The following is a 230,686-nucleotide window of genomic DNA, read 5'->3' as shown; positions in this document are numbered from 1 at the left end:
CAAATACAACCCCCGGACGCACCCGCAGAAGGAGCCGACGATGGCACATTCGATCGAAATTCTCCTCGATTCGGACACCGAGGCCGTCGTCCGCGCGCAGTGGGACGCCCTCGAGGCGGCCGGTCTGCCGAGCGCGGGCCGGGTCCGGGCTCGGACGAATCGGCCGCACTGCACCCTGCTCGCCGGCACCGCGGTGTCCCCCGCCGTCGATGCGGCCCTGGTGACGACCTCGCAGCGACTGCCGTTCGAGTTCCGTGTCGGCGGCGCGGTCGTCTTCGCCGCCGGCCGCAAGTACACCCTAGCCCGCGCGGTGGTGCCGTCGTCGGAGCTGCTGGCGGTTCATGCGACGGTGGCCCGGCTGACCGGTGAGGACGTGACCGACCTCCCGGCACACTGCCTTCCCGGGCAGTGGACACCGCACGTCACGCTCGGCCTGCGGCTGACCGGCGACGAGCTCGCGGTCGCACTGCAGCTGCTGTCGTGGCCCACCGTCGTCGGGCAGGCGTCGGCCCTGCGCCGGTGGGACGGTGACGCGAAGACCGACGTTGTGTTCCCCGGCCGGGCCTGCTGAGGCCTGCTCCGAGTCCAGTGACCGATATGCGGTCACTACGCTCGGAGGTAACGCCACGCCACGAGAGGATCCATCTCCATGACTTCCCGACCGCCGCGCGTCCTCGGCGAGATCGATTCCGACGTCAGCGAGCGGGCCAACCGGACCTGGTGGGACGACGAGGCCGACGAGTATCACGTCGAGCACGGTCGGTTCATCGGCGGCGACACCCCCGGAGGCGAGTTCGTCTGGGGCCCAGAGCGCTACCGGGAGTCGGACGCACGACTTCTCGGCGACGTCGCCGGACGTGACGTGCTGGAGGTCGGGTGCGGCTCCGCGCCGTGCGCTCGATGGCTGAAGGCCCAGCGCGCCAACGTGATCGGACTCGATCTGTCGATCGGCATGCTGCACCACGGCATCGCTGCGATGCGCCACGACGACGATCCGGTCCCCCTGGTCCAAGCCGGTGCCGAGCACCTCCCCTTCGCCGACGCGTCGTTCGACGTCGCCTGTTCGTCGTTCGGCGCCGTGCCGTTCGTCGCCGACTCCGCTCGCGTGATGCAGGAGGTCGCACGTGTCCTCCGCCCCGGCGGACGATGGGTCTTCGCCACCAACCACCCGATGCGGTGGATGTTCCTCGACGATCCCGGACCCGAAGGTCTCGTCGTCCGCATGTCGTACTTCTCGCGGACTCCCTACTCCGAGACCGACGACGACGGGACCGTCACCTACGTCGAGCATCATCGGACGATCGGCGACCGCGTCCGCGAGATCGTCGCCGCCGGTCTGGTGCTGGAAGACATCGTCGAACCGGAATGGCCCGACGACCTGGAGGACGAATGGGGTCAGTGGTCCCCGCTGCGCGGTTCCTACTTCCCCGGCACCGCGATCTTCGTGTGCCGGAAGCCGGAGTGAAGACCGAACGGTTCGCTCGGTTGAGCGAATCCACCGCGGCCGCGCTCGCCTCGACGTCGCCGACGTACGACGACATCGGTGCCAGCCTGGTCGGTTCGGTTCCCACCGGATTTCATCGCGTACGCCGATCCGCACTGCTCGACATCCCCTTCGACGATGCTCGCGGCTGTCTGTTCGCCTGGCAGGTGCAACTGAGATCCGGTGTACGCGTTCGTGCCACGGCACCGACCGCGATGCTCGGATCGATCGCCGAGGTGTCCGTCGGGGTCGGACCGTTTCGTCTCGGTGGTCCGGTTCGAGTAATAGCCGTCGTCGACGAGCCCGACGTCGCGTGTTTCGCGTACGGCACGCTGCCCGGTCACCCGGAATCCGGCGAGGAGTGTTTCCGGGTCACGGCGACTGACGGCCGGGTGCAGTTCACAATCGACGGATTCTCCCGACCGCGCAGTTCTCTGGCGCGCCTCGGAGCCCCGGCCGCGACGATCGTCCAACGTCTGATCACCGATCGTTACGTTCGATCTCTGAAGTCCCCGGCGTAGCCTGGGTTCATGTGCCGCAACATCACAGAACTGCGCGGCCTCGAGCCGGCCGCCACTGACGAAGAGATCGAAGCCGCCGCGCTGCAGTACGTGCGCAAGGTGTCCGGGATCCGCAAGGTCACGGACGCCAATCGAGAGGCGATCGAGAAAGCCGTCGCCGCCGTCACCGCAGCGACGACCGAACTGCTCGACGCACTCCCCGCGCGCAGGCAGCCGCCGCAGACCGTCCCGCCGCTGCGTCGTCCCGCGGTTCAGGCGCGGATCGCGGCACGCGCGGCCGCACAGTAGCCGCCAGTTCTCGCACTACCAACGCGTATGGCGAGACTTCTCGGCCGACACGCCGCATTTCGGCGGATCTACGCGTTGGTAGTGCGAGAACGCGATTACAGCAGCTTCGACAGGAACTCCTGGGTGCGCGACTGCTGCGGGTTCGACAGCACCTCGCGGGGATCTCCGCGTTCGACGACGACGCCGCCGTCCATGAACACGAGCTGATCGGCGACTTCGCGGGCGAAACCCATCTCGTGGGTCACGACCAGCATCGTCATCCCCTCCGATGCGAGGGTGCGCATGACCGCGAGGACGTCACCGACCAGCTCCGGGTCGAGGGCGGACGTCGGCTCGTCGAAGAGCATCAGCTTCGGGTCCATCGCCAGGGCACGGGCGATCGCGACCCGCTGCTGCTGACCTCCAGACAGCTGGGCGGGATACGCGTCGGCCTTCGCCCGCAATCCGACCTGGCTGAGCAGATCGAGGGCGCGTTCAGTGGCCTCGCTCTTGGACTTGCCGCCGACGAGGACGGGGGCCTCGATGATGTTCTCGAGTGCGGTGCGATGCGGGAACAGATTGAAGTGCTGGAACACCATGCCGATGTCCCGACGCTGCTTGGCGGCGTCGCGCGGGCTCATCTCGTAGAGCTTGCCGCCGCGTTCGCGATAGCCGATGAGATCGCCATCGACCACCAGTCGACCGGCGTTGACCTTCTCCAAGTGGTTGACGCAGCGGAGGAAGGTCGACTTTCCGGAGCCCGAGGGGCCGATCAGACAGGCCACCTCACCGCGCTGGACTTCGAGCGACACCCCCTTGAGGACCTGTAGCGCGCCGAAGTTCTTACACACGCGGTCGGCGAGGACCATCGGCTGATCACCGGTTCCCGAACCCTGAGTCTCGGTCATTTGCCCTCCTCCACGACCGTCTTGTTCGCCGCCGCGAGCGCCTGCAACTGTCCCTCGGACAGTTCGCGCGACGCGCCCTTCTCGTAGTGCTTCTCGACGAAGTGCTGGCCGACCATCAGGATCGACGTGACGACGAGGTACCAGGTGGACGCGACCAGCAGCATCGGGATCGGCTGGAAGTTGACGCCGGAGATGTCGCGGGACCGGCCGTACAGCTCGAGGCTGAACGGCACTGCCGCCACGAGGCTCGTGGTCTTCAGCATGCTGATGACCTCGTTGCCCGTCGGCGGGATGATCACGCGCATCGCCTGCGGCAGCACCGTTCGTCGCATGGTCTGCCACCACGACATGCCCAGGGCGACGGACGCCTCCATCTGCCCTTCGCCGACCGACGAGATTCCGGCGCGCACGATCTCGGCCATGTACGCGGCCTCGTTGAGCGCCAGGCCGATCACCGCCAGCACGAAGACGTATTCGAGGCTGAGCTGCTGGATGTCGATCTCGAAGGCGGTCGGGCCGAACGGAATCCCGACGCTCACCGTCTTGTAGATCGACCCGACCAGCCCCCATAGGACGAGCTGGACGTACACCGGAGTCCCGCGGAAGACCCAGAGATACACCCATGCGGTGGCGCTGAGCACCCTGTTCGGCGACATCCGCATCACCGCGAGAATCACGCCGAGCACGACGCCGATGATCATCGCCAACACGGTGAGCGCCAGCGTGTAGCCGACGCCCGACAGGATGCGCTCCTCGAACAGGTACTTGCCGTACGTGGACCAGTGGTAGGCGGGGTTGGTCGCCGCGCCGTAGACGAAGAGCGCGACCAGCACCAGGATCACCGCCGCGGCGACCCACTGACCGGGGTGCCGCAGCGGTATCGCCTTGATCGGTGCCGGGCTCTCGATGCCGTCCCTCCGAGTGTCACGTGCCGTCATCGGTTCAGCCCTTCGCCCCGTTGATCACCGATCGCTGAATCATCCCTGCTTCCACTCCCCAATGATTGGCGATCTCTGCGTACTGCCCGTTGTCGATGAGGTACTGCAATGCGGCCTGAAGCGCCGGCCCGAGCGAGGAGCCCTTGATGATCGGCCAGCCGTACGGCGCGGCGTCGAAGAGCGGGCCGACCTCCTCGAGTTGCCCGTCGGTCTTCTTCACCGCGTACGCCGTCACCGGCGAGTCCGCGGAGAACGCATCGACCTGGCCGAGCAGCACGGCGTTCACCACCTGGTCCTGCGTCTCGAACTTCACCTTGACGATCGGATCCTTGCCCGCCTTCACGCAGGCCTCACTCTTGGCGGGGATCTCGTCCGTGTCTTCGACGGTGGTGCTCTGCACGCCGACCCGGAGCCCGCAGGCATCGTTCGGGTCGATGCCGCGTCCCACCTTCTGCGCCCACTTGATGCCCGCGCTGAAGTAGTCGACGAAGTCCACTTCCTTCTGGCGCTCCACGGAGTCGGTGAACGACGACATCCCGAGGTCGTACGTACCGCCCTGCATCGCGGGGATGATCTTGTCGAAGTCCGACTCGCTGTAGATCGCTTTCAGACCGAGGACTCCGGCGACGGCGTTCATCAGGTCGACGTCGAACCCGATGATGTTGCCGTCACGATCCTTGAACTCGTTCGGCTGGTACGGCGGGTTGGTGCCGACGCGCAGGACTCCCGACTCCCGGATGTTGGCGGGCAGCTTCGCGGCGATCTCCGGCTGCTTGTCGACCTTGACGGTGATCGGCTTGGTGTCCAGCGCCGACTCGTCGACGACGCAGCCGGTCAACAGCGGCAACGCGACCAACGCGGCTGTGACGGCAGGCAGGACCTTCGCACACACCGATCGCACTCGCATGACACCTCTCCGTACAGCTCGGAACCGACTCGGTCCCCGAATCAACGATTATGACTGGTCGATCGCGACTCGCGGCCGGCCGGGGCGGAATCAGCCGATCTGCTCGACGACGGCCGCACCGAACTCCGACGTCGACGCGGACCCGCCGAGATCAGCGGTGGCGACACCTTCGGCCAGGACGTGCGCCACCGCGCCGTCGATCGCGTCGGCCGCCGCATCCACCCGGCCGTCGCCCGACCGCCGCGCATGCCACCGCAACAGCATGGCCATCGACCCGATCATCGCGACCGGGTTCGCCACGCCGGTGCCCGCGATGTCGGGTGCGGCACCGTGCACCGCCTGCGCCATCGCCTGGGTGGCCGAGGTGTTGATCGACGACGCGAGCCCGAGAGACCCGGACAGCTCGGCCGCCAGGTCGGACAGGATGTCGCCGAACAGGTTCTCGGTGACGAGGACGTCGAAATCGGCGGGCCGTCGGACCAGCAGCGCAGCCATCGCATCGACGTGCTGATCGTCCACCCGGACGTCGGGGTACCGAGTCGCGACGTCGAGGCAGACGTCGCGGAACAGCCCGGTGGTCAGCCGCAGCACATTCGCCTTGTGCACGACCGTCACGTGACCGCGCCGCCGTCGCGCCGCTTCGAACGCCTCGACCGCGATGCGCTCGGACGCGGTGCGCGTCACCAGGCCGACGGCCATCGCCACGTCGGGCGTCGGCATGAACTCACCGCTGCCCACCGTCATGTTCCGGTCCGCATACAGGCCCTCGCTGTTCTCCCGCACCACCAGGACGTCGATGTCGGGCGCGGTCGCGTCGACGCCGCGTACCGCGCGCGCCGGCCGCAGGTTGGCGTAGAGCCCGAACTGCTTGCGCAGCACGGCTCCCGGCGCCGGATAGCGGACCTCGGCCGGGTACGACGCGCTGTCGTGCGGGCCGACCGCCCACAGGTCGAAGTCCTCGAGCGCCTCCAAGGTCGACGCGGGCACCGGGACGCCGTCCGCGGCGATCGCCGACGCACCGTACGGCAGCGTCGTCTGATCCAGGCTCACCCCCTGGTCCGCGAGCGCGCGGGTGGCGATGTCGACGGCGACCGGCACCACCTCCGGGCCGATTCCGTCGCCGGGGAGGACGGCGATTCGCAGGGTGTCGGTCATGCGCGGATACCTCTTCGTGGGTGGCGGCGGTCGGCGGATCGTGCGGGGCCCTGATCGTGGACAAGACTAGTTCGGACGGCCGCGTCGCAGACCCGTGTCTGCCCAGTCAGGCCGACCGACGGTGGAGTCTGCCCTGATCTCGATGCGCTCCGTCGCTACGCTCCTTACGCTTACTCGTCAGCCTGCGGGGCGGGTCCGGGCTCAGTGCGCGGCATCGTCCCAGCTGCGGCCGTATCCGACCGAGACCTCCAGCGGCACGGACAGGTCGATCGCGCCGCCCATCTCCTCGCGCACCAGCGCCTCGACCGCGGCCTGTTCACCGGTGGCGACCTCGATCACCAGTTCGTCGTGCACCTGCAGCAGCATGCGCGACGACAGTTGCTCGGTGCGGAGACGCTTCTGGACGTTGATCATCGCGACCTTGATGATGTCGGCCGCGGTGCCCTGGATCGGGGCGTTGAGCGCCATCCGCTCGGCGGACTGGCGGCGCTGGAAGTTGTCGGAGTTCAGATCCGGCAGGTACCGGCGCCGACCGAAGAGGGTCGCCGTGTACTCGTTCCGGCGCGCCTCTTCGACCACGCGATGCAGGTAGTCGCGCACCCCGCCGAACCGGTCGAAGTACGCTTCCATCTGCTGCTTGGCCTCTTCGCGGCTGATCCCCAGCTGAGCGGCGAGACCGTATGCCGACAGTCCGTAGGCCAACCCGTACGACATCGCCTTCACGCGCGAGCGCATCTGCGGATCCACCTGGTCCACGGGGACGCCGAAGGCCCGCGATCCGACGAAGTTGTGCAGGTCCTCGCCGGTGTTGAACGCCTCGATCAGCCCCTCGTCCTCCGACAGATGCGCCATGATCCGCATTTCGATCTGCGAGTAGTCGGCGGTCATCAGACTCTCGAATTCGATGTTTCCGGAGCCGACGGCGACGGGGCCGGGCGCCACCACGAAGGCGTGCCGGATCTGCCGTCCGGCCTCGGTCCGCACCGGGATGTTCTGCAGGTTCGGATCGGTCGACGACAGCCTGCCCGTCGCCGCGACGGTCTGGTTGAACGTGGTGTGGATCCGCTGATCATCGGCGACCGTCTTCTGCAGCCCCTCCACCGTCACCCGCAGCCGGGTGGCGTCGCGGTGCTCGAGCAGGTGCTTCAGGAACGGGTGTTCGGTCTTCTCGTACAGCGACGTCAGGGCGTCGGCGTCGGTGGTGTAGCCGGTCTTGGTCTTCTTGGTCTTCGGCATGTCGAGCTTGTCGAAGAGGATGGCCTGCAACTGCTTGGGCGAGCCGAGGTTCACCTGCTCCCCGATCACCTCGTACGCCGACTCCGCGGCATCGCGCACCCGCTGCGCGAACTGGCCTTCGAGCGAGTCGAGATGGTCGACGTCGACCGCGATGCCCGCCGCTTCGAGATCGGCCAGGACGAAGGAGAGCGGCAACTCCATCTCCTGCAACAGGGCGGAACTGTCGATGCGCTCGAGCTCGGTGTCGAGGGTGTCGGCGAGTTCGGCGACCGCCTGCGCGGACAGCATGAGCTGGTCGGCGGCGCGCTGTGCGTCGGCGTCGTCGTCGAGTAGGGACAGCTGGCCGTCGTCGCCCGCGCCGTCCTCCGCCTTGAGTTCGCGGCGGAGGTACCTGAGCGCCAGGTCGTCGAGGTTGAACGTGCGCTGGCCGGGCCGGACCAGGTACGCCGCCAGTGCGGTGTCCGAGGTGACGCCGGTCAGCGTCCACCCGCGTCCACGGAGCGCGTGCAGCGCCCACTTGACCTCGTGCACCGCCTTCGGCCGCGACTCATCCGCCAGCCAATCCGCCAGTGCCGCATCGTCTTCGACGCTGAGCGCGGTCGGATCGACGAACGCCGCCTCGCCGTCGGCCGCGGCGATCGCCAGCGACTCGACGTCGCTGCCCACCACCACGCGCGGACCGGTCACGGCGAGGCCGCTGCGGCCGGACGCCGTGTGCGCCGACAGCCACCCGGCCACCTCGCCGGCGCCCAGCCTGGTCCCGCTGAGGTCGAAGCCGGACTCGGCCTCCGGTTCCACCGACGTCAGCGTCGAGAAGAGCCGGTCGCGCAGCACCTTGAACTCGAGATCGTCGAACAGCTGATGAATACGATCGCGGTCCCACCCGTGCAGTTCGAGCTCATCGGGCCCCGCAGGCAGCTGCATGTCTCGAACCAGCTCGGTGAGCCTGCGGTTCATGATCACGCCCGCGAGATTGGCGCGCAACGAGTCCCCTACCTTCCCACGAACCTCGTCGGCCCGGTTGACCAGTTCCTCGAAGGAGCCGTACTCCCGGATCCACTTGGCCGCGGTCTTCTCGCCGACGCCGGGGATGCCCGGGAGGTTGTCGCTCGGGTCGCCGCGCAGCGCGGCGAAGTCCGGGTACTGCGCCGGCGTGAGCCCGTACTTCTTCTCGACCTCGTCGGGAGTGAATCGTGTCATCTCCGACACGCCGCGCTTCGGGTACAGCACGGTGATGTTCTCGTTGACCAACTGCAGCGAGTCGCGGTCGCCGGTCACCACGAAGACCCGGTAGCCCTGCTGATCGGCCGCGGTGGCCAGCGTCGCGATGATGTCGTCGGCTTCGTAGCCGTCGATCGCCATCACCGGGATGCCCATCGCGTCGAGCACCTCCTTGGTGAGGTCGACCTGGCCGCGGAACTCGTCCGGCGACTTGCTGCGCTGCGCCTTGTACTCGGGGAACATGTCCGACCGGAACGTCTGCCTCGAGACGTCGAAGGCCGCGGCGATGTGCGTCGGCTCCTCGTCGCGGAGCAGATTGATCAGCATCGAGGTGAATCCGTACACCGCGTTGGTGCTCTGACCGGTGTTGGTCTTGAAGTTCTCGGCGGGCAGCGCGAAGAACGCGCGGTACGCGAGCGAGTGGCCGTCGAGAAGCATCAGGGTGGGCTTGCCCGACTTCCCCCCGGCCTTGGTTCCGGCACCTGACTTGTTGGTTGTCTGCGCTGCACTCACGCTGACGAGTCTAGGGTGTGGGTCCGACAGCCTCGGCTACTCGGGCTTGTCCTCCAGCGTGTCGACGACGATCTCGGCGACGGCCTTCATGGTGGCGCGCTTGTCCATCGCGTTGCGCTGGATCCAGCGGAACGCCTCCGGCTCGGTCATGCCCTGCTTCTCCATCAGGAGACCCTTGGCGCGCTCGATCAGTTTGCGGGCCTCGAACCTGCCCGACATGTCGGCGATCTCCGCCTCGAGCACCTTCAGTTCGCGGTACCGGCTCAGCGCCACTTCGATGGCGGGAACCAGGTCGGCCTGCGTGAACGGCTTCACGAGATACGCCATAGCACCGGCGTCGCGGGCCCGCTCGACGAACTCGCGCTGACTGAAGGCGGTCAGCATCACGACCGGTGCGATCCGCTTGCGGGCGATCTCACTGGCGGCGTCGATTCCGTCGCGCACGGGCATCTTGACGTCCATGATCACCAGATCGGGGTGCAACTGTTCTGCCAGATCGACGGCCACCTGCCCGTTCGGCGCTTCGCCGACGACGTCGTAGCCCTCATCGCGCAGCATCTCGATCAGGTCCATCCGGATCAGCGAATCGTCTTCCGCGACAACGACTCTGCTCGCCGGTGAGGCCGGCTTGCCTGGGTCGTTCATCGATTCGGCTCCCATCGCTGGCGGCGGCTCCGCTTGGAAGTCCCGCAGGCAGAACTCCCGGTGTGCCCCGGGCCGGACTCGAACCGGCACCTCGTTAGAGACCGCATTTTGAGTGCGGCGCGTCTGCCAATTTCGCCACCGGGGCCGGTGGTGGTGCGAGTTGACAGTGTACTCAACGGATCCGGCACCGCGCGCAGCCACCCCTCACCGGCGCCGTCGTCACACCCGAGTCTTCCCTTTCGCGGACCTCAGCCTTATTGTTACCTGAGAGTCAGGTCACAGGAGTGTGACGGCGTAATCGACGCGACTCTGCAGATTCTGCTGTCGGGGAGGAATCCAACATCGTGAAATCGTCATTCCGTCGCGCGCTGCCCGCGCTGATCGCCGTACTCGTCGCGGTGCCGCTGATCGCCGTGCCGATCAACCCGGCGCGCGCTGACGCCGCTGTGTTCGGCACGCTCGGCGTTCAGTGGACCCGGACCCAGGACGGCAGACAGAAATACTCGGGCTATCAGGTGACGCCGGACGTTCCGATCCGGATGTCTGACGGAACGATGTTGCGCGGCAATCTGATCCGGCCGACCGATCGGTCCGGCAAGCCGGTGAGCGAGAAGCTCCCGACGATCATCAACATGACGCCGTACACGAAGATGGTGTCGGCGCTGGCGTCCGAGGTGATGAACTACCCCGTCCTCGCGCCGCAGTTGATCGACCTGCTGAACGGCATCAACCTGCAGGGCACCGTGCTCTCCGGCTACAACGAATTGGTCGGGGCACTGCGCGGCGGCCTGATCCAGACGTTCGCGTACGACCCGAAGCTCATCAAGAGCGGCTACAACATGCTGGTCGTCGACGTGCGCGGCACCGGGTTCTCGCAGGGCACCTGGCAGGTGTTCGGTGATCGTGAGCGTAAGGACACCGTCGAAGTCGTCGACTGGGCGTCCAAGCAGCGGTGGTCGAACGGCAAGACCGGTATGGCCGGCGTCTCGTACTCGGGCATCAATCAGGTGCAGGCCGCGGCCGACGACCCGGGCAAGCTCGGGGCGATCTTCCCCGTCGTGCCCGGCGCCGATCTGGTCCGCGACATCATCGCGCCGGGCGGCGGACTGGGTGTCGGATTCCTCAGCTTCTGGCTCGCAATCGTCAACGGGACCAAGATGATTCCGAATCTTGCATCGATTCTGAACGGCACCTTCGACTGGAAGTGGCTCGCCGACCGGGTCAAGGACCCGCTCACCTACTTCGACCTCCTCGTCGACGCACTGGTCACCAAGGACACCAAGGATCTGAGTCCGCGGACTCGTGATCTGGTGACCGCGGGCACCTCCCGCCGGGACTCGCTGTACACGGACGTCGGCCGGATCCAGACCCCGACGTTCACCATCGGCGGATGGAACGATCTCTTCACCAACTCCGAATCGCGGATGCTCACCGGGCTCAAACAGCTGCCGAACGCGCAGAAGAAGTTGATCATGGACGACGGCTATCACGTGACGTCGAGTTCCGATTTCGGCCGACCGGGCCACCCGCCGCGCATCGACGTGCTCGCACGCGCCTGGTACGACAAGTGGCTCAAGGGAATCGACAACGGCATCGATCGTTACTCGCAAGCCACCCTCGCCAGCGAGCCCACCGGCAACTTCCTGCAGGGGCCGTCGTTCCCGCTCCCCGGCTACTCGTATCAGCGTCAGTATCTGAGCGGCGCCGCCTCACATTCGGTGAACACCCCGGTGGCCGGCGACGGCTCGCTGAGCTCGACCGAGCCCGCCCAGCGGGCCACACGAGAGGTGAAGCCCGGACTGTCGACCCTGTGCGACCGTGACTCCGCGCAGGCTGCGGCCGGTGTCACCGCACTGTTCGACTTCTGCGGCAACGACACCCGCCTGTCGGAGACCGCGGCGCAGACCTTCACCGGCAAACCCGCCACGACACTCACCCGGATCAGCGGCACACCCGTGGTTCATCTACGCCAGCGGCTGAACGCGACCGACGGATACTGGCACGCCACGGTCAACGTCGTCTCCCCCGACGGGCGGTCGCGCATCGTGTCGATGGGACAGCTGATGGTCTCCCTGCGAGCGGTCGACAAGAGCAAGAGCGGCTACGCGCCGAACGGCGACCTGACCGATCCCGTGCTCTACCTGTCGCTGGATCACTACAGCAAGGTACGTCCGGGGCAGATCCTCGACGTCGACATCCCGATGTCCGCGACGCAGGCGGCGCTCCGTCCGGGCGACCGGCTCCGGGTCGACATCTACTCGCTGAACTTCCCGAAGTCACTGCCGCTCGGACCGGGTCTGTGGTCGTCGGAGCTGCGACCGCAGTACGTCGAGATCGATCCGTCCGCACCGAGCTGGGTCAACGTCCCGCTGTCCCGGCCGCTCCGATGACCGCAGTGGCGGCCGCACTGGAGATCGCCGTGCAAGACCCGGCGGGCGCGGTCGTGGCTCGCCACGGCGGCGCGGACCGCGTCGAACTCTGCGCCGCGCTCGGGGCGACCGGCGGACTCACGCCGTCCGCCGGCCTGCTCGCCGCCGTCTGCGCGGTCGGGATCGACGTGCACGCGCTGATCCGGACACGTCCGGGTGGATTCGTCTACTCGGAAGCCGAAGTGGACGTGCTGGTCGCCGATGTCGAGGCGGCCGTCCGAGCGGGCGCCGCCGGTGTGGTCGTCGGCGCGCTGACAGCCGACGGTTCGGTCGACTCCGAAGCCACGACTCGGCTGGTGGAGGCTGCGCGTTCCGCGGGCCGGGCGGTCGACCGACGCATCGAGGTGACGTTTCATCGAGCGATCGATGCCGCCTCCGATCCGGTCGCGGCGATCACGCTCCTGGGCGGCCTCGGCGTCGACCGCGTGCTGACATCGGGCGGCGCCGCCAAGGCGGGCGACGGAATCGCGGTCCTCGGCGCGCTCGTGGCCGCGAACACCGGAGTGCAGGTGATGGCCGGCGGCGGCGTCGACGTCGCCTCGATCCCCCGATTGATGGCCGCCGGCGTCGACGCGGTGCATCTCTCGGCGAAGCGGTCAGTGCCCGATCCGGGTTCTGCCGGTCCCGGCGGCGGCAGCGCGTCGGAGCTGGAGACGACGGACCCCGACCTCGTCGCCGCTGCCGCCTCGGCCTTGCGGCCGCGCTGATCACGCAGTCGCGACCTGCAAACGACGTCAGCAGTGTTCGGTGTGACCATCTGGTGGTCACACCGAACACTGCTGACTCGAACAGACCGGTTCAGCAGGCCCCTGCACTCCTACGACAGCAGTGCGTCTCCGGCGAGCGCGTCCTCTGAGGCAAGCGTCCGGTAGCTGCCGATCGTCACCGCGTAGAGCTTGCCGACGGGAACGTCGTCGATCTCGAAGCCCGCCAGGCAGATGCCGCTCGGGAGCGCCCGGAACTTGTTCATGGTCGACCGGCCGTAGACCTCACCCGACTGGGCGTCCATGATCGTGACGGGCGCGCCGAAGCCGACGTCGGGAGCGAACGGCTTGGACCGGCTCGCGCAGTCGACCTCGATCGCGGCGCCTGCGGTGAAGCGGGACGTCGCGACGACACCCTGGAAGACCGCGACAGCGGCCACCGCGACGAGCGCGACCCCGGCCAGCGCACTGCCGACCCGGATGGCGATCTTCCACTTCCGTTGCCACCGCTTGGGCGGCAGGGCCGGACCTTGGGGAAGAAAGAACCGCAGTTCCGGAGCCGGAGCCGCCCCTGTCTCGGCCGTCGGTGCGTCGAAGCTCTCGGTCATCGCGTCCGTCTCAGCCCCGCGGCGGGAAGTACTTGATCAGGGCTTCCTGCACGACCGACGTCGCCAGTGTCCCGTCCCGCTTGAAGAAGCGGCCCGAACCGATCCCCCGCGAACCCGCGGCGACCGGCGACTCGGTCGAGTACAGCATCCAGTCGTCGAACCGGAACTCGCGATGGAACCACATCGAGTGGTTGACGGTGGCCGCGAACAATCGGTCGAAGCCCCACGACAGTCCGTGCGTCGTGATGATCGAGTCCAGGACGGTGGTGTCCGACGAGTACGCCATCGCCGCCACGTGCATCAACGGATCGTCGGGCAGGACTCCATCGGCTTTCATCCACGCCCGGTTGTGATTCAGCTTCTCCCCGGTCTCCTTCATCACCCACGTCGGGTCGTTCGCGAACCGGATGTCGACGGGGTGCAGGGCGTTGACGAAGGCCTCGATCTTGTCCTCATAGCCCTTGAAGTGCTCGTCCAGGGGCGGCAGTTCCTCGGGATACGGCACCTCGGGGATCTCCACCGCATGCTCGAGGCCCGCCGAATTGTCCTGGAACGCGACGAGCATCGTGAACACGACCTCGCCGTCCTGCTTGACGGTCACCTGACGGTTGGCGAACGCACGGCCGTCGCGGTAACGGTCGACGTGATACTCGAGCGGCTTGCCGACGTCGCCACCCCGGATGAAGTGCGCGTGCAGCGCGTGGACCGGAGGCTGCCCCTTCGTGATGGTCCGGCCGGCCGCAATCACTCCCTGGCCGAGGAGCTGGCCGCCGAACGTGCGGGCCATCACCTGATCCGGGTGGTGCCCGATGAACAGGTCGTCGTCGACTTGCTCCAGGTCCAGCAGCTCGATGAGCTTGGCCAGATCGGCGGATGTGGTCGCCACGTCGTCGGAGTTGCCGTCAGTCATGCCCCAACCCTATGTCAGCGGTGCGGGCGGTCGTCCGACCGCACCGCTGCACTCGAGTCCGGTGAGTCGGCCGGATCAGTGGTCCTGTTCACCGATGCGGTGGACGTGCACGAAGTTCGTCGACCCGATCACCGACGCCGGAGCGCCCGCACAGATGACGACAGTGTCGCCCTTCTTGAGACGGCCGTTCGCGGTCAGCACGTCGTCCACCTGATCGATCATGTCGTCGGTGTTCTTCATCCGCGGGACGAGGTGCGACTCGACGCCCCAGCTCACCGCCATCTGATTGTGCGTCGCCTCGGTGGCGGTGAACGCGATCAGCGGCATGCGCGAGTGCAGGCGCGCGACCCGCCGCACGGTGTCGCCGGACTCGGTGAAGGCGATGATCGCCGCGGCGTTGAGGCGCTCGGCGATGTCGCGGGCGGCGTAGGTGACGACGCCGCGGCGCGTGCGCGGCACATGTGTCAGCGGCGGCACGTCGCGGGTGCCGTGCTCCACCGCGGAGACGATGCGGCTCATGGTGCGGACGGTCTCATGCGGGTACTTGCCGACCGAGGTCTCACCGGACAGCATCACCGCGTCGGCACCGTCGAGCACCGCGTTGGCGACGTCGGAGGCCTCGGCGCGGGTCGGTCGCGAGTTCTCGATCATCGAGTCGAGCATCTGCGTCGCGACGATCACCGGCTTGGCGTTCTCGCGCGCCATCTGGATGGCGCGCTTCTGGACCAGCGGAACCTCTTCGAGAGGCATCTCCACGCCGAGGTCGCCGCGGGCCACCATGATCGCGTCGAACGCCAGGACGACGGCCTCGAGGTTCTCGATGGCTTCGGGCTTCTCGAGCTTGGCGACCACCGGAACACGGCGACCGACGCGGTCCATCACCTCGTGGACGAGTTCGATGTCCGCGGGGCTGCGGACGAAGGAGAGGGCGACGAGGTCGACCCCCAGCTCCAGCGCGAACTCGAGATCGGCGATGTCCTTCTCCGAGAGGGCGGGCACCGAGATCTTCATGCCGGGCATCGAGAGGCCCTTGTTGTTGCTGACGGTGCCGCCCTCGGTGACGGTACAGATCACGTCGTTGCCGTCGACGCCGTCGACCACCAGGCCGACCTTGCCGTCGTCGATCAGGAGTCGGTCGCCGGCTTCGGCATCCTGTGCGAGGTGCTCGTACGTGGTCGACACGCGGTCGTGATCACCGACGACGTCGTCGACGGTGATCCGCACCTGCTCGCCGTCGTTCCAGTCGACGGCGCCGTTCGGACGACCGTTGTCCTCGAACTTGCCGAGCCGGATCTTCGGGCCCTGGAGGTCGGCCAGGATGCCGACCGGCTTGCCCGTGGCGAGGCTGGCGGCGCGGACGGCGTCGTAGACACCGCGGTGGTCGGCGTGGGCGCCGTGGCTGAAGTTCAGCCGCGCCACATCCATGCCGCACTCGACGAGGTCGGTGATGCCTTCGAGGGTGTTGGTTGCAGGACCGAGGGTGCAGACAATTTTCGTTCGACGAGTCACCCCATAAGGCTAGCGGTCGCGTTCGAGCGTGTCCCCTCGGTCTCAGTCCTCGGTCGGCGATGGCCGGTCGGCGGGGTCGGTGACCTCGTCCGACTCGGCGTCTGGCTCGACATCCGGCTCGACGTCAGCAGACTCCTCCGCGGCCGTCGACGCAGCCTCGTCGGCGCGGCGGATCTCGATCGTCCCCGCCGAACCACCGGGATTCTGCTCGATGATCGTGATGCCCGACAGTTCCTCGTCGTCCGCGGGCACGATCGTGTACCCCTGGGCCGACACCGATTCGGAGATCGACGGTTCGCGGCCGGGAATCACCCGCCCCTCGGGCTCGGGCTCGCTGTCCGCTTCCGGTTCCGGCTCCGAGTCGGTGCCCGGCGCTTGCTTATCGGTCTGCGCCCACTCGGATACCGACTCCGCGGTCGCTGACTGATCGTCGGCGTCGGCGTCCGTCTCGATCCCGGCCTCACCGTCGGTCTCGGGCTCGGGTTCGGGCTCGACCGCGACGTCCGGCTCGGGCTCGGGCTCGGCGCCGGCGTCGGCGGAGTCGTCGGCCTCCCGAGGTTCCGCGGCGTCGTCGTCCGTCTCGCGAGACGCCTCATCGTCTGCGTCATCGAGGTCGGTCTCGAGATCATCGGCGTCGAGATCATCGGCGTCGCCATCGGCGAACAGCGCGGCAGTCGTCGCCGCGACCTCGAACTCGGGCTCGCCGCCGTCCTGCTCGTCTTCGACGGTCGGCTGGTCCGCGGTGTCGTCGAACGGGATGCCTGGGTCGGCGTCATCCTCGTACTCCGATTCCTCGTACTCCGACTCCTCGTACTCCGGTTCCTCGTACTCGGCGTCCTCGTAGCCCGGCTCGTCACCGCCCGGACCATCTTCGTCGTACTGCTCGGCGTCGTCGACGTCCTCATCCCCGCTGAGCGACTGCGGGACATATCCGACGGCCCCTTCGGCCGCCAGTTCCTCGGCACGGTCGGGCCAGTACATCGAGAGGCCCTGCTCGCGCCCCTTCGGAGCCATCACGAAGTAGAGCGCGGCGCACAGGAAGACGATCGCCGCCGTGAAGACATTGATGCGGACACCGAAGATGTGGGTGGCGTAGTCGTCGCGCATCAGCTCGACGACGAATCGGCCGACGCAGTAGCCGGCGACGTACAGGGCGAACAGCCGCCCGTGACCGATCCGGAAACGCCGGTCCACGAGCACCAGCACGATGACGAAGAAGACGTTCCACAGCAGTTCGTACAGGAATGTCGGATGGACCACCGAGTACACGGTCCCGGTCGAGACGCCGTCGATCAGCTTGTACGAGATCACGCCGTCCGCATTGGTCCGGTCGTAGATCTCCAGGCCCCAGGGAACCGTCGTCGGCCGGCCGAAGAGCTCCTGATTGAAGTAGTTGCCGAGCCGGCCGATGCCCTGTGCCAGCAGGATCGCGGGCGCGATCGCATCGCCGAACGGCGGAAGCTTGATGCCCATGTTGCGGGCACCGATCCACGCGCCCACCGCGCCGAAGGCCACCGCACCCCAGATGCCGAGACCGCCGTCCCAGATCTTGAAGACCGCACCGAGTCCCCGACCGCCCGGACCGAAGTACGTGTTCCAGTCGGTCAGCACGTGGTAGATCCGACCGCCGATCAGGCCGAACGGCACCGCCCACAGCGCCACGTCGATGACCTCGCCCGGCTGGCCGCCGCGTGCCATCCAGCGACGGCTGCCCCACCAGACGGCGACGATGATGCCGATGATGATGAACAGGGCGTACGCCCGGATCGGTACGGGGCCGAGGTGCCACACACCCTGCGGCGGGCTCGGTAGGTAAGCGAGGACGGTTCCGTCAGTCACAGGTGCCACAGTAACGTGGCCCTGTTCGTCGATCGATCAGGCGTACCGCTCCGGGGCTGCCGCGCAGCGCGCGGTCGATCAGCGGCGAGCGCGGCGAACGCCGTCGGCGAGGTCGGAGACGACCGCGGCGACCGCGTCCTGCCCCTTGTCCACGGCCGAGACGATCGCGGACCCCACGATGACCCCGTCGGCGTACGCGCCGATCTCCGCGGCCTGATCGCCGTCGCGGACGCCGAGGCCCACGCCGATCGGGATCTCCGAGTACTCGCGCACTCGCGCGCACAGCTCCGGAGCCGCATTCGACACCGTCGCGCGCGCACCGGTCACGCCCATCGTCGACGCGGCGTAGACGAAGCCCCGGCAGCTGTCGAGGGTCATCGCCAGGCGCTCGGGCGTGGACGACGGCGCCACCAGGTAGATGCGGTCGAGGCCGTGCGCGTCGGACGCGGCATGCCATTCGGCGCCCTCGTCGGGAATCAGGTTCGGGGTGATCAGCCCGACGCCGCCCGCGGCCGCGAGGTCGCGGGAGAAGGCGTGGACGCCGTACTTGAGGACCAGATTCCAGTACGTCATCACGACCGGCTGTGCGCCCGCGGCGGCGACCGTCTCAGCGGCCGCGAACACGTCGCGCACGCGGCTGCCGTTGTCGATGGCGGTCTGCGCCGCCTTGGCGACGGTCGGGCCGTCCATCACCGGATCGGAGTACGGGATGCCGATCTCGACGATGTCGCAGCCGGCGTCGACCATCGTCTTCAGGGTGACGAGAGAGTCGGCGACCGTCGGATAACCGACCGGCGTGTAGCCGATCAGCGCGGCACGGTTCTCCGCCTTGCACGCCGCGAACGTCGCGCCCAGCCGGGACTCGGGGGCGGGCTTCGGGCTCATCGAGCGTTCTCCTTCTTCTGCGCGGCGAGCGCGGCTGCGTACTCGGTCTCCGACGGCGGCTTCTCGAACAGGTTGAACCAGCGCGCGGCCGTGTCGACGTCCTTGTCGCCTCGACCCGACACGTTCACGATGACGACCGCGCCGTCGCCGAGTTCACGACCGAGCTTGAGCGCCCCGGCGACGGCGTGAGCCGACTCGATGGCCGGGATGATGCCTTCCTTGCGGGACAGCAGGGCGAGCGCCTCCATCGCCTCGTCGTCGTTGATCGGCCGGTATTCGGCCCGACCTGTCTCGAGCAGATGAGCATGCTCGGGACCGACGCCCGGGTAGTCCAGACCCGCCGAGATGGAGTGCGACTCGATGGTCTGCCCGTCCTCGTCCTGCAGCAGGTAGGAGTACGCGCCCTGGAAGGCCCCCGGGGTACCGCCGGCGAAGGTCGCCGCATGCCGTCCGGTCTCCACGCCGTCGCCACCGGCCTCGAAACCGACCAGGCGGACGCCCGCGTCGTCGATGAACGGATGGAAGATGCCGATGGCGTTCGACCCGCCGCCGACACACGCGGTGACGGCGTCGGGCAGCCTGCCGATCTTCTCCAGGATCTGTGTGCGCGCCTCCATGCCGATGATGCGCTGGAGGTCGCGAACGATCATCGGGAACGGATGCGGCCCGGCGGCCGTGCCGAAGCAGTAATACGTGGTGTCCGCATTGGTCACCCAGTCGCGCAGGGCCTCGTTGATCGCGTCCTTCAGCGTCGCCGAGCCGGTCTCGACCGCAACGACGGTCGCGCCGAGCAGACGCATGCGGGCGACGTTCAGCGACTGACGCTCGGTGTCGACCCGCCCCATGTAGATCAGGCACTCCATGCCGAGCAACGCGCACGCGGTGGCCGTCGCGACACCGTGCTGGCCGGCTCCGGTCTCGGCGATGACGCGCGTCTTGCCCATCTTCTTCGCGAGCAGCGCCTGACCGAGCACGTTGTTGATCTTGTGCGAGCCGGTGTGGTTCAGATCCTCACGCTTGAGGAACAGCCGGGCGCCGCCCGCGTCCTCCCGAAGGCGCTCGGCCTCGTACAGCGGCGACGGGCGGCCCGTGTAATCGCGCTGCAGCCGATCGAGCTCGTTCAGGAAGTCCGAATCGGTGCGGAGCTTCTCGTAGGTGGCGGTGACCTCCTCGATGACCTCCATCAGCGCCTCGGGAACGTGCCTGCCGCCGAAGTCGCCCCAGTGGCCGCGCTCGTCGGGTCCGATCGGATGGACGTCGGAGACGCCGTCGCTGGCCTTGGGGAACGCCGCGTCGGCTGATGCCTGTTCGGCGGCTTCGGAGTTCTCGGTCACGTGCTCAGTATCCTCATCGTTCGATTCCGGCGGCAACTGAAATAACCGCCTGCCCCGATCACCGGGCGGACCGGGTGATCGAGGCGTTCAGGTCAGGTGCTTCTGGGTCAGCGCGAGGGCTTCGGGCACGACGGGTGTGAACCCGCGGTCACCAGATCGGCGACCGCGAGTCGCGGATCGCCACTGGTCACGACGCCCTCCCCGACCAGGATCGCGTCGGCACCCGCGCCCGCGTAGGCCAGCAGATCCGCGGGTCCGCGAACACCGGACTCGGCGACCTTGATGGTGCTCGACGGCAGCCCCGGGGCGATCCGTGCGAAGCAGTCGCGATCGACTTCGAGGGTCTTCAGGTTGCGCGCGTTGACGCCGACCACCTTGGCTCCGGCCTCCAGCGCTCGATCGGCCTCTTCCTCTGTGTGCACCTCGACGAGGGCTGTCATGCCGAGCGACTCGGCACGATCGAGGAGCGATGCCAGCGCCTTCTGCTCGAGAGCCGCGACGATCAGCAGGATGACATCGGCGCCGTGCGCGCGCGCCTCATGGATCTGGTACGGCCCGACGATGAAGTCCTTGCGCAGGATCGGGATGTCGATCGCCGCGCGGACCTCGTCGAGGTCGGCGAGAGATCCGCCGAAACGTCGCTGCTCGGTGAGGACGCTGACGATCCGCGCGCCGCCGGCCTCGTACGCCTTCGCCAGGTCCGCAGGATCCGGAATGTTGGCGAGCTGACCCTTGGACGGACTCGCCCGCTTCACCTCGGCGATGACGGCGATGTCGTTCTGGCTCAGGGCAGCCATCGCGTCCCGCGGGCCCGGAGCCGCTGCCGCGGCCTTCTTGACTGCGGCGAGGTCGAGGACCGCTTCGCGCGCGGCGACGTCAGCCTTGACTCCCTCGATGATCGAATCGAGCACTGACTGATTGCTCACGGCTATCGGCCCCTTTCACTGCTTGTCATCAAGAGTAAGCACGTGGCCGAAGAGGCGGGAGTCCGGGGTCGTGATCGTCGTCGTGACCGGTGAGAGACACGTTCACGTGTCACAATCGAGCCGACATCGACGAGCGTTACGACCTGGGCTCTTCGTCCTCTGTGGGATCGATGCCCTCGTCGAGCGAATCCCACAGCAGTCGCTCGTTCGCGGCGGGTGCGGTCGGCTCGCCCGACGCCGCAGCGCGCTCGCGCTCGTCGAAGATCTGCCGTTCGAGATCGTCGCGACGTGCCGCGGGCGAGGAGTACTTGGACGACATTCCGCCCTGCCGCGCGGTGCGGGCCATCGCGACGGCCCCGAGAATCGCGCACACCGCCGATGCGATCACCAGGTATCCCGGGGTGGACTCCGTCGGAATGCCGTCGATGACGGCACGAGCCGGCACGTCGACCATCTTGACGATGTACAGGTTGTTCTCGCCCTCGGTGAGCAGCGAGATGGCCGGTATCACGGCAAGGACTCCGCCGAGTGCGACGAGGATCGCGACGATGCGCAGCGCCCAGCCCCGCAGCGCGAACTGCGCGACCACCGCGGCCGCCATCGCGATGCCGACCGGCGTCAGCCAGGGGCTCCAGTCGGAACCGTTCACCGTGAACACCCGAGCCGGCCCCAGGTCGGGGGCGACGAGGATGGTCGCCCACTTCATCCGCGATGCTCCCCACAGGCCGAGGGCCGCCAGCAGGATCAGCACCGACGCGATCATCTGCCATCGGCGGTCGACCGGCGGCGCGGTCGTCTGCGGCTTCTGGCTCGCCTCGCTGCTCATCACTGTTCCTCCCCTGCCACCGGCTTCATGGTTCCGGCGGCGGCGACCGCGGCCAGCACCGCCGACGCCTTGTTGCGTGCCTCGTTGAACTCGTACTCGGCGTCGCTGTCGGCGACGACGCCGCCGCCGGCCTGGACGTAGGCGACGTCGCCGGACATCAGCGCGGTCCGGATGGCGATCGCCGTGTCGGCGTTGCCCGCGAAGTCGAGGTAGCCGACCACACCGCCGTACAGCCCGCGCCGGGTGATCTCGTTGGCCTCGATCAACTCCATCGCGCGCACCTTCGGCGCGCCGGTCAAGGTACCCGCCGGGAAGCACGCGGTCACCGCGTCGAGTGCCTGCTCACCGTCGCGAAGCTGCCCGGACACGGTCGACACCAGGTGCATGACGTGGCTGTACCGCTCGACCCGTCGGTAGTCGGTGACCCGGACCGTGCCGGGCTCGCAGACGCGCCCGAGATCATTGCGACCCAGGTCGACGAGCATCAGGTGTTCGGAGTTCTCCTTCTCGTCCTCCAGGAGCCCCTTGGCCAGCAGGAGGTCCTCCTCGTCGGTCGCGCCGCGCCAGCGGGTTCCCGCGATCGGGTGGGTGGTGGCGACACCGTCGGCGACCGTCACGAGCGCCTCGGGCGACGAGCCGACGATTGAGAACGGCTCCCGGTCGATGCCCGGCATCCGGAGCAGGTACATGTACGGGCTCGGGTTGGAGGCGCGCAGGACGCGGTAGACGTCGACGGGGTCGGCATCGGTGTCGAGTTCGAAGCGCATCGAGGGCACCACCTGGAACGCCTCGCCGGCTTCGATCTCGCCGACCAGTCCGGCGACGATCTCGCGGTAGTCGTCGAGCGAGCGCTGCGACCGATAGTCCGGTGCGGGCCTGCTGAACGTGGAGACGGTCGACGGGTCCGGCGCGGCGAGCGCACGCGTCATCGCATCGAGCCGGGCGACCGCGTCGTGATACGCGTCGTCGACGCGCTCGTCGCTGCCGTCCCAGTTGACGGCGTTGGCGATCAACGTGATCGTGCCCTCGTGATGGTCGAAGGCCGCCAGATCCGCGACCAGCAGCCAGAACATGTCCGGCAAGTGCAGATCGTCGACCGTCGTCTCAGGCAGTCGTTCGAGTCGGCGGACGAAGTCGTAGGCCATGAACCCGACGAAACCGCCGGTGAGCGGCGGCATCCCGTCGAGCGGGTCGGTCCGCAGCAGCCGAAGGGATTCGGCGAGCGCCTCCACCGGGTCGCCGCCGACCGGCGCACCCGCGGGCACGTCACCCCACCAGTGCGCCTGCCCGTCGGCGACGGTGAGTGCCGACCGGGTGCCCGCGCCGATGAACGACCACCGCGACCACGACGCGCCGTTCGGCGCCGACTCCAGCAGGAAGGTGCCCTCCTTGGCGGCGAACCGCCCGTCGCTTCGCGTCGCGTTCGGATCCCGCGCCAGCTTGCGGTACACCGACAGCGGGGTCTCCGAGTCCGCCAGGACCTTGCGGGTCACCGGCACGACGCGATGATCGACGGCCAGGTCGCGGAACGTCTCGAGCGAGGTCGTCTCCATCGAGTTCGTCGCGGTCGTTCCGCTCATCCCAGCGGCTCCCCACCGACGCCCCAGTGCTGGCGCGGCACTTCGGTGATCGTCACCCAGACCGAATCCGGGTTCTTGCCCGTGGCCTTCGCGTACGCCTCGGTGACGGCGGCGATCGTCTCCCGCTTCACTCGGTCCGACAGCCCCGGTGTCTGGGAGATCTGAATCAGCGGCATCGCTAGTCCTTCAGTGGGTTGCATGGTGTGGTTCTGGTTGCTCACGCGACGGGGACGCCGAACTCCAACGGTTCGGTGTCGAAGCAGCTGTGGTTGCCGGTGTGGCACGCCGCACCCACCTGGTCGACCGTCAACAGCAGGGTGTCGCCGTCGCAGTCGACGCGGATGTCGTGCACGTACTGGGTGTGTCCGCTGGTCTCGCCCTTCACCCAGTACTCCTGCCGCGAGCGCGAGTAGTACGTGGCCTTGCGGGTGGCCAGCGTCCGCTCGAGCGACTCGTCGTCCATCCACGCCATCATCAGCACGATGCCGGTCGACCGCTCCTGCGCGATGGCGGCGAACAGTCCGTCGTCGTTGCGCTTGAGCGAGGCAGCGAGTTCTGCGGGCAACGCCATGGTTCTCCTCTTTCTGTGGCGGATGAAGACTGCTGACGGACGTCAGCGGACCACGATGTGCTCGGCGCGCATCGCGTCCTTGACCTCGCCGATCGTCATGTCGCCGAAGTGGAAGACGGAGGCGGCCAGCACGGCGTCGGCTCCGGCGTGGACCGCGGGCGCGAAATCCGCGACCCTGCCAGCACCGCCGCTGGCGATGACCGGAATCGAGACGGCCGCGCGCACGGCTTCGATCATCGCGATGTCGAAACCCGCCTTGGTGCCGTCGGCGTCCATCGAATTGAGGAGGATCTCCCCCACTCCGAGCTCCTGCCCGCGCTGCGCCCATTCGACGGCGTCGATGCCGGTGCTGCGACGACCACCGTGCGTGGTCACCTCCCAGCCCGACGGCGTCGGCTCGTTGCCCTCGGGCACGGTCCGCGCGTCCACCGACAGCACGATGCACTGCGAACCGAAACGCCTGCTCATCTCACTGAGCACCTCCGGCCGGGCGATCGCCGCGGTGTTGACGCTGACCTTGTCCGCACCCGCGCGCAGCATCACGTCGACGTCGTCGACGGCGCGGATGCCGCCGCCGACCGTGAGCGGGATGAAGATCGCGTCCGCGGTGCGGCGGACCACGTCGAGCATGGTGCCGCGCCCCGAACTCGACGCCGTCACGTCGAGGAAGGTGAGCTCGTCCGCGCCCTCGGCGTCGTATCGCGCCGCGAGCTCGACCGGATCGCCCGCGTCGCGCAGATTCTCGAAGTTGACGCCCTTGACCACCCGGCCGTCATCGACGTCCAGGCAGGGAATGACGCGAACTGCCACGCTCACGGGCGGGTCTCCTCGTTGTCGTTGGGGATGTCGGGATTGTGATCGGCGAACTGCTCGGGCATCGCCTCGGCGATCACGTCGAGCAATTCTCCATGAAGTCGGCGATTGCCCGCCACCAGCGAGGTGGAGCCCACGGTCCAGGGCGCGCCGGAGAGATCGGTGACCGTGCCGCCTGCGGCGCGGACCAGTGCCGCGCCCGCGGCGTTGTCCCAAGCCTTGGCGCTGAACGAGACGGCGCCGCCGAAGACGCCCGCCGCCGCGTAGGCGATGTCCGTGCCCGTCGACCCGGTCATCCGGAGACGACCCGCCCGATAGCTGAGCCGGCGCTGCAGTTCGGCTCGCGCCGCGCCCGGCACCTCGCCGCGTGCCCGAGCGTTGAACGACCCGAAGCCGATCACCGCGGTCTGCAACGGGCTGTCGGGCACCGGCTCGGTCGGTACCCCGTCGACCAGCAGTGGGCCACCGATATGCCCGGCGAACCGCTGTCCCACCAGCGGCAGGCGGGTCAGTCCGAGCACGGGCTCACCGTCGACCGCCAGCGCCAGCAGCATGGCGGCGATCGGCATGCCGACCGAGTAGTTGAAGGTGCCGTCGATCGGATCCAGGATCCACATCACGCCGTCGTGCGGGGCGGGACCGCCGAACTCCTCGCCGTGGACCTCGATACCGGTGCGCTGCTCCAGCTTCTCGGCGATCGTGCGCTCCAATGCCAGATCGACGTCGGTCGCGAAATCACCGCGGCCCTTCGCATGCGTACCCGGTGAGCCCAGACCGTCGACGAACACCTCGGTGACCTCATCGAGCACCGACTCCGCCGCGGCCAGCAGCCGCGGGTAGTCGAGGTCGGCGAGATCGGTCACGTCGGAGTCACCGACTCCCGGCGCCTGCGACGGCAGCGAGAGCCTCGGGAAGCGTGAACCGGCCGGCGTAGAGCGCCTTGCCGACGATCGCGCCCTCCACGCCCAGCGGAGTCAGTTCGGCGATGGCGAGCAGATCGTCGATCTGCGAGATGCCGCCCGAGGCCACCACCGGGGCGTCGGTGGCGCGAGCCACCTGCTCCAGCAGTTCCAGATTCGGCCCCGACAGCGTCCCGTCCTTGCTCACGTCGGTGACCACGTAGCGCGCGCAGCCGTCCTCGTTGAGGCGATCCAGGGTGTCCCAGAGGTCGCCGCCCTCGGTGACCCAGCCACGCCCGCGGACGGTGTAGGAGTCACCGTCGCGGGTCACGTCGAGGCCGACCGCGATCTTGTCGCCGTGCTCGGCGATGGCGCGCGCGCACCACTCGGGGTTCTCGATCGCCGCGGTGCCCAGGTTGACCCGGGTGCAGCCGGTCGCCAGTGCGGCCGCGAGCGACGCATCGTCGCGAATGCCTCCGGAGAGCTCCACTTTCACATTCACCTCGGCGGCGACCTGCGCGAGCAGTTCGCGGTTGTCTCCGCGACCGAACGCCGCGTCGAGGTCGACCAGATGCAGCCACTGGGCGCCGTCTCGCTGCCACGCCAGTGCGGCGTCGCGCGGCGAGCCGTACGAGGTCTCCGACCCGGCCTCACCCTTCACCAGGCGAACCGCCTGACCGTCGACCACGTCGACGGCCGGGAGGAGTTCGAGGATGCCCATCAGTTCTGTTCTCTTCTCTCGATGATCGGTACGGGCGTCACCACCCGTACGTCCACTTTCCGCGCGGCCCGGCACCCGCCGGGACGCGATCAGTTCTCTTCCGCTGCGCGCCTGCGTTCCAGTTCCGCACGACGCAAGTCGATCTCCCGCTGAATCCCCGACATCATCCGCCGCGAGACCAGCGCGATCACGACGACCATCGCCAGGATGGACCCGATCGCGACGCACAGCGCCGCAGTGGGATAGGGCCGGGCCAGCAGCAGCACGACCGGCAGCAGCACGGCGAGCGTCAGCACCCCCGCCCCCAGGGAGTAGAACACCAGCTTCGCGAACGAGAACTGCTGTGCTGCTTCGCTCTTCGCATTCACCTAGGCGAGCCCCCCGATCCAGTTCCGCAACAGCTGGGCGCCGACGTCGCCGGACTTCTCCGGGTGGAACTGCGTGGCCGACAGCGGACCGTTCTCCACCGCGGCCAGGAACCGTCCCCCGTGATCGGACCACGTCAGCTTCGGCGCGACGAGCGGCGAGCCCATCGAGTCCATCTCCCACTCCTGCACTCCGTACGAGTGCACGAAGTAGAAGCGGGCGTCGTCGTCGATCCCGGCGAACAAGGTGGAGTCCGCGGGTGCGTCGACCGTGTTCCAGCCCATGTGCGGAAGCACCGGGGCCTGCAGGCGCGTGACGGACCCCGGCCATTCGCCGCAGCCCTCGGTGTCCACCCCGAACTCGACGCCGTGGCTGAACAGGATCTGCATACCGACGCAGATGCCGAGGACCGGCCGCCCGCCGGCCAGACGACGGCCGATGATGCGATCGCCGCGGACGGCCTTGAGTCCGGCCATGCACGCGGCGAACGCACCGACGCCCGGGACCAGCAGACCGTCCGCGTTGATGGCGGTCTCGAAGTCCGACGTGATCTCCACATCCGCGCCCGCACGCTCGAGCGCACGCTGCGCGGACCGGAGGTTGCCCGAACCGTAGTCGAGCAGCGCCACCTGCTTCGAGCTCACAGAGCGCCCTTCGTCGACGGGATTCCGCTGGTCCGCGGGTCCGGCTCGACCGCCGCCCGCAGCGCCCGGGCGACGGCCTTGAACTCGGCCTCGGTGATGTGGTGCTGATCTCGGCCGTAGAGCACGCGGACGTGCAGTGCGATCCGGGCGTTGAGCGCGATCGACTCGAAGGCGTGCCGGTTCAGCACCGTCGCGTACGAGACGACGGGCTTCGCGCCGCCGGAGTAGCCGCCGATCACGGCGGTCAGCATGTGATCGGGTTCGCCGGTGTGCACGCAGTACGGGCGGCCGGAGACGTCGACGATCGCCTGGGCGAGGGTCTCGTCCATCGGGATCCACGCGTCGCCGAAGCGGCGGATGCCCTTCTTGTCGCCGAGCGCCTCGCCGATCGCCTGACCCAACACGATGCAGGTGTCTTCGACGGTGTGGTGCGCCTCGATCTCGATGTCGCCCTTCGCGTGGACGGTGAGATCGAAGCTGCCGTGCGCGCCGAAGGCGGTGAGCATGTGGTCGAAGAACGGCACCGAGGTGTCGATGTCGGTCTTCCCCGTGCCGTCGAGATCGATCTCGACGACGATCGACGACTCTCGAGTGGTGCGCTCGATGCGAGCTGTGCGGTGCTGGGCTGTGGTCACTGCGGTTGCTGCTGCTTTCGGTCGGTGTCGGCCAGCTCGGCGCTGACCGTCAGGAACACGTCGTTCTCGGCCGGTAGTCCAATAGTCGCACGCAATCGGCCCGGAATGCCGACATCCCTGATCAGGACGCCGCGGTCGAGGTATCGCTGCCAGGTGGCCGGCGCGTCTGCGAAGTCTCCGAACAGGATGAAGTTGGCGTCCGACGGCGTGACGTCGTAGCCCATCCCCGCGAGCGCGGCGACGACGCGGTCGCGCTCGGCGGCGATCGCCGCGACGCCGCCGAGAGTCTCCGGCGCGTGCTGCAGCGCCGCGCGCGCCGCGGCCTGCGTCAACACCGACAGGTGGTACGGAAGTCGGACCAGCAGCAGCGCCTCGATCACCGCGGGCGCCGCCGCCAGGTAGCCGAGGCGGCCACCGGCGAACGCGAACGCCTTGCTCATGGTCCGCGAGACGATCAGCTTGCTGCCGAACTCGTCGATCAGCGCGGTGGCGCTCGGCTGCGAGGAGAACTCGCCGTACGCCTCGTCGACGATCACGATCCCGGGTGCGGCGCCGATGATGGCGCGCAGGTCGTCGAGGGGCACGCTGCCGCCGGTCGGATTGTTGGGCGAGGTCACGAAGACGACATCGGGACGGTGCTCGGCGATGGCCGCGACCGCCTGCTCGGCGTCGAGAGAGAAGTCGTCGGCGCGGTACGCCGGCACCCACTCGGTCTGCGTGCCGTCGGAGATGATCGGGTGCATCGAGTACGACGGCACGAAGCCCATCGCGCTGCGGCCCGGTCCACCGAAGGCCTGCAGGATCTGCTGCAGGATCTCGTTGGAGCCGTTCGCCGCCCAGACGTTGTCGACCGAGAGCTCCACGCCGGTCGCGGAGCTGAGATACGCGGCGAGGTCGGACCGGAGGCCGACGGCGTCGCGATCCGGGTATCGGTGCAGTTCCTCGGAGGCGGCCGCGACGGCCTTGGCGACGTCGTCGATCAGGGCCTGGCTCGGCGGATGCGGGTTCTCGTTCGTGTTGAGGACGACCGGGACCTGGAGCTGGGGCGCACCGTAGGGCGACTTGCCGCGCAGCGCGTCGCGCAGTGGAAGGTCGTCGAGGGTCACCGACCGGCCGGGAATGCCTCCGCTCATTCGGCGTCGCCGCCGAACCGGGCCTGGACCGCCTCGCCGTGCGCGGGCAGGTCCTCGGCGTTGGCCAGGGTGACGACGCGGTCCGCGATCTCGGCGAGGGCGTCGCGGTCGTAGTCGATGACGTGAACACCGCGCAGGAAAGTCTGGACCGACAGCCCGGACGCGTACTTGGCCGAGCCGGACGTCGGGAGCACGTGGTTCGACCCCGCGCTGTAGTCGCCGAGGCTGACCGGTGAGTAGGTGCCGACGAAGATCGCGCCGGCGCTGGTGACGCGGTCGGCGACGGCCTGTGCGTCGCGCGTCTGGATCTCGAGGTGCTCGGCGGCGTAGGCGTCGACCACGGCGAGTCCGGCGTCGACGTCGTCGACCAGGACGATGCCCGACTGCGGACCGGCGAGCGCGGTCTTGACGCGCTCGGAGTGCTTAGTGGCCGATGCGGCCCGCTCCACTGCCTCGTCGACGGCGTCGGCGAGGGCCACGCTGTCGGTGACGAGGACCGACGCCGCGAGGACGTCGTGCTCGGCCTGGCTGATGAGATCGGAGGCGACGACCGCCGCATCGGCCGAGTCGTCTGCCAGGATCGTGATCTCGGTGGGGCCGGCCTCGGAGTCGATGCCGACCACGCCGCGGACCAGGCGCTTGGCCGCGGTGACGTAGATGTTGCCGGGACCGGTGATGAGGTCGACCGGGTCGAGGACGCCGCCGTCGGTGTCCTCGCCGCCGTAGGCGAGCAGCGCCACGCCCTGTGCGCCGCCGACCGCCCACACCTCGTCGACGCCGAGCAGCGAACACGCCGCCAGGATCGTCGGGTGCGGCCAGCCGCCGAAGTCGGCCTGCGCGGGCGACGCGACGACGAGCGAGCCGACCCCTGCCTCCTGCGCGGGAACCACGTTCATGATGACGCTCGACGGGTAGACGGCGTTGCCGCCGGGAACGTACAGGCCCACGCGACGGACCGGAATCCACTTCTCGGCGACCGTTCCACCGGGCACCACCTCGGTGACCGAGGTCTGGCGACGCTGGTCGGCATGCACCAGGCGGGCGCGCCGGATCGACTCCTCCAGCGCATCGGTGACCGCGGGATCGAGGTCGGCGCGCGCCTTCGCGATCACGTCGGCGGGGACTCGGACGGAACCGGGGCGGACCTTGTCGAACTTCTCGGTGTAGTCCAGTGCGGCAGAGGCACCGTGCTCGGCGATCGCTTCGACGACGGGGGTGACCGTGGGCAGCACGGCGTTGACGTCGGTTCCGCCGCGCGGCAGGGCGCGACGCAGTTGGCTCAGCGTCGGGGTACTGCCTCGCAGGTCGGTTCGGGTGAGCATGATCGTCGAGTCTCCGAATTCGCGTTCTGGTGAAGGTGTGGACTCCGTCCAGGATATGCGTTCACGGCAAGTCGTTTCTGCACCGCTCCCGACGAGTGAGTTCCGACACCCCTTTGACAATTGGTAACTTAATGGATACGAATCGAGATGTGGACGTGTTCGCGGCATTGGCAGACCCCGTCCGTCGCAGCCTCCTCCTCCGCCTGCGACGCGGGTCGGCGCGAGTGGTCGACTTGGCAGCAGACCATTCGATCAGCAGGCCGGCGGTCAGCAAACATCTCCGGATACTCACCGACGCCGGACTGGTGGACGCGGTTCCGTCCGGTCGCGAACGCCACTATCACCTCGTCAGCAGCGGCGTCGATCCCGTCCAGAGCTACCTCGATCAACTTCGCCGGGCGGCGCCGCCGATCCCCGAACACGCCCTCGACGGGCTCGACATCGAGGTGCGTCGCACCAGCCGGGAATGTCGTTCGACCCCGCCGGATACCAAGGAGAACACCGCATGAGCACACCCGCCCCGACCGGCCGCCGCCTCGCGACAGCGGACGGCACGTCCTGCGAATGGCAGCGCACGTTCCGAGCCCCATCGACGATGTCTGGGCGGCGGTCACCGAACCCGAGCGGCTGGCACACCTCAACCGCCTCGTCGCAGCCGAGAACGGGGCGGATCCCGCGACCGTCGACTTCGCGGACTATCACCCGAACGAGGCCTTCGCCGCGCACTACCGCGCCGAGTTCAGCTAGACGCTCAGCGGGGATCGACTTCACCCGCCTCGCCACCAGTTGAAAGGCCACAACCACGGCTGCACTCCAACTGTCGCGCGAGCACGCGATTCGCCGCACACCCTTGACACATTGAGGCGCCCATCACATACTTTCTCAAAGTGTATGCAAAAGTGTGTACATCAAATCAGGCGGTGTTGCTCATGACCACATTCCCCCGAGAACCCCTTGCCGACGCGACCGCGCGCGGACCGGTTCCCTGGTCCCTCGACCTCTCCACCACAGACGACCCCCAGGTCGTCGCGGACCAATTGCACGACGACTACTCCAATCACGTGGTACCCCCGTCGATGCGGCTCGGCCGATGGCAGCTCACCATGTCGTTCTGGTCGCTGCTGTCAGCGATGGTCTGGCTCTTCTACGGTGCCCTCGCGGCCAGCCTCTTCGGGACCGTGAACGCGATCATCGCGATTGTCGCTACGGTGATCGTCTACAGCCTCCTCAATGAGATCTTCGCGCGGTGGGCGATCCGCACCGGACTCAACGCCACGCTCATCTCGCGCCAGACCTTCGGCGTCCTCGGCGCGACGTTCGTCGCGCTCCTGCTGGCGGCGAACACCACTTACTACGCGGTCTTCGAATCGAGCACGCTGGCCGTCGCCTTAGCTCACTACACACCCGACTGGCCGATCGCGGTGTGGTACGCGATCGTCTGCCTCTGCATGCTCCCACTCATGCTCGGCGGCGTCCAGACGTTCATGGCCAAGCTCAACGGCGCACTACTTCCCGTCTACTATGTCGGCCTCGTGGCGGCGGTCATCGTGACCGCGATCCGGTTTCCCGTCGGCTCGGCGTGGCTCGACTTCGACGGTGTGGTGCCCGCGTCCGAACGTGCGTACCCCGGCTGGTTGCTCGCGTCCATGCTGTTCATGGGAATCTTCATGAACATGGCGATGACCATGGACTTCGGCCGCTTCGGTCGCGTTCCGGATACCGGATTCCATACGAAGGTGACCTTCGGCTGGGTTTTCAACACGCTGCTGTTCCTGGTCAACGGAGTCGCAGGCATCTTCCTGGTGCGATCGGTGATCCCCGACGAGCCTGCCGCGGAGACCGGCGTCGTCACCGCTCTGATCACCAGCATGGGCGTGTTCGGCCTGCTGTTCATCGTTATCTCGCAGACCCGGATCAACTCCCTCAACTACTACGAGTCGTCCACCAACTTCTCCCGCGTCATCACCTCGCTCACCGGCCGCCGGGTCCCCCGACTCGTGCTGGTGGTAGGGCTGACGATCCTGGTCTTCGTCCTCATGCTCACCGATGTCTTCAGCTACCTGGATCGAATGCTCGGCTGGCAGGCCGGCCTCTTCGTCGGATGGATGGCCATCCTCGCCACCCACTTCGTGCTCACCAGGGGCTGGCGCGCCACCGAGTTCCGCGCGCAGCGGATGCCTCGACTCTCGTGGGGATTCGCCGCCTGGATGGTCTCGGCCGGCGTCGCCATCTGGCTCGAGGAGTCCGCGCACGTCCCCGACCGCCTCGCCGCCATCGCCCCACTCGTGGCACTGGTGATCGCCGTCGTGCTGTACACCGCGGTCTTCTACCGGGCGCCCCGCCGGACGCCGCTTGCCGTCTCCGATGTGCGCGACGAGGTCGCCGACCCCTGGGCCGAGTACGTCCGCTGCACCGTGTGCGAGAAGAGTTACATCGCTTACGAGATGGACCGGAACCTCCATGCGGATGACCAGGGCGCGATCTGCGACGCGTGCGCCATCGGAAACCGAGCCCGCCACTTCGACTGACGCCGATCAACCCGACCCGAACCAGCAGCCCCGGAAGAAGGTTCTCCCATGATCACCGACCTGCCCCGCCACGCAGGCACCCCAGCACCGCATCCCGCATCCGAACCGACCGCTTCGGAGTCCGGTGCGCCCACGTTCCCTGCACTCGGCCGACCCGGTGCCATCGGGGACCTCCAGATCCGCAACCGTGTGGTGAAGTCGCCCCAGGCGACTGCCACCGCGAACCAGGACGGCTCCGTCACTGCGCGCACCGTCGATCACTACCGCAGGCTCGGTGAGGGTGGGATCGGACTGGTGATGGTGGAGTACAGCTACGTCGATGACGACGCATCGAAGGCGATACACAATCAGATCGGCATCTCCCGGCGCGAGCACGTCGCCGGCCTCGGATGGCTGGCCGATGTCGTCCGCTCCACTGGGGCCAAAGTCGGGATCCAGATCGCCCATGGCGGCCGACAGAAGTTTCTCGGCACTCCGCCCATGAAATCGGCGTCGGGGTCGTCGTGGAGCGAGGCCGAGGCCGTCGAAGGCCACCGGCCGGTGCCGATGACCACCGAGGAGATCCACCAGTTGGTCCAGGACTTCGGCGCCGCCGCCGCCCGCGCGCACGACGCCCGTTTCGACCTCGTCGAAGTCCACGCCGGACACGGCTACCTGATCACCAACTTCCTGTCCCCGCACACCAATGACCGCACCGATGAGTACGGCGGATCATTCGAGAACCGGGCACGCATCCTCCTAGAGATCGTCGATGAGATCCGGCAACGGGTGCCCTGGGACTTCCCGTTGTCGGTCCGACTCTCGGTGGTCGACTACGAACCCGACGGAATCACCATCGACGAGACGGTCCGGCTCGCCCGCCTGCTTCAGGAACACGGGGTGGACGTGATTCATGCGTCCGGCGGGCACCACGCGCTGATGGAGTGGGAGGTGAGCCCGTGGTTCATGCCCCGGGCCCTGCACAAGTGGGGATGGGAACAGATCCGCGACGCGGTCGACATCCCGGTGATCGCCTCCGGTTCCCTGGTGTCGCCAGAGGTCGCCGAGGAGATCCTCGCCGCGGACTCCGCCGACTTCGTCTCCCTCGGCCGGGCAATGCTGGCCGATCCCGACTGGACTGCCAAGGCGCTCGGTGGCCGTCGTGCGGAGATCACCCCGTGCATCCGCTGCAACGACGGCTGCCTGCATCGGGGCCTCAACGCGGGCCGGAGTTCGGGCTGCAGCGTCAATCCGAATCTCAACGAGGAACGCAGCTTTCCGCTCGAGCTCACCGACCGCCCGGCCGAGATCGCGGTGGTCGGTGGTGGAATTGCAGGCATGCGCAGCGCCGCGCTCCTGTACGACCGCGGGCACCGCGTCACACTCTTCGAGCCGGACCGACTCGGCGGCGCGCTCCGATTCACCAGGCAATGGACGAGCAAGACCGATCTGCGCGCCCTGGTCGACCACTTGGAATCCGAGGTGACCCGTCGCGGGATCCTCGTGCTGCCGGTACGGGCCGGCCTCGACGATCTCGCAGGCTTCGACGAGATCGTCCTGGCGACAGGCGCGCCGGACCGCGTCGCCAAGGTCGAGATCGCAGGCGACGCCTCCCCGACCAGCCCGACGCTGGTGAGCCCGACAGACATCACCGGTGACACCGTGGTGATCGGCGGCGGATTCTCCGGGTGCGACTGCGCGCTGCGCATCGCCCGAGAGTGCCCGAACGCCAAGGTGACCCTCGTCGAGCAGCACGAGGATCTGCTGAGCGGCGACGAGGTGTTCACCGATGCGATCGCACTGCCCGGGCTCCTCAGCCAGGCCGACGTGCGGGTGCGGACCGCCACCCGCGCGCTGTCAGTCGCGGCCGACCACGTGATCGTCGAGACACCGAACGGATCCGAACGCCTCCCGGCCCAGACCGTCGTGATCGCAGCCGGACGTGCACCCGCAGGCGACGACTTCGCCGACGCACTCCGCACCCGCGGCCAGGCGGTGACCGTCATCGGGTCCGCCGACCGCCCCGGCCGAGTGTTCGACGCCATCCATTCCGCCTACTTCGCCGGCCGCCGCCTGTGACCGGCGAGGTCTATCCTCAGCATCCTTGCTGCCCCACCCGTCCCGGCCCGTCGCGCCGAACGGCCACTCACCACTCATCACCAGGAGACAATCCTATGCAGTACCATCAGAACGGCTTCAGCGTCGGCGACCCGGACCTGATGCCCGCCGCCCCGGGCCGCGAGCAGGCCGGACCGCTGCGGGACGGCAGCACGATGGACGTTCTCGTGGTCGGCACCGGACCCGCTGGACTAATCCTCGCCGCGCAACTGAGCCAGTTCCCGGAAATCACGACCCGCGTCGTCGAGAAGCGCGACGGTCCGCTGCAGTTCGGTCAGGCCGACGGACTGTCGTGCCGCAGCATGGAGATGCTCGAGGCCTTCGGCCTGAGCGAGATCCTGCTCCGCGAGTCGTACTGGACCAGCGAGACCTCGTTCTGGCGGCCGGATCCGGCCGACGCCGACCGCATCGTTCGCACCGATCGGGTCCCGGACACCGAACCCGGCCTGTCGGAGTACCACGAGGTGATCGTCAATCAAGCTCGGCTACTGGACCTCTTGATGCAGGTCATGGTGAAGTCACCGACGCGGCTCACACCGGACTACGGCACTGAGTTCGTCGGTCTCGAGGTGGACGACCCGCACGCGGCCGACGCCGACGAATCGTACCCGGTCCGGGCAGTGCTGCGCCGGGCCGACGGCGCGATCACGGTGCGGACCAAATACGTCGTCGGCTCCGACGGCGCACACAGTGCGGTGCGGAGCGCGATCTGCGCGCCGATGCACGGCGACCGCACCAACACCCCGTGGGGTGTGATGGATGTCCTGGCCATCACCGATTTCCCCGACATCCGGCTGAAGTCGTTCATCTCCTCCCCGCACGGCAACATCCTGGTGATCCCACGCGAGGGCGGTCACCTGGTGCGGATCTACATCGAGTTGGACCAGGTGGACATCACCGGGCTGGCCTCGCCGCGCGACATCACCCGCGAGCAGATGGTGGAGACGGTGAACAAGGTCCTGGCCCCATACCGCATCGACGTCAAGGAGTTCGCGTGGACCTCGATCTATGAGGTTGGCCAGCGGCTGACTGAGCGCTTCGACGATCTGACGCCAGAATCGCCCGCCGAGGCCGTCCCCCACGTGTTCATCACCGGCGACGCCTGCCACACCCACTCCGCGAAGGCCGGACAGGGCATGAACGTGTCCATGCAGGACGGCTTCAACCTGGCGTGGAAGCTCGGTGCCGTCCTGCGCGGCCAGTGCGACGAGTCATTGCTGCGGACCTACTCCACCGAACGCCAGCAGATCGCCCAGGACTTGATCGACTTCGACCGCGAATGGAATCGAGTGCTCGATTCCGACCCGGTGCGATTCCAGACCCTGTTCGCCGAACAGGGCCGGTTCACCGCCGGAGTGGCGACCCATTACAGGCCGTCGCGTCTAACCGGCGGCGCAGACCATCAGCATCTCGCTGCGGGTTTCGTCGTCGGGGAGCGGTTCCATTCCGCACCGGTGATCCGGGTTGCAGATGCCAGGCCGATGCACCTGGGGCATGTCGCACGAGCCGACGGCGCCTGGCGTCTGTACCTGTTCGCCGACGCCGCGGATCCGTCCGCGGCAGACTCCCGCGCCGCAGCGCTGTGCGACCATCTGACCGAGTCGCCGGCCTCCCCGTGGCGGCGGTACGCCGAGTCGGGCGGCGATCCCGCGGAGGTGTTCGACGTGCGCGCCGTCTACCAACAGGACCATCGCGACATCGATTTCGGGCAGACCCCCGCCCTCCTGCGGCCGACGTGCGGTGCACTGGGACTCACCGACTACGAGAAGATCTTCGCTCCCGACCTGCGCAGCCCCGGCACCGATGTCTTCGACATGCGCAGCGTGAATCGGCAGTCCGGAGCACTAGTGGTGGTGCGGCCGGACCAGTACGTCGGTGCGGTTCTGCCGCTGGACGCATTCGGCGAACTGGACGCCTACTTCGCGGACATCCTGCGTCCGACAACGGTCCCGAGCCGCACCGGCGCCAACCGTGCCACCCACTCCGACCACCGCACACCGCGCGCACCCCTGGCATCGGCGCGCAATTACTGAGCCCCCGGCGACTCGGCCGGTATCCCCGGAAGGCCACCAATGCCAGATCACGAACTCGAGACGACCGTTCTGATCGTCGGTGCCGGACCCGCAGGACTGACGATGGCACTGACCCTGGCTCAGTACGGGGTGTCGCACCACCTCGTCGAGCGGTATGCGGGCACTGCGCACATGCCGCGGGCACATATCGTCAACCAACGCACCACCGAGATCATGCGGCACCTCGGCATCGAGGACGACCTGATGCGGGCCGCCGTCCCCAACGAACTCATGGCCAACAACCTGTATGTGACGACTCTCAATCGTCCCGAGGTGGCCCGCCGGGAGGTGTACGGCCGCGGTGCCGACCGACGGCCGCACTACTCGCAGGCCAGCCCCTGCGAGGTAGTCAACTGCCCCCAGACCGTGTTCGAGCCGCTACTGGTGAACGCGCTGCGCAGGACCGGCTCCGACGTCCACTTCCAGCAGGAATGGCTGGACGTGCGCAATGACGGCGACGGGTACATCAGTACTGTCTGCGACCTACGCACCGGCACCACCCACACCGTGCGTTCGCGATTCATTGTCGGTGCCGACGGCGGCCGCTCCCGAGTACTCGAGGCGGCCGGGCTCCACCTGAACGGACAGACCGCGCTGTTCCACGCCGCGAGCATCTGGTTCACGGCGGACCTGAGCTCTTACCTCGCCCATCGACCCGGCGTCCTCGTGTTCAATGTCCACCCGGGGCCGCTTCCGCCGCAACGGCTCGGAACGCTGGTGTGCCATCATCCGTTCGACGAGTACGTCCTCATTCGCTACTACGATCCGGCGCGCGAAGATCTCACCGCGATGACTCCCGATGACGCCCGCGCCCACATCGAGGCCTTTGTCGGCGAACCACTGGACCGTGTCGAGGTCAAGGGTATCTCCGGCTGGACAGTCGACAGACAGTCGGCAGTGAGGTACTCGAACTCGGGGATCTTCTGCGTCGGCGACGCGGTACACCGGCATCCGCCGAGCAGCGGCCTCGGTCTGAACATGTCGATCGCGGACTCCTTCAACCTGGCCTGGAAGATTGCGCTGGTGGACCAGAACGTCGCCGGCCCCGGGCTGCTGGAGTCGTACGACACCGAGCGCCGACCCATCGACGAGGCCGGCGTCGCCCGAGCCGTCAACAGCCTGATCGAGTCGATGGAGCTCACCGACGCTCTGGGACTCGCCGATGATCAGACCGAGGAGGAGGGATGGGCCGCGCTCGCCGAACTGGACGAGGCGTCACCGGCCGGTGACGCCAGGCGGCGAGCTCTGACCGAGGCGCTGGACGTGTCGGACCTCCAGTTCAACGCCATCGGACTCGAGCTCGGCTACGCCTACGAGGCAGGCGCCGTGATCCAGGACGAGGCACCCGACCGCCGCCCGGCCCGGCAGCAGGTCCTCGAGTACCTGCCCACGACTCGCCCCGGCAATCGGGTCCCGCACGCCCGACTGGAACGCGACGATCTCCCCCTCTCGAGCATCGATCTGGTCGACGGCCTGCAGTTCGCACTGCTGGTCGGCCGCGGAGGTGGGGTCTGGCGGGAAGCCGCAGAGCGCGTATCCGGGGATCTAGGCGTCGAGATCGCAGTCCACACGATTGGACCGGGGACCGCGATCCGGGACCCCTACCGCGAATGGGACGACCGCTGCGAGGTCAGTCACTCCGGCGCAGTGCTGGTGCGCCCGGACAGGCACGTCGCCTGGCGAGCCCGCCAGGCGGGGCCCGACCCGACCGCAAGTCTCCTCGATGCAATCAGGACCATTCTCGACCGATGACTCGCCCGTTCGCTTCCGTTCGCGGGCCCGTCACCACACCATCGGTAGCTCGTCGCCCCATTCAACCGGGTGCTCAACCCCACAAACAAGGAGAGGTCAATGGATGATTCAATCGAATCCGCCACCATTGGTCGAAATCAGGCCCCGTCGACGGCCCGCTCGATCGCGATCATCGTGTCACTGGTCCTGATCAGCGAAGTGGTCTCATTCGAGTTCAATATGATCAGTCCTGCACTACCCGCGATCGGGAAGCACTATCAGGGCAGCCAGATCGGCTGGGTATTCACCGCGATGCTGATCGTCGGCGGTGCATCGTTGCCGATAATCGGAAAGATGGGTGATAGGTTCGGCAAGCGACTGATACTGCTGTCTGGCACTGGATCGCTGGCTTTCGGGGCGATCCTCTGTGCCTTGTCGTGGTCGTTCCCGGTGATGATCGTCGGTCGAGCGTTCCAAGGTGTGGGCATGGTCGCGCTCGTGCTGACATACGGGCTGGTTCGGGACCTGGTACCTCCGCGGTTGGTCCCCATTGGTATCGGAGCACTGGGTACCGGTGTCGGCGTCTCTGCGATCATCGGCCCGTTCATCGGAGGCTGGTTGACCGAGACTGTCGGCTTTCGCGCACCGTTCGTGGTTCTCGCTGTCTACGCGATGGCGACGATTCTTCTGGTCTTCGCCGTGGTCCCCGAAACACCAGTCCGCAATCCCCAGTACATCAATTACCTGAGCGGACTGTCGCTCGGCGTTACACTCGGATTCTTGATCGCCGCGGTCACCTTTGCCGGCTATCGAGTGCCACTCTTCATCGTCGGAGTCCTCGCCCTAGCCGTCTTCGTCATCTCCGAATTCCGATCCCGGAGCCCGTTGGTACCACTACGCTTCGTGCGTGACAGTGGGATCCTTCCGATCCTGATCGTCGCGATCCTGATCGGCGCGATCTTCAACAGCAATGTCACGTTCATCCCGCAGATTCTGCAGAGCAAGGCGACCGACGGTCAGGGCAATGGCCTCGGCCTGTCACCGGCGACTTATAGCCTCTACTACGCAGTCGTCATGGGAATCTTCGGAGCCCTGACCGGCGTCCTAATCGGCTTCCTCTGCCGCAAATTCAGCCCTCGGCTCTCCTTCATGGTCTCGGCAATCGCATGGTGCGTCGGCGCCGCGTTGGTCGCCACCGGTTCAATCAACTCGATTCCTATGGCGATCGTGCTCGGCGCGCTATTCGGCATCGGCACCGGAAGCTACCACTCCTCGGTCTCGAACCTTGTCGTTGAATCAGTACACGACACGGACCAGGGACTGGGTGCCTCGCTCAAGACGACCGCCGAACAGTTCGCCGGCGCCGTCGCCACAGGATTCCTTGGGGTCCTTGTAGTTAACAGCACAGTTGGAACCGATTCAGCCACGGGGACCCGCGTTGTCGACATGTCTGGATTCGACACGATCTACGTCATCTACGTCGTTCTTGCTGCGCTCGCATTGCTCGTCGCAGTTTTCATGAAGAACGGCCGGCAACCGGCCTCCGGAGGGACCCGCACGCAGAGCGTCGAATCCAGCCCGCTCAAGCCAAGCCCACTCGAACCCAGCAAGTAGGTGCAGATATGTCCGTGGATAGTTCTTTCAAACTCGTTCTTCTCGGTACTCGCGCGGGGCCTCCCGCCGACCAGCACCGCACCGGTATCGCGACCGCAGTCGTGGTGGATGGCAACGTGTACATGGTCGACTGCGGCCGTTCAGCGGTCACCCAGTATGTGAAGTCCGGGCTCCGATTCGACACCCTGCGCGGAATCTTCCTCACCCACCTGCATGCAGATCACATCGCCGACTATTACAATTTCATTCTTCTGGCGGGTAACTCCCAGAACCGCAACATCGACCCAGTCACAGGACTCAATGACACCCTCTCGGAGAAGATCGGCGTCTGGGGGCCCGGCGCTGCCGGCGGCCTGCCTGAGAAGTTCGGCGGCGGCAGCGCACCGACTGTTGGCGAGGACGAAAACCCCACGCCTGGCACGCGCGAAATGACGATGCTGTGTCATCGCGCATATGCATACAGCAGTAACCTCTTTCTCCGCGACATGGGGATCAGGGATCCACGAAGCCTGGCCGAAGTGAACGACATCGCCATCCCGGACATCGGGGCCGACTTCCAGAACCGAGCTCCCGACATGGAACCTTTCGTCGTCATGGACGATGGAGTCGTAAGAGTCAGCGCAATCCTGGTTCCGCACGGGCCCGTATACCCTGCATTCGCTTTCCGCTTCGACTGCGCGTATGGCTCGGTGACCTTTTCCGGTGACACCGCCTACAGTTCCAACTTGATTCGACTCGCCGACTCATCCGACGTACTCGTGCACGAAGCACTCAATCTGGAGGGCTGGGACTCATCTAGCCCAGCGTTCTTCGATCATCTCCTGCAGAGCCACGTCGAGGTGCAGAAGGTCGGAGACATCGCGGCGAAAGCGCGCTGCGGCAAGCTAGTTCTGTCTCATATCGCCGATATGGCTGAGAACCCGATTCCGGTCGACAAATGGCAGCGCTGGGCGCAGTCCGGGTACGACGGTGAAGTCGTCGTTGGCGAGGACCTGCTCGAGGTTCCGATCGCTTAGGCCGTCGATGCCGAGACTAATTCCCGCTGAAGGCACTCGCCCGCGACGAAGCTCTATCGGCGGCCACGCGCGCATCCGCCACGAAGAATTGCCGATCGGCACCGCGAAATGGATACACTTCGAGTGAATCGTTCTCGCAACGCGCCGTCGTTGAATGAACCGTCCTACGCACCAGGGGGAAACGTGGCCAACCCGGAACCACTGCTCAGGACCGGTACCACGGTCGACGACCTGCATGCCGCATTGCGGGAACGGGTGATCTCCGGCGATTATCCACCCGGCGCGCGAATGTCGCAGGCGCAGTTGGCGGCCGAGTTCAACGTCAGCCGTACTCCGCTGCGCGAGGCCCTGCAGCGACTCGAGGCAGACGGCCTGCTGATCGCCTCCGCCAACCGCGGTATGCACGTGGCGCCGGTCGTCAACTCCGAGACCGAGGAGAGCTACGCGCTCCGGCTGCTGATCGAGCCACCGACCGTGTCGGGGCTGATCGACGAGTTCACGACCACCGACTTCGATGAGATGCGCACCGCTCTCGACGAGATGCGCGAGACCCGTGGACACGGCAGGCGATTCCAGGATGCGCACGACCGGTTCCACGACGTCGCACTGAATCGGTACCCGGCATCGTTCCGCGATCTCATCAAATCACTGCACATTCGCATCTACCGGCACCAACGTGTCTACCTGGCGCACAACCGCACCCCCGACGACTTCATCGGTGTCGATAATCTGTATCTGGACGCCCTTATTAGCGGTGAGAGCGGACTGGCGCATCACGTCCTGCAGTTCCACCTGACCGATGCGGCACTCGGCTTGGTCTTGGATGCGGACTCCGATCACCGGTTCGCATCGCTCCTGGTGGCCCTGCGCGGTCGCGGCATCGACGTCGAGCACACGGCTGACGGAACCGTGGTAAGACCGGCCGCCATCACCTGGTCCACCCCTACTTCGCCGATGCCGTCACTGCGGACGTCGAATCTCGTCTTCATCTCCGAAGCCGAGCTCGTCGACGACGTCGGATGACCGCGAACAGCTCAGCAGAGCGCCGCCGGTTCCGAGACTTTCTCGGAACCGGCGGCGCTGTTCTGCTAGTCGTCGACCTCTACGGGGCCAGCAGCGCACCGGCGCGCGGGACTACCTGATCGAGACCCAGATCTCCAAGGAGACGCCACGTGGTGGCCGCGGCCGCCGACAGCACGGGGATGTCGAACCGCTGTTGCAGGGCGTCGAGCACCGGCAGCGACGGCATCTGCACGCACGCACTGATCACCAGCGCGTCAGCGCCCGAGGTGCTGACCCGCTCCGCGTGTCCGAGCAGGTTACGCGGATCCAGCCGTCCCACGGCCAGGTTGTCGGCGACCTCCAGGCTCAACGAGTCGACCACTGTGAACCCCTCGTACTCGATATAGTCGCAGACCGTGGCGGTCAGCGGCTTCATGTACGGCGTCACCACGGCCAGCTTGCGGACTCCGAGATGCGCCAGCGCCTCGGTCAGCGCACCGGCCGAGGAGACCACGGGGATCTCGTTGCCGCTCTCCTCCGCCGCAGCGGCGGCCAGCTTCTGCTCCGACTCCCGGTGGTAGCCCCTCCCCTGCGACATGATCGCCACCAGGCACGCGTAGGCCATGACGTCCACGCGGGCATCCGCCAGCTCCACCGCGCAACGCACCGAGTCCGCGTCCATCGCGGTAAGTTCCTCTGGGGTCACGTGCTTCATCCGCATCCGGGACGAGTGGAAGGTGAACCGCTCGTCCGGCCGGATCTCTCGGCGGGCGTTCAGCATCGCCGGGATCTCGGTCTCCATCGTGGTGTTGGAGCTGGGGACCACCAGGCCGACGCGGTGGTTCGTCGCGGCCCAGTCATCCTGTTGGAGTCCGGCATGCAGGTCAGTCATCGGTTCCTTCTCTCGGTTCGGTGGCACCGACAGTGATCACGGTCGGCTCGGTGGCGTACACGGCATGCTCCCGACGACCGGCCAGAACGGGCAGTTTGCTGCGGGCGGCGCCGACACGGTCCAGATCGAGGTCCACGGTCTGCACGGCCTCGGTCTCGGTCCCCAAGTCGGCGAGCACCTCGCCCCACGGCGAGACCGCGAGCGCGTGGCCGTACGTCGGGAAGGCGTCGACCACATCCGGCGTCGACGATCCGACCGTCGCGGGCGCGATCACGTAGGCCAGATTCTCGATGGCGCGCGCCCGCAGCAGCGTGTGCCAGTGCGCCTCGCCCGTCGATTGCACGAACGCCGACGGCACCAGCAGCACCTCGGCTCCCGCAGCGGCCAATTCGCGGGACAGTTCCGGGAATCGGACGTCATAACAGATGAGCATTCCGATCCGGACGCCGTCGACGTCAAGCAGCGTCGGGGCGGCGCCCGCGCGCTCCACCGACGACGCCTCGAACGACTGCCCGCCGATGTTCGCGTCGAATAGATGGATCTTGTCGTATCGGCCGACGATCTGGCCCGACCGATCGATCACGAGGGCGGAGTTGAACACCCCGTCCGGCGTCGAGTTCTTCAGCCCGCCGACCACCAAGACCACTCCGAGGCGAGCCGCCGCGTCTCGCAATGCGGCAATTGTCGGCGAGTCCGCGTCGAACGCCGCCTCCCGCATCGCAACGTTGCTGCCGAGCATCAGACCGTTCTCCGGGAGCACGACGATCCGCGCGCCGTCGGCGGCCGCACGCTCGATCACCCGCAACGCTACAGCGGTGTTCGCCGCGACATCGGTGGTGGCGTGCCACTGGGTCAGACCGATCTTCAGGGACCTGCCGGGCGCGGTCATCGGCTCACACTGTCGACCGGGACCTGCGCGGCAGCGCGTTCGGCTACGGCACGCTCCAGGTCCATGCGGACCACCGTCCAGCCACCGCCGGATGCCTCCATCGGCTCGTACGCGTACACTTCACCGTGCACGGCCGGGCCGGTCAGCCCGAGCATGATCAGCCAGTTCGGGAACTCGTACTGACCGTGCTCCAGGAGGGCGAACGGTTCCAGAGCGGCCAGGTCCAGACCGCGACCGGCCTCGAGCAGTTGCAGGATGTAGGAGTCGAACTCGACGTCGACACCGCCGAAATGGCCCGGATCCAGCCAGTGGGAGAGACCGCCGGTCGCCAGGAAGGCAACGCGCAGCCCCGACTCGGCGACCACCGAACGCATCGCCTCGCCGAACCGCCGAGCGTTGAACGGCGAGAACGACCGCGCGGGCTGGGTGATCACCGGAATCACCGGCAGATCGGGGCGCGGCAGAACCAATCGAAGCGGAACCACCAGACCGTGGTCGAGGTCGACGACCGGCGCCTCCTCCACCTCCAGTCCGGCCTCACGCACCGCCGCGGCGAGCTTCCGCGAGAACTCCGGCGCGCCGGTCAGCTTCAGGTCCAGGTCAGGCCGGGAGAAGAACTCCATCGACCCCTCGTGGTTCATCGACTCACCGAGGACGACGTGACCGGTCTCGAAGCTCTGGAAGTGGCAGTCGGCGGACACCAGGATCACATCGGGCGCTGCGGCCACCAGGTCATCCTTCAGCCGCGCGTAGCCCTCGAGAAGGCGGTTCACCGCTTCTTCTGGATCGATCTCGGGCCGGGCCAGCAGGTCCGGAACATGCGAGCAGCCACCGGCGAAGACCAGGTTCTCCGGAACGTCCGGAACCGGCAGCGGAATGCTGTGGTCGACGGTGAATCCGCCGGTGCTCGTCGAATCGGACAGATCCCCGGAGAACCACCGGCTGACGAGGATGGTCATTCCATCGTTGAGGCCGACCGAGCGCAGCCGATCACGGTCCCCTGCGAGGATCACCTCGGCCCATTCCACGTCCAGGCCGAGCAGCTCCGGAGCGCGAGTCGGCTCGTCCCGAACGGCCGCCAGCAGCTCGCTGTCGCGCGCCAGCGCCAGAATCGCGTGTTCGATGGTCGCTTTGTTCATCGGTTGCTGGGCGCTCACGGGATCACTCCTCCACCAGTTCGCCGTCACGCACCACGACGTGGTCGTCGATCGAGACGGTGCACCCGCCCATCGGGACGTCCAGATGTGCGGGCGTCTCGCGGCCGGCGAACCGGTTCGACCCGGTCGACCACATGAAGTTGCCTGCCGTGGAACGCAGTTCCTGCCCGTACAGCGACCGCGGCTCGTAGACGTCGAAGGCTGACCACCGTGCCTGCGGCAGCAGCCCCCAGCCCATGTGGCTCAGGGCCCACACCTCGCTGTCGTTCCAGGCCTCGAAGTAGTCGTTGAGGATGCGTGCGTCGGCGCCGTCACCGCTGACCTTCGCGATGAATCCCTTCTCCACCTCGATCGTCACGGGGCTCTGCACGTACCGCTGCCAGGGGATCAGCGCATCGCCTGGCTGCAGCACGATGCGCCCCTCGGCGGTACGGTCGTTCGGGAAGCATGCGACGAAACCCGACGGCCAGTGATCCCACCGGCCCGGCTCGTCGACATAGCCCCACTGGTGGGTGATAGGCAGATCTTCACCCGCGATGTCCGCGGTGAGATCGGTGCCCGCGGCGCTCGTGACGTGCAGGGTGGAACCGGCCCGCAGGCGGTCACCGCCGGCTTCGACCGACGCCCGCAGATCCGTCGAGCCCATCAGTCGTTCCAGAACGTCGTTCGGCTCGGCGACGAACAGCATCCGCTTGCCGTTGCCGGTGATCCGCGTGCGCACGTCCGAGTGGATCAATCCGCCGACGGTCACGTCGACGACGAAGTCACACTCGCCCGCCGCAGCCAGCAGCGGCGCGACCTCGCGGCCGTCCGGCGTGTACGGCGGCAGCATCGGACTCGAGAGGCTCGATGCGTGCAGCACCAGTGCCCCGGCGCCGAGCTGGCGGGCCGCGGCCACCGCGGCGTCCACATATTCCTGTTTCTGGCCGAGTTCGGCGATCACACCGACGGTCTCGGTCGGTTTCACATCGCACAGGCGGAACTGGTCGACGAAGTTCTCGGTGAGCGTCTTCGGCATGGTGAATCTCCTTGTTTCGGGTTTGTTGGGCGCCGTGTCCGACGCTGTTGTCTGAGCCGGTGATACGTCAGTGGGCGGCGCGGACCGCACCGCCGTCGACGGGTACTGCGGTGCCGGTGATGAACGAGGCCCGCGCGGACGCGAGGAAGGCGACCACGTCGGCGATCTCCGCCGCCTCGGCCCACCGCCCGAGCGGGATGTCCCGCACCACTGCGGCGTTCTCCTCCTCGACGGTGGTGCCGTTCGCCTCGGCCTTGATCTCGGCGATGCGCTGGGTCCGGTCGGTGCCGGTGGCACCGGTGAGGACCTGATTGACGCGGACCCCACTACCGGCGACCTCCGTCGCCAGCGACTTGATGAACGCCGAGGCCGCCGACCGATAGCTCGTCGAGAGCACGCCGCCGGGCGCAGGCTGACGCACCCACGTGGACGACAGCAGAACGATAGAGCCGACCTCCGCATCGGCCATGTGCCGTGCCGCCGCGGTACCGATCTGCACCACGGGCCGCAGCAGCAGGTCGTGGGCCGCGGTCCAGTCCTCCCACGTGGTCGACAGCACCGGGGTGATCTTGGGACCGGCCGTGTTGAGGACTGCGGCGTCGAGCCTGCCGAACCGCTCGACGACATCGTTCACGAGAGCGGCGGTCGCTTGCTCGTCGGCAAGGTCGTGCGGCAGATTGACGATCCGACCGCCGTCGAGGAGTTCTTCGGCGTCACCGCCCGACCGCGAGGCAGCCACCACCGTCATCCCTTCGCGCGCCAGCCGTTCGGCGGTCGCGCGGCCGATGCCGCGGGATGCCGCGGTGACCAGCGCGACTCCGCTGTGAAGTCCCAGATCCATGAACAGTTCCTTCCGTCAGAGATGGTCAGTGTGCAGCAGTCGGCGCAACCGGCCGTGCCTGCAGCAGAGTGAGTGCTTCGCCGAGGCCGATCACATCGGCGTACTTGGCGTCCAAGTCCAGAAGAGCGGCGTCGTGCGGAGCCTGCTCGCGGTCGCCGACTGCCTCTCGGACGACGAAGACCGGCAGGTCGGCGGTACAACCGTCGACGGCCGTCGCTCGAACACATCCAGAGGTCGTCGCGCCGACCACCAGGATGCTGTCGACCGACGAGGCGGAGAGGAGTTCTGCCAGACCTGTCCCGGCGAACGCCGACGCCGCCTGTTTCACCAGCACGGCGTCGCCGTCGGCTGGCGCGACCCGGGCATCGATCTCCACACTGCGGTCTCCGAGACGCAGACCTTCGAGCGCGGGCATCTTCTGCAGCCAGGTGCCACCCGTTCCGTCGTCGTCCGGAAACGCGATCGTCGTGTACAGGACGGGGACGTCATTCGCGCGGGCCGCCGCCAGCAGGTCCGCGGTGGCGTTCACCACGTGGTCGAGGTCGAAACCCGGCGCGTAACGCGGCTCGGTGAAGCCGTACTGAAGGTCGACGACGACGAGAGCGGGCGCCGTACCCGGAGTGAGCCTGCCGAGAAGTCCGCCTTTTGCGTAGCGTTCCCGGACGCCGTCCGCGTCAGTCATGGCGATCAAGCCTCCCGCTATAGTGTATGCATTTTTGCATACACTTGATTATGCAGGTTGGAGGTGCAGTGCACAAGAGGTATCTCACAGCGGATTCACCGTGCCGCAGCCGCGGCGACCGCAGCGGCGACGGCAGGCACCACGCGCGGATCCAGCGGGCTCGGCACGATCCGATCCACCGCGAGCTCGTCCGCGACCACGTCGGCGATCGCTCGCGCCGCAGCCAGCTTCATCGCCTCGGTGATCTCCCGGGCGCCCGCGTCCAGCGCGCCCTTGAAAACACCGGGGAACGCGAGCACGTTGTTGATCTGATTCGGGTAGTCACTGCGGCCGGTCGCGACGATCGCCGCGTGCTTCCGCGCCAGATCAGGATGGATCTCCGGGTTGGGATTCGACATTGCGAACACGATCGCGTCAGGCGCCATCCCGGCGACGGCCGCATCGGGGACCGTGCCCGACGACACGCCGATGAACACATCGGCGCCGTCGAGCGCGTCCCCAACCACACCACGACGGTTCGCGGGATTCGTCCGTTCAGCGAGTTCCCGCTTCATCTCCGTGAGATCCGTGCGGTCGCGGCTCACGATGCCCTTGGAATCTAGCATCACCACATCGCGTACGCCGCCGGCGAGCAGGATGTTCGCGATCGCGACTCCGGCGGCACCGGCCCCGGAGATCACCACACGCAGGCCTGCGAGCTCACGCCGCTGCACGGCGCACGCACCGTAGAGCGCCGCCAGCGCGACGATCGCAGTGCCGTGCTGATCGTCGTGCATCACCGGACAGTCGAGTGCGGCCTTGACTTTCCGCTCCACCTCGAAGCAGCGCGGCGCCGCGATGTCCTCCAGGTTCACCGCCCCGAAGCTGTGCCGCATACGCACCAGCGTCTCCACGATCTCGTCAGGATCGTTGGTGTCGAGCACGATTGGGATGGAGTCCAAGTCGGCGAACTGCTTGAACAGCGCGGCCTTCCCCTCCATCACCGGAAGGGACGCCGCCGCACCGATATCACCGAGCCCGAGCACCGACGATCCGTCCGTGACGACGGCGACCAGCCGATCAGTCCAGGTGTATTCACGGCGCAACTCCGGCCGCTCCGAAATCGCCGTGCACACTTGGGCGACGCCGGGGGTGTACGCGATCGAAAGGTCGCGCTGCGATTCCAGCGGCACCGACAACCGGACCCCCAGCTTGCCCCTCCGGTGTGCGTCGAATATCGCATCGCGCGTGATGACCTCGGCCGGCGGTGTTGCGACGTCCGATTCGGACCGAGTGACGGCGGATTGGGACACGACCATGGTGAGAACTCCTTGAGATCGGGACGATCCGGTAAGTGTATACACTTTTAGATCTCGGCGTGGCTCCAATCACGAGTCGCCCCCGATCCAGCGGGGAATCAACGACGGCGCATCCACCGCCGGGCGATCACACCCAGAACGAATGCGACGAGAACCCACCCACCGGCGATCCCCAGCCGCCAGAAACGCTGCTGCACGCAGATGTCACGCTCCTCGCCCGACAGGCGGCGCAATTCGTCGCCGAATGCCTCTCCGGTCGGCGACTGGACGACGGCCGCGCAGATGATGCTGTCGGCGGAACCGCTGTTGACTGTAGAACCCGCGAACAGGCAGTCCGCGGCGAAGTAGAGGGCCACGGCCGCCAGGAAGGCGACGACCGCGCCTGCGCCGAACGTCTTGGGTCTGTCGGTCTCGTCCGGCTCTCGCTGGTAGTGGTCAGGTGACATCGGTCCGCCTCGCCACGATCATCCGCCTCACACGATCATCCGTCCACCGAGGAAGATGTGTCCGCCCGCCGACTCCAGTCCGGAGGCATCGTCACCGAGCGGCAGACTCCAGAGCAGACGGTCGGTGCCGGGTGCGTAGGCAGCGAGGCCGGTCTTCGTCTTCACCGCGAGGTTGACGCTGTCCGTACCCAGTGACGCGTGGACGTCGCGCTCGGTGGCCGTGCCGCCGTCGCCGCCCACCAGGTCGTACCAGGCGAACCGGGTCGGATGCTCGTACGAGCCCGCGTCGCTGATGAACACCGACTGACCGATCGCCTCGACCCCGGAGCTCAGGTCGCCCGCCGTCCGGCGCGACCACAGCACGTTTCCGGTCGCCGGATTGACCGCGCCGATCTCGTCCTTCCCCTTCATGACGACCGGCAGCGACGGTGCCACCGAAGCCGAACCGCTCACACGCGACACGTCGAGCACGTGCCAACTGGCCGGCATGACGGACAGTCGTCTGCCGTCGGTGTCGTAGATCCGATCGGCGAGGACGAATCCGGTCGCGAACGGCACGAAGTCTGCATCGAGGCCCATCGTCTCCGTCCTGGCGGCGCGAGCGACCTCCTTGCCGTCGCTCGCTCGGACCACGACGATCTCGTCCGTGAGCGGTTTGCCGGGAACCGGCGGCGGTTTGATCGCGACGTCGAATCCGCCGAGCCCGACGTAGTTCAGCGACGTCCGCCGCCAGATCGACCGTCCCGTGCGACCGAACGCCTCGACTGCGGTCTCCGTGCCGATCCGGGTGGTCGTGAGCACGACGTCGCCGGCCAGCGAGAACGAGTCGACGACGCCGAGTTCGGCGGTCACCACGCCTCGGAGGAGGTCGATCACCACGACGGGGCCGTTGCTGTGGTGGAGTTGACAGACGGCCCACGCGCCCGCCGCATTCGATTCGCATCGGGTCGGCGCGTACTCGCTGTCGATTCTGACGGTCCGGACGAGGCGGGCACCGTCCGCGGCGACGATGTCGAGGGCACCGTCACGGCCGAAGAGGAATCGGTCCCCGACCGGACCCGCCGAGCCGACGACATCGATCCCGTATTCCGACGTGCCGGGCGGACCGCTGTACAGCCAGCCGTGGTCGCCCGGCTTGTCGGTCAACGATGAGAGCACCGGCGTGGCCTGCGGCACTCGCAGACCGACGATCTCATCGGTCGGTTTCTGCACGTAGTCGCCGACGGCGACGGCGTCGTCGCCGGAGCCGCTCACCGCCCACACGATCCCGGCCACGACGGCGATCACCAGCGCGATCGCGCCGGCGATCAGCCACGACCGTCCGGTCGTCGCGGGTAGGGGCGACGACGCTGCGGGTGTCGGTTGAGCGGCGACCGTCGGCCGATACGCCGGATCGTCGGCGGCGTTCGGCGGCGCGGCGGCGGCAGGAACCACGGCGAGTGCATCGGCGAGAGCCGCGGCGAACGACGTCGAGTCCGGAAATCGCTGTGCCGGGTCCTTCGCCGTCGCCCGGGCGAGCACCTCGTCGACCCCGCGGGTGACGTCCGGACGACGATCGAGCACCGACGGCAGCGGATCGTTGAGCTGGCTGCTGATGACTCGGGCGGCGCTGCTCGCCGCGAACGGCGCGCGACCGGTCAGCAGTGCGAACGCGGTGCACGCCAGCGAGTACTGATCGCTCCGGCCGTCGACCGGCATTCCCTGCAGTTGCTCGGGCGAGGCGAAGTCGACGGTCCCGACAGCGAATCCGGTGGCGGTCAGTTCGCTGCCCGGCGCACTCGACCGGGCGATGCCGAAGTCGGTCAGCAGCACGTCGCCGTCGCTGCTCAGCAGGATGTTCGCGGGCTTCACATCACGGTGGACGAGACCGCGCGCGGACGCGCGGTCGAGCGCGTCGGCGACCACCGATACGACGAACGGCGACCTGATTCGCCCCGAGCGGACCGGATTCGCGGATGCGTTGCGCGAGATCCCGGCCGTCGATGTAGGCCATCGCGATCCAGAGGCGGCCGTCGGCCTCGCCGCGGTCGTGCACGGCCACGATCGCCGGATGCCGGAGCCCGGCCGCCAGCTCGGCCTCTCGCTCGAAACGGGCGCGATACTGCGGGTCCGCGGTGAACTGCGGCGCGAGCACTTTGAGCGCTTCGGAGCGGGGCAACCGCGGATGCGCGGCGAGGTACACCTCGCCCATTCCGCCCGCGCCCAGGCGGCGCTCGATGCGGTACCCGGCGAACTCCGTGCCGGGATCCATGCTGCTCATGCGGACCGGCCGGGCGCCGCGAGTCTCTTCACGCACGACAACCTACCCCGGTCGCTCAGGCGCATCATTCGGGTGTCGGACCACGTCGGCGCGACGGAGTCCGCGGCCGCTCGCCGCCGATCACACGACACGATAGGCATTCCAGTACACGTGTCCGCCCGCCTGCACGGTGACCCCGATCGTCATGTCGATGGGCAGACGCCACAGTGGAGTCCGACCGCCCGCGTCGTACACCACGAAGGCGTCGGAAGTCGAGATCAGCACCCGAGTCCCGTCGGTGCCCAGCACCTCGCGCAGTTGACTCTTCGACATCGACGTGCCCTCCCCCGTCGCCAGGGTGTACCAGGCGAATCGCGGTAGTTCCTCCTGCGCCTTCATATTCGTCACCAGCACCGACGATCCGGCCGCGGTCTGGTGCGCGCTGTACGCGCCGCCGAGTTTGCGCGACCACAGGAGGTCGCCGGTCGCCGGATCGATCACGCCGATCTCGTCGTCGAGATCTGCCATCAGCAACAGTGCCGGGGCGGGCGCGGTCAACGGGTTGCCGCGCGTGACGGTCAGCGGTTGCCACGTCCCGGTCAGCCGCGCCAGCTGCTTGCCGTCGGTGTCGTAGAAATGATCGCCGAGAAGGAAGCCTCCGGCGTATGGGAAGAACTGCGGCTCGGTCTCGTAGTCGCGCGCCGGCTTGTCGGTCTTCGCGAGTTCCCTGCCGTCGCTGACCCGGATCGCGACCATCTGATCGGTGGCGAACGCCCCGCTCGGACGTGGCATCACGCCGACCACCGGTCCACCGATGGTCACGTCGGCGGTGGAGTCGCGCTCCCACAGCGTGTGAGCCCGCCGATCGACGACCTCCACGTGGTACGAGTCGCCCGAGCCGGACGACAGCACGACGGCGTCGCCGACGATGGCGAAGCTGTCGGGCGAGTCGGTCGTCGTGCCGGTGACCGTCCCCCGACCGAGGTCGATCGTCGTGAGCGGCCCGCTGGTGCCGAGTTGGCAGGCGGCCCATTCGCCGGAAGCGTGCACACCGCACTCCCATGCTGCTTCATCGCCTCGGATCTGGACCGTCCGCCGGGTCTGGCCGGTGGTCGCGTCCACGATGTCGACGTCGGCGTCCCGACCGACCAGCACGACGTCGCCGCCCGCGCCGAGGACCTTGGCGCCGGCACCGCCCTCGTCCTGCCCCGCCGGCGGTCGATACTGCCATTTCGACGCCGTCGGCTTCGTCTCGAGCGATGGCAACAGCGGATTCACGTTCGGCAGCGTCATCTCGCGCGCGGCCGCAGTCAGCTCCTGGAGGTAGTCGCCCTCGCCGGTCTTCCAGCGATCCGGGAGGACCGCCCAGATCGCTCCGCCGATCGCCAGCACGACCACCAGCGCGGCAGCACCGAGCATCAGGACCCGGCGGCCGGTCAGCCACGAGGTGGGCGACGACGGTGCCTGCGCGGGAAGGCCCGGTGCCCGGTTCGGGCCGACCACGGTCGGCCCGAGCTGCGCTGACGCGGCCACCGCCGCCGGATGCTCGGCGAGCGCCCGGTTCAGCGCCCCGGCGAACTCGGCGGTCGACGCGAACCGAAGGTCCGGGTCCTTGGCGGTCGCCCGGCTCAGGACTGCGTCGACCGCCGCCGTCACATCCGGTCGTCGCGCCAGCACCGATGGGAGCGGATCGCTCAGCTGCCTGGTGATCACACGCGCCGCACTGCTGTCGGCGAACAGCGCGACGCCGGTGAGCAGCGCGAAGGCGGTGCAGGCGAGCGAGTACTGGTCGCTACGCCCGTCTACGGTCAGACCCTGTAACTGCTCCGGCGACGCGAAGTCGAGTGTGCCGACGGCGGTTCCGGTCGCTGTCAACGCCGTATCCGGGAGGGCCGGCCGCGCGATGCCGAAGTCGGTCAGCAGCACGTCGCCGTCGTGGCTCAGCAGGATGTTCGCGGGCTTCACGTCGCGGTGGACCAGCCCGCTCGAGTGGGCGCGGTCGAGTGCGTCGGCGACCACCGCGACGACGAACCCCACCTGGTTCGCCGCGAGCGGTCCGGTGGCTCTGAGTCGCTGGGCGAGGTCCTCGCCGTCGACGTACGCCATCGAGAGCCAGAGGCGTCCTTCGGACTCGCCGCGGTCGTGCACCGGCACGATGGCCGGATGCCGGAGTCCCGCCGCGAGCTCTGCCTCCCGCTCGAACCGCGCGCGGTAGTGCGGTTCGGACGTGAACTGCGGCGCGAGCACTTTGAGCGCGTCGTGCCGCGGCAGACGGGGGTGTCGGGCCAGGTAGACCTCGCCCATTCCGCCGGATCCGAGCCAGCGTTCGATCACGTATCCGGCGAACTGCGCACCGGGTTCCATCGCGCTCACGCAGGCAGCTGCAGGTCGGGCCGGTAGTGCCGCAGCCAGGCGCCGACGACGCCGCGGGTCCAGTCGGTCTCGAACTCACCGGGGAAGATCAGTCCCTGCTCCGCCACGAACGGCTGCCCACCGCTCAGGTTCGACCGCCCGCCTGCGGTCTGATCATGCACCTTGAGCTGTGTGCGGTTGGCGCCGGGCAACGGCGTCAGGGTCGATCGTCCGACGATGCCTGCGGCGATCTTGGTGTGCGCTGCCCCGATCGCGACGTTGGCGCCCGCGCCCGCGACTCCCGACCGCAGGACGTTCGCCCGCCGGCCGGGCAGAGCCGAGTTCCGCACCTCGATGCGCGTCATCGTCGCCCACGGCATGTCGTTGACGACGGTCCCGTCGGTGCGCTGCAGACCGCGCGGGGTCAGCAGCAGCCGCTGCAACTGCCCGTAGGTGCGAGTCAGTCGCGACTTCATGCGGGCGTACATCGCCCCACTGGCCGCCGCACCCGCGACGAGACCGCAGACGATGCCCACCGCGGGCGCATCCGGTGCAGCGACGCCGATCACGACCGCGACCACGAGAGCCGCGAAGAGGAATGTGAAGATCAGCAGCGGAACCGCCCGCCGGATCTCGGTGTCGGGCTGCAGGACGCACCGCAGTTCGACCGGCGTCGTGAAGTCGCCCGCGGGAGCATTCGGCGCAGGTGCGTTGTGCTGCGCCGGGCGCGGTGCCCGCTGAGCCGCCGGGGTCCGCGTGCGATGGTCTGCCGGAGGGACGGGGCGATCGGGTTCGGGGAAGCGACCGAAGCCCGATCCCGGTGTCGGCGATGAGTTCACGCCGTCAGGCTACAAGCACGCCCACCCGGCCGGAACGTGTCGTCGTTCAAGCGGCCGACCTGCGCCATCGCTCAGTCTTTCTCGCCCCGAGCCACTACCCCGCACCGAACTCGGAGCGCCGGAATACGCTGCGACTCGCCAGTCCCGCGCCGACCGTCACGAGGACAGCGAATCCGGCCAGGGCCAGACGACGCGTCCGCTGCTGGCCGCAGACCGCGGCCGTGTAGTCGCCGCCGTCTTCGAGGTCTGCCGTCCGCACCGGATCCGTCATCACGGCCGCACATCGGACTTCGTAGTCGCCTCTGCCAGTCGGGACCGACGAGCTGCTCCAGAGCAGCCAGCCGGCGGCGACGATTCCGGCGATCGTGCAGGCGATCAATCCGAGGATCACCGTCGCACGCGCCGCGCCGTCGTGCGAGGAGGTCCGTCGCTCGACCGGATACTTGTCGTAGTAGCTGCTCATCGCGGCGACAGTACCCATCGATGGGCTCGCCGTCAGCGTTCCGAACGACCCTCGTTCCGGCGCAACGGAGTGTGCGGAATGCCGTCTTCGACGAACTCCGCCCCGGCGGGCAGATAACCCCACTTCGCGTACATCCCCACCAGGTGCGACTGCGCATCCATGACACTCGAATCGCGCCCGATGTAGGCGACGGCCCGATCAATCAGCTCGCTCGCCGCTCCGGTGCCACGATGATCCGCGCGGACGCAGACTCGCCCGATTCGCAGTTCGTAGGTTCCGTCGGCCGCGACGTCACGCAGCACCCGCAACGTGGCGACGGGTGTTCCCTCCTCGTCCTCGCACCAGAAGTGGAGGGTCGTCGACTCTGTGTCCCGCCCGTCGATCTCCGGATACGCGCACTCCTGCTCGACGACGAACACATCGACGCGCAGCTTGAGGAGTTCGTGGAGGGTGCCCGCGTCGAGGTCGGACAGGACGGAGGCTCGAACGAGGTACGTCATCAGGCCCCATCATGCACGACGGCGATACAGCGGCCCATCCGTCCCCGTGACCGACCTCGATGGACAGATGGTCCGCCGGCAGCCGCCACGGGGACGCTCGGGTCAGGAACCTGATCTCGAGGCGCTCCGTCGCTCAGACGGCCTCACATGTCCAGACCGAAGTCCAGAACCGTCACCGAGTGGGTCAGCGCGCCGACGGCCAGGTAGTCGACGCCGGTCCGCGCGTAGTCCATCGCGAAGTCCAAGGACAGTCCGCCCGACGACTCCAGCTTCGTCTCCGGCGACCGCGCGTCGCGTCGCTGGACGGCCATCTGCGTCGCCCACGGTTCGAAGTTGTCGAGCAGAACCAACTGCGGGGTCAGCGCGAGCACCTCGTCGAGCTGATCCAGCGAATCGACCTCGACCTCCACCGGCACGTCCGGCGCAGCCGCCCGGACCGCCTCAAGGGCTCGAGCGACGCCGCCCGCGGCGACCACGTGGTTGTCCTTGATGAGCGCCGCGTCGCCGAGACCCATCCGATGGTTCACGCCGCCGCCCGCCCGTACCGCGTACTTCTGCAGCGACCGCATCCCGGGGAGCGTCTTCCGCGAGTCGCGGATCTGTGCCTGCGTCCCATCGACCGCGTCGACCCAGGCCGCGGTGGCCGTAGCGATGCCGGACAGGTGACAGAGCAGATTCAGCGCCGTCCGCTCCGCGGTCAACAGTGATGCGGCAGGTGCCCGGAGCGCGAGTGCGACCGTCCCCGGCTCCACCCGGGCCCCGTCCCCGAGTTGTTCGGTGACGATGTAGTTGTCCGGTCCGATCACCTCGTCGAAGACCGCGCGGACCACCGGCAGACCCGCCATCACACCGTGCTGACGCGAGACGATCTTCGCATCGGCGACGGTGTCGGCGGGCACGGTGGCGAGCGTGGTGACGTCGGGCCCGTACCGCAGGTCCTCCAGGAGTGCGGTGCGGATGAGGGCGATCACCTCCTCGTCCACGATGAGGTCGAGGTCGCCGGTTGCCTGCTGCTGGCCGATGAAGGAGTTCACTCGCCCTATTCTCCGCTACCCGGGTTTCCGATCGCGATCATCCGCTCCACCGAGAGTCGTGCGCGAGCCGCGACATCGGGTGCGACGTCGACCTCGTCCTTGCCCTCGGTGAGGCAGCGGAGCAATGCCGCCGGGGTGATCATCTTCATGTACGGGCACGCGGCGCGGTCGTTGACCGGCTGGAAGTCGATCTCCGGCGCCGCGCGGCGCAGCTGATGCAACATGCCGACCTCGGTCGCGACGAGCACCTGCTTGGCGCTGGTGGCCCGGGCGGCGTCGATCATCCCGCCGGTGGAGAGGATCTTCACCCGATCCTGCGGCACGATCCCCTCGCCCGACAGGTAGAGCGCCGACGTCGCACACCCGCACTCCGGGTGGATGAACAGGTCCGCGCCCGGGTGGCTCTCGGTCTGCTCCGTCAGCTCGTCGCCGTTGATGCCCGCGTGGACGTGGCACTCGCCCGCCCAGATGTGGATGTTGTCGCGGCCGGTCTCGCGCTTCACGTGCGCGCCGAGGAACTGGTCCGGGAGGAACAGCACGTCCTTGTCGGGGTCGATGGACGCCACGACGTCGACGGCGTTGGACGACGTGCAGCAGATGTCCGTCAGCCCCTTCACCTCGGCGGTGGTGTTGACGTACGAGACGACCACGGCGTCCGGGAACTCGGCCTTCCACGCGCGGAGGTCGTCTGCGGTGATCGAGTCGGCGAGCGAGCAGCCGGCACGCTCGTCGGGAATGAGCACGCGCTTGGTCGGACTCAGGATCTTCGCGGTCTCGGCCATGAAATGCACGCCGCAGAAGATGATCTCGTCGGCGTCGGTCTCGGCCGCGATCCGCGACAGCGCCAACGAGTCGCCGACGTGGTCGGCGATGTCCTGGATCTCGGGCAGCTGGTAGTTGTGCGCGAGGATCGCGGCGTTGCGCGCCTTCGCGAGACGCTTGATCTCCGCAGCCCACTCCGCGGTCGGCTCCACCCCGCCGTAGGCCGGCGGAATGCCGTGCCTCGGGTCGGGCATGCCGAGGTCGGTCTCGGTCCGGGTGATCACGGTTCCAGTAGTCATGGCGACTGCACTCCCATCGCATGGTCTCCGCGCGGGCTGCGCCCGGAGGGTTTTCGATCACTGGTCGAAAACATGTCGTCATCGTAACACCTGTGATCGGCGACGCATTCCCGTGGCTGTGCTCGCGCGTGTGGCCGACGAATCAAGCACCACCTCCACTCACCGGAGGTGAGGCCATGCACGACCGTCTCCTAATCTGGATCGCATGGCCGAAACCACCGTGCGCGTCGAGGTGCTCACCGCCGTCTTCCAGGTCCGGGAGTCCGAGCCGGAGGTCCCGGCGCTGCACGTCCTGCTCCGCCGATGCGAGAAGGCGGGCTGGTCCCTGCCGGGTGGGCCGATCGTCGAACGCGAGACGCTCGGCGCCGCGGCGGTTCGATGGCTGGGTACGCGGGCTGGGCTCACCCGAGTGGCGCACCTCGAACAGTTGTCCGTGTTCTCCGACCCCGACCGAGTACCCGAGCAGCGGACCGTCGCGTCGACCTTCCTCGCCCTGGTGCCGAGCGACATCCCCGCCGAGAGCGTGGCGGACGCCGAGTGGTTCGCCGTGGACGACCTGCCTGCGCTCGCCTACGACCACCGCGACGTGATCGATCTGGCCAGGCACCGCCTCGCGGGCAAACTGTCGTACACGAACATCGCGTTCGCCCTGGCCCCGAGTCAGTTCCCGATGTCGGAGCTGTCGGAGATCTACGGCGCCGCACTCGGATACCCGGTCGATTCGACCAACCTGTTGCGCGTCCTCTCGCGACGCGGTGTGGTGGTCGCGACGGGAACGGTGGGCCGGACCGGCCGCACCGGCGGACGCCCGCCCGCGCTGTATCAATTCGCCGACACGCGCCTGCGCGTCACGGACGAGTTCGCGGCCCTTCGTCCTCCGATGTGACCTCGGGACCGACGGCGTCGATCGGCGCGAGGCCCGCGTCGACGGCCACCGGCGCCTGGGCCGGTTCCAGGTCGCCGACTCCGAGGTCGGCGTGTGCGCTGGCGATGACGCAGATCAGGTAGACGAGGACGCCCGCGGTGGGCGCGCAGACGAGCAGCACCCACGCCGGGCCGACGTCGCCTTCGAGCCAGAGATTCACGGTGCCCTGATAGGTGCCGGGAACGCTGCGGTCGAGCGCACCGTGCGCCATCCGGCCGAAGCGCCCGGCCAGGTCGATCGCCAATGCCGATGTCGCGATCGACATCAGCGTGACGAACGCGAGTCCGCCCAGCCCGCGCGACGAGCGGAGCCCGAACCAGGTGGCGAGCGCGATCAGCGCGCCGAGGCCGAGGGACAGGAAGGCGAAGATCGCGACGCCGTCGAAGAGTTTGGCCGGGTCCGCCTCGGTGGCGAATCGCATCTGACCGCCGTGTTCGACGACGAGGTCGGGGACGGGGGCGAGCAGCGCCCACAGTCCTCCGACGACGACCGCCGCCACGATCAGCGCGACCACCACCACGACCACCCGGCGCAGGTTCATCGCTCTCCCAGCTCCGTCGAGTCGACCGTTCCGTGGCGCGAACATCTGGCGTCCCAGCCGTGGGGTCGGACCTGCACGACCATCCGCCGACCGCACTGGCCGCAGAACCGCGGCGGTTCCAGTCCCAGCTTGGCTGCCTCGGGAATCGCGTCGACCGCTTGGAGCTCGAGTTCGACGCCCGTGTAGACGCCGAACCGCAGCGGCTGCTGCAGCGGACCGGGGATCACGCTCGTCATGCTCGACGCCTCCTGGAATCTGATGGCCGCGGCGGACGGGCCACGACTTTCGAGGCTACCGGCGTGGTTCACAGCGTGTCATTGAGGGCCTTGATCGGCATCGACAGATCGTCGAGCAGATCGAGGTCGTCTTCGGCGGGCCGACCGAGGGTGGTCAGGTAATTGCCGACGATGACCGCGTTGATGCCGCCGAGGATGCCCTGCTTGGCACCGAGGTCGCCGAGAGTGATCTCGCGGCCGCCGGCGAAGCGCAGGATGGTGCGCGGCAGGGCGAGCCGGAAGGCGGCGACGGATTTGAGAGCCTCCGAGGCGGGCAGGACGTCGAGATCGCCGAACGGGGTGCCGGGGCGCGGATTGAGGAAGTTGAGCGGAACCTCGTCAGGCTCCAGCGACGCGAGGTCGGCGGCGAACTCGGCGCGCTGCTCCAGGCTCTCTCCCATGCCGAGGATGCCGCCGCAGCACACCTCCATACCGGCTTCGCGGACCATCTTGAGCGTGCCCCACCGCTCCTCCCAGGTGTGGGTGGTCACGACGTTCGGGAAGTGACTCCGCGCTGTCTCGAGGTTGTGGTTGTACCGGTGGACGCCCATCGCCGCGAGCTCGTCGACCTGCTCCTGAGTGAGCATGCCGAGACTGCAGGCGATCTGGATGTCGACCTCGTTGCGGATCGCCTCGATGCCCGCGGCGACCTGGGTCATCAGTCGCTTGTCCGGGCCGCGCACGGCGGCGACGATGCAGAACTCGGTCGCGCCGGTCTTGGCGGTCTGCTTGGCGGCCTCCACCAGCGAGGGGATGTCGATCCAGGCGCTGCGCACCGGTGACGCGAACAGTCCGGACTGGCTGCAGAAGTGGCAGTCCTCGGGGCAGCCGCCGGTCTTGAGCGAGATGATCCCCTCGACCTCGACCTCCGGGCCGCACCAGCGCATCCGCACATCGTGTGCGAGTTGGAGCAGTTCGGTGAGGCGGTCGTCGCCGAGCTGCAGCACCGACAGCACCTGGTCGCGGCTCAGCCCTTCGCCCTTCTCAAGGACCTGCTCGCGCGCGACGGCGAGGATGTCGTCGACGGCGTCGATGCCTGCCGGGGCGGTCGTGTCGGCAGTCGTGGTCATTCGGGGTCTCCTTCGTGGATGGGGTTGATGTTCAGAAAATGCTCGTTGAGCGCGAGCCGAGGGCATATTGCCCTCGGCGGCCCTTAAGGAGGCACTTCGTCGGTGTCGGGGCGTGCAAGGCGCAGATGGCAGCCTTCACACGAGGGCGGTCGGGGCGGGGAACAGCGCGGCGTCGACCCAGCCGGGGGCCCGTGCGCGGAACTCGTCGGCAGGCAGTCGTCCCGAGCCCGCGGGCACTGTCGCGACGATCGGCACGCCGGTGAGCCGCGGCAGGTCGGCGAGGTTGCAGGTCATGGCGAGATCCGGCGCGTCCGGCCAGGAGCCGATCACGAGGCCCCGCGTCCTGACCCCGGCCGCATCGATCGCCCGCGTGGTGAGTTCGGTGTGGTTGAGGGTGCCGAGTCCCGGGTCGGTGACGACGAGCAGTTCGGCGTTCAGCCGCTTGGCGACGTCGAGGATCGTCAACCCGGGACCGAGCCGAACCAGCGCACCGCCTGCGCCCTCCACCAGCACCAGGTCGGCGTCCGCCGCGAGACCGGAGACGGCCGAGGCGATCGCGTCGAGCGTCACCGGCGGCAACCCCGATCTGGCGGCCGCGGTCTCCGGCGCCAGTGGCTCCGGATAGCGGGCGGGCTCGGCGCCCGGCAACGGCCCGGCCAGACGCCGGATCTCCGCGAGGTCGCCCGGCTCCCCCGGCGCGACACCGGTCTGGGCGGCCTTGCACACCGCGACGCGACGTCCGGCGGCCTGTGCGGCGGCGGCCAGGGCCGCCACCGCTACCGTCTTGCCGACATCGGTGGATGTCCCGGTGACGGCGATGATCTGCGCGCTCATGCCGCTCCGACCTCGCGCAGGGCCGCGGTCACAACCGCGGCGACGGTGTCGAGGGTGTCGTCGTCGAGATCCGCGCGGACGGTGAGCCGCAGGCGGGACGTCCCCTCGGGCACCGACGGCGGTCGGAAGCAGCCGACGAACACTCCGCCCTCACGGCAGATCGCGGCGGCGCGGACGGCCGCGACCGGGTCGCCCACGATCAGCGAGACGACAGCCGCGTCCGGAACGTCGCCGCCGCAGGCCGACGCGAGGCGGCGGACTCCCGCACGCAGCCGGTCGGGCATCTGCGGATCGCCACGCAGCACCCGCAGCGCGGCGTGTGCGGCACCGACGGCGGCCGGGTTGAGCCCGGTGTCGAAGATGAACGTGCGCGCGTGATCGATCAGATGGTCGCGCAGCAGGCCGGTGCCGAGCACGATCCCTCCCTGTGCGCCGAGCGACTTGGAGGCGACCGTGGTGATCACCAGCCCGGGTGCGCCGGAGAGTCCCTGTTCCGCGGCGACGCCCCGACCTCCGGGTCCGCGGACCCCGAGGGCATGGGCCTCGTCGGCGAGCATGATCGCCCCGTGCTCGGCGGCCGCGTCGTAGTAGTCGCGCAGCGGCGCGATCATGCCGTCGATGCTGTAGATCGAGTCGGTGACCACGAGCGCGCGATCCTCGGTCCGTCGGGCCAGGGCACGGCGCACGGCCTCGGTGTCTCCCCGCGGGACCACCTCGACGCGAGCCCGCGACAGCCGGCATCCGTCGATCAGCGAGGCGTGGGCACCGGTGTCGCTGACGATCAGGTCGCCGCGTCCGACGAGCGCGGTGATCGCACCGATGTTCGCGAGGTAGCCCGACGAGAACGTCAGGGCCGCCTCGAAGCCGAGGAAGTCGGCGATGTCGTTCTCGAAGTCGATGTGCGCGGCGGTCGTGCCCGCGACGAGGCGGGACGCCGTCGAACCGGCGCCCCATTCGTCGAGGGCGGCGTGGGCTCCGGCGATCACCGCGGGATGGCTCGACAGGCCGAGGTAGTCGTTCGAGGCCAGATTGATCTCTGCGGCGCCGGCTCGGCGCACCACCGGTTCGCGATGCAGCCCGGCTTCCAGGGTCCGCTCGGCGACGTCCGCGAGCCACGGCGCGCTCATGACGCCAGCTCCGGCTCGGCGACGACCGGCGACGACCGCCGCGGCGGCCACCGACGCGGTCGCGGCGGCGGTGATCCCGGTGACCAGGGTGTCGAGGTCGGCGTCGTCGATGATGAACGGGGGCATCGCGTAGATCAGGTTCCGGAAGGGGCGGACCCAGACCCCGGCTCGGACGGCCGCATCGGTCGCCGCGGCCATGTCGACCTCGACGTCGAGTTCGACCACCGCGATGGCGCCCAGAGTGCGGACGTCGGCGACGCCCGGCAGGTCGACGAGCGGCGCGAGGCCGTCGGCGAGTCGCCGTCCGATCTGCGGCACCCGCGCCTGCCAGTCCGAGTCCTCCAGCACCGCCAGCGAGGCGCAGGCGACGGCGCAGGCCAGTGGGTTGGCCATGAACGTCGGCCCGTGAGCCAGTCCGCCGGCCTCGCCGCGGCTGATCACATCGGCGATCGGGTCCGTGGTGAGAGTCGTCGCGAGTGTGAGATAGCCACCGGTCAGTGCCTTGCCCACACACATGATGTCGGGCGCGACCCGGGCGGCGTCGACCGCGAAGAGAGTTCCGGTGCGCCCGAATCCGGTCGCGATCTCGTCGCAGATCAACAGGACGTCGTGCACATCGCACAGCCGACGCAATCCGGCGATCAGTTCGGGCGAGTGGAATCGCATGCCGCCCGCGCCCTGGACCACCGGCTCGACGATCACGGCGGCGAGTTCGTCGCGCCGGAGGTCCAGCTGGGCGTCGAGCATCGTCAGGTACGCCTCGTCCGCCGCGGCCCCGGAGCGGGCATCAGGCGGCGCCGGGACGAACACCTGGTCCGCGATGACGCCGCGCCACATGGCGTGCATCCCGCCGTCGGGATCGCACACGCTCATCGGCGCGAACGTGTCGCCGTGGTAGCCGCCGCGCCAGGTGAGGAGACGTCGTTTGCCCTCCTGACCGCGGCTGCGCCAGTACTGGATCGCCATCTTGACCGCGACCTCCACGGCGACCGATCCGGAGTCGGCGAAGAAGACCTTCTGCAGCGGCTCGGGTGTCATCTCGACCAGCGCCGCCGCCAGTCGTGCGGCCGGCTCGTGGGTGAGTCCGCCGAACATCACGTGCGACATCCGGCCGGCCTGTTCGGCGAGCGCCGTGTCCAGGCGCGGGTGCCGGTACCCGTGAACGGCGGCCCACCAGGAGCTCATCCCGTCGATCAACTCGGTGCCGTCTGCCAGCCGGATGCGGACGCCTTCGCAGTCACGCACCACCAGCGGTCGTGTGCTCGCGGGAAACGCCCCGTACGGATGCCAGACGTGTCGTGCGTCGACCTCGGCAATGGTGACCTGGTCCACTTCGACCTCCTGTTCGTCGCTCATCCCACCCGGGCAACTCGGCAATTCCTGGACACCGTACAGGACGTCCTGAACGATGTACAGGAAGCGCCTGGACGGCGTACAGGACAGGTCGGATAGGGTGGGGCCGTGAGCAACACGAGGGCGGACATCCTGATCGCGGCGCGGAACATCCTCGCCGAGCACAGCCTCGCCGACCTCACCATGCGCAGGCTCGCGTCCGACCTCGGCGTCCGGCCGAACGCGCTGTACTGGCACTTCCCGAACAAGCAGACGATGCTCGCGGCGCTCGCCGAGGACATCCTGTCCACCGTGCCCGGACCGGTCGACGACATCGACTGGCTCGCCGAACTCCAGCGCCTCGCGACCGACATGCGACAGGCTCTGCTCGCGGTCCCCGACAGCGCGGAAGTGGTCTCGTCGGCCTGGGCCTCGGGATTGGCCGATCGCGGGATCGAAATGGTGATCGCGGGCGTCGCCGCACGCGGTGGCGTCGACCCGCAGGCGAGCCGAGGCCTGGCGACCGCGATCTGCCAGCTCACGATCGGCCTGACGATCGAAGAGCAGACGCGGACACAGATGGAACGGCTCGGCGTCACCGGACCGTCGGGACGGGTGTTCGCCGCCGAATTCGACGACGCGCTCGAAGTGATTCTCGACGGGGCGCGAGCGCGCGGCGAGGTCGCCCGCTCACCCTCCTGAGATTCGCGTCGACGCGAGGCCTGCACGTAGATTACTGAGGCGGCCACCCGCCCCGGGAGGCCTTGCGCCCCGACAGAATCGACGAAAGTGCCCGCCTCCACCGATCGCCGCGAACCGGCACCGGCCGCCACGCTGCCCGCATACCGCACCGACCTCGACGGTCTCCGCGGCATCGCCATCGCCCTGGTCGCCTGCTTTCACGTCTGGTTCGGCCGGGTCTCCGGCGGCGTCGACGTCTTCCTCACCCTGTCCGGATACTTCTTCATCGGTTCCCTCGTCCGCCATACGATTCACAGCCAGTCGGCGCGGATCGGATTCGGTGAGACCGTCAACCCCTGGCCTCGGCTCAAACGCCTGATCAGACGGCTGATCCCGGCGCTCTACACGGTGCTCGTCGGCGTCGTGGTCCTGACGGTGTTGATCGTCCCGCAGACCCGGTGGCTGAACATCGGTCGTGAGACCTTCGCGAGCGCGCTGTACTACCAGAACTTCTACCTGGCGAAGAACTCTCAGGACTATCTCGCGGCCAGTTCCGCGAACAGCCCCCTGCAACATCTCTGGTCGATGTCCATGCAGGGTCAGTTCTTCGTCGGTGCCCTCGTGGTGCTGCTCGCCGTCGCCGGTCTGATCAAACTGTGCGGAGCGAGGTTCGCGCCGCTGACCAGGCCCGGCGTGATCCGCGCCGTGTTCGCCTGTCTGGTCGGCGCGATCGCGATCGCCTCGTTCGCGTGGGCGCAGTACCGACTGCACATCGACCAGCCGTTCAACTACTACGACACCCGCTCTCGACTGTGGGAGCCGCTGGTCGGCGGACTGTTCGCGATCTGGATGCCGCGACTGCGGGTCGCCTCGTGGCTGCGGGGCGCGGCGACGGTCGCCGCGCTGCTGCTCATCGCAACGTGCGGTTGGTGGATCGACGGGGTCGCGGAGTACCCCGGCGCCCTCGCCTGGGTGCCGGTGGGTGCGACTCTGCTGGTGATCTGGGCCGGCCAGACGGCGGCGGACGCGCCCGCTCCCGCGGCCAACCGACTCCTCGCCAGTCGGCCCGCGGTCCGTCTGGGCGGACTGTCGTACTCGCTGTACCTGATCCACTGGCCGCTGCTGATCTTCTTCCTGACCTGGCGCGGAACCGACCACGCGACATTCCTCGAAGGCACGGGCATCCTGGCCGTCTCTCTCGGACTCGCCTGGTTCATGAAGCGGTACGTGGAGGATCCGATGCGCGGCGGCGGGCGGTCGTCGATGGCGCACATCCGCTGGCCATCGCACCCGCGCATCACGTACACCGCCATCCTGACCGTCGCACTCGTCGCCCTGTCGGCCGGTTCGGCCGGCGCGATCCGCGCGTGGGATCGCCACATGTCGACGGTCACCGTCGACACCGCGAACCTCGATCCGGCGCTGTACCCGGGTGCGCGTGCGCTTCTGGAGAATGCCCCGGTGCCCGCGCTCGACCCGCAGCCGACACCACTCGCGGTGGCCGACGACCTGCCGATGACCGGACCGGACGGATTCATGAGCGACTTCACCGTCACCGAGCCCGTCGTCGGCGTCTACGGCGATCCGCAGGGACACAAGACCCTCGCGCTCGCCGGCGGTTCACACGCGGAGATGTGGATCGGGGCGCTCGATGCCATCGGCAAGGCCAACGGATTCAAGATCGTCACCTATCTGAAGATGGGCTGTCCGCTCACTTCCGAGGAGAATCCCACGAAGCTCGAAGGCACCCCGTATCCGGAGTGCCGCACCTGGAACCGCAATGTGATGGAAGACCTCAAGCGGACCCGTCCCGACGCGGTGTTCACCAACTCCACGCGGCCCAACCCCGCCGGCCCCGCCGATCACGTGCCCGACGGCTATGTCGGCGTGTTCGACGAACTCACCGCGGCAGGCATTCCCGTCGTCGGAATCCGCGACGATCCGTGGCCGCACAACGACCGCGGCCCCATCGACACGCCCGAATGCCTGGCGTCCGGCGGTAACGCGCGCTCGTGCGGCACCGTCCGCACCAGCGCCTTGCACGCGGTCGATCCGGCTACCGCCTACGCGGACCGGAACCCGCTCTTCCACCGCCTGGATCTCTCCGACGGGCTGTGCACCGCCGACTTCTGCCCGGCGGTGGTCGGTAACATCATCGTCTACAAGGACTATCACCACCTGAGTGCGACGTACGTCCGCAGCCTGACGCGGGAACTGTCCCGCCAATTGTCCGCGGCCCTGCCGTGGACCGGACCGCAACTCGGCTGACAGCACCGACCGCACACGCGGGTGATCGAAGGAGCGGAATGTCCGGGACACCGATCGACCCGGTGGCCACCTACCGCGTCCAGCTGACCCCGGAGTTCACCTTCGCCGAGGTCGCGGGCATCCTCGATCACCTCCGTGACCTCGGCATCAGCCACCTGTACCTGTCCCCGATCCTCACGGCGATGCCCGGTTCGACGCACGGGTACGACTGGTGTCCGCCCGCGCGGATCTCCGACGTCCTCGGCGGCGCGGACGGCTACCGGCTGCTTCGCGAGCACGCCCGGGCACGGGGCATCGGCATCATCGTCGACATCGTCCCCAATCACGTCGGAGTGGCTGACCCGGACCACAATCCGTGGTGGGCCGACGTGCTCGTCCACGGCCTCCACTCCCCGTACGCCGGCTACTTCGACCTCGACACCGCACCGGTCGGCGGCGTGATCAATCTGCCGTACCTCGGTCGCGAAGAGGACCTCGCAGGACTCCGGCTCGACGACCGCCTCCGCTTGGTGCTCGGCGACCTCGCGCTGCCCACCGCGCCCGGCACGGCCACGCCGGGCGACGACCCGCTCGCCGTCCATCTGCGCCAGCACTATCGGCTGGTCCTCCACGACAGCCGCCGGGTCGGCTACCGGCGGTTCATGGCGGTGAACGGACTCGCGGCGCTGCGCCAGGAGATCCCCGAGGTCTACGACGCCACCCATGCGTGGCTACAGGAGCTGATCGCCGACGACCTCGTCGACGGGGTGCGGGTGGATCACGTGGACGGGCTGCGGGACCCGACGGCGTACCTGCGACGACTACGCGCCGATCTCGGCGACGACCGCCTCCTGTACGTCGAGAAGGGCCTGGCTCACGACGAACGCCTCGACCCGGATCTGCCCGTCGACGGAACCACCGGCTACGACCAACTCCGACTGATCGAGGCCCGCTTCACCGCGCCGACCGGAGCGATCGAACTGGACGAGACGTTCCGCACGGTTCTGGGAATCGCCGGCGACGGCGACGTGCTCGGCGCCCGCGCCCTCGCACTGCGCCGAACGGTCCTCGTCGACATGTTCCCGGATCGACTGCAGCGCGTGACCGATCAGCTGAGCAGCAGCGCTCGCGACGTGCCCGCCCACATCATTCAGCAGGCCGCGGCCCTCGAGATCTGCTCGGCGGCCGTGGCGCGCCCGGACTATCCGTCGCTGTCGGCCCGGGTGATCGCCAACATCGACCGGCTCGCCGACGAGAACCCCATCCTCGCCTCCGGATTCGACGTTCTCCGCGAGGCCTTCGTCGACCGGGATTTCGCTCCCGAGGCGATTGCACGCATCGGCGAGGCCGCGGTCGCGGTCTACGGCAAGGCCATCGAGGACATCGGCTTCCACCGCACCGCCCGGCTCGTGTCGAGCCAGGAGTTGGGCTGCAACCCGCTGGTGCCCGCCATCGACCGAACCGACTTCTACGCCCGTACGACCGAGCGTGCCGCCCACTGGCCGCGAGCCATGACCGCGCTGTCGACCCACGACACCAAGCGCAGCGAAGACGTCCGTGCCCGCATCGCGACGATCGCTCAGACCCCGCAGCGCTGGCGCATCCTGGTGAACGAGGTCTGGCGGATAGCGCCGCCGCCGGAACCCGTGATCTGCTACTTCCTGCTGCAGAACGTCGTCGGCGTGTGGCCCGTCGGGAGCCGACCGGACGCCGACCTGGCCCGGCGTCTCGCCGACTTCGCCCGGAAGGCGATGCGCGAGAACGGCGAAGTGTCCTCCTGGACCGACGTCGACGAGAAAGCCGAAGACGCCGTCCAACACTGGCTGGCCGGCCTGCAGCACGGACTGGTCGCCGAATTGGTGGCGTCGTTCGTCGCGCTGATCGCCGATGCCGGCCACGCCGAATCGATCTCTCGCAAAGCACTGTCGCTGCTGTTGCCCGGGGTCGGCGACGTGTACCAGGGCACGCAGTGGTGGGACGACTCGCTCACCGATCCCGACAACCGCCGCCCCGTCGATTACGACCGGAGCACTGACCATCCCAAGCTGCGCGCCGTGCGGACCTGCCTCGAGGTCCGCCGCCGCCATCTCGAGGCGTTCGACGAGGGCAGCGACTTCCTCGACGTACCCGTTCGGGGCGCCTCCGCCGCCCACGTCGTCAGTTTCGCTCGCGGCCGTGCCGGCGTCGCCGAGGTAGTCGTCGTCGCGGTCCGGCTGGCGCTGATGTTCACCGGCGCGGAGATCCGGGAGCAGTGCGTCATCGACCTCCCTGGCGGGACATGGTGCGACGCCTTGTCCGGCAACGCCTTCACCGAGAGTGTCACCGCCGACTTCCTCCTCGGTGACCGGCCGCTGGCCGTGCTGGAACGATACGACGACGCCTGACGCGAGCGTCGAAGCGCCCGATGCGATGGTGCGAAGGTCCGCCGCGACCTTTCTCCAGGCCGGCGAACCCTGGCCTCGACGACCGCCCGCTATCCGCCGGGTGCGGGCGCCGGCGCCGGGTTCTCGGCAGGAGCCGGTGCCTGCGGCGTCTGCGCCCCCTGCTGGGCCCCGACAGTCACGCCGGGTCCGGCTTCGATCGCGCTGACGAGCCAGTCGCCGTCGACCTTCTCCATGCTCAACTGAAGCAGAATCGCGTTCTTGCCACCGGTGCTGCTGACCGCGCTGGTTCCGCTGACGTCGACGCCGAGCACCACCGTCGAACTGTCCGCGTCGAACGATTCGACCATGGAGGAGGTGACGGTCGTCTTGATGTTCTCGACCTTGTTCTCCTTCATGAACTGCGTGCTCACCACCGCGTCGGACCCGAGGCGCTTCTTGAACTCGCCGGTGCTCAGCGGTCCGACCGCGTTGCGCAGCGAGGCGGCATCGGCGTTCGGACCGCTCATCGCCTGAAAATAGGTCACCACGAAGTTCGACGCCGCAGCCTTGCTGTCGTCGAACGCGGCGAGCTCCTGATTCTTCTGGTAGAGCTGCCAGCCGCCGACAGCGATGACGGCGATCACCGCGGCCACGACGAGTCCAACGAGAACCTGCTTGATCCGGCGGACCGGAATGCTCAATGAGACATTGCCGGAATCGGCTTTCCGCGCCTGGCGGGCGGCCCGCTTCTCGGCGTTCACCGACAGTTCCGGATTCGACCCACTCACCGGCGCATCGGCCTCGTCGACCGCATCCGCTGCTTCGGACACATCCACCGAGTCCTCGTGCGTCGGCTCCTCGACCGCGTCCGCCGCCGAGGAGTCGTCGGGGCGAGTATCCGAATTGTCTTTCGAGTCAGCTGAACTCATAAATCCTTCATCACTTGTCGAGCGGGACCGTACGGGCGTTGGGATCGTAGCCCGGCGGAGGTCCCGCCGTGTCGTCGCCGTTCGGTCGCGGTGCATTGGCCGACCCGCGCACCTGCTGGGTCGGATCCTCGGTGACACAGTACAGATACTTGGGGACGGTCAGCTCGAGGATCTTCGTCGGTCGCACCGGCGCGAGCTGGTAGTTGCACGAGGGTCGCGGATAGATCGACGCCAGCGCCCACCACGCACCGTCGTGGAACATCTTCTGCGCCTCGATGGACCAGTCGCGTATCGCCGGGAACAGCGTCGCGAGGGCGGGCGCTCGCAACGCGCCCTGTCGGGCCACGTCCAGGAACTGGGTCAACACGTCGCTGAGCGGATCGGTGATCGTCGCCAGCGATCCGGTGAGGCTGGTGAACTGTCCCGGTCCGCGGCCGAGCAGAGTGCGCAGTTCCTTGTCCGCGGACACCGCCGCGGTGAACAACGAGTCCATTCCGCCCGCGAGTGTCCCGAGATCCGGCTGGATCTCGGCCGTCGTCTTCAGGATGGTGCCGCTGTTCTGAATCAACTTGGTGGTCTGCGGCAGCACCTTGGCCAGGTCGGCGAAGATCACGCCGCCCGAGTGGAAGATCGACTTCAATTGGTTCGGACCGCGATCGTTGAGGGCGATCTCGAGTTCCTTCAGCGTCGAGGTCAGCTTGGGCGCATCGATCTGGCTGATGACGTCGAGCGTCGACTGGAGCATCCCGGGGAAGTCCGCAGTCACATGGGTCTGCTGCATCGCGATCTCGTCGCCGTCCTGCAGATAAGGCCCGTCGTCGGAGGTCGGGGTGATGTTCACGTACTGCTCGCCGGCCGCCGACAGACCGAGCGCCGAGAACTTCGCGCCCTTGTTGATCTGATAGTCGTCGCGCAGTTCCACGGTGACATCGACGCTGCCCGGCGTCACCTGGATGTTCTTGACGTCACCGATCTCCGCGCCGCGCAGCATCACCTTGCTGGTGTCCTGCAGGCCGCCGGAAGCGGGGAAATGGACGGTGACCTGGTAGGTGCTCTGCCATGGCCGCCAACTGAGGCTGTTGAACGCCAGGAACGCCAGGCCCGCCAGCATCACCAGCACGAGGGCCAGGTTGCCGAGCATGATCTTGCGCTTGCGCAGCCATTTCATCACGAGCAGCATCCCTTCGTTCCCGTGAGACGAGCGATGATTCGCGCGAGCGTCTGCTCCATGCTGTGCATGCCGTTGGTGATGTCGCCGCCCTCCGGCAACCTCGACGCCGCGTCGAAGCCGACGCCGGGCGACAGCCAGTAGACCTTCGCCGATACCGCTGCGGCGCTGCCGGACGTCGACTTGACCCATTTCGGATTCAACTCGGCCAATCGGTCCGCCAGCGGACCGAAGATCGGCGCCGACTTGTCGAGCGCCACGAGAGTCGTGTTCAGGTGGCCCAGCATCTCGGCGAACGCGTCCTGCTCCGAGTTCAGGAAGTCGTTGGTCGCGCTCGTGACCTTGTTCGACTTGTCGAGGGTGGTGAGGATCATGCCGAGCTGATCGTTGATGGTGTTGATCGCCGCAGGCAGCTTGTTGATCGCCGCGGCGATCTGCGTCCGGCCGTTCGCGAGTTCCTTCGACCAGACCGCCGTGGTCGCCATCGCCTCGTCGACCGCCGCCGAGTTCTTGTTGAACTTGTCGATGGCGGTGGTGAAGCCCTCGATGGCACCGTGCAGTTCCGGTGCGTTGCCGCCGACCGCGGTGCTGAGCTCGGTGAAGATCCGCTGCAGCGAGCTGATCGAGCCGGAGTCGACGAGCCCGGTCATGCTCACCAGCAGATCCTCGACTGTCGCCGCGGCAGAGATGGGCCCGGTCAGCGTGCCGCCGTCCTGGACGTACCCCTTCGACGCGTCGGCCGGCGGTTGCAGGGCGACGAAGACGTCGCCGAGCGGTGTCGCCTGGCGCAGCTCGGCTCCGGTCCCGACCGGTAGCTGAGTGTCCTTGGCGACGTTCATCGTGACCTCGGCGCGATAGTTCTTCGCGACGATCGACTCGACTTCGCCGACGTCCATGCCGCCGAGTCGCACCTTCGCCTTGTTCGGCAGGTTCAGGGCGTTCTCGAACGAGGTGTGGACGGTGATCGAGTCACCGATCCCACCCGGCGCCGGGAGCGGAATCTGCTCCACGGTGATGCCCGGGACCACCCCGCAGGCGGCGAGACTGACCGTGGTCAGCAAGGCGACTGCGGCGACGCCCGCCTTCTTGATACGCGTCATTTCCTACTCAGCTCCAACAGTCCGGAGTAGATGCCGAGGTCCGGCCCGAAGTCCTTCAACTGCCCGGTGTCGCAACCCTTCTGGTTCATGTTGATCGCGTTGCAGAACTTGTTCAGCAACTGCGTGTCCAGCAGCGACTTGTCGAGGAACACCGACGTCCGCCACGCGCCCTGCTCGGCCGAGATGGAGTTCGACAGGTTCTGGAACAGCAGCGGCGCGACGTCGATCGTCTCAACCACCTCGCGGGAGAAATCCGACAGATTCGCCGCGAGCGATGCCATCCGTCCGGTGGCTCCGCTGATGGCGCCCGAGTTGTCGGCCAGGAACTCCGAGGTGTTCTGCAGCGTCTTGTTCAGATCGTGGAGTGAGGCGACGAGGCCGACAGACTGGTCACCGAGCATGTCCGACACCTTCGTCATCGACGAGGAGAACTGCAGCATCTTCGGATAGTTGTCGGTCAGAGCGGTCGTCAGGGTGCTCAGCGACTTGATGATCGAGGTGAGCGCGTCGCCGTTGTCGGCACCGAGCTTGCCCGCCTTCGACAGCGCGTCGAGCGCCTGCCGCAGCTTCTCACCGTTACCCGAGGCGATGCCCGAGGTGACGTCGACGAAGTCGGCGATCGGCCCCTCTCCGGGGCGGTCTCCAGACATCGACTTGACGATCTTGTCGATCGAGTCGAAGAGGGTGCCGATCTCGACCGGTGCCTCGGTGTTCTTGATGACGTCGCCGTCGGCGAGCTTCGGTCCCTGCGTGTACGTGGGCGACAGCTCGATGTGCCGCGTCGTCACGATCGACGTGTTCACGATCGCCGCGGTCACGTCCGCGGGGACGTCGACGCTGTTGTCGACCGTCATCGTCACCTTCACCCGGGTGCCCTGCGGCTCCACCGAGGTGATGCGGCCGACCGGCATGCCGAGCACCGCGACGTCGTTGCCCTCGAAGATTCCCGAGACGTCGTCGAAGTACGCGGTGACGGTCTTGGCCTGGCCGAGCGCAGCGGTCCAGGTGGCCGGCATCAGTGAGCAGCCGGTCACGGTCAGCGCGGTCACCGCCACGACCGCGACCGCCGCGAACGCCCTACGGGTTCTGGTCATCGTCAGCATCCGTCCACCACCCGTGCCGCGCAGAGCCAGTTGTCGGGGAACAGACCCCACGGCAGATAACCGTTCGCGTAGGGACCGTCGCCGGTGAGGTTCGTCGTCAGGCGTGCGGTCACCGGGAGCACCTCGAGCAGCTTGCGCAGGTTGTCGCGGTTCTTCTCCAGGCCGTTGGAGATGGTGTTGAGGTTCGCCATCACCGGCGCGAACTTGTCTCCGTTCTCGGCGGCGACGGCGGTCGCCTGATCGGTCAGCGCCGCGACGCCGTCGAGCATCCGCGTCACGAGCTGCTCACGGGCGACGATCTTGTTCGCGAGCTGGGCGCCCTGTCCGACGATGATCGAGAGCGCGAACTGGCTGTCGACCACCTGCTTGGTCACCGCGTCGGTGTCCTTGAGCAGTTGGTTGATCTGGTCGTGCCGATTGTTGAGGACGTCCGACATGCGGGTCAGTGCATCGAGCGTCGGACCCATGATCGCCGGGGCGCCGGAGAGCTGGCTGCTCAGCGTCCGGATGCTGTTCGTCAGCTCGTCCGGTTTGATGCCTGCGAGCACAGGTGTGCCCTTCTCCAGGGTCTTCTGCAGGTCGTACGGAACGTACGTCTGCTGGATCCGGTCGTCGGGGGCCGCCTTGTCACTGCTGCCCAGCACGACGTCGACGTACCGCTGTCCGAGCAGCGTGGACATCTTGATCTCGGCGGAGCCGTCCTCCTTGACCTCGACGTCCTTGTCGACCTTCATGTCGACGGTGACGTGGTCTCCGGCGAGCTCGGTCTTGGACACCTCGCCGACGTCGATGCCCGCAACGCGAACCTTGTCGCCCGGCCGGATGCCGCCGGCCTGTTCGAAGTCGGCGGTGTACGTCCGCTTGCCGAGCCCTGCGGTGCTCAGTCCGACGACGCCGACCAGGACGACGGCGATCACGACGGCCCCGAGAATCCCGTACCAGAGTCGGCGGTTGCCGTGGAACGACCGCGCGAAACGCTTCTTCATCGGCACACCACCGAATGGTTGGTGCCACCGATCTTGTTGATCAGCCCCGGCGGGAACAGGACGTCGCCGATGGCGATGTCGAGGTCGCAGGCATAGATGTTCAAGTAGTCACCCTGCATCATCACGTTCGGGAAGTGTCCGAGGAAGATCGGCAGCTGGAAGGCCAGATCGTCGAGCTTGGCTCCGCTGGCGATGAGTTTCGTCGTGGCGTCGTCGGCCGCCGTGCCCGCCGACTTGAGCGTCGCCCGATTCTGCGCGAACACCTGGGCGAACCCGGTCGAGGTCCGACCGATCTGATCGATCGCCTTGCCGAACTGCTGCGAGCTGCCGTTGAGGCCCTCGACGAGTTTGCCCGCGCTGTCCAGGATCGTCTTGACCTGATCTCCCTGTGACGCCAGCTCGCGCATCACCACCCCCATGTTGGTGATGATCGCGCCGAGCACCTGATCGCGATCGGCCATGTCGTTCGCGACCTGACCGATCTCGGCGATGGTGCGAGTCAACGACACCTCGTCGCCCTGGAACGCCTGGATCAGACTCTCCGACAGGGAGTTGACCTGTTCGGGCGTCAGCGTGTCGAAGACCGGCTGGAATCCGGCGAGCAGCTTGGTGACGTCGAACGAGTCCTCACCCGGCAGGTGCAGGGCCGATCCCCCGCTCAGCGGAGCTCCCGGGGTCGGTCCGTCCAGCGACAGCGCCAGATACCGCTGTCCGATCAGGTTCTGATAGCGGATCGCGGCTCGGGTGTTCGCGTACACCTGCTGGTCGTCCTGCACCTCGAAGGAGACGACGGCCTTGCCGTCCTCCAGGTCGATGCTCTGCACCCGTCCGACGCGCACGCCCGCCATGCGGACGTCGTCGCCGTCTGCCAGGCCCGACGCATCGTTGAAGGTGGTCGTGAAGCCGGTGGTCGGCCCGCTGACCGATCGTTCGAGGGTCGACCAGATCAAGTAGGTCATGAACAGCGCGACGATCGCGAACAGCGTGAACCCGATCAGCGGTTTCCTGATGGTCGACTTCGCGTGGCTCACTGGCCTCCCTCCTTCGGCGCCACCGCGGACACCAACGGCCCGAGCATCAGACTGTCGGCCGCCGAAGGCTGACGTCCCAGTGCGCCCTTCAGCGTCTTGCCGTCCTTGCCGGTGGTCACCGCGCTCACCGGTTTCTGGGCGGCGGCGCGCTTCATTCCCGGCGGGTAGATCGTGAGCGGACCCGACATCGTCGGGCCGGTTCCCGTTCCGGGACCGACACAGCCCGGTCCACGCGCAGTTCCGTACGGTCCGCCGTCATACACCGGGCAGTTCTGCCGGGTGTACTGCTGGAAGGCCCCGAAGCTGACGCCGAGATTCAATTGGACGTGTCCGTTGACGCCGGTGAAAACCCCGAGCACGCGACCGGCGAGCACGTACAGTTCCTGCAGGCCCTGGGGCAGCGAGTCCGGCTCGAAGGTGATCGCGCCGAGCATCGTGTTCAGGTCGCGGACGATCCGCTTGCCCCCGTCGCCGTTCTTCGCGAACAGGGTCTGAACTTGATCGAGCATGCCCTGCCCGGCCGACAGCAGCGCGGTCAGCTGATCGGAGTTCTGCGCGATCGTCACGGCGGGCACCACCGACTTCCCGAGCGCGTCGAGAAGCTGCGGCGTGGATTTCGCCAGACCACGGACCGCGGCGTTGAAGTTGTCGAAGCCCGACGGAGCTCCCGGCGGAAACTGCGCGTTGATCGTCTTCCAGTACGTGTCGAGGACGCCGACGAAGGTCGAGAACGTCGCACCGCCGCCCTGGAGCGCATCGGCGATGGTGCCGAGGACCATGCCGAGATCCTCCGGCGGCACACTGCGGAGCAGGGTCCGCAGCTCGTTCTGTGCATCCTGCAGCCGGATGGTGGGCTCGGAGGTGTCGGCCTTGACGACGTCGCCGCCGCTGAGCGATTCGGACGACGGATTCGCCGGGGCGATCAACTCGACGGAGTTCACGCCGAACAGGTTCGACGGCACCGTGCGCGCCGTCGTATTGGCCGGGATGCCCGACGCCTGCTGCGGGTCCAGGATCAGTGCGACGTCCTTCGTCGGGTCGTCGCCGCTGCCGATCATGGTGATGGTGTCGACCGATCCGACGATGAAGCCGTTGTAGCGGACGTCCGCGCCCGAGACGAGCCCGTCGCCGACATCGGTCATCTGTGCGGTGACCTCGGTGCGGTCCTCGAACTTGCCCTCGTACCGGGCGAGCAGCAGGCCGAGGACCAGCACGCCGACGGCGAGAAAGATCGCGCCGCGGATGAAGTACGTCTTGAGTGACGGATCGCGTCCACCAGTATCGATTTTCATTCAGCTATCCCGATATCTTGATGCCGGCGGAGGTACCCCAGAAGACCAGGGTGAGGATCAGGTTCGCAAAGACGATCGTGATGATCGACAGCCGGATCGCGTGACCGGCGGCCACACCGACACCCTCCGGGCCACCCGAGGCGAAGTAGCCGTAGTAGCACTGGATGAACGTCGTGAGCAGCACGAACACGATCACCTTGAGGAACGAGAAGACCACGTCGCGCGACAGGATGAACTGGTCGAAGTAGTGCAGGTACGTTCCGGCGCCCTGGCCCGACTGCACCTGGAACATGAACTGACAGGCGACGTAGTTCGCGGCCAGCGAGATCGCGTACAGCGGGATGATCGACAGGACCGCGGCGGCCATCCGGGTGGTGACCAGGTACGGCAGCGGGCGGATGGCGATCGATTCGAGGGCGTCGATCTCCTCGCTGATGCGCATCGATCCGAGCTGGGCGGTGAAGCGGCAGCCGGACTGCGCGGTGAACGCGGTCGCCGCGAGCAGCGGCGCGATCTCCCGGGTCGTGGCGAAGGCCGACAGACCGCCGGTGATCGGCGACATGCCGAGCAGGTTCAGGGCCGTGTAGCCCTCGATGCCGACGGTCGCGCCGCCCATCACACCGAGGATGACCATGACGCCGACGGTTCCGCCGCCGACGACGATGGCTCCGTTGCCCCAGGCTACGTCGGAGAGCAGTCGCCAGACCTCTTTCCGGTAGTGGGTGAAGGTGATCGGCGCGAGCCCGATGGACTTCACCAGGAAGGTGATGAGGTGGCCCATCGCGACGATGCCGTCGCGCGGCGCCTGCCAGAGCTTCTTGAGCCACTCGAGCGGCTTGAGCAGCGGCGGCACATACCGTGATGCCGTCATCTCACACCACCTTCGCCGGGACGACTAGCGCGAACACCTGGGTCAGCACCACGTTGACGGTGAACAGCAGGATCACCGAGTTGACGACGGCGGCGTTGACCGAATTGGCCACGCCCGCGGGACCACCGCTGGTCGACAAGCCGCGGTCGCAGGCCACGATCGCCACGATCGCCCCGAATATGACGGCCTTCACCAGCGCGAATAACAGGTCTGGGACGCCGGCGAACGACGCGAACGTCCCGGTGTAGCTGCCGGGAGTACCGCCCTGGAAGTAGACGTTGAACAGGTAGCCGGTGATGAAGCCGACGAAGCACACGAACCCGCACAGCAGGAACGACACGACCATGGTGGCGAGCAGGCGAGGCGAGATGAGCCGCTGGATCGGATTGACGCCCATGACGCGCATCGCGTCGATCTCCTCGCGGATCGTCCGGGAGCCCAGGTCGGCCGCGATGGCCGATCCCACCGCTCCGGCCAACAGCAGCGACGTGACCAGCGGTGCGCCCTGACGGATCACGCCGAGGCCGGTCGCGGCACCAGAGAACGACGTCGCACCGATCTGTCCGGCGATGTTCGACACCTGAATCGACACGATGACGCCGATCGGGATGGCCACCAGGAGTGTCGGGAAGACCGACGTCGAAGCCATGAACGCGCACTGCCGGATGAACTCACCGAACGGGAAGCGCTTCTTCAGGATGTCCTCGATCAGGACTTTGAAGACCTCGACGAACATCGCGAGCTGGCGGCCGAATGTCTCGAACGACTTCTTGATGTGCTCGTCGAACCATCTGCGGGCGCCGCTGTCCGACCAGCGACGTCGCGCAACCTGTGGCTGCGCTTCCACCGTGTCTGTGCTCAATCCCCTGCCTTCGCGTCTTCGCTTTCGCGAACACAATGAAAGGATTCGGCCGTCACTCCGCTCCCCCATTGCCCAACCCAACGGGTTGTTCGGTCGTAATATACACAGCGAATTCTTGGGTTTGTGCGACGCACCACACATAACTTCACCTATGTAGGAAATCTGCTGGTGGGTGTGTGCGCTGGGCGAATCGCGGCCGATGAGGCGTCATCGGCGTTGCCGCGCGCCGTCGTCCGGGCGGAAACAGCGCAAAGCCCCAGACCGCGACACCGGCCTGGGGCTTGACGAGCGAGACGGACTGGTCCGTGTTGCGGACTACGTCAGGTAGCGGTACGCCGGAGTATCCGGTTCGAGCAGTTCGACGTCGAGTCGCGAACGCTTCATCCGGTCTTGCAGCCCCGTCAGACCCGCGCGGTCGCCGAGTTCGATGCCGACCAGCGCGGCGCCGGTCTCCCGGTTGTTCCGCTTCACGTACTCGAACAGGGTGATGTCGTCGTCGGGACCGAGCACGTCGTCGAGGAACCGGCGCAGCGCACCCGGCTCCTGAGGGAAGTTCACCAGGAAGTAATGCTTCAGCCCGCGGTGGACGAGCGACCGCTCGATGATCTCGCCGTATCGCGAGACGTCGTTGTTGCCACCCGACACGAGGGCTACGACGTTCGCATCCTTCGGGAGAGCCAGTTCCTGCACAGCGGTCGCCGCCAGTGCGCCGGCCGGCTCGGCGATGATGCCCTCGTTCTGATAGAGCTCGAGCATCGTCGAGCAGATCGCGCCTTCGCTCACGTAGGTGATGGTCACGCTGCCGGGTGCGAAGTCGATCTCCGATGCGTCGATCACCGGGACGCGAGGCTCGTCGGTGACGTCGGCGAGCGCCGGATGGCTCACCACGCGAGCGCCGGCGGCGGCCATCACGTCATGGCCCAGGCCGCCGATCCGCTTGACCGCCGCTCCGTCGACGAAAGCGTCCACGGTGGGCAGTGTGTAGGGCTCGCCGTAGACGAGCGCCGCGGAGAGCGAGACCGCGCCCCGCGGCTCCACGCCGATGATCGCCACGTTCGGACATGCGGCACGCAAGTAGGTGACGATGCCCGCCATGCATCCGGCCCCGCCGACCGGCAGCACGACGATGTCGGGATCGGCACCGAGCTGCTCGAGGATCTCCTTGCCGATGGTCCCCTGACCCGATGCTGTGCGCGGATCGTCGAAGGCGTGGATCCAGGTGGCTCCGGTACGCAGCACATCGCTCTGCGCGGCCGACGCCGCAGCGTCGTAGGTATCGCCGACGGCGATCAGCTCAACGAATCCCCTTCCATGCCAAAGGATTCGGTCACGCTTCTGCTTCGGCGTGGTGGTCGGCACATAGATGCGGCCGGATACCTCCATGGTCGCGCAGGCGAAGGCGACGCCCTGGGCGTGATTACCCGCGCTCGCCGCGACCACGCCCGCGGCGAGTTCGTCCGGGCTCAACTGCGACATCACGTTGTACGCACCGCGGATCTTGTACGACCGGACCGTCTGCAGGTCCTCACGCTTCAGGTGAATTCGTGCGCCGGTCGCGTCACTGAGGCGGGGGCAGTCCTCCAGCGGCGTACGGCGCACGACGCCGTCGAGACGGCGCGCCGCAGCCTCAATGCTCGCCGGAGTCAGGGTCGAATCACTGGCGGGAGCGGTTTTCGGCGAAGAAGTCACGCTCTCCATCGTCCCACCGCTCGCGGAGCGCGATGTACCCGCCCCACCACACTGCGACGACCGTCGCCGCGGTCGCCCACATCGCCACGGCTCCCGATCCGGAGAACGCGAACACCAGCGCGGCGACCACTGCTCCAGCGACCACGGCAGCGAGCTTGTGTGCGGGCCACGGCACGCCGAACACCGACACCCGCACGGCGGGACGCACGGTTGCGGTCTCGGGAACGAGCTGGATCAGTGCGGTCATAATTCAAGTGTAGCGCGGTCGTGACAGAAGTTTCGGCGACCCGAATCTCGTCCGCGGGTACGACTGCCCGAGCGAATACACCTCTCGACGACAGATCCCGCGTCCGGGACGCGGGATCTGTCGTCGAGAGGTGGAGATCGGCGGTGGGTCGCCGCACTGGCGGAGTGGTCCGCTATGTCAGACAGCCCGGCCCGAGCAGCGCCTTCAGGTCCCCCATCAGTGCCGACGACGGCGACACCCGCAACGCCTCGGTGAGCCGGAGCTGCGTCTGCTTCCGGTCGCTGACGAGGGTGACGTGGACGTCGGAGGTCCCCGGATGCCGGACCAAAATCTGCTTGAGCGCGCTCACACGATCCGGCGTGCACACCCGCGCCGACAGCGTCAGGCTCAGCGGCTTCGTGGTCCCGACCGCCGACAGGTCCGGCACGGCGAGATCGTTGGCGCTGATCATCGTCGAATCATCGCGCTTGTTGACTCGCGCCTTGACCAGGACGATGTTGTCGGCGACGAGGTCCATGCCGTAGGCGACGTAGGCGCGTGGGAAGAAGTAGACCTCGACGCCACCGACCATGTCCTCCAGTTGGACGGCCGCCCACGGCTCGCCCTTCTTGTTCACCCGTCGGGTGACCGAGGAGATGATGCCGCCGATCGTGATCTGCGCGCCGTCGGCCACCGAACCCTCCAGCAGCGACGTGATCGAGGTGTCGGTCTGCGCGGCGATCGCGTGTTCCAGCCCGGCGAGTGGGTGTCCCGACACGTACAGACCCAGCATGTCCCGCTCGAGGGCGAGCTTGTGCTTGGTCTCCCACTCGTCCTCGGGCACCTTGACCGCGAAGACGTCCGACGCGCCGCCGCCGTCGTCCCCGACTCCGCCGAACAGGTCGAACTGCCCGATGGCCTCGGCCTTCTTGGTCGAGATCACGGCGTCGATCGCTTCCGAGTGGACCAGGAACAGTCCCTTGCGATCGTGACCGAGTGAATCGAATCCGCCCGCCTTGATCAGCGACTCGGTGACCTTCTTGCTGCAGGCCTGAACGTCGATCTTGCCGAGGTAGTCGGAGAAGTTGGTGTAGGCACCCTTCTCCTCGCGAGCCGAGATGATCGACGACACGACGCCGGAGCCGACATTGCGGATCGCGGCCAGACCGAAGCGGATGTCCTCACCGACCGCGGCGAAGTCGGCGCGCGAGGCGTTGACGTCGGGCGGCAGCACCGTGATGCCCATCTTCCGGCAGTCGGCGAGATAGATGGCCGCCTTGTCCTTGTCGTCGCCGACCGAGGTCAGCAGACCGGCCATGTACTCGGCCGGGTAATTGGCCTTGAGGTACGCGGTCCAGAACGAGACCAGGCCGTAGCCCGCCGCGTGCGACTTGTTGAACGCGTAGCCGGCGAACGGCAGGACCGTGTCCCACAGCGCAGTGATGGCCTCTTGTGAGAAGCCGTTGCCGCGCATGCCCTCCGCGAAGCCGTCGTAGGCCTCGTCGAGGATCTCCTTCTTCTTCTTACCCATCGCGCGCCGAAGCAGGTCGGCCTGCCCGAGCGAGTAGCCGGCCACCTTCTGAGCGATCTGCATGATCTGCTCCTGGTAGACGATCAGACCGAAGGTCTCCGCGAGGATCTCCTTCAGCGGCTCCTCCAGCTCGGGGTGGATCGGCTTGACTTCCTGGCGGCCGTTCTTGCGGTCGGCGTAGTCGTTGTGCGCGTTCACGCCCATCGGACCCGGGCGGTACAACGCCAGCACGGCGACGATGTCCTCGAACCCCGTCGGCTCCATACGCCGCAGGAGGTCGCGCATCGCCGAACCGTCGAGCTGGAACACACCGAGGGTGTCGCCGCGCGCGAGCAGTTCGTACGACTTCGGGTCCTCGAGCGGCAGTTTGTCGAGGTCGAGGTCGATCCCACGGTTGGTCTTGATGTTCTCGATCGCGTCGCCGATGACCGTCAGGTTCCGCAGACCCAGGAAGTCCATCTTCAGCAGGCCGATGGCCTCACACGACGGATAGTCCCAGCCGGTGATGATGGCGCCGTCCTGCGCGCGCTTCCAGACCGGGATCGCATCGGTCAGCGGCTCGGACGACATGATCACCGCGCACGCGTGGACGCCGGCGTTGCGGACCAGGCCCTCGAGTCCGAGCGCGGTGTCGTAGATCCGCTTGACGTCGGGATCGGTCTCGATGAGCGTGCGGACTTCGGTGGCCTCGGCGTATCGCTCGTGTTCGGGGTCGGTGATGCCCCAGACCGGGATGTCCTTGGCCATGATGGGCGGCGGCAGCGCCTTGGTGATGCGGTCGGCGATCGCGAAGCCCGGCTGACCGAACTGCACGCGCGCCGAGTCCTTGATCGCGGCCTTCGTCTTGATGGTGCCGAAGGTGATGACCTGAGCCACCTTGTCATGGCCCCACTTCTGCGAGGCGTAGGTGATCATCTCGCCGCGACGACGGTCGTCGAAGTCGATGTCGATATCCGGCATCGACACGCGCTCGGGATTGAGGAACCGCTCGAACAGCAGACCGTGCGGAATCGGATCGATATTGGTGATGCCGAGCGCGTAGGCGACCAGCGAACCCGCCGCCGAACCACGGCCCGGGCCGACGCGGATACCGACTTCGAGCGCGTGTGCGATGAGGTCACCGACCACCAGGAAGTAGGCCGGGAACCCCATCTGGTTGATGACGCTCAGCTCGTACTCGGCACGCGTGACGTACTCGCCGGGCGGGTTGCCGTCGAAGCGACGGTCCAGGCCGGCCATCACCTCGCGAGCGAGCCAGGTCTCCTGCGTGAAGCCGTCGGGCACCGGGAAGATCGGCATCCGGTCGTGGTGGGTGTAGACCTCTTCGTACGACTGCACCCGCTCACCGATCTCGAGCGTGGAATCGCAGCCGCCGGGAACCACGTCGTCCCAGAGCGCGCGCATCTCCTCGGCCGACTTCAGGTAGTAGCCGTCGCCGTCGAACTTGAAGCGCGTCGGATCTGAGAGCGTCTTGCCCGTCTGCAGACACAGCAGCGCCTCGTGCGACTCGGCATGGCCGCGGGTGACGTAATGGCAGTCGTTGGTGACCAACGGCTTGATGCCCAGCTTGCGACCCACGTCGAGCAGCCCCGACCGCACGCGCTGCTCGATCTCCAGCCCGTGCTCCATCAGCTCCAGGTAGAAGTTCTCCTTGCCGAAGATCTCCTGCCACTTGCCCGCCGCTTCCAGGGCCTCGGCGTCGTGGCCGAGTCGCAGCCGGGTCTGCACCTCACCCGACGGACAGCCGGTGGTCGCGATGATGCCCTCGGCGTGCTCGGCGATGATCTCGGCGTCCATGCGCGCCCACTTGCCGAGCTGCCCCTCGATCGACGCCAGCGACGACAGCTTGAACAGATTCCGCAGACCGGTCGCGTTCTCGGCGACCATGGTCATGTGCGTGTACGCACCCGAGCCGGAGACGTCGTCGGACTTCTGGTCGCGCGTACCCCACAGGACGCGCTTGGTGTTGAACCGCGACTCCGGGGCGATGTACGCCTCGATGCCGATGATCGGCTTGATGCCGTGCTTCTTCGCAGTGTTGTAGAACTCGCTGGCACCGAACATGTTGCCGTGATCGGTCATCCCGATCGCCGTCATCCCCAGCCGCTCGGCTTCGCTGAACAACGGCGACATCTTCGCGGCACCGTCGAGCATCGAATACTCGGTGTGGTTATGAAGATGAACGAACGACCCGGACACGCGGCGACTCCTAGAGACGATCGAAACGGCTTGAGACCACTCCACTGTAGAGAAGACCTCGGACACTTCTGCCGTGGCGCGCGGCGCTGTGACAGATGAGACGGGCGGGTCGCGCGCGGCCCGCCCTCACGGCTCCCGGAGAACGTCGAGCGCGTGCTGCAGATCGGCTGGATACTCCGCCGTGAACTCCACCCGCCGACCGTCCGCCGGATGCGCGAACCCGAGGGTCCGCGCGTGCAGCCACTGGCGGTCGAGCCCGAGACGGGCGGCCAGCTTCGGGTCCGCGCCATAGGTCGGGTCGCCGCAGCACGGATGGTGCATCGCCGAGAAGTGCACGCGGATCTGATGGGTGCGACCGGTCTCCAGGTGCACGTCGAGCAACGACGCCGCGGCGAACATCTCCAGCGTGTCGTAGTGCGTCACCGACTCGCGGCCGTTCGCGGTGACCGCGAAACGCCAGTCCGAACCGGGGTGCCTGCCGATCGGGGCGTCGATGGTGCCGGACGGCGGATCGAGATGCCCCTGCACCAGCGCGTGGTACCGCTTGTCGACGGTCCGCTGTTTGAACGCGCGCTTGAGCAGCGTGTAGGCGCGCTCCGAGGCGGCGACGACCATCACCCCCGACGTGCCCGCGTCGAGACGGTGGACGATCCCCTGCCGTTCGTGCGCCCCCGACGTCGAGATCCGGAAGCCCGCCGCGGCCAGCGCCCCGATCACCGTCGGGCCCGACCAGCCCAGCGAGGGATGGGCGGCGACGCCTGCCGGTTTGTCGACGACGATGATGTCCGAGTCGTGGTAGATGACCTCCAGGTCTTCGACCGGCGTCGGCTCCACGGTCAGCGGCTGCTCGGGTTCGGGAAGCAGGACGTCGAGCCAACTGCCCGCGGCGAGCTTGTGCGACTTCCCCACCGACACTCCGTCGACGGTGATGTCGCCGGCGTCCGCGAGGGTCGCCACCACCGTGCGCGACAGCCCGAGCACGCGCGCCACGCCCGCGTCCACACGCATCCCGTGCAGTCCGTCGGGCACCGGCATCGCCCGTGAGTCACGCATCCTGGTCCTCCTCGTCGCCCGTGCCGTCGGTCGCATCGTCCGCGGCGTCGCCGTCGTCATTCTGATTCCTCGCCGCCCAGCCGGTGCGGGAACCGTCGTAGTCGTATCCGAGCAGGGTCAGGACTACCAGCAGAACGGCACCGCACACGACCGCCGAATCGGCCATGTTGAATGTCGGCCACCAACTGCCGACCTGGATGAAGTCGACGACGTGTCCGCGCAACGGCGCGGGATCGCGGAGCATCCGGTCCGTCAGGTTGCCGAGCGCGCCGCCCAGGACCAGACCCAGGCCGATCACCCAGCCGAGCGAGCCGAGCCGCTTGGCGTAGCGCGCGATCACCACGACCACCGCGAGGGCCACGAAGGTGAGGATCCAGGTGTACCCGGTCGCCATCGAGAAGGCCGCGCCGCTGTTGCGGACCAGGTGGAACGTGAGGAAGTCGCCGATCACCGAGACCGACTCGCCGGGCTCCATGTTGGCCACCACCAGCACCTTGCTCAGCACATCGATCAGATACGCCGCCAGCGCGACCGCGATCAGAATGCCGATGAGCCCGACTCCGTTCCGGCGCACCGGATCGCCGGCGCGCTGCGCCGCAGGTTCGTTCATGCCGTCAATTCTCCACAACTGAGCGGCGGACGTCGCACCCCGCCTCGTCGGAGGGCCCCGACGGCCGCACTACTCTGGCTCTGGTGACTGTCTCGACCCGCACCGCCCACCGCTCCGCGACCGGCCGCCGCGCCCTGGGCACCGCCACCGCCGGCCTCGTCCTCGCCGCCGGCCTGGTCGCGTGCTCCTCCGACGACGCGCAGGCCGACGACGGCCCCTGCGCCGCCACTGCGGCCAGCAAGACCGACGGGGCTCGATCGATCGCGCTGCCCGCCGCGGAGGTCACCGTGCTCTCACCCGGCACCGGGGAACTGCAGCCGCTGGCCGTCGCACCGACCACCGAATCGCCGCAGGCGGTGACCCTCGAGACCTCCTCGCTGGAGGCGAGCGTGGCCCCGACGTCGCGCACCGACACGACCAATCAGGTGCAGAAGACCGAGCAGCAGCTGGTGACTCCGATCACCGCCCGCACGGTCTGCGACGACCCCACCAGCCTCGAGTTCCGGATCGGCACGCCCACCAGCAAGGACGACAACCTCGACGGCCTGCTCGGCGCGCTCGACGGCTCGACCGGCGGACTCTCGTACGCTCCGGGCATGGTGCCGACGCGCCTGCGTCTGAAGCCGAACGACGCCTCCGAATCGCCCGCCCGGAGCGCCCTGGAGCAGTCGATCGTCGGCGCCCTGGACTACGCCGTCCCGCTGCCGACCACGCCTGTCGGCCGCGGCGCGCAGTGGCGGTCGGTGCGCACGGTCTCCGCGGCGGCGACCGTCACCCAGACGATGACCGTCACCCTGGCCTCGCGCGACGGCGACGTGGTGAAGCTCGACCTCGCCGTGGACGAGGCCCCGGTCGACTCGGTCTTCTCGATCCCGGGTTCCGACAGCAAGCTGCACATCGCGAAGTTCTCGATGAGCGGGTCCGGCTCGGTGACCGTCGACCTGCGTCGGCTGCTCCCGGTGGACGGCGCGCTCGTCATGAAGGGCGGCCGCGAACTGCTCGGCGACGATCCGAACCGGCCCATCCTGCAGCAGAACGAATTCACCCTCGCCTGGCGGAAGTCGGAGTGACTTCGGCCCGGCGAGGGTGAACGGGATCCGTCCGGATCAGATCAGCCTGCGGCCTTCTTGCTCGAGACCGCGCTCTTGGCCTTGCTCTGGGCTGCGGCGCAGAGCGGCGACTGGACGTCGGTCTGGCTCAGCAGCGGGCAGACGGTCTCCTTCGACAGCTTCCACCGGCCGTTGTCGAAGACGATCGACGCGTCGATCTTGGTCGGCGGGTTGTTCGGGAGCTTCACCTCGACCTTGACCTTGGCCTTGTTGGGGCCGGCCTTCAGGATCGGCTTCTTGATCTGGTAGGTGACGTCGGGGTTGTCCTTCTTCGCCTTCACCAGCTGGTTGAACAGGTTCGGGTCGATCTGGGAACCCTCGACGAGGTCGGTCTTCTCCGACGCCTTGATGCTCGGGTCGAGTGCCTTCTGCAGCATGTCGTTCAGTGCGGCGACGCCGGGAACCTTGTTCGGGTTCGTCATCTCGGCCTCGGTGCCGGTCGCAGCGCTGGTCGTGGCAGCTTCAGTGGTGGTGGTAGCGCTCGGCACCGGCGGCACGTCGGAGTTGTCACTGCCGCACGCCGCGGTCGCAGCGATGGCGCCGGCCAGCACGGCACCGGTCACGATTTTGCGAATGTTCACCGGAATAAGTCCTCACATTGGTCTGTTTCGAGCGGGCCCTACGGGCCCGAACCCAAACCACTATGCCAAAGTCGCTGCGATCCGCACACTTGCTCACCGGCCGCAAGGGGATCTCTCAGGTTGATCTCATCTGTCTCGTCCGCCCCACGCGACCTGCGGGCCAGGCTCCGGTCCCGCATCTCGAGTGGTCCGCATCGAATGCCTGAGCTGCCACGAGCCCTTCGGGACGAGCATGATGACTGGAGCCTCCACACGTCAGGTCGTGATGATCACCACCGGCGGCACCGCCGCCTCGCAGACCACCGCAGACGGGACCGTCCCCGTCCTGCACGCCGCCGATCTCGTTCCCGAGACCACCGCCGATGTCAGCGTGAGGCCGATCGAACTGATGGTCAAGGACTCGTCCGCGATGACCGTCCGCGACCAGTTCTCCATCGTCGCCGCCATCGGCGAGGCGCTCGACGATCCCGCGGTGACAGGCGTCGTGGTGACGCACGGCACCGACACCCTGGAGGAGACCGCGTATCTCGCCGACGTCTTCGCCACCGATCCCCGCCCGGTGATCTTCACCGGTGCCCAGTTCGCCGCCGACCATCCGCTGGCCGACGGGCCGGCCAACATCGCCGCGGCCGTCGCCCTCGCCGCCGATCCGGATACACGTGGACGCGGCGTGCTCGTGGCGCTCGGCGGCCGGGTGCTGGGCGCCCGCGGCGTGTTCAAGACGTCCACCACGGACGTCGCCGCATTCGACACCGTGCACCCGAACCTGCCCCGACCACTGGTCTCCGACGTGCTCCCCGACGGTCACCCGGCTCGCGTCGATCTGCTCGCCCTGTACCCCGGCGTGTCGCCGGGAACCATCGCGTCCGCAGTGGCGCAGCGCGCCGCCGGGATCGTGTTATCGGCGACGGGCTCCGGCAACACCCATCCGGACATCACCGCGGAGGTGAATCTCGCGGTACAGCGGAACGTCGTGGTCGTCGTGTCGACGCGCGTCCCGTACGGCGAGGTGGAGCCGACGTACGGCGGCGGTGGGGGCGGCGTCGATCTGGTCCGAGCGGGCGCGATCTTCTCGCCGTGGCTGCGTGCCCCGCAGGCCCGGACCGCACTGATCGCGCTGCTGTCCGCAGGAGCCGACGCGAAGGCCGTCGCCGCGTTCTTCGCCGCCTCATCGCCCGCCTGAACCCGTTCCGCGCACGGGGTCAGGTCTCGTCGTCCGACAGTTCCCAGCCGAGACTGTCCAGCGGGTCGGCGCGTGTCAGGGCCGGCTCGGGCAGCCGGAACGTGTACGCCCTGCCGGGCCCGGTCGCACGCGTCTCGAACCGGACCGTGACGAATCCGTGGCCGCCGCCCTGAACCCAACCGTGACCGTGATCGGGATGGTGGACGTCGGTCCCCGTCGGCCAGTCCGCCGGGTCTGATTCACGCGCATGCTCCTCCGGGGCAACCGGGTCCGCAGCCTGCGGCTGGGCGTCGCCGGTGTTCGGCTCGTCTCCGAGCCCCGGGAAGAGCGACTCCTGCTGCGCGTCGGACAGACCCGAGTATCCGACTCCGACCAACCGGATCGGCCCGACCTCGAGAGGATCGAGCGTCACCCGATGCGCGGCCGCGGTCAGTACGTCGAGATCGGTGGTCGCACCGGGCAGGGTGATGGACCGCGTCAGGATCGACATGTCCGACCGTCGGAGCTTCACGACGACGGTCCGCGCGCCGCGACCGTCAGCTGCCAGCCTGCGGTGAGCTCCGGCTGCGGCACCGGCTACCGCGATCCGCAGCGCCGGCGCGTCGACGATGTCGACCGGGAACGTCGACTCCGCGCTGATCTGCTTCGCCTCGGCTCGCTCCATGACCGGACGGTCGTCGACGCCTTGCGCGAGCCGATGCAGCGCCGGGCCGTTCGTCGCGCCGAGGACGGAGACGACCTCCGCGTCCGACAGCGCCGCGAGGTGACCGATCGTCTCCACACCCAGCCGCGCCAGCCGGTCTCCGGTCACCGGCCCGATTCCCCACAGCTTCCGAACCGGCAGCTCCTGCAGGAACTCCAGCTCCGACGACGGCGAGATCACGCGCACCCCATCGGGTTTCGCCATGCCTGACGCGATCTTCGCGATCTGCTTGCCCGATCCGAACCCGACCGACGCCGGCAGTCCGGTCTGCTCCCGGATCGACGCTCGCAGGCGCTCGGCGAAAGCGAGGGCCTCGGCGACGGTGGCGCCGGCGAGTTCGGCGGGCTCACCGAACGCCTCGTCGAACGACAGGGTCTCGATGATCGGCACGAACGATCGGACCACATCGAACACCCGACCGCTGACGACGCGATACACCGACCCGCGCGGTGGGACCACGACGGCCGCGCCGCCGACGAGCCGCCGCGCTTGATGCATGGGCATCGCCGAGTGGGCACCGAAGACCCGCGACTCGTAACTCGCACCGGCGACCACCCCTCGCCCGCCTGCCCCACCGACCAGTACCGGGCGTCCGGCGAGCGTGGGCCGGGTCAGCTGTTCCACGGACGCGAAGAACGCGTCCATGTCGATGTGCAGCACCCACCGCGTACTGCGCTCGGACTCGGGCTCAGTCACGGCGCCTACGGCACAGTGCCAGCACTCGCGCATCGCGCGTCGTGAACCGATCGACCTCCTCGCCCGCGTCACACCGCAGCAGTGCGATCGTCGCCGAATCCGGTCGCAGGGAGACGATCTCCCACTGCGCTCCGTTGTCCTCCCAGCGCTGGAGCCGTTCGAGATCGTCGCCGCTCATGCACCGATTCTATCGCCGCCATCGGACACTGCCGTCAGCCGCTCAGGCACCTCGCAGGTCGGGCGTAACCTCGACAGACGTGTCCTACCTTCGATATGCAGCACTCGGCGACTCCTTCACCGAAGGGGTCGGCGACCCCGACCCCGATCTCCCCAACGGTGTCCGCGGCTGGGCGGACCGCGTCGCCGACGAGCTCGCTCGGCTCGACCCGCAGAGCCGCTACGCGAACCTCGCCATCCGAGGCCGCAAGCTCGGTCCGGTGATCGACGAGCAGGTGGGCCCGGCCCTCGCCCTCGATCCGGACCTGATCACCATCTACGCCGGCGGCAACGACATCCTGCGGCCCAAGGTCGACATCGACGCGCTGATGTCCGACTACGACGACGCGGTCGCCAGACTGTCGGCCTCCGGGGCGCGCATCGTCCTGTTCACCGCCCACGACCCCGGCGGCTGGCCCCTCTTCAACGCCCTCCGCGGGCGCTTCGCCATCTACAACGAAGGCGTCCGCGAGATCGCCGACCGGCACGGCGCGACGATCGTGGACTTCTGGCGGATCGAGGACTACCGAGACGTCCGTCTGTGGGACTTCGACCGTCTCCACATGTCGTCGGCGGGCCACCAGCGCATGGCGATCGCCGTCCTCGACGCGCTCGGCGTCGACCATTCGCTGCGGCCTCTCGAACTGGCACCTCTGCCGGAACTGTCCGCGGCGCAGCAGCGCGCCGAGAACTGGCGGTGGCTCACCGAGTTCGCCGGTCCCTGGATCGGTCGACGCCTGCGCGGCACCTCCAGCGGCGACGCCCTCTCGCCGAAGTACCCGACGCTCCGCTAGACATCGGCAGTGTTCGGTGTGACCACGAGATGGTCACACCGAACACTGCCGATTCGAACTCCTAGACCTTCGCGACGTCCGCGGTGACGCCGTCACCGAGCTCGATCGCCGCGGCGTCGCCGGTGGTGACGTCGAAGGCGGTCGCGAGGACCTCGCCCGAGATGAGCCCGGCGTGCTGCGTGGCGACCTCGACCTTGTCGGCCGGCACCACCAACCGCACCGAGATGCGGTCGGAGATGTCCAGTCCCAGGCTGCGGCGCGCGTCCTGCAGTTCGCGCACTCGGTCCTTGGCCCAGCCCTCGGCCTCGAGCTCCGGGGTGACGGCGGTGTCGAGCACGACCAGTCCCCCGCCGCCGGGCATCTCCGCCGTCGAGTCGGGGGCGACGGCGACCAGCTTGCGGCTGAACTCCTCGCCCTTCAGCTCGATGCCATCGGCGACGACGGTCTGCTCACCGGTCTCGGCATCGGAACCGAACTCCCAGTTCCCGGACTTGACGGCCTTGATCGCGCGTTGGACGTCCTTGCCGATGCGCGGACCCGCAGCGCGCGCGTTGACCGCCACCTCCACCCGGCCGACGGCGTCCACGTCGGTCGAGAGGACGACCTCCTTGACGTTCATCTCCTCGGCGATGAGTCCGGTGTACGGCGCCATCTGCTCGGCGGTCGGCGACGCGACGGTCAGTGCCGGCAGCGGCAGGCGCACGCGCAGCTTGTTCGCCTTGCGCACGCTCGAAGCCACCGAACACACGGCCTGGACCTGATCCATCGCGGCCACCAGGTCCGCGTCCGACGGCAGTTCCTCGGCCGTCGGCCAGTCGGTCAGGTGCACCGACCGCTCTCCGGTGAGCCCGCGCCACATCGCCTCGGTCGCCAGCGGAAGCAGCGGGGCGGCCAGCCGGCCGGCCACCTCGAGCACCGTGTACAGCGTGTCGAAGGCGTCGGCGTCCTCGTCCTGTCCCGCCCAGAACCGCGCCCGCGACCGCCGCACATACCAGTTGGTCAGCGACTCGCAGAACTCGCGGAAGCTCTCGCAGGCACCCGCGATGTCGTAGACGTCGAGCGCCTCGGTCATCTCGTCGCGCGTCTGGGCGAGCTTGGCCAGGATGTACCGATCCAGGACGTTCTCGGAATCGGTGCGCCACGTCGCCTGACGATCCGCGTAGAGCTGCAGGAAGCTGTACGCATTCCACATCGGCAGCAGCGCCTGACGGACGCCCTCGCGGATGCCGCGCTCGGTGACCACCAGGTTGCCGCCGCGCAGGATGGGACTCGCCATCAGGAACCAGCGCATGGCGTCGGAGCCGTCGCGGTCGAAGACCTCGTTGACGTCCGGGTAGTTCCGCTTGGACTTGCTCATCTTCTGGCCGTCGTCGCCCAGCACGATGCCGTGCGCGGCGACCGTCTTGAACGCGGGACGGTCGAAGAGCGCGGTGGCCAGGACGTGCAGGTTGTAGAACCAGCCGCGAGTCTGCCCGTTGTACTCCACGATGAAGTCGCCCGGGTTGTGCGGCAGCACGCCGGACGCCGGGTCTCCGTCGAACCACTCGGTGTTCTCGAACGGGTAGTGGACCTGCGCATAGGGCATGGACCCGGACTCGAACCAGCAGTCGAGCACTTCCGGCACCCGCCGCATGGTCGACCGCCCGGTCGGATCGTCCGGGTTCGGACGGGTCAGCTCGTCGATGTGCGGACGGTGCAGATTGTCCGGGCGCACGCCGAAGTCGCGCTCCATCTCGTCGAGGCTGCCGTACACGTCGACGCGCGGATGCGCCGGATCGTCGGAGATCCAGACCGGGATCGGGGCTCCCCAGTAGCGATTCCGGCTGATGTTCCAGTCCTTGGCGCCGGCGAGCCACTTGCCGAACTGACCGTCGCGGATGTGCGACGGCGACCAGGTGATCTCCTGGTTCAGCTCGAGCATCCGGTCCTTGATCTCGGTTACGGCGACGAACCACGACGGCACCGCCATGTAGATCAGCGGCTGGCCCGACCGCCACGAGTGCGGGTAGGAGTGCTCGATGGTCTCGTGCCGCAGGATCCGGCCCTGCTGACTCGACCCGCTCACCGCGCTCCGCGCATCGGCGGCCTTGAGATCCTTGATGATGTTCGGATTGGCGTCGAAGACCATCTGGCCCTCGTACGGCGGCACCAGGTCGGTGAAGCGGCCGCCCGGATCGAGCGGCTGCACGACCTCGATCCCGTTCGCGGTCGAGACGTCCATGTCCTCTTCACCGAACGCCGGCGCCAGGTGGACCACACCGGTGCCGCTGTCGGTGGTCACGTAGTCCGCCAACAGGATCACGTGCGCATTCGCGTGCCCGACGAAGAAGTCGAACGGCGGCCGGTAGCTCAGGCCCGCGAGTTCCCTGCCGAGGTAGGTGCCGAGGGTCTCGGGCTCCCCCAGCTCCTTCTTGTACGCACCGACGAGCGCGCTCGCCATCAGATACTCGCCGCCGTCCTCGGTCCGCACATGGGAGTACTCGGTCTCCGGGTGCACGGCGATCGCGAGGTTCGACGGCAGCGTCCACGGCGTCGTGGTCCAGATCAGCGCGTTGACGCCGTCGAGCGCGGCGAGCGGCGACTCGGCATCGACCACCAGCGGCATCGTGACCGTGAGCGCCGGATCCTGGCGCATCCGGTACGCGTCGTCGAGCTTGGACTCCTGATTGCTCAGCGGCGTCTGCTCGTACCAGGAGTACGGCAGCACGCGGTAGCCCTGGTAGACCAGGCCTTTGTCGTGCAGGCTCTTGAACGCCCACATCACCGACTCCATGAAGTCGAGATCGAGCGTCTTGTAGTCGTTGTCGAAGTCGACCCAGCGGGCCTGACGGGTCACGTAGTCACGCCACTCACCGGTGTAGCGCAGCACCGAGTCGCGGCAGTACTCGTTGAACTTGTCGACGCCCATCTTCTCGATCTCCGACTTGTCGGTGATCCCGAGCTGGCGTTCGGCCTCGAGTTCGGCGGGCAGGCCGTGGGTGTCCCAACCGAAGCGACGGTCGACCTTCTTGCCGCGCATGGTCTGGTAGCGCGGCACGACGTCCTTGACGTAACCGGTCAGCAGGTGACCGTAGTGCGGGAGTCCGTTCGCGAACGGCGGGCCGTCGTAGAAGACGAACTCCGGTGCGCCCTCACGGTTGGCGATCGACGCCTTGAACGTGTCGTCGTCGTCCCAGTACTTCAGGACGGTCTCCTCGACCCGGGGGAACGACGGCGCGCCCGGCCCGGTGCCGTCCGTCAGATCGACGATCGGATAGGCGTGTCCGGGGGTGGTGTGGACGGATTCTGGGGTCTGATCGCTCACGCGCTGCTCCTCGTGCCTGGTGCTCGCCGACCGTGGTCGGCTCTTCTCGGCACGGGGACGCATCGCCGGCGGGCTCAGTGCCCGGCGGTCGTAGCGCGGTACCACCCCGCTTGCGCACTCTCGACGAATGCGCCTCTCATCGGTGCGGCTGTTTCGGGCCGCGCCCGCCCGGTTCTACTGAGACCGTCGTCGGTCCGTTCTTCCGGGAGCTCACCGGTGATGGCCGGATCATCGCTGCGAACTACCAGTGTACTGCACTGACTCGTCGACCCCTCAGTCGGTCGAGTCGCCCTTCGGCTTGCCGCCGTCGGTCGACTCCGACGGATCCTCCCACACGAACTGCATCGCGGGCAGGTCCGGATCGGACGACCGCACGACGATGTCATCGGTCGGGTCACCGGCGAGTCGACGACGCCCGACATAGGGGTCCGCCGGTTGCTGCGGGTCCCGGTCTTCGGCGTAACCGGCCGGTTCACCGGAGGTCGGTGGCGTCTGCGGCGGAACCGGGGAGGCCGCTGGGAACGATCCGGTGGCCCGCAGGTAGTCGTTGACGTCGCCGTTGGGGACGCCCTCGGGCTCGGGCGTGCCGGCCAGAGACGAGAGTTCGCCGTTGCCGGGATCGGTGGGCTGGTCGACGAGCGGCTCCTGCGGCGTCGAGACGATGGAGCCCAGGCCCTCGGCTTCCGGCTCGTGCCACTCGTCGTCGTGTGCGGTTTCGGCGGCCACGGTTTCGGCGGAATCCGCGTCCTCGTCGAGCGGCTCCTCGCGGGCCGCGGACTCGCGGCCGCGAATGGTGAAGAGCGGTTCGTCCTCGGCGCCGGTCCCACCCCGGCGGTTCGCCCGGAGGGTGTCGACGATCAGCAGGATCAGGCCGATCACGCAGACCACCACGCAGGCGATCGCGAGCGGAAGATTACTGGTCACGAGTGCGACCACCAGAAGGCCGAAACCGACGAGGGTGGCGGCCAGCGCGAGGCTCAGCATGTCACCCTCGTCGGTTCGGAGAAGATGCGCGTGTACACGTCGATGTCAGACCCGGGTCAGCTGCTCTGTTGCGGGTACCCGCCCTCGGGTGCGTAGCCGGCCGCCTGGCCGCTCTCGACCGGAGCCGCGCTGCCGCGCTGCTGCAGTTCCTCGAGCTGGGACTCGAGGTAGGTCTTGAGTCGGGTGCGGTACTCGCGCTCGAAGGTCTTGAGCTGCTCGATACGACCCTCCAGCACCGTGCGCTGCTGGTTGATCGTCGTCATGATCTCGGTGTGCTTCTGCTCGGCGTCACGCTGCAGGAAGTCGGCACGCTCCTGCGCCTGACGGACCTGCGTCTCGGCGCGCGTCTGCGCGTCGGCCAGCAGCGCCTCGCTGCGCTGACGGGCGTCGGCGAGCGTCGCATCGGCATTGGACTGCGCGTCCGCGACCATCGCGTCCGAGCGCTGGCGCGCCTCCGACATGAGGCCCTCGGCCTCGCTCCGCGCACTGCCGGTGACCCGGTCCGCGGTGTCCTGAGCCAACGCCAGAACGCGGGCGGCTCGCATGCTCGCCTCCTCGTCCTGCGCGACGGGGGCTGCCGGAGCCGGCTCCGGCGCCGGAGCGGGCGCCTGCTCGGCGACCGCGGTGAACGCCTGGGTACGACCTTCCGGGGCGCCGGCGCGGGCCTCGTCCAGTTCGGTCTCGAGTTCGCCGACGCGCTGCTTCAAGTCGGTGTTCTCATCGATCAGACGTGCGAGTTCAGCCTCGACGAAGTCGAGGAACTGATCCACCTCGTCCTCGTTGTAACCGCGCTTACCGATCGGCGGTTTGCTGAACGCGACGTTATGCACATCAGCTGGTGTGAGCCGCATTTCTGCCTCTCCCCTTGGTCAATTCTGCGTGTTGTTTCCGTACACGTCATCTTCTGGCGCAATCAGCCGGAACGTCGGTCCGCGCAAGCGAACACGACCCGTTCCGAACTTGATCGCATTTCTATTAATACCAGTACCACTACGTAACTAGCGTGTCATCTCGTCACACGAGGACCAAGCCGTGTTGTCTGGCCGCGTCCCGTTCGCAATCGAATCTAGGCCGAATACCAGATACGCCGTCGCCTGCGAAAATGACACGCGCTAGAGGCAGAATTGTCGATTTTCACTTCGTCACCTGCAACTATTCGGTAGATCACATCTATGTGATTCAGGTGGCGCTGATCGCGAACCCCAGAACGACCCGCATCAAGATCGACAACACGATCAACACGATCATCAGTGACAAATCCAGCCGCACCGGCCCCAGTGGCAACGGCGGAATGAGCCTTCTGAGCAGTTTCACCGGCGGGTCGGTCAGCGTGAAGACCAACTCGATGACCACGACGGCCGCGCCCGACGGCCGCCAGCGGCGCGCGAACGACTGCACCATCTCCACCACGAAGCGGCCCAGCAGCAGCAGGACGTAACAGAACAGCACGAAGTACAGGATCCACAGGAATGTGCTCACCCCTCAAGGGTGCCTGATTCCCCCGGAACGCGCCGCGCCGCCCCGGTGGAGACCGGGACGGCGCGAGGTTCGGAGCACGGGCGACGGGCGCCCGCAGGCGATCACGACTGGTTGTAGAAGCCGCTCTCGGCGATGCGCTTGCGCTCCTCGGGGCTGACGTCCACACCGTGCGGCGAGAGCAGGAACACCTTGGTCGCGACCTTGTCGAACGACCCGCGCAGCGCGAACACCAGGCCGGCGGCGAAGTCGACGAGCCGCTTGGCCTCGTCGGTGCTCATGTCTGCGAGATCCATGATCACCGGACTTCCGTCGCGGAACCGCTCGCCGATGGTCCGGGCCTCCGAGTAGTCGGACGGCCGCAGCGTCGAGATCTTGTTCATGGCGCTCTCCGACAGCGGATCGTTGTCGACCTGCGGGTCCAGCGCGACGGCGTTGGCCCCCCGGACGGTGACGTTGGACGAACGGTTCAGCGGCTCGAGCCTCCGAACCGATTCGACGTCCGGGGAGCGACGACTGCCGACGTACGAGCGGTCGGAGTCCATTCGAGGCGCGAAACCGCGATCGTCCATCGATCGTGCGAAATCGGCCTCGCGGTACGCCGACTCGCGATAGCGGGGCTCCGCCTCCCCGTAGGGCTCGCGGTACTCGGGCTCGCGGTACACCGGCTCACGGTCCCGGTAGTCACGATCGCGGTCGCGGTCACGGAAGCCCTCGTCGCCGTAGAACCCGTCGTCGCGGGTGGCACTGCTGCGGTACTTGTCCATGTAGGCACGTTCGCGCGCCGACATGGCCTGTTGCTCGTCGGGGTCGGCAAGGTAGTCGTCCTCGAACTCACTCGGAGGCACCATGCCGAAATATGCCTTGAACTTCTGCATCGTCGTCATTGCGAGCCTTCCTGAGAGTGAAGTCATGGGCGGATAGTGCTACACCTGATCGCTAGTGGTTCTGTTGTGACCAGTGTGACTAAAGCGAGAGTATCGGCCGCGCGCCCATAATTGCGGTTCCGACACGCACACACGTCGATCCGTGCGCGATCGCCGATTCGAGGTCACCGGACATCCCCGCCGACAGCTCCCGCGCATCCGGATACCGATCGAGGAAGTGCGATCGAATCTCCGCCAGACGCGACATCGCCTCGCCTGGGTCCATGCCCAGCGGTGCGATGAGCATCAGTCCGTCGAGCCGGAGGGCATCGGGGCTCGCCAGCACCCGGTCCGCGGCCTGGGCCAGCCCGCTGACGGGCAGACCGCCGCGATCGGGATCTCCGTCCAGGCTGACCTGCAGCATCATCCCCAGCGGACCCGTGCGGTCCCCCGAGTCCTGCGCGCGCGACGAGGCGCCGTCGAAGGCCTCGATCAGGGCGAGTGAGTCGACCGAGTGCACGCGCCGCGCCCAGCGGGCGATGCCGCCCGCCTTCTTCCGCTGGACGCTGCCGATCATGTCCGCAGCGAACTCGACGTCCGACGCCGCGCGCACCGCAGCCATCTTCCGGCCGGCCTCCGGCTCCCGCGACTCGCCGAACTCCCGCTCACCGAGGTCGAGCAGACGCAGCACGTCATCCGCCGGGAAGAACTTGGTGACCACCAGCAGCGTCACCTCGCCCGGGTCGCGGTCGGCCGACTCGGCCGCCGCGTCGATACGCCGACGGGTCGCCGCGAGTGCGGCGGCCAGCTCGGCGGTGCGGGCGTCGGGCGCCTGCGTCACTTCCGCGCTCCGGCGGAGTCCATCCAGATGACCGACGCCAGACGACCGGTCGGTGCACCCCGGCGATGGCTGAACAGTGTCGTGTCACCGATCGTGCAGCGGGGGTCGACAGCGACGGCAGACACCCCGGCGGCGAGGAGCTGCCGCCGAATGCCTTCGCGGAGATCGAGGCCGGGCGTCCCCTTCGACGTGCGACACGCACTCCCCGGCAGATGCCTCTCCACGTCCGCCTGCATCGCGGCCGGAACCTCATAGCGTTCGCCGCTCGCCGCTGGTCCCAGAAAGGCGCCGATCCGCTCCGGACTGGCGCCGAGGCCGATCATCGCCTTGAGGGCCTCGGGAACGATGCCGATCCGGGCACCGACCCGACCGGCGTGGACCGCCGCGATCACGCCGGCCTCGTCGTCACTCAGCAGCACCGGCACACAGTCCGCGGTCAGCACTGCGAGAACGAGGTCACGCTGATCGGTGACGAGACCGTCGGTCGCCGGGACCGGCTCGGTCACCGGCCCGTCGACAACGGTGACATTGCGCGTGTGGAGCTGCTCCATCCACACCACCCGCTCCGGCGCCACCCCGAGATCGCGGGCGAGCCGCTCGCGGTTGGCCGCCACCGCGGCCGGGTCGTCACCGACGTGGTCGCCGAGGTTGAACGAATCGTAGGGAGCCCCGGAGACGCCACCGGCGCGCGTGGTGACCGCGCGCCGGACGGCGAAGGGACGCTCCGCCTGCTCAGACTCCATCACTTCATGAAGTCGGGGACGTCGACGTCGTCATCGTCGAGACGTACCGAATTGCGACGCGGCGTCGGCTCCCCGAACGGGTTGCCCGAGCGCTCGCGCCGGTCGCCGAACAGGGGGTCGCCCGCAGCCGGCTTGGACGTCTCCCCGGCCGACACCTGCGCGATGCCCGCGTTGCTCGCAGGCGCCGCCGCTGCCGCGGCCTGCCGCTTGGACGGCGAGCCGCCGTCGAAGCCCGCGGCGATGACCGTGACGCGCACCTCGTCGCCGAGGTTGTCGTCGATCACCGTGCCGAAGATGATGTTCGCGTCCTCGTGAGCGGCCTCCTGCACCTGCGAGGCCGCGTCGTTGATCTCGAACAGGCCGAGGTCGCTGCCGCCGGCGATCGAGATCAGCACGCCGCGCGCGCCCTCCATCGACGCCTCGAGCAGGGGCGAGTTGATCGCCGACTCGGCGGCCTTGCGTGCGCGGTCCTCGCCGCGCGAGGCACCGATGCCCATCAATGCGCTGCCCGCATCGCTCATCACGCCCTTGACGTCGGCGAAGTCGACGTTGATCAGTCCGGGCGTGGTGATCAGGTCCGTGATGCCCTGAACACCGTTGAGGAGCACCTCATCGGCACTGCGGAAGGCGTCCATCAGGCTGACCTGAGCATCGCCGAGGTGCAGCAGGCGGTCGTTCGGGATCACGATGAGGGTGTCACAGGATTCGCGCAGCGCCGTGATGCCCTGCTCGGCCTGGTTGCCGCGACGCTTGCCCTCGAACGAGAAGGGGCGGGTCACGACGCCGACAGTCAGGGCGCCGAGCTTGCGTGCGATGGACGCGACCACCGGCGCACCGCCGGTGCCGGTGCCACCGCCCTCGCCGGCCGTCACGAAGACCATGTCGGCACCCTTGAGGAGCTCTTCGATCTCGTCCTTCGCGTCCTCCGCCGCCATTCGGCCGACGTCGGGGTTGGCGCCCGCGCCGAGCCCGCGTGTCGACTCGCGGCCGATGTCCAGCTTCACATCGGCGTCGGAGATCAGCAGCGCCTGAGCGTCGGTGTTGATCGCGATGAACTCAACGCCTTTCAGGCCCTGCTCGATCATCCGGTTGACAGCGTTGACGCCACCGCCGCCGATGCCGACGACTTTGATGACAGCCAGGTAGTTATGCGGTGGCGTCATGATGCCTTCCTACTTCGAAACAGAACCCTAAAGCTCAACCAGAGGGTTATAGTTATGTCAAGTACGGGTGTTGAAAAAGACGGTATTGATCACAACCCCGCGGTGCCAGGAGGCGCGCGGCGTGTCGCGAAATCAGTGCCGCGAATCGTGGACGCAGAAGTCGCCGGAGCCCGCGCGGTCAGCTGACGGACGTGTACTCGGGGCTCGATACGTTGTACCGATTCCCGTCCACCATCAGCAGGTTACGCAACGCCTCGGCCTTATCCGCACTCCGCCCGGAATCGCCCCAGACCGCCTTCTTTCCGCTGCGCAGCGTCAGGGTGATGTCCGACGGCGACTCGGCGGCGACCGCGGTGACGCGCGGCCGCAGCCAGTCGGGCAGGTCCTGCACCACCGTCAGAGCGGCCTTCGTCGTCGGGTTGTTCGCGCCCGGGTCCGCCATCTCCAGCGCAGGCAGCCCCTGAAGTGATTTGGGAACACTCTTGCTCGAGTCGAACGTGAGGTACACCATGCCGAGCCGGTCCATGATCCCGACCTTGCCGTCGCGCGCCACAGTCACCACCGGAGTGCGCTCGGTGACCGAGATCGACAGAGTCGACGGATAACCGCGGCTGACGTTCACCGACTCGACCTGGGGAAGTTGCGACACCCGGTCGGCGACAGCGGCGGTATCGACCTGCAGGAGCGGCGACCCCTCCGGCGCCTGCGCGGCTCGCAGCACCTCGCCGGTGTCGACCGACGTCGTGCCGGTGACGTCCACCGTGCGAACCGACATCAGGGGCGTGAAGTATGCGATGGCCGCGAGTCCGCCGATCACGACGACGAGCGCGACGGCCGCGCCGATCCCCTGCCACCGACGCGACGTCCCGCGACCCCGCTTGGACGTCCCGCGACCCTGCTTGTCCGACCGGCTCATTCTTCGCCGGACCGGTCCAGGGCCTCGAGGATGGCCGGAGCCTGCATGGTGATGTCGCCCGCGCCGATCGTCAGCACGAGGTCGCCGCGACGCGCCCGCTCGGCGACCGCATCGGCGATCCGGGACGCGTCCGGAACGAACGCAGCGGGCCCGGCCACCGCGTCGGAGATCAGCCGGCCGGTGACCCCCGGCTGCGGCTGTTCGCGGGCGCCGTAGACGTCGGCGACGATCACATCGTCGGCGAGGCTCAGCGCCTCGCCGAACTGGGGCGCGAACTCCGCGGTCCGCGAGTACAGGTGCGGCTGGAAGACGGCGATGACGCGGCCCGAACCCGCAGCCACGACCTCCCGGGCGGCGGTCAGCACCGCCCGCACCTCCGTCGGGTGGTGCGCGTAGTCGTCGTAGACGTCGACGTCGCGCGCGCGGCCACGCAACTCGAACCGACGGTGCACGCCGCCGAAGCTCTCGATGCCCGCCGCGACGGCGTCGACGTCCTGTCCGGTACGGGTGCACGCGATCAGCGCGCCGAGGGCGTTGAGCGCCATGTGCCGCCCGGGCAGGGTCACCGCCAGTTCGCGGGTCTGCGCCTTCTCGACCAGCGGTGACGACAGCCGGACGGTCGCGACGCTGCCCGCGCCGTGCGGGACGACGGCGGCCAGTTCCGCGACCACCGGAACACCGTCGACGGGCGTGTGACCGGTGCTCCCGTAACCGAGAACGGTGACTCCCCGGCGGGCGCAGTCCGCCTGGCAGCGGGCGGCGAGCGCCGCGGCGCCGGGGTCGTCGAGGCAGAGCACGAGTGTGCCGCCGGAGCGGATCAGCGCGACGAAGTCGTCGAAGACCTGGACGTACGCGGCCTCACTGCCGAAGAAGTCGAGGTGATCGGCCTCGATGTTCGTCACCACCACGATGTCCGGCGTGTACTGCAGCAGGGATCCGTCGCTCTCGTCGGCCTCGGCGACGAAGACGTCACCGCTGCCGTGGTGGGCGTTGGTCCCCGACTCGTTGAGCTCGCCGCCGACGGCGAACGACGGGTCAACGCCGCAGTGCTGAAGCGCGACCACCGACATCGAAGTGGTCGATGTCTTGCCGTGCGTTCCCGAGATCAACACGGTGCGATCGCCCTGCATCAGCAGCGCCAGGACCTCGGGCCGGTACACCACCGGGATGCCCCGCCGACGCGCCTCCACCAGCTCCGGATTGTCGTCCGGCACGGCGGCACGGGTGGTCACGACCACGGTCGGACCACCGTCGAGCACGTCGAGGGCCTCCGGTGAGTGACCGATCCGGACCTGCGCACCGCGGGTCCGCAGAGCGAGGACGCCTCGTGAGTCCTTGGCGTCGGACCCCGACACCTGGCCGCCGCGGGCGAGCAGGATGCGGGCGAGCCCCGACATCCCGGCGCCGCCGATGCCGACCATGTGCACGCGCTGAAGGAGCGGCGGCAGCGTGTTCTCGATCGCCGGTGTGCTCATCGTCGTCCGTCCCGCGTCGACGACGCGCCGCGCCGGTCCGCTGCCAGTTCCAGTGCTGCCGTCGCGACCGCGACCGCGGCGTCCCGATGTCCGAGGCCCGAGGCCGCCGCACTCATCTGCCGCAGCCGGTCCGCGTCGTTCAGCAGTGCGGGGATCTCGCGCGACACCCACTCGGGGGTGACGGTCCCGTCGTCGACGATGATCGCTCCCCCGGCCTGCTCGGCGGGCAGTGCGTTGAGCCGCTGTTCTCCGTTGCCGTGCGGCAACGGCACGTAGACCGCGGGCAGCCCGGTCGCCGAGATCTCGGCGACCGTCATCGCGCCCGAGCGGCACATCACCAGGTCGGCCGCGGCATAGGCCAGGTCCATTCGATTCAGGTAGCTGACGCCGACGTAGGCCGGTGCGCCCGGCGGCGACTGCGGATCGATGGTGTTCTTGGGTCCGTACGCGTGGAGAACACCGATGCCCGCGGTGCCGAGCGCGGACGCTGCGGGCGCCACCGCCTCGTTGAGTCGCTGGGCGCCTTGGGAACCGCCGAACACCAGCAGCGTCGGCGCGTCCTGGTCCAGGCCGAAGAAGGTCCGGGCCTCGGCGCGCATCGCTGCGCGGTCGAGGTGCGTGATGGCTCCGCGCACCGGAATACCGACCACGGCGGCATCCGCGAGCCCGCAGTCGGGCACCGCGGCGAGCACCCGGTCGGCGAGCCTGGCACCGACCTTGTTCGCGACACCCGCGCTCGCATTCGCCTCGTGCAGGACCACCGGAATCCGCTTGCCGCCGCGGACGTGACTCCGCGCGGCCAGGTAGGCGGGCAGTGCGACGTAGCCGCCGAAGCCGATCACCACGTCGGCCCGGACGTCGGCGAGGACCTTGCGTGTCGCCGACACCGAGCGTGTCAGTCGCCACGGCGTCTTGGCCAGCTCCATGCCGGGTTTCCGAGGGAGCGGCACCGGCGGAATCAGCCGGAGGTCGTAGCCGCGCTCCGGGACGATCTTGGTCTCCAGTCCGCGACTGGTCCCCAGCGCGGTGACGCGCGCGGTCGGATCCAGGTCGCGCACGGCGTCGGCGACCGCCAACGCGGGCTCGATGTGGCCGGCGGTGCCGCCACCCGCGACCACCACCGAAAGCCCGGACCCGTTCTCTTGCGACCGACTTCGCACGCTCACCGGCGACCGTTCTCCCATTCGCCTCGGCCGGCCCGACGCGGACGTTCATGCGGGGCCGGCGCTCTCGATTCCTGCCACGACCGGTTCGGCCGAGCACCCCTTGCAGGATAGTGGATCTCTCCCGAGCTCGACTCGCCCGACCATCGGCCGCGACGCGGCCGGTCGGCCGCCGGTGTCCGCGGACGCGTGGCCCAGCTGCGCGGCGCTTCGCGTCGACCGCCCGCGGACGGCCCGCGCACCGGTGCCGGCCGCCTGCCCGACGTCGCCGACGACGCTCGCCTTCGGTCCGGCTGTCTCGCGGAGCGGTAGGCCTCGGGCCGCGGCAGTCGCAGGAGTCGCGACAGCCCCTTCGGCGCCGGCCCGGCCAGGGCGGCGACCGCGTCCGGTTCGTGACGCGCGGCATTGGCCAACAGCCCGAGCATGGCGAGCATCGTCAGCGCCGAAGTGCCGCCGTAGGACAGGATCGGCAGCTGAATGCCGGTGACCGGCAGAATCCCGACCACGTAGCCGATGTTGATGAACGCCTGCATCAGGAACAGCACCGTGATGGTGGCCGACATCAGGCGCAGGAACGGATCCACCGATCGGCGCGCGATACGCATGCCGACATAACCGAGCAGCAGGTACAGGCAGAGGACGATGATTCCACCGACCAGGCCGAGCTCCTCGCCGATGATCGCGAAGATGAAGTCGTTGTGCGCGTTCGGCAGGTAGTTCCATTTCGCGGTGCTCTGCCCCAGCCCCTTGCCGAACAGCCCGCCGTCGGCGAGCGCGAACTTCGCCTGATTCGGCTGGTAGTCGGCGCCCAGCGGATCTGCGTCACGGCCCAGGAAGCTGAAGATGCGCGCCGCGCGGTAGGACTCGGCGAACGCCAGCGCGACACCTGCGATCGCGAAGACCACGCCGAAAGCGGCGAAGAACCGCCCCGGCAGACCGCCGAACCACAGCAGCGTCGCCACGATCATGCCGAGAATCATCGTGGTGGACTGATTGGGCTCGATGATCACCAGGAACGCGACACCGAAGGCGACCGGGATCAGCGGGAAGATCAGATCCCGGGTGCTCGACGTCCTCGGGTCACGCGTCGAGAGCACGGCGGCTCCCCACATGCACAACGCCGCCTTGGCCAGCTCGGACGGCTGGAGGGTGAGGCCGCCGAACGACAGCCAGCGCCGCGCGCCGCCGCCCGCGACGCCGAGCCCCGGGATCATGACGAGGATGAGCAGGACCACTGAGATCAGCAGAATCGGCAACGACGCCTTCTGAATGGTCCGCACCGGCATCCGCACCGCGACGTAGAAGAGCACCAGACCCAGCGACACGAACATCACCTGCGTGGTGAACATTCCGTACGCGGACCCGTCCTTGGCGTAGCCCTCGACGGCTGATGCGGACAGGACCATCATCAGGCCGAGCGCCACCAGGATCACCGTGATCGAGACGATCAGATGGAACGACGTCAGCGGCCGCGCAAGCAGATTCCGGACGCCGTTGACGAGGAACGTCCCACCGGACTTCACGTCCGACGCCCGGATCACGCGGAGCCGGTGGAGCGGGTCCGCAGTCGGCGCAGCGGGCCGGCGGCGGTCCCGGCGTCCGGTACGGCCACGGCCCCGCCGAGCGGACCGGCGGGGATCGCGGTCGGTCGGCTCCGATTCCGCGGACTCGCCGGAAGCCGACTCGGACTCATCGAGAGCAGTCCCCCCTCCGGGCGCGGACTCTGTCTCGGCCGACGTGTCGTCGACGGTCTCGGCGACGTCGGGCTTCTCGTCGCCGGAGCTCATCGGCTCGAGGCGGCGTCGGCGAGGGCGGTCGCGGCGGCGGCGAACGAGTCGCCGCGCTGCGGGTACCCGGCGAACATGTCCAGCGACGCGGCCGCGGGCGCCAGCAGCACCGCGTCCGCACCCGACTCGTCCGCCCGCGCCAACTGCCAGGCGGCGTCGACCGCCTGACTCATCACCACGTCCGCCGATCCGGTCGCAGCGACGGCAAGTGCCTGTTCACCAGTCCGCTGAGTCATCACAGAGCCATCGTCCCTTGTGAATACTGTGACGGCTGGGACTTCTGGGGCGTGTCGCGCAATCGCGTCGAGAATGATCTGCCGATCCGTCCCGATCGCGACGACTCCGGCGAGCCGCGAGGCGGTGTCCCGGACGAGGTCGTCGACGGGCGCGCCCTTGAGCAGACCGCCGGCGATCAGCACGACACGGTCGTGCGCGACCACCGCGGCGTGCGCGGCATGCGGGTTGGTGGCCTTCGAATCGTCGATGAAGTCGACGCCGTCGATCCGCGCGACGACCTGCCCGCGGTGCGCGGCCGGCTCATAGTCGCGCAGACCTTGCGCGACGGCGTCCGGGCGCACGCCGATCGCGCGGGTGAGTGCGGCGGCGGCCAATGCGTCCGACAGGCCCGATGGCCCCGCCGGCCGGACGCCCGCGACCGCGATCAGCGGCACCGGCTGATCATCGAAAGCGCGATCGATCAGCATTCCGTCGACGATGCCGAGGTCACCGGCCGCCGGAGCGCCGAGCGTGAAGCCGATCCGGCGCGAGTCAGGGCCGACCGGAAGCGCAGCGGCCCCCGCATCGTCGTCACCGACCACCGCGACCGCGCCGAGCAGCGCCTGCGCCTTGGCCGCGGCGTAGGCGTCCAGTGAACCGTGCCAGTCGAGGTGGTCGTCCGCGACGTTCAGCACCACCCCGGCGTCGGGCCGGACCGACGGCGCCCAGTGCAGCTGGAACGACGACATCTCGACACACAGCACGTCCGCGCGAGGTTCCGCACGGAGTGCGTCCGCCACCGTGAGACCGATGTTTCCGCAGGCCAGTCCGGACAGACCTGCCGCGGTCACGATCGCCTCGGTCATGCCCGTCGTGGTCGTCTTCCCGTTGGTCCCGGTGATCACCAGCCACGACCGCGGCGCCCCGAAGAGCCCGGCTCGGTCGGCGTGCCAGGCGAGCTCCACGTCGCCCCACACCGGCACACCTGCGGAGGCAGCGGCCACCAGCAGCGGGGTGTCCGGCCGGAAGCCCGGCGACACGACCACCAGCTCCACGCCGACCGGGAGTCGAGCCGACCCGTCGGGTTCGGCGAAATCCCCCGGCGCATGGACCGGAATCCCCCGATTCCGGAAGTCTGCGCCGGCCGCCGGATCGGCGAACGTCTGATCCATCACCTCCGGGCGGGCGCCGAGGTCCAGCAGCAGCTCGACGACGGCGACACCCGTGGCACGACCGCCCGCGACGAGGACACGGGACCGATCCAGACTCAGCGTCATGTCAGCCGGCGTGCGAGATGAACTCGCCGTAGAAGAGCGTCAGGCCGAGCGCGCACGAGATCGCGGTCAACAACCAGAATCTGATGATGACCGTGGTCTCGGCCCACCCGCCGAGCTCGAAGTGGTGATGGAACGGCGCCATTCGGAACACCCGCTTGCCGGTGGTCCGGAACACCGCGATCTGCACCACGACCGAGACCATCTCGGCGACGAACAGGGCGCCGATGACGACCATGAGGAGTTCGGTGCGAGTGGTCAGCGACAGGCCCGCCACGAGTCCGCCGAGCGCGAGCGAACCGGTGTCACCCATGAAGATCTTGGCCGGTGCGGCGTTCCACCACAGGAAGCCCAGACACGCACCGCCCGCGGCGACCGCGACGATCGCGAGGTCGAGCGGGTCGCGGACGTCGTAGCAGGCGCTGGCGTTCTCCGCGTTGGCCGGAAGCGGCGCGCACGGATTGCGGAACTGCCAGAAGGTGATCAGCACGTAAGCGCCCATCACCATCGCCGCCGAGCCCGCGGCGAGTCCGTCGAGTCCGTCGGTGAAGTTCACCGCGTTCGACCATGCCGCGACCACCAGCCAGCAGAAGAGCACGAAGCCGACGGCGGTCAGCGAGATGACGTTGATGTCCCGCGTGTACGACAGGTACTCGCTCGCCGGCGTCTGGCCCTCGGCGTTCGGGAACTGGAGCAGCAGGACGCCGAAGATGATCGCGGCGACCATCTGACCCACCGACTTCGCGGTCTTGTTCAGTCCGAGGTTGCGAGACTTGTAGATCTTGATGAAGTCGTCGAGGAAGCCGACCGCGGCGAGGGCCGTCGCCAGGCCGAGCACCAGCAGTCCCGACGCCGTGGGGCCGCTGCCCTCGTCCAGCAGACCGAACAGGTGCGCGCCCAGGTAGCCGAGCCAGAGTGCTGCGACGATCGCGACACCGCCCATGGACGGCGTACCGCGCTTGGACTGGTGGCTCTGCGGACCCTCCACGCGGATCTCCTGGCCGAAGCCCTGCCGGGAGAAGACCTTGATCAGCACAGGCGTCAGCAGAATCGACACTGCCAGCGAGATCGCGCCCGCGATCAGTATCTGGGTCACTGCATGTCCTTACTCGTCGGTATCGGTGAACTTAAGAATCTAGCGTGCACAACGCGGTCGACGGGTCATCGGGTGACCACCTCCACGGCGAGGCCGGCCTCGTCACGCCAGTACGCGAGCAGGGCGTCGCCGAGCTCCCCGCCGGCGACGAGCACCAGGTCACCCGCACCGGGAGCGTCCGCGGGAACCGTGCGCAGATGTTCGACGGCCGCGGCCGGCGTCGCGGCCAGGACCGCCTCATCGCCCCACGAGCCCTCCATCACCGCGCCCTGGTGCAGCGCCCGCACCGCGCGCACCGTGTCGCCCACCGCGATCACCTTGTCCACGGCCAGCCGGACGATCTGCCTGCCGAGCCCGTCGTGGTCGATGCAGCGGGCGTTCTCGTCGCGCCCGTCGACGTCGGCGAACTCCCCGAAGATCACCCAGGTGCGATGCGCGGCGTCGCCGGTGCGATGCGCGCTGCCGACACCGGTGTCCGCGGCCAGCGCGACCAGATCCCGGACCGCTCGCCGTGCCTCGTCGACCCCCGCCGCCGGATCCGCGATCAGTACTCGCAGTGCGGTGGACGGAGCGGCCGCGCGGTCGGAGAGCAGTTCGCCGAGCACCTGCCGATCGTCGAATGGATGCTTCACGCCGTCGATCTCCTGTCCCTTCTCATGCCCCTTGCCCGCGATCAGCACGACGTCTCCGGGCCGAGCCCAGTCGACGGCCGCGGCGATGGCGTCACGGCGGTCGCCGATCTCGCGGATCTCCCCGCGCGCCGCATCGACCGAGCGCGCCCCGGCGAGCACTGCGGCGCGGATGTCCGCCGGCGGCTCCGACCGCGGGTTGTCGTCGGTGACGATCACCAGGTCGGCGCCGCGTGCCGCGGCGGCGCCCATCAGCGGCCGCTTCTCGGTGTCGCGGTCGCCGCCCGCTCCCAGCACGACGGCGAGCCGTCCCCGGGTCTGCGCGCCGAGCGTCGCGAGCACCGCCTCCACGGCGGCGGGCTTGTGCGCGTAGTCGACCACGGCGAGGAACTCCTGGCCACGCTCCACCTTCTCGAGACGGCCCGGCACGGCGACGTGCGCGAGCCCGGCCACTGCGGTGTCGACATCGGTGCCCGCGGCCACCGTCATCGCGACGGCGAGCAATGCGTTGGCGACGTTGTACGCGCCGGGCAGCGGGACGGTCATCTCCGTCTCGGCGCCGTCGGGGCCCGCGATCAGCACCGTCTGCGAACCGGCATCGGTCCGGACCGTCCGCACCACCGACCAGTCCGCGGGTCCGGTCGTCGAGACCGTGATCGGCGTCGCGGCGCCCTGCGCGGCCACGTCTGCGGCCCGCCTGCCCCATACGTCGTCGACGCACACCGCGGCCTGCCGGGCGCGCGTCGGCGAACCCGCCTCGAACAGCCGGGCCTTGGCCGCGAAGTACTCGTCCATCGTGCGGTGGTAGTCCAGGTGGTCCTGGGACAGGTTCGTGAAACCTCCGACGGCGAAGTGGCAGCCGTCGACCCGGCCGAGCGCGAGTGCGTGGCTGGAGACCTCCATGACGACGGTGTCGACGCCGCGCTCGGCCATCACCGCGAACATCCGCTGCAGATCGGGCGCCTCGGGCGTGGTCAGCGAACTGGGCACCACGGTGCCGTCGACCCGGATCTCGACCGTGCCGACGAGTCCGACCACACGGCCCGCGGCGCGCAGCGCGGCCTCGGCCAGATAGGCGGTCGTCGTCTTGCCGGACGTTCCGGTGATCCCGATGAGCGTGAGCCGCGACGACGGATCGCCGTAGATCCGCGCCGACACCGCGCCGAGGACCTCGCGCGGACGCGCGTGCACGAGCACCGTCACGTCGGCCGCCTCCGGATCCTCGCGGATCAGTGCCAGGCCCGCCGGGTCGGTGAGTACACCCGCCGCTCCCGCCGCCCGCGCCTGTGCTGCGTAGTTCGCACCGTGAGTGCGGTCGCCGGGCAGTGCCGCGAACAGATAGCCCGCGCCTGCGTCCTGGGCGCGGAGCGTGGCACCGGAGACGTCGCGGTCGTCGCCGTGCAGTTCCAGGCCGAACCCCGCGGCCAGGGCGCTCAAGGCGACCGGCCGGGTGTGCGCGGGACGGATCGGCCCGCTGTTCGTACTACCGGCTCGCGGCTCAACCACTACCTTCAGACCTCCGCCTTGACCTTCTCGTCCGACTGACACTTCCGAAACCCCGTCCGCGCATCGAACGACCCGCGAACGACGACGCAATGAATCTACCGTGGAATCCGGGCGAGCCTCATGCCTCCAGGCGCAGGACCGGCGTCTGCTCCGGTGAGAACGGCACCTGATCGTGCCGCAGCAGCCAGGACCCGATCGTCCCGAACAGCGGGGCGGCCGACTGACCGCCGCTGCCGTCCGAGCTTCGGACGGGGTTGTCCATCATGATGCCGATGACGAACCGGGGATCGTCCGCCGGGGCGATGCCGGCGAACGTGATGTTGTAGCTCGACCGCGAGTAGCAGTTGCACGCCGGGTCGACCTGCTGGGCGGTACCGGTCTTGCCGGAGGTCTGATAGCCGGGAATCGCCCCGGAGTAGCCGGTGCCGGTCTGGTTCCCGCCGTCGGGATCCTTCTGCATCACCGCGCGGAACATGTCGCGGACGGTCTTCGCGGTCTTCGGGCTGACCACGCGCACCGACTCCGGCTCGGTGACCCCGGCCTCCTCATCGTCGTCCGCGGCGATGATCCGCGGCTGGATGCGGACGCCGTCGTTGGCGATGGCCTGGTACATCGACGCCATCTGCAGCAGGGTGGTCGACAGTCCCTGGCCGATGGGCAGATTGGCGAACGAACCGCCCGACCACTGACTCAGCGCGGGCACCGCACCGGGACTCTCGCCCGGCAGGCCGACGCCGGTCCGCTCACCAAGGCCGAAACGGGCCAGCATGTCGGCGAACCGCTGCTCCCCGACCTTCTGCGCGAGCATGAGGGTGCCGACGTTCGACGACTTCCCGAAGATTCCGGTGGTCGTGTACGGCGCCGTCCCGTGCGTCCACGCGTCGTTGACGGTGATGCCGGACATCCGGATCGAGCCCGGAACCTGGTGCACTTCGTCGGGCGTCGTGACGCCGTACTCGATGGCGGCCGACGCCGTCACGATCTTGTTGACCGATCCCGGCTCGAACGGGGAGGTCACCGAGCGATTGCCCAGATCGGCCTTGGGCTGGTCGGACAACGGTCGTGAGGCGTCGAAGGTGCTGTCGTTCGCCATCGACAGGACTTCGCCGGTCCGCGAGTCGAGCACGACCGCGGAGACGTTGTGGGCGCCCGACTTCGCCTTCGCGAGGTTGACCTGACTCTGGACGAACCACTGGAGGTCCGAGTCGATCGTCAGGTGAACGGTGTTCCCGTCGACCGCCGGGTGCACATTGCGTTTGCTGCCGGGAATCATCGCGCCGTCGCGTCCGCGGTCGAAGGTCTCGGTGCCGTTGGTGCCCGCGAGCGCGGAGTCCAGCGAGGACTCGAGCCCGATCAGCCCGTTGCCGTCGAAGTTGACATCGCCGACCAGATTGGCGGCCAGCGAGCCACCGGGATACAGCCGGTTGCTCTGCCGTTCCGCACCGACCTCGGGGAACTGGTCTTGGATCCTCTTGGTCACGTCGAGCGAGACCAGCCGCGCCAGGTAGACGAAGTCCTTGTCGGACTTCATCTGTGCGAGCAAGTCGTCGGACGCGATACTTCCGCCCAGCGCCGAGGACACGCCGTCGGCGATCTGCTTGAGCCGCACGTCCACGTCCGGAACCGTCGAATCCTTCTTGTGCTCCTCGGCGATCTGCTTGCGGACCGCCTTCGGCTGGAAGGTCAGGGCGCGGGCGTCGTCGGTGTGCGCCAACAGCCGACCGTTGCGGTCGACGATGCTGCCGCGCACTGCGGGCAGCTCCTGCGTGATCGACCGCTGCTCCGAGGCCTGCGCCGAGATGGAGTCCGCCGCGATCACGTGGACGTAGAGCATCCGGCCGGAGATGATGAGCGCGATCACCAGCACGATCACCCACAGTGCGCGCTGGCGGCCGACGAACTTCGACGGCCCCTGTCCGGACCGGTCGAACGGACGCGGCGGCTTGGGCGGTGGCGCACCGGCGCCGCTCGACGAGCCGACGTCACGGCCACTCCCCCTCGCCTCAGCTGAGCGCGCGGAACGAGTTCGGGTCATGATCACCGATTGTCTCCCGCATCAGCGTGCGGGCGCGGTATTGGCGGGCGGCGTGGCGGACGTTCGGGGCGTCACGTTCGTGTTCTGACTCACCCGGGTGCGGGTGTCCGGGCGCACCGACGTCGCGGGTGCCGGATTCGTCCGAGGCGTCGTCGACGGCCGCGGATTGGGAGCCGGACCCGTCGACGACGGCGGCGGCGTGGACTGTGCCGGTGCCGAGGGCGGGGTCGACGCGGTCGCCTGATCGGCGCCCAACCCCTCCGAATCGTCGACCTTGCTCTTGTCGATCTTGTCGACGGGATCCGGTGCCGGGTTCAGGTCCGGCAGCGGGCTGCCGTCCGCCGGGGTCGGAGTGCCGCGCAGACGCGCCTTGCCGTCGGGACCGATGATGATCTCGGCGGAGTTCTGCGCCGGAACCATGCCCTGGCGAGCCGCAGCCTTGGCGATCGCCGGCGCCTGATCTCCGGCGTCCGACGCCGCCTTGAGCTCCGAGGCGCGCGCCTGCAGCTCTTGGTTCTCCTTGCGCAAGGCGTCGATCGCGTACGAGTCCTGCGCCGACTTGGTCGTCAGAAATAGGGTGAGGGCCAACGCGCCGAGCACCAGCATCAGGATCGGCACCACCAGCGGAACGCCGGCGATCCGCCGACCGGTCATCGGCAGCCGAGCGACGCCGGACTCGCGTCGGCTGCGCCGATCGAGCGCCCGCTGCGCAGCCTTCGACCGGGAGGGACGCTCGCTCGCGGCGGCCCCATGGCGCCGTCGACGGTCGGAACTCTCGCGCGCACCCGATGCTGCTGTGCGAGTGTCCGTGAGCGTCACTTGGCTCCCCTTCCGCCGGTTGTCGTGCCCGCAGCCGTGTGTCGGGCGATGCGTTCGATGGCTCGGATCCGGACCGGAGCCGAGCGTGGATTGGCCGCGCGTTCGGCTGCGTCCGCCTGCTCGGCGCCGCGAGTGACGAGCGAGAACTCCGGCGCGGTGCCGGGCAAGTCCACCGGCAGTCCGGCAGGCGTGGTGTTCTCGACCGCGCGAGCGAAGTCGCGCTTGACGATCCGGTCCTCCAGGGACTGGTAGCTCATCACCGCCAGACGCCCGCCGATGCCGAGCACCTCTAGCGACGCCGGGATCACTCCGCGCAGCGAGTCGAGCTCGTGATTGACCTCGATCCGCAGCGCCTGGAAGGTGCGCTTCGCAGGATGACCTCCGGTGCGCCGAGTGGCCGCCGGAATCGTCGCGTACAGCAACTCCACCAGCCGGCCGCTCGTGGTGAACGGCTCCTTGGCGCGCTCGCGGACGACGGCGGAGGCGATCTTCCCCGCGAAGCGCTCCTCGCCGTATTCGCTCAGCACCCGCGCCAGCGCGCCGTGGTCGTAGGTGTTGAGGATGTCGGCCGCCGTCAGCTCGTCGTCGGCGTTCATCCGCATGTCGAGCGGCGCGTCGACGGCGTACGCGAATCCCCGTTCGGCCCGGTCGAGCTGCATCGACGACACTCCGAGATCGAGCAGCACACCGTCGACGACGGTCCGGCCCGCGGCGTGCACGACGTCCTCGATCTCGTCGTATCGGTTGTGATGGAACTCGACGCGGTCGCCGAACCGTCCGAGGCGCTCCGACGCGATGCCGATCGCGGACGTGTCGCGATCGATCGCGATCACATACAGTCCGTCGAGACGGTCGAGGAAGTACTCGGTGTGGCCGCCTGCGCCCAGCGTCCCGTCGACGAGGACCGCGCCGGTGCCGTCGGCGCTCACGCGGGTCAGGGCGGGCTCGAGCAGTGCGAACATCCGATCGGCCATCACCGGGACGTGCCCGTGGTCGCCTTGCTGCGGTGAGTTCACCCCACTCCCTCCCTGTTGCCGTGAGAACTGTGCCGGTCGATTGCGCCGTCGCCCCCTGCGACGGATTCGGAGATCACGCACTGCGCTCCATCGACACGGAGCTGCGATGAGACGGGGTCCCTGCCCGAGCGCACCTGGCGTTGGGGAAGTACGTCAGGGTCGATCGGGCCGGGGCCTCGACTCACCGCAGAAGTCGTAATCTCCGATGTTCAATTCACGTGCTGCGAACCTCGTCAGAGGATCGCGTCGAGGGCCGACGAACCGGCACTCGAGAAGGCCTCCTCATGCTGGTCCTGGTAATCGCGCCAACTCTGCGCGTCCCAGATCTCCAGATGGTCGTAGGAGCCGATGACGACGCACTCCTTGCTGAGTCCCGCGTACTCGCGATGCTCGGCTGAGAGGTTCACCCGCCCCTGGCCGTCGAGCCGCTGCTCGTCGGCGCCGGCGAAGAAGTACCGCAGAAAGGCGCGTGCCTCCGGATCGTTGCGAGACGCCGACACCGCCTTGTCTGCGATGGCGTCGAACTCCTCGGCCCGGTACACCGAGAGGCTGCGGTCCTGGCTTCGTGTGACCATGACCCCTCCTGCCAGTGCTTCGCGGAACTTCGCGGGCAACGTAAGCCGCCCTTTGTCGTCGAGCTTCGGTGTGTAGGTACCGACGAAACGAGCCACGTCGACACCTCCTCGCCCTCCCGGGTTCGGGGTTTTCCGGTGATCCCCTCGCCCAGTGACACCCACAGTACCCCACTTTCCACCACTTTCCATCCCACAAGCCCCACCACCACTCCACTTTGAGGTAAATCAGCAGGTCAAAGGCCATGCCACTGAGGTGATTCTCAGGAAGACACGCCGTGTCGCAGATCACTTCTCGGCACAGAACTGGTACTGAAATCGATCAAAGTGACTGGTGAGAGTCAGATTTCATCGATGTGGGGCGAAGTGGGGAGACCGGGTGGGGCGAAGTGGGGAGACCGGGTGGGGCGAAGTGGGGAGACCGAATGTGGGGAAGCTCTGCGAGAAGACGTGGGGCCCAGTGGCTGAGAGTCCACGCGCTCGTATCGAGCGAACCCGAGCACGACGAGAAGCGGGGCCGCATTCCTCTCCTCAGGAAAGGAATGCGGCCCCGCTTCGGGAGACCTCGTCGACGCTATGCCGCGTCAGGCAGGTGACGAATCACAGATCTCGATCGTCGCCTTCGAATCGCCGATTGAAACGGTCCTCCATGCGCTGACTCAGCGAACCGTGTCCGCCGGCAGCACTACCGGACTTGTTCTTCTTCGACGAGGAGCCGGCGCCCGGCCCCGACATGCTGCGCCGTCCACCCATCAGCCCGTAGACGGCCATGCCGAACATCAACAGGAAGCCGATGAAGCTCAGAACCTTCAGGCCACCGATCTCGACGTCGACCATCAAACCGCCGACCAGCAATGCGAGCCCAGCGAGGAACCCGAGTGCGACGACGATCCGGCGACGCGTGTTCGGCAGACGCACCTTGTGCCGCGTCACGCTGGACGCGAACTTCGGGTCCTCAGCGTAAAGGGCGCTCTCTATCTCATCGAGCATGCGCTGCTCGTGCTCTGAAAGCGGCACCGCTCCTCCCTTACTGACTCGTGGCGAGATGGTCGTTTTCTCACCTCTACAACTCAATAGTACGAGTCGAAGCGGCCAACGACCACCATTGGCCGACTATGCGTCCACAATCACGCGTTTGCGGGGCCACCGTCACGCCACCGTCCCGCGCGCCGCCGTTCGCCTCGACGTCAACTTGCCCTGCTCGTACGCCAGGAGCGTGGAATCGGCGACGTCCAAGAACTCGACCGCCCGGCGTTCGACACGCGCACAGAACGTGGGATCCACCGACCGCACGAGCCCGGCCTCCACGTGCGCACGCATTGTCGAGAGCTCACCGAAATAGTCGGCGAGCTCACTGCACTGAGGCGCCCGAGCTTTGATTCGGCTCCACGCATCCGACGCCCCGCGGCGGCGTCGAGTCGTTCCCGTCGGCTCATAGACCTCCAGGACCGCACCGGCGGCCCGAATCGCCGCCAGATAGAACAGACGGAACCGCTCGGCGCCGTCGTCCTCCACCGAGGCCGCCTCATCGAACAGGACCTCGGCCCGATCCAGCAGATCCCGACTGCGGTGCACGACGCGCGGGTCGACGCCGGACTCCTGCGGCGCCGCACCCGTCGGCCGTGCGACGGCGAGCCGCAGCTCGGTGGATCGACCGGGCCCGCCTGCTGCTCGCGCCATGACTCTCATCCTTCGTGTCTGCGCCCGGCATTCCCGGGCTGGTGAGGTCACCATCGCAGACACGTACGACAATTCTCGCCGGAGTCCCCACAGACGCCAATGGCCCGGCGATGTCTTCCCCATCGCCGGGCCACCGGGTTCTCGGACCGTGTGCGAACACCAGTTCGATTACTGGCAACAGTAGCCGGTGTACGGGCCGTCGGGCAAGTCCCGATAGGCTCCCAAAGGCTGCACTCGGCGATCGATGAAAGGAGCGGCGATGGCACCCCTCGACAGCACGCCCGTCCGCGTCGCCCCGCTCCCCGCCGACCTCGCGCATCTCTGGCTCGACCCGGCGGTGCACACCTACATCACCGCCATGCACTATCCGCGTGGGAGCGAGACGCACCGCCTGCCACTGTGGCGAGATCACATCGCCCGTCCCGGCTGGTCCGCATACGGGGCGTTCACCACCGTGTCCGCACTCGACTCGCTGCGGCCGGCGTACTCGCGGTTGAGAGTCCGCGCTCCCCTGGCCGTCTCCGAGCGCGAGATCCTGATCGGCGTCGCCTACGGCTATCGCGGCGCTCCCGATCAATGGTGGAATCGCCAGCTCTACTCGGGTCTGCTGCGCGCCGGGACCGGCCCCGCGGACGCCCGCGAGTTCATGCGCGACTACTTCGAGCTCACCGAACTCCACGTCCATCCGGCCGGGCAGGGGCGCGGCGTCGGCGAGCGCCTGCTGACCGCGCTGCTCGCCGATCGCCCAGAGCAGAAAGTACTGCTGTCGACGCCCGAGGTCCACGGCGAGGACAATCGGGCGTGGAGCCTGTATCGGCGACTCGGATTCGTCGACGTGCTCCGTCATTTCACCTTCGCAGGCGACTCCCGGCCGTTCGCCTTCCTCGGTCGGCCGCTCCCCCTCGACGACCACCGCCGCTGACCGACTCCGAGTCGCTCGACGATTCCGACGCACCGGGGCCGACACTGCGCCGGTTGGCGGAGGGCTTCTGGCACCATGAGGCGGTGACTTCGATCCGCCGCGCCCCTGCGCTCGCCCTCGTCGGACTGCTGGCGATGTTGCCGCTGCTCAGCGGATGCCTCACCAAGTCGACCACCGTGGGCGATCAGTTCTCCGGAACGGTCATCGTCGCCACTTCGCCGGACCAGCACCCGACGAAGCCGTCGTTCGACATCCCCGCGTCCCTCAGCGGCCAGGTCTGGGCGACCGATTACCCCGAGAAGAGCGACGACAGCACCGCGGCGCCCGCTCCGTCGTCCACCCCGGCCGCACCGCCGAACGGCGCCCCGTCGCCGGACGGCAAGGTGGGCTCGGAACTGTCGTTCGACCGCCTGTCCGCCGGACAGTTCAGCCAGCTCGGCGACATCATCGCCGCGGCGCTCCCCGATCCGTCGGCGACGGTGCATCTGAAGTCGAGCCGCAGCGGCGACATCGTCCGTTTCCGGGGGTCGGCGTCGCTGACCGGCACCGAACCCGACAGCGTCTACTTCTCCCTCTCGATCACCTTCGGCGGTGACGTCGTCGCCACCAACGGCAAGCAGATCGGCGACGACACCGTGGTCTGGACGCCGCGCCCCGGACAGAACGTCGACATGCAGGCCGACTCCGAGTACGCCGATCCCGCGACCGCAGCGGTCCCCAGCTGGACGTGGTTCATGTTCCTGCTGTGCGCGATCATCGTCGGGATGGTGGTCTACGCCGCTTACCAGAACCGCGACCGCTCGGCGCGCCCCGGACGACCGAAGCACGAGCCGAAGAAGGCCGTGGACGCCGAGTCAGACACGACAGCCGACGACGAGGCGACGTCGAAAGCCGAGTGACCTCGCCGGCCGAGAGTCCTTGAGAGCTACACGCCCGCCAGGGCACCGCGGGTGTCGATGCCGATCCGCTCGAGCACCTCGCTGGTCGCCTTCGCGAAGTTGAGGCTGCAGAAGTGCAGGCAGGGAACGCCCTCGGAGATCAGCCGCTCGGCCATCTCGGTGCACAGATCGATGCCGACCGCGCGCACCTGAGCCCGATTCTCTTCGGGCCCGTCGCCCGCGGCCTTCGACAGCCGCTCCTCGACGACGGCCGGGATGGTGCTGCCCGACAGCTCGGTCATCCGCCGCGCCGACGCGAGGGACGTGATCGGCATCAGCCCCGGGATCAGCGGCTTGGCGCCCTGTTCCGGATCGGCGGCCACGATGCGATCTCGCAACCGGAGGAAGTCCTCGACGTCGAAGAACATCTGGGTGACCGAGTAGTCGGCGCCCGCTCGCAGCTTGCGGACGAGGTTTCCGGTGTCGGCGGCGAGGTTCGGAGCCCGATGGTGGCCCTCCGGGAAGGAGGCGACCCCGGTATGGAAGTCGCCGAGTTCGCCGATCAGGCGCACCAGTTCCTCGGCGTACGCGACACCCTCCGGATGCTTCACCCACTCGCCCAGCGGATCCCCCGGCGGGTCGCCGCGCAGCGCGAGCAGATTGACGATGCCCTTGTCGGCATACGCGCCGACCAGGCCGCGCAACTCGTCGATGCTGTGGTTGACGGCCGTCAGGTGCGCCACCGTCAGCAGCGTGGTCTCCGTGGCCAGTTCGCCTGCGATCCGGACCGTCCGGTCACGCGTCGAACCACCGGCGCCGTACGTCATCGACACGAAGGCCGGGTTCATTCGTTCGAAGATCCGCACCGCGCGCCACAGACGGGCCTCCTCGCCCGCATCGCGAGGCGGAAAGAACTCGACGGAGAACGGCACGGGCCCGGAGTGCGGGTCGGCCAGACGCTCGACGACCGACTGCCCTGCGCGTGCGCGGACGTCGGAGTCGGTACTGATGGGATCGGTCACCTGAGTCATCATACGGACACCGTCGGTGGGCTCCCCACACACAGACGGCGAGGGTGTGTGCCGGGTCACCGGCTCTCCAGCGCGGGCCCGTCGCGTCGGCGGCGCCCGGTAATCTTGCGAACCGTGGTCAACATTGCGCACGTGCCCGCCGCGGTCGACGAGGTCCTCACGACGTTCTTCGACTCCGGCCGACCGGCGCTCGACGCCATCTATCCGGCGGTCGCCGAAGCCGGTGACGTCCTCGCCGACTTCGTCCTCGCCGGCGGCAAGCGGGTACGGCCGTCGTTCGTCTATGCGGGCTGGCGCTGCGGTCCGGACACCGCGGGCGACGACACCATGGCACTGCGCGTCGGTGCCGCGATCGAGCTGATCCAGGCCTGCGCGCTCATCCACGACGACATCCTCGACCGCTCCGACACCCGTCGGGGCAACCCGACCGTGCACCGTCGCTTCGAGGGCCTGCACGCCGGCCGGCGTCTCACCGGCGACTCCGCGCACTACGGTGTCTCGGCCGCGATCCTGCTCGGCGACCTGGCCCTCGCCTGGGCCGACGACCTGGTGCACGGCATCGGTCCGGCGACCGACGGCTGGGCCGATCCCCGGCCGCTCCCCCGCTCGGTCGGCGTCCTGTGGTCCCGGATGCGGACCGAGGTGCTCGGCGGTCAGCTGCTGGACATCACCAACGAGTCTTCGCGCGACGAGTCCGTCACCGCCGCCTACCGAGTGATGGAGTACAAGACCGCCGCGTACACCGTCGCACGACCGCTGCAGCTCGGCGCCGCACTGTCGGGCGCGGACGCCGCGCTGTCCGGCTCGCTGCACCGGATCGGCCTCGATCTCGGCATCGCCTTCCAGCTCCGCGACGACGTGCTCGGCGTCTTCGGCGATCCCGAGCAGACCGGCAAGCCGTCCGGCGACGACCTCATCGAGGGCAAGCGCACGGCGCTGCTCGCCGAGGGTCTGCAACGCGCCTCCCGCACGGACGGCGAGGTACTGCGCAACAGTGTCGGCCGCGACCTCTCCGATGCCGAGCTGACTGCGGCGCGCGCCGTCCTCACCGGATCGGGCGCGCTCGCCGAGATCGAGCGACAGATCGACGATCGTCTTCAGGCGGCGCTCGACGGCATCGTCGCGCTCGACGTCGACGACGACGCCCGCGCGGACCTGACGTGGCTGGCCCGCCGAATCACGCATCGGGCCCGGTGACGCCGGTGGCCGCCGATTCCCACGTCGTCGTCATCGGAGCCGGACTGTCCGGACTGACCGCGGCGGCGCACCTGCGCGCCGCGGGCCACGAGGTGACGGTGCTCGAAGCCACCGATTCGCCGGGCGGTCTGGTGCGGACCGAGACCATCGACGGTCATCGCTTCGACACCGGCGCGACGGTGCTGACGATGCCCGAGCTGATCGTCGACGCGCTCGCGGCCGTCGGCGTCGCCCGGTCCGCGGCGCACGACCGTCTCGCGCTCCGGCCGGTCGATCCCAGCTACGTCATGAACTACGCCGACGGGTCGTCGCTCGCCATCCCCCGCGACGCCGCAGCGATCCCCGCCGCCGTGGCCGAGGTCTTCGGCACCGACGCCGGCTCCGGGACCCGCGACCTGCTGGCCTGGCTGCGCCGCGTTCACGACGCCGAGTTCGACGTGTTCATCGATCGCAACTACGGCGGGCTATCGGACCTGACCGGACCGGCCACCCGCCGCGCGGCCGCCGAACTCGTCCGACTGGGCGCCCTCGGCGGCCTCACCGGCGCTGTCAGCCGGTTCGTCGCCGACCCGCGGGTTCAGCGGGCCTTCACCTTCCAGGCGCTCTACGCGGGCGTTCCGCCGCACCGGGCGCGGGCGATCTACGCGATCATCCCGGACATGGACATCGGCCGCGGACTCACCGCACCGGCGGGCGGCATGGGCCGTGTCGGCCGAGTTCTCGCGGACGCGCTCACCGAGGCCGGGGTCCGCATCGAGTACGGTGCCCGCGTCGACCGGATCCTGCGGCGGTCCGACGGCACGGCGTCCGGCGTCACCGCGGGCGACCGGCGATGGCCCGCGGCCGCCGTGATCGCGACCCTCGAGCGCGACGCGGTCGCCGGACTGTTGCGCGACGACCGCCGCAGACGGCGGCTCCGTTACTCGCCGAGCGCCGTCGTCGTGCACGGGCTGCTGCCCGAGGGCACGACCGCCCGCTGGCGGTCCGGCCATCACACCCTCGACTTCGGCGCGGCCTGGACACAGACCTTCGCCGACATCACCGGGCGACGCGGCAGGCTGATGGGCGACGGCTCCTTCCTGCTGACCCGATCTGCGGTCACCGACCCCGAGACCTTCATCGGGAACGGGCAGGAGTCGGTGTCGGTGCTCGCGCCGACACCGAACCTGGTGTCCGCCGATCTGCCGTGGGACGTCCTTGCGGAGCCCTACGTCGCCGAGTTCCTCGGCACCCTCGAATCGAGGGGATACGCGGGCCTGTCGGCGATGAGGGTGCTGCGGATCGACCATCCGCTCAGCTGGCGCCGCGACGGTCTGCCCGCGGGCACCCCCTTCTCCGCCGCGCACACTCTCGCGCAGACCGGCCCCCTGCGGACGCCGAACGTGTGGGCCGGCGCGCCGAATCTCGTGCTGGCGGGCAGTGCCACCGTCCCCGGAGTCGGCATTCCGCCGGTGGTGATCTCCGGCGGCCTCGCCGCCGCTCGGGTCGACGACCACCTTCGCGGACGGAGCGCCCGCCCGTGAACTTCCTGAAGCGCTATCCCGACGCCTGCCTGGGCTTCCTCGGTGCCCTGTTCGTCGTCGCCGGCAGCTATGGCCTCTCGGACGTCCCGCGTAACGACTCCACGCTGGCCGACCTCGGCCTCGCACCGATGACCTACGGTCACGGCAAGACGCTGTCCGGCTTCGCCTTCTGGACCGGCATCGCGCTGATGGTGGTCGCCTGGGTGCGCATCGGCCGCGATCCCGAACGGATGAGCCTGCGCGCGACGATGGCGACCATCGGCGCCTGGACGGCGCCGCTGATGTTCGCGGTCCCCACGTTCAGCCGTGACGTCTACGCCTATCTGGGACAGGCCTCGGTGCTGATGCACGGCTTCGACCCGTACACCGACGGACCGGCCCACCACCCGGGTCCGATCGTCGACTCGATGGCGCAGATCTGGGCCCCGACCACCTCGCCGTACAGCCCCGGCTTCATGCTGCTGCTGCGCGGCATCGTCGGGATCACCGGCGACAACGTCTTCGCGGGCATCTTCCTGATCCGGATCGCCCTGCTGCCCGGGCTGCTGCTGACGATGTGGGCCGTCCCCCGGATCGCCGCGCACTTCGGTGCGAGCCGCCGGGTCGGCCTGTGGCTGGTCCTGCTGAATCCGATGCTCCTCATCCACCTCATCGGCGGACCCCACTTGGAACTGCTGATGATGGGCTTCCTCGCCGCCGGCGTGGCGCTGGCTCTCGGCGGCCGGCATGTCGCCGGGCTCTCAGTGCTCGGCCTGGCCATCTCGGTGAAGATCACCGCGGGCATCGCCATCCCGTTCGTGATGTGGATCTGGCTCGACCACCTGCGCACCGCACGTACCGCCGACCCCGATCGTGAGGGACCGACGATCACCTGGCGCGACCGCGTCGGCGTTTTCGCGGCCACCGGCGCGATCCCCGCGGTCGTGTTCGGCTTCTTCACCGTCGTCCTCGGGTTGGGCGTCGGCTGGATGAACGGACTGTCGTACGCCTCGCGCATCATCAACCCGTTCACGATTCCGGTCTTCATCGGCCACATCGTGACGTACGCGGCGGCGCCGTTCGCGACCCTGAACCTGCAGGCCGTGCTGGTGGTGACCCGCGCCATCGGCAGCATCGCGCTCGCCCTGATCCTGGTGTACCTGTGGTGGCGGTCGCGGCACGACGAGCGCTCGGCGACGGCCGGAATGGCGTGGGCGATGCTGGCCCTGCTGCTGTTGGAGCCGTCCACTCTCCCCTGGTACTACACCTGGGTGGCGTGCATCGCCGTCGCGTTCACGCTGCCGATGTGGGTGCGGCAGGTGGTCGTCGGCGTGAGCACGTTCTATCTGATCGTGTTCCAGCCGGACGATTCGATCCTGTTCTACAAGCCGCTCGAGACCCTCATGGCACTGGCGTTCGCCGTGCTCGCCGCCGTCTCGCTCCGCAGGCGCGATCCGCTGAAGCTTCGCAGCTTCGGGTCGTTGCTCGTCCATGGCTCCTCTGCATGGACGCTCAGGCATGCCGAATCGTGGAGGCTTCGACTCCGCAGCCCGCCCCCCGCCGCGCCGGACGCACCTACTACCTGGCGTCCCGGCTGCTGCCCGCGGACGGTCGTCGCGCGGTGTTCGCACTGTACGGCTACGCCCGCACGGCGGACGACGCCGTGGACGAGCCGGGCGACCCGTCGGTCCAGGGCGCGCGGCTCGACGCCCTCGAATCCGGGCTGCGAGCGGCATCAGCGGGCGTCTCGGACGCCTCGTCGAACCCTGACGAGGCCGACATGCTGGCGGCCCTGGCCGACGCGATCCGGCGATTCGGCATCCCGCCGGCGACCTTCGACGCCTTCGGCCGGTCGATGCGCATGGATCTGCCCGGTCATCCGATGTTCCGCAACAGGTACGCCGACCTCGCCGAGCTGGCCGATTACGTCTACGGGTCGGCCGCCGTCATCGGACTCCAACTGGTCCCGATCCTCGGCGCGGATCCGGACGACGACGAGATCGCCGCAGGTGCGGCGCTGCTCGGCGAGGCGTTCCAGCTCACGAACTTCCTGCGCGACGTCGCCGAAGATCTCGCGCGAGACCGCGTCTACCTGCCGCTCGACCATCTCGCGGCGTTCGGTGTCGACGAGGAGAACCTGTTCGCCGACGCGGCGGCAGGCAGCACCGGACCACGACTGCGCCGCGCGATCGCACACGTCGTCGCGGTCAATCGCGACCAGTACCGCCGAACGATTCCGGCGATCACCGCGCTGCCGCCACGGACGCGTCCGGCGATCTGCGCCGCCGCGCGTTCGTACAGCGCGATCCTGACCGAGATCGAGCAACGCGACTACGAGGTGTTCGGCGGGCGGGCAGTGGTACCGCTCCGGCGCCGCATCGGGCACGCGGTCGTATCGATGACCGGTCGGCCGCAGCTGTAGCCGAGGACCGCCGGAGTCGAAGGCCGACTCAGAAGGCCTGAGCCTGTGCCCGTCTGATCACTTCGCGGGCCGAGTGGGTGTGCAGTGCGTCGGCCGGGCGGAGCCCGAGGTCGGGCTGCTCCTCGAACAGCCAGCCCATCGCCTCGTCACGCGTGTAGCCCCCGTCCAGCAGAATCCGCACCAGTCCTTCGAAGTGCTTCGCGAGCCCGTCGTCGCCGAAGAACGCCTCCGGGATCACCGGCACCCCGCCGCGGGAGGCGGCTAGCAGGTTGTGATCACGGATGAGCGTCCGGAGACGGTTACCGGAGACGCCGAGCCGCTTGGCGGCCTGGTCGAGCTCCAGAACGGGAACGTCGTCGGGCAGGATGTCGATCGAAAGCGGAAGAGAACCCACGGGGAAAGCCTACCGGTGCCCTGCGCGGCGTATGCGAGGATGCCCGCCCCAAGCGGTAGATTCGAACATCGTGACCACCCCAGGCGACCCGCTTCTCGGCCGAGTGCTGGAGCGGAGATACCGGATCGACGCGCCGATCGCGCGCGGCGGGATGTCGTCGGTGTACGTCGGCACCGATCTGCGCCTCGGCCGCCGAGTCGCCGTCAAGGTGATGGACGCCCGGTACGTCGGCGATCCGTTGTTCCTGCGCCGCTTCGAGTTCGAGGCGCGCGCCGTCGCCGGGCTCAGCCATCCCGGGCTGGTCGCCGTGTACGACCAGAGCATCGACGGCGAGATCGCCTTCCTCGTCATGGAACTCGTCCGCGGAGGCAGCCTGCGCGAACTGCTGCGCGAGCGCGGACCGATGCCGCCGCACGCGGTCGCGTCGGTCGCCATCCCGATGCTCGGTGGGCTCGGCACCGCGCACCGCGCCGGGCTGGTGCATCGGGACGTGAAGCCCGAGAACGTCCTCGTGTCCGACACCGGCGACATCAAAGTGGCCGACTTCGGTCTCGTACGCGCCGTCGCGGAGGCCGGCGTCACCTCGGCCAGCGTGATTCTCGGCACCGCGGCGTATCTGTCGCCGGAGCAGGTCAACTCCACGGACATCGATGCGCGCAGCGACGTGTACTCGGCGGGCGTGATGCTGTTCGAGCTGCTCACCGGCAGGCAGCCGTTCAGCGGATCAACTCCGCTGGCCCTCGCCTATCAGCGGCTGTCGTACGACGTCCCCGCGCCCGGCGATCTGATCGAAGGCGTCCCACCACAGATCGACGAGATCGTGCTGCGCGCGACCGAGCGCAGCCGCGCCGACCGGTTCCGCGACGGCTTCGACATGCAGCACGCACTGCTCGACGCCGCCGACGAGCTCGACCTGCCCGCCTTCACGGTCCCCGCACCGAGCCAGGCGTCGGCGCGCGTCACCTCGGCGATCTCCCGGCCGGTCCGCGAGCAGGCGACGCCGGCGGGACCGCCGCAGCAGACTCCGCGGCCGGTCACCGCCTACGACCCCGATCCCCTGCCGCCGGCCGACGACGAGTGGGACGACGGCGCGGTGCCGCGCGACGAGCCGAGCGACATCCCGTGGAACGACGACTGGTCGCCCGAGGACGAGCTCGACGTGACCCACGAAGCGGACCCGGCCGCGACCTCGCGCGGTCGTGCCCTGGCCTTCACCTGGCTGACGATCGTCGTCCTCATCGCCGTCGCCGTGGGTGCTGTCGGCTGGGTCGTCGGAGGCGCACTCGCCTGACGTCGGCGGGTGCGCTCAGCCGCGCAGCATCTCCGCGACGAGGAAGGCCAACTCCAGCGACTGCTGAGTGTTCAGGCGCGGGTCGCACGCGGTCTCGTACCGACCCTCGAGGTCGAGGTCGGAGATGTCCTGGGCGCCGCCGAGGCACTCCGTCACGTCCTCGCCGGTCAGTTCGATGTGGATGCCGCCGGGATGACTGCCCAGCGCGCGATGGACCTCGAAGAAGCCCTGCACCTCGTCGACCACGCGGTCGAAGTGACGGGTCTTGAAGCCGGTCGACGCCGTGTGAGTGTTGCCGTGCATCGGATCGCACTGCCAGATCACCTTGTGTCCGGTGGCCTCGACGGCCTGAACGATCGCGGGCAGCACCTCGCGGACCTTGCCGTTGCCCATCCGCGAGACGAGGGTCAGTCGGCCGGGCCGATTGTCGGGGTCGAGCGCCTCGACGTACTCGACCGCCAGTTCCGGCGTGGTGGTGGGACCGATCTTGACGCCGATCGGATTGCTGATCATCTTCGCGAGCGCGATGTGCGCGCCGTCGAGCTGACGGGTGCGCTCGCCGATCCACAGGAAATGCGCCGACAGATCGTAGAGCGTCTGCTCGCCGTCGCCGCGCGGATTGTCGGCGAGCCGCAGCATCGCCCGCTCGTAGTCCATCACCAGTGCCTCGTGCGAGGCGAAGATCGACGCCGATTCGAGGCTGGAGTCGGTGACGCCGCAGGCGTCCATGAACCGCAGTCCCCGATCGATCTCGGCGGCCAGCGCCTCGTACCGGGCGCCGGCGGGCGACGTGCGGACGAACTCGCGGTTCCAGTTGTGCACGTGGGCGAGACGGGCGTCCGAGCCGGTGAGCGACCGCACCAGGTTCATCGCCGCCGCCGCATTCGCGTAGGCGCGGACCAGGCGCGACGGATCATGCACGCGCGCAGCGTCATTCGCCTCCAGAGCGTTGACCATGTCACCGCGGTACGACAGCAGGCCGAGCGCGTCGGTGTCGGCGGAGCGCGGCTTAGCGTACTGGCCCGCGATACGGGCCACCTTGACCACGGGCAGGCTGGCGCCGTAGGTCAGCACGACCGCCATCTGCAGGAGGGTCCGGATGTTGCCCTTGATGTGCGGTTCGGTGTTGGCGGCGAAGGTCTCGGCGCAGTCGCCGCCCTGCAGCATGAAGGCCCGACCGTTGGCCACCTCGGCGAGCTGATCGGCCAGCGCCTCGACCTCGGAGGGCATGCAGATCGGCGGAACGCTCTCCAGGACGGTCCGCATCTTGTGCGCCTCGTCGGCGGGCCAGCTCGGCTGCTGCAGCGCCGGACGCGCCAGCATGTCCTCGAATTGTTCGGCCAGCCGGCCCGGCAGGGGCGGAAGCTCGGGAAGCTCGTCGATCGGCACGTCTACGGTCCAGTTCACCACCGCACCAGCCTATCGCGGCGACGGAATCGCCGGAGCGGTTGCCTCCATCACCGTGGCCCTACGACGGCCGCGCGGCCTCCTCGATTGCGCGCCACTTGACGAGATTGTGACGGGCGTCGGCGAGCGCGTCGTGCGCATTCCGCGGTGCGGCGGGCAGTTCCGGCTTCCCTGCGGCCTCCCAGTGCTGCCGGAGCTCTCGGGTGAATCGCGGCATCTCCCGCGGGAGCTCGGTCATCGATCCCCACAGCTGGCACACCACCACGTGGTCGTAAGCGCCGACCCACGCCCACAGCTCGACGCCGTCGCCCGGCTCGGTGAGGAAGTCGAAGAGGCTCTCGCGAATCGCCCGTCGGCTGCGCCACGCCTTGTCGGCCGGGGACGGAAGCTTGTCGAGCACGTTGGTCCGAACCCAGTCGCCGGCCCGCGAAGGGTCGAACTCGGTGGACACCGCGTAGAACTCGCGGCCGTCCTCACCGACCACGCCGATCGACACCAACTCGATGGTGGTTCCGTCTTCGATGAACTCGGTGTCGTAGAAGTAGCGCACGGGTTCTGATTATCCACGGCGGGCAAGGAATACTGACTGTCATGTCCACCCGCAGCGGTCAGACGCAGCTCCACGAGGCGACCGGAGACGACGCCGCCGACCGTCTCGCCGCACGCCTCACTCGCTGGCGGCCGACGCCCGCCGCGAAGTCCGCAATCGTGGCCGCCTTCGCGGTCTCGGCGATCCTGCAGATCTTCGGTGTGCCGTTCACCTCGAGCTTCGGCACGCGTACCAGGTTCGACATGGACGTGTACCGCATCGGCGGACAGATCTGGCACCAGGGATTCAGCCTCTACGCCGACGGCTCCATGCCGTTCACCACCGACGGCATCTGGCTGCCGTTCACCTACCCGCCGTTCGCCGCGCTGCTGTTCACTCCGCTGGGCGCGATTCCGCTGTCTGTCGCCAGCATCGGCATCTCACTGGTGACCGCCGCCCTCCTCGTGTACGTGACGAAGCTCTCCTTGGCCGTGCTGGACATCGGTGCGCGGGCCAACCGCTGGTGGCTCGCCACCGCGCTCTCGGTGGCGACGATCTGGTTCAACCCGTTCTGGATGACGCTCGGCTTCGGTCAGATCAACGTCGTGCTGATGGCGATGATCATGGTCGACGTCTTCGTCCTGCATCGTGCCGGCCGACGTCATGCGCAGGGCGTGCTGATCGGCATCGCCTCGGCGGTCAAGCTCACGCCGCTGGTGTTCCTCGGCGTCTTCCTGGTCGCGGGCAGGCTCCGCGCCGTCGTGACCGGACTGGCCGCCTTCGTCGGCGCCGCCGCCATCGGCTGGATCTGGATGCCCGCCGACTCGCGCACGTACTGGACCGACACGCTGTTCCACACCGCACGCATCGGACAGCCGGAGGGCCGGATCAATCAGAATCTGAACGCCGCCTGGTTGCGTGTGTTCGGGGACAACGGCGGTTCCGCCGAACTCGCGTGGATCGTCTCCAGTGTCGCCGCGACGGCGCTGGCGCTGCTCGCCGTGCTGGCCGCCCGTCCGACCACCGCGTTCGCCCCCGGTCCGATGACCGGCCGCGTCGACGCCCTGGCGGTGACCTGCGCGGTGGCGGTCTGGGGCCTGCTGGTGTCGCCGACCACCTGGGCACACCATTGGGTGTGGTGCATCCCGGCACTACTGCTGTGTCTGGCGATCGGCGCCCGCGTGAAGCGCCGCCGGTACCGGATCACCTACCTCGCGCTCGCCGGCATCGGCGCGGTGATCTTCGCGATCGGACCGTTCCAGCTGCTGCCGCCGATCGAGCACGGCTGGTCGGCGTGGCAGCACATCGTCGGCAATGCGTTCACGCTGTGGGGCGTCGCACTTCTGATCGCGCTGTGGCGGCTTCCGTACCGCGCCGGGCGAGCACGGCCCGCGCAGACGACGGCGCCCGCCTGCCGCCGTCGTCAGGCGATGCTCTGTCCGCCGGCCCCCGCCGCGACCGCATAGCGATCGTCGGCGGGCGCCGGTCGGAACTGGTGGATGCCCGCGCCGCTCAGGCGGCGTCGTCGGACTCGGTCGCGGGCTCCGCCGGCGCCTGCTTCGCGGTCCCGCCGCCGTTCTTCAGACTGGCGGCGTAGACGTCGACGTACTGCTGGCCGCCGAGACGCATGAGCGCATACATGATCTCGTCGGTGACGGCGCGCTCGATGAAACGATTACCCGCCATCCCCTCGTACCGGGAGAAGTCGAGCGGCTCGCCGACACGAACCACGATGCGCGTCGGCCGGGGCAGCACCGTGCCGGGCGGGTTGATCTTGTCGGTGCCGACCATCGCGATCGGGATCACCGGGGTGCCGGTCTCCAGCGCCATCCGGGCCAGTCCGGTCTTCCCCTTGTAGAGGCGGCCGTCCGGCGACCGGGTGCCCTCCGGGTACAGGCACAGCAGCCGTCCGTCCTCGAGGACTCGCTTGCCCGCGAGCAGCGCACCGGCGGCGGCGCTGGCACCGGACCGGTCGATCGGGATCTGACCGGAGGTGCTGAAGAACCACTTCTTGAACCGGCCCTTGACGCCCTTCTCCGTGAAGTACTCGCTCTTGGCCAGGAAGAAGATCCGGCGCGGCACCATCAGCGGAAGGTAGAAGCTGTCGACGACGGCCATGTGATTGGACGCGATGAGCGCGGGGCCGTCCTTCGGAATGTTCTCCAGGCCCTCCACGCGCGGGCGTCCCATCAGGCGTAGCGCCGGACCCATGAAGATGTATTTGAAAAGGTAGTACCACATGGACGTTGCTGCCCCTCCTGATCGAAATCCCAGCCTGCGCCGACACCCGGCGCCCAGAACGCGGCGCACCGGGTTGCAACTCTACTGGCTGCCCACAACCTGCATCGAAAGTCCCCGCCGCGCCACCTCGGCCGCGCCGATCGACCCCGCGGCCTCACCGAGCTGAGTGCCCCGGATGCGCGCGAGGTGCCGGTGCCCGGAGCCGGTGATCGCCGCCGCGTAGTGCTCGCGCGCGTCGTCGAGGAACAGACTCGACGCCGCGCCCACGCCCCCGGCGAGCACGATCAGATCCGGGTCGAAGACGTCGGCGATCATGCCCAGTCCGTACCCGAGCCAGCGCGCGAGGTCCTCGTAGGCGGCCAACGCCGCCGGATCGCCGTCGGCCGCCGCGGCGGCGACTCGACGCCCGGTCAACGACCCCGGATCGGACTCCGACTCCGCCGCCAGCACACTGCGCGGGTAGTCGTGCGAGGCGAGCAGTTCGAGCACCGTGTCGACGAGCGCGGTACCGCTGCAGTACCGCTCCCAGCATCCGCGTTTGCCGCAGCTGCACGGCCGGCCGTCCGGCACGACTGTCAGATGGCCGAACTCGGGGGCGACACCGAAGCTGCCGCGGTAGATCCGGCCGTCCATGATCATCCCGGCGCCGATGCCGGTGCCGATCGACAGCACGAGCGTGTTGTGCCCTCCTGCCGCAGCCCCGAAATGCAGCTCGGCGATCGCCGCCGAGTTGGCGTCGTGCTCGGCGAACACCGGCAGGCCGAGACGCTCGGTCATGATCTCGGGCACCCGCGCCTCACGCCACGCGAGATGCGGCGCGAACCGGACCATCTGCCGGTCCGGTGTGAGGAAGCCCGCGATGGCGAGCCCCACCGCGGAGACCGCCCAGCGATCTCGGAGTTCGGTGACCAGTCGGTGCAGGCAGTGTTCCAACGACTCGGCGGTCGGCGGGGTCGCGGTTCGCAGCGTGTCGAGTTGCCGGCCCTGGGCGTCGACCACCGACGCCCGGACGCTGGTGCCTCCGATGTCGATGCCGATCGTCAATTCGTCGCCTGCCGGGCTCGAGCCGTCGCGGGCGCTCACGTCATCTGCCCGTGGGTGTGACGTTGACCGCGATGGTCTGGAAGTGCGACGGCGCCGAGGTCCCGTCCGATCGGTCCGACCGCAGCATGTCGGCGATCGCCTCGAGCACGGCGATCAACGCGGCGATGATCCGCGCCAGCAGGTCCCCGAGTTCTTTCACCAGAGTTCCGACGTCGCCGAGCAGGTCCGGAATCGGCGAACCGTTCAACGTCGGCCCGCCGGCGCCCGCGATCAGAGCGGCGAGCTGGTCGATCTGATTCGCGAACCCCAGCAGCAACGTCTGCACCGGGTCGCCGGCACTCGATGCTCCGGCACCGGTGGTGCCGTGGTCGTCGGTCATCGTCAGTCGATTCCTCGCGGGTAGGGCCGACTTCGAAGGTCGGACTCGGTGGACGCAGGCGGTGCGAACACCTGACGCTACCGGGCACACTCCCGGTTCCATAGAGCCGGGCACGCGACAGGTGACCGACTACACATCGATGAGCAGCGATGACCTTGCACACGCGGTCGAGTCTACTTTCGACAGGCGTCCGGCGCGGCTCGTCCGCGACGAGACTCTGACTAATCGGACGCCGGTCGCATCGGCCGCTGCGGCCACACCGTGGCATCCGGACGGAAGCGGAGCACCAGCCGCCCGTCGCGCCAGTCCGCATCGGTCACCACGCATCGACGCAGGACCGACGGCAGTCGGACGGGGTATCGGAAGCCCGACACGGTGACCAGCAGGTCGTCGCCCGAACGCCCCAGCGCGAGCCGGTCAGGATCCGGCAGACCCTGCTTCCAGGCTAGCTCGAAGACGCTGTCGAGGTCCTCGCCTGCCACGTGGGTCACCGTGAGTGCTCCCGAGCCGCGGGGCCGGCCGGTCGGACAGGGCAGGTCCACCGTCACCCGGCGGAGCCGGGACAGCCGGTCGACCGGTTCGGGGGCCGCCGGCACTGAGAGCACTTCGACGGAGTCGTCGTCGGAGGTAAGGGCGTCGAGCACGTCGCCGAGATCGGCCCGCGGCGGCCCACCGGCACCCGAGTTCACGACGACGGACCGGACCGGCAGGGCCATCAGATCGCTCGACGCGATCTGATCCGGCAGGCACCGGGTCCCTCGGTCCCCGGCGTCGATCACCAGGTGTGCAGCGACACCGTGCGGATCGGAGAACAGCTCGATCAGGTCCTGGCAATCACGATCGATGCCTTCGACGGCCGCCGACAGTTGCGCCATCGCGGGCTTCTCGGCCGCTTCGGCGAGCCGCGCATGGCGGGGCCATAACCGCTCCAGCGCAGACGACAGCACGGTCGGCGCGCGAAGCAGGGAGAACGGGTCTCCGCAGCCCGACAGATCGACGACCACGCGACGCCAGCGACCCGCGGTCGCCGCAGCACGAATCTGCCGCAGCAGCAGGAACTCCTGAGCTCCGGGCAGTGTCGCGATCTCCCCCGGTGCCACCGAGGCGAGCGTGCCGACGATCGGCAGGAAAGACCTTCCACCGGTGACCGCGGTCAGCGCCGCAGTGAAGTCGGCCCAGGCGCCCTCGAGAATCGTCAGGGGATCCAACTGAAGGAGATCCGTGCCCGCGGTGACCGCAACCGGCTCGCCCGGAACTCGGAGCACACCGAGGCGATCCGGCAGATACGACCGCGCGTCGAGGGAGACCAGCAGGGTGCCGCGTTCGGCACCGAGACGCAGACCCGCCGGTGGGAACGCGGTGTCGTCGCGAAGGGCTGCGGCAGCGGCGACGACGGAGACGCCCGCGCCACCGGGCCCGAGCACCAGATGGATGGGAGCTAGATCGATCAGCCTTCGACCCTCTTCTTGAGGTCCCCGAGCGCCGACTCGGTGATCGCTTTCTCAGCCCGCCGCTTCAACTGGCTGATCATCGGGATCTGCAGGTCGACCATCAATGCGTAAGTGACCTTGGTCGATCCCGGAACCTGTTGCACGAGACGGTAACTGCCCTCCTGCGCACGTTGCAGGTCGCTCGACACGAGCGTCCACGAGACACCCGCCCCGTCCGCGTCCCACGTGTAACGCAGTTCGTAGGTGTCGGCGAGCACGCCGGCGTCCAGCACGAATCGAACGTGCAGTCCCCGGCCCTGCGCATCACTTTCGAGCACGGTCGCTTCGCGTGCCGCGGTCACCCAGTCCGGGTAGTGGGCGAAATCCGCGATGACCGCGAGCACCTCCGACACATCGGCGTTGATGACGATCGACTGCTCGGTGTGGTCGGCCATCGGTCAGCCCTCCGCGGCGACGGCGGGCGCGCCGGCCGCGCGGTCGCCTTCCAGCAGCCACTTGACGTGGAAGGACATGTCCTTGCCTGCGATCCGACGTACCCGGTTCATCTCGGCGATCGCGTCCATCCGCGAGCGAGGATCGGTCGGCAGTTCCGCGGCGGGCTCGGCGTGGAGGTAGTAGTGGAGGACGAAGCCGTCCATGCACTCCTCGCACCAGATCTCCATGGTGCCGTCGACGGGGCCCGTCACCGTCCAGCGCACACCCTGGTTCGCGCGGTCCTCGACCACCGTCAATTCGAGGTCCGGCCACCACTGACGCCAACGCGCCCGATCGCCCACGACGGCGCCCGCGAGGGACGGCGCAGCAGCGACGAAGACCTCATCGGCAACCTGAATGCTCGTCACCGTCCTAGCTTCACACACCGGGCCCCGTGGGAGAAACCCGACTCGTGCGGAGACGGCGTGCGGACTGGGGCTAAGATCACTCAGAGATTCAGGTCGTTCTGAGAAATTTCCGTTCCGGAAGGTGTATTACATGGCCGAATGCCGCGTGCCCGCGAAATTTGAGATCCCCGAGGAGCGGAACGCCTCCGACGTGCTCTTCGACATCGTCGAGAAGCAGGGCGGCAAGACGGTATTCCGTCGTCAGGACGGCGCGCAGTGGCTGCCGGTGACCGCTGCCGAGGCCGGCGCACAGGTCGTCGCACTCGCCAAGGGCCTCATCGCCTCCGGGATCAAGCCGGGAGATCGTGTCGCACTGGTATCGGCGACCCGTCTGGAATGGACGCTTCTCGACTTCGCCGTCTGGTCCGCCGGCGCAGTGACGGTCCCCGTCTACGACTCGTCGTCCGGCCCCCAGATCGACTGGATCATGCGTGATTCCGGTGCGAACGCCATCATCGTGGAGACGTCGAAGCACCGCGCGGTCATCGACACCGTGGAGTCCGTCGATGATTCCGTCCAGGTGTTCCAGATCGACGTCGCCGACGGTCCCGGTGTCGTCGAACTGCTCACCGAACGCGGCAAGGACGTCTCCGACGAGGAGGTGACCGCCCGTCGGCGCACCCTCAAGGCCTCCAGTCCCGCGACGTTGATCTACACCTCGGGTACCACGGGTCGACCCAAGGGCTGCATGCTGACGCATTCGAATCTCCTCGGCGAGATCGCCGGCGTGATGCAGACCTCGCTCAACCAGCTGCTCGGCGACGGCAAGCGTCTGCTGCTGTTCCTGCCGATGGCCCATGTGCTCGCCCGCGCCATCAACCTCGTCGCGATCGAGGCGGGCGTCGAGGTCGGCTACACCGCCGATATCGCGAACCTGCTGCCGACGTTCGCCGTCTTCAAACCGTCGTTGATCCTGTCGGTGCCGCGAGTCTTCGAGAAGGTCTACAACTCCGCACGCCAGGGCGCGCACGACGGCGGCAAGGGAAAGATCTTCGACCTCGCCGCCGACGTCGCTGTCGAGTACTCGACAGCGAAGCAGAACGGCGACGTGAGTCTGCTGCTGCGCGCCAAGCACGCCGTGTTCGACAAGCTGGTCTACAGCAAGCTGCGGACCGCGCTCGGCGGCGTGTGCGAGCTCGCCATCTCCGGCGGCGCACCGCTCGGGGCCCGTCTCGGACACTTCTTCAGCGGCGTCGGCATCCCGGTCTACGAGGGCTACGGCCTCACCGAGACCACGGCGGCGATCGCCGTCAACACCCCGGGTGAGGTGAAGGTCGGGACCGTCGGCCGCCCGATCCCGGGCAATGCGGTCCGGATCGCCGACGACGGCGAGATCCTGCTCTCGGGCGAGGTCGTCTTCACCGGATACTGGCAGAACGACGACGCCACGGCCGCCGCGATTACCGACGGCTGGTTCCACACCGGAGACCTCGGTGCCCTGGACGAGGAGGGCTACCTCCGGATCACCGGGCGCAAGAAGGAGATCATCGTCACCGCGGGCGGCAAGAACGTCTCGCCGGCACCGATGGAGGACATCATCCGGGCCAGCGCACTGGTCTCGCAGGCGGTCGTCGTCGGAGATCAGAAGCCGTTCATCGGCGCGCTGATCACCGTCGACCCGGAGGCCTTCCCCGCCTGGAAGACGCGGAACGGGAAGTCGGCGGAGGCGACCGTCGCCGACCTCGCGAACGACGCCGAACTCCTCGCGGAGATCCAGCTCGCCATCGACGCCGCCAACGAGACCGTCTCGCATGCCGAAGCGATCAAGAAGATCCGCGTCCTGCCCGCCGACTTCACCGAGGACTCGGGCGAACTCACCCCGACCCTCAAGGTCAAGCGCAACGTCGTCGCCGAGAAGTGGGCCGACGAGATCGCCGCGATCTACACGAAGTAGAGAGCGTCACGGCGAGCCTGAAGCACTTGTGCCGTTGATGGTGACCACCACGTGGTCCCCATCAACGGCACAGTCATCTGGCGAGGTCGGCGGACCTGTCGAGCAGCCGTGGAGTCACAGCAGGCGCATCAAGCGAGCCGCCTGCTTCTTCCACTGCCAGTTCTCCACCGCCCATTCCCGACCGGCGGCCCCCATGGCGGCGGCGAGTCGCGGGGACGTCAGGATCTCGATGATCGCCTCCGCGATCCGAACATGGTCGCGGCCGTCGACGACGGTTCCGGTCACGCCTTGCCGCACGGTCTCCGGGGCACCGCCGGAATCGCCGGCGACCACGGGCACGCCGCTGGCCGAGGCCTCGAGGAAGACGATCCCCAGTCCTTCGACGTCCAGTCCCCTGCCCCGCGTGCGGGTCGGCATCGCGAATACGTCCGCCATGGCGTGATGCATCGGCAGCTCGTCCGCGGGCACGCCGCCGGTGAACGTCACCGACTCTGTGACGCCGACCGACGCCGCCAACTCGTGCAGCCTCTCCGCGTACGGTCCGCCGCCGACGATCATCAACCGGGCGTCGGGAACCGCCGACAGGATCGTCGGCCAGGTCCGGATGAGCGCATCCTGCCCCTTGCGCGGCACCAGTCTCGACAGGCAGAGCACCACGGGCGCGTCTCCCAGGCCGTAGCGGTCGCGTAGGGCTCGGCGTGCTTCGGGATCGGGAGCGAACCGGTCGACGTCCACTCCGCAGGAGACGTACTCGAGCGCGGCCCGCGGGCCGAAGGCGGCAGCGAATCGATTGCGCGTGTAGCGGCTCACGTAGGTGATCGCATCGCTGTGGTCCCCGATGTAGCGGAGCACCTGACGCGATCCGGGGAGCATCGACCACCCGACCTCGTGACCGTGGGTGCTGGCGACGATCCGGCGCGCGCCTGCCTTCCGCAGCGACGGCCCGAGGACCGCCAGCGGTGCCGCCGCGCCGAACCAGACCGTGTGAACGTCGTTGTCTCGCACCAACTTCGCGGCGCGTCGTTGTACGAACGGGGTCGGCAGCATGAGGCTGGTCGGATGGCGGACGATGCGGTACGGCGCCGCTGCATCGTACGCCTCGCAGCCCTTCCACCGGGGTGCGTAGACGATCACCTCGTCGGGCGGCAGGGAGCCGATCATGTTCTCGAGATACGACTGGATTCCACCCGGCCGGGGCGGGAAGTCGTTGGTGACGAGCAGAGTTCGCCTCATCGTCGCGTTTGAGCTCGCAGCCATGCCTGCCAATCTGCCACGACCTTCGACTTGTCGACGCCCAGGGCGTCCTTCATCGCCGCGTCGGTGGTCTCCGTGTCCCCGCCCTTACCGACTTCGACGTACATCTTCTTCAGCTTCTCCTCGCCGTACTTGCCCGCCACGTATGCGGCGAACGACCACGCCGCCTGATACGCGACGCGGGCCGCATCCGTGCTCACCGAGAAGGCCCCGTCCGACGGCAGTGCCTTGGGGACGTCCCCGGCGGCGACGGCCGCCGCCAGTTCCGGTGCCGCATCGACGAGATCGCGGTAGGTGCCCTTCCTCCCGACGTACTCCGGTACGCCTTCGGTGAGCCACAACGGCGCGTTCTGCGCCGTCGACAGCCGCGACGCCACGTGGGTCAGCTCGTGCCGGAGGATCACCGCGAGCGCAGGCTTCGACAGCTGCCGCGCGGACGGAGTGAGCACGATCCGCTGCCCGATCACCTGTTGGTTCTGACGGTCGATCTTGGTGAAAACAGTCGCCGCCGCGGCTGCAGAGGTGTCGCCGGGGGCGGTACGGGTGAGCCCCGCGAACTGCGCGTCGTCCGCGGTCGCGATCACCGCGGCACGACGGACCCAGTCGTCGCCCCAGAATTCGGACACCGCGTCGACGGCCCCCGGCAGGATCTGCGCGACGTCCGCGGCCGTCCGTTCCGCACCGCGATAGTCGAGCACCGTCGACGTCCCGCCCGACGTGCGGCTGTCGGTCGCTTCGAGTCCTGGAAAGGCCCACGGTCCGATGTCCGGCGCCTTCGGGTTCTCGAGTTCGGCCTGCGACGGATCGGGCGCGAGCCCGCCGTCGCCGACGACTTTCCAGTCGTCGCCGTAGCGCGCGAACGTCAGACTCTGGTGGAGCGTCACGGTCGGCTCGTCGAGTCCGGGTGCCGATGCGCCGCCCAGCGCATAGTCGAGGTCGACCGGCGTCACCCAGCTGTCGGTCGCCCCGGCCGCTTCGAGCTTCGCCTCGAAATCGGGCTCCAGCAGGTGCTCCGGCCCGGTCTGCGGCGCGACGCGGTAGCGGAACTCCTTCAACTTGAGCGGCGACTTGTGCGGCGCGGCAGCGAAATCGGCCGCGATCGAGTCCAGATGTCGCCGGAACGCCGCCGTCGCCGCGGGATCGACGAGTGCGTCCAGCCCGCCTCGATCACCGCTTGAGAGCGTCGACGACAGCTGATCGAGGAGTGCCGTGACCCCGTCGTACCGCTGCTGCTCGAACGGATTCAGCGGTGTTGTCGCCGCGGCCGACGACGACGGCGCCGACGCGTTCTCCGAATCTGCTCCGCAACCGGCCAGCGTCACCGCCAGCGCGGCGATCATCGAGATCGATACCGCGGCCGCTCCGCGATCGGTCCGCACTCAGTACCGTCGCGCCGAGTTGTACGGGCCGGCCTTGTCGATCGGCACCACGGCGACGGGCACACCGAAGGTCGACGCGTGGACCACGTAGCCGTCGCCGACGTACATGCCGACGTGCGTGGCGTCCGGGTAGTAGATGATCAGGTCGCCGGGCTTGAGGTCACCGCGGTCGACGGCGGTGCCGCCCCCGAGCTGTGCCTCACTGGTGCGCGGAATCGTCCGGCCGGCCTGCTTATAGGCCCAGAGCATCAGACCGGAGCAGTCGAACTGGTTCGGCCCGGTGGCTCCCCACACATAGGGATCGCCGATACGGGAGATCGCCGCCTGCACGGCGACGAGTTCCGGCGAGGTGCCCTTCGGCACGGCACGCGGGTCGAAGTTGTACTTCGGACCGCGCAGGGCAGCGAGTTGGCGGCCGGTCATCGACTGGTAGATCGCACGGATCTGGACCGCCTCGATCTGGAGGTCTGCCTGCTTGGCCTGCAGCTCGCCGCGCTGCTTCTCCGACGCGGCGATCGCCTCGGTAGCCGTCGCCGCCGTCTTCTCCGCATCGGCCTTCGCAGCCTTCGCGTCCTTGGCGGTCTTCACGACGCTGCGCAGGTCGGTCGCCGCCTGGCGTGACATGACTTCCAGGCCGGACATGTTGTCGAGCAGGTTCTGGGGAGAATCGCTGACCAGCATCGCGTACAGCCGGTTGATCCGGGCTCCGCGGTAGCTGACGCGGGCCAGGGCGTCGACCTTCTTCTGAGCCTCGTCCATCTCGCCCTGCATCGCGGTGAGCTGTGCGGCGGCCCGCCCGGCCTTCTTCCGCGCCACCGAGACGATGTTGCGCTGCTTGTCGTACTCGACCTGTGCGGCGTTCATCGCCTCCGAGGTCTTCTCCGCGCTCTCCGAGAGATTCTTGTACTTGGACAGCAGTTGATCGGGTGTGCGCGCCGGATCCGCCGACACCGGAGCCGCGACGAGGAGCGTCGACGCCGACACCATCGCAAATCCCAGTGCCGCAACGCGTCTGGACACGCGCGACCTTCCACTCTTCATCACTCGAACTCGATCCTTGATAGCCGTGAGGGCGGGCGGCGTGTGTCACGCCGCCCGCCCTGCACTTAAGTCAAACGGCAGTCACCGCTCAGTAGCGGCGGATACCCGTGAGATCCCACGCCTTGACCTTGTCGCGCTTCACCGGAACACCCTCGGTGGACGAGTGCACGAAGATGCCGTCGCCCGCGTAGATGCCGGCGTGGCCGCCGCCGTTGAAGATCAGGATGTCGCCGGGCCGAGCCTGAGCCAGCGACGCAACGGGGGTGCCGCCGCCGAGCTGACCGTAACTGTCGCGCGGGATGATCTTGCCCGCCTGCTTGTAAGCCCACGAGGTGAGACCCGAGCAGTCGAAAGCGTTGGGGCCTGCGGCGCCGTACACGTAGGGCGAGCCGATCTTGGACTCCGCGTAGCGCAGCGCCTTCTTGGCGCGCACCTGCTGCGGGGAGCCGATGTCGAGGCTCGGAGCCTGCGGGGCCTTCGGCACGAGGTTCTGCGGCAGACCGGGAACGTCGAAGGTACCGACGTTCGGAACGGTCACCGGGGTCGCGTGTGCCGGAGCAGCGGCGAACGCCAGCGACCCGCCGATGGCGATCGAGCCGGCGAGGACTGCGGACTTGGCGGTCTTACGACCGACACTGGGCTGCTCCAAACGATGTTTGCCCACGAAAACACGTACTCCTTGTTCTTCTCCCTTGTCGCCGACCGGGTTAGCTGTCGGGTTCGGGCCGGAAGAGTATGGCCCTACGCACGCAGGCAGCAGCCGATGAGCGCTGCCTGGCGTGCGATTCACCCCAATCCACACTGACGAATTCTCATCGTCGCGCGGAGCAAGTGGTTCCCCGGTTCACCCCCGTTGGTGGGGGCGATTAGGCGATGACCCGCCGGGCGTCCGGATCGCTCCGGGACGACCCTGATTGGAAGGTCTCGGAAAGATTACGAAACCCCGCGAGCGATGTCCACCGGTTCGACGACGGCGTGCCGCGCGCAGGTTTTTCACACCGCACGAAGGTTACCCTGCCAACCGTCGGGAAAATGCCATTCACCTGCGGAGAAGCTGCGTTTTGCCGCCTCGGCGTCGTCGTTGGTGATCAATTCCGTGTCGGCGAACACATCGATCGCGGAGACGAGTTCGACCACCCGACCGTCAGGGTTCTCCCCCAGTCCATACTCGCTGGTAGCCGGGCCGAAGAAGACCTGCATCATGCAGTCGTCACAGGCCCGCGCCCGCATCGGGCACCGTGCACAGTCAATTCTCATGTGATCTGCCTCTCATCGCCGTGACGGAGGTCCCCAAACCGGGCAATAGCCTTGTCCGCGAACGGAGGACGGCCGTCGGTGTGCAATTCGACTGCAGACTACGAGCGACCTCCGACAACCTTCGGCAGGCCGCCATCGGTCACTCGAATGTCGGAGGCCGGCCGTACCGTGCGGGCATGACCGTCGAGCAACTGTCGTTCGAAGACCTCCCCGAGGCCGACGAGTTCACCAGGTCCGCATTGCGGGACACCACCTTCGTCGTCGTCGACCTGGAGACCACCGGCGGTAGCGCCGACGACGACCGGATCACCGAGATCGGCGCGGTGAAGATCCGTGGCGGCGAGGTCCTCGGCGAGTTCGCCACCCTCGTCGACCCGGGCCGAGCGATCCCGCCGCAGATCGTCGCCCTGACCGGTATCACGACAGCGATGCTGTACGACGCGCCGCGGATCGAAGAAGTCTTACCCGCATTCGCCGAGTTCGCTCGCGGAACCGTTCTCGTCGCCCACAACGCCCGCTTCGACATGGGCTTCCTGCGCAAGAGCGCCGCACGCATGCGGCTGCCGTGGCCGTTCAGCACGTCACTGTGCACGGTGGTGATGGCGCGCCGGATCCTCAGCAGGCAGGAGGCCCCGACAGTGAAGTTGTCGGCCCTCGCCGAGTTGTTCCAGGTGTCGGTGCGGCCGACACACCGCGCACTCGACGACGCGCGCGCGACCGTCGAGGTCTTCCACCGACTCCTCGAGCGCGTCGGAAACCAGGGTGTGCAGACCGTCGGCGATCTGACCGCCTACCTGCCGCGCGCCACTCCGGCCATGCGCGCCAAACGCTCGATCGCCTCCGGGCTGCCCCGCCGCCCCGGGGTCTATCTCTTCCGTGGTCCCGCAGACGAGGTCCTGTACATCGGAACCGCCGTCGACCTCCACCGCCGAGTGTCCGGCTATTTCAACGGCAGCGACGGCCGCGCACGCATGGCGGAGATGGTCTCGCTGGCCGTTCGTGTCGACCACGTCGAGTGCGCGCACGCCCTCGAAGCCGGTGTCGCCGAACTCAACCTGCTCGGGGTGCACAAGCCGTCGTACAACCGCCGCTCCCGAAACCCGCAGCGAGGCTGGTGGATCGCCCTCACCGCAGAGCGGTTCCCCCGACTCCGGGTGACACGGAGCCCCGGGCCCGAGTCGCTCGGTCCGGTGGCGAGCCGAGCAGTCGCCGCCGACGTCGCCGATGTGATCGCCGGCGCGGCGGGCCTGCGCACCTGCACGGCCGAACTCCGAAAGGCCTCCCACCACTGGTGCGAGGGCTCCGCGCAGGCCGACAGACTGCCCGATCCCCTCGTCGCTGCGGTTCCCGGCGTCTGCCGCGCCGCCAGCGACCGGCCGCAGACCGTCACCGACTACCTGTGCCGGGTCGAAGCGGTTCGCGAGCTGATCTCGGGCCGGTCCGATGCCCTGGTCGTCGCGCTGCACGAACGAGTCGCGTCGCTCTCGCAGCAACACAGGTTCGAGTCCGCGGCCCGTGCCCGCGCCCGCCTCTCTGCCACCATCGAGACCTTGGCTCGCGGTCAGCGGCTCACCGCGGTCGCGCAACGCGCGGAGGTGATCGCCGCCCGACCGGACGGTTCCGGAGGCTGGGAGTTCAGCCTCGTCCGATACGGCAGGCTCGCCGGTGCCGCGCACGCCCGCCGTGGCGTCCCGCCCATGCCGGTGGTCGAACGGATGCGCGCCGCCGGCACCACGGTCATGCCACCGGTGCCGGAGAGCGGCCCGTTAAGCGGCGCTCCGGCGGAGGAGATCGCACTGATCGAACGGTGGCTCTTCGAACCGGGCACCCGACTGGTCGATGTGACCGATCAGCTCTCACTCCCGATCGGAGCCGCGGAGCGGTGGCACGACTTCGCCAGGACCGCGCGGTCGGCACGAGACGCCGCGACTGGCATTAGAGTCGAGCCATGATCACCGCCATCGTCCTCATCGGAGCAGACATCCATCAGATTCCCGAAACGGCACAGGCTGTTGCGGAGATCCCCGGCGTCACCGAGGTCTACTCGTGCGCCGGTGACGTCGATCTGATCGCCAAGGTCCGGGTGCGCAACCACGAGGAGGTCGCCGACGTGGTGACCGGCGCGATCAACCGCATTCCCGGCGTACTCAGCAGCGCGACCCACATCGCATTCCGCAGCTACGCCAGTTCGGAGGTCGAGGGGGGATTCTCCATCGGCGAGGACTGACGCCCGCCGGGGAGGGTCAGCCCTGCGAAGCCACCCACTCGGCAACGCGGGCCGCGCTCTCCTCGTCTGACAGGTCGACGACCCTGGTCATCACCGACCAGCGGACTCCGAACGGGTCCCTGATGCTCGCGAAGCGATCGCCGGAGACGAAGTCCGCGGCCGGCTCTCGAACCGTGGCTCCGGCTGCCTCGGCGCGCGCGACGGTCGCATCGACGTCAGGGGTGTAAATCGCCAGCGAATAGCAGGCGTCATCCGGAGCGGGTGGCGCAACGAGTCCGTAGGCCTCGTTGGGTTCACCGAGTTGCATTCTGCCGCAGTCGAACTCGATCTCGGCGTGCGCGATCACCCCGCCGAACTCACTGATCGCGATGATTCGGGCACCGAAGACCTCGCGGTAGAACGCGATCGCCTCCGCGGCCCTCGAGACGACCAGAAACGGCGTCAGCGAGGTGAATCCCCTGGGCCGTCCCGCAGTCGTGTGAGCACCCTCGGCCGCAGCCGAAACACTCTGCGCCACAATTTATTCCGAGTCATTCGTGTAGTTCGTGGTCATGACTCGACGCTAACGGCGACACCGGCCTCCTCGCTTGTCGATTCCCGACACATGGCCGCTTATCATCAGCGAATGGATTCCAGCCCGTCGGACCGCGGCGTCCTCCGTCCCGAACTGCTGCCCGAGTTCAGTCGTCTGCCCGCCACCGGCAGCGCCGCCGACCTGGTCCGGTGGTTCTGGATCAGCAGGTGGGATCTCCCCCTCGGCAGACAGAGCACGCAGGACGTGATCGCATTCGGCGCGCTCAATCTCGTGGTGCAGCACGACGAGACCGTCATCTCCGGCGCGACCACCCGAATCAGTCACCGAACACTGATCGGCACCGGCTGGGCGGTCGGCGCACTGCTGCAGCCCGCCGCATCCGTGGGACTCCCCGTCCAGCCCCTCGACCTCGTCGATCGGGTCGAATCGGTCGACGGAGCCGAGTGGTCCGGGCTGCACTCGGCGGTCAGCGACGAGATGAGTCGCCGTCCGCCGGACCTCGCCGCGGCGACAGCGGCCATCAGCGCATGGCTCATCGATCGAGTGACTCCGACAGACGAGGCCTTACTGGTCAATCGTGCGGTGACCTCGATGGAGACGGATCCGTCACTGGTGCGCGTCGACCAGACCGCACGGCGATTCAACGTCAGCGAACGCACGCTGCAGCGACTCACCTCGAAGTACGTCGGCGTGAGTCCGGCATCGCTGATCCGCCGTCGTCGACTGCAGGAGGCGGCGCATCGAGTGCGCACGCGCCCGGACGCCTCGCTCGCACAGATCGCCGCCGATCTCGGCTATACCGATCACGCGCACATGACGCGCGACTTCGCGTCGGTCCTGGGTTTCAGTCCCAGCGCATACCGCTCCGACAGCTGATCGGTCAGTGCGGCGCGTCCGCCAGTCGGTTGGTGACCTCGACCCACCGGTCCAGCAGTGCGGCGGCGCGGCCCGAGTCGATCACATCTGCCACCCGCGTCAGCGCTGCGCGCATCGCGGCCACGAACTCGTCCTGGGTGAACAGTGCGCGCTGCTCGAAGGCGACGACCGCGGCCGCTGCGTTCAGGAGCACAGCATCGCGCACCGGCCCCTCGGTCCCGGCGAACAACTCGCGGGCGATCTGCGCATTCACCGACGCGTCACCGCCCTGCAACGCCGACAGTTCGACCAGACCGATTCCGAGGTCCCGCGGATCCAGGGTCAACTCGCCGACCTCGCCACCGACGATCTGCCACACCGACGACGTGGTCGTCGTCGTCAGCTCGTCCAGACCGTCGTCGCCGCGGACCAGCAGTACTCGATTGCCTCGCTCGGCGAACGCCTGGGCCAGCACCGGCGCCAGATCACTGAAGGCGCACCCGATGAGACCTGCGTCCGGCGCGGCGGGATTCGTCAACGGGCCGAGGACGTTGAAGACTGTCGGGATGCCGATCTGGCTCCGCGGCGGGCCGGTGAACCGGAACGCCGGATGGAACACCGGCGCGAAGCAGAAGCCGATGCCCAGCTCGACGACGCACTGCTCGACTGCAGCCGGCTTGAGGGTGATCGCGACCCCGAGCGCCTCGAGCACATCAGCTCCGCCGCTCTTCGACGACGCCGCGCGGTTGCCGTGCTTCACGACCGGAATCCCCGCCGCCGCCACGACCACCGAGGTCATCGTCGAGATGTTGACGGTGTGCGAACGGTCGCCGCCGGTACCGACGATGTCCACCGCCGCGCCGTCGACCTGAATGCGGTTCGCCAGCGAGAGCATCGCGGCCGACAGACCCCGGAGCTCGGCAGACGATGCGCCCTTCATCTTCACCCCGACGCCGAACGCCGCGATCTGCGCTCCGGTCGCCGCGTCGGACATGATCTCGCGCATCGCCCACGAGGCTTCATCGACGGTCAGGTCGATCCGATCCGTCACTTTTCCCAACACCGACGGCCAGGTGTAGGCGGTCTCCGAACCCGATGCGTCCTCAGCAGTCACGCGAACCACCCTAACGTCAGGCGAGGCCCGGCGTTACCGGGTATCCGGCACCCGCAACACCGCCCATCCCGTCACCCGACCGCCGGCCCGCGACATCATGCTCGACATCCGGGCACGCTCGCGCGACAGGACCACCGCATCGACGGGCAGCACCCGGGCGATCGTGACCGAGATCGAACCGTCCTCAGCGCCGTCCGACTCCGCCGCTGGGTCCCGGACGTATCCGTCCGCAGCGAGGCGAGCCATCACCGCATCGACCTCGACCGGCGGCAGCTGCAGGAGATGGCGCAGAACGACCGGTGCGACCTCGTCGAAACCGCACGACGCCAAGGCCGCCGAGCTGGGCACCGTCTCATCTGCGCCTTCAGCCACGATCCGCAGCGACGGATCGTCGATCCGCAGTGCCGCACTGTTCCCGGAACCGGTTCGCCACGGCAACTTCCAGGACACCATCAAGCCACCTCATGCGCACTCGTCATGGCCTTCACGGTAACCCTCATCCTCGTCTCAGGACACGCCGGTACTGTGTCGGGCATCGGCTCTACCAGCGGAAAGCGTACGAGTTCGAGCAATTTTCCTACCCGGGTGGTCAACGGTTACTACGAACCGTCATACTTCTCTTGTGACTAGCGCTGTGGGTAACTCAGAAACCGCCATCACCTCACGCGTGCACTCGCTGAACCGTCCGAACATGGTCAGCGTCGGCACCATCGTGTGGCTGTCGAGCGAGTTGATGTTCTTCGCCGGCCTCTTCGCGATGTATTTCGTCGCTCGGGCCAACTCGTCGGACGGCTGGCCGCAGCCGCCGACACACCTCAATCTCTGGCTCGCCGTGCCGGTGACGACGATCCTGATTCTCAGCTCCTTCACCTGCCAGGCAGGTGTCTTCGCAGCTGAGCGCGGTGACGTGTACGGGCTCCGCCGTTGGTACACCCTGACCCTGGTCATGGGCACCATCTTCGTCATCGGCCAGGCCACCGAGTACTACTCGCTGGTCCAGGAGGGCACCACCCTCTCGTCGAGCGCCTACGGCTCGGTCTTCTACATGGCCACCGGCTTCCACGGCATGCACGTCATCGGCGGTCTTCTCGCATTCGTGTTCCTGCTCGTCCGCACGCGCCTGTCGAAGTTCACTCCGGCACAGGCCACCGCGGCCATCGTCGTGTCGTACTACTGGCACTTCGTCGACGTCGTGTGGATCGCGCTGTTCGTCGTCATTTACTTCATCCGGTAGCCTCCGGCGGCCGAAGAACCGGCCGGCCCGCTGGACCGGTTCACATACATTCAGTCCAAACCGCTTAGTAGAGAGTCACAGATGAGATCATCTCCACCGAGTTCGCCGGAAGACCGCGACCCGTCCGATGACAACAACGACGGCGCGCGCGCTAAGCGACGTCGTAAGCTGCGGCGCCGCGCCAGCGGAACGCTCTTCCTGCTGCTGGGCCTGATCGCCACCGGCATCATCGCCGCCCTGATCCCATTCATCATACCCTCGGACTATGTTCAGGGTACCGTCCTCCCGTGGTGCGAGCCACGCCGGGTGCGTCGCCTCGGTCGCCGCAGGCAAGCAGCTGTACGACACCTCCTGCATCACCTGCCACGGCGCAAACCTCGAGGGCGTGCCGGACCGCGGACCTTCGCTCATCGGCGTCGGCGACGCCGCCGTGTACTTCCAGGTCTCGAGCGGCCGCATGCCCGCGGCCCGCAACGAGGCCCAGGCACAGCGCAAGCCCGCCAAGTTCACCGAGGCTCAGATCGACCAGCTCGGCGCCTACATTCAGGCCATGGGCGGCGGCCCGTCGGTCATGTACGAGAAGGACGCCGACGGCAACATCAAGTACAAGGACGGCTTCCCCGTTCTCGCCATGGACTCGCTCCGCGGCACCGACATCGGTCGCGGCTCGGAGCTGTTCCGCCTCAACTGCGCCTCCTGCCACAACTTCACCGGTCGTGGCGGCGCACTCTCGGGCGGCAAGTACGCGCCGCCGCTGACGGACGTCAATCCGCAGCAGCTCTACACCGCGATGCTCACCGGTCCGCAGAACATGCCCAAGTTCTCGAACCGCCAGCTGTCGGTGGCCGAGAAGAAGGACATCATCGGCTACATCCGCTACGTGGATACGGCCAACACCAGCGGAGGCTTCGGCCTGGGCGGTTTCGGCCCGGTCTCTGAGGGCATCGTCATGTGGGTTGTCGGCGTCAGCGCAGTCGTCGCCGGCGCAATGTGGATTGGATCACGAAATTGAGCGACTCGAGTAAGGACGTCCCGTCCGACGACCAGCTCGCCGCAATGTCTCGCGACGAGAAGGTCCGTCTCGGAACGAACCTCGACGGTGTGGAGATCATCCACCGCGCCGAGCGTTTCCCCGAGCCGGGCACCAAGGCCGAGAAGCGCGCCGAGTTCGCCGTAGCGATCTGGTTCGTGCTCGCCGGACTCTTCGCCATCGCAGGCTTCGCACTCTTCATCTGGAACGAGTGGGAGTTCCGGATGCCGGACGAGTCGGGATACTGGGCCTACACCCTGTACACCCCGCTTCTCGGCGTCAGCTTCGGCCTGTCGATCCTGTCGTTCGGCTTCGGCGTCGTTCAGCTGACCAAGCGCTTCATCCCGGCCGAGATCGCCGTGCAGGACCGCCACGACGGCGGCTCCACCGAGGTCGACAAGCAGACGGTCGTCGCTGAGCTCGACGACACCCTGCAGACCTCCACTCTCCCCCGCCGCAAGATGATCATCGGTTCGGCCGTCTTCGGTCTCGGTGCGCTCTCGGTCGCCGGCGGCGTCGCCGCGATCGGCGGTTTCATCAAGAACCCGTGGGCCAAGGGAGACGACGCTCCGCTGTGGCACAGTGGCTGGTCGCCGATCTACAACGAGACCAAGGGCGAGACCGTCTTCCTGCGCCGCGACACCGGCAACCCGTACCAGGTGGCCCTGGTACGCCCGGAGGATCTGGATGCGGGCGCCATGGAGACCGTCTTCCCGTGGCGTGTCTCGGACGGCTACGGCGAGACCGAGGAGTCGCGTCACAAGCTCCTCGAAGGTCTCCGCGAGGTCCGCAACCCCGTCATGCTGATCCGTCTCCGCCCCGCCGACGGCAAGCACGTCATCAAGCGCAAGGGCCAGGAGAGCTTCAACTACGGCGACTACTACGCCTACACCAAGGTCTGCAGCCACCTCGGCTGCCCGACCTCGCTGTACGAGCAGCAGACCAACCGGATCCTCTGCCCGTGCCACCAGTCGCAGTTCAACGCCCTCGAGTACGGCAAGGCGGTCTTCGGACCGGCGGCCCGTGCACTGGCGCAGCTGCCTCTCTCTGTTAACAACCAGGGTTACATGGTCGCCAACGGCGACTTCATCGAACCCGTCGGACCGGCATTCTGGGAGCGTAAGTCATGACGATCGCTGACCGCCTCGCCACGCAGGCAGAGGGCGTCGACTCGCGGTACCACCTCGCGTCCGGTATGCGTCGACAGATCAACAAGGTCTTCCCCACCCACTGGTCGTTCCTGCTGGGTGAGATCGCGCTGTACAGCTTCATCATCCTGTTGCTGTCCGGCACGTACCTGACCCTGTTCTTCGACCCGTCGATGGCTCACGTCATCTACGACGGCGCCTACCAGCCGCTCAACGGCGTCACCATGAGTAAGGCGTACGAGACGACCCTGAACATCTCGTTCGAGGTCCGCGGCGGCCTGTTCGTCCGCCAGATCCACCACTGGGCGGCACTGCTGTTCGCCGCGTCGATCATCATTCACATGATGCGAATCTTCTTCACCGGCGCGTTCCGTCGCCCGCGTGAGGCGAACTGGGTCATCGGCTGCTTCCTGCTGCTGCTGGCGATGTTCGAGGGATTCTTCGGCTACTCGCTGCCGGACGACCTGCTCTCGGGCACCGGCGTCCGCGCCGCCATGTCGGGCATCGTGCTGGGCATTCCGCTGATCGGCACCTGGGTTCAGTGGGCGCTGTTCAGCGGCGACTTCCCGGGCGACATCATCATCCCCCGTCTGTACGTGCTGCACATCCTGATCTTCCCGGCCATCATCCTGGGTCTGATCGGTGCGCACCTGGCGCTGGTCTGGTACCAGAAGCACACGCAGTTCCCCGGCCCCGGCCGTACCGAGAAGAACGTCGTCGGCGTTCGCATCCTCCCGGTCTTCGCGGCCAAGGGCGGCGCGTTCTTCGCGATCATCACCGGATTCCTGGCGCTGTTCGCAGGCATCTTCCAGATCAACGCCGTGTGGAACATCGGTCCGTACAACCCGGCACAGGTCTCGGCTGGTTCGCAGCCAGACATCTACATGATGTGGACGGACGGCTTCGCCCGCTTGATGCCACCGTGGGAGCTCTACCTGGGCAACTACACGATCCCCGCGATCTTCTGGGTCGTGGTGCTGATCGGCGTGATCTTCGGTCTCCTCTTCACGTATCCGTGGATCGAGAAGAAGCTGACCGGCGACACCGCACACCACAACCTGCTGCAGCGTCCGCGTGACACCCCGGTGCGCACCGCGGTCGGCGCCATGGCGCTGGCGTTCTACATCATCCTCACGGTGAGCTGTATGAACGACATCATCGCGCTGAAGTTCCACATCTCGCTGAACGCCACCACGTGGATGGGCCGCATCGGTCTGCTGGTGATCCCGCCGCTGGTGTACTTCATCGCCTACCGCTGGGCGCTCTCGCTCCAGCGCAGCGACCGCGAGGTCCTCGCACACGGCATCGAGACCGGCATCATCCGCCGCGAGCCCAAGGGCGAGTACATCGAGATCCACCAGCCGCTCGGACCGGTCGACGACCACGGTCACCCGATCCCGCTGCCCTACCAGGGAGCACCGCTGCCGAAGCGGATGAACAAGCTCGGCTCGGCGGGCTCGCCCGGCACCGGAACCGTCCTGGTCCCGGACACCGCGGAAGAGCAGGCGCTCAACGAGCGCATCGCTCACGAGCAGCACGAAGCGGAGAAGAAGGCGATCATCGCCCTTCAGGAAAAGGGTGGAAACCCCCTCGACTGATCTCTGCACAGTCACCGACGACGGAGGCCGTCTCGCTCTCGCGAGGCGGCCTCCGTCGTCTCTGCGCTCCCCTCCCCCGCTGACGGTCGTGCGCGGCGTTCAAGCTCCGCCGTCCGGCGCCCGCCTGATCACCGTTGTGGTCTGTGTCGGGATCGGCGGCCGTCAGACAGAACTTCGCGGCGTATCCGGATCCCGCCGGCCGTCGTATCGTGAGCGACGGCGATCCGCTCCCCTTGGCGCCGTCCGCTCCCGCGGCCGTCATCCGCTCCCCTCGCCCGCATCCGCTGCTGTCCCGAGGGGAGCGTTTGCAGGCCAGCGGAGCGGATGCAGGCGAGCGGAGCGACTGAGATCGTCGTCGATCGACGCGAGTGCCTGCGGACCGTCATGTCGTGCACCGGCGGCCATTCGCTCCCGCGGCCGTCACGCGCTCCCCTCACCTGCATCCGCTGCCCTCCGGAGGGCAGCATTTGCAGGTGAGTGGAGCGGATGCAGGCGGGCGGAGCGACTGCGACGGTCACGCGCTCCCCTCACCTGCATCTGCGGCCCTCCGGAGGGGAGCGTTTGCAGACACGCGGCTGTCCGCTCCCGCCAAGCGTCATATGCTCCCGTCGCCTGCATCCGCGGCGCTCCCGTGAGGAGCAGATGCAGACGGGCAGAGCAACTGCGATCGTCGTCGATCCATACGAGTGTCTGAGCACTGTCGCGTCGTGAGGTAGCGGTCGTCCTCCGCTCCCCTCGTTTCGATCCGCTCCCGCGGCCGTCATCCGCTCCCCGCACCTGCATCCGCGGCTGTCCGGAGCGGAGCGTTTGCAGGCCAGCGGAGCGGAGGCAGGCGGGCGGAGCGGGTGCAGGCGGGTGGAGCGACCGCGACGGTCATCGATCGACACCAGTGCCTGTGGACCGTCATGTCGTGCACCGGCGGCGATCCGCTCTCGCCACCGTCACGCGCTCCCCGCACCTGCATCCGCGGCTGTCCGGAGGGGAGCGTTTGCAGGCGAGCGGAGCGGGTGCAGGCGAGCGGAGCGACTGCGACCGTCATCGATCGACGCGAGTGCCTGCGGACCGTCATGTCGTGCTCCGGCGGCCATCCGCTCCCGCGGCCGTCATGTGCTCCCCTCGCCTGCAAATGCTGCCCTCCGGAGGGCAGCGTTTGCAGGCGAGCGGAGCGTTTGCGATCGGCGTGGATCGACACCAGACTCTGCGCGCCGTCGCGTCGCGAACCAGCGGGCTATCCGCTCCCCGCACCTGCATCCGCAGCCCTCCCGACGGGAGCGTTTGCAGACGGGTGTAGCCGCCCTGAACGGCGGATTCGACGAGCCCTGCAACCACGACAACCAGTGCACCCCTCGAACACGACGAAGCCGCACCCGGATATTCCGGGTGCGGCTTCGAGGAGCTCTTACGTCGAGACGGTCAGTGCTTCTCGGGTCCGACGTGGTACTCGAACACCAGGCCGGCGACCGTCGCGATGATGATCGGAACGATACCCAGCGCGAACCACCAGTTGGCGGTGGCGAAACCGATCGCGAACAGAGCGGCGGCACCGGCGATCATGATCGGCCAGTAGCTGTGCGGCGAGAAGAAGCCGAGCTCACCGGCGCCGTCCTCGATCTCAGCCTCTTCGTAGTCCTCCGGGCGGATCTCCACGCGGCGGGCGACGAACCGGAAGTAGGTGCCTGCGATGAGCGCCAGACCGCCGGAGAAGAACATGGCGGTCGCGCCCGCCCACTCCACACCGGTGCGGTAGTAGAACGTGGCGACGCTGTAGATGACGCCCATCAGGATGAAGAACAGGGCGAGGGCCTCAAAGACCCGTGCTTCGACCTTCATTGTTTGTCAGACCTCCGGGGTGCACTGGGCGATGGTCGTGTTGCTGGCATCGCCGAGATCCTTCGGGGTGGTTCCGTTGGAGACGCGGCGGGTGTCGAACGGAACCGTGGTGACCGACTGCGGCACCTGGCAGACCGCCTGCAGCGCCTGAGCGTTGCTCGCGTCCGGGTGCGACTGACGGTACTTGATGTAGTTCGTGAACGTCTGCGGGCTGACCGCGCGGATCTCGAAGTTCATCATCGCGTGGAACGTTCCGCACATCTCGGCGCAACGACCGACGAACGCGCCTTCACGGTCGATCTTGGAGATCTGGAAGCTGGAGTCCTGATGGTTCTGCTCCGGGAAGGGCATCACGTCGCGCTTGAACAGGAACTCGGGAACCCAGAACGAGTGGATGACGTCGGCGGCGGCGAGGTCGAACTCGATGCGCGTGTTCGTCGGCAGAACCAGAATCGGGATCTCGGACGAGGAGCCCAGGGTCTCGATCTTGTCGTAGCTCAGGTAGTCGCGGATCTCGTTCGCACGACCGCCGGCGGCGCCCAGGATCTCCTCCTGCTTGCCGTCCTCTTCGCGGTACTTCGCGATCTGCTCCTTGAAGGCCTCACCCTTCTTGGAGTCGGTCTTCGCGTTGACCAGCTGCTGGCCGTCGATGGTGACCGACTTGTAGCCGAACTTCCAGTTCCACTGGAACGCGGTCACGTCGATCGCGACAGCCGGATTCTCTTCCTTCTTCTCCACCGTGTTCTGAACGACGACGGTGAAGTAGAACATCACGGCGATCAGCACGAACGGAATCGCGGTGTACGCCAACTCCAGCGGCACGTTGTAGCCGGTCTGGCGAGGAATCTCGTCCTCGGCGGTCCCGTTCTTCTTGCGGCGATGGAAGGTGATGGTCCAGAAGATCAGCGCCCACACCAGCACACCCATGGCCAGGGCGGCGATGACCGACCAGGTCCAGAAGTTTCGCATCTCCTGGCCCTCGGGAGTGACTCCCTCCGGCCAACCGAAACGCAGTGCCTCTTCAGCACTGCAGCCCGATGTCATCAGCACACCGACGCCGAGGACCACAAGGCCACTCAGTCTCTTGATCATGCGCGACGGAGATCCCTTCCGTCGCGCAGACGGCCGTACACCGTTCGTCAATTTCACGCCTTCCTGCTGGCAGGGAGCTGTTCTTCCAAGGCCTGCGACGACGAGCAGACACTCCTCGACGCAATTCTTGCACCTAGTACTACGCAGCGTAGACCAACCCGGCGAAGTAGTCGTGATTGGGGTTGGCTGTTTCGCACGACATTTTCAGCGACCTGGGAATACTGCTCCGACCTGAGGTGATTCCGCCCTCGTCCGAGCGCGGCGGACTCGCGGCCACGATCGGATCTGCGGCATAGTGGAACCGCTCGCGGGCGCTCGGTTGCGCCCGTCTGACCTGACCGCATCTGCGAAATGAGGCCCTGACACCGTGTGTGGCTTGCTCGGAATGCTCACCAGCGACGGTTCGGCGTCGTCCACCACAGATCTGGTCGCCTCCGCGGCCACCTGTATGCGGCACCGCGGCCCGGATGATCTGGGTACGTGGAACGACGACGACCTCGTCTTCGGCTTCAACCGCCTCTCGATCATCGACATCGAGCACTCGCACCAGCCACTGCGCTGGGGCCCGGATGAGAGTCCGGAGCGCTATGCGCTGGTCTTCAACGGCGAGATCTACAACTATCTGGAGATCCGCGATGAGCTGAAGCGCGACCACGACGCCCCGTTCCGCACCGAGGGCGACGGCGAGTCGATCGTGGCCGGCTTCCACTACTGGGGGCCCGAAGTGGTGCGCAAGCTTCGCGGCATGTTCGCGTTCGCGATCTGGGACACCGAGACCCGGGAACTGTTCATCGCCCGCGACTCGTTCGGCATCAAGCCGCTGTTCCTCGCCACCAGCGGCCGCGGCACGGCCTTCGGCTCGGAGAAGAAGAGTCTGCTCCAACTCCTGGACCGTCTCGAACTCGGCCGCGAACTCGACGACCGCGCCATCGAGCACTACACGGTGCTGCAGTACGTTCCCGAGCCCGAAACGCTCCACCGCGACATCACGCGGTTGGAGTCCGGCTGCTACGCGACGTTGACGCCGGGCCAGGCGCCGGTCGTCACCCGGTACTTCAAGCCGCGGTTCCCGGTACGACCGTTCGCCGCAGGCGGCGAGCAGAAGCGCTACGACGAGATCGCCGACGTGCTGCGCGACTCGGTGGCCAAGCACATGCGGGCCGACGTGACCGTCGGATCGTTCCTATCGGGCGGCATCGACTCGACGGCGATCGCCGCCCTCGCGATCCAGCACAACCCCGACCTGATCACCTTCACCACCGGCTTCGAGCGCGAGGGCTACTCGGAGGTCGACGTCGCCGCGGAGTCTGCGGAGGCGATCGGCGCCCGGCACATCGTCAAGGTCGTCTCCCCGCGCGAGTTCATCGAGGCGCTGCCGCAGATCATCTGGTACCTCGACGACCCCGTCGCCGACCCGGCGCTCGTCCCCCTCTACTTCGTCGCCGCGGAAGCCCGCAAGCATGTGAAGGTCGTGCTCTCCGGCGAGGGCGCCGACGAGCTCTTCGGCGGCTACACGATCTACAAGGAGCCGCTGTCGCTCAAGTCGTTCGACAAGCTCCCGCGCGGACTCCGACGCTTCGCCGGCAAGGTCTCCGACCGGATCCCCGAGGGGACACGCGGCAAGAGCCTGCTTCACCGCGGGTCCCTGACCCTCGAGGAGCGCTACTACGGCAACGCCCGCAGCTTCGACGACGCCCGCCTGCGCGCCGTGCTGCGGAACTTCCGCGAGGACTGGACGCACCAGGACGTCACCGCGCCGATCTACCGCATGAGCGAAGGCATGGATCCGGTGACGCGGATGCAGCATCTCGACCTGTTCACGTGGCTCCGCGGCGACATCCTGGTCAAGGCCGACAAGATCAACATGGCGCACTCGCTCGAGCTGCGCGTGCCGTTCCTCGACAAGGAGGTGTTCGCGGTCGCCGAGCAGCTCCCGTTCGAGGAGAAGATCAGCCACGGCACCACCAAGTACGCGCTGCGCAAGGCGCTCGAGCAGATCGTGCCGCCGCACGTGCTGCACCGCCGCAAGCTCGGCTTCCCGGTCCCGCTGCGGCACTGGCTGGCCGGGACCGAGATGTACGACTGGGCCCGCGAGCTGATCGCGTCGTCGGACACCGATCACATCTTCGACAAGCGGTTCGTCATGGAGATGCTCGAGGAGCATCGCCGCGGCGAGGTCGACAACAGCCGCCGCATCTGGACGGTGATCTGCTTCATGCTCTGGTACGGCATCTTCGTCGACGGCACCGTCGTCCCGAGTATCGAAGATCACGTGTACCCGGTTCGGTTGTAGCGCTTCTCTGCTGGGTTACGACGGCAAGGCGGGGCGAAACACTTTCCTCGGCAGTCCTCGCGAGCTCGCCTAGCGGCTCGCTCGCTGCGGAGGGCTCCGAAAGTGTTTCGCCCCGCCTTGCCTCGTTCCGCTGAAGGTGCGGTTCGCCCGGCCGTCGGAGACGTAGTGGGGCGTTTACAAGACCGTCTTGATCTCCGCGGCGGCGTCGGCGCCGTAGGCCTCGGTCAGTCGCTCGACGGCCACGTCGACATTCCAGGTCCAGCCCTGCGTGGACTCCGACTCCAGGACCAGCGTCGCGACCATCGCGCCGAGCTGAGCCGAGCGCTCGTAGCCGAGACCGCGGGCGAGGCCCGTCAGGAAGCCCGCGCGGAAGCCGTCGCCCACGCCGGTCGGGTCCACCTGCTCGCGGACCGGCACGACGCCGACGTGCGTCACGGTGCCGTCGGCCTCGACGATGTCCACTCCCCCGGCACCGAGGGTGGTGACCCGCGTACCCACCATCGCCGCCACCTGCGTCGCGTCGAGACCGGTCTTCTGCTGCAGCAGTCCCCACTCGTACTCGTTGGTGAACAGGTACGTGGCGCCGTCGATCAGGTCGCGCGCGGCGTCGCCGTCGAGGCGCGCCAGCTGCTGCGACGGATCCGCCGCGAACGGGATCCCCTGCTCGCGGCACGTGCGCGTGTGTCCGACCATCGCGTCGGGGTCGTCGGCGCCGATCAGAACGAGATCGGGGCGGCCGGTAGTCGCGAACAACCCGGTCAGGTCGATGTCGCGCGCCTCGCTCATCGCGCCCGCGTAGAAGGTCGCGAGCTGCGCCATCGTCTCGTCGGTGGTGCACATGAAGCGCGCCGTGTGCTTGGTGGCCGAGCGGGACACACCGCGGCAGTCGACGCCATGCTTCGCCAGCCAGCCCTCGTACTCGTCGAAGTCGGCGCCGGCGGCCGCGATCAACAACGGCTTCTCACCGAGCGCGCCGATCGCGTAGGCGATGTTCCCGCCGACGCCGCCCCGGTGCACCACGAGGTCCTCGACGAGGAAGCTCAAAGAGATGTGCTCGAGCTGGTCGGCGACCAGCTGCTCGGAGAACTTGCCGGGGAACTTCATCAGATGATCGGTCGCAAGCGACCCGCAGACGGCGATAAACATCTGTCCAACGCTACTTCGTGACGAAACGACGACAGCCGCGACCCCACCCCCGACGCATGCGTCAGTTGAGGTCGCGGCCGCCGTTGGCTGTGGTCAGCTGCGAGGAGAGACTCAGTTGAACGAGTCGCCGCAGGCGCAGCTGCCGGTCGCGTTCGGGTTGTCGATCGTGAAGCCCTGCTTCTCGATGCTGTCGACGAAGTCGATGGTCGCACCCTGAACATACGGTGCGCTCATCCGATCGACGGCGAGCTTCACGCCGCCGAAGTCCGAGATCACGTCGCCGTCGAGGCTGCGGTCGTCGAAGAACAGCTGGTAGCGCAGACCGGCGCAGCCACCGGGCTGCACCGCGATGCGCAGGGCCAGGTCGTCGCGACCCTCCTGGTCCAGCAGTGCCTTCGCCTTGGAGGCGGCGGCGTCGGTCAGCAGGACACCGGTTGCGGTTTCGTTCTGAACGGTCATGGGCGCTCCTCATGTCGCCGGCCGCGGCGGTTCTCGGCAGCCGGATACGTTGTCGGTGGCTCAGTCACCGGATCACGGACGCCCGGCAGACACGGCCAACAGGCTCAACGGTACTCGCTGCTTCGGTATTCCCGCATCCCGCCCGGCTTCCGCGCGTCAACCCAGGAGGCGACGCACGTCCTTCGCGACGTCCGCCGCCAATGCGGTCAGCACCTCGACGGGCTCGGTGATCGAACGCGTCACCGACCCCGCCGACTCCACCATGGAGTACGCGGCGACGATCCCGGTCAGGTCGGCCTCGTCGACCTGACCCGCCAACACCACGGCCGGGACTCCGGCGCGCCGGGCCTCGGCGCCGAGGGCCGCGACGACCTTCCCGAACGCGGTCTGCGTGTCCACACGCCCTTCCCCGGTCACCACCAGATCGGCGGCCGCGATGCGCGCCGGCCGCCCGGTGGCGGCCGCGACCACGTCGGCGCCGGTTTCGCGGCGGCCGCCGACCGCGACCAGGAAGGCGCCGAGTCCGCCCGCCGCTCCCGCGCCCGGGACGTCGCGGATGACGCGACCGGCGCCCGTCTCAGCGTTCTCCAACTCGTCGGCCCATTCCGCCAGGCGCGCCTCCAGACGCCCGATCGTCGCCGGGTCCGCGCCCTTCTGCGGACCGAACACCGCGGCGGCGCCGGTTGGGCCGAGAAGCGGATTGCCGACATCGGTCGCCGCGACGAGATCGACGTCGCGTAACAGCGCCCGCGCTCGCGGCACCCCGCCGAGTCTGTCCGCCGCCCCGCGTCCGCCGTCCGTCGTCCCGCTGCCGCCCAGTCCGACGACGATCCGCACGGCGCCCGCGCGCAGTGCCGCGAGGATCAGATCGCCGACTCCCGCGGTAGACGCCCGCCACGCGGTCTCCGGGCTCGGACCGCCAGTCACCAGGTGCAGCCCGCAGGCCTGCGCCGACTCGATGTACGCGGTCGTCCCGTCGATCAGGACCTGCGCGAGGACCGCATCACCGAGTGGTCCAGCGACGGATACCTCGATCGGAGCTCCGATCCCGGACGATGCCAGCACGTCGATGAAGCCGGGGCCGCCGTCCGACTGCGGCAGCAGATCGAGGAGGTCCGCGGGCCGGGCGCACCGCCAACCGTCGGCGATCGCCGCCGCGGCGGCCCGTGCGGACAGGGTGCCGCCGAATTCGTCGGGTGCGATCACCACGCGAAGCCGCATCTCGTCCATCAACGGTCAGCGTATCGCCGGCCCTCGCCCGATGCTCGCCTTCGCGCGCGCATCGAATAGTCTCGTAGACGTGAAGTTGCCCTGGAATTCCGACGCCGACAAGAGCTCCGCCACCGAGCCGGAGGACACCGCCGACGCCTCGGCCGCAGACGCGGCGCCGGCTTCCGGATCGACGACGCCCGGAAAGGGCCGCCCCACGCCGAAACGCCGCGAGGCCGAGCGTCGCCGCGGACCGGTCGCGCCGCCGCCGACGACCCGCGCCGAAGCACGCGCCCGAAAGAAGTCGCTCCGCTCCTCGATGACCAAGGAGGAGCGCAAGGAGGTCTCGTCCGAACGTCGCCGCGTGCGCCTCGAGCAGCGCGAGAAGATGATGGCCGGCGATGAGAAGTACATGATGGCCCGTGATCAGGGCCCGGTCCGGAAGATGGCCCGCGACATCGTCGACTCGCGCCGCAACTTCGCCGGCCTGTTCCTCCCGTTCGCGGTCTTCCTGCTCGTGGTGCTGATGGTTCCGAACCTGGCGGTGATCGGAAACCTGGTCCTGCTCGCGTTCGTGCTGCTGGTCGTGTTCGACTCGCTGTACCTCGGCCGGATGGTCAACAAGCGCGTCCAGGAGCGGTACCCGGACACCACCGACACCGGCTTCAAACTGGGTTGGTACTGCTTCACCCGCGCGATGCAGCTGCGGATGATGCGAGCGCCGCGCCCGCAGGTCAAGCCCGGCGACAAGGTCTAGACACGTGCGCACGCTGGTCCTCGGCGGCATCCGCTCGGGCAAGTCGGCGCACGCCGAGCATCTGCTCGAGACGGCCGCGGCGGTCAGGTACATCGCGACCGGCCCGACGACCGGCGACTCGTCGTGGCACGCGCGGGTCGAGGCGCATCGCGACCGCCGCGGCGATCGCTATCGGACCGTCGAGTCGAGTGATTCGGCCGCACTGCTGCGTGAGCCGACCACCGAGGCCACGCTGATCGACGACCTCGGGAACTGGCTCACCACCGAGCTCGACGTCTCGAGCGCCTGGGACGACGACGCCGCCGACATCTCGGCGCGGGTCGCCGACCTCGTCGACGCGGTGGCGAATCATCCCGGCGACCTGGTGATCGTCAGTCCTGAGGTGGGCCTGTCGGTGGTCGCCGCGACGGCGTCCGGTCGCCGGTTCGCCGACGAGCTGGGCCGGCTGAACGCGGCGATTGCGGAGGTCTGCGACGCCGTGGTGCTGGTGGTCGCGGGCCGCGTCCTGAACCTGCCGCGCGATCCCTCATCCATCGATCCGGCGCCCGTCGCGACCGTGCTGCCCGCGGCGGTCGCCGCCGAGCCCGCTGTGGTCGTGGCCGCGGAGCCGGAGACGGTCGCAGACACTCCCGAGTCCACCGCAACCGAGTTCACCGCCGTCGACCTCGACGGGGTCGACGCCGAGATCTTCCCGATCGTCGAACTCCCCGATCACGAGGTCGCCGAGCAGGCCCGTGCTCGACAGCTCCGCCTCACCAAACCGGCTCACTCCCTCGGCAGGCTCGAGGACCTCGGAGCCTGGATGTCGTCGTGCCAGGGCGTCTGCCCGCCGCGGTCGCTGACCTCGCCCGCGGTGGTCGTCTTCGCCGGTGATCACGCCGTGGCCGCCGACGGGGTCTCGGCGTACCCGCCGGAGGTGACCGCGCAGATGGTCGCGAACATCGCAGCCGGCGGCGCCGCCATCAACGTGCTCGCGCGCCGCGCCGGGGCGACTGTCGAGGTCGTCGACATGGCCGTCCGCGCAGATACCTCGCCGCACGTCTCGCGATACAAGGTACGCGCGGGCAGCGGCGACCTGCGGACCGGCGAATCGCTGACGATCGCCGAGGCCCGGCGCGCGGTCGCCGCCGGTCGCGACATCGCCGACCGGCTGGTCGATGCGGGCGCCGATCTGCTGATCGCCGGCGACATGGGCATCGGCAACACCACGCCGGCCGCCGTGCTCGTCGGTACGCTGACCGACCGCGAGCCCGTGGTCGTGGTCGGCCGCGGCACCGGCATCGACGACGCGACCTGGATCAGGAAGACCGCCGCCATCCGCGACGGTATGCGGCACGCCCGCCGGTATCGGAACGAACCTCTCGCGCTGCTCGCGGCAGTCGCCGGCGCCGACATCGCGGCCATGGCCGGATTCCTCGCCCAGGCGGCCGTCCGCAAGACGCCCGCTCTGCTCGACGGCGTGATCACCACGTCGGCCGCGCTCGTGGCTCAGCAGTTGGCGCCCGGGGCCGCGTCGTGGTGGCAGGCCGGACATCTGTCGACCGAGCCCGCCCACAAGTTCGCCCTCGACTCCCTCGGCCTGCAGCCGATCATCGATCTCTCCATGCGGCTCGGCGAAGGCAGCGGCGCCGTGGCCGCGCTCCCCCTGGTCGCGTCGTCCATCGACGTGCTCGCCGAGATGGCCACCTTCGACGAGGCCGGCGTCAGCGGCGGCGAGTAGCGGCCGAGATGCTGTCGCGCGGTCTGTCCGGCGTGCACGACGCCTTCACCTGGCTCACCGTGCTCCCGCTACCTCAGCCGCGCGGCGAGTTCGATCGCCGACGAGCCGCCACCGTCATCGCCGCGGTGCCGATCGTGGGGGCGGCGCTCGGCGCGGTGATCGCCGTGATCGCATTCGGACTGTCGTACACCGCGCTGCCGACCGCACTGATCGGGGTGGGCATGGTCGCGGTGCTCGCCCTGGCCACGCGCGGCATGCATCTCGACGGGCTCGCCGACACCGTCGACGGGCTCGGCAGCTACGGCGACGCCGATCGCGTGCGCGCCATCATGCGCAGCGGCGACGTCGGCCCGTTCGGGGCAGCGTCGCTGGTGCTCGTCCTGCTGGGCGAATCCGTGGCGTTCGGCGCGCTGGCCGCGGACTCGCGCTGGTACGAGATCGCCCTCGCGATCTTCGTCAGTCGCGCCACCGTGCCGATCAGCTGCCGGTCGGGTCTGGGCGCTGCCAACGCCGACGGTTTCGGGGCCCTGGTGGCCGGGACGCAACGGGCGTCGATCGTCGTCTGGTCGGCGTTGGCACTGGCTGCGGCCGCCGCGACTGGACTCGTCGGCACCGACGGGCAGACGCTCGACGTCGCCGCCGCTGTGCAGGCGACCGCGGTGGTCGTCGTCGTGCTGTTCTTCGCCTGGTTCTTCACCCGGCACTGCGCGCGCCGATCGGGCGGTCTCACCGGCGACGTGATCGGCGCAACGATCGAGTTCTCGGTGGTGCTGACCGCCGTCGGACTGTTGCTCTGACGGATTCCGCCGTCGGCGCCCGGTGTCGGACGGTCAGCCGAACCGCTCGGGTAATCGCCCGGCGACCGTGCCGCCGAGGCCAGTCTGACAAGTGGTCGATCCGCGCTTCCCGACCGCTGACGGAGGTTCTGACCATGCGCATCACGAAGTACGCCGCCGTCTGCATGACCACGGTCACGACGGCCTTCGCGGTCGCGGGCGTGGTCGCCGGACCCGTCGGCGCGGACACGACGCCGTTCCCGCATCTCGTCCTGCGTGACAGTTTCCGGGTCTACGTCCGCATCACGAACGAGAGCACGCACCGCGCCCGCTGCGTGGTCGGCATCCACCACGGGTCCGAGCGCGCGAGCGTCGAACGGGTCGCCGACGTGTGGGCCTCGTACCGCGCGGGGACCGCGACGTACGACGACGTCCGGCGGGCACAGCGCGTCGTCAGACCCGCGATGCAGAATCTCCTGTTCGCCGACCTGGCTCCTGGAGACCGACTGATGCAGATGTCGGAGGATCTGAAGGATTCGACCGAGGCGCTGTCGCTGCTTCAGGAGTGCGTCTGGGCCGATGCACCACCCGACAACGCCGACTTCACCGCGTACTACGTGGACCCCGCGCTGACTGCAGGTGCCCTCTTCGGCTCCTCCTAGCCTCCCGAAGAGGGTACAAGCGATCGGCCTCGGCTACGGCGCCGGATACAGCGTGGTCATCCAGCCGTGGGTGTCGGCGAACGTGCCGCGCTGCAGGCCGGTCAGCGTGTCGCGCAGGGCCTGGGTCACCTCACCGGTGCTTCCGTCGCCGATCAGGTAGTCGTCGGTGTCGCTCTGGACTCGACCGACCGGCGTGATGACGGCGGCGGTGCCGCACGCGAAGACCTCGGTGATGTCACCGTTGCGCACCCCCTCGCGCAGTTCGTCGGTGGAGATGCGGCGCTCGTCGACCTTGTAGCCGGCGTCCGCGGCCAGCGTCAGCAGGGAGTCGCGGGTGATGCCCGGCAGCAGCGAACCGGTGAGTTCCGGGGTCACGAGCTGGGCATCCGAGCCCGAGCCGTACACGAAGAACAGGTTCATCCCGCCCATCTCCTCGATGTAGCGGTGCTCGACGGCGTCCAGCCAGACCACCTGGTCGCAGCCCTTGTCCGCGGCCTGAGCCTGGGCGAGCAGCGACGCGGCGTAGTTGCCGCCGAACTTGGCGTCGCCGGTGCCGCCCGGCGTGGCACGCACGTACTCGGTGCAGAGGTAGACGCTGACCGGCTTGACGCCGCCCTTGAAGTACGCGCCGGCCGGTGAGGCGATCAGCGAGTACAGGTACTTGTCCGCGGGCCGGACCCCGAGGCTGGCTTCGGTTGCGATCATGAACGGTCGCAGGTACAGCGACTCCTCGCCCCCCGCTCCGGGAACCCAGACGTGATCGGCGGCCAGGAGGGCCCGCAGCGAGCCGACGAAGTCCTCGACGGGGAGCTCCGGCATCGCCAGGCGGCGAGCCGAGCGGTTGAACCGCTCGGCGTTGGCCTCGGGCCGGAACGCGGCGATCGAACCGTCGGGCTGACGGTAGGCCTTCAGGCCCTCGAAGATCTCCTGCGCGTAGTGCAGAACCATCGCCGCCGGATCGAGCGCGATCGGGCCGTACGGGGTCACCCGCGCGCCGTTCCATCCGCGATCGCGATCGAAGTCTACGGTCACCATGTTGTCGGTGAAGTAGTTGCCGAAGCCCGGCGCGGCGAGGATCTCGGCGCGACGACTCTCCGACACCGGATGCGGATGCTCGGTACGGGTGAACTCCAAGGTCATGCGGCCATGTTACCGCCGGTACGCAAAGCACTTCTCCGCACCGGCGGTGAATGCGTCGATCAGACGTGGCTCTCGACGAACGGTGGCAGAACGACCTCGCAGGTCAGCGCCCGACCGCGGACGTCGACGACCACCTCGGCACCCTTCTTGACACCCGACGAGACGTCGATGAAGGCGAGGGCAATCCCCTGTTTCAGGGTCGGCGAGAACGTTCCCGACGTGCACACGCCGATCTGCTCGCCGCCGGCCTCGAGGTGCACCGTGCAGTCCGCGCGCGGCACGCCGCGCCCGGTGGCCCGCAGCCCGTACAGGCGACGAGCCGGACCCGTCTCACGCTCGGCGAGCAGTGCCTCGCGGCCGAAGAAGGCGGGCTTGTCCCAGCCGACGGCCCACGACGACCGCGCCTGCACCGGCGTGATGTCGACGCTCAGCTCGTGTCCGTGCAGGGCGTAGCCCATCTCCGTGCGCAGGGTGTCGCGCGCTCCGAGGCCCGCCGGCTGTCCGCCGCGAGCGGTGACCTCGGCGAGCAGTGCGTCGAAGACGATGCCCGCGTCGTCCCATCGAGGCAGCACCTCGTAGCCGTGCTCGCCGGTGTAGCCGGTGCGGCACACGCGGATGTCCAGATCCCGTCCACCGACGGTGATCGACGCGTCCGCGTACGCCATGTAGGCCATCTCGGTCGGCAGGCCGAGCGCGGCGAGCACCTCCGTCGACTTCGGACCCTGCACCGCGAACACCGCGTAGTCACGATGCTGATCGGTGATCGCGATGCCCTCCGGCGCGACAGCGCTCAGCGCGGCGACGACGGCCGGCGTGTTCGCGGCGTTCGGCACCAGGAAGACCTCGTCGTCGCTCACCAGGTAGGTGATGAGGTCGTCGATGACACCGCCGGTCTCGTTGCAGCACAGCGTGTACTGCGCCTTGCCCGGCTCGATCTTCCCCAGGTCGTTGGTCAGCGTCGCGTTGATGAACGCGGCCGCGCCGGGGCCGGCGACAAGCGCCTTGCCGAGGTGGCTCACATCGAAGATCCCGACCGCCTCGCGGACGGCGTTGTGCTCGGCGACGGTGCCGGCATACGAGACGGGCATGTTCCAACCGCCGAACTCGGCGAAGGTTGCGCCCAAGGCGGTGTGGCGATCGGCGATCGGACCTGCGAGCAGTTCAGTCATGCCGCTAACGGTATCGCCCCGACCGGGCGAGTTCCCACCCGAGGCCCGACCGCACCGGAAGCTCCTGTGGCAGAGTTGAACAGCGTGAGCGCCAACGACTTCTCCGACCGCGTCCGCGGTCCCCGCATCGACCTGACCACCGGACTCTCGAACGACGACGACGTGTTGGTCGTCGGCCTCCTCGCGGCGACCGACGACGGCGAGGAGCCGACCCTGCTCCTGGTCGAGGACTTCCTCGACGACGAGTCCGCGGAGCAGATCAGCAGCGCGCTGTCGGCGCTGGGTGCCGGCGGATCGTCGGGCGAGATCACCCGAGTCCCGGCACCCTCCTCACTGCCGGTCGGCGTCGTCCTGGCCGTCGGACTCGGCACCGACGCCGACGATCCCGAAACGGTCCGCCAGGCGGCGGGCAACGCGATCCGCTCGCTCGACGGCACGGCCCGAGTCGTCAGCACCCTCTCGGCCGCCGGGCTCGGCGCCGCCGCGGAGGGCTCCTACCTCGGCGCCTATCGCTTCGACGAGCTGCGGACCGACAAGTCGCGCTCGGCGAAGCGGCCGCCGGCCACGGTCCTCCTGGCGGTGCCCGCGAAGACCAAACAGGCGAAGGCTGAGCTCGACCACGCGCTGATCGTCGCCGACTCGGTCGCGATCGCCCGCGACTTCGTCAACACGCCGCCGAATCTCCTCTTCCCCGCGGAGTTCGCCGAGCGCGCACGCGTCCTCGGCAGCAAGGCCGGTCTCCGCGTCGAGATCCTGGACGACGTCGAGCTCGCGAAGGCCGGATACGGCGGCATCGTCGGTGTGGGCCAGGGGTCGTCGCGCAAGCCGCGCCTCGTCCGACTGACGCATGAGGCCAAGGGCGCCGACCGCACCGTCGCACTCGTCGGCAAGGGCATCACGTTCGACACCGGCGGCATCTCCATCAAGCCCGCCGCGGGCATGGATCACATGACCTCCGACATGGGCGGCGCAGCGGCGGTCATCGCCTCGACGATCGCCGCCGCCCGGCTCGATGTCCCGGTCACCGTCATCGCCACCGTCCCGATGGCCGAGAACATGCCGTCCTCGACCGCGCAGCGCCCCGGCGACGTGCTGACGCAGTACGGCGGCACCACCGTGGAAGTCCTCAACACCGACGCAGAGGGACGACTGATCCTCGCCGACGCGATCGTGCGCGCCTGCGAGGACGAGCCCGACTTCCTCATCGACACCGCGACGCTCACCGGTGCACAGATGGTCGCACTCGGAACCCGCACCCCGGGCGTGCTCGGAACCGACGACTTCCGCGACCGCGTGGCCGCGATCTCCCAGTCAGTGGGCGAGAACGGGTGGCCTATGCCACTCCCGGCCGAGCTCCGCAGCGACCTCGACTCACGGATCGCCGACCTCGCGAACGTCACCAATCACCGGTGGGGCGGCATGCTCTCCGCCGCGATGTTCCTGCGCGAGTTCGTCACCGAGGGGCTCGACTGGGTGCACATCGACGTGGCAGGACCCGCTTTCAACACCGGCGGGCCCTGGGGATACACCGGTAAGGGAGGCACCGGCGTGCCGGTCCGGACCATCGTCGCCGTCATCGAGGACATCGCAGGCGGAGCGTGACGAGCACCGCATTCCGGGGTTGGCGGGACTCCCGCGGACCCGGAACCGTTTGAGAGTAGTGTGAGTCACGGGCGTCGGCCCATCCCGCCGACATCACGCGACCCGCACACGCCGCTGGGGCGCGGAAAACCCCGTATCGACCGATCGACCGAACAGCACAGTTCACGAAATTGTTAGGGAGTCACACGCAAATGGCCTTCTCTGTCGAGATGCCCGCACTGGGCGAGAGCGTCACCGAGGGAACCGTCACCCAATGGCTGAAGCAGGAAGGCGACACCGTCGCGGTCGACGAGCCCCTGCTCGAAGTCTCCACCGACAAGGTCGACACCGAGATTCCGTCGCCCGTCGCGGGTGTGCTGGTCAAGATCGTCGCCGCTGAGGACGACATCGTCGAGGTCGGCGGTCAGCTGGCCCTGATCGGTGAAGCCGGCGAGGCCGCCGCTCCCGAGCCCGCTGCCGCACCGGAGCCGGCCGCTGAGCCCGCGCCGGTCGCCGAGTCGGAGCCCGCAGCCCCCGCCCCCGCCCCCGCCGCCGAGGCACCGGCCGCCGCATCGACTCCCGCGGCTGCCGCATCCGGTGTCGACGTCGTGATGCCCGAACTCGGCGAGAGCGTCACCGAGGGCACCGTCACGAACTGGCTGAAGCAGATCGGCGACACCGTCGCCGTCGACGAGCCGCTGGTCGAGGTCTCCACCGACAAGGTCGACACCGAGATTCCGTCGCCGACCGCAGGTGTGCTTCTCGAGATCGTTGCGAACACCGACGACATCGTCGAGGTCGGCGGCAGGCTCGCCGTGATCGGCGATCCGAGTGCCGCTGCCGCGGCACCGGCCGCCCCGGCACCGGCCGACCCCCCCCCTGCCCCTGCCGCACCGGCTGCCCCCGCACCGGCTCCGGCGGCACCGGCTCCGGCCGCTGCCGCACCGGCCCCCGCACCGTCTGCACCGGCTCCGGCACCGGCCGCTTCGGCACCGGCGGCTGAGGCAGGCGACCTGCAGGCCACCCCGTATGTCACCCCGCTGGTCCGGAAGCTGGCCGCGGAGAACGGCATCGACCTGGCCACCGTGAAGGGCACCGGCGTCGGCGGACGTATCCGCAAGCAGGACGTCCTCGCCGCCGCCGAGGCCGCGAAGGCTCCGGCCGCTGCCGCCGCTCCGGCTCCGGCCGCCGCAGCCCCCGCTGCGCCTGCCGCAGCTCCGGCCGCTGCCAGCCCCGAACTGGCCGCGCTGCGCGGTACGACGCAGAAGATCAACCGGATCCGCCAGATCACCGCGGCCAAGACCCGCGAGTCGCTGCAGACCAGCGCCCAGCTGACCCAGGTGCACGAGGTCGACATGACCCGCGTCGCCGCGCTGCGCACGGCGGCGAAGGCGTCGTTCAAGGCCGCCGAGGGCGTGAACCTGACGTTCCTGCCCTTCTTCGCGAAGGCCGTCGTCGAGGCGCTGAAGGTGCACCCGAACGTCAACGCGTCGATCAACGAGGAGGCCAAGGAGATCACGTACCACGCGGACGTGCACCTCGGCATCGCCGTCGACACCGAGCAGGGTCTGCTGTCCCCGGTGATTCACAACGCCGACGACCTGTCCCTCGGCGGTCTGGCTCGCGCCATCGCCGACATCGCCGCGCGCGCCCGCTCCGGCAACCTGAAGCCCGATGAGTTGGCCGGCGGCACGTTCACCATCACCAACATCGGCAGCCAGGGCGCCCTGTTCGACACTCCGATCCTGGTTCCGCCGCAGGCCGCGATGCTCGGCACCGGTGCCATCGTGAAGCGTCCGGTGGTCCTCACCGGCGCCGACGGCACCGAGTCGATCGCTGCCCGGTCGGTGGCCTACCTGCCGCTGACCTACGACCACCGGCTCATCGACGGCGCCGACGCCGGACGCTTCCTGACCACCGTCCGGAACCGTCTCGAGGCCGCCGAGTTCGCCGCCGACCTGGGGCTGTAAGCACCCGATATGCGAATCGCGGTTGCGGGCAGCCACGGGCTGATCGGTTCGGCCCTGGTTCCCGCGCTGAGTCAGGCGGGGCACGACGTTCACACACTCGTCCGCCGTGCCCCGGCTGCGCCGCGTGAGATCGGCTGGTCTCCCGACCAGACCGGACTGGCACCGGAGTCACTCGCCGGATTCGACGCCGTGATCGCACTGGGCGGCGAGAACATCGGCGCCCACCGCTGGAGCGGCCAGGTGAAGCAGCGGCTCCGCAATTCCCGGATCATCCCGACCACGGCCTTGGCCGACGCCGTCACCGAGGCCGGGGTCGGCGTCTTCATCAGCGCCAGCGCGACCGGGTTCTACGGCGATACCGGAGACACGGCTGTCGACGAGTCGGCGCCGCCCGGTACCGGCTTCCTCCCCGACCTCGTCGTCGACTGGGAGTCGGCCGCCGCATCCGCCACCTCCGCCCGCGTCGTCATGCTGCGCACCGCGCCGGTCCTGAGCAGGCGCGGCGGCGTTCTCGGCCGACTGCGTCCGGTGTATCGACTCGGCCTCGGCGCGCGTCTCGGCGACGGCAGGCAGTGGTTCTCCTGGATCAGCCTGACCGACGAGATCGCCGCGATCCGCCACGTTCTGGACGACGACACGATCACCGGTCCGGTCAACCTGACCGCACCCGAACCGGTTCGCTTCACCGACTTCTCGGCGGAGCTGGCACGGGCGGTCCACCGGCCCGCGGTGCTTCGCGTGCCTGCCGCGCTGGCTCGTAAAGCGGGCGGCGAGATGGTCGAGGAGATGATCCTGACCTCGTCGCGCGTCGTGCCGAAGCTGCTCACCGACAGCGGCTTCACGTTCACTCATTCACATCTGACATCTGCACTGGAGTACTGCTGTGCCCAACGCATCGTCGCGCGCCGACGGCGCATCGATCGAAGTCCGCCGCCTCGGCGTGATGGACTACACCGAAGCCTACGAGCTGCAACACCGACTGGCCGAGCAACGCGCGACCGGTGAACTCGACCACGACCTGATGCTGCTCCTCGAGCACCCGTCGGTCTACACCGCGGGCAAGCGCACCGAGGACTCGGATCGACCGGTCAACGGTGCGCCCGTGATCGACGTCGACCGCGGCGGCCGGATCACCTGGCACGGTCCGGGTCAGCTGGTCGGCTACCCGATCGTCAAGTTGGCCGAACCGCTCGACGTCGTCGACTACGTTCGTCGTCTCGAGGAGGCGCTGATCCGGGTAGCCGCACGGCACGGCGTCGCCACCGGTCGCGTCGAGGGACGATCCGGAGTGTGGATCCGGGACGCCGCCGGTGAGCGCAAGCTCGGTCAGATCGGCATCCGGATCGCCAAGGGCGTGACCCTCCACGGCTTCGCCCTCAACGTCAACCCGGACATGACCGTCTTCGACGCGATCGTCCCGTGCGGCATCGCCGATGCCGGCGTCACCTCTCTGGCGACGGAGTCGGGTGCGGCGATCACCGTCGACGACGTGCTCGACGACATCGTCGAGCTGGTCCAGCAGTGCCTCGACGATCCCGCAGGCCCCGCCGCGGACTCCGCCGACGCCCTGGCCTCGCCCGATCGGGTCGACGACGCCGCGAGCGTAGGATCTGTCCAGTGACCGCCACGCCCGCCCAGCCAGTTCCCGCCAGCCCCGCGGACGCACCCGCCGGCCGCAAACTGCTGCGGCTCGAGGTGCGGAACGCGCAGACCCCGATCGAACGCAAGCCGAAGTGGATCAAGACGCGCGCCACGATGGGCCCGGAGTACACCGAGCTCAAGGGTCTTGTCCGCAGCGAGGGTCTGCACACGGTGTGCGAGGAGGCCGGCTGTCCCAACATCTACGAATGCTGGGAGGACCGCGAGGCCACCTTCCTCATCGGCGGCGAGCAGTGCACCCGACGTTGCGACTTCTGCCAGATCGACACCGGCAAACCCGCGGACCTCGACCGCGACGAGCCGCGTCGAGTCGCGGAGTCGGTCCAGTCCATGGGCCTGCGCTACTCCACCATCACCGGCGTCGCCCGCGACGACCTCCCCGACGAGGGGGCCTGGCTGTACGCGGAGACGGTGCGCAAGATCCATGAGCTGAACCCCGGCACCGGCGTCGAGAACCTGATCCCGGACTTCCACGCCAAGCCCGATCTCCTCGACGAGGTCTTCTCGTCCCGACCCGAGGTGTTGGCTCACAATCTGGAGACCGTGCCGCGGATCTTCAAGAGCATCCGACCCGCGTTCCGGTACGAGCGGTCGCTGGAGGTGCTCACCCGGGCCCGCGACTACGGACTCGTCACGAAGTCGAACCTGATCCTCGGCATGGGCGAGACCCCCGACGAGGTCCGCGAGTCGCTGCGCGACCTTCACGAGGCCGGCTGCGACATCGTGACCATCACGCAGTACCTGCGGCCGTCGGTCCGGCACCATCCCGTCGAACGGTGGGTGAAGCCGGAGGAGTTCGTCGAACACTCGCAGTACGCCGAAGAGATCGGATTCGCCGGCGTGATGGCCGGTCCGCTGGTGCGCTCGTCATACCGCGCCGGTCGCCTGTACGCGCAGGCGATGGCCCGCCACGGACGCGAGCTCGCGCCGGAACTCGCCCACCTCGCGCAGGAGGGCAGCGCCTCGCAGGAGGCGTCGTCAGTGCTGGCCCGAATGGCCCGCTGAGCACTGCTTCCCGACGAGCCCCGGCGCCCATGCGCCGGGGCTCGTCGGCATTTCGGGTGCGGTCGCAGACGCTCCTCTCCCCTGCACTCGCGCACCTCCGGACGTGAGCGGATGCGGGCGGGCGACGCGGATGCCTCTCGGTGAGCGGGACGTCGGCGCCGCCGGGGTCGACACTGCGTCAGCGCCTCCGCGCTGCACCGTAGACTGACAGTCATGGCTAAGGCGCAAGACAAGTCGAGCAAAGAGGCGAAGCAGGCCGCGAAGGTCGCTCGCAAGGCGGCGAGCAAGGAACGACGGCAGCAGATCTGGCAGGCGTTCCAGATGCAGCGGAAAGAGGACAAGGCCCTCATCCCGCTGATGGTCGGCACCATCGTCGTCGCGACCCTGATCTTCGGACTGCTCGGACAGTTCGTCTTCCACAATCTCTGGCTCACGCTCCCGTTGGGCATCATCCTCGGTGCCCTGCTCGCCTTCGTCCTGTTCGGCCGCCGCGTGCAGAGCAGCGTCTTCAAGAAGGCCGAGGGCCAGCCCGGTGCCGCAGGCTGGGCGCTGAGCAACATCCGCGGACAGTGGCGCGTGCAGCAGGCCGTGACCGGCACCTCGCATCTGGACGCCGTGCATCGAGTCATCGGCAAGCCCGGCGTGATCCTGGTCGGCGAGGGCTCCCCCACCCGCGTCAAGCCGCTGCTCTCGCAGGAGAAGAAGAAGGCCGCCCGCGTCGTCGGCGACACCCCCATCTACGAGGTCATGGTCGGTGACGGCGAGGGGCAGGTCCCGCTGTCGAAGCTGGAGCGCTACATCCGCAAGCTCCCGAGCAACATCGATCGCAAGCGCATGGACGCCCTCGAAGGCCGACTGTCCGCGCTGAAGGCCAAGGGCGGCGCCGGTGCGGCGATGCCCAAGGGGCCGATGCCGCAAGGAGCGAAGATGCGCAGCGTCAGCCGCACCACGCGCCGTCGCGGAGCATGACGACTCCCATCTGATGGAACAGCGCACTACCGGCCTCGCTCCGGAAGTGCGATGGTCGTGGAAACCTGAATCCACAGCGAGGAGCTAGCCGCATGACCGACCTGAACCGTTACGGCCCTTGGGCATTGATCGTCGGAGGATCTGAGGGCGTCGGCTCCGCGTTCGCGCGCAGGCTCGCCGCGGACGGCTTCGGGGTCGTCCTCGTCGCCCGCAATGCCGAGCGCCTCGAAGCGACCGCGGAGGAAGTCCGCGCGGCCGGCGCTCAGGTGCGGACCATGGCACTCGACCTGCTCGCCGACGACGCCGTCGAGCGGCTCGTCGCGGCCACCGAGGACATCGAGGTCGGCCTGCTGATCCTCAACGCCGGCGCGAACACCTACGGAAACGCCTTCGTCGGTGGCGACCTCGCCAAGCACACGCAGGTCCTCGACCTGAACGTGACGCGGCAACTGCCCCTTGTCCACCACTTCGCCGGCGCGATGGTCGACCGCGGGCGCGGCGGCGTGATCCTGATCGGCTCGATGTCCGGCTACACGGGATCTGCCCGCGAGGGCGTCTACGCGGCGTCGAAGGCCTTCAGCCGAATCTTCGCCGAAGGCCTCTGGGTGGAGTCCAAGCCACTCGGCGTCGACGTCCTGCACCTCGTCCTCGGACTCACCCGCACCCCCGCCATGCAGCGCAAGGGCCTGAACTTCGACTCGCCGGGCGTGCCCATCGGCGACCCCGAAGTGGTGGCCGCGGAAGGTCTCGACCATCTCGCCGACGGCCCGGTCTGGATCGTCGAGGGCAACGTCGAGACCGCCGAGAAGCGGTCGGGTGCCACCGACCGCGGCGCCGTCGTCCTGAAGTCGATCGAGGACATCAAGAAGATCGTCGGCAAGATCTGATGCGCATCGGACTCGGGTTGCCCATCGTGACCGCCTACCCGCCGACCACGCAGGCGTGGGAGGCGGGCGCCGGCATCGCGGAGATCGCCGCGGTGACCCGAGTCTCCGACGCCCTCGGGTACGACCACGTCACGTGCAGCGAGCACGTCGCAGTACCGGAGGACATCGCCGCCGTGCGCGGCGGCGTCTACTGGGATCCGCTCGCCACCTTCGGCTATCTGGCCGCGATCACCCGCCAGATCCGGTTGGCGACCAGCGTGCTGGTGCTCGGCTACCACCATCCGCTCGAGGTCGCCAAGCGCTACGGCACGCTGGACCAGGTGTCCGGTGGACGGCTGGTGCTCGGCGTGGGCGTCGGCAGCCTCGAGGAGGAGTTCGACCTCCTGAACGCGGAGTTCCACGACCGCGGCGCCCGCGCCGACGACGCCCTCGCCGCGATCCGCGCGGCGTTCGCCACCGGCCGCCCCACGCATTCGGGCCCCTACTACTCCTACGACGGCCTCATGGTCGAGCCACACGCCGTGCAGGCGCACGTGCCGGTGTGGGTCGGCGGCCGGAGTCGGCGCGCGCTTCGCCGGGCCCTCGAACTCGGCGACGGCTTCAGCCCGTTCGCGCTCGCTCCCACCGAGGTGCGGGCGATGCTCGACGCCGTCGATCTGCCCGAGGGCTTCGACGTGATCCTCACCAGCGGCCCGCTCGACCCGCTCGGCGATCCCGACGGCACCCGACGCCGACTCGACGAGCTCGAAGCGGCCGGTGCCACTGTCGTGACCGCATCGATCGACGCGACCGGCGTCGAGCACTACACCGACCAGCTCGGCGAACTGCACTCCATCGCCCGCACACAGGGCGCCGTCTTCACCTCCCCCACGGAAGGAACCCGATGACCGTCGACGAACGACTCGAAGCCCTGGAAGCGCGTCTCCGAACCGTCGAGGATCAGCTGGCGATCACCGATCTGATCTACCGATACGGACCGGCGATCGACACCGGATCCGTCGAGGACGTGCTCGCTCTCTTCACCGACGACGGCGTCTACGACGTCGACACCGGTCTCCTCAGCGGCGCTCAGGAGATCGCGGACATGGTGACCGGCGACATGCACCAGGGCCTGATCCACCACGGCTGCAGCCACGTGATGAGCGCCCCGCAGATCCGGATCGACGGCGACGACGCCAGCGTGGTCAGCTACTCGCAACTCGTGCTGCGCGACGCCGACCGCGACGCGTTCACCGTTCTCCGCGCCACCGTCAACCACTGGACCCTCACCCGAACCGCGGACGGCTGGCGTGTCTCGCACCGCACCGCCCGGAAGGTCGACGGATCGAGCGAGGTCCGGGCGCTCCTCGGGTCGCACCTGCCCGGCGCGGCGTCACAGATCGCCTGAATCCGCCGCCGTCGGCACCTCGCCGAGGTCGTCGTGCCGCGTCACATGGAAGTGCGACGGGTCCGGCCGGCCGAGCATGGCGTCCAGCGTTCTCCGGTCGAACGGCCAGAGGTCGACGGTTCCGGATTCGTCGAAGTACCAGGAGTTGCAGCCGCCGGTGTTCCAGATCGTCGGTTCCAGCGCCTCGACCACCTGCGCGTTGAACTCCGCGGTCGCCTCCTCGGTCACCTCGACGCGATCGATCTCCCCGCGCCGGTACCGCTCGAACCAGTCGAGGAGATACCGGGCGGTCTTCTCCGCGGTGTACTGCAGCGAGATCGACCCGGTCGGCGAGTTCGGGCCGAGCACGGTGAAGAGATTCGGGAATCCCGGAATCGCCGTCATCCGATAGGCCCGTGGACCGCCGTCCCACGCTTCGTCGATCGTCAGCCCGTCGCGGCCCACCACAGTCATCGGCCGCATGTAGTCGTGCGCGCGGAAGCCGGTCGCCAGCACGATCGCGTCGACCTCGTGCAACATGCCGTCCGCGGTGACGATCCCGCGCTCGCGGACCTCGGCGATGTCACTGGTGATCAGCCGCGCGTTCGGTGACCGGATGGCCCGGTAGTACGTTCCGGACACCACCTGCCGCTTGCACAGCGGCTGGTAGTCGGGCGTCAGCGCGGCCCGCAGATCGTCGTCGGCGATCTGCATGCGCAGTGACAGCCGGGCGTAGGCCTGCACCGCGCGCCGACGCCATGAGTCCTTGCGGACGATGTCGGCCAGGATGCCCGATCCCCACAGCAGTCCGCGGTACACGGCGTCGTGCAGTCGCGGCGCGGCCCGGAGGACGACGTCGGTGAGCGGCAACTGCGGCAGCGACATCGGCGCCCAGAGGATCCACTGCGGGGTGCGGGTGAAATGCAGCAGGGCCGCGGCGTCGGGCTGCAGCGCCGAGACCACCTGCACGCCGGTCGACCCGGTGCCGATCACCGCGATCCGGCGTCCGGCGGTCTGCAGGTCGTCGTCCCACCGGGCGGTGTGGACCACGGGCCCGTCGAAGTCGGCGAGTCCCGGGATGTTCGGGATCGCGGGATTCTGGAGGACCCCGGTCGCGCAGACCACGAAGTCGGCGATCAACTCCTCGCCGTCGCCGAGCGTGACCGTCCAGCGTCCGGTGTCGTCGTCATAGACGCTGCTGACGACCTCCGTATTCAATCTGAGACGGTCGGTCAGGCCGAATCGTTCGACCACCTCGCGGTGATAGCGCTGAATCTCCGGACCGCTCGACCAGATCTTCGGCCAGTCGGGCTTCGGCGCGAATCCGAACTGGTAGATCTGCGACGGCACGTCGCACGTCAGCCCCGGATACCGGTTCCAATGCCAGACGCCGCCGACGTCACTGCCCTTCTCCAGCACCGTCACGTCGGTGAATCCGGCCCCTTTGAGGACGACGGCTGTGGTGATCCCGGCGACGCCCGCTCCGATGACGACGATCCGCGGCTCACGCACGGCGGTCACCGCGTGGCCTCGGCGTCGAGTGCACGGCCCACGGTCTCGACCACTGTCCGCCGCGCCGCGTCGAAGGCCTGTGCGCGCCGGTTCCGGTTCATGAAGTTCGGGCCCAGACCGGCCATGTCGAGGTCTGTCGGGGCGATGTGGACCACCCGGGTCCCCCGTCTGCGGACCCGGTCGATCTCGGCGTCGAGGACCTTGGACATCGGTGCCCGCAACAGCGCCCGCTCGGCACGACCGCCGAGTCCGGGTGCTCGGACACCGGACGGCGAGGCCATCGGCGTGATGAGGTACACGAGGTCGGCGTCCTCCGGGCCGACGAGGTCGACCGAGGCGGTCGACGCCGCGCCACCGTCCACGTACGTGCGTCCGTCGATGCGGACGGGCGGCATCCAGCCCGGGATGGCCCACGACGCGCGCAGCGCCTCCCCGACCGTCGTCCGCGGCGCGGCCGGGGCGCCGAACGCGATCCGGGCGCCGTCGTCGACGCGGTAGGCGACCAGCCGCGCACCGGGATGCGGCAGCCAGCCGTCGCCGTCGGTGTCCACCCTGTCCGCGAGCCGCTGCAGCCATCGCGAGTCGCCGCGCCCGCGCGGTGCGATCCCCGTCAGCGGTGCGTGTCCCCCGCTGCGTGTCCACAGAGTGGACGGCGTGATCGACTGAAGCCCGGGCAGTTTCGGCAGACTCGGCGGAGTCGCCGCCAGATGCTCCTCGAGGACCGGGCTCGTCGGCCGGCCGGACTGCATATCGGCCAGATCGGACGGCGCGAACCCACCGGCGAGCATCGTCACCATCTCGGCGCCCGCCGAGGTGCCCTGCAGCACCGACGCCTCCATCGGATTCCAGCCTGTCTGCCGGGTGAGCTCGTCGAGGGCGGCGATCGCCCACGCTCCGCCGATCGTCCCGCCGCAACCGATCACCAGGGCCGTCTTCGTCATCGGGTGGCCGCCTTGGAGTCGTCGCGGACGTCGTCGCCCGCGTGCTCGGCCGCCTGGCGTTCGATCCGGGACAGATACGCCGCGCGCTCGTCGGCGTTCAGCGCCATCGCCTGCCGATGGTCCACCAGTTCACGGACCACGCGCTCCACCGACTCAGGAACGAACTGGTCGACAGCCAGCCAGCCGGGCAGTACCCATCCCGGCACCGAGGTCCGCGCCGCACGGGACCGCACCGAACGGACCACTGTGCGGGCGACGTCGCCGGGCTCGACTGTCGGCAGTGTGCCACCGAGGTCGGCGCCGGACGCGAGCTCGGTCCGGACCGCCGACGGCAGGATCGCCGACACCGTGACGCCGGTGCCGTCGTACTCGCGCCGAGCCGCGAGCGACGCGCCGTACGCGGCGAACTTGCTGGCGTTGTAGGTGACCATGCCCGGCAGCGGGAGCATGCCCGCCATCGACGCGACGTTCACGACGTGCCCGCGACCGGCGTCGACCATCGCGGGCAACACGGCGTGCATCCCGTTGAGGACGCCCCGGACGTTGACGTCCAGGATGAGGTCGGTAGTCGCCTCGGGTTCGTCGGCGAACGGGCCGACGGGCATCACGCCGGCGTTGTTGACCAGCACGTCGATGCGGCCGTCCTCGGCGAGCACCGCGGCGACGAACGTCGCCCACTCGGCACGGTCCGTGACGTCCAGTCGCCGCGACCGTGCTCCCGGAACTCCCGCGGCGGTCGTGGCCGCGACGTCGGCGTCGACGTCCGCGATCCACACCGTCGACCCCGCCGCGGCGAACGCACGGGACACCTCGGCTCCGATCCCACGGGCGCCGCCGGTCACCACGACCACCGCGCCCGGAAGGTCGATTCGCGGGTTCGACCGCGCGTAGGCGCCCGGTATCAGCGCGGTCAACATCTGCGAGAGCTTCACGCATTCTCCTCTGTCAGCGATCGTGCCATTCGGCATTGGCAACGATCATCGTTCAGATACTGGAAGTATGTCAATACCCTTGGTATTTGAAGGTAAGATCTCGACCATGGCCAGAATCAGCCGTGCGGACCAGCGGGAACGGACGCGCGCCGCGCTCATCGACACGGCGCGAACACAGTTCCTCACCAACGGATATGCGGCCACCAGCCTCGACGCCATCGCGGAGGCCGCCGGCTTCTCCAAGGGAGCCGTCTACTCGAACTTCAAGGACAAGCCGACCCTCTGCCGAGCCGTCCTCGACGACATCCACCGGGACAAGCTGGGTGAACTCCGCGCGGTCGCCGACCTGCAGTCAGACCTGGCCGTCATGCTCGACGCCTTCGCGGATTGGGTTCGCCGCACCATCGGAGACGTCGAGTGGACGATGCTCGAGATGGAATTCACCGTCCTGTCGCGCCGCGATCCGGACCTGGGCGCCATGATCGTCGCCCTGCGCGAGGACGCCCGCGACTCGATCGCCGACCTGCTGCGCTCGGTGCTCGGCGATGCCGCCGACCTGCTCGACGGGGCCGCCGACTCCCCGACCGACTATCCGCCGACCCTCACCGAGGTCGCCGACCTGGTCCTCAGTACGGGCATCGGCCTCGGCATCCAGCGAGCGGTCGATCCGTCCGTCTCGGTGGAACCCGGCATCGCCGTGATCCAGGCGGCCCTTCGCGCCGTCGCCCCCCGCCTGATCGAGTAGCCGGTCTGGACACGCCCACTCACCCCTGCGAGCGGCTCACAGCTTTGATCGACGGGGAGTGACTTGCGCAAATGCCTACCGCCCGATGTCAGCGAGTCCGAACCAGGGCCGTTCCGGTCGCGCGGTCGTGCATGGCGCGGCCGTTGTAGTCGTTGATGAGTGCGGGGACCACGAAGATCAGGATCACCTGTCGCCCGAGCGCCCGCACCGGTCCGACCGCGGCCTTCGCCGACTCGCCACTCGCCTCGGCGGCCCCGCGCTCACTGCCGAGGTCCACGCGTGCGACGCGGGTTCCCGCGATGAACTGACCCGGCGTGAACCCGAACAGCGCGACGGCGACGACACCGATCACGAACCAGATGATCAACTGCGGCGTCGCGGCGCTGCGCATCGTCATCTCCAGGCTGGAGGCCGAGCCCTCCGCCGACTTCACGCCGAAGATCACGATCGCGAGGCCGCCCGCGATCAGCCAGTCGAACAGGAGGCCGAGCACACGGAGCCACCCGCCCGCCAACGATCCCGGTCCGACCTCCGGCAGTCCGAGGTCCTGTCCGCGGTACTCGTTGTCCTGTGCCCCGGGGAACTGCGGCCCCGACAGCCAGGTGCCCGTCGCGCGCGCCACTACTTGCCTCCTCGGGAAACGGTCATGCAGTCAATGGTAGCCAGCGTCGTCATCCGCCCCAATTACGTGACTCCGGCCACACGAAACGCCCGCGGAGGTCGGCTTTCGTAACGCGCCGACCCTCGGCGTAACAAAGGAGAAACATTGGTTTAGCGCACGAGCAACGTCATCTCCGTAATCTGGTTACCGATATTCGTGCCGCCTCAAGAGGCCGGCGCGGGTTCTGCGTCAGAGAATTTCTGACCGGATCTTCACTGAGAAGGAGTCAGGCGAACCGTGTACAACACGAACGAGGAACTGCTCGAGGGCATCAAGGCCGAAGGTGTCGAGTACGTCGACATCCGCTTCTGTGACCTGCCGGGAACGATGCAGCACTTCTCCATCCCCGCGGCAGCATTCACCGAGGACGTCTTCGAAGAGGGCCTGGCATTCGACGGTTCGTCGGTTCGCGGCTTCCAGTCGATCGACGAGTCGGACATGATGCTCCTGCCCGACCCGGCCACCGCCCGGATCGATCCGTTCCGCAAGGCCAAGACGATGAACATCAGCTTCTTCGTCCACGACCCCTTCACTCGCGAGGCCTACAGCCGCGACCCCCGCAACGTCGCCCGCAAGGCCGAGGAGTACCTGGCCTCCACCGGCATCGCCGACGCCTGCTTCTTCGGCGCCGAGGCCGAGTTCTACATCTTCGACTCGGTGTCGTTCAGCTCCGAGATGAACTCCACCCACTACGAGGTCGAGTCCGAGTCCGGCTGGTGGAACGCCGCGTCGCCGACCAACCCCGACGGCACCCCGAACAAGGGCTACAAGGTCCGCCAGAAGGGCGGCTACTTCCCCGTCGCACCGTACGACCACTACGTCGACCTGCGCGACGAGATGTCGACCAACCTGACCAACTCGGGCTTCACCCTCGAGCGCGGTCACCACGAGGTCGGCACCGGCGGCCAGGCGGAGATCAACTACCGCTTCAACACGCTGCTGCACGCCGCCGACGACGTCCAGCTGTTCAAGTACATCATCAAGAACACGGCGTGGCAGAACGACAAGTCCGTCACCTTCATGCCGAAGCCGCTGTTCGGCGATAACGGTTCGGGCATGCACGCCCACCAGTCGCTGTGGAAGGACGGCAAGCCGCTGTTCCACGACGAGTCGGGCTACGCCGGACTGTCGGACATGGCGCGCTACTACATCGGCGGCATCCTGCACCACGCGCCGTCGCTGCTCGCGTTCACCAACCCGACCATCAACTCCTACAAGCGTCTGGTCCCGGGCTACGAGGCCCCGATCAACCTGGTCTACAGCCAGCGCAACCGCAGCGCCTGCGTCCGCATCCCGATCACCGGCAACAACCCGAAGGCCAAGCGCATCGAGTTCCGCTGCCCCGACAGCTCGGGCAACCCGTACCTGGCGTTCGCCGCGATGATGATGGCCGGCCTCGACGGCATCAAGAACCGAATCGAGCCGCACGAGCCGGTCGACAAGGATCTGTACGAGCTTCCCCCCGAGGAGGCCAAGGGCATCCCGCAGGCGCCGACCTCACTGTCCGCGGTCATCGACCGCCTCGAGCACGACCACGACTACCTCACCGCAGGCGGCGTGTTCACCGAGGATCTCATCGAGACCTGGATCGCGCTCAAGCGTGAGAACGAGATCGAGCCGATCCAGATCCGCCCGCACCCGTACGAGTTCAACCTGTACTACGACTGCTGACGTCTGACCTGCTGCGAAGCCTTTTCGGTCCGCAGCCGGCCCGCAGTCCCCTCGACCCGCTCCGCGATCACCTTCCGATCGCCGAGCGGGTCGACTCGTACGCTCGATGTCTCCGATTGGCCCGCTTCAACGGGCGTTGATAGCGTCGACTGTCGGTCGAACGGGTTGAACGCGGCGAGGGAGGCGCAGACCAGATGAGCGGACGTCACCGAGGATCCGAGGGTGCGTCGTGGTCGCGACGCCGCACCGCGACGGCCGCGTCGATCGTGTTCGTGATCGTCGTCGGCGTGACGGCCGCAGGCCTCATGTTCGGTCGCGGAGCCTCGGCGCAGTCTACCGATCACGAGGCGCACGTGCCCGGACCATCGCTCCGAGCATCGTTCGAGGCGCTCGACCTGCCCGCGCCGGCCGGTGTCGCGCTGGCGCCTGTCGGGTCGACCGATCCGATCGTGTTCGGTGACACCACTCCCCAGGACGCATGGTCGGTCATCAAAGTGCCGCTCGCATTGGCCGCGGAGCGCCGACACGGGATGACCCGGACCGAGGCCGCGGCGGTGATCGACTCCGACAACGCCTCGGCGCGGATCCTGACCAAGTCACTCGGATCGCCCGCCGAGGCGTCAGAAGCCCTGGCCGCCGTCCTCGACGAGGGACACGACTCGGTCACGTCACTGCCCGCATCGACCGACGGAACGCACCCGCACTTCGGCGAGACGCGCTGGGCGCTGTCGGACTCGGCGGTCTGGACGGCCAGCCTGCCGTGCATGCTCGGCAGCGGTCACGTGATCAGCCTGATGACGGGGGTGTCGGAGACACAGCGCTGGGGTATCGAACGAATCGCCGCCGACGTCGCAGTCAAAGGCGGATGGGGTGCGGCGTCCGACGGTGGCTACGTGGTCCGTCAGATCGGAGTGGTGACGCTGCCCGACGGATCGCAGACCGCTGTGTCGATCAGTACTCACACGCCACAGATGACGTTCGAGCGCGGCGTCCAGGTTCTCGACCGAGTCGCGCGCTGGCTCGACGACCACCTCGACTCGCTGCCCGGCGGCCACTGCCGCTCCGCTGCCTGACCCGATCAGGGTCATCGTCTTTTCCGTGCCGTCTGCCGGATTCGACGAGGTCGATGCGGCCGATCCGCGCTACAACTGACGGTCAGGACCGTGGTCACGACGACCGCACTCCCCCGCAGGCGCCTGCTCCCGGACGCCGCATCGAGCGACACCGTCGTCGCTCACGGACGTGAAAGCACTCGTATGAAGACCCGAACTCTCGCCGGCGCCGTCGCCGGACTGCTCGCCCTGACCGCAACCGTGGTCGCTCCCCTCGCCGCGGGCGAGGTCTCCGCGCAGACTCCGTCGCAGATCGTCTCCGTCGTCGACGGCGCCACCCCTCAGCACCAGGTGATCACGGTCTACTCGCAGTCGATGGAGCGCGAGATCCCGCTCGACGTGCTGCGACCCAAGGACACGTCGAAGGCTGCGCCGATCCTGTACCTGCTCAACGGCGCGGGTGGCGGCGAGGACTCGGCCAGTTGGGCCCTGCGCACGAATTACGTCGAGTTCTTCCAGAACAAGCAGGTCAACGTCGTGACCCCGCTGAAGGGCATCTTCTCCTACTACACGGACTGGGAGCGCGACGACAAGGTGCTCGGCAAGCAGAAGTGGCAGACGTTCCTCACCCGGGAGCTGCCGCCGCTGCTCGACAAGGAACTCAAGAGCACCGGCAAGAACGGCGTCGCAGGCATCTCCATGTCGGGCACCTCGGTATTGAACCTCGCGATCGCCGCACCGAGTCTGTACGAGATCACCGCGTCGTACAGCGGTTGCGCCCGGACCAGCGACAAGGTCGGCCAGCGGTACATCCGGATGGTCGTGGAAAGCCGCGGCAAGGCCGACACCCGCAACATGTGGGGTCCGTACGACGGGCCCGGTTGGCGCGCGAACGACCCCTACCTCAATGCCGAGAAGCTACGCGGGACCCAGGTGTACCTCTCGTCGAACTCCGGTCTGCCCGGACAGGACGAGTCGGTCGACGCGGGCAGCAGTGCGGCCCAGGGTGTCGCCCTCGCCGATCGGGTCGTGGTCGGCGGCGCCATCGAGGCCGCCACCAACACCTGCACGCAGCAGATGGCCCAGCGTCTGGCCCAGCTGAAGATCCCGGCCAAGGTCGCCCTGCATCCGCAAGGCACCCATTCCTGGGGCTACTGGGAGCGCGAGCTGCACTCGTCGTGGCCGATGATCGCGAAGGCGATCGGCGCCTGACTCCCCGCCATCCGCGGCCCGGAGCCCCTCGTGGGCGCCGGGCCGTCGGCGTGTCGCCGCAGGCGAATTCCGTGCCGACATGCGCACAGCGGCATCCCAGACACGGCTGCTAACGTCGGCGCCCATGAAGCGCCGTTCCCTGATCCTGGTCCCCGCCGCGGCGAGCCTCCTCGTCCTCGCGGGGTGCTCCACCGACAGTTCCTCCGACGAGGCGCAGGCCAGCCTCGATGTGACCACTGCGAGCCCGACGATGGACGGCGGCGTGTGCCCGCAGGACGATCCGCCCGCCGACACCAAACCGCAGTGGCAGGGCCGCCCCCCCCGCCGACACCAAACCGCAGTGGCAGGTGATGGGGACCACCGGCACCCTGGAGGTCGCCGCCGCCACCGACAGCGCCGGTCCGCTGATCAAGGTCACGCCCCCGTTCTCGGTCGACGAGACCCAGGTCAAGACCCTGGTCACGGGCACCGGCGACGAGATCACCGACGACTCCATCGTCAACGTCTGCTACGAGGGCGTCGACGGACGCGACGGCCAGACCTTCGACAGCACGTACCAGAAGGGATCGCCGGCGCGGCTGCACGCCGACGGGGTGGTCCCCGGATTCCGCCGCGCACTCGTCGGCCAGCAGGTCGGCGCGTCGGTGGCCGTCGCGATGACATCCGCCGACGGGTATCCGGACGGCAGCCCCGACGGCACCATCAAGCCGGGTGACACCATCGTCTTCGTTCTCAAGATCATGGCCGCGGAACCCGCGTCCGACACCGCCGGATAGGCTGGCTGACCATGAAGCTCAAGGCCCTCGTCCTCGTCCCGCTGGCGGTCTCCGCCCTCGCCCTGACCGCCTGCTCGTCGGACGACGGCGGCGACGCGCTCGACACCACGAGCTGCGCGCCCGTCCCGCAGGGCTTCTCCGGCCAGCCCACGTGGACCGTCGACGGCACCTCGGGCAAGGCGACGTTCGCCGTCACCGACGATGCGAAGAACGCGGCCCCGAAGATCGACCTGTCGACGCCGTTCAAGGTCGACCAGACGCAGGTGAAGACCCTGAAGCAGGGGTCGGGGGCCGAAGTGACCGACGCGTCGACCGTCACCGTCTGCTACGAGGGCGTCAACGGCACCACCGGGAAGACCTTCGACAGCGCCTACGACCGCGGCGCCCCCGAGCAGTTCCCGGCGTCCGGCGTGGTGCCGGGCTTCCGGAAGGCGCTCGTCGGGCAGAAGGTCGGCTCCACCGTCGGCGTCGTGATCCCCTCCGCCGACGGCTACCCGCAGGGCAGCGGCGACGGCTCGATCAATCCGGGCGACACGATCGTCTTCGGACTGAAGATCCTCGGCATCGAGGGCTGACGCCCCGCACTACCAACGCGTAGACCGCCCGGTATCGGACATCGAGTCCGTCACCGGGCGGTCTACGCGTTGGTAGTGCGAGATCAGCTCTCGAAGACCTCCACGACGACCGCCTTGGCCCGTCGTGTCACCCGCATGTAGTTCTCGAGGAACTCCTGCGCCTCGTCCTGCGGCCAGCCGGCGGCGTAGGCGACGGACCGCAGCGCACGACCGGGTCCGGGCAGCTGATCGACCGGTTTGCCCCGCACCAGAACCAGCGCATTGCGCGCCTTGGTCGCAGTGAGCCAGGCGTCCGCGAGCATCTCCACCTGGTCCGACGTCAGCAGCTCGAGATCGCGGATCGCATCCAGAGTCTCCAACGTCGACGTGTTGTGCAGTTCTGGATGCCGGTGGGCGTACCTCAGCTGCATCAGCTGAACCGTCCACTCGACGTCGGCCAGACCGCCGCGCCCCAGCTTGGTGTGGGTCGCCGGGTCGGCGCCGCGCGGCAGCCGTTCCGAGTCCACGCGTGCCTTGATGCGCCGGATCTCCTTCACCGCGTCCGACGAGACGCCGCCCTCGGGGTACCGGGTCACGTCGATCATGTGCAGGAATCGCAGGCCCAGATCCTCGTCGCCCGCGACGGAGTGCGCGCGCAGCAGCGCTTGCACCTCCCAGGCCTCCGCCCACTGCCGGTAGTACGCCTCGTACGACGCCAGCGTGCGGACGATCGGGCCGTTCTTGCCCTCCGGCCGGAGCCCGACGTCCACTTCGAGAGGCGGATCGGCGCTCGGCGTACCGAGCAGACTGCGCACCTGGTCGGCGACGGACTGCGCCCACCGGACGGCCTCGGGCTCGGCGACGCCCTCCACGGGCTCGCAGACGAAGAGCACGTCGGCGTCCGACCCGTACCCGAGTTCGCCGCCGCCCAGGCGTCCCATCCCGATCACGGCGATCCGCGCGGGTGCACCGGCTCGACCGCCGGCCGTCGACGCGATCACCTTGTCGAGCGCCGCGCCGAGCACCGCGGCCCACACCGTCGACAGGGCGCGGCACACCTGCTGCACGGTCATCAGGCCGAGGAGATCCGCCGACGCGATGCGAGCCAGTTCAGCGCGCCGGTGCGACCGCGCGACGGCGATCGCCCGGTTCAGGTCACTGGCTCGCATCGTGGACGCGACCAGTCCCTTCACCACATCGGCCGAATCGACCTCGGTGAGTTTCGGTCCGGTCGCACCCGTCGAGTACAGCTGGATGACGTCCGGCGAGCGCATCAGCAGGTCCGCGATGTACTCGCTGGTGCCGAGGACGTGCATGAGCCGCTCGGCCACCACGCCGTCGTCGCGGAGCAGACGAAGGAACCATTCGACGCCGACCACCTCGTCGCAGAGCCTGCGGTAGTTCAACAGGCCCGCGTCCGGGTCCGGGGTGTCGCTGATGTGCTCGAGCAGTCCGGGCAGGATGAGCATCTGGATCTGGCCGCTGCGCCCGGGTTCGGACCCGAGGACGCGGATGTGCGCGAGGGCCCGATCCGGGAAGGCCCAGCCGAGCACCGCCAGCTGCCTTTTCGCCGACTCGTCCGACAACCGCAGCGCGCCCTTGTCCAACCGCGCCACCGACTCGAGCAGCGGGCGGTAGAACAGCTTCTCGTGCAGCTGCCGCACGCGAGTCCGTTGCTTGCGGAGTTCCCGGCGCAACACCTGCTCGGCGTCATTGGTTCCCTCCGGTCGCACGTGCGCGGCGCGCGCGAGCCACCGCATCGCCGCGGTGTCGGCCGGATCGGGAAGCAAGTGCGTGCGCTGCAGTCGTTGCAGTTGCAGACGATGCTCCAGCATTCGCAGGAACTGGTACGACGCCGCGAAGTTCGCGCCGTCGTCCCGGCCGATGTAGCCGCCGTCGGTGAGCGCCGCGAGCGCGTCGACCGTCGACTGCACGTGCAGATCCGGATCCACGCGTCCGTGCACCATCTGCAGCAGTTGCACCGCGAACTCGACGTCGCGGAGACCGCCGCGCCCGAGTTTGAGGTTGCGCGCCTTCTCCTCCGGGGGAACCAGCGATTCCACCCGGCGGCGCATCGCCTGGACCTCGGGGACGAAGTCGTCGCGCTCGGAGGCGTCCCACACCATCGGCGCCGTCGCCTCCACGTACGCCGCGCCCAGCTTCATCGAGCCGGTCATCGCCCGGGCCTTGAGGAGTGCCTGGAACTCCCACGTCTTCGCCCAACGGCGGTAGTACGCGACGTGCGACTCCAGGGTGCGGGTCAACGCACCTCGTTTGCCTTCCGGACGCAGGCCCGCGTCGACGTCGAAGAACGCCGACGACCCCACCCGCATCATCTCGCCGGCGATCCGGGCCGAGGCGGCGTCCGCGGGTTCGGCGACGAACACCACGTCCACATCGCTGACGTAGTTCAGTTCGCGGGCCCCGCACTTGCCCATCGCGATCACCGCGAGCTCCGCCTCGAGCGGCTTGTCGTCGAGCACCGTCGCGATCGCCACCGCGAGCGCCGCGGTCAGTGCGGCGTCCGCCAGGTCCGACAGTCGGGCGCCGACCTCCGGCAGATACAGGACCGGCTCGTCTTCGACGGTCGCGGCGAGGTCGTGCGCGGCCAGCACCATCAACTGATCCCGATACGCCCGCCGCAAGGCGACGACCGCGTCGGGGCCGGTGACGGCCGCGCGGTACAGCAGGTCTCCGCGCTGCTCCGCCCCAGGTTCGACGGTGGCCTCGACCGCGCCGAGCAGTGCCGCGCGCACGGCGATCGCGTCGGGCAGCTCGTCGGCCAGCAGTCGTCGCCACACGCCGGGCTCCGCGACGAGATGATCGCCCAGCGCGTCCGACCCGCCGATCACCGACAGCAGGCGCCCGCGGAACCGCTTGTCGCGCCGCAGAAGTCGGTCCAACTCGGGCCACGCTTCGGGATCTGCGTCGCGTAGTCGGATCAGGGTGGCCAGGGCGAGATCGGCGTCCGGAGCACGCGAGAGCGACCAGAGCAGGTCGACGTCGTCGGGCCCGGTCCAACCGAGTGACGACAGTCGGTCGCGCGCCTCGGTCTGCAACAGGCCGAGACGACCGGGGCTGGGCACCGCGGAGCGGCCGCGAGAAACAGTCACGCGAACCTCCTACAACGGCAGATAGTGCTCGAGCTCGTACGGCGTCACCCGGCCGCGGTACGCATTCCACTCGGCCCGCTTGTTGCGCAGGAAGTAGTCGAAGACGTGCTCGCCGAGCGTCTCCGCCACCAGCTCCGACTTCTCCATCTCGACCAGCGCGTCGGCGAGCGACCCCGGGAGCTCGCGGTAGCCCATCGCCCGCCGCTCCGCCTCGGTCAGCGCCCAGACGTTGTCCTCGGCCTCGTCCGGCAGCTCGTACTCGTTCTCGATCCCCTTCATGCCGGCGGCCAGGAGCACCGCGAACGTCAGGTAGGGATTGCACGCCGAGTCCGGTGTACGGATCTCGACGCGCCGAGACGACGCCTTGTTCGGCGTGTACAGCGGAAGTCGGATCATCGCCGAACGGTTGGCGCCGCCCCACGTCGCGGCCGTCGGCGCCTCGTCACCGTAGATGAGCCTCTTGTAGCTGTTGACCCACTGGTTCGTGACCGCGCTGATCTCCCCCGCGTGGTGGAGGATACCCGCGATGAACTGCTTGCCGACCGTCGAGAGCTGCATCGGGTCGTCGGGGTTGTGGAAGGCGTTGGTGTCGCCCTCGAAGAGGCTCATGTGCGTGTGCATCGCCGAGCCCGGATACTCGCTGAACGGCTTCGGCATGAATGTCGCGCGCACGCCGTCGCTGAACGCGACCTGCTTCACCAGATAGCGGAAGGTCATCACGTTGTCGGCCATCGACAGAGCATCGGCATAGCGCAGATCGATCTCCTGCTGACCCGGCGCACCCTCGTGATGCGAGAACTCCACGGAGATGCCCATCGCCTCGAGCGCGTCGATGGCGTGTCTGCGGAAGTTCGGTGCCAGCGCGTGGAACGCCTGGTCGAAGTACCCGCCCCGGTCTGCCGGGACCGGCGGTGTGCCGTCGATCGGCTTGTCCTGCAGCAGGAAGAACTCGATCTCCGGATGGACATAGCAGGTGAATCCCTGGTCGGCGGCCTTGTTCAGCTGCCGCCTCAGCACATTGCGCGGATCGGCCCACGACGGCGAGCCGTCGGGCATCGTGATGTCGCAGAAGATGCGCGCCGAGTACAGGTCGCCCTCGTCGCGCCAGGGCAGGATCTGAAACGTCGACGGATCGGGCTTGGCGACCATGTCGGCCTCCGAGACCCTTGAGAAACCCTCGATCGCCGAGCCGTCGAATCCGATGCCCTCGGCGAACGCGCCTTCGAGTTCGGCCGGCGCGATGGCCACCGACTTCAGATACCCGAGGATGTCGGTGAACCACAGCCGGACGAAGCGGATGTCCCGCTCTTCGAGGGTGCGCAGCACGAATTCCTGTTGGCGGTCCATACCCGAACCTTAGAGGCCCGCGGTTACGCGCGTGTTACACCCGCGCAGATGCGATCGGTCGTCGTCGACGACCGCCGCGCATCGTCGATGCGCCTCCGCCGGCGTGTGACCAATCCCACCGACGTGCGGGTTCATCGCCCACCGACGCGGTGGAACAATCGAATACGTCCACACCAACCCGGGTACCCGCACCTGCGGGACTCGAGGCAGAAATGAGGCAGATCATGTCGGATGCATCCGTTTACGGCTCCACTCCGGTCACGAGCACGCAGGCGCCCCGCCGCGCGACTCGCGTCCACCATCTCGCGCAGTGGAAGGCCGAGGGCCACAAGTGGCCGATGCTCACCGCGTACGACTTCTCCACCGCCCGCATCTTCGACGAGGCCGAGATCCCCGTCCTGCTGGTCGGCGACTCCGCCGCGAACGTCGTCTACGGCTACGACACCACGATCCCGATCACCAACGACGAGCTGATCCCGCTGGTGCGCGCGGTCGTCCGCGGGGCCCCGCACGCCCTGGTCGTGGCCGACCTTCCGTTCGGCACCTACGAGGCGAGCCCCCAGCAGGCGCTCGAGAACGCCGTCCGCTTCTTCAAGGAGGGCGGCGCGCACGCGGTCAAGATCGAGGGCGGCGAACGCGTCGCCCCGCAGATCGCCGCACTCACCGCAGCAGGCATCCCGGTGATGGGCCACGTCGGATTCACCCCGCAGAGCGTGAACGGTCTCGGCGGTTTCCGCGTGCAGGGCCGGGGCGACGCCGCCGACCAGCTGATCGCCGACGCCATCGCCGTGCAGGAGGCGGGCGCGTTCTCCGTGGTGATGGAGATGGTGCCGGCCGACATCGCCGGGCAGATCACCCGCAAGCTGACCATTCCCACCGTCGGGATCGGGGCGGGCAACGAGACCGATGCCCAGGTGCTCGTCTGGCAGGACATGGCGGGCTACACCCACGGCAAGACCGCCAAGTTCGTCAAGCGGTACGCGGCGGTCGGCGACGAGCTCCGCGAGGCCGCCCGCGCCTACGCGACCGAGGTCGCGACCGCCGCCTTCCCCGGCCCCGAGCACTCTTACTGAGCCGACGCCCGACCGTCGCCCGACCGGCGTGCGGCTGAGGGCGTCCGCGTAGTCCGACGAGATCCGCGGTGGCGCAGACACCGCGGATCTCGCTCGACCACGCGGATGTCGTCGGACCGCCTAGGCTTGGACGCATGCGCACCCTGTACCCGCCGATCGACGCCTACGACTCCGGACATCTGAACGTCGGCGACGGTCAGGAGATCTATTGGGAGGCTTCGGGAAACCCCGACGGCAAGCCGGTCGTCTTCGTCCACGGCGGCCCCGGCGGCGGGACCTCGCCGAAGCAGCGGCAGTTCTTCGACCCGGCTCGGTACCGCATCATCCTGTTCGACCAGCGCGGCTGCGGACAGTCGCGGCCGCACATCGCCGACGGCGCCGATCTGTCCGTCAACACCACCGCACACCTCATCGCCGACATGGAGCGGCTTCGCGCCCACCTCGGGGTGGACGCGTGGCAGGTGTTCGGCGGCTCATGGGGATCCACCCTCGGCCTCGCCTACGCTCAGGCGCATCCCGATCGCGTGACCGAACTGGTCCTGCGCGGAATCTTCCTGCTCCGGCGCAGTGAGATCGACTGGTACTACAACGGCGGCGCGGCGAACATCTACCCCGACGTGTGGGAGACGTACCTGGACCCGATTCCCGAAGGCGAGCGCGACGCCGACCTCGTCGCCGTCTATCACCGCCTGCTGAACGGCGACGACCGCGCGCTGGCGCAACGCGCTGCGACCGCCTGGAGCACGTGGGAGGGGCGGACCAGTTACCTTCTCCCCCAGCATGACTCGGACCAGAGTGACCGGTTCGACCTCGCCTTCGCGACCATCGAGAACCACTACTTCGTCAATCACGGATTCCTCGAAGAGGGACAGCTGCTGCGGGACATCGGCGCCATCTCACACATTCCGGCCGTGATCGTGCAGGGTCGATACGATGTGGTCTGTCCGATGCGCAGTGCCTGGGATCTGCATCGGGCGTGGCCCGGCGCCCGACTCGAGATCGTCGACGACGCGGGCCACGCGTCGTTCGAGCCGGGCATCGTGCACCACCTGGTGGAAGCGACCGACCGATTCGCGCGCAGGAGTGTCTGACATGAGTGCATCCCATTCCATCGAGATCGAGCTGAAGTTCGACGTCGACGCCGGACTGCCCGCACCCGACCTGTCCGATCTGGTCGCCGGCGGATCCACCGCCGAACCCGAGACCTATCTGCTCGAAGCCACCTACTTCGACACCCCGGACACCCTGCTCGCGAAGAACCGGATGACCCTGCGCCGCCGGACCGGCGGCACCGACGCCGGATGGCATCTCAAGCGCCCGTCGTCGGTGCCCGGCGGCCGCAAGGAGACCGCCGTCGGGTTCGACGACGCCGACCAGGAATCGGTCCCCGCCACCCTGCGAGAGCAGGTGCTGACCGTCGTCCGGTCCGAGCCGCTGATTCCGGTCGCCACCATCACCACCGACCGCACCGTCACCGTCGTCCTCGACGCGGACGGCGTCTCCCTCGCCGAGTTCTGCGAGGACATCGTCTCCGCGGAGTCGCTGCTCCCCGGCGGTTCGGTGAACCGGTGGGCCGAGTGGGAGTTCGAGCTCACCGGCGGCGACGCGAAGCTCCTCAAGCACGCCAGGAGCGCGCTCCGCTCGGCCGGCGCACGCGAGGCGTCCAGCGTCTCGAAGTTGGCGCGAGCCATCGGCACGCAGCCGCACGACGACCTCATCCGGGCGCTGCCCAAGAAGGCGACCGCCCTCGGACTGGTCCAGTACGACCTCGCCACCCATCGCGACGCCCTCCTCGCCTGGGATCCGATCGCGCGCGAGAACGGTCCCGACGCGGTCCACCAGATGCGGGTCGCGTCGCGCAAGATCCGCTCCATCCTCACCTCGTACCCGGGCGTCATCGCACCGGAGGCCGCGGCGCCCGTCGCCGAGGAACTGCGCCGCCTCGCCGAGGTGCTGGGCGACGCCCGCGATCGGGAGGTCCGTCTCGCCGCCAACGAACATCTCCTCGCTCGGGAGAACCCGCCCGCCGACCTGGTGAAGGCGCTCATCGACGACGAGCGCACGCAGCACGAGCGAGCGCTCAAGTCGATGCGCTACGCGCTGTCCACTCCTCGCTACCTCCGCCTGCTCGACGACCTCGACAAGCTGATCGACGCACCGATCCCCGGTCCCGCCGCGCGGCGCGACGCCCGCGACGTGGCGGCCGACGCGATCGGTGGCGCGTACGCGCGAATGGTCAAGGCGGAGAAGCGACTCCGCAAGCACACGCCGTGGTCTCCGGAATGGGTCGAGCAGTTGCACACGATCCGCAAGCGCGCCAAGGCGGTCCGATACACCGCCGAGTCGGCCGAGCCGCTCGGCAAGAAGGCGTTCGCCAGGGCCGGGAAGGACGCCAAGCGAGTCCAGAGCCACCTCGGCGTCTTCCAGGACACCGCGGTGAACCGCGCACACCTCGCCGAGGTGGCCGCCGATCCGCAGTTGAGCCGGGAAGCGCTCTTCGTCCTCGGTCGCCTGGACGCGCAGGAGGAGTCGCGAGGGCGGCGTGCGGTGAAGAAGTACCGCCGATCCCGGTGACGCGGAACCTCACACCGCCCGGAACGACACCTCCGGCACCGACGGATCGGCGGCGGTCACCTCCACGACGCAGCGCGTGCCCGCGTCGGGCGCGTTCTCACATCGTGCGACGATCGCCGGTGACTCGATGAAGATCTCCGGCGCCCGCTTGCCGTCGCGGCCGCGCATCACGACGGCGTCGAACCGCTGGCCCACCTGGTCCGACAGCACGACGGACTCGGTGAGGTCGACACTCTTGCGCTCCGCGGTCGCTGCGACCGAGTCCGATCCGCTCATCGTCTTGGGCAGTGCGGGCAGCGCGGTCAGCGCCCAGTCCGGCACCGCGTCGCCCGCGGTGACCGCCAGGCACGCCTCGGTGGCGAAGCGATCGCCGAGTCGCCGAAGCGGCGCGGTGACGTGGGCGTACAGCCCGCCGACGCCGGCGTGCTCGAGCCGCTCCACCGGGAGTCGCGTGGATTCGGCGTCGAGCGCCAGGTACCCGGCTCCGCGCATCAGTCGCGCGCCGACGCTCATCAACGCGAGTGTCGTCGGTGCATCCGGTTGCAGTGTCGCGAGGAACTCGCCCGGGGAGAATCCGTCGGTCCACGGGATCTGCAGGTGCTGCGCCGCGCGCCGGAGATCGGCCACGGCGTCGTCGGACGCCGGCGGCAGCGTTCGCAGCAGGCCGACCCCCGCCTGCTGCTGAATCCGGCCCGCACACATCCCGATCAGCAACGACACCTGTGCATTCCACTGATCGGCGGGGGTACGCGGGGCCAGCCGCAGCGTCCACGCCCGCCCCGGCTCGTGCGGCACGATCTCCTGGTCGGGCAGATCGAGCTGCACCGATCCGCGTCGCAACGACCACGCGAGCCTGGTGCGGCCGAAGTCCGGCAGCGCGGCGACCGCGGGGTGCAGACGACCGGCGTCGAGGTCGGCCATCACACCCGCGTAGTCGAGGCGAGCGCGCGAGGTCACCGTCGCACGCTGTACCTCCACCGATCGGCATTCGCCGTCGGCCGCGACGTCGACGGTCCAGAGCACCGCCGGTCGGGGCTGTTCGGGCAGCAGTGACCCGACGCCTTCCGACAGCGCCCGCGGATGCAGCGGAACGCTCCCGTCCGGGAAGTAGATCGTCTGGCCACGCCGGCGGCTCTCCAGATCGAGCGCGCTGCCCGGCTCCACCAGCGCCGCCACGTCGGCGATCGCGTAGTGGACCAGGAAGCCCGCGTCGTCCGATCCGTCGTGCCGGACCACCCGGACCGCCTGATCCAGGTCCTTCGATCCGGGCGGATCGATGGTGACCAGTTCGAGGTCGGTGCGGTCGATGCGAGCGTCGGCGAATCGGTCGACTGCGGATGCCGCCTGTCGTTCCACCTCGGCGGAGAACCCATTGACGATCCCCATGTCGCGCCGCAATCGAGCGAAATCGATCGCCGGCGCCCGCATCCTGCGCTGCATGGTTCTAGAGCATAGAGCCGGGATCAGCCCGCTGGTGTGACAGTCACCTTGCCGTCGACGAAGGTGATGGCGCCGTTGTCGTAGGTCTGCTTCAGACCGCCGTCCGCCTGGCTCTCCTCACTCGTCGGGTAACCGAGCCTGCCCTCTTCGTGATTCAGCGTGCCCCACTCGTCACCGATCTTCCCGTGGACCGCGTACACCTCGCCGGACTTCGGATTCTGGTACAGCGAACCGTTCTCGAAAGTGATGAACTCTCCGCCGGTCTTGAGCTTCACGACGGGGCCGAGGGGCTTGCCGAGGTAGCCGTCCGGTCCCCCGCGGGTACCGTACGATTCGGCGATCGCCTCGTTCGAGATGGTGACCTGCTGCCCGTCCGCGGTCGTCAATTCGGTGTCGGTCTTGATCGCGGTCGGCTTCGACGATCCCGCCCCGTTCTGGTCCGAGGCTCCGGTGCCGCCGTTCTCCGAACTGGCCGCGGCCGGCGTCGACGAGTTCGCCGCCGAGTCGTCGTTCGACGAGCACGCGGTACCGAGCAGGCCGATCGACCCGACGGCGGCCACGACGATTGCGGCGCGCTTGGCATTGACGTTCATAGATTTCCCCCTGGGTGTGCGGGTGTCCGACGCACGCCGTTCCTCCCCGGACGCGCGTCTGGCGAATGCTATGTCGTTCGATCCGATGACACGACCGGACGATGTGCGTGTCGGGACGAATGGGCGATACGCGGCGGGTGACGTACCCGAATCGTGATCGCCGATTGACCTGACCGTGACGCCACCGAGCGGTGAGAGCGAACGAGCCGGCGTGTAAGCCGGATCCTGTCCCGGTCCGAGGGCCGGGGGCGACCATCCATCTGGACACACCGTCACCGGGTGCCTCAAGCAGCCAACCCGCGAGCTCGGACGAGCAGTCCTCGATCACTCGCGCACTCGCACACGCCTTGCGGCGGTGCGAGCTTCGGCCTTGCTCCGGGTGGGGTTTACCGAGCCGACGCGGTCACCCGTGTCGCTGGTGCGCTCTTACCGCACCGTTTCACCCTTACCCGCACGTCAGACGTGCGGGCGGTCTGTTCTCTGTGGCACTGTCCCGCGGGTCGCCCCGGGTTGCCGTTAGCAACCACCCTGCTGCTGTGGAGTCCGGACTTTCCTCGACTCGGGCCTGCACGACCGATCGTGCGGTTCCCTCGCCGCGGCCGCCCGGCCGGCTCGTTCGCGAGATCAAGAATAGCCCCCGGAGTCCGGGGACGACGAATGGCCGCGTCTACTGCAGATGCGCGGTGTCGTTGACGAGCCGGACCACCGAGCCACCGTCGGGATAGAACTCGACGATGGAGATCGACGCCAGGTCGAGGTGCAGCCGAAAGAGCAGTTCGGGGCCGACGGTGAGCGCCTGGCGCAGCATCGTCTTGATCGGCGTGACGTGCGAGACGGCCAGCACCGTCCGGCCGGGGAATCGACTGACGATGTCGGCTCGCGTGGTCGCGATCCGCTCGCCCACCGCGGCGAAGCTCTCACCGCCGGGCGGCGCGACCGCCGGGTCGCCCAACCAGCTGCGGTGCAACTGCGGATCGCTCTCGGCCGCCTCACGGAACGTCAGCCCCTCCCAGGCGCCGAAGTCGGTCTCGATCAGCCCGTCGCAGACCTCGACCTCCAGGCCGAGAGCGTCGGCGGCCGCGCGCGCGGTCTCCACGGTCCTGGTCAGCGGCGAGGACAGCACCGCGTCGATCGGCCCGAGCGCACCGCACCCGATTCGGGCACCCGCGGCGGCGGCCTGCGATCGCCCGAGGTCGGTCAGCTCGGGGTTTCCGCGCCCCGAGTAGCGGCGGTCCACCGACAGCGCCGTCTGCCCGTGCCTCAGCAGGACGATCCGGGTGGGCTCGGCCATCTGCCCCTGCCAGCTGGGCGCAGCGGAACCGCTCACTCGGGCGACCCCGGCTTGGGCAGACCCGACTGCTCGGTCCGCACCATGATCGCGCCGCATTCCTCGCACCGCAGCACCTCGTCATCGTCCGCGGCGGCGATGCCCGCGAGCGTCCGCGGGTCCATCTCCATCCGGCACGCACCGCACCGGCGCTGCCGCACCAGTCCGGCGCCGACCTTTCCCTGACTGCGAAGCTTCTCGTAGATCGCCAGCAGGGCCGCGTCGATTCCGTCGGCGGCCGCCGACCGCTTGGTCTCCAGATCTTCGACGCGCTCGTCGACCGCGATCCCCGCGGCGTCGCGACGAGAGATCAGATCGAGTTCGCGCTCGGTGGCGTGCAGCAGGGCCGCCTCCGTGCGCTCGGCTTCGACGCCGGTGGCCTCCTGCTGCTCCATCACCTCGAGCAGTTCGGTCTCCAGCGCTTCGGCTCGACGCTCGAGTCCGGTCACCTCGTGCTGCAGTTCCGAGAGCGCCTTGTGGTTGAGGGACCCCGAATCGATCTGCGACCGGTCGCGTCGCAGGTGCTCCGACGTCCCGGTCAGCTCGGCGTCCACCCGCTCGTACTCGGTCTGCAGATCGTCGACGGCCACCTGGGCGCGCGCCCGGTCCTCGCGAATGGTCTCCATCTCGGTCGCCAGTTCGGCCAGCGCGGCGTCCTCCGGCAGGTTGCGGCGCTCGTGGCGCGCCTTGGCGATGTCGGCGTCGAGTTCGGCGAGATCGAGCAGCTGCCGCTGCTGAGCGTTCGGAACCTTCACGAGTTCTCCTTCGAACCGGGGACCACCGCAAAGGGGTCGGTAGCGTCTTCAAAAACAGTTGCCTGGCAACCGATCTCGGTCAGGATATCGGCGACGGTGGCGCACCAGGGGAATTCGGTCGCCCAATGTCCGGCATCGACCAGGGCCGGACCGGCGGTGCGACGCGCCTCGTCGACCACGTGATGCCGCAGATCGCCGGTCAGGTAGACGTCCGCGCCCGCGGCGGCCGCGGCGCCGATCAGGGAATCGCCCGCACCGCCGCAGACCGCGACGGTCTCGATCCTGGCATCGGGATCGCCCGCTCCCCGGATCGGCCACGACGCCTTCGGCAACACCCGGCCGGCGTGATCGACGAAGTCCGCGAACGTCATCGCGGTCGGCAGCCTGCCGATCCGTCCCAGACCGACGTCACTGCCCACGGCGGCCTGCTCGAAGACGTCGAACGCCGGCTCCTCGTAGGGGTGCGCCGCGCGCAGCGCTTCCAGCACCATGCCCCGGCGACCGCGCGGCGCGACCATCTCGAGTCGCTCCTCGTCGACGCGCGTCAGGTTCCCGACGGCGCCGACCGCGGGCTCGGCCCCGTCCATCGGCAGGAATTGGCCGGTGCCGACCACGCTCCACTGGCAGTCGCGATAGTCGCCGATCGCGCCGGCACCCGCACCGAACATCGCCTCGCTGACCTGGTCGGCATTGCCCTCGGGCACCATCACGATCCACTTGTCGAGCGGTGCGACGGGCTCGGCCGCCAGCGGGACCGTATCCAGGACTCCGAGGACCTCGGCGAGGGCGTCGGACACCCCGCTGCGCGCCTTGTCCGCATTGGTGTGCGCCGAGAACAGTCCGCACCCACCGCGGATCAGCCGGTGCACGATCCGGCCCTTCGAGGTATCCGCGGCGACCGACGTGGCCCCGCGCATCAGCAGCGGATGGTGCGCGACGATCAGCTCGACGCCGTCGGCCAGCGCCGCGTCCACCACGGCGTCGGTCACGTCGACGCAGACCAGCACCCGGCGTGCGGACTCCGCGCGATCACCGCACACCAGACCGACCGCGTCCCAGCTCTCGGCCAGACTCGGCGGGTACCTGCGTTCCAGTTCCGCGACGACGTCGCTCACCCGGGGACTCATCGGACCTCGCTCTCCGCGCCGCGGCGCTGTCGGACCTCTGCCATCACATCTTGCATCGCCGCGATCAGCGCGTCGGTCTGTTCCGGTCCGCGGACCGCGATCCGCAGGTGGTCGGCGTCGAGCCCGACGAAGTTCGCGCAACTCCGCACGGCGATGCCGCGGCGACGCAGGCCGTCCTTCACCTCGAGCGCGTGCGGCACCCGGACCATCACATATGATGCGGCGGGCGGCCCGGCAGGCACCAGCCCGATCGTCGCGAGGCGGCCGAGCAGACCGTCGCGATCGGCCGCGACTCGGCTGGCCTGCTCGCGCGCGTATTGCTGACCGGTCGGCCCCAGGCATGTCTCGAGCGCCACCAACGCCAGCGTGCCGAGCGGCCAGTGCCTGCGCCCATGCTCCAGTCGTCCGACCACCTCGGCCGACGCGAGGAGATAGCCGGCACGCAGCCCGGCGAGCGCGAAGGTCTTGGTGATGGATCGGATCACGATCAGGTCGTCTGCGACCTCCCCGGCCAGCGACTCCGGCTCGTGCCTGCCGTCGGCGCCGACGGTGAGGTCCGCGAAGGCCTCGTCCACCACGATGATCCGTCCGGGACGACGCAGGTCGTCGATCTGCGCGCGGCCGTGCAGCACCGAGGTCGGATTGGTGGGGTTGCCGAGCACCACCAGATCCGCGTCGTCGGGCACGACCGCCCCGCCCAGCGTCCACGGCTCGGCGAGGACGACGTCGGAGATCCGGGTGCCCGCGGCCTCGAGCACGCGCCGGGGCTCGGTGAACGACGGCTGGATCAGCGCCGCGTGGCGTGCATTCAGCTTGGCCAGCAGCTCGAAGCCCTCAGCGGCGCCACCGAGCAGCAGCACTTCCGACGGGTCGCGGCCGTGAAGGTCGGCCACCGCCCGGGTCGCCGCGTCGACGTCGGCAGTGCTCGGATAGGCGCCGAGATCGGCGATCCGGCGGCCGAGCGCCGACGCCAGGAAGTCCGGTGGCCCCGGCCGGACGTTCACCGCGAAATCGAGGACGCCGGGCGCGGCGTCCTCATCGCCGTGCCGGTCGGGGTCGAAGAGCTCGGCGGAGCCCGGCAGCGGATTCCCCGGTGGGTTCACAGTGCCCGATGTCATGATCGTCGACACTACGTGCACGATGGGTCGGGTGAGTTCCAGCCCCGCGCCCGTGCGCGCCGACGACCCCGGCACCGTCCTGCTGTTCGATCTCGACGGCACCATCACCGACAGCCACGAGGGCATCACGCGGTCCTATGTCCACGCGCTCGGGCGAATCGGTGTGGAGGCGCCGTCCGCCGACTTCCTGCGCGGGATCGTCGGACCGCCGCTGCGGGCCTCCATGGCGGCGTACGGTCTCGACGACGCGCAGATCACCGCGGCCGTCGCCGCCTACCGCGAGCGCTATCACCGGGTCGGCTGGTTGGAGAACCGGGTGTTCGACGGCATGGGCGAGCTGATCGCCGACCTCGCCGCCGCGGGCCGGACGATGGCGGTCGCGACCAGTAAGAACGAGCCGATCGCGCGCCGGATCGTCGAGCATTTCGGGCTGGCACCGTACTTCACTCACGTTGCCGGTGCGAGCGACGACGGCACACGCCCGACCAAGGCAGACGTCATCGATCACGTGCTGGACGTATTACAGTCGAATGTGACAACGCCACGAGTCGTGATGATCGGCGATCGATCGCACGATGTACTCGGAGCGGCCGCACACGGCATCCCGACGATCGGGGTGAGGTGGGGATACGCTCCGCCGGGGGAACTCGAGGCCGCCCAGGCCGCCGCCGGACTCGGCCGCGTGGCCGGCCGCACGACCGACCAATGGACCGTCGACTCGGTCCAGCGATTGCGTGAGGAACTCGGTGTCTGACAACTCGCCCCGCCAACTGCACGTGTGCTTCGTCTGCTCCGGCAACATCTGTCGGTCCCCGATGGCGGAGTCGATCTTCACCGCCGCCGTCGAAGAGGAGGGCCTGACCGATCGGGTGCGTGTCAGCAGCGCAGGCACCGGCGGTTGGCACATCGGCGAACCCGCCGACAATCGCGCGCGCACCGAACTCCTCGCCCACGGGTACTCCGACCATCACGTCGCCGCTCAGCTGACCCCGGACCACCTGTCCGCGGATCTGCTGGTGGCGGCGGACTCCGGCCACGTCGCCGAATTGGAGCGCAAACGCCTCGGCGACCGTGTTCGACTGCTGCGCAGTTTCGACCCCCACGCCGACGGTCCCGACGTCCCGGACCCGTTCTACGGCAGCCCGGCCGATTTCACACTCGTCCGCGAGCAGATCGAAGCCGCAGTTCCAGGCCTTCTGGCGTGGGTGCACGCCACGTTGGCCGACGACGCCTGACGGGCGAGCACACGACGGCCAGTAATCTGGAGCCGTGCGTGTGCTCAAGTCTTTCCTTCGGCCCGGATGGCTGCTGCTCGCGGTCTTCGTGGTCACCTTCGCCGCAGCCTGCTTCACGGTGCTGGCGCCGTGGCAGCTGGGCAAGAACTCGGACACCGAGCACCGCAACGATCTGATCCGCACCGCCGAGTCCACGCAGCCGGTCCCGATCGATGAGCTGGCCCCCGCCGGACGACCGCTGGACCCCGATTCCGAATGGCGGGAGGTCCGGGTCACCGGACACTACCTCGACGACAAGCAGGTGCAGATCCGCCTCCGCGTCGTCGACGAGCGGCCTGCGGTCGAGGTCGTGACGCCGTTCCAGGTCGCCGGTACCGATCGCGTCCTGTTCGTCGACCGCGGCTACGTCCGGCCCGTTGACAACAACCGCGTCGACGTGCCGCCCGCCCCCACCGAAGAGGTGACGATCACCGCGCGGCTCCGGAAGACCGAGAGCACCAGCCCCGGCAAGGAGCCGCGTACCGAGAACGGCGTGCGAACGGCCTACACGATCGACACCGGGCTGATCGGCGAGAGCACGGCACTGACGAGCGACCGACTCTATCTCCAGTTGTCGCCGAATCAGCCGGGATCGCTCGGGGAGATCGCGCTGCCGCAGCTGGAGTCGGGGCCGTATCTCTCGTACGGCCTGCAGTGGCTCGCGTTCGGAGTGATGGCGCCGCTCGGCGCGGCGTACTTCATCTACTCGGAGGTCAAAGCCCGTCGGACAGCGAAGCATAACGCCGACGACGCCGGCTCCGATGCCCCGCCTCCGCCGCCGCGCAAGGACCGCGACCGGATTCGCGACGAGCTCCGCGGAGCGAGCACCTACTCCGGCAACGACATGGTCGCCAAGGAGACCGCCGAGATCGGTGGCGGCGCGGTCGCGGACGACTCCGATCAGGATGTGAAAGCGAAACTGGCCCAGCGGTACGGCAAGTAGTGCGTCGATCCGCCGTTCGCCCGGCTGTGACGCCGTCGCCCGTACCGCCCGCCGGCGAGCGCCGCGTCAGCCGAAGAGACCGCCGAGCAGATCTCCGAGAGAACCGGACGACGATCCGCCGCCGACGGAACCTGTTCCGGGATCCGGTGCCGCGGCGCAACCCGTGACGGTGATCGTGCGCCACTGGCGGTCGCCGAGCCATTCGGGCTGCTCATTCGGCGTCTGCCCGTTGTTCCCGGGTGGACCGAGGACGATCCGGTAATCGACACGGTGGGTCGCGGCATCCGGGTTCGGCAGGGCCGGCTTGAACTCGCCGGTCGGATTCTTGAGGTCCTGGATGTAGGTCGCCGTCACCGGATCACGGTCGGAGACCATCGTCCGATTGTCGACCGTGTTGGCGGGAACCTCGTCCGGCCAGGTCGGCGAGTTGGCCTTCGAGGACATTCCGCCGGTTCGGTAGACCGGGAAGTCGATGCCAGCAATCGTCCGGCCGTCCTCCTCGTCGACTCGCCAATCGATGGTGTATGTCGTCACGTTCGTCTTGTTGACGATCGAGAACTCGGCGCGGCAGCCACCGAGATCACGTGCGGAGAAGGTGACCGCCCCCTCGGGAGATCCGGGCGCAGGTACCGCGCTCGCGGGCCCTGCGACAGCTGCCACCGTGGCCGCTGCGGCCACAACTGATCCGAGGGCCACAGCGGACCGATTCATCCGATTCATCATCGATTCCCTTCGATAGTCGAACTCGGGCGAAAGTAGCAATCATTCCGATTCCGGCTTCGGCTACCGGTGAGTAGTCAGCTATTCAGGGGGCGCGCCCTCCACCCGACGACCGCAGCGCACAGATCTGCCACGGTCAGCGCAGATGCTCAACTGAACGGCTTGAAGATCGAACCGAAGTCGAGTGAGCCGAAGTCGAGCGACCCTCCGGTGGAACCGCTCGAGCCCCCGCTGGAACCGTCCGACGAGCCGCCACTGGACTCACAACCGGTCACCTTGACCGAAGCCGGCGGGACCCGGTCGGCTGTCTGCGGACCGTTGTTGATTCGGAACCAGATCGTGTATGAGCCGTCGTCGGCGACTGCAGGCGGTGCCGGGTTCTCCGCTTCGCGGGGATCGATAGTCGCACTCGACTCGTAGCCGTCGGGCTGGGCGCTCGAGTTGTAAGGCGAGCCAGGCCATTTCGCGACACCGTCCGCAACCTCGGAATGCAGGGGCGGATCGCCGATCCATCTGGCGAACGGCCAGTTGGTTCCAGTCGACGGGACCTCTCGCCACGGCGAGACGAAGTCCGCCGGATCCGAACCGTTCGCAGGCGGCGGTCCCTCCTGGTCGAACCACCAGTCGGGCTGGTAGTACGTCGTGTTCGTATAGTTCGTCAGCGTGATGGTGACAGTGCAGTCGCCGTTGTCGTGTGCCGAGAGCGCGGTCCCCTTCCCGGCCGCGCCCGCAGTCCCCGGCGCCGCGGCCAGTACGGCGACCACCCCCGCGACCGACACTCCAACAGCCGACAAACGCAGATTCCGTGTCATGTTCCACCTCTTCCGCGGACGACATGTGGAGTCCGCGCTACCGCGAACAGTAGTCCGGCGAAGCGACGGTTCCGGCGTTTCCACCGAGAAGCAGCAGTTCAGCCCATCCACCAACGCCCGCCCACCGCCAAGGCCGCGGCCGCCGCCTGAACTCGCCGTGACAGTACGACTGCCGCACGCAGGTCCGCGGCAGTCGGAGCATGGCCGTCCCCTAGCGTCGGCCGCTCCTCCGTCCCGTGAGCGTAGATGGTCCGGCCGCCCAACTCGATGCCCAAGGCCCCCGCGAACGCCGCTTCGACGACTCCCGCGTTCGGACTGGGATGTTTGGCGGCGTCTCTGCGCACCGCCCGCCACGCGTCGCCCGGACGGCCGCTCACGACCGCGGCGATCAGCGCCGTCAGCCGTGCCGGGACGAGGTTGGCGCCATCGTCGATCCGCGCCGCCGCCCAGCCGAACCGGAGGTAGCGCTCTGAGCGGTAGCCGATCATGGCGTCGAGGGTGTTCGCCGCCCGATAGCCGAGCAATCCCGGTGCACCCGCGACCGCGCCCCAGAACAGCGGCGCGACCGCCGCGTCGGAGGTGTTCTCGGCGATCGACTCCACCGCGGCCCGGCAGATCCCCGATTCGTCGAGCAGGTTCGGGTCCCGGCCGACGAGACCCGAGACGAGCCGTCGCGCCTCCTCGATGTCCCCGGCGTCCAGTGCGTCCGCGATCTGCTCGCCGACGGTGCACAGGGAGGTCCCGCCCAGGGCGGTGAACGTCGCCGCCGCAGTTCCCAGCCAGCCCGCCCTCCGGGCGAGTGCTCCGGCTGTCGCCGCCGCGCCGATCCACCCGACTGCGAAGGCGGCTCCGACCGGTCGGCTGTCGGTGTACGTCAGCCGCTCCACACGGGATACGGCAGTCCCGAATCCGGCGACCGGGTGATAGCGCTGCGGGTCCCCGACGGCCGCGTCCGCCGCCGCGCCGACCACGAGACCCACCGCTTCCGACCGATTCCTGCGCATCAGGTGATCGTATCGACGCGATACCATCGGCTTCGATGGCCACCGCACGTCCCGAGCCCGAACCCGGCTCCTTCGACATCTCCACCGGCACCGCCGAGCTGACCTCCGACCGCGAGGGCGGCTGGCTGCTCTCGGTCAACGGCGCGCAGAGCAGCCACATCGCGGCCGACCCCGAACTCCTGGAGTTCGAGTACATGCGCCAGGCCGTCGCCGCCATCGAGGACCGTTACCCCGACCGCGCCGAGCCACTCCGCGTCCTGCACCTGGGTGCGGCGGCGTGCGCGCTGCCGCGTCATCTCGCGCACGCCTACCCCGAGTCGCGACACGTCGCCGTCGAGATCGACGCCGAACTCGCGAGGCTCGCCCGCGAGTGGTTCGACCTCCCCCGCGCTCCCCGCCTGCGCATCCGCGTCGGGGACGCCCGCGAGGTGGTCTCCGATCTGCGGGCGCAGACGCGCGACGTCGTCATCCGCGATGCCTTCGCCGAGAGCCTCACCCCGACACACCTCAGGACCGTCGAGTTCACCGAAGCCGTCCGGCGCGTGCTCGTTCCCGGCGGTCTCTACATCGCGAACTGCGGCGACCGCCGCGATCTGCGCTCCGTCCGCAGCGAGGTCGCGACCATCGGTGAGGTGTTCGACGACGTCGCCCTGATCGCCGATCCGTCGATGTTCAAGGGCCGTCGCAGCGGGAACATCATCGTCGTCGCCTCCGACGGCCCGGTGCCCGACTCGGCCGAACTCGAGCGCCGCCTGCGCGCCGACCCCGAGCCCGCTCGGCTGATGACGGGCGCCGCCGCCCGCTCCTTCGGCTCCGGCCCGATCCAGCGCGACGTACCCGTCGAGTGACTGCCGGTTGAACTCACGCCGACCGTAACGGTGGTCGGAATCGCCCATACGCGTAACAGTGAGAACCCTGCGGGTGTGGCTGAGAGGCAAGGCAGCGGTCTGCAAAACCGTGCGACGCGGGTTCGAATCCTGCCATCCGCTCTACTGTCCGTCATCCGCGTACCGAACCTGCATCCGCGCCTGTCCGGGTGCACGCGGATGCAGGTTTGGTACGCGGATGCAGCGAATGATGGTGCGCGCAAAGGGATTCGAACCCCTGACCGCTGGTGTGTAAGACCAGAGCTCTACCGCTGAGCTATACGCGCCTCGCCGAGAACGTGGCTCGGCCCACACCAAGATATCGGCTGGAAGGTGTCCGGCCCAAACCGGGATGTGCGCGACGACGCGGACTAGCGTGGACGGCGAGCCCTCAACGTCTGGAAGGACCCCCAGTGACGACCATCGTTCCGCAGGAACCGCTGATCACCGCACTCGAGACCCAGTGGAAGGTGATCGACGACCTCGCGTCGTCGCTGACCGACGAGCAGTGGACCGCGCCGTCGACGCTGCCCGGCTGGCAGGTGCGGGACATCGTCGCCCACATCGTCGGCACCGAATCGATGCTGGCGGGTCTGCAGCCGGACTCGACCATCGACGCGAGCACCGTCGAGCACGTGAAGAATCCGATCGGTGAACTCAACGAGCGGTGGATCGACCACTACCGCGCTAGGTCCCGCGACGAACTGATGGCCGACCTGCGTTCAGTGACCGCGGACCGCAGCAAGACGCTGCACGGAATGACCGAGGGACAGTGGGACGCCGAGTCGGCGACGCCCGCCGGCCCCGACTCGTACGGGCGGTTCATGCGGATCCGCGACTTCGACTGCTGGGTGCACGAGATCGACATCCGCGACTCGCTCGGCCTCGGCGACCCGCAGAATCCGGAACCCGCGCACTGGGCACTACGCGAGATCGAGGCCTCGATGCCGTACATCGTCGGCAAGAAGGCACGCGCCGAAGTCGGCAGCACGGTGTGCTTCGAGATCACCGGCGTCTACCCGTTCACCGTCTACATCGCGACCGAGGACCGCTCGGCGGTCGTGCCGGGGATCGACGGCGAGCCCGATGTCACACTGCGGCTCGACGGCGCCGATCTGGCCCGCTGCGCCGGCGGCCGACCCGCAGCCGAGAACGTCGACGTCGAGGTCTCCGGCGACACCGTGCTCGGCGCCGCGGTGATCCGCAGTCTGCACTATCTGATCTGAAAGAGCCGGTTCAGAGGTTCCCGAAGGTCGTCCCAGGTCGCCGGTTCCGAGCCCGGGCGGGCGCGGGGAATGTGACCCATCCGACACCGAACCGCGTTGCCGCGGCTGTCGTGCGTCCGGTCCAATGGAGACATTGTGACTGCTGAGAACCCTGACACCACCCCGCCCGCACGTCGGAGCACGATGCGACGTGGACGTCGAGCGGCCGCAGTCCTCGCCGCGACCGTCGCCGTCTCGTCGATCGTCGCTCCGGCCGCGTCCGCCAAGACCGACGCGGCCGGCACGCTCGACGTGGTGTCTCGGGTGATCACCCAGGAACTCGGCACCCAGCGCGGGTTCTCCGACACCATGTTCGACGTCCCGTCGTACCTCTGGATGCTGACCCACCCGCAGGGTTCGGGCACGAAGAACCTGCCGCGTCCGAATCAGAAGACGATGTGCAAGACCGTCGTCCAGATCGGCGACTCGACCTCGGTCGGGCTCGACAACTCGCTGCGGGTGCCGAGCCCGTCGGACCGGATGACCGCGCAGTACCGGCGCGTCGGTGCGGAGAACGTGTATCTGGATGCCATCAACGGCCGCTCGGTGACGGAGCGTGTCGGCGGGCAGCAGAGCGGCCTGGAAGCCATCGGCACCGAGCTCGCGCACGGACGCGACGGCTGCTGGATCATCGCGCTCGGCGCCAACGACGCCGCCCTGATCGCACAGGGCAATCCAATCAACGCCGACCGGCGCATCGACCGGGTCATGCAGCGACTCGCCGGGCGCCCGGTGCTGTGGCCGACGGTCCGCACCGCGGGTCCGGATGTCCCGGACTACGCGAACTCGCACATGAAGGCGTTCAACGCCGCCCTGCGCCGCGCGGCGCAGCGATACCCGAACCTGCGCGTGTACGACTTCGCGAAGCACACCGACCCGTCGTGGTACGTCGATGGAGTCCACTACACGTCGGCGGCGATGATTCAGCGGAACCGACTGTTCGCCAGCGCACTGGCGACCTCGTTCCCCCGCCGCTGACGACCGACGCAAGACGACCCCGATCGGCGCAACCGATCGGGGTCGAATGGTCTATGCGGGGTTCGTCAGTGTCCGACGACCGCGAGGGCCGCATCCCAAGTCTCGTCTCCGCGCTGCTCCCCCGGTCCGACCATCGCCGAGAACTTGACCGTGCCGTCGCGACCGACGACGAACGTTCCCCGGTTCGGGAAACCGCGCTCGACATCGAAGACTCCGTAGGCGTCGGCGACTGCGCCGTGCGGCCAGAAGTCGGCGAGAATCGGGAACAGGAACCCCTGCGCGGACGACCACACCTTGTGCGTCGGCGGCGGCCCGACCGACACCGCGACCACTGTGACGTAATCGTTGTCGAAGCGCGGCAGGTTGTCGCGCAGGAACCCGAGTTCGCCTTCGCACGTGCCGGTGAAGGCCAGGGGGAAGAACACGATCAACACATCGCGATCGCGCAGGTCGGAGAGCCTGACCACCTGGTTGTTCTGGTCACGGAGCTCGAAGTCCGGTGCGCGCGAACCGATCTCGATCGGTCCGGCAACCGACTGAGCGGTCATCAGCGCTTCCCTGCGCGAGCCTTCGGGGTCACCAGTCGTGCGCCCGACCAGTCCCCGAGACTGATCACCGAGGTCTGCGTGAGACCCGCGGTCGGCGCAGCCTCCGCGATCTCGCTCGGGTCGACGTATCCGTCGCGCCCGGTCTTGGGCGAGAGCACCCAGATGAATCCGCCTTCGGCGAGCGGTCCGATCGCATCCATCAGCGCGTCGACCAGGTCGCCGTCGTCGTCGCGCCACCACAGCACCACGGCGTCCATGACGTCGACGGCGTCGTCGTCGAGCATCTCCGCATCGATCGCGTCTTCGATCTCGATCCGAAGATCATCGTCGGTGTCCTCGTCCCACCCGATCTCCTGCACCACCATGCCGTTGGTGAAACCGAGCTTGACGGCCCTGCCTTCTGGGGCGGTTACCACCGCGTGTGCCCTCCATTCGATGTCTGCGGACCCACGCTCTTCACGCGGGCCGAGCCACGTCACGCCGACGCAACTTAGAAACAGCGTAAAGGCAAACTACCCTCGCGCACAGTGTCTAACGACCTGAACTGTGGGATCTGGGCGTTTCGCAAGCGATTTCGCGCGCGTCAGGCACTGCCTGCGGGCAGATACTCCGAGCAGGTGTCGAGGAGTGAGGTCCGGTCGCCGCTCCACTTGTCCGACGCGGCGTTCAGCGCCTGCCGCCGCTTCGCGTCGATCTGCTCGGCGAGCCGCTCGGAACTGGACACGAACGCCTCGACCTGACCATCGATGCTCGACGGGACGTCCGGTGACACCGCTTTACGGACCTCGTCGGCACCGGTATTCAGGGTGTCCACGGCCCAGCGCGCCTCGGAACCGAGCTTCGCATAGTCCTGAACATCGTTGAGCCGCTTGATGAACGCGTTGTAGTCTCGCACCATCACCCCGGCCGAGGCGACCACCTGCTGACACAGCCGCACCACGGAGATCTTCTCCGACTCCGACGCGAGCGCCCGGGACACCGTCTCGGTCAAGGTCCCGGGATGGGCGACACCCTCGTCGGACGGTGTTCCGGAACTGCACGCGGCCGACGTGACGAGGCACAGCGCGATCGTGGCGGCCGCGACGGACCGAGCCGTGCGGCCCACACCGATCCCCTTTCGGGACGAGTTCGTTCGAGTACGAGCAGGTTACCGCAGCCTCGGAGAATGTGACTGGACACATCTAGCTCAAACCAGGTGATGTGCGGCACGATAGATACAAGGCCGCATCCATCGTCTGCGGCGCGTATCCGGCCGCCCCACCCCGGCGGCCCCGACATGCAGGCCCGGCTGCGGCAATCGCACAGCCGACCTGCGAGATAGGTGGCAGATAGTGACCGATCAGATCGCCGGCACCGACCAGGCCGAGACACCGGCGGCCAGCGGCAGCCGCGTTCAGGTCATCCGGGACGGCGTCGCGTCCTACCTGGTCGACAACGATCCGACCGAGACCGACGAGTGGCTCGAATCCTTCGATGCGATGCTCGCCGACGCGGGCCCGGAGCGTGCGCGCTACCTCATGCTCCGCATCCTCGAACGGGCCGAGGACAAGCGCGTGGGAATCCCCGCGCTGACCAATACCGATTACGTCAACACGATCCCGACCGAGCTGGAACCCGAGTTCCCCGGCGATGAGGACCTCGAACGCCGCTACCGCGCGATGATCCGCTGGAACGCCGCCATCATGGTGCACCGCGCTCAGCGTCCCGGCATCGGCGTCGGCGGCCACATCTCGACATACGCCTCGTCGGCCTCGCTGTACGAGGTCGGCTTCAACTACTTCTTCCGCGGGCAGGATCACCCCGGTGGCGGCGACCAGGTCTTCATCCAGGGCCACGCATCGCCGGGCATCTACGCTCGCGCGTTCCTCGAGGGCCGCATCGACGAAGCCCGACTGGACGGTTTCCGGCAGGAGCAGAGCCATGCGGGAGAGGGCGGCGGACTGCCGTCGTACCCGCACCCGCGGCTGATGCCCGAGTTCTGGCAGTTCCCGACCGTCTCCATGGGCATCGGCCCGATGAATGCGATCTACCAGGCGCGATTCAACAAGTACCTGCACGGCAACGGCATCAAGGACACCTCCGACCAGCACGTCTGGGCCTTCCTCGGCGACGGCGAGATGGATGAGCCCGAGTCGCGCGGTCTGGCCCAGGTGGCGGCGACCGACGGTCTCGACAACCTCACCTTCGTGATCAACTGCAACCTCCAGCGCCTGGACGGCCCGGTCCGCGGCAACGGCAAGATCATCCAGGAGCTGGAGTCGTTCTTCCGCGGCGCCGGCTGGAACGTGATCAAGGTGGTCTGGGGCCGCGAGTGGGACAGCCTGCTCCACGCCGACAACGACGGCGCACTGGTCAATTTGATGAACAAGACCACCGACGGCGACTACCAGACCTATCGGGCCAACGACGGCGCCTTCATCCGCGACCACTTCTTCGGCCGTGACGCCCGGACGAAGGAACTCGTCAACGACCTGTCCGACGAGGACATCTGGAACCTCAAGCGCGGCGGTCACGACTACCGCAAGATCTATGCCGCGTATGCGGCGGCGATGGCGCACAAGGGCCAGCCCACCGTGATTCTCGCCAAGACCATCAAGGGCTACACCCTCGGCAAGCACTTCGAGGGCCGCAATGCGACCCATCAGATGAAGAAGATGACGCTCGCCGATCTCAAGGCGTTCCGCGACACCGCGCACGTCCCGATCACCGATGCGCAGCTCGAAGCGGATCCGTATCTGCCGCCGTACTACCACCCGGGAATGGACTCGCCCGAGATCAAGTACATGCTCGACCGGCGCAGTCAGCTGGGCGGCTTCGTGCCCAGCCGCAAGATCGCCGCGAAGCCGCTGCAGGCCGATCCGGCGCCCGCACTCAAGGCGGTCTCGGCGGGCTCGGGCAACCAGCAGGTCGCGACGACGATGGCTCTCGTCCGCATCTTCAAGGAACTCCTTCGTGACAAGGAGATCGGGAAGCGGATCGTCCCGATCATCCCCGACGAGGCGCGGACCTTCGGCATGGACTCGTGGTTCCCCACGCTGAAGATCTACAACCCGCACGGCCAGAACTACACCTCGGTCGACGCCGAGCTGATGCTCGCGTACAAGGAGGCCGAGAACGGCCGCATCCTGCACGAGGGCATCAATGAGGCGGGTTCCACGGCGTGCTTCACGGCGGTCGGCACCTCGTACGCCACGCACGGCGAGCCGATGATTCCGCTGTACATCTTCTATTCGATGTTCGGGTTCCAGCGCACCGGCGACGGACTCTGGGCCGCCGCCGATCAGATGACGCGCGGTTTCGTCATCGGTGCGACCGCCGGCCGCACCACGCTCACAGGTGAGGGATTGCAGCACGCCGACGGCCATTCACCTCTGTTGGCCGCGACCAACCCGGGCGCCGTCTCCTACGATCCGGCGTTCGCCTACGAGCTCGCGCACATCGTCGTCGACGGCCTCGAGCGCATGTACGGCCCCGATGCCGAGAACATCTTCTACTACGTCACCGTCTACAACGAGCCGATCTCGCAACCGGCGGAGCCTGCGGACCTCGACGTGGCCGGACTGCTCAAGGGCATCTACCGGTACCGCCGCTCCGAGGCCCAGGCCTCGAACTACGCGAACATCCTCGTCTCCGGTGTGACCATGGGCGACGCCCTGCGCGCACAGGAGTTGCTCGCCGAAGAGTGGGACGTGGCGGCCGACGTGTACTCGGTGACCTCGTGGTCGGAGCTGGCACGCGACGGCATCGCGGCCGATCGCGCCGAGCTCCGGAATCCGGGATCGTCGACGCGCCCCTACCTCACCGAGGTGCTGCAGTACGCGAAGGGCCCGTTCGTCGGCGTCTCCGACTACATGCGCGGCGTCCAGGAACAGATCCGCGCATATGTGCCGGGTACGTATCTGACGCTCGGCGCGGACGGGTTCGGCTTCTCCGACACCCGCCCCGCGGCGCGCCGGTACTTCAACATCGACGCCGAGTCGATCGTCGTCGGTGTGCTCGTCGCGCTCGCGCGGGACGGCAAGATCGACCGCACCGTCGCGGCCGACGCCGCGCGCAAGTATCAGATCGACGACGTGACCGCTGCTCCCGAGCAGACGAGCGATCCCGGCGTCGCCTGATCCATCGTCTCAACACAAGTGAACGCCGGCGACCGCGTGTCGCCGGCGTTCACTGCATCCGCGGCCCGGCCGCCGATGTACCTCGAACGGCCGCGATCCGGCGGCCGCCGCCGTCGGAGCCGAACGACTCGGGCACAACCCCGCGGGCGCGGTCTACATTGAACTCGTGCCTGATCCCGAAGCCGACCCGCGACTGAAGACCACCCGCGCCACCGACGTCTTCGGCGCGAGGGGGGCACACGTGCCCGCTCCGGCCACGGTTCACGACGCCCTGCCCGACACGCTCCTGCGGCGGGTCAAGCAGTACAGCGGGCGCCTCGCGACCGAGGCCATCCACTCCATGTCCGAGCAGCTCCCCTACTTCAGCGATCTGGACGCCGCGCAACGCGCCAGCGTTCAGCTGGTGGTTCAGACGGCCGTCGTCAACTTCGTCGAGTGGATCCAGGACCCCGAGGGGAACGTCAAGTTCACCGTCCAGGCGTTCCAGGTGGTGCCGCAGGACCTCGCCCGGCGCATCTCCCTGCTCCAGACCGTGGAGATGGTCCGCGTCGCAATGGAGTTCTTCGAGAAGTGGCTCCCTCTGCTCGCCCGCAACGACGCCCAGCTCAGGGCCTTGACCGAGTCGGTGCTGCGGTACGGACGCGAGATCGGGTTCGCCGCCGCGGCGATCTACGCGTCGGCGGCCGAGTCGCGCGGCGCCTGGGACTCCCGGATGGAGGCCCTGGTGGTGGACGCGGTGGTCCGCGGCGACGAAGGCCCCCAGCTGCTGTCGAGGGCGGCGGCCCTGAACTGGTCGACCGAGGCCGCGGCGACGGTGATCGTCGGATCGCCGCCGCCCGAGCAGAACGTCTCCGTGGCGCTCACCATTCACAACACCGCCAAGCAGTACGACCGCGCCGCGCTGTCGGTGGTCCAGGGCAGCACGCTCGTCGCGATCGTCGAGGGACCGCTGCGCCCGTCCGACCGTTTCCTCACCGATCTCCTCGAGCACTTCGCCGACGGGCCGGTGGTGATCGGCCCCACGACGCCGAACCTCGGCTCCGCGCACGCCAGCGCCGTCGAGGCCATGGCGGGCATTCGCGCCGTCGCCGGTTGGCCGAATGCCCCGCGTCCGGCGTACAGCTGGGACCTGCTTCCCGAGCGCGCGCTCAACGGAGATCGTTCGGCGATCGAGACGATGGACGAGACGATCGTCGAGCCCCTCAACGGCTCGGAGACGCTCGTCAACACCGTCGAGGCCTATCTCGAGAGCGGAGGGCAGGTCGAAACTTGTGCCCGCGCCCTGTATATCCATCCAAATACTGTGCGGTATCGCCTAAAAAAAGTGACAGACATCACCGGGCGTGACGCATCTAACCCCCGCGACGCCTTCGTTCTGCGTGTCGCACTGACCATCGGCCGATTGGCACGAAACCATCAAGGAACATCCCTTTCTGCCCCGTGAGTAACACTCGCCACGGTCGTTGCGGCGTATCGGCCCAGCTCGGAGAAAAATGACGACAAGGCGGTAACGGATCTCAGGCCGATGACGATGGGAACACCGACAACGTCACATTTGTAGGAACCCTACAAAGATCGATACCAAGGTTAGTACCCAGCAACACCCCTGCGAGGTCCCGAAAAGGTGTTCCCTAGTCACGTGCTTTCGTTGCTTGCGCCCGGACAGGGCTCACAGACACCCGGCATGCTCACCGAATGGTTGGAGCTGCCCGGGGCCCGCGACCGTGTCGCCGCGTGGTCTGACGCGGTCGGCTTGGACCTGGCCCGGCTCGGTACCACCGCGACCGCGGAGGAGATCACCGACACCGCGGTCACCCAGCCCCTCGTCGTCGCCGCGGCCCTGCTGTCGTTCGACGCCCTGACGAGCAAGCACGGCGAACTGCCCGCCGACACCGTCATCGCCGGCCATTCCATCGGCGAGGTCGCCGCTGCGGCGATCGCCGGCGTCCTCTCGGCCGACGAGGCGATGGTGCTGGCCGGGATCCGCGGTGCCGAGATGGCCAAGGCCTGTGCACTCGAAGAGACCACCATGGCGGCGATCCTCGGCGGCGACGAAGCCGAGGTGCTCACTCGGCTCGACGACCTCGACCTGGTTCCGGCGAACCGGAACGCCAAGGGTCAGATCGTCGCGGCCGGATCCGTCGTCGCGATCGAGAAGCTGATCGCCGATCCGCCCGCGAAAGCCCGCATCCGCAAGCTCGCTGTCGCCGGCGCCTTCCACACCCGATACATGGCGCCCGCTCAGGACGCCGTCGCCGCCGCGGCCGCCACCATGAGCCCGGCCGATCCCAACCGGACATTGCTGTCGAACGCCGACGGCAAGCCGGTGACCAGCGGTGCCGAGGTGCTCGGTCGCCTCGTCACGCAGGTCACCAGCCCCGTTCGCTGGGATCTGTGTTCAGAGACGCTCCGCGACGCGGGCACCGACGCCATCGTCGAGCTCGCACCGGGCGGAACGCTCGTCGGCATCGCCAAGCGCGAATTGAAGGGCGTGCCGTCGCGCGCCGTCAAGGTCCCAGCAGATCTGGAGGACCTCCCAGGACTTGGATAGCGGTCGGCAGCACCCGACCCCCGGAAGGCCCAACGGCCCGTCCACTCAGCACACGCTGACTCCGGAACACCCATAAGCAGTACGCAACGAAGAAGGGAGCCACATCGTGGCCGCCACTCAGGAACAGCTCGTCGCAGGCATCGCCGAGATCATCGAGGAAGTCACCGGCATCGAGCCGTCGGAGGTGACCCTGGAGAAGTCGTTCGTCGACGACCTGGACATCGACTCGCTGTCGATGGTCGAGATCGCCGTTCAGGTCGAGGACAAGTACGGCGTCAAGGTGCCGGACGAGGATCTCGCCAGCCTGCGCACCGTCGGCGACACCGTCGCCTACGTCCAGAAGCTCGAGGCCGAGAACCCCGAGACCGCTGCAGCCATCGCCGCCCAGATCGAGGGCGGCCAGGCCTAGCATGACCGAGCTTCGTGACTTTTCCACTCGCGGTGGGGAGTTCCCTAGCGTGGTGGTGACCTCGATGGTCGCCACCACGTCCCTGGGGGCCGATCTCGACACGACCTGGGAAAATCTCGTCGCCGGTAAGTCCGGCATTCGGGAGCTGACCGACGATTTCGTCAGTCAGTACAACCTGCCGGTCAGCATCGGTGGTCGCCTCGTCGAGGATCCGACCAACGAGGTCACCCGTATCGAGGCGCGACGGATGTCGTACGTCGAGCGGATGTCGCATGTGATGAGCAAGCGCCTCTGGGCGCAGGCCGGCGAACCCGAGGTCGATCCCGATCGTCTCGGCGTCGTGCTCGGCACCGGCATCGGCGGCGCGGATTCGCTGATCGACGCCGACCGTGCGCTCACCGAGACCGGTAACTACCGCAAGGTCTCGCCGCTGGCCGTCTCGATGTCGATGCCGAACGGTCCCGCCGCCGTCGCCGGCCTGAACATCGGTGCTCGCGCCGGTGTCATCACGCCGGTCTCGGCCTGCTCGTCGGGTGCGGAGGCCATCGCTCACGCGTGGCGCCACATCGTGATGGGCGACGCCGACATGATCATGTGCGGCGGAGTCGAGGGACACATCGACGCTGTGCCGATCGCCGCGTTCAGCATGATGCGCGCGATGAGCACGCGGAACGACGACCCCGCGGCCGCGTCGCGCCCCTTCGATAAGGACCGCGACGGCTTCGTCTTCGGTGAAGCGGCCGCCATGCTCATCCTCGAGCGCGAGGACCACGCCAAGGCGCGCGGTGCTCACATCCACGCTCGACTGCTGGGCTCCGGCATCACGTCGGACGGTTTCCACCTCGTTGCACCGGACCCGTCGGGCCAGGGCAACACCCGCGCGATGATCCGATCGCTGCAGACCGCGGGCCTGCAGAAGTCGGACATCACGCACGTCAATGCGCATGCGACGTCGACCCCCATCGGCGACACCGCAGAATCGCTGGGCATCCAGGCCGCCGTGGGCAACCACGCAGCCATCTACGCGCCCAAGTCAGCCCTGGGACATTCGATCGGTGCCGTCGGCGCCCTCGAAGCCGTCCTGACCATCAAGTCGGTGGAGGACTCCGTCATTCCCCCGACGCTGAATCTGGAGAACCAGGATCCGGAGTGCGGCGACATCGACGTCGTGCACGGTGAGGCTCGCCGCGGACAGATCGACTACGCGCTGAGCAACTCCTTCGGATTCGGTGGGCACAACGTGGCCTTGGCATTCGGCCGATACTGATCCCCAAAACCCCCGCATAGGAGAACCCGATGACCACACTGGCACCCATCCCCGGCCGTGAGGAGGCAACCGATCCTCGTGATCCGTTGCTGCGTTTGACTAGCTTCTTCGACGACGGAACCGTCGAGCTGCTGCACCCCCGTGACAAGTCGGGTGTGCTCGCAGCGATCGGCGACGTCAACGGTGTCCGCACCGTCTCCTATTGCACCGATGGCACCGTGATGGGCGGTGCCATGGGGATCGTCGGTTGCGCTCACATCGTGAACGCGATCGACACCGCCATCGCCGAGCAGACGCCCGTCGTGGGCATCTGGCATTCGGGCGGCGCACGACTGGCCGAGGGCGTCGAAGCCCTGCACGCTGTGGGGGGCGTGTTCGAGGCCATGGTGCGTGCCTCCGGCTACGTGCCGCAGATCTCCGTGGTGGTCGGGTTCGCCGCCGGCGGTGCTGCATACGGTCCGGCGCTGACCGACGTCGTCATCATGGCCCCCGAGGGCCGCGTCTTCGTGACCGGTCCCGACGTGGTCAAGAGCGTCACCGGCGAGCAGGTGGACATGGAGTCGCTCGGCGGCCCGCACACGCACGGCAAGCGCTCCGGCGTCAGCCACATCACCGCGGACTCCGAGGCGGACGCCTACTGGCGCGCCCGCCGTCTGGTCAGCACCTTCTCCCAGCAGGGACACTTCAACCGAGAGAAGGCCGAGGCCGGCGACACCGACCTCCGCGCTCTGCTCCCCGAGTCCAACCGCCGCGCCTACGACGTCCACCCGATCATCGAGGCCATGCTCGACACGCAGCTCGCGGCCGACGACAAGACCGAGGTCACGACGTTCGAGGAGTTCCAGGCCAAGTGGGCCCCGAACATCACCGTCGGCTTCGGTCGCCTCGCGGGCCGAAGCGTCGGCATCGTCGCGAACAACCCGCTGCGCATGGGCGGCTGCCTGAACTCGGAGGCCGCTGAGAAGGCCTCCCGGTTCGTCCGCCTGTGCGACGCCTTCGGTGTGCCGATCATCGTCGTCACCGACGTCCCCGGCTACCTCCCGGGCGTCGGCCAGGAGTGGAACGGCGTCGTGCGCCGCGGCGCCAAGCTCCTCCACTCGTTCGCCGAGTGCTCGGTCCCCCGCGTCACCCTGGTGACCCGCAAGATCTACGGCGGTGCCTACATCGCCATGAATTCGCGGGCGCTCGGTGCCACCGCCGTCTTCGCATGGCCCGGCTCCGAGGTCGCCGTGATGGGCGCCAAGGCGGCCGTCGGCATCCTGCACAAGAAGACCCTCGCCGCCGCTCCCGAGGAAGAGCGCGAGGAACTGCACGAGCGTCTCGCCGTGGAGCACGAGCAGATCGCGGGCGGCGTCGGCCGCGCGCAGTCGATCGGCGTCGTCGACGAGATCATCGATCCCGCCAAGACTCGCAGCATCATCGCCGAGGCGCTCGCTTCGGCACCGGCGCGCCGCGGCCGCCACAAGAACATCCCGCTGTGATGTGAACTGACAGCGCGCCAGTTCGACGAGGTCCCCGGATGCCCCTGGCTCCGGGGACCTCGTCGTCCCCGACCCAGCTCCGTTCGGTGGTCACCACTACGGTTCCAACACATCCGCCACAGAAAGAACTGGCGCAACACGCACATCACAAGGCATACTTTGTATCAGCAGTGTGATATCCGGGTTCCGGCGTAGGTGCGCTTGGGGAAGACGTTCCTCGTCGAACCGGAGGTGAGAAAGTGCGCAATCTGAATCAGTTTGCGGACCTGACGAGCGGTGTGGTGTATGTCCACGCCTCTCCCGTCGCGCTGTGCCCGCATGTCGAGTGGGCGCTCTCGTCGACCCTGAATGCACGGGCCGACCTGAAGTGGTCGGCGCAGGAGGCCGAACCCGGACGGATGCGTGCGACCGTCGACTGGGCAGGTCCCGTCGGCACGGGCGCGCGACTGACGACGGCGCTGCGCGAATGGCCCGGTCTCGTCTTCGAGGTCACCGAGAATCCCAGCGACGGCGTCGACGGCGAACGGTTCTGCCACATTCCGGGGCTCGGCCTGTGGCGCGGCTCCACCGGCGCCAACGGCGACGTAATCGTCGGTGAGATGCAACTGCGGGCCCTGATGGACGCCCAACCCGACAGCGCGGGCATCGCCGGTGGGCTCGACGCGATCCTCGGCACCGCCTGGGACGAAGCGCTCGAGACCTACCGCATGGGCGGAATCGGCGCCGAGGTCACCTGGCTGAGCCAGCGCGTCGGCTGAACCGGCGTCTCCGCCTCATCGACGAGAAACGGCCGCCCCGAGAGTCTCGGGGCGGCCGTGTCGTGTCCGGGTCGACTACTGGCTCAGCGGATACCGCAATCGCGCCACCGCCGTCCGATTCCACACCTCGGAGACCACGTCGTCCGCGCGCACCGGAATCACGTGACCACCGGTCTGCAGCACCCAGACCGCGATGCGCGAGAGGAGGTCGTAGCCGTCGTCGCGGTAGACGAGGTCGCCGGTCTGGTCGTCGAGACGACCGAGCACGTCGACGGTGAAGTCGTAGACCAGCGTGTCGACGTTGCCGCCGACCGCCGCGCGGGCGATATCCACGAGGTCGGTCGCGACGATGCCCTTGGAGACGCCGTCGCCGATCGTGTCGACCGTACTGTTCGCCCGTCGGGCATTGATGTCGGCGAGGTCCTGCCGGATGCGTTCGTCGATCTGCGCAGCGGTCAGCTCGTCCGGACTCCCGGGGACCGGAGCCAGTTCGCGCCGCCCGCGGTCGAGGTTGGCGTACATGTCGAGCAGCGGGTCGGCGGCGAACAGGAACAGCGGCAGATGCGCCGCGGGATCCTCGGCGTCGACTGCCTTGACCACGGCTTCATGCACTCGTTTGGCGTACTTCTCGAGCAACGCCTTGGCTCCCTCGTCACCGTGCAGCCTGCCGACGTGGCCGCGTCCGCGCACGGTGGCCCGGTTGGTGGCGTCGGCGACGTCGGCGATGCCTTCCGCGGCCACGTCGACCTCGGTGACGAGTTCGGAACCGGTGGCGCGCCACAGGTTCCATCCATCCGCAGAAAGGGTGAGGGCGAAGGCCCGCTGCGGAGTCGCTATCGAACGCACCAGCTGACCGACGTCGAAGAAGCTGCCGACCTGCAACTGGTTCTCGAATTCGTTCGGCAGCACGAACATCTCCGCCCGCTCGGGCGTCACGAACACCGCCAACGACCGCGACAGCTTCCGCCATCCCTCGTCGGCCAGCACCTCGGTGGTCCGGTCGTGCAGGGCCGCTTCTATCGCGTGGTTGCCACCGCCGTTGCGGACGGATCGCACCGCCCGGTCCATCGCGCTCTTGACGGTGGTGCGCGCCAGGTCGTACTGCGCGGCGTTGGCCTGCGCGTAGACGGTCACCGCGTGATCGCGCGGTGAGCCCAGTTCGAGCAACTCCGTCGTAGTCGGAAAATCATAGCGAGCCACGAACAAGCCTCCTTGAGTTTCTCAGGTGCGAACGCGGCGTACGCGGGCGAACACCCGACGACATCGGCAGAGGATGCGACCGCGTTCTGTTTCCGAGGCTACCCGGCCGAGGCGTCCAGTTCCTCGATGATCGTCTGGTTGAACTCACTCCAGAGAGGCTTCGCCCAGGCCCCGAAAGGCCGATCGGTCAGCACGACGGCCGCAGCCGCGCGGTCCGGATCCACCCAGAGGTATGTGCCGGCCTGACCGAAGTGGCCGAAGGTGCGGGGCGAGTGTCCCGGGGCGGTCCAATGGGGGCTCTTGCGACTTCGGATCTCGAAACCGAGACCCCAGTCGTTCGGACGGTGCTTTCCGTATCCGGGCACGAATCCGTCCAGCCCCGGGAACTGGACGGTCGTCGCCGCGGCGGCGAGGTCCGGCGACACGAGCCGCGGCGCGAGCAGATCCGCGGCGAACCGCGTCAGATCCGCGGCGGTCGATCGTGCCGCATGACCCGCCGGTCCGAAGAGTCCGGTCGCGCTCATCCCGAGCGGGGCGCACACGGCCTCGTCGAGGTAGTCGGCGAAGGCGATGCCCGCCGCCTCCTCGACGGTCTGCGCGAGCACCTCGAAGCCCGCGCTCGAATAGATCCGTTGCTCGGCGACACCGGCCACGGCCTCACTGCTGTCGAAGGCCAGGCCGGACGCGTGAGCGAGCAGATGCGCGACGGTCGCACCCGGGGGTCCGGCGGGGGTGTCGAGTTCGACGGCGCCCTCTTCGACCGCGACCAGCACGGCCTGCGCGACCAACAGCTTGGTCACCGAGGCGAGTTCGTACACCCTCCAGGTGTCACCGTGGCTTCCCCGGATCCCGTCGACGGTGAGCACCACCGCCGCAACATTGTCGACGGGCCATTCGGACAGCGCGCTCAGAGACCTCACGCTGCGAGCCTACTGGCCCCCTCCGCGGGCTCGACCACCGCTGCGGTCAGGCCGCCGGCCTGCTGGAAGCTGCGGGTCCGGTGCTCGGGGTCCGGCTGCTCGTGGCACGCGGCGTCGAGGCCGGAGCGGGCGCGGACCTCTCCACCTCCGCATTCACCGCGGGCTTGCCGTCGGCACCGGTGGTGAACTGGTCCTCGTCGAGGGTGGTGGTCACGTCGTCGACGTCACCGAGCACCTGGTCGACCTTCGCCGCCGGGATGCCGCAGTTGTTGATCGCCTCCGAGACCCATTTCTTGGTGAGCCGGTCCTTGCCATCGGCGTGCGCCTGCTCGACGGTGCCGGCCGAGATCTGCTTGGACCGCCGGAGATCGGGCACATCCGCGCAGACGTGGAACACCGAACCGCCCTTGGTGTAGTACACCTCGTTCTCGCCGGTCAGCTGCTGCACCACGTTCGTCTCGACGCTGTACTGCTCCACCGACGGCGGGTTCCAGTCCGCACTCGCCGCGCCGACGAGGACGGCGACGACTATCGCGACCCCGCCCGCGATCCCCTTCTGCTTACCGTCCAGATCCTTGTTCAGAAAGATCAGCACGATCAGCGGCAGGAAGGCGATCACCGTGATGATGACGCCGAGCTGGTTCTGGACGAAGAATCGGACCTTGTCCTTCTCCGACGCCGGGTCGAGACGGTTGGCCTTCTTCCAGAGCAACGAGCCGCCGACCGCGAACGCGCCGATGACGACGATCATCACGATCAGCAGCCACATCTTGATCGGATCCTGGCGCAGCACCCAGAGGATCGCGACCACCTCCCCGGCGATCGCCACCGCCCACAGCAAGGCCGCGACGATGCGCAACCGCAGCGCGGCCGACTCGGCCTCCGGCGAGGCCTGGAAGGCGCCGCCCGCCACGGTCTCGTGCTCGGCGATCTCGGCACCTCGCTCGGCGCGCGAGCGCGGACTCTTCTTCTCTGCCATCTCTCCCCCACTTCGACCATCGGCCGGACTCGATCAGATTAGGACACGGCCGCGGGTCCGACCGGCGCAGACACGACAGGAACTAAAATTTCGGCGCGACCGACTGCGACCAGTGGTTTCGTCACCGACGCCGGCTCGTGGACACGCGCACCCACCTAATGGCGCGGCCCGTCGCCCTCGCGCGGGTCCACGTCGACCGCCGTGTCCCGCTCGGCCCGGATGATCTGGATCGATCGCGCGTACACGGACTCGACCGTGAGGACCACCGCGCACCCGATCGCGACGGTGCCCGGAACGAACACCAGTAGATCGTCGATGCGGTCCCAGGCCGCCGGACTCCACAGCGCGATCCAGGTCAGCAGCAGCGCGATCACCGTCGACAGTTCGCCGAGGAAGCTGAGCAACACGAACGCGCTCGCCGCGGCGCGGTGGCGGCGCACCGCCTTCCGCGAGAAGTGGAAGTTGGCCGCGAAGGCCAGCAGCAGCACCGCGAACAGCGAGAGCAGCAGCCCCAGATCGTCGTTGGTCAACTCACGCACGGCGTCTCCCCCGGTTCAACTCCCGCGACCATAGCCCACCGCCACGTCACCCGCCGACAGACCGAACGAAACGTCCCCGCGAGGGCGGCCGAGGGCAGATAGCCCTCCGCCGCCACTCACGGGGACGTTTTCGGTCGGCAGATACCTACCGGTCGGCGTCGGTGTAGCGGATGACGCCGCGGATGTTCCGGCCGTCGAGCATGTCCTGGTAGCCCTCGTTGATCTGATCGAGGCTGTACTGCCGGGTGATCATCTCTTCGATCTTGAGCTTGCCGATCTTGTACATCGACAACAGGTTCGGGATGTCGAGCTTCGGGTTGGCGCCGCCGAAGATGCTGCCCTGCAGGTTCTTCTGCAGCAGAGTCAGCATCGACAGGTTGAGCGTGACCTGGTTGTCCATCATGTTGCCCATGCCGGTCAGCACGCAGGTGCCGTTCTTGGCGGTGATGCTCAGCCAGGTGTCGACGTCCTTGCCGAACACCTCTCCGACGGTGACGACGACCTTCTGGCACATGCCCCACTCGGTGGCGTTGCCGATCTCGTTCATCGCCTCTTCGACGCTGGCGAACGCGTGGGTGGCGCCGAACTTGAGGGCCTGCTCACGCTTCCACTCCACCGGGTCGATGGCGAAGACATTGCGCGCACCGGCGATCACCGCGCCCTGCAGGGCCGCGGTGCCGACGCCGCCGACGCCGATGATCGCCACGTCCTCGCCCGGACGGACGTCGCCGCTGCGGGTCGAGGAACCGTATCCGGTGGGGATGCCGCAACCGCACAGTGCGGCGACCTCGAAGGGGATCTCCTTGTCGATCTTCACCGCCGAGGCCTCGTGCACCACCATGTACGGGCTGAAGGTGCCCAGCAGCGTCATCGGGTACACCGGCTCGCCGTCGGCGGTGTGGATCCGGAAGGTGTGGTCGGAGACCGCTTCGCCCTGCAGCAGCATCGCACCGAAGTCGCACAGGTTCGCGACGCCCGCCTTGCACGAGCGGCACTTGCCGCAGGACGGGATGAACGACAGCACGACGTGGTCGCCCACCTCGAAATCGGTGACGCCCTCGCCGATCTGCTCGACGACGCCCGCGCCCTCGTGACCGCCGAGGATCGGGAATCCGCCCATCGGGATGCCGCCGGTCATCAGGTGATGATCGGAGTGGCACATACCCGCCGCCTCCATGCGGATCTTGATCTCGTGCGCCTTGGGATCACCGATCTCGATCTCTTCGATCTTCCACGGCGTGTTCAGCTCCCGCAGGATGGCGCCCTTGGTCTTCACAGTCATTTACCTCTATTTCGAATCCCGTTGCGGCGGCGAGGCCGCATCCGACAGATGACGTACGGCCTCAGCCGCATCTGCTAGTGAGGGTAGTCACTTCCGGGCAAAAATGAAACACGTTCCAGTTCTCAGTTCGCGAGGCCTGCGTCTTTGCTGCCGTAGGCCTGGCGCAACTGCGGCTTGACCACCTTGCCGCCGGCGTTTCGCGGGAGCTCGTCGAGGATCACGAGGTCCTTCGGGTGCTTGAAGCGCGCCAGGTTCTCGTTGAGGTACGGCTCCATCTCGGCCAGCGTGAGATCGTCGACGCCGTCGGCGAGAACGACCACCGCGACCGGCACCTCGCCCCACTTCTCGTGGGCCCGGCCGATGATCGCGGCCTCGGCGATCTTGGGATGGCCGAACAGCGCGTTCTCCACCTCGGCGCAATAGATGTTCTCACCGCCCGAGATGATCATGTCCTTCGCACGATCGACGACGTACAGGAACCCCTCCTCGTCCTGGCGCACCAGGTCGCCCGAGTGGAACCAGCCGCCCGCGAAGGCATCCGCGGTGCCCTGCGGGTTCTGCCAGTAGCCGGCCATCAGGTTCGGGCCGCGGTAGACGATCTCGCCGACCTCCCCGCGCGGCACGTCGTTCATCGCGGCGTCGACCACGCGGGCGGTGACGCACGGGACCACCTTGCCGATGGATCCCAGCTTGCGCAGCGCGTCCTTACCGTGCAGCACGCAGGTGATCGGGGACATCTCGGTCTGACCGAACACCGCGACGTTCATCGCGTCGGGGAAGGTCTCGTTCATCGCGCGCAGCACCGTGTCCGACGCAGGCGCGGCGCCCCAGCTGATCACCCGGAGCTTGAGGTCGCGCGGCTTGGCCTGCTGGGCGGCGCAGACGGCCTGCCATTGCGCGGGCACCAGGAAGATCGACGTGGTGCCCTCGGCCTCGAGGACGTCGAGCATCTGGTTCGGATCGAAGTTGCCGAGCGGATGGATCACGGTCGTCGCACCCATGTAGAAGGTCGGCGTCATCGCGCCCAGTGCGGCGATGTGGAACATCGGCGCCACACAGGACGCGATGTCGTCGTCGGCCGTGTTCAGTGCCTGGATGCACGTCACCGCCTGCGCCTGCAGGTTCTGGTGTGTCAGCATCGACCCCTTCGGCTTGCCCGTGGTGCCCGAGGTGTACATGATCAGCGCGATCGTGTCCTCCGGGATGTCGATCTCCGGCAGCGGCTCCCCTTCCTCGGCGACCAGGTCCTCGAATCCCAGGTGCGTCGCGTTGGCGATGTCACCGACGTTGATGATCGTGTCGACCGCGCCGGTGATCCCCGCGACGGCGTCGGCGAGCGGCGCCAGCATGGTCTCGGTAACGATGATCCGCGCCCCCGAGTCCTCGACCAGGAAGGCCACTTCGGCCGGCGCCATCCGGATGTTGACCGGCACCGGAATGGCGCCGATCAGGTTGGCGGCCAGGGTGAGTTCGACGTACTCGGTGCGGTTGAGCATCAGCACCAGGATCCGATCGCCGAACTGCACGCCCCGGCGCAGCAGTGACGCCGCCAGGGAATGCGTACGGTCGTCGAGCTCCCGCCAGGTGGTGCCCTTCCCGAGGAAGCGCAGGGCCACGGCGTCTGGCTTGGCCTCGGCGTGACGGCGGACCTGGTTGTTCCAATGGCTGCGTCGCGAACGCAACGGCTCGTCGGTGAGAGTGAAGCCCAGCGTCTCGGTCATGTCGTCTCCTGTTGCGGTGTTCTGAATCGTGGAAGTCGGATGGTCGTGCAGACCGGCTCAGCGTCCGGCGAACGCCTTGAGCGCGGCGTGGAACTGGGGTGACTGCAGCAGCGCGGTCTGGCCCGCGATCTCGCGGTCGAGCGCGGCCTGGAAGCCGTGCAGAGAGTGCTCGTCGAGCGCCGACTTCGTCAGCGCCAATGCGTGCTGCGGCGTCTTGGCCAGCTTGGCTGCGACCCTGTCCACCGCGGCGGCCAGACCGGCGGGGTCTTCGAAGAACGAGTTGATCAGCCCGAAGGCGTAGGCATCGGCGGCTGACAGCTTCTCGCCGAGCAACGCCATCGCGTTGGCCCGCGCGCGTCCGACCGCCGCGGTGAAGATCGCCGACGCCCCGCCGTCGGGCATCAGACCGATGTTGACGAAGGCCAGCATGAAGTACGACCGACTGGTCGCGTAGACGAGGTCGGCCGCCACCGCCATCGAGGCGCCGATGCCGACCGCCGGGCCGTCGAGGGCCGCGATCACCGGCATCGGCAGACGGCGGATCGCCCGGACCAGATTCGAGCCGTTCTCGATGATGGCGCGCGACGCGGCCTCGTCGAATCCCCCGGATCCGGCCGCATCCGACGCCATGCCCGCGACGTCCGCGCCCGCGCTGAAGGCACCGCCGCGTCCGGACAGCACGACGACGCGCACGTCGTCGCGCACCGCCCACTCATCACAGAGGGCGATGACCCGGGCAGAGGCCGCCCCGTCGAGCGCGTTCAGCTGCTTGGGCCGGTCGATCTCGAGCCGAGCGATGCCGTCCTGATCGATGCTCCCCCACACCCCGTCGGAACATTCGGCCTCGCTGATCATCGCACTCCTCGCGCTCGTGGGATCGTCGTAATCGCCATCACCGTAGCACCGAAAGTGACTCAGGTCATGCGAATGATGATTAACTTTTCCGCCCACCGTGATGCTCTGACCTCAGCCTATTCCGATACCTGATTCCGGCTTCTCGAGTTTCGAGATTCGTTAACATCGATCCTCATGACATCGCGAGCCGACAGCCGCCCGGCGGGCCGAGCACGTATACGCCCGGCGGACCGCCGCGACGTGATCCTGACAGCCGCCGCTCGGAGCTTCGCCGAACACGGCTTCCACGCCACCCGCCTCGGTGCCGTCGCCGAGGAGGCCGGGATCTCGGCGCCGGCGCTGTACAAGCACTTCTCGGGCAAGTACGAACTGTTCGCCGCCGCCCTGATCGATCTCGCCGAGCAACTCGCCGCGGCCGCCGCCGCAGTGCCCACGGACGACGACCCGCGACGGGAACTCCTGGCGGTGATCCGAGCCATGGCGGGCAATGCCCTGGACAACCGCGAGACGGGCAACATCTACCGCCGAGAGCCGCGACTGCTGCAGGGCGACGACCGCCGACGCCTCGCCGAACTGTCCGCAGGCACCCGCGAACGACTCGTCGCGCTGCTCGGTCGCGCCCGTCCGGTGGCACCCGAGCGGACCGTCCGACTGCTGGTGACCGCGGCCCTGTCGATCGTCGCCAGTCCGGTGACGCATCGCGTCGGTCTCGCTCGCCGGGCCGTTCTCGACACGCTGTGCGGAACCGTCGAGACCGTCGTCGAACTGGACCTGCCGGATCCGGCCACCGCGGCGGACTCGACCGGCCTGACTCCCCTCGGACGTCGCGAGGCCGTGCTCACCGAATCGATCAAGCTCTTCGCCTCTCGTGGATTCCACGAGGTCACGCTCGAAGAGATCGGCGCCGCGGTCGACCTCCCGCCCTCGGGCGTCTACCGGCACTTCTCGTCGAAGAACGCCATTCTCACCGCGGCTCTCTGGCGCGGCTCCGAGCGGACCACCGCGGCGATCGCCGACGGTCTGGCCAACGCGACCACCCCCAACGAGGCACTCGTCGCATTGGCGGCCGAGTACAGCAGCCTCTGCGTCAGCGATCCCGAGATCATGGCCGTGTACCTGCGTGACATGGGCGCACTCGACGTCGCCGATCGGCGGGCGCTACGCCGTCAGCAACGACTCAACGTCGACGAGTGGGCGACGTGGCTGCAGCGTGCCCGGCCCGACGTCGCACCGGCGGCGGCCCGATTCCTGGTGCACGCCGCCCTGAACGTGGCGACCGATCTGACCATCGCCTACCGCGACCTCGACGCGTCCACCGCCGCGGTCGTCGTCGCGGCGGTCCTCACCGGAGACTGACGCGCGTCCTAAACCACCGTCAACTCGGACAGCTTCCACGAATCGCCGTCTCGAGTCAGGGTGATCCTGATGCGCGATTCGTAATCGACGCCGTCCTTCGCGGTCGCCGGTGCCAGCGGCGATTTGACGTTCTGGTTCATTGCGACGAGCACGACCGCTTCATCATCCGACCGGGAGATCACTCCGGCTTCCACGACCCGAGCGGTTCCACTCGCCTGTGCTTCGTCGTTCCCCGCCCTGGCCTGCTGCGAGGACTTGATGTACTCGTCCGCGAATTCGGGCGTCGAGATCTCCCGAATCCGCTTGTCGAGATCGGAGTACTTCCCGGCCGAGTACGTCAGCACGGTCGTCGCGTACTCGCTCGCCGTCGCGGCGGCCTCCCGATCGGCCTCCGCCGAGTCATCGGTGAGGAGCAGGTAGGCCAAGACCGCGATGACCGCCAGCAGCACCGCCACTGTCACACCGAAGACCACGACTGTCTTCCGCGGAGTGCTCGGCGACGCACCGGTCACGACTTCCGCCGACACGCCGGCCTCGGCATCGCCGTCGCCCGCGGCCTTCCCTGCGGCCTTCGCCTCCCGATCCTCGCGGAGCTCTGCGCGGCGGGCGCGGTTCTCGGCCAGCAGCTCGTCGCGATCGGAGATCCCACCGTCCCGGACGGCGGCCGTCTTCGGATCGTCCGAACCATCACTCATGGGGTCCAACCCTAACCGCTGATAGCCGCGTTGATTGAAAGTGATATAGCTCACTCCTCAGTCCAATACATATATGTGATACGAATGAAGTGATCTGTTTCATTCAGCACGTAGTCAGGGAGTACCCATGGTCGAATTCACGCCGGAACAGACCGCCTTCGCACAGGCGGTCACCGACTTCTGCGAACGCGAGGTCGGCACCCGCCAGCAGCGGGACGTCCTCACCAACAACGGCGCAGACGCGCATTCAGATGAGCTGTATCGGAAGATGGCTGCCCTGGGCTGGGCGGGCATCAACGTCGCCGAGGAGTTCGGCGGTGCCGGCGCGGGCAACGTCGAGATGTGCATCTTCCTCGAGGAGGCCGTGCGCTGTCAGGCGCCGATCGGCGCTGTCGGCCCCACCCTGATCACCGCGGCCGCCTACGCCAAGTTCGCGAACGACGACCTCCGCCGCGAAGTGCTGGCCGGCGTCGTCGCCGGTGACTCGCTGTCGGTCTCGATGTCGGAGCCGGAGGCGGGGTCGGACGTCGGCGCGCTCACCTGTCGCGCCGAGAAGGTCGACGGCGGCTGGAAGATCAACGGGCAGAAGACCTGGTGCTCCAACGCGCACTTCTCGAAGAGCATCCTGCTGATCGCGCGCACCGATCGCTCGGGCGGCAAGCACGAGGGCCTGACCCAGTTCCACGTTCCGGCGGGTACCCCGGGGCTGAAGATCAGCGGCATCGACACCCTCGGCGGCCGCGAGGTCAACGACCTCTACTTCACCGACTGCTTCGTCCCCGACTCGGCGGTCGTCGGAACCGTCGGCGACGGCTGGCGTCAGCTGATGTCCGGCCTCAACTCGGAGCGACTCATCCTCGCGGCCATGCAGCTGGGTCTGGCGCGTCGGTCGTTCGACGACACCCTGGCATTCATCAAGGACCGCAAGCAGTTCGGCCGTCCGATCGGCTCGTTCCAGGCGCTGCGCCACCGTATGGCCGACCACGCCACCGAGATCGCCTGCACCCGCGAGCTCGTCTACAGCGTGGCACGCGCCGCCGACGCGCACCCCGAGAAGATGATGCCGCGCGAGGCGTCGATGGTGAAGCTGAAGGCCACCGAGACCAGCAAGAAGATGACCATCGACGGCATGCAGATGATGGGCGGTTATGGTTACGCCACCGAGTTCGACGCCGAGCGCCTGATGCGGTCGGCGATCATCTCCACCGTCTTCGGCGGCACCAACGAGATCCAGCGCGACATCATCGGAAAGACGTATGGCCTCTGATTCCACGACCTCTGGACAACGGCGGCGACGCCCGCAGTTGTCCGAGGAGGTCGCATCGATCCTCCGGCACAAGATCATGACCGCCGGGGTGCTGCCCGGTGAGCGGATCCGGATCGATGAGACCGCGCTGGAACTGGGCGTCAGCGTGACGCCGGTTCGAGAGGCCCTTCTCACGCTGCGGGGCGAGGGCATGGTGCTCCTCGCCCCGCATCGCGGCTATGAGGTCGCGCAGCTGACGCGCACCGACGTCGACGACCTGTTCTGGTTGCAGGGCGAGGCGGCCGCGCGGATCGCTCGGCGGACGGCCGCGGTCGTCACACCCACGCAGGCCGACGAGCTCGCGTGGGCCAACGCCCAATTCCGCAGCGCGCTGCGATCGGGCGATCGGGCCGCGCTGACCGCTGCGGAGTTCGAGTTCCACCGCACCCACAATCAGATCAGCGGGAACGCCAAGCTCGCGTGGATCCTGATGAGCACCACCCGGTACACCCCGCACGAGCTGTACGCATCCGACCCCGAATGGGGCGCGGCCACCGCCGAACTCCACGACGAACTCATCGCGGCTTACCGCGCCGGCGACGCCGACGCCGCGGCGGCGTGCATTCGCCGAGAGTTCACCGATGGCGCCGACCGTCTGATCAAGCATCTCGCTCAGACTCCGATCTGGCGAGAAGAGCCCTGACCAGCCGTTTTGCACTCTCGAAGATTCATGGGATAGAGTCTGTTCTCGTTCGAGACAGAGCAATCCCCCATAGCTCAATTGGCAGAGCAGCCGACTGTTAATCGGCAGGTTATTGGTTCGAGTCCAATTGGGGGAGCAACGAAAACCACCTGTTCACAGGTGGTTTTCTTGTTTCTGCGGATTCGTCGTGGGGTTCACGTGGGGCCCTCGATGGCGCAAGTAGTCGATTCTTGACGGATCTCCGATAGGATGGGGCTGTGCCGCATCGGCGGCGCAAACTTCATAGTCGAGCGCCCTGGAGCTGGCGGTGCGTCGGACATGGATCGGAACGTAAGGACGGACCGATGCGGGCCATGACCGAGGCCCACGCCGGATAGAAGCACCAGACCACGTATCACGAGCAGCAGGCCCCAAGCCGCCGTAAGCCTCGACAGTTGGCTGTGGTCGATTCCGTAAACGGAGTCGATGAACCATGCCCAGAACCAATGCGCCCGAGTCACACGACGACCTGTGGTGCTTCAGCAAGACCGAGGTCGCAGAACGCCTCGGCGTCAGCGAGCGCACCGTCGATCGCCTGTTGGCCGCGCGCAAACTCACCGTCGTCGGCAACCGTCGGCGCGGCACGACGGTGAAGATCACCGCGCGCTCGCTGCGGAAGTACATGTACCCGAATGGCTGAGGCGAGGCGGCTCCCCTGTCGACCGCTCCAGACGGGTCCAGATGGTCAACGACAGCCTCGCA

Annotated in this window: 211 protein-coding genes, 4 tRNA genes, 1 other RNA gene, 2 pseudogenes and 1 riboswitch; of the genes and pseudogenes, 80 read left to right on the top strand and 138 right to left on the bottom strand. The window is 68.3% G+C overall.

Annotated elements, in window-relative coordinates; genetic code table 11:
- Positions 1-40 precede the first annotated feature (40 nt).
- The 4 genes from SCNU_RS06860 (at position 41) to SCNU_RS06845 (ending at position 2,292) form a co-directional block, all read left to right on the top strand.
- Entirely contained in the window at positions 41-571 is a 531-nt protein-coding gene (locus tag SCNU_RS06860) for a 2'-5' RNA ligase family protein (protein WP_009678626.1), read from the top strand.
- Positions 572-649: 78 nt separating this feature from the next.
- The gene (locus SCNU_RS06855; protein ID WP_009678625.1) at positions 650-1,465 is read left to right on the top strand and encodes a class I SAM-dependent methyltransferase; all 816 of its coding nucleotides are present in this window, start codon (positions 650-652) and stop codon (positions 1,463-1,465) included.
- A gap of 20 nt (positions 1,466-1,485) precedes the next feature.
- Positions 1,486-2,004: a DUF1990 family protein gene (locus tag SCNU_RS06850; RefSeq protein WP_040517918.1), complete on the top strand. Its 519-nt coding sequence runs from the start codon at positions 1,486-1,488 to the stop codon at positions 2,002-2,004.
- Between the two features lie 9 nt (positions 2,005-2,013).
- Positions 2,014-2,292, top strand: coding sequence for a DUF2277 domain-containing protein (locus SCNU_RS06845; RefSeq protein ID WP_009678623.1), 279 nt, complete (start codon positions 2,014-2,016; stop codon positions 2,290-2,292).
- Positions 2,293-2,387: 95 nt separating this feature from the next.
- Here SCNU_RS06845 and SCNU_RS06840 read toward each other — a convergent pair whose 3' ends face one another.
- The 7 genes from SCNU_RS06840 to SCNU_RS06810 form a co-directional block, all read right to left on the bottom strand.
- On the bottom strand, positions 2,388-3,140 hold the full coding sequence (locus SCNU_RS06840) for an amino acid ABC transporter ATP-binding protein (RefSeq protein WP_009678622.1): 753 nt from the start codon (positions 3,138-3,140) through the stop codon (positions 2,388-2,390).
- Between the two features lie 35 nt (positions 3,141-3,175).
- Positions 3,176-4,117, bottom strand: a complete 942-nt coding sequence (locus SCNU_RS06835) for an amino acid ABC transporter permease (RefSeq protein ID WP_009678621.1) — start codon at positions 4,115-4,117, stop codon at positions 3,176-3,178.
- Between the two features lie 4 nt (positions 4,118-4,121).
- Positions 4,122-5,024: an ABC transporter substrate-binding protein gene (locus SCNU_RS06830; protein ID WP_009678620.1), complete on the bottom strand. Its 903-nt coding sequence runs from the start codon at positions 5,022-5,024 to the stop codon at positions 4,122-4,124.
- A gap of 90 nt (positions 5,025-5,114) precedes the next feature.
- Positions 5,115-6,179 carry an isocitrate/isopropylmalate dehydrogenase family protein gene (locus SCNU_RS06825; RefSeq protein WP_009678619.1) on the bottom strand — a complete coding sequence of 355 codons (1,065 nt, stop codon included), beginning with the start codon at positions 6,177-6,179 and terminating at the stop codon, positions 5,115-5,117.
- Positions 6,180-6,380: 201 nt separating this feature from the next.
- Positions 6,381-9,074, bottom strand: a complete 2,694-nt coding sequence (gene polA, locus SCNU_RS06820; RefSeq protein WP_009678618.1) for a DNA polymerase I — start codon at positions 9,072-9,074, stop codon at positions 6,381-6,383.
- A gap of 111 nt (positions 9,075-9,185) precedes the next feature.
- Positions 9,186-9,794 carry an ANTAR domain-containing response regulator gene (locus SCNU_RS06815; protein ID WP_040517842.1) on the bottom strand — a complete coding sequence of 203 codons (609 nt, stop codon included), beginning with the start codon at positions 9,792-9,794 and terminating at the stop codon, positions 9,186-9,188.
- Positions 9,795-9,857: 63 nt separating this feature from the next.
- Positions 9,858-9,939: transfer RNA gene (locus SCNU_RS06810), tRNA-Leu, on the bottom strand.
- A 199-nt stretch (positions 9,940-10,138) separates the two neighbouring features.
- Between SCNU_RS06810 and SCNU_RS06805 the strand changes: the two genes are divergently transcribed.
- Positions 10,139-12,184 carry a CocE/NonD family hydrolase gene (locus tag SCNU_RS06805; protein WP_009678616.1) on the top strand — a complete coding sequence of 682 codons (2,046 nt, stop codon included), beginning with the start codon at positions 10,139-10,141 and terminating at the stop codon, positions 12,182-12,184.
- On the top strand, positions 12,181-12,930 hold the full coding sequence (locus SCNU_RS06800) for a copper homeostasis protein CutC (RefSeq protein WP_009678615.1): 750 nt from the start codon (positions 12,181-12,183) through the stop codon (positions 12,928-12,930). Before SCNU_RS06805 ends, SCNU_RS06800 begins: the two co-directional genes overlap by 4 nt.
- Positions 12,931-13,040: 110 nt before the next feature.
- On the opposite strand, the gene SCNU_RS06795 is transcribed toward SCNU_RS06800, so the two are convergent.
- From SCNU_RS06795 to hisD, 19 genes are all read right to left on the bottom strand, one after another.
- On the bottom strand, positions 13,041-13,535 hold the full coding sequence (locus SCNU_RS06795; protein ID WP_009678614.1) for a hypothetical protein: 495 nt from the start codon (positions 13,533-13,535) through the stop codon (positions 13,041-13,043).
- 10 nt (positions 13,536-13,545) lie between these two features.
- Positions 13,546-14,445, bottom strand: a complete 900-nt coding sequence (locus SCNU_RS06790; RefSeq protein ID WP_009678613.1) for an acyl-CoA thioesterase — start codon at positions 14,443-14,445, stop codon at positions 13,546-13,548.
- A 75-nt stretch (positions 14,446-14,520) separates the two neighbouring features.
- A complete protein-coding gene (pyk, locus tag SCNU_RS06785) occupies positions 14,521-15,954 on the bottom strand; it encodes a pyruvate kinase (protein ID WP_009678612.1) in 1,434 nt (477 codons plus the stop codon).
- A gap of 42 nt (positions 15,955-15,996) precedes the next feature.
- Positions 15,997-17,793: a prolipoprotein diacylglyceryl transferase gene (gene lgt, locus SCNU_RS06780; protein WP_083812567.1), complete on the bottom strand. Its 1,797-nt coding sequence runs from the start codon at positions 17,791-17,793 to the stop codon at positions 15,997-15,999.
- Positions 17,794-17,871: 78 nt separating this feature from the next.
- Positions 17,872-18,678: a tryptophan synthase subunit alpha gene (trpA, locus tag SCNU_RS06775; RefSeq protein ID WP_009678610.1), complete on the bottom strand. Its 807-nt coding sequence runs from the start codon at positions 18,676-18,678 to the stop codon at positions 17,872-17,874.
- A complete protein-coding gene (gene trpB, locus SCNU_RS06770) occupies positions 18,675-20,012 on the bottom strand; it encodes a tryptophan synthase subunit beta (protein ID WP_009678609.1) in 1,338 nt (445 codons plus the stop codon). The genes trpA and trpB overlap by 4 nt, the downstream gene beginning before the upstream one ends.
- A gap of 107 nt (positions 20,013-20,119) precedes the next feature.
- Complete coding sequence (trpC, locus tag SCNU_RS06765) at positions 20,120-20,938, bottom strand: indole-3-glycerol phosphate synthase TrpC (protein WP_009678608.1); 819 nt, start codon at positions 20,936-20,938, stop codon at positions 20,120-20,122.
- Positions 20,939-21,074: 136 nt separating this feature from the next.
- Positions 21,075-21,764: a TIGR02234 family membrane protein gene (locus SCNU_RS06760; protein ID WP_009678607.1), complete on the bottom strand. Its 690-nt coding sequence runs from the start codon at positions 21,762-21,764 to the stop codon at positions 21,075-21,077.
- Positions 21,764-23,344 (bottom strand): anthranilate synthase component I, encoded by a 1,581-nt coding sequence (locus tag SCNU_RS06755; RefSeq protein ID WP_009678606.1) that lies wholly within the window; start codon positions 23,342-23,344, stop codon positions 21,764-21,766. Before SCNU_RS06755 ends, SCNU_RS06760 begins: the two co-directional genes overlap by 1 nt.
- Entirely contained in the window at positions 23,341-23,520 is a 180-nt protein-coding gene (locus tag SCNU_RS06750; RefSeq protein WP_006895384.1) for a tautomerase family protein, read from the bottom strand. The genes SCNU_RS06755 and SCNU_RS06750 overlap by 4 nt, the downstream gene beginning before the upstream one ends.
- A gap of 41 nt (positions 23,521-23,561) precedes the next feature.
- Positions 23,562-23,915 carry a phosphoribosyl-AMP cyclohydrolase gene (hisI, locus tag SCNU_RS06745; protein WP_009678605.1) on the bottom strand — a complete coding sequence of 118 codons (354 nt, stop codon included), beginning with the start codon at positions 23,913-23,915 and terminating at the stop codon, positions 23,562-23,564.
- 42 nt (positions 23,916-23,957) lie between these two features.
- On the bottom strand, positions 23,958-24,731 hold the full coding sequence (gene hisF, locus SCNU_RS06740) for an imidazole glycerol phosphate synthase subunit HisF (protein ID WP_009678604.1): 774 nt from the start codon (positions 24,729-24,731) through the stop codon (positions 23,958-23,960).
- Positions 24,728-25,591, bottom strand: a complete 864-nt coding sequence (locus SCNU_RS06735; RefSeq protein ID WP_009678603.1) for an inositol monophosphatase family protein — start codon at positions 25,589-25,591, stop codon at positions 24,728-24,730. Before SCNU_RS06735 ends, hisF begins: the two co-directional genes overlap by 4 nt.
- A gap of 7 nt (positions 25,592-25,598) precedes the next feature.
- Positions 25,599-26,348 carry a bifunctional 1-(5-phosphoribosyl)-5-((5-phosphoribosylamino)methylideneamino)imidazole-4-carboxamide isomerase/phosphoribosylanthranilate isomerase PriA gene (gene priA / locus SCNU_RS06730; protein WP_009678602.1) on the bottom strand — a complete coding sequence of 250 codons (750 nt, stop codon included), beginning with the start codon at positions 26,346-26,348 and terminating at the stop codon, positions 25,599-25,601.
- Between the two features lie 89 nt (positions 26,349-26,437).
- Positions 26,438-26,716, bottom strand: coding sequence for a hypothetical protein (locus SCNU_RS06725; RefSeq protein ID WP_009678601.1), 279 nt, complete (start codon positions 26,714-26,716; stop codon positions 26,438-26,440).
- A complete protein-coding gene (gene hisH / locus SCNU_RS06720) occupies positions 26,717-27,358 on the bottom strand; it encodes an imidazole glycerol phosphate synthase subunit HisH (protein WP_009678600.1) in 642 nt (213 codons plus the stop codon). It abuts the gene before it with no gap.
- Positions 27,355-27,993, bottom strand: a complete 639-nt coding sequence (gene hisB, locus SCNU_RS06715) for an imidazoleglycerol-phosphate dehydratase HisB (RefSeq protein ID WP_009678599.1) — start codon at positions 27,991-27,993, stop codon at positions 27,355-27,357. The genes hisH and hisB overlap by 4 nt, the downstream gene beginning before the upstream one ends.
- Positions 27,990-29,126, bottom strand: coding sequence for a histidinol-phosphate transaminase (locus tag SCNU_RS06710; protein WP_009678598.1), 1,137 nt, complete (start codon positions 29,124-29,126; stop codon positions 27,990-27,992). Before SCNU_RS06710 ends, hisB begins: the two co-directional genes overlap by 4 nt.
- Entirely contained in the window at positions 29,123-30,448 is a 1,326-nt protein-coding gene (hisD, locus tag SCNU_RS06705) for a histidinol dehydrogenase (protein WP_009678597.1), read from the bottom strand. The genes SCNU_RS06710 and hisD overlap by 4 nt, the downstream gene beginning before the upstream one ends.
- Positions 30,449-30,597: 149 nt before the next feature.
- On the opposite strand from hisD, the gene SCNU_RS06700 reads away from it, so the two are divergent.
- The 9 genes from SCNU_RS06700 (at position 30,598) to SCNU_RS19975 (ending at position 42,529) form a co-directional block, all read left to right on the top strand.
- Positions 30,598-30,957, top strand: a complete 360-nt coding sequence (locus tag SCNU_RS06700; protein WP_009678596.1) for an ArsR/SmtB family transcription factor — start codon at positions 30,598-30,600, stop codon at positions 30,955-30,957.
- Positions 30,958-31,012: 55 nt separating this feature from the next.
- On the top strand, positions 31,013-31,195 hold the full coding sequence (locus SCNU_RS06695) for a hypothetical protein (RefSeq protein WP_009678595.1): 183 nt from the start codon (positions 31,013-31,015) through the stop codon (positions 31,193-31,195).
- A 182-nt stretch (positions 31,196-31,377) separates the two neighbouring features.
- Positions 31,378-32,976: a purine-cytosine permease family protein gene (locus SCNU_RS06690; RefSeq protein WP_139025851.1), complete on the top strand. Its 1,599-nt coding sequence runs from the start codon at positions 31,378-31,380 to the stop codon at positions 32,974-32,976.
- 48 nt (positions 32,977-33,024) lie between these two features.
- Positions 33,025-35,034, top strand: coding sequence for an oxidoreductase (locus SCNU_RS06685; protein ID WP_009678593.1), 2,010 nt, complete (start codon positions 33,025-33,027; stop codon positions 35,032-35,034).
- Between the two features lie 95 nt (positions 35,035-35,129).
- Positions 35,130-37,106: an FAD-dependent monooxygenase gene (locus SCNU_RS06680; protein WP_009678592.1), complete on the top strand. Its 1,977-nt coding sequence runs from the start codon at positions 35,130-35,132 to the stop codon at positions 37,104-37,106.
- A gap of 39 nt (positions 37,107-37,145) precedes the next feature.
- On the top strand, positions 37,146-38,897 hold the full coding sequence (locus tag SCNU_RS06675; RefSeq protein WP_009678591.1) for an FAD-dependent monooxygenase: 1,752 nt from the start codon (positions 37,146-37,148) through the stop codon (positions 38,895-38,897).
- 99 nt (positions 38,898-38,996) lie between these two features.
- Positions 38,997-40,490, top strand: a complete 1,494-nt coding sequence (locus SCNU_RS06670) for an MFS transporter (protein ID WP_009678590.1) — start codon at positions 38,997-38,999, stop codon at positions 40,488-40,490.
- 8 nt (positions 40,491-40,498) lie between these two features.
- On the top strand, positions 40,499-41,506 hold the full coding sequence (locus tag SCNU_RS06665) for an MBL fold metallo-hydrolase (protein ID WP_009678589.1): 1,008 nt from the start codon (positions 40,499-40,501) through the stop codon (positions 41,504-41,506).
- Between the two features lie 183 nt (positions 41,507-41,689).
- The gene (locus SCNU_RS19975) at positions 41,690-42,529 is read left to right on the top strand and encodes a GntR family transcriptional regulator (RefSeq protein WP_009678588.1); all 840 of its coding nucleotides are present in this window, start codon (positions 41,690-41,692) and stop codon (positions 42,527-42,529) included.
- 79 nt (positions 42,530-42,608) lie between these two features.
- Here SCNU_RS19975 and SCNU_RS06655 read toward each other — a convergent pair whose 3' ends face one another.
- From SCNU_RS06655 to nadA, 16 genes are all read right to left on the bottom strand, one after another.
- Positions 42,609-43,400 carry a maleate cis-trans isomerase family protein gene (locus SCNU_RS06655; RefSeq protein WP_009678587.1) on the bottom strand — a complete coding sequence of 264 codons (792 nt, stop codon included), beginning with the start codon at positions 43,398-43,400 and terminating at the stop codon, positions 42,609-42,611.
- Positions 43,393-44,289 (bottom strand): nitrilase-related carbon-nitrogen hydrolase, encoded by an 897-nt coding sequence (locus SCNU_RS06650; RefSeq protein WP_009678586.1) that lies wholly within the window; start codon positions 44,287-44,289, stop codon positions 43,393-43,395. The genes SCNU_RS06655 and SCNU_RS06650 overlap by 8 nt, the downstream gene beginning before the upstream one ends.
- A complete protein-coding gene (locus SCNU_RS06645) occupies positions 44,286-45,446 on the bottom strand; it encodes a DODA-type extradiol aromatic ring-opening family dioxygenase (protein ID WP_009678585.1) in 1,161 nt (386 codons plus the stop codon). The genes SCNU_RS06650 and SCNU_RS06645 overlap by 4 nt, the downstream gene beginning before the upstream one ends.
- Before the next feature lie 4 nt (positions 45,447-45,450).
- Entirely contained in the window at positions 45,451-46,464 is a 1,014-nt protein-coding gene (locus SCNU_RS06640; protein ID WP_009678584.1) for a 2,5-dihydroxypyridine 5,6-dioxygenase NicX family protein, read from the bottom strand.
- A gap of 67 nt (positions 46,465-46,531) precedes the next feature.
- Positions 46,532-47,305: an SDR family oxidoreductase gene (locus SCNU_RS06635; protein WP_009678583.1), complete on the bottom strand. Its 774-nt coding sequence runs from the start codon at positions 47,303-47,305 to the stop codon at positions 46,532-46,534.
- Between the two features lie 25 nt (positions 47,306-47,330).
- Complete coding sequence (locus SCNU_RS06630; protein WP_009678582.1) at positions 47,331-47,987, bottom strand: isochorismatase family protein; 657 nt, start codon at positions 47,985-47,987, stop codon at positions 47,331-47,333.
- Positions 47,988-48,082: 95 nt separating this feature from the next.
- Positions 48,083-49,285, bottom strand: a complete 1,203-nt coding sequence (locus SCNU_RS06625) for an NAD(P)-dependent malic enzyme (RefSeq protein WP_009678581.1) — start codon at positions 49,283-49,285, stop codon at positions 48,083-48,085.
- Between the two features lie 98 nt (positions 49,286-49,383).
- On the bottom strand, positions 49,384-49,731 hold the full coding sequence (locus tag SCNU_RS06620; RefSeq protein ID WP_009678580.1) for a hypothetical protein: 348 nt from the start codon (positions 49,729-49,731) through the stop codon (positions 49,384-49,386).
- A gap of 27 nt (positions 49,732-49,758) precedes the next feature.
- Positions 49,759-51,636: a protein kinase domain-containing protein gene (locus SCNU_RS19970; protein WP_274378027.1), complete on the bottom strand. Its 1,878-nt coding sequence runs from the start codon at positions 51,634-51,636 to the stop codon at positions 49,759-49,761.
- Positions 51,584-52,027 carry a protein kinase domain-containing protein gene (locus SCNU_RS20985; protein ID WP_274378026.1) on the bottom strand — a complete coding sequence of 148 codons (444 nt, stop codon included), beginning with the start codon at positions 52,025-52,027 and terminating at the stop codon, positions 51,584-51,586. The genes SCNU_RS19970 and SCNU_RS20985 overlap by 53 nt, the downstream gene beginning before the upstream one ends.
- 84 nt (positions 52,028-52,111) lie before the next feature.
- Positions 52,112-54,334: a serine/threonine-protein kinase gene (locus SCNU_RS06610; protein WP_009678579.1), complete on the bottom strand. Its 2,223-nt coding sequence runs from the start codon at positions 54,332-54,334 to the stop codon at positions 52,112-52,114.
- A gap of 5 nt (positions 54,335-54,339) precedes the next feature.
- Entirely contained in the window at positions 54,340-55,161 is an 822-nt protein-coding gene (locus SCNU_RS19965; RefSeq protein ID WP_009678578.1) for a hypothetical protein, read from the bottom strand.
- A 94-nt stretch (positions 55,162-55,255) separates the two neighbouring features.
- The gene (locus SCNU_RS06600; protein WP_009678577.1) at positions 55,256-55,624 is read right to left on the bottom strand and encodes a hypothetical protein; all 369 of its coding nucleotides are present in this window, start codon (positions 55,622-55,624) and stop codon (positions 55,256-55,258) included.
- 32 nt (positions 55,625-55,656) lie between these two features.
- Positions 55,657-56,124 carry a GNAT family N-acetyltransferase gene (locus tag SCNU_RS06595; protein ID WP_009678576.1) on the bottom strand — a complete coding sequence of 156 codons (468 nt, stop codon included), beginning with the start codon at positions 56,122-56,124 and terminating at the stop codon, positions 55,657-55,659.
- Between the two features lie 143 nt (positions 56,125-56,267).
- Positions 56,268-57,158, bottom strand: coding sequence for a carboxylating nicotinate-nucleotide diphosphorylase (gene nadC, locus SCNU_RS06590; protein ID WP_009678575.1), 891 nt, complete (start codon positions 57,156-57,158; stop codon positions 56,268-56,270).
- A gap of 5 nt (positions 57,159-57,163) precedes the next feature.
- The gene (gene nadA, locus SCNU_RS06585) at positions 57,164-58,174 is read right to left on the bottom strand and encodes a quinolinate synthase NadA (protein WP_050792777.1); all 1,011 of its coding nucleotides are present in this window, start codon (positions 58,172-58,174) and stop codon (positions 57,164-57,166) included.
- A 250-nt stretch (positions 58,175-58,424) separates the two neighbouring features.
- On the opposite strand from nadA, the gene SCNU_RS06580 reads away from it, so the two are divergent.
- Positions 58,425-59,105 carry an NUDIX hydrolase gene (locus SCNU_RS06580; protein ID WP_009678573.1) on the top strand — a complete coding sequence of 227 codons (681 nt, stop codon included), beginning with the start codon at positions 58,425-58,427 and terminating at the stop codon, positions 59,103-59,105.
- On the opposite strand, the gene SCNU_RS19960 is transcribed toward SCNU_RS06580, so the two are convergent.
- The 5 genes from SCNU_RS19960 to SCNU_RS21105 form a co-directional block, all read right to left on the bottom strand.
- The gene (locus SCNU_RS19960) at positions 59,068-59,685 is read right to left on the bottom strand and encodes a DUF2567 domain-containing protein (RefSeq protein WP_009678572.1); all 618 of its coding nucleotides are present in this window, start codon (positions 59,683-59,685) and stop codon (positions 59,068-59,070) included. The two genes, SCNU_RS06580 and SCNU_RS19960, sit on opposite strands and share 38 nt — an antisense overlap.
- Positions 59,682-59,921 carry a biotin synthase auxiliary protein BsaP gene (gene bsaP, locus SCNU_RS06570; protein ID WP_009678571.1) on the bottom strand — a complete coding sequence of 80 codons (240 nt, stop codon included), beginning with the start codon at positions 59,919-59,921 and terminating at the stop codon, positions 59,682-59,684. The genes SCNU_RS19960 and bsaP overlap by 4 nt, the downstream gene beginning before the upstream one ends.
- Before the next feature lie 68 nt (positions 59,922-59,989).
- Entirely contained in the window at positions 59,990-61,030 is a 1,041-nt protein-coding gene (gene bioB / locus SCNU_RS06565) for a biotin synthase BioB (protein ID WP_009678570.1), read from the bottom strand.
- A gap of 135 nt (positions 61,031-61,165) precedes the next feature.
- Positions 61,166-61,864, bottom strand: coding sequence for a dethiobiotin synthase (gene bioD, locus SCNU_RS06560; protein ID WP_009678569.1), 699 nt, complete (start codon positions 61,862-61,864; stop codon positions 61,166-61,168).
- On the bottom strand, positions 61,861-64,347 hold the full coding sequence (locus tag SCNU_RS21105; RefSeq protein ID WP_009678568.1) for an adenosylmethionine--8-amino-7-oxononanoate transaminase: 2,487 nt from the start codon (positions 64,345-64,347) through the stop codon (positions 61,861-61,863). Before SCNU_RS21105 ends, bioD begins: the two co-directional genes overlap by 4 nt.
- 105 nt (positions 64,348-64,452) lie before the next feature.
- On the opposite strand from SCNU_RS21105, the gene SCNU_RS06545 reads away from it, so the two are divergent.
- The 3 genes from SCNU_RS06545 (at position 64,453) to treY (ending at position 69,635) form a co-directional block, all read left to right on the top strand.
- Positions 64,453-65,025: a TetR/AcrR family transcriptional regulator gene (locus tag SCNU_RS06545; RefSeq protein ID WP_009678567.1), complete on the top strand. Its 573-nt coding sequence runs from the start codon at positions 64,453-64,455 to the stop codon at positions 65,023-65,025.
- An 87-nt stretch (positions 65,026-65,112) separates the two neighbouring features.
- The gene (locus SCNU_RS06540; protein ID WP_009678566.1) at positions 65,113-67,272 is read left to right on the top strand and encodes an acyltransferase family protein; all 2,160 of its coding nucleotides are present in this window, start codon (positions 65,113-65,115) and stop codon (positions 67,270-67,272) included.
- A 38-nt stretch (positions 67,273-67,310) separates the two neighbouring features.
- Positions 67,311-69,635: a malto-oligosyltrehalose synthase gene (treY, locus tag SCNU_RS06535; RefSeq protein ID WP_009678565.1), complete on the top strand. Its 2,325-nt coding sequence runs from the start codon at positions 67,311-67,313 to the stop codon at positions 69,633-69,635.
- A gap of 89 nt (positions 69,636-69,724) precedes the next feature.
- Here treY and SCNU_RS06530 read toward each other — a convergent pair whose 3' ends face one another.
- The 14 genes from SCNU_RS06530 to lspA form a co-directional block, all read right to left on the bottom strand.
- Positions 69,725-70,543: a hypothetical protein gene (locus SCNU_RS06530; protein ID WP_009678564.1), complete on the bottom strand. Its 819-nt coding sequence runs from the start codon at positions 70,541-70,543 to the stop codon at positions 69,725-69,727.
- 10 nt (positions 70,544-70,553) lie between these two features.
- Positions 70,554-71,723 (bottom strand): MlaD family protein, encoded by a 1,170-nt coding sequence (locus SCNU_RS06525; protein WP_009678563.1) that lies wholly within the window; start codon positions 71,721-71,723, stop codon positions 70,554-70,556.
- On the bottom strand, positions 71,711-72,811 hold the full coding sequence (locus SCNU_RS06520) for an MlaD family protein (protein WP_009678562.1): 1,101 nt from the start codon (positions 72,809-72,811) through the stop codon (positions 71,711-71,713). The genes SCNU_RS06525 and SCNU_RS06520 overlap by 13 nt, the downstream gene beginning before the upstream one ends.
- Positions 72,808-73,914, bottom strand: a complete 1,107-nt coding sequence (locus SCNU_RS06515) for an MCE family protein (RefSeq protein ID WP_009678561.1) — start codon at positions 73,912-73,914, stop codon at positions 72,808-72,810. Before SCNU_RS06515 ends, SCNU_RS06520 begins: the two co-directional genes overlap by 4 nt.
- Entirely contained in the window at positions 73,908-74,900 is a 993-nt protein-coding gene (locus tag SCNU_RS06510) for an MCE family protein (protein WP_040517893.1), read from the bottom strand. Before SCNU_RS06510 ends, SCNU_RS06515 begins: the two co-directional genes overlap by 7 nt.
- A complete protein-coding gene (locus tag SCNU_RS06505) occupies positions 74,897-75,931 on the bottom strand; it encodes an MCE family protein (RefSeq protein WP_009678559.1) in 1,035 nt (344 codons plus the stop codon). Before SCNU_RS06505 ends, SCNU_RS06510 begins: the two co-directional genes overlap by 4 nt.
- Positions 75,928-77,223 carry an MCE family protein gene (locus SCNU_RS06500; RefSeq protein WP_009678558.1) on the bottom strand — a complete coding sequence of 432 codons (1,296 nt, stop codon included), beginning with the start codon at positions 77,221-77,223 and terminating at the stop codon, positions 75,928-75,930. The genes SCNU_RS06505 and SCNU_RS06500 overlap by 4 nt, the downstream gene beginning before the upstream one ends.
- 4 nt (positions 77,224-77,227) lie before the next feature.
- Positions 77,228-78,094, bottom strand: coding sequence for an ABC transporter permease (locus SCNU_RS06495; protein WP_040517834.1), 867 nt, complete (start codon positions 78,092-78,094; stop codon positions 77,228-77,230).
- Position 78,095: 1 nt separating this feature from the next.
- Positions 78,096-78,956 carry an MlaE family ABC transporter permease gene (locus SCNU_RS06490; protein ID WP_083812565.1) on the bottom strand — a complete coding sequence of 287 codons (861 nt, stop codon included), beginning with the start codon at positions 78,954-78,956 and terminating at the stop codon, positions 78,096-78,098.
- 315 nt (positions 78,957-79,271) lie between these two features.
- Complete coding sequence (gene ilvA / locus SCNU_RS06485; RefSeq protein WP_040517832.1) at positions 79,272-80,654, bottom strand: threonine ammonia-lyase IlvA; 1,383 nt, start codon at positions 80,652-80,654, stop codon at positions 79,272-79,274.
- Positions 80,611-80,892, bottom strand: coding sequence for a hypothetical protein (locus SCNU_RS06480; protein ID WP_009678554.1), 282 nt, complete (start codon positions 80,890-80,892; stop codon positions 80,611-80,613). The genes ilvA and SCNU_RS06480 overlap by 44 nt, the downstream gene beginning before the upstream one ends.
- A gap of 172 nt (positions 80,893-81,064) precedes the next feature.
- On the bottom strand, positions 81,065-84,601 hold the full coding sequence (gene dnaE / locus SCNU_RS06475) for a DNA polymerase III subunit alpha (protein ID WP_009678553.1): 3,537 nt from the start codon (positions 84,599-84,601) through the stop codon (positions 81,065-81,067).
- A 126-nt stretch (positions 84,602-84,727) separates the two neighbouring features.
- Positions 84,728-85,654 (bottom strand): RluA family pseudouridine synthase, encoded by a 927-nt coding sequence (locus tag SCNU_RS06470; protein WP_009678552.1) that lies wholly within the window; start codon positions 85,652-85,654, stop codon positions 84,728-84,730.
- The gene (gene lspA / locus SCNU_RS06465; protein ID WP_009678551.1) at positions 85,647-86,264 is read right to left on the bottom strand and encodes a signal peptidase II; all 618 of its coding nucleotides are present in this window, start codon (positions 86,262-86,264) and stop codon (positions 85,647-85,649) included. Before lspA ends, SCNU_RS06470 begins: the two co-directional genes overlap by 8 nt.
- Positions 86,265-86,347: 83 nt before the next feature.
- Between lspA and SCNU_RS06460 the strand changes: the two genes are divergently transcribed.
- A complete protein-coding gene (locus SCNU_RS06460; protein ID WP_009678550.1) occupies positions 86,348-87,334 on the top strand; it encodes a hypothetical protein in 987 nt (328 codons plus the stop codon).
- A 41-nt stretch (positions 87,335-87,375) separates the two neighbouring features.
- Here the strand turns inward: SCNU_RS06460 and SCNU_RS06455 are convergent, their stop codons facing one another.
- A complete protein-coding gene (locus SCNU_RS06455; RefSeq protein ID WP_009678549.1) occupies positions 87,376-87,954 on the bottom strand; it encodes a WKL family lipoprotein in 579 nt (192 codons plus the stop codon).
- 265 nt (positions 87,955-88,219) lie between these two features.
- Here SCNU_RS06455 and SCNU_RS06450 point away from each other — a divergent pair, with 265 nt between their 5' ends.
- Positions 88,220-89,137, top strand: a complete 918-nt coding sequence (locus tag SCNU_RS06450; RefSeq protein ID WP_139025862.1) for an asparaginase domain-containing protein — start codon at positions 88,220-88,222, stop codon at positions 89,135-89,137.
- A gap of 19 nt (positions 89,138-89,156) precedes the next feature.
- On the opposite strand, the gene SCNU_RS06445 is transcribed toward SCNU_RS06450, so the two are convergent.
- Positions 89,157-90,569: a DNA polymerase IV gene (locus tag SCNU_RS06445; RefSeq protein WP_083812564.1), complete on the bottom strand. Its 1,413-nt coding sequence runs from the start codon at positions 90,567-90,569 to the stop codon at positions 89,157-89,159.
- Positions 90,529-90,714 carry a hypothetical protein gene (locus tag SCNU_RS06440; RefSeq protein WP_009678546.1) on the bottom strand — a complete coding sequence of 62 codons (186 nt, stop codon included), beginning with the start codon at positions 90,712-90,714 and terminating at the stop codon, positions 90,529-90,531. The genes SCNU_RS06445 and SCNU_RS06440 overlap by 41 nt, the downstream gene beginning before the upstream one ends.
- Before the next feature lie 79 nt (positions 90,715-90,793).
- On the opposite strand from SCNU_RS06440, the gene SCNU_RS06435 reads away from it, so the two are divergent.
- Positions 90,794-91,546, top strand: a complete 753-nt coding sequence (locus SCNU_RS06435) for an SGNH/GDSL hydrolase family protein (protein WP_009678545.1) — start codon at positions 90,794-90,796, stop codon at positions 91,544-91,546.
- A 61-nt stretch (positions 91,547-91,607) separates the two neighbouring features.
- On the opposite strand, the gene ileS is transcribed toward SCNU_RS06435, so the two are convergent.
- The 21 genes from ileS to SCNU_RS06330 all read right to left on the bottom strand — a co-directional run bounded on the left by ileS (position 91,608) and on the right by SCNU_RS06330 (position 117,107).
- Entirely contained in the window at positions 91,608-94,850 is a 3,243-nt protein-coding gene (gene ileS / locus SCNU_RS06430; RefSeq protein ID WP_009678544.1) for an isoleucine--tRNA ligase, read from the bottom strand.
- 273 nt (positions 94,851-95,123) lie between these two features.
- Positions 95,124-95,834: a hypothetical protein gene (locus SCNU_RS06425; protein ID WP_009678543.1), complete on the bottom strand. Its 711-nt coding sequence runs from the start codon at positions 95,832-95,834 to the stop codon at positions 95,124-95,126.
- Positions 95,835-95,890: 56 nt separating this feature from the next.
- Entirely contained in the window at positions 95,891-96,685 is a 795-nt protein-coding gene (gene wag31, locus SCNU_RS06420; RefSeq protein ID WP_040517830.1) for a DivIVA-like cell division protein Wag31, read from the bottom strand.
- 328 nt (positions 96,686-97,013) lie between these two features.
- A complete protein-coding gene (locus SCNU_RS06415; protein WP_009678541.1) occupies positions 97,014-97,313 on the bottom strand; it encodes a YggT family protein in 300 nt (99 codons plus the stop codon).
- Positions 97,314-97,414: 101 nt separating this feature from the next.
- Positions 97,415-98,197: a cell division protein SepF gene (locus SCNU_RS06410; RefSeq protein WP_009678540.1), complete on the bottom strand. Its 783-nt coding sequence runs from the start codon at positions 98,195-98,197 to the stop codon at positions 97,415-97,417.
- 79 nt (positions 98,198-98,276) lie between these two features.
- Entirely contained in the window at positions 98,277-99,017 is a 741-nt protein-coding gene (locus tag SCNU_RS06405) for a YggS family pyridoxal phosphate-dependent enzyme (protein ID WP_009678539.1), read from the bottom strand.
- Positions 99,014-99,760 (bottom strand): peptidoglycan editing factor PgeF, encoded by a 747-nt coding sequence (gene pgeF / locus SCNU_RS06400; protein ID WP_009678538.1) that lies wholly within the window; start codon positions 99,758-99,760, stop codon positions 99,014-99,016. The genes SCNU_RS06405 and pgeF overlap by 4 nt, the downstream gene beginning before the upstream one ends.
- A complete protein-coding gene (ftsZ, locus tag SCNU_RS06395) occupies positions 99,760-100,923 on the bottom strand; it encodes a cell division protein FtsZ (protein WP_009678537.1) in 1,164 nt (387 codons plus the stop codon). Before ftsZ ends, pgeF begins: the two co-directional genes overlap by 1 nt.
- 178 nt (positions 100,924-101,101) lie before the next feature.
- A complete protein-coding gene (locus SCNU_RS06390; RefSeq protein WP_009678536.1) occupies positions 101,102-101,839 on the bottom strand; it encodes a cell division protein FtsQ/DivIB in 738 nt (245 codons plus the stop codon).
- Positions 101,836-103,314, bottom strand: coding sequence for a UDP-N-acetylmuramate--L-alanine ligase (gene murC, locus SCNU_RS06385; protein ID WP_009678535.1), 1,479 nt, complete (start codon positions 103,312-103,314; stop codon positions 101,836-101,838). Before murC ends, SCNU_RS06390 begins: the two co-directional genes overlap by 4 nt.
- Positions 103,311-104,498, bottom strand: a complete 1,188-nt coding sequence (gene murG, locus SCNU_RS06380) for an undecaprenyldiphospho-muramoylpentapeptide beta-N-acetylglucosaminyltransferase (RefSeq protein ID WP_083812563.1) — start codon at positions 104,496-104,498, stop codon at positions 103,311-103,313. Before murG ends, murC begins: the two co-directional genes overlap by 4 nt.
- The gene (gene ftsW / locus SCNU_RS06375; protein ID WP_009678533.1) at positions 104,477-106,264 is read right to left on the bottom strand and encodes a putative lipid II flippase FtsW; all 1,788 of its coding nucleotides are present in this window, start codon (positions 106,262-106,264) and stop codon (positions 104,477-104,479) included. Before ftsW ends, murG begins: the two co-directional genes overlap by 22 nt.
- On the bottom strand, positions 106,261-107,757 hold the full coding sequence (murD, locus tag SCNU_RS06370) for a UDP-N-acetylmuramoyl-L-alanine--D-glutamate ligase (RefSeq protein ID WP_009678532.1): 1,497 nt from the start codon (positions 107,755-107,757) through the stop codon (positions 106,261-106,263). The genes ftsW and murD overlap by 4 nt, the downstream gene beginning before the upstream one ends.
- A 1-nt stretch (position 107,758) precedes the next feature.
- Positions 107,759-108,850, bottom strand: a complete 1,092-nt coding sequence (gene mraY / locus SCNU_RS06365; RefSeq protein WP_009678531.1) for a phospho-N-acetylmuramoyl-pentapeptide-transferase — start codon at positions 108,848-108,850, stop codon at positions 107,759-107,761.
- Positions 108,851-108,915: 65 nt separating this feature from the next.
- The gene (locus SCNU_RS06360) at positions 108,916-110,985 is read right to left on the bottom strand and encodes a UDP-N-acetylmuramoyl-L-alanyl-D-glutamate--2,6-diaminopimelate ligase (RefSeq protein ID WP_009678530.1); all 2,070 of its coding nucleotides are present in this window, start codon (positions 110,983-110,985) and stop codon (positions 108,916-108,918) included.
- 118 nt (positions 110,986-111,103) lie between these two features.
- Entirely contained in the window at positions 111,104-113,020 is a 1,917-nt protein-coding gene (locus SCNU_RS06355; protein WP_040517884.1) for a peptidoglycan D,D-transpeptidase FtsI family protein, read from the bottom strand.
- Positions 113,021-113,041: 21 nt separating this feature from the next.
- Complete coding sequence (gene ftsL / locus SCNU_RS20585) at positions 113,042-113,839, bottom strand: cell division protein FtsL (RefSeq protein WP_009678528.1); 798 nt, start codon at positions 113,837-113,839, stop codon at positions 113,042-113,044.
- On the bottom strand, positions 113,836-114,855 hold the full coding sequence (gene rsmH, locus SCNU_RS06345) for a 16S rRNA (cytosine(1402)-N(4))-methyltransferase RsmH (RefSeq protein ID WP_009678527.1): 1,020 nt from the start codon (positions 114,853-114,855) through the stop codon (positions 113,836-113,838). Before rsmH ends, ftsL begins: the two co-directional genes overlap by 4 nt.
- Before the next feature lie 233 nt (positions 114,856-115,088).
- The gene (gene mraZ, locus SCNU_RS06340; RefSeq protein ID WP_009678526.1) at positions 115,089-115,526 is read right to left on the bottom strand and encodes a division/cell wall cluster transcriptional repressor MraZ; all 438 of its coding nucleotides are present in this window, start codon (positions 115,524-115,526) and stop codon (positions 115,089-115,091) included.
- A gap of 501 nt (positions 115,527-116,027) precedes the next feature.
- Positions 116,028-116,444, bottom strand: a complete 417-nt coding sequence (locus SCNU_RS06335; RefSeq protein ID WP_040517828.1) for a DUF3040 domain-containing protein — start codon at positions 116,442-116,444, stop codon at positions 116,028-116,030.
- Positions 116,445-116,576: 132 nt separating this feature from the next.
- Positions 116,577-117,107, bottom strand: a complete 531-nt coding sequence (locus SCNU_RS06330) for an SAV_6107 family HEPN domain-containing protein (protein WP_009678524.1) — start codon at positions 117,105-117,107, stop codon at positions 116,577-116,579.
- A gap of 259 nt (positions 117,108-117,366) precedes the next feature.
- On the opposite strand from SCNU_RS06330, the gene SCNU_RS06325 reads away from it, so the two are divergent.
- Entirely contained in the window at positions 117,367-118,029 is a 663-nt protein-coding gene (locus SCNU_RS06325; protein WP_009678523.1) for a GNAT family N-acetyltransferase, read from the top strand.
- Positions 118,030-118,112: 83 nt separating this feature from the next.
- Positions 118,113-118,928 (top strand): LppM family (lipo)protein, encoded by an 816-nt coding sequence (locus tag SCNU_RS06320; protein WP_009678522.1) that lies wholly within the window; start codon positions 118,113-118,115, stop codon positions 118,926-118,928.
- A gap of 26 nt (positions 118,929-118,954) precedes the next feature.
- On the opposite strand, the gene SCNU_RS06315 is transcribed toward SCNU_RS06320, so the two are convergent.
- Complete coding sequence (locus SCNU_RS06315; RefSeq protein ID WP_050792775.1) at positions 118,955-119,938, bottom strand: methylenetetrahydrofolate reductase; 984 nt, start codon at positions 119,936-119,938, stop codon at positions 118,955-118,957.
- Positions 119,939-120,052: 114 nt separating this feature from the next.
- On the opposite strand from SCNU_RS06315, the gene SCNU_RS06310 reads away from it, so the two are divergent.
- The 4 genes and pseudogenes from SCNU_RS06310 (at position 120,053) to SCNU_RS06295 (ending at position 125,059) form a co-directional block, all read left to right on the top strand.
- The gene (locus SCNU_RS06310) at positions 120,053-121,135 is read left to right on the top strand and encodes a polyprenyl synthetase family protein (RefSeq protein ID WP_009678520.1); all 1,083 of its coding nucleotides are present in this window, start codon (positions 120,053-120,055) and stop codon (positions 121,133-121,135) included.
- Positions 121,099-122,658 carry a phytoene desaturase family protein gene (gene crtI / locus SCNU_RS06305; RefSeq protein WP_009678519.1) on the top strand — a complete coding sequence of 520 codons (1,560 nt, stop codon included), beginning with the start codon at positions 121,099-121,101 and terminating at the stop codon, positions 122,656-122,658. Before SCNU_RS06310 ends, crtI begins: the two co-directional genes overlap by 37 nt.
- A pseudogene (gene mptB / locus SCNU_RS20155) lies at positions 122,655-124,103 on the top strand (polyprenol phosphomannose-dependent alpha 1,6 mannosyltransferase MptB); the annotation flags it as partial. The gene crtI and the pseudogene mptB, both read left to right, overlap by 4 nt.
- 38 nt (positions 124,104-124,141) lie before the next feature.
- The gene (locus tag SCNU_RS06295; protein ID WP_050792770.1) at positions 124,142-125,059 is read left to right on the top strand and encodes a phytoene/squalene synthase family protein; all 918 of its coding nucleotides are present in this window, start codon (positions 124,142-124,144) and stop codon (positions 125,057-125,059) included.
- Positions 125,060-125,087: 28 nt separating this feature from the next.
- Here SCNU_RS06295 and SCNU_RS06290 read toward each other — a convergent pair whose 3' ends face one another.
- The gene (locus tag SCNU_RS06290) at positions 125,088-125,453 is read right to left on the bottom strand and encodes an Rv2175c family DNA-binding protein (protein WP_009678515.1); all 366 of its coding nucleotides are present in this window, start codon (positions 125,451-125,453) and stop codon (positions 125,088-125,090) included.
- A gap of 70 nt (positions 125,454-125,523) precedes the next feature.
- On the opposite strand from SCNU_RS06290, the gene SCNU_RS06285 reads away from it, so the two are divergent.
- Complete coding sequence (locus SCNU_RS06285; RefSeq protein WP_009678514.1) at positions 125,524-126,744, top strand: protein kinase domain-containing protein; 1,221 nt, start codon at positions 125,524-125,526, stop codon at positions 126,742-126,744.
- Between the two features lie 15 nt (positions 126,745-126,759).
- On the opposite strand, the gene SCNU_RS06280 is transcribed toward SCNU_RS06285, so the two are convergent.
- Entirely contained in the window at positions 126,760-128,154 is a 1,395-nt protein-coding gene (locus SCNU_RS06280) for a class II 3-deoxy-7-phosphoheptulonate synthase (protein ID WP_040517827.1), read from the bottom strand.
- 58 nt (positions 128,155-128,212) lie between these two features.
- Complete coding sequence (locus tag SCNU_RS06275) at positions 128,213-128,701, bottom strand: polyadenylate-specific 3'-exoribonuclease AS (RefSeq protein ID WP_009678512.1); 489 nt, start codon at positions 128,699-128,701, stop codon at positions 128,213-128,215.
- A gap of 41 nt (positions 128,702-128,742) precedes the next feature.
- On the opposite strand from SCNU_RS06275, the gene SCNU_RS06270 reads away from it, so the two are divergent.
- On the top strand, positions 128,743-130,146 hold the full coding sequence (locus tag SCNU_RS06270; RefSeq protein ID WP_009678511.1) for a glycosyltransferase 87 family protein: 1,404 nt from the start codon (positions 128,743-128,745) through the stop codon (positions 130,144-130,146).
- Positions 130,147-130,192: 46 nt separating this feature from the next.
- Here SCNU_RS06270 and SCNU_RS06265 read toward each other — a convergent pair whose 3' ends face one another.
- The 6 genes from SCNU_RS06265 to SCNU_RS06240 all read right to left on the bottom strand — a co-directional run bounded on the left by SCNU_RS06265 (position 130,193) and on the right by SCNU_RS06240 (position 134,637).
- Positions 130,193-130,921, bottom strand: a complete 729-nt coding sequence (locus SCNU_RS06265; protein ID WP_009678510.1) for a lysophospholipid acyltransferase family protein — start codon at positions 130,919-130,921, stop codon at positions 130,193-130,195.
- An 81-nt stretch (positions 130,922-131,002) separates the two neighbouring features.
- A complete protein-coding gene (locus SCNU_RS06260; protein ID WP_009678509.1) occupies positions 131,003-132,004 on the bottom strand; it encodes an ROK family protein in 1,002 nt (333 codons plus the stop codon).
- A gap of 1 nt (position 132,005) precedes the next feature.
- Positions 132,006-132,344 carry a hypothetical protein gene (locus SCNU_RS06255; protein WP_009678508.1) on the bottom strand — a complete coding sequence of 113 codons (339 nt, stop codon included), beginning with the start codon at positions 132,342-132,344 and terminating at the stop codon, positions 132,006-132,008.
- 221 nt (positions 132,345-132,565) lie between these two features.
- On the bottom strand, positions 132,566-133,771 hold the full coding sequence (locus tag SCNU_RS06250) for an ArsA family ATPase (protein ID WP_040517825.1): 1,206 nt from the start codon (positions 133,769-133,771) through the stop codon (positions 132,566-132,568).
- Positions 133,772-133,791: 20 nt separating this feature from the next.
- Positions 133,792-134,229, bottom strand: a complete 438-nt coding sequence (locus SCNU_RS06245) for an SRPBCC family protein (protein ID WP_009678506.1) — start codon at positions 134,227-134,229, stop codon at positions 133,792-133,794.
- Between the two features lie 3 nt (positions 134,230-134,232).
- On the bottom strand, positions 134,233-134,637 hold the full coding sequence (locus tag SCNU_RS06240) for a hypothetical protein (protein WP_009678505.1): 405 nt from the start codon (positions 134,635-134,637) through the stop codon (positions 134,233-134,235).
- 130 nt (positions 134,638-134,767) lie between these two features.
- On the opposite strand from SCNU_RS06240, the gene SCNU_RS06235 reads away from it, so the two are divergent.
- On the top strand, positions 134,768-136,570 hold the full coding sequence (locus tag SCNU_RS06235; protein WP_009678504.1) for an AMP-dependent synthetase/ligase: 1,803 nt from the start codon (positions 134,768-134,770) through the stop codon (positions 136,568-136,570).
- A 114-nt stretch (positions 136,571-136,684) separates the two neighbouring features.
- Here the strand turns inward: SCNU_RS06235 and SCNU_RS06230 are convergent, their stop codons facing one another.
- The 5 genes from SCNU_RS06230 to SCNU_RS06210 all read right to left on the bottom strand — a co-directional run bounded on the left by SCNU_RS06230 (position 136,685) and on the right by SCNU_RS06210 (position 141,447).
- Complete coding sequence (locus tag SCNU_RS06230; RefSeq protein ID WP_009678503.1) at positions 136,685-137,803, bottom strand: glycosyltransferase family 4 protein; 1,119 nt, start codon at positions 137,801-137,803, stop codon at positions 136,685-136,687.
- Entirely contained in the window at positions 137,800-139,203 is a 1,404-nt protein-coding gene (locus SCNU_RS06225; RefSeq protein ID WP_009678502.1) for a peptidase MA family metallohydrolase, read from the bottom strand. Before SCNU_RS06225 ends, SCNU_RS06230 begins: the two co-directional genes overlap by 4 nt.
- Positions 139,204-140,244 carry a C40 family peptidase gene (locus SCNU_RS06220; RefSeq protein ID WP_420795019.1) on the bottom strand — a complete coding sequence of 347 codons (1,041 nt, stop codon included), beginning with the start codon at positions 140,242-140,244 and terminating at the stop codon, positions 139,204-139,206. It lies immediately after the preceding gene.
- Positions 140,245-140,332: 88 nt separating this feature from the next.
- On the bottom strand, positions 140,333-140,908 hold the full coding sequence (locus SCNU_RS06215) for a C40 family peptidase (RefSeq protein ID WP_009678500.1): 576 nt from the start codon (positions 140,906-140,908) through the stop codon (positions 140,333-140,335).
- An 18-nt stretch (positions 140,909-140,926) separates the two neighbouring features.
- Positions 140,927-141,127, bottom strand: a riboswitch (cyclic di-AMP (ydaO/yuaA leader).
- 110 nt (positions 141,128-141,237) lie between these two features.
- Positions 141,238-141,447, bottom strand: a complete 210-nt coding sequence (locus SCNU_RS06210) for a hypothetical protein (RefSeq protein ID WP_009678499.1) — start codon at positions 141,445-141,447, stop codon at positions 141,238-141,240.
- A 230-nt stretch (positions 141,448-141,677) separates the two neighbouring features.
- Between SCNU_RS06210 and SCNU_RS06205 the strand changes: the two genes are divergently transcribed.
- Both SCNU_RS06205 and SCNU_RS06200 read left to right on the top strand, forming a co-directional pair.
- Entirely contained in the window at positions 141,678-143,453 is a 1,776-nt protein-coding gene (locus tag SCNU_RS06205) for a DEDD exonuclease domain-containing protein (RefSeq protein ID WP_040517822.1), read from the top strand.
- Positions 143,450-143,728, top strand: coding sequence for an Lrp/AsnC family transcriptional regulator (locus SCNU_RS06200; RefSeq protein WP_009678497.1), 279 nt, complete (start codon positions 143,450-143,452; stop codon positions 143,726-143,728). Before SCNU_RS06205 ends, SCNU_RS06200 begins: the two co-directional genes overlap by 4 nt.
- Positions 143,729-143,744: 16 nt before the next feature.
- Here the strand turns inward: SCNU_RS06200 and SCNU_RS06195 are convergent, their stop codons facing one another.
- Positions 143,745-144,245 (bottom strand): VOC family protein, encoded by a 501-nt coding sequence (locus tag SCNU_RS06195; protein ID WP_009678496.1) that lies wholly within the window; start codon positions 144,243-144,245, stop codon positions 143,745-143,747.
- 108 nt (positions 144,246-144,353) lie between these two features.
- Between SCNU_RS06195 and SCNU_RS06190 the strand changes: the two genes are divergently transcribed.
- The gene (locus tag SCNU_RS06190) at positions 144,354-145,139 is read left to right on the top strand and encodes a helix-turn-helix domain-containing protein (protein ID WP_040517821.1); all 786 of its coding nucleotides are present in this window, start codon (positions 144,354-144,356) and stop codon (positions 145,137-145,139) included.
- A 4-nt stretch (positions 145,140-145,143) separates the two neighbouring features.
- On the opposite strand, the gene trpD is transcribed toward SCNU_RS06190, so the two are convergent.
- Both trpD and SCNU_RS06180 read right to left on the bottom strand, forming a co-directional pair.
- The gene (gene trpD / locus SCNU_RS06185) at positions 145,144-146,232 is read right to left on the bottom strand and encodes an anthranilate phosphoribosyltransferase (RefSeq protein WP_009678494.1); all 1,089 of its coding nucleotides are present in this window, start codon (positions 146,230-146,232) and stop codon (positions 145,144-145,146) included.
- 33 nt (positions 146,233-146,265) lie between these two features.
- Entirely contained in the window at positions 146,266-146,685 is a 420-nt protein-coding gene (locus tag SCNU_RS06180) for a hypothetical protein (protein ID WP_009678493.1), read from the bottom strand.
- Positions 146,686-146,854: 169 nt separating this feature from the next.
- Between SCNU_RS06180 and ctaE the strand changes: the two genes are divergently transcribed.
- From ctaE to qcrB, 4 genes and pseudogenes are all read left to right on the top strand, one after another.
- Positions 146,855-147,466 (top strand): aa3-type cytochrome oxidase subunit III, encoded by a 612-nt coding sequence (gene ctaE / locus SCNU_RS06175; protein ID WP_009678492.1) that lies wholly within the window; start codon positions 146,855-146,857, stop codon positions 147,464-147,466.
- Positions 147,467-147,547: 81 nt separating this feature from the next.
- Positions 147,548-148,478 (top strand): annotated as a pseudogene (qcrC, locus tag SCNU_RS06170) (cytochrome bc1 complex diheme cytochrome c subunit).
- Positions 148,475-149,626, top strand: coding sequence for a cytochrome bc1 complex Rieske iron-sulfur subunit (gene qcrA, locus SCNU_RS06165; protein ID WP_009678489.1), 1,152 nt, complete (start codon positions 148,475-148,477; stop codon positions 149,624-149,626). Before qcrC ends, qcrA begins: the two are co-directional and overlap by 4 nt.
- Entirely contained in the window at positions 149,623-151,242 is a 1,620-nt protein-coding gene (gene qcrB / locus SCNU_RS06160) for a cytochrome bc1 complex cytochrome b subunit (RefSeq protein WP_009678488.1), read from the top strand. Before qcrA ends, qcrB begins: the two co-directional genes overlap by 4 nt.
- A gap of 1,413 nt (positions 151,243-152,655) precedes the next feature.
- On the opposite strand, the gene SCNU_RS06155 is transcribed toward qcrB, so the two are convergent.
- Together SCNU_RS06155 and ctaC are read right to left on the bottom strand one after the other, a co-directional pair.
- Positions 152,656-153,072 carry a cytochrome c oxidase subunit 4 gene (locus SCNU_RS06155; protein ID WP_009678487.1) on the bottom strand — a complete coding sequence of 139 codons (417 nt, stop codon included), beginning with the start codon at positions 153,070-153,072 and terminating at the stop codon, positions 152,656-152,658.
- Positions 153,073-153,078: 6 nt separating this feature from the next.
- Entirely contained in the window at positions 153,079-154,164 is a 1,086-nt protein-coding gene (gene ctaC / locus SCNU_RS06150; protein ID WP_050792769.1) for an aa3-type cytochrome oxidase subunit II, read from the bottom strand.
- 367 nt (positions 154,165-154,531) lie between these two features.
- On the opposite strand from ctaC, the gene asnB reads away from it, so the two are divergent.
- The gene (gene asnB, locus SCNU_RS06145) at positions 154,532-156,457 is read left to right on the top strand and encodes an asparagine synthase (glutamine-hydrolyzing) (protein ID WP_009678485.1); all 1,926 of its coding nucleotides are present in this window, start codon (positions 154,532-154,534) and stop codon (positions 156,455-156,457) included.
- 174 nt (positions 156,458-156,631) lie between these two features.
- On the opposite strand, the gene SCNU_RS06140 is transcribed toward asnB, so the two are convergent.
- From SCNU_RS06140 to SCNU_RS06130, 3 genes are all read right to left on the bottom strand, one after another.
- The gene (locus SCNU_RS06140; RefSeq protein ID WP_009678484.1) at positions 156,632-157,603 is read right to left on the bottom strand and encodes a carbohydrate kinase family protein; all 972 of its coding nucleotides are present in this window, start codon (positions 157,601-157,603) and stop codon (positions 156,632-156,634) included.
- Between the two features lie 111 nt (positions 157,604-157,714).
- Positions 157,715-158,062, bottom strand: a complete 348-nt coding sequence (locus SCNU_RS06135) for a HesB/IscA family protein (RefSeq protein WP_009678483.1) — start codon at positions 158,060-158,062, stop codon at positions 157,715-157,717.
- Positions 158,063-158,218: 156 nt separating this feature from the next.
- Positions 158,219-159,292, bottom strand: coding sequence for a glycerate kinase family protein (locus SCNU_RS06130; RefSeq protein WP_009678482.1), 1,074 nt, complete (start codon positions 159,290-159,292; stop codon positions 158,219-158,221).
- A 70-nt stretch (positions 159,293-159,362) separates the two neighbouring features.
- Between SCNU_RS06130 and SCNU_RS06125 the strand changes: the two genes are divergently transcribed.
- The 4 genes from SCNU_RS06125 to SCNU_RS06110 all read left to right on the top strand — a co-directional run bounded on the left by SCNU_RS06125 (position 159,363) and on the right by SCNU_RS06110 (position 163,186).
- Complete coding sequence (locus SCNU_RS06125) at positions 159,363-160,028, top strand: DUF3043 domain-containing protein (protein ID WP_009678481.1); 666 nt, start codon at positions 159,363-159,365, stop codon at positions 160,026-160,028.
- 4 nt (positions 160,029-160,032) lie between these two features.
- Complete coding sequence (cobT, locus tag SCNU_RS06120) at positions 160,033-161,748, top strand: nicotinate-nucleotide--dimethylbenzimidazole phosphoribosyltransferase (RefSeq protein ID WP_009678480.1); 1,716 nt, start codon at positions 160,033-160,035, stop codon at positions 161,746-161,748.
- 8 nt (positions 161,749-161,756) lie between these two features.
- Positions 161,757-162,545 (top strand): adenosylcobinamide-GDP ribazoletransferase, encoded by a 789-nt coding sequence (locus SCNU_RS06115; protein WP_009678479.1) that lies wholly within the window; start codon positions 161,757-161,759, stop codon positions 162,543-162,545.
- A 134-nt stretch (positions 162,546-162,679) separates the two neighbouring features.
- Entirely contained in the window at positions 162,680-163,186 is a 507-nt protein-coding gene (locus SCNU_RS06110; protein WP_009678478.1) for a hypothetical protein, read from the top strand.
- Between the two features lie 33 nt (positions 163,187-163,219).
- Here SCNU_RS06110 and SCNU_RS06105 read toward each other — a convergent pair whose 3' ends face one another.
- Positions 163,220-164,326 (bottom strand): branched-chain amino acid aminotransferase, encoded by a 1,107-nt coding sequence (locus SCNU_RS06105; RefSeq protein ID WP_009678477.1) that lies wholly within the window; start codon positions 164,324-164,326, stop codon positions 163,220-163,222.
- 59 nt (positions 164,327-164,385) lie between these two features.
- On the bottom strand, positions 164,386-165,495 hold the full coding sequence (gene gcvT, locus SCNU_RS06100) for a glycine cleavage system aminomethyltransferase GcvT (protein WP_009678476.1): 1,110 nt from the start codon (positions 165,493-165,495) through the stop codon (positions 164,386-164,388).
- A gap of 84 nt (positions 165,496-165,579) precedes the next feature.
- Between gcvT and SCNU_RS06095 the strand changes: the two genes are divergently transcribed.
- From SCNU_RS06095 to SCNU_RS06055, 9 genes are all read left to right on the top strand, one after another.
- On the top strand, positions 165,580-167,097 hold the full coding sequence (locus SCNU_RS06095; protein ID WP_009678475.1) for a leucyl aminopeptidase: 1,518 nt from the start codon (positions 165,580-165,582) through the stop codon (positions 167,095-167,097).
- A 191-nt stretch (positions 167,098-167,288) separates the two neighbouring features.
- Positions 167,289-169,046, top strand: a complete 1,758-nt coding sequence (gene sucB, locus SCNU_RS06090; protein WP_009678474.1) for a 2-oxoglutarate dehydrogenase, E2 component, dihydrolipoamide succinyltransferase — start codon at positions 167,289-167,291, stop codon at positions 169,044-169,046.
- A gap of 9 nt (positions 169,047-169,055) precedes the next feature.
- On the top strand, positions 169,056-170,051 hold the full coding sequence (locus SCNU_RS06085; protein ID WP_009678473.1) for a TIGR01777 family oxidoreductase: 996 nt from the start codon (positions 169,056-169,058) through the stop codon (positions 170,049-170,051).
- Positions 169,990-170,667, top strand: a complete 678-nt coding sequence (gene lipB / locus SCNU_RS06080) for a lipoyl(octanoyl) transferase LipB (RefSeq protein WP_009678472.1) — start codon at positions 169,990-169,992, stop codon at positions 170,665-170,667. The genes SCNU_RS06085 and lipB overlap by 62 nt, the downstream gene beginning before the upstream one ends.
- The gene (gene lipA, locus SCNU_RS06075; RefSeq protein ID WP_009678471.1) at positions 170,664-171,710 is read left to right on the top strand and encodes a lipoyl synthase; all 1,047 of its coding nucleotides are present in this window, start codon (positions 170,664-170,666) and stop codon (positions 171,708-171,710) included. Before lipB ends, lipA begins: the two co-directional genes overlap by 4 nt.
- Before the next feature lie 213 nt (positions 171,711-171,923).
- Entirely contained in the window at positions 171,924-172,679 is a 756-nt protein-coding gene (locus tag SCNU_RS06070; RefSeq protein WP_009678470.1) for a DUF4191 domain-containing protein, read from the top strand.
- Between the two features lie 92 nt (positions 172,680-172,771).
- Positions 172,772-173,566 carry an SDR family NAD(P)-dependent oxidoreductase gene (locus tag SCNU_RS06065; RefSeq protein WP_009678469.1) on the top strand — a complete coding sequence of 265 codons (795 nt, stop codon included), beginning with the start codon at positions 172,772-172,774 and terminating at the stop codon, positions 173,564-173,566.
- The gene (locus tag SCNU_RS06060) at positions 173,566-174,453 is read left to right on the top strand and encodes a TIGR03619 family F420-dependent LLM class oxidoreductase (RefSeq protein WP_009678468.1); all 888 of its coding nucleotides are present in this window, start codon (positions 173,566-173,568) and stop codon (positions 174,451-174,453) included. Before SCNU_RS06065 ends, SCNU_RS06060 begins: the two co-directional genes overlap by 1 nt.
- A complete protein-coding gene (locus SCNU_RS06055) occupies positions 174,450-174,953 on the top strand; it encodes a nuclear transport factor 2 family protein (protein WP_009678467.1) in 504 nt (167 codons plus the stop codon). The genes SCNU_RS06060 and SCNU_RS06055 overlap by 4 nt, the downstream gene beginning before the upstream one ends.
- Here the strand turns inward: SCNU_RS06055 and SCNU_RS06050 are convergent.
- The 3 genes from SCNU_RS06050 to SCNU_RS06040 are packed head-to-tail and all read right to left on the bottom strand — an operon-like array spanning position 174,939 to position 178,317.
- Positions 174,939-176,453, bottom strand: coding sequence for a flavin-containing monooxygenase (locus SCNU_RS06050; RefSeq protein ID WP_009678466.1), 1,515 nt, complete (start codon positions 176,451-176,453; stop codon positions 174,939-174,941). The two genes, SCNU_RS06055 and SCNU_RS06050, sit on opposite strands and share 15 nt — an antisense overlap.
- Positions 176,450-177,385 (bottom strand): patatin-like phospholipase family protein, encoded by a 936-nt coding sequence (locus SCNU_RS06045; protein WP_009678465.1) that lies wholly within the window; start codon positions 177,383-177,385, stop codon positions 176,450-176,452. Before SCNU_RS06045 ends, SCNU_RS06050 begins: the two co-directional genes overlap by 4 nt.
- Positions 177,382-178,317 carry an SDR family oxidoreductase gene (locus SCNU_RS06040; protein ID WP_009678464.1) on the bottom strand — a complete coding sequence of 312 codons (936 nt, stop codon included), beginning with the start codon at positions 178,315-178,317 and terminating at the stop codon, positions 177,382-177,384. The genes SCNU_RS06045 and SCNU_RS06040 overlap by 4 nt, the downstream gene beginning before the upstream one ends.
- 106 nt (positions 178,318-178,423) lie before the next feature.
- Between SCNU_RS06040 and SCNU_RS06035 the strand changes: the two genes are divergently transcribed.
- Complete coding sequence (locus SCNU_RS06035) at positions 178,424-179,062, top strand: TetR/AcrR family transcriptional regulator (RefSeq protein ID WP_009678463.1); 639 nt, start codon at positions 178,424-178,426, stop codon at positions 179,060-179,062.
- 88 nt (positions 179,063-179,150) lie between these two features.
- Here the strand turns inward: SCNU_RS06035 and SCNU_RS06030 are convergent, their stop codons facing one another.
- Complete coding sequence (locus SCNU_RS06030; RefSeq protein ID WP_009678462.1) at positions 179,151-179,684, bottom strand: RDD family protein; 534 nt, start codon at positions 179,682-179,684, stop codon at positions 179,151-179,153.
- A 276-nt stretch (positions 179,685-179,960) separates the two neighbouring features.
- Here SCNU_RS06030 and glnA (SCNU_RS06025) point away from each other — a divergent pair, with 276 nt between their 5' ends.
- From glnA (SCNU_RS06025) to SCNU_RS06005, 5 genes are all read left to right on the top strand, one after another.
- Positions 179,961-181,394 carry a type I glutamate--ammonia ligase gene (gene glnA / locus SCNU_RS06025; RefSeq protein WP_009678461.1) on the top strand — a complete coding sequence of 478 codons (1,434 nt, stop codon included), beginning with the start codon at positions 179,961-179,963 and terminating at the stop codon, positions 181,392-181,394.
- Positions 181,395-181,588: 194 nt separating this feature from the next.
- Positions 181,589-182,467, top strand: coding sequence for a serine hydrolase (locus SCNU_RS06020; RefSeq protein ID WP_009678460.1), 879 nt, complete (start codon positions 181,589-181,591; stop codon positions 182,465-182,467).
- 183 nt (positions 182,468-182,650) lie between these two features.
- The gene (locus SCNU_RS06015; protein ID WP_009678459.1) at positions 182,651-183,658 is read left to right on the top strand and encodes an alpha/beta hydrolase; all 1,008 of its coding nucleotides are present in this window, start codon (positions 182,651-182,653) and stop codon (positions 183,656-183,658) included.
- 350 nt (positions 183,659-184,008) lie between these two features.
- On the top strand, positions 184,009-184,434 hold the full coding sequence (locus SCNU_RS06010) for an FKBP-type peptidyl-prolyl cis-trans isomerase (protein ID WP_009678458.1): 426 nt from the start codon (positions 184,009-184,011) through the stop codon (positions 184,432-184,434).
- 11 nt (positions 184,435-184,445) lie between these two features.
- Positions 184,446-185,009: an FKBP-type peptidyl-prolyl cis-trans isomerase gene (locus SCNU_RS06005; protein WP_009678457.1), complete on the top strand. Its 564-nt coding sequence runs from the start codon at positions 184,446-184,448 to the stop codon at positions 185,007-185,009.
- Between the two features lie 83 nt (positions 185,010-185,092).
- On the opposite strand, the gene SCNU_RS06000 is transcribed toward SCNU_RS06005, so the two are convergent.
- Both SCNU_RS06000 and glnA (SCNU_RS05995) read right to left on the bottom strand, forming a co-directional pair.
- Positions 185,093-188,101 carry a bifunctional [glutamine synthetase] adenylyltransferase/[glutamine synthetase]-adenylyl-L-tyrosine phosphorylase gene (locus tag SCNU_RS06000; protein ID WP_050792768.1) on the bottom strand — a complete coding sequence of 1,003 codons (3,009 nt, stop codon included), beginning with the start codon at positions 188,099-188,101 and terminating at the stop codon, positions 185,093-185,095.
- A 9-nt stretch (positions 188,102-188,110) separates the two neighbouring features.
- Positions 188,111-189,448, bottom strand: coding sequence for a type I glutamate--ammonia ligase (glnA, locus tag SCNU_RS05995; protein ID WP_009678455.1), 1,338 nt, complete (start codon positions 189,446-189,448; stop codon positions 188,111-188,113).
- 224 nt (positions 189,449-189,672) lie between these two features.
- Here glnA (SCNU_RS05995) and panB point away from each other — a divergent pair, with 224 nt between their 5' ends.
- The 3 genes from panB (at position 189,673) to SCNU_RS05980 (ending at position 193,095) form a co-directional block, all read left to right on the top strand.
- On the top strand, positions 189,673-190,521 hold the full coding sequence (gene panB / locus SCNU_RS05990; RefSeq protein ID WP_009678454.1) for a 3-methyl-2-oxobutanoate hydroxymethyltransferase: 849 nt from the start codon (positions 189,673-189,675) through the stop codon (positions 190,519-190,521).
- Positions 190,522-190,655: 134 nt separating this feature from the next.
- Positions 190,656-191,612 (top strand): prolyl aminopeptidase, encoded by a 957-nt coding sequence (pip, locus tag SCNU_RS05985; protein ID WP_009678453.1) that lies wholly within the window; start codon positions 190,656-190,658, stop codon positions 191,610-191,612.
- Between the two features lies 1 nt (position 191,613).
- The gene (locus SCNU_RS05980) at positions 191,614-193,095 is read left to right on the top strand and encodes a CYTH and CHAD domain-containing protein (protein WP_009678452.1); all 1,482 of its coding nucleotides are present in this window, start codon (positions 191,614-191,616) and stop codon (positions 193,093-193,095) included.
- A 9-nt stretch (positions 193,096-193,104) separates the two neighbouring features.
- On the opposite strand, the gene SCNU_RS05975 is transcribed toward SCNU_RS05980, so the two are convergent.
- The 7 genes from SCNU_RS05975 to cobC form a co-directional block, all read right to left on the bottom strand.
- Entirely contained in the window at positions 193,105-194,535 is a 1,431-nt protein-coding gene (locus SCNU_RS05975; RefSeq protein ID WP_040517811.1) for an RNB domain-containing ribonuclease, read from the bottom strand.
- 23 nt (positions 194,536-194,558) lie between these two features.
- Positions 194,559-195,128 carry an LGFP repeat-containing protein gene (locus tag SCNU_RS05970; protein ID WP_009678450.1) on the bottom strand — a complete coding sequence of 190 codons (570 nt, stop codon included), beginning with the start codon at positions 195,126-195,128 and terminating at the stop codon, positions 194,559-194,561.
- Positions 195,129-195,326: 198 nt separating this feature from the next.
- An RNA gene (rnpB, locus tag SCNU_RS19985) (RNase P RNA component class A) lies at positions 195,327-195,743 on the bottom strand.
- A 52-nt stretch (positions 195,744-195,795) separates the two neighbouring features.
- The gene (locus tag SCNU_RS05965) at positions 195,796-196,419 is read right to left on the bottom strand and encodes a histidine phosphatase family protein (RefSeq protein WP_009678449.1); all 624 of its coding nucleotides are present in this window, start codon (positions 196,417-196,419) and stop codon (positions 195,796-195,798) included.
- 32 nt (positions 196,420-196,451) lie between these two features.
- Positions 196,452-197,210, bottom strand: coding sequence for a zinc ribbon domain-containing protein (locus SCNU_RS05960; protein WP_009678448.1), 759 nt, complete (start codon positions 197,208-197,210; stop codon positions 196,452-196,454).
- Complete coding sequence (locus tag SCNU_RS05955; protein ID WP_040517809.1) at positions 197,207-198,337, bottom strand: Nif3-like dinuclear metal center hexameric protein; 1,131 nt, start codon at positions 198,335-198,337, stop codon at positions 197,207-197,209. Before SCNU_RS05955 ends, SCNU_RS05960 begins: the two co-directional genes overlap by 4 nt.
- Entirely contained in the window at positions 198,334-199,455 is a 1,122-nt protein-coding gene (cobC, locus tag SCNU_RS05950) for an Rv2231c family histidinol phosphate aminotransferase CobC (protein WP_139025843.1), read from the bottom strand. Before cobC ends, SCNU_RS05955 begins: the two co-directional genes overlap by 4 nt.
- A 22-nt stretch (positions 199,456-199,477) precedes the next feature.
- Between cobC and SCNU_RS05945 the strand changes: the two genes are divergently transcribed.
- Genes SCNU_RS05945 through SCNU_RS05935 form a run of 3 tightly spaced genes read left to right on the top strand, consistent with a single transcriptional unit; the run spans position 199,478 to position 201,672 of the window.
- A complete protein-coding gene (locus SCNU_RS05945; RefSeq protein WP_050792767.1) occupies positions 199,478-200,209 on the top strand; it encodes an HAD hydrolase-like protein in 732 nt (243 codons plus the stop codon).
- The gene (locus SCNU_RS05940; RefSeq protein ID WP_009678444.1) at positions 200,202-200,690 is read left to right on the top strand and encodes a low molecular weight protein-tyrosine-phosphatase; all 489 of its coding nucleotides are present in this window, start codon (positions 200,202-200,204) and stop codon (positions 200,688-200,690) included. The genes SCNU_RS05945 and SCNU_RS05940 overlap by 8 nt, the downstream gene beginning before the upstream one ends.
- A 34-nt stretch (positions 200,691-200,724) precedes the next feature.
- Positions 200,725-201,672, top strand: coding sequence for an SURF1 family cytochrome oxidase biogenesis protein (locus SCNU_RS05935; RefSeq protein WP_040517807.1), 948 nt, complete (start codon positions 200,725-200,727; stop codon positions 201,670-201,672).
- Positions 201,673-201,738: 66 nt separating this feature from the next.
- Here SCNU_RS05935 and SCNU_RS05930 read toward each other — a convergent pair whose 3' ends face one another.
- The 3 genes from SCNU_RS05930 to SCNU_RS05920 form a co-directional block, all read right to left on the bottom strand.
- Positions 201,739-202,383 (bottom strand): hypothetical protein, encoded by a 645-nt coding sequence (locus SCNU_RS05930; RefSeq protein WP_238526388.1) that lies wholly within the window; start codon positions 202,381-202,383, stop codon positions 201,739-201,741.
- A gap of 158 nt (positions 202,384-202,541) precedes the next feature.
- Entirely contained in the window at positions 202,542-203,204 is a 663-nt protein-coding gene (locus SCNU_RS05925; RefSeq protein ID WP_050792766.1) for a hypothetical protein, read from the bottom strand.
- Between the two features lie 98 nt (positions 203,205-203,302).
- On the bottom strand, positions 203,303-204,208 hold the full coding sequence (locus SCNU_RS05920; RefSeq protein WP_040517864.1) for a cobalamin biosynthesis protein: 906 nt from the start codon (positions 204,206-204,208) through the stop codon (positions 203,303-203,305).
- A 35-nt stretch (positions 204,209-204,243) separates the two neighbouring features.
- On the opposite strand from SCNU_RS05920, the gene SCNU_RS05915 reads away from it, so the two are divergent.
- Together SCNU_RS05915 and SCNU_RS05910 are read left to right on the top strand one after the other, a co-directional pair.
- Positions 204,244-205,056 carry a spermidine synthase gene (locus SCNU_RS05915; RefSeq protein ID WP_009678439.1) on the top strand — a complete coding sequence of 271 codons (813 nt, stop codon included), beginning with the start codon at positions 204,244-204,246 and terminating at the stop codon, positions 205,054-205,056.
- Between the two features lie 69 nt (positions 205,057-205,125).
- A tRNA-Cys gene (locus SCNU_RS05910) sits at positions 205,126-205,197 on the top strand.
- An 89-nt stretch (positions 205,198-205,286) separates the two neighbouring features.
- Here SCNU_RS05910 and SCNU_RS05905 read toward each other — a convergent pair.
- Positions 205,287-205,361, bottom strand: a tRNA-Val gene (locus SCNU_RS05905).
- 126 nt (positions 205,362-205,487) lie between these two features.
- Between SCNU_RS05905 and SCNU_RS05900 the strand changes: the two genes are divergently transcribed.
- Both SCNU_RS05900 and SCNU_RS05895 read left to right on the top strand, forming a co-directional pair.
- Positions 205,488-206,300, top strand: coding sequence for a maleylpyruvate isomerase family mycothiol-dependent enzyme (locus tag SCNU_RS05900; RefSeq protein ID WP_009678438.1), 813 nt, complete (start codon positions 205,488-205,490; stop codon positions 206,298-206,300).
- A gap of 135 nt (positions 206,301-206,435) precedes the next feature.
- On the top strand, positions 206,436-207,317 hold the full coding sequence (locus SCNU_RS05895) for an SGNH/GDSL hydrolase family protein (RefSeq protein ID WP_238526387.1): 882 nt from the start codon (positions 206,436-206,438) through the stop codon (positions 207,315-207,317).
- Between the two features lie 65 nt (positions 207,318-207,382).
- Here SCNU_RS05895 and SCNU_RS05890 read toward each other — a convergent pair whose 3' ends face one another.
- The 3 genes from SCNU_RS05890 to SCNU_RS05880 form a co-directional block, all read right to left on the bottom strand.
- Positions 207,383-207,865, bottom strand: a complete 483-nt coding sequence (locus tag SCNU_RS05890) for a peroxiredoxin (RefSeq protein ID WP_009678436.1) — start codon at positions 207,863-207,865, stop codon at positions 207,383-207,385.
- Entirely contained in the window at positions 207,865-208,281 is a 417-nt protein-coding gene (locus tag SCNU_RS05885; RefSeq protein ID WP_009678435.1) for a DUF3052 domain-containing protein, read from the bottom strand. Before SCNU_RS05885 ends, SCNU_RS05890 begins: the two co-directional genes overlap by 1 nt.
- Before the next feature lie 167 nt (positions 208,282-208,448).
- Positions 208,449-208,970, bottom strand: coding sequence for a hypothetical protein (locus SCNU_RS05880; protein WP_009678434.1), 522 nt, complete (start codon positions 208,968-208,970; stop codon positions 208,449-208,451).
- A 226-nt stretch (positions 208,971-209,196) separates the two neighbouring features.
- Between SCNU_RS05880 and aceE the strand changes: the two genes are divergently transcribed.
- From aceE to SCNU_RS05845, 7 genes are all read left to right on the top strand, one after another.
- Complete coding sequence (aceE, locus tag SCNU_RS05875) at positions 209,197-211,983, top strand: pyruvate dehydrogenase (acetyl-transferring), homodimeric type (protein WP_009678433.1); 2,787 nt, start codon at positions 209,197-209,199, stop codon at positions 211,981-211,983.
- 166 nt (positions 211,984-212,149) lie between these two features.
- Positions 212,150-213,427: a PucR family transcriptional regulator gene (locus tag SCNU_RS05870; RefSeq protein WP_009678432.1), complete on the top strand. Its 1,278-nt coding sequence runs from the start codon at positions 212,150-212,152 to the stop codon at positions 213,425-213,427.
- 195 nt (positions 213,428-213,622) lie between these two features.
- Complete coding sequence (locus SCNU_RS05865; protein ID WP_040517804.1) at positions 213,623-214,534, top strand: ACP S-malonyltransferase; 912 nt, start codon at positions 213,623-213,625, stop codon at positions 214,532-214,534.
- A gap of 106 nt (positions 214,535-214,640) precedes the next feature.
- On the top strand, positions 214,641-214,943 hold the full coding sequence (gene acpM, locus SCNU_RS05860) for a meromycolate extension acyl carrier protein AcpM (RefSeq protein ID WP_006895207.1): 303 nt from the start codon (positions 214,641-214,643) through the stop codon (positions 214,941-214,943).
- Position 214,944: 1 nt separating this feature from the next.
- The gene (locus SCNU_RS05855) at positions 214,945-216,210 is read left to right on the top strand and encodes a KasA/KasB family beta-ketoacyl-ACP synthase (RefSeq protein WP_040517801.1); all 1,266 of its coding nucleotides are present in this window, start codon (positions 214,945-214,947) and stop codon (positions 216,208-216,210) included.
- 29 nt (positions 216,211-216,239) lie between these two features.
- Positions 216,240-217,691 carry an acyl-CoA carboxylase subunit beta gene (locus SCNU_RS05850; RefSeq protein WP_009678429.1) on the top strand — a complete coding sequence of 484 codons (1,452 nt, stop codon included), beginning with the start codon at positions 216,240-216,242 and terminating at the stop codon, positions 217,689-217,691.
- A 239-nt stretch (positions 217,692-217,930) separates the two neighbouring features.
- Positions 217,931-218,449, top strand: a complete 519-nt coding sequence (locus tag SCNU_RS05845) for a DUF3145 domain-containing protein (RefSeq protein ID WP_009678428.1) — start codon at positions 217,931-217,933, stop codon at positions 218,447-218,449.
- A 75-nt stretch (positions 218,450-218,524) separates the two neighbouring features.
- On the opposite strand, the gene SCNU_RS05840 is transcribed toward SCNU_RS05845, so the two are convergent.
- From SCNU_RS05840 to SCNU_RS05810, 7 genes are all read right to left on the bottom strand, one after another.
- Positions 218,525-219,649 (bottom strand): baeRF8 domain-containing protein, encoded by a 1,125-nt coding sequence (locus tag SCNU_RS05840; RefSeq protein WP_040517860.1) that lies wholly within the window; start codon positions 219,647-219,649, stop codon positions 218,525-218,527.
- Positions 219,650-219,747: 98 nt separating this feature from the next.
- Positions 219,748-220,569 carry a serine hydrolase domain-containing protein gene (locus SCNU_RS05835; protein ID WP_040517799.1) on the bottom strand — a complete coding sequence of 274 codons (822 nt, stop codon included), beginning with the start codon at positions 220,567-220,569 and terminating at the stop codon, positions 219,748-219,750.
- A 46-nt stretch (positions 220,570-220,615) separates the two neighbouring features.
- Complete coding sequence (locus tag SCNU_RS05830; RefSeq protein ID WP_009678425.1) at positions 220,616-221,548, bottom strand: hypothetical protein; 933 nt, start codon at positions 221,546-221,548, stop codon at positions 220,616-220,618.
- A gap of 155 nt (positions 221,549-221,703) precedes the next feature.
- A complete protein-coding gene (locus tag SCNU_RS05825) occupies positions 221,704-222,087 on the bottom strand; it encodes a hypothetical protein (RefSeq protein WP_009678424.1) in 384 nt (127 codons plus the stop codon).
- A 145-nt stretch (positions 222,088-222,232) separates the two neighbouring features.
- On the bottom strand, positions 222,233-223,363 hold the full coding sequence (locus SCNU_RS05820) for an NDMA-dependent alcohol dehydrogenase (RefSeq protein ID WP_009678423.1): 1,131 nt from the start codon (positions 223,361-223,363) through the stop codon (positions 222,233-222,235).
- A 128-nt stretch (positions 223,364-223,491) separates the two neighbouring features.
- The gene (gene fadD5, locus SCNU_RS05815) at positions 223,492-225,090 is read right to left on the bottom strand and encodes a fatty-acid--CoA ligase FadD5 (protein ID WP_009678422.1); all 1,599 of its coding nucleotides are present in this window, start codon (positions 225,088-225,090) and stop codon (positions 223,492-223,494) included.
- A gap of 57 nt (positions 225,091-225,147) precedes the next feature.
- Entirely contained in the window at positions 225,148-225,945 is a 798-nt protein-coding gene (locus SCNU_RS05810; RefSeq protein ID WP_009678421.1) for an enoyl-CoA hydratase-related protein, read from the bottom strand.
- A 174-nt stretch (positions 225,946-226,119) separates the two neighbouring features.
- Between SCNU_RS05810 and SCNU_RS05805 the strand changes: the two genes are divergently transcribed.
- A complete protein-coding gene (locus tag SCNU_RS05805) occupies positions 226,120-227,301 on the top strand; it encodes a TetR/AcrR family transcriptional regulator (RefSeq protein WP_083812560.1) in 1,182 nt (393 codons plus the stop codon).
- 8 nt (positions 227,302-227,309) lie between these two features.
- Here the strand turns inward: SCNU_RS05805 and SCNU_RS05800 are convergent, their stop codons facing one another.
- The gene (locus SCNU_RS05800) at positions 227,310-227,996 is read right to left on the bottom strand and encodes a hypothetical protein (RefSeq protein ID WP_009678419.1); all 687 of its coding nucleotides are present in this window, start codon (positions 227,994-227,996) and stop codon (positions 227,310-227,312) included.
- A 127-nt stretch (positions 227,997-228,123) separates the two neighbouring features.
- Between SCNU_RS05800 and SCNU_RS05795 the strand changes: the two genes are divergently transcribed.
- The 4 genes from SCNU_RS05795 (at position 228,124) to SCNU_RS05780 (ending at position 230,624) form a co-directional block, all read left to right on the top strand.
- Positions 228,124-229,263 carry an acyl-CoA dehydrogenase family protein gene (locus SCNU_RS05795; RefSeq protein ID WP_009678418.1) on the top strand — a complete coding sequence of 380 codons (1,140 nt, stop codon included), beginning with the start codon at positions 228,124-228,126 and terminating at the stop codon, positions 229,261-229,263.
- On the top strand, positions 229,253-229,945 hold the full coding sequence (locus tag SCNU_RS05790; RefSeq protein ID WP_040517797.1) for a GntR family transcriptional regulator: 693 nt from the start codon (positions 229,253-229,255) through the stop codon (positions 229,943-229,945). The genes SCNU_RS05795 and SCNU_RS05790 overlap by 11 nt, the downstream gene beginning before the upstream one ends.
- A gap of 63 nt (positions 229,946-230,008) precedes the next feature.
- A tRNA-Asn gene (locus SCNU_RS05785) sits at positions 230,009-230,081 on the top strand.
- Between the two features lie 336 nt (positions 230,082-230,417).
- Positions 230,418-230,624 (top strand): helix-turn-helix domain-containing protein, encoded by a 207-nt coding sequence (locus SCNU_RS05780; protein ID WP_009678416.1) that lies wholly within the window; start codon positions 230,418-230,420, stop codon positions 230,622-230,624.
- The last annotated feature ends 62 nt before the right edge of the window (positions 230,625-230,686 follow it).

It is taken from the genome of Gordonia neofelifaecis NRRL B-59395 (assembly GCF_000192435.1).
In the GTDB taxonomy this organism is placed as follows: Bacteria; Actinomycetota; Actinomycetes; order Mycobacteriales; family Mycobacteriaceae; genus Gordonia; species Gordonia neofelifaecis.
The sequence above is the reverse complement of the archived record's forward strand: the minus strand, read 5'-3'. Positions and strand labels throughout refer to the sequence as shown.

Coding starts and splice junctions, on each gene's coding strand:
- trpA (WP_009678610.1), bottom strand. CDS start 18,678: ATGAGCCCGAAGCCCGCCCCCGAGTCCCGGCTGGGCGCGACGTTCGCG.
- gcvT (WP_009678476.1), bottom strand. CDS start 165,495: ATGACTGAACTGCTCGCAGGTCCGATCGCCGATCGCCACACCGCCTTG.
- SCNU_RS06450 (WP_139025862.1), top strand. CDS start 88,220: ATGATCACCACCGGCGGCACCGCCGCCTCGCAGACCACCGCAGACGGG.
- SCNU_RS06835 (WP_009678621.1), bottom strand. CDS start 4,117: ATGACGGCACGTGACACTCGGAGGGACGGCATCGAGAGCCCGGCACCG.
- SCNU_RS05805 (WP_083812560.1), top strand. CDS start 226,120: ATGACATCGCGAGCCGACAGCCGCCCGGCGGGCCGAGCACGTATACGC.
- SCNU_RS06200 (WP_009678497.1), top strand. CDS start 143,450: ATGATCACCGCCATCGTCCTCATCGGAGCAGACATCCATCAGATTCCC.
- pgeF (WP_009678538.1), bottom strand. CDS start 99,760: ATGGAGTCTGAGCAGGCGGAGCGTCCCTTCGCCGTCCGGCGCGCGGTC.
- SCNU_RS06035 (WP_009678463.1), top strand. CDS start 178,424: ATGGCCAGAATCAGCCGTGCGGACCAGCGGGAACGGACGCGCGCCGCG.
- SCNU_RS06440 (WP_009678546.1), bottom strand. CDS start 90,714: ATGAGCGGCGACGATCTCGAACGGCTCCAGCGCTGGGAGGACAACGGA.
- SCNU_RS06210 (WP_009678499.1), bottom strand. CDS start 141,447: ATGATGCAGGTCTTCTTCGGCCCGGCTACCAGCGAGTATGGACTGGGG.
- murC (WP_009678535.1), bottom strand. CDS start 103,314: ATGAGCACACCGGCGATCGAGAACACGCTGCCGCCGCTCCTTCAGCGC.
- SCNU_RS05980 (WP_009678452.1), top strand. CDS start 191,614: ATGAGTGCATCCCATTCCATCGAGATCGAGCTGAAGTTCGACGTCGAC.
- SCNU_RS05925 (WP_050792766.1), bottom strand. CDS start 203,204: ATGACACGGAATCTGCGTTTGTCGGCTGTTGGAGTGTCGGTCGCGGGG.
- SCNU_RS06510 (WP_040517893.1), bottom strand. CDS start 74,900: ATGAAGAAGCGTTTCGCGCGGTCGTTCCACGGCAACCGCCGACTCTGG.
- SCNU_RS06675 (WP_009678591.1), top strand. CDS start 37,146: ATGCCAGATCACGAACTCGAGACGACCGTTCTGATCGTCGGTGCCGGA.
- SCNU_RS06795 (WP_009678614.1), bottom strand. CDS start 13,535: ATGACCGAGAGCTTCGACGCACCGACGGCCGAGACAGGGGCGGCTCCG.
- SCNU_RS05795 (WP_009678418.1), top strand. CDS start 228,124: ATGGTCGAATTCACGCCGGAACAGACCGCCTTCGCACAGGCGGTCACC.
- SCNU_RS06825 (WP_009678619.1), bottom strand. CDS start 6,179: ATGACCGACACCCTGCGAATCGCCGTCCTCCCCGGCGACGGAATCGGC.
- lipB (WP_009678472.1), top strand. CDS start 169,990: ATGGACTACACCGAAGCCTACGAGCTGCAACACCGACTGGCCGAGCAA.
- SCNU_RS06060 (WP_009678468.1), top strand. CDS start 173,566: ATGCGCATCGGACTCGGGTTGCCCATCGTGACCGCCTACCCGCCGACC.
- ftsZ (WP_009678537.1), bottom strand. CDS start 100,923: ATGACGCCACCGCATAACTACCTGGCTGTCATCAAAGTCGTCGGCATC.
- SCNU_RS06230 (WP_009678503.1), bottom strand. CDS start 137,803: ATGAGGCGAACTCTGCTCGTCACCAACGACTTCCCGCCCCGGCCGGGT.
- SCNU_RS06020 (WP_009678460.1), top strand. CDS start 181,589: ATGAGCGGACGTCACCGAGGATCCGAGGGTGCGTCGTGGTCGCGACGC.
- SCNU_RS05955 (WP_040517809.1), bottom strand. CDS start 198,337: ATGAGTCCCCGGGTGAGCGACGTCGTCGCGGAACTGGAACGCAGGTAC.
- SCNU_RS06815 (WP_040517842.1), bottom strand. CDS start 9,794: ATGAACGACCCAGGCAAGCCGGCCTCACCGGCGAGCAGAGTCGTTGTC.
- pip (WP_009678453.1), top strand. CDS start 190,656: ATGCGCACCCTGTACCCGCCGATCGACGCCTACGACTCCGGACATCTG.
- SCNU_RS06670 (WP_009678590.1), top strand. CDS start 38,997: ATGGATGATTCAATCGAATCCGCCACCATTGGTCGAAATCAGGCCCCG.
- SCNU_RS06070 (WP_009678470.1), top strand. CDS start 171,924: ATGGCTAAGGCGCAAGACAAGTCGAGCAAAGAGGCGAAGCAGGCCGCG.
- SCNU_RS06840 (WP_009678622.1), bottom strand. CDS start 3,140: ATGGTCCTCGCCGACCGCGTGTGTAAGAACTTCGGCGCGCTACAGGTC.
- SCNU_RS06055 (WP_009678467.1), top strand. CDS start 174,450: ATGACCGTCGACGAACGACTCGAAGCCCTGGAAGCGCGTCTCCGAACC.
- SCNU_RS06085 (WP_009678473.1), top strand. CDS start 169,056: ATGCGAATCGCGGTTGCGGGCAGCCACGGGCTGATCGGTTCGGCCCTG.
- SCNU_RS06525 (WP_009678563.1), bottom strand. CDS start 71,723: ATGCTGCTCGTGATGAAATGGCTGCGCAAGCGCAAGATCATGCTCGGC.
- panB (WP_009678454.1), top strand. CDS start 189,673: ATGTCGGATGCATCCGTTTACGGCTCCACTCCGGTCACGAGCACGCAG.
- SCNU_RS06710 (WP_009678598.1), bottom strand. CDS start 29,126: ATGAGCGGAGGCATTCCCGGCCGGTCGGTGACCCTCGACGACCTTCCA.
- SCNU_RS06180 (WP_009678493.1), bottom strand. CDS start 146,685: ATGGTGTCCTGGAAGTTGCCGTGGCGAACCGGTTCCGGGAACAGTGCG.
- SCNU_RS06625 (WP_009678581.1), bottom strand. CDS start 49,285: ATGGTCGTGTCCCAATCCGCCGTCACTCGGTCCGAATCGGACGTCGCA.
- SCNU_RS06315 (WP_050792775.1), bottom strand. CDS start 119,938: ATGACTCAGGTGACCGATCCCATCAGTACCGACTCCGACGTCCGCGCA.
- SCNU_RS06530 (WP_009678564.1), bottom strand. CDS start 70,543: ATGAGTTCAGCTGACTCGAAAGACAATTCGGATACTCGCCCCGACGAC.
- SCNU_RS06500 (WP_009678558.1), bottom strand. CDS start 77,223: ATGAAAATCGATACTGGTGGACGCGATCCGTCACTCAAGACGTACTTC.
- SCNU_RS06105 (WP_009678477.1), bottom strand. CDS start 164,326: ATGACCTTGGAGTTCACCCGTACCGAGCATCCGCATCCGGTGTCGGAG.
- nadA (WP_050792777.1), bottom strand. CDS start 58,174: ATGCCCGACCCGAGGCACGGCATTCCGCCGGCCTACGGCGGGGTGGAG.
- SCNU_RS06445 (WP_083812564.1), bottom strand. CDS start 90,569: ATGCGCGAGTGCTGGCACTGTGCCGTAGGCGCCGTGACTGAGCCCGAG.
- SCNU_RS21105 (WP_009678568.1), bottom strand. CDS start 64,347: ATGAGCGACGAACAGGAGGTCGAAGTGGACCAGGTCACCATTGCCGAG.
- treY (WP_009678565.1), top strand. CDS start 67,311: ATGTCCGGGACACCGATCGACCCGGTGGCCACCTACCGCGTCCAGCTG.
- SCNU_RS06760 (WP_009678607.1), bottom strand. CDS start 21,764: ATGAGCAGCGAGGCGAGCCAGAAGCCGCAGACGACCGCGCCGCCGGTC.
- SCNU_RS06750 (WP_006895384.1), bottom strand. CDS start 23,520: ATGCCGCTGATTCAGATCTCCCAGACACCGGGGCTGTCGGACCGAGTG.
- SCNU_RS06680 (WP_009678592.1), top strand. CDS start 35,130: ATGCAGTACCATCAGAACGGCTTCAGCGTCGGCGACCCGGACCTGATG.
- wag31 (WP_040517830.1), bottom strand. CDS start 96,685: ATGCGGCTCACACCAGCTGATGTGCATAACGTCGCGTTCAGCAAACCG.
- SCNU_RS05975 (WP_040517811.1), bottom strand. CDS start 194,535: ATGCAGCGCAGGATGCGGGCGCCGGCGATCGATTTCGCTCGATTGCGG.
- SCNU_RS06515 (WP_009678561.1), bottom strand. CDS start 73,914: ATGCTGACGATGACCAGAACCCGTAGGGCGTTCGCGGCGGTCGCGGTC.
- SCNU_RS06255 (WP_009678508.1), bottom strand. CDS start 132,344: ATGACCGACGACCACGGCACCACCGGTGCCGGAGCATCGAGTGCCGGC.
- bioB (WP_009678570.1), bottom strand. CDS start 61,030: ATGACCACGACTGCCGACACGACCGCCCCGGCAGGCATCGACGCCGTC.
- SCNU_RS05970 (WP_009678450.1), bottom strand. CDS start 195,128: ATGAACGTCAATGCCAAGCGCGCCGCAATCGTCGTGGCCGCCGTCGGG.
- lspA (WP_009678551.1), bottom strand. CDS start 86,264: ATGAACGAACCTGCGGCGCAGCGCGCCGGCGATCCGGTGCGCCGGAAC.
- SCNU_RS06355 (WP_040517884.1), bottom strand. CDS start 113,020: ATGACCCGAACTCGTTCCGCGCGCTCAGCTGAGGCGAGGGGGAGTGGC.
- SCNU_RS06045 (WP_009678465.1), bottom strand. CDS start 177,385: ATGACGAAGACGGCCCTGGTGATCGGTTGCGGCGGGACGATCGGCGGA.
- SCNU_RS06205 (WP_040517822.1), top strand. CDS start 141,678: ATGACCGTCGAGCAACTGTCGTTCGAAGACCTCCCCGAGGCCGACGAG.
- SCNU_RS06620 (WP_009678580.1), bottom strand. CDS start 49,731: ATGTCACCTGACCACTACCAGCGAGAGCCGGACGAGACCGACAGACCC.
- SCNU_RS06410 (WP_009678540.1), bottom strand. CDS start 98,197: ATGACGACGATGCAGAAGTTCAAGGCATATTTCGGCATGGTGCCTCCG.
- SCNU_RS06635 (WP_009678583.1), bottom strand. CDS start 47,305: ATGGATCTGGGACTTCACAGCGGAGTCGCGCTGGTCACCGCGGCATCC.
- priA (WP_009678602.1), bottom strand. CDS start 26,348: ATGGGCATCCTCGAACTCCTCCCGGCCGTCGACGTGGTCGACGGTCAG.
- SCNU_RS06610 (WP_009678579.1), bottom strand. CDS start 54,334: ATGGAACCCGGTGCGCAGTTCGCCGGATACGTGATCGAACGCTGGCTC.
- SCNU_RS05780 (WP_009678416.1), top strand. CDS start 230,418: ATGCCCAGAACCAATGCGCCCGAGTCACACGACGACCTGTGGTGCTTC.
- glnA (WP_009678455.1), bottom strand. CDS start 189,448: ATGGACCGCCAACAGGAATTCGTGCTGCGCACCCTCGAAGAGCGGGAC.
- bioD (WP_009678569.1), bottom strand. CDS start 61,864: ATGAGCGCGCAGATCATCGCCGTCACCGGGACATCCACCGATGTCGGC.
- SCNU_RS05830 (WP_009678425.1), bottom strand. CDS start 221,548: ATGGCAGAGAAGAAGAGTCCGCGCTCGCGCGCCGAGCGAGGTGCCGAG.
- SCNU_RS06245 (WP_009678506.1), bottom strand. CDS start 134,229: ATGGCCGACCACACCGAGCAGTCGATCGTCATCAACGCCGATGTGTCG.
- SCNU_RS06855 (WP_009678625.1), top strand. CDS start 650: ATGACTTCCCGACCGCCGCGCGTCCTCGGCGAGATCGATTCCGACGTC.
- SCNU_RS06640 (WP_009678584.1), bottom strand. CDS start 46,464: ATGCCGAAGACGCTCACCGAGAACTTCGTCGACCAGTTCCGCCTGTGC.
- SCNU_RS19960 (WP_009678572.1), bottom strand. CDS start 59,685: ATGAACCTGCGCCGGGTGGTCGTGGTGGTGGTCGCGCTGATCGTGGCG.
- hisD (WP_009678597.1), bottom strand. CDS start 30,448: ATGCTCACCCGAACCGACCTGCGAGGCAGTACCCCGACGCTGAGCCAA.
- fadD5 (WP_009678422.1), bottom strand. CDS start 225,090: ATGACCGAGACGCTGGGCTTCACTCTCACCGACGAGCCGTTGCGTTCG.
- SCNU_RS06235 (WP_009678504.1), top strand. CDS start 134,768: ATGGCCGAATGCCGCGTGCCCGCGAAATTTGAGATCCCCGAGGAGCGG.
- SCNU_RS06325 (WP_009678523.1), top strand. CDS start 117,367: ATGGCACCCCTCGACAGCACGCCCGTCCGCGTCGCCCCGCTCCCCGCC.
- SCNU_RS06270 (WP_009678511.1), top strand. CDS start 128,743: ATGTCCACCCGCAGCGGTCAGACGCAGCTCCACGAGGCGACCGGAGAC.
- SCNU_RS06800 (WP_009678615.1), top strand. CDS start 12,181: ATGACCGCAGTGGCGGCCGCACTGGAGATCGCCGTGCAAGACCCGGCG.
- SCNU_RS05965 (WP_009678449.1), bottom strand. CDS start 196,419: ATGGCCGAGCCCACCCGGATCGTCCTGCTGAGGCACGGGCAGACGGCG.
- SCNU_RS06790 (WP_009678613.1), bottom strand. CDS start 14,445: ATGACTGACGGCAACTCCGACGACGTGGCGACCACATCCGCCGATCTG.
- SCNU_RS06010 (WP_009678458.1), top strand. CDS start 184,009: ATGGGGACCACCGGCACCCTGGAGGTCGCCGCCGCCACCGACAGCGCC.
- SCNU_RS06600 (WP_009678577.1), bottom strand. CDS start 55,624: ATGAGCAGCTACTACGACAAGTATCCGGTCGAGCGACGGACCTCCTCG.
- hisI (WP_009678605.1), bottom strand. CDS start 23,915: ATGGCGTTGCCCGCAGAACTCGCTGCCTCGCTCAAGCGCAACGACGAC.
- sucB (WP_009678474.1), top strand. CDS start 167,289: ATGGCCTTCTCTGTCGAGATGCCCGCACTGGGCGAGAGCGTCACCGAG.
- SCNU_RS06480 (WP_009678554.1), bottom strand. CDS start 80,892: ATGACCGCACTGATCCAGCTCGTTCCCGAGACCGCAACCGTGCGTCCC.
- SCNU_RS05890 (WP_009678436.1), bottom strand. CDS start 207,865: ATGACCGCTCAGTCGGTTGCCGGACCGATCGAGATCGGTTCGCGCGCA.
- SCNU_RS06690 (WP_139025851.1), top strand. CDS start 31,378: ATGACCACATTCCCCCGAGAACCCCTTGCCGACGCGACCGCGCGCGGA.
- SCNU_RS06860 (WP_009678626.1), top strand. CDS start 41: ATGGCACATTCGATCGAAATTCTCCTCGATTCGGACACCGAGGCCGTC.
- ilvA (WP_040517832.1), bottom strand. CDS start 80,654: ATGGAGAGCGTGACTTCTTCGCCGAAAACCGCTCCCGCCAGTGATTCG.
- SCNU_RS05930 (WP_238526388.1), bottom strand. CDS start 202,383: ATGAATCGGTCCGCTGTGGCCCTCGGATCAGTTGTGGCCGCAGCGGCC.
- SCNU_RS06845 (WP_009678623.1), top strand. CDS start 2,014: ATGTGCCGCAACATCACAGAACTGCGCGGCCTCGAGCCGGCCGCCACT.
- SCNU_RS05800 (WP_009678419.1), bottom strand. CDS start 227,996: ATGAGTGATGGTTCGGACGATCCGAAGACGGCCGCCGTCCGGGACGGT.
- SCNU_RS06130 (WP_009678482.1), bottom strand. CDS start 159,292: ATGGACGAGATGCGGCTTCGCGTGGTGATCGCACCCGACGAATTCGGC.
- SCNU_RS06470 (WP_009678552.1), bottom strand. CDS start 85,654: ATGCGTGACTCACGGGCGATGCCGGTGCCCGACGGACTGCACGGGATG.
- bsaP (WP_009678571.1), bottom strand. CDS start 59,921: ATGACGAGCGTGATCCCCGGTCCGCTGCAGCAGCCGCTGCGGTTCGGC.
- SCNU_RS06595 (WP_009678576.1), bottom strand. CDS start 56,124: ATGACGTACCTCGTTCGAGCCTCCGTCCTGTCCGACCTCGACGCGGGC.
- SCNU_RS05855 (WP_040517801.1), top strand. CDS start 214,945: ATGACCGAGCTTCGTGACTTTTCCACTCGCGGTGGGGAGTTCCCTAGC.
- SCNU_RS06650 (WP_009678586.1), bottom strand. CDS start 44,289: ATGACCGCGCCCGGCAGGTCCCTGAAGATCGGTCTGACCCAGTGGCAC.
- SCNU_RS06695 (WP_009678595.1), top strand. CDS start 31,013: ATGGCAGCGCACGTTCCGAGCCCCATCGACGATGTCTGGGCGGCGGTC.
- SCNU_RS05790 (WP_040517797.1), top strand. CDS start 229,253: ATGGCCTCTGATTCCACGACCTCTGGACAACGGCGGCGACGCCCGCAG.
- SCNU_RS06005 (WP_009678457.1), top strand. CDS start 184,446: ATGAAGCTCAAGGCCCTCGTCCTCGTCCCGCTGGCGGTCTCCGCCCTC.
- SCNU_RS06685 (WP_009678593.1), top strand. CDS start 33,025: ATGATCACCGACCTGCCCCGCCACGCAGGCACCCCAGCACCGCATCCC.
- SCNU_RS06220 (WP_420795019.1), bottom strand. CDS start 140,244: ATGAAGAGTGGAAGGTCGCGCGTGTCCAGACGCGTTGCGGCACTGGGA.
- SCNU_RS06755 (WP_009678606.1), bottom strand. CDS start 23,344: ATGAGCGGAACGACCGCGACGAACTCGATGGAGACGACCTCGCTCGAG.
- SCNU_RS06115 (WP_009678479.1), top strand. CDS start 161,757: ATGCTGTCGCGCGGTCTGTCCGGCGTGCACGACGCCTTCACCTGGCTC.
- polA (WP_009678618.1), bottom strand. CDS start 9,074: ATGCTTCTCGACGGCCACTCGCTCGCGTACCGCGCGTTCTTCGCGCTG.
- SCNU_RS06065 (WP_009678469.1), top strand. CDS start 172,772: ATGACCGACCTGAACCGTTACGGCCCTTGGGCATTGATCGTCGGAGGA.
- SCNU_RS06265 (WP_009678510.1), bottom strand. CDS start 130,921: ATGTGGTACTACCTTTTCAAATACATCTTCATGGGTCCGGCGCTACGC.
- SCNU_RS05810 (WP_009678421.1), bottom strand. CDS start 225,945: ATGATCAGCGAGGCCGAATGTTCCGACGGGGTGTGGGGGAGCATCGAT.
- SCNU_RS06390 (WP_009678536.1), bottom strand. CDS start 101,839: ATGAGCCGGTCGGACAAGCAGGGTCGCGGGACGTCCAAGCGGGGTCGC.
- SCNU_RS06580 (WP_009678573.1), top strand. CDS start 58,425: ATGGCCGAAACCACCGTGCGCGTCGAGGTGCTCACCGCCGTCTTCCAG.
- SCNU_RS06425 (WP_009678543.1), bottom strand. CDS start 95,834: ATGCTGAGCCTCGCGCTGGCCGCCACCCTCGTCGGTTTCGGCCTTCTG.
- SCNU_RS06140 (WP_009678484.1), bottom strand. CDS start 157,603: ATGTTTATCGCCGTCTGCGGGTCGCTTGCGACCGATCATCTGATGAAG.
- SCNU_RS06830 (WP_009678620.1), bottom strand. CDS start 5,024: ATGCGAGTGCGATCGGTGTGTGCGAAGGTCCTGCCTGCCGTCACAGCC.
- SCNU_RS06665 (WP_009678589.1), top strand. CDS start 40,499: ATGTCCGTGGATAGTTCTTTCAAACTCGTTCTTCTCGGTACTCGCGCG.
- SCNU_RS06110 (WP_009678478.1), top strand. CDS start 162,680: ATGCGCATCACGAAGTACGCCGCCGTCTGCATGACCACGGTCACGACG.
- qcrB (WP_009678488.1), top strand. CDS start 149,623: ATGACGATCGCTGACCGCCTCGCCACGCAGGCAGAGGGCGTCGACTCG.
- SCNU_RS06295 (WP_050792770.1), top strand. CDS start 124,142: ATGGACGCTCAGGCATGCCGAATCGTGGAGGCTTCGACTCCGCAGCCC.
- SCNU_RS06655 (WP_009678587.1), bottom strand. CDS start 43,400: ATGACTGACCTGCATGCCGGACTCCAACAGGATGACTGGGCCGCGACG.
- SCNU_RS06135 (WP_009678483.1), bottom strand. CDS start 158,062: ATGACCGTTCAGAACGAAACCGCAACCGGTGTCCTGCTGACCGACGCC.
- SCNU_RS05920 (WP_040517864.1), bottom strand. CDS start 204,208: ATGCGCAGGAATCGGTCGGAAGCGGTGGGTCTCGTGGTCGGCGCGGCG.
- SCNU_RS05945 (WP_050792767.1), top strand. CDS start 199,478: ATGGGTCGGGTGAGTTCCAGCCCCGCGCCCGTGCGCGCCGACGACCCC.
- ctaC (WP_050792769.1), bottom strand. CDS start 154,164: ATGATCAAGAGACTGAGTGGCCTTGTGGTCCTCGGCGTCGGTGTGCTG.
- SCNU_RS06155 (WP_009678487.1), bottom strand. CDS start 153,072: ATGAAGGTCGAAGCACGGGTCTTTGAGGCCCTCGCCCTGTTCTTCATC.
- SCNU_RS06520 (WP_009678562.1), bottom strand. CDS start 72,811: ATGACGCGTATCAAGAAGGCGGGCGTCGCCGCAGTCGCCTTGCTGACC.
- SCNU_RS06495 (WP_040517834.1), bottom strand. CDS start 78,094: ATGACGGCATCACGGTATGTGCCGCCGCTGCTCAAGCCGCTCGAGTGG.
- cobC (WP_139025843.1), bottom strand. CDS start 199,455: ATGACATCGGGCACTGTGAACCCACCGGGGAATCCGCTGCCGGGCTCC.
- SCNU_RS06015 (WP_009678459.1), top strand. CDS start 182,651: ATGAAGACCCGAACTCTCGCCGGCGCCGTCGCCGGACTGCTCGCCCTG.
- ftsW (WP_009678533.1), bottom strand. CDS start 106,264: ATGAGCTCCGGCGACGAGAAGCCCGACGTCGCCGAGACCGTCGACGAC.
- murG (WP_083812563.1), bottom strand. CDS start 104,498: ATGGGAGAACGGTCGCCGGTGAGCGTGCGAAGTCGGTCGCAAGAGAAC.
- SCNU_RS05850 (WP_009678429.1), top strand. CDS start 216,240: ATGACCACACTGGCACCCATCCCCGGCCGTGAGGAGGCAACCGATCCT.
- SCNU_RS06190 (WP_040517821.1), top strand. CDS start 144,354: ATGGATTCCAGCCCGTCGGACCGCGGCGTCCTCCGTCCCGAACTGCTG.
- SCNU_RS06630 (WP_009678582.1), bottom strand. CDS start 47,987: ATGACTGACGCGGACGGCGTCCGGGAACGCTACGCAAAAGGCGGACTT.
- murD (WP_009678532.1), bottom strand. CDS start 107,757: ATGACGCTGAGTCTGGATCGGTCCCGTGTCCTCGTCGCGGGCGGTCGT.
- SCNU_RS05915 (WP_009678439.1), top strand. CDS start 204,244: ATGGCCACCGCACGTCCCGAGCCCGAACCCGGCTCCTTCGACATCTCC.
- SCNU_RS06330 (WP_009678524.1), bottom strand. CDS start 117,107: ATGGCGCGAGCAGCAGGCGGGCCCGGTCGATCCACCGAGCTGCGGCTC.